The following is a 224,521-nucleotide window of genomic DNA, read 5'->3' as shown; positions in this document are numbered from 1 at the left end:
CCCTTATCGGGCGGCCTCCACGGTCGAGGCGTCAAGGGTGTAGCCGCCATCGGCATAGCCCTTCACCACCATGCCGGCGACCAGCATCACGGCGAGCGTCGCGGTCGCGAAGATGAATCCAACGAATTTGAGTGCGCCGCGGTCTGCCATGGTCCTCGTCCCCTGTCCTCTGCAATTCGCTTCAAATAGACAGCGACAGGTTCATAATTAGTTAGCAACTTACTGGTTCCGCCAAACTGCTCGCGGTAACCATGTTGCGCAGGCTTATGGCAGCCACCCGGAATCGCGTCCATAGCGCGCGGGCAACACTCGCGCACTCATTTGCATGTTCATTCTGGAACGAGTCTAAGCGCTGTTCGCACGCGTCGGCACGAACGCGCTGGCGGTGATGGAATAGACTTCCTCGCCGCGCTGGTTGGTGCCGGTGGTCCGGGCCGTCAGAATGCCCCAGCCGGGGCGCGAGGCGGAGGTGCGCTTGTCGACGACGACATTGACGAAAGCAACGGTGTCGCCCGCGAGCACGGGCCTGATCCAGCGCAGGTCGCGAAAGCCCGGCGACGGGCCCCACACCGCGACCTCCTCGCCGCGCGAAGCGGCTTCCCGTGCCAGACGCTGGCCGTCGGCGACAAGCAGGCTCATGCAGGCGGAGCCGACATGCCAGCCGGAGGCGGCGAGCCCGCCAAACAGCGAGTTCTTGCCTTCCTCCTCGTCGAGGTGAAAACGCTGCGGATCGAACTCTGCGGCGAAAGTCTTGATGGCCTCGGCCGTGAACGTATAGCTACCGATCTCGCGGCGCTGTCCGATCGCGATGTCTTCGAAGAACCGCATCAGACCGCTCCCTCGCGCCGCCTGATCAGGATCGGCGAGGTCATCTCGGCGAGGGCCTGCCCTGCCGCGTTGCGCACGATGCATTTGAACTTGACGATACCGAGCTCCGGTCGGCTCTTCGAGGTGCGCGCCTCCACGACGTCGACGTCGAGCATGAGATCGTCGCCGGGTCGAAGTGGCGACAGCCAGCGCACCTCATCCACGCCGGGCGAGCCGAGCGATGCGGCGCGGGTGATGAAGCCGTCGGCCATCATCCGCATCATCAGCGAGCACAGGTGCCAGCCCGAGCCGGACAGGCCGCGCAGCATGCTTTTCGCCGCCGCCTCCTCGTCGAGGTGCATCGGCTGCGGATCGAACTCGGCGGCAAAGGCCAATATCTCGTCGCGGGTGACATGGCGCGGGCCGAACGTTCCGAACCGGCCGGGCGGGAAATCTTCGAAGGTCAGGGTCATCTTGGGATTGGTTGGCGGAAATGACAGATTGTGGCCGCACTTTGCGGCAATCTCAACCCGCCGGCCCGCATGGCTCGTGCTACATATGGGGTGTCGGCGTTGGTCCTGAGTCGGATCTACCGACGGCCGAGGCCTGATCTGCCCCTGGGGAGAGCGATGTTTTCATTCAGCGACCTGTTTCAATGGGACCGCTTCATCACGCCGACGATCATCAAGACCTTCTACTGGCTGGTGATCGCGCTGATCTGCCTGTTCGGCCTCTCCGGCATCTTCTCTGGCCTGGCTGCGATGGCGATCAGCCCGTTCGGCGGCTTCCTGGTGCTGCTGTCCTCGATCGCCAGCGTCGTGGTCGGCATCGTGTTCTCGCGCATCGTCGCGGAGCTGATCCTGATCGTCTTCCGCATCAATGAGCATCTCGGCGCGATCCGCGACCAGGGCGGCGGGATGCGGTGAGGCTTCTCGTGTCCCGGACGCGGCGCGGCATGAAATGACGCGACGCAGAGCCGGGACCCATGCACCCACAATCGAAGCTTCTGGGCCCCGGCTCTGCGGCGCACCGCTGAAGAAGCGCTGCGCTGCGTCCGGGGCACGCAGTCGACCTCTTACGTATTGAACCTGAAATGCATCACGTCGCCGTCGGCGACGACGTATTCCTTGCCTTCGAGGCGGAGCTTGCCGGCATCGCGCGCGCCGGCTTCGCCGCCGAACGCGACGTAGTCCTCATACGCGATGGTCTCCGCGCGGATGAAACCTTTCTCGAAATCGGTGTGGATCACGCCGGCCGCGGCCGGCGCCTTGGTGCCGCGATGGATGGTCCAGGCGCGCGCTTCCTTCGGGCCCACGGTGAAGTAGGTGATGAGGTCGAGAAGCCGGTAGCCGGCGCGGATCAGGCGATCGAGGCCGGCTTCCTCAAGCCCCAGCGTCTCCAGGAAGTCCGCACGCTCCTCGCGGGAAATGGTGGCGATCTCGGATTCGATTTTCGCCGAGATGACGACGGCAACCGCGCCTTCCTTCGCCGCCTGCTCCTCGACCGCCTTGGAGAAGGCGTTGCCCGTCGCGGCCGAGCCTTCCTCGACGTTGCAGACGTAGAGCACGGGCTTGGACGACAGCAGGCCGAGCATGGAGAAGGTGCGCTCCTCCTCGGGCTTGCGCTCGACGAGGCGCGCGGGCTTGCCTTCGCGCAGCAGCACCAGGGTGCGGTTGACGAGGTCGAGTTGCTCCTTGGCGTCCTTGTCGTTGCCCTTGGCTTTCTTGGTGAGATTGTCGACGCGCTTCTCGAGGCTGTCGAGATCGGCGAGCATCAGCTCGGTCTCGATGGTCTCGATGTCGGCGAGCGGGGCGATCTTGCCCTCGACATGGGTGATGTCGGAGTCTTCAAAGCAGCGCACCACATGCGCGATGGCGTCGACCTCGCGGATATTGGCGAGGAACTGGTTGCCGAGGCCTTCGCCCTTGGAAGCGCCGCGCACGAGGCCCGCGATGTCGACGAAGGTCAGCCGCGTCGGAATGATCTGGCCGGACTTGGCGATGACGGCGAGCTTCTCCAGCCGCGGATCGGGCACGGCGACCTCGCCGACATTCGGCTCGATGGTGCAGAACGGATAGTTCGCGGCCTGCGCCGCGGCCGTCTCGGTCAACGCATTGAACAAGGTCGACTTGCCGACATTGGGCAATCCGACGATCCCGCATTTGAATCCCATGGTATCCTCTATCCGTATTCGTCATGGCCGGGCTCGTCCCGGCCATCCACGCCTTGACGCGCGGAACGAAGAACGTGGATGCCCGGAACAAGTCCGGGCATGACGGAGAAAACGGCGACCCTATTCCTTGCCGTTGTCGTCCTTGGTCAAAAATCCCTTTGCCTGCATGGCGAGATGCACCCTGTTGGCGAAGGTCGCGTCCGTGCCCTTGGCAAGCAGCGCGGCGTGCTCGGCGACAGCGTCGCAGAGCGTCGCCACCCATTCGTTGTCGGCCTTGGCGAAGTCCGACAGCACGTGGCCGTGCACCAGTTCCTTGACGCCGGGATGACCGATGCCGAGCCGCACCCGGCGGTAGTCGTTGCCGATATGCGCCGAGATCGAGCGCAGGCCGTTGTGGCCGGCGATGCCGCCGCCGATCTTCACCCGCACCTTGCCCGGCGGCAGCTCGAGCTCGTCATGGAACACGGTGACGTCGCCCTCGGCGATCTTGAAGAAGGCTGCCGCTTCCTGAACGCTGCGGCCGGACTCGTTCATGTAGGTCGTGGGCTTGAGCAGGATCACGCGCTCGGACCCGAGCGTGCCTTCCGAGGTCTCGCCCTGAAAGCGGCGGCGCCATGGTGCGAAACCATGACGCCGCGCGATCTCGTCGACGGCCATGAAGCCGATATTGTGCCGGTTACGTGCGTATTTCGCGCCGGGATTGCCGAGCCCAACAAAGAGTCGCATGACGCGGCGCGCCCCTCGCTCGGCGCGCGATCAAGGACCGCGCGCCAGCCTTGAGAGATTACTTCTTCTTGTCGCCGCCGGCGGGAGCCTTGGCAGCCGCCGCCGGAGCAGCAGCAGCCGGAGCAGCCGCACCCGCCGCCGGAGCCGCCGCAGCGCCCGGAGCCGCGCCACCGGCAGCCGCCGCGGCCGCGGCCTTCTGCTCTTCGGCGTAGCCGGACGGCGGCACGATGGTGACGAGGGTCGCGTCCTCGCGGGTCAGCGCCTTCACGCCGGCCGGCAGCTTGACGTCCGACAGATGCAGCGAGTGACCGATTTCGAGCGAGCCGACATCGGCCTCGATGTACTGCGGAATGCTCTCGACGCCGCATTCGAGCTCGATCGCATGGGCGACGATGTTGACGGTGCCGCCGCGCTTCACGCCCGGCGAGCCTTCCGCCTTCACCACGTGCAAGGGAACGCTGATGCGGATGGTGGCGCCTTCGCCGAGCCGCATGAAGTCGACATGGATCGGGAAATCCTTGACCGGATCGAGGTGGTAGTCGCGCGGAATGACGCGGTGCTTCTTGCCCTCGAGGTCGATGTCGACCAGCGTGGTCAGGAACCGGCCGGCGAGGATGCGCTGGCGCAGTTCACGATCTTCGATCGAGATCGTCAGCGGGGGCTGGTTGTTGCCGTAGATCACTCCGGGCACTCTGCCGGCGCGACGCTCAGCCCGGGCGGCCCCCTTGCCGCTCTTCGGACGTGCGGTCGCCTTCAATTCCTTGACGGTCGTCGCCATGTCGTTAAGTCCTTGTTTTTGCAAAAGTTAATGGGCCGCAGCGCGGCCCATGGCATCATCCGCAGCAAGCCTCCAGGGGTGCGGGGGCCGCGAACGTGGCGGGCTTTTACCCGGAAGACGCGGAAATGACAAGGAGAATGGGCTGGCGGAAGGCACCGGATTTGCCGTCATTCCGGGACGGCCACACCAGCGACCGAACCCGGGATCTCGAGATTCCGGGTTCGATGCTGCCGCATCGCCCCGGAATGACGCCGAGGAAACTTACCCGCCGAGCTTGGTCTCCAGCGCCGCGATGCGGGCCTTCAGCGCCTCGTTCTCCTCGCGCGCGAGGCGCGCCATGTCCTTGACCGCCTCGAACTCCTCGCGCTTGACGAGGTCCATGTCGCGCAGGAATTTTTCCGCCTGGGTGCGCATCACGGTGTCGAACTCGCGCTTGACGCCCTGGGCGGCACCGGCGGCGTCGTTCATCAGGCGGCCGATCTCGTCGAACAACCGGTTGCTGGTCTGGGTCATTTCGGCCTCCGATAAACTTTGCGCGAACTCTCGAAAAGACAATGGCAATCCGCATCGAACGGTTCAAGGGCCGATCGCCGGTATCCTTGTCATGAACCGGTTTCCTTGCAATCGTATTCAACGTGCCTGCATAAGAAGAATCACGCGGCGTCCGCTGCTGGTGCTCCGCCGCCGCAATCTCGTCCAGACATAGAAGGCGCGATGCCCTTTCTGCTGATCGACTTTCCCGCCTTCAAGCCGATCGCCATCGAGATCGGTCCGTTCGCGATCCGCTGGTATGCGCTGGCCTATATCTGCGGCATCGTGTTCGGCTGGCTCTATGCGCGCTCACTCCTGAAGAACCAGCGCCTGTGGGGCGGGCCGGCGCCGATCTCGCTGGTGCAGGTCGACGACTTCATCCTGTGGGTCACGCTCGGCATCATCCTCGGCGGCCGCACCGGCTACGTGCTGTTCTACAACCTTCCCTTCTTCATCGATCATCCCGCCGCGATCTTCAAATTGTGGGAGGGCGGCATGTCGTTCCATGGCGGCTTCCTCGGCTGCGTCGTGGCGGTGATGTGGTTCGCCTATCGCAACGGCATCCCGATCCTGTCGCTCGGCGACATCACCACCGCCGTCGCCCCGGTCGGCCTGCTGCTCGGGCGCATCGCCAATTTCATCAACGGCGAATTGTGGGGCCGCGCCGCGGACCCGAGCCTGCCCTGGGCGATGATCTTCCCCAACGATCCGACGCAGCTGCCGCGCCATCCGAGCCAGCTTTACGAAGCGGGCATGGAGGGCATCCTGCTGTTCACGGTGCTCGCGATCATGATCCGCTTCGGCGCGCTGAAGCGCCCCGGCATGATCCTCGGCGCCTTCATCCTGATCTACGGCCTGACCCGCATCGCCGGCGAGCATTTCCGCGAGCCGGACGCGCAGCTCGGTTTCCTCTGGGGCGGGTTAACCATGGGCATGCTGCTGTCGATCCCGATGCTTATCGTCGGCGCGATACTTATTGTATGGGCTGTCAGGCGGGGGGCGCCGAAGCCCCTCCAGGCCATTCGTTAGTTCATTTCGAGAAGACAGCCGTGACCGACTCGCCGCTCCTCAACGAGATCAAGGCGCTGATCAAATCCGCAGGCCCGATGCCGGTCTGGCGGTACATGGAATTGTGCCTGATGCATCCGCGCTACGGCTATTACGTCTCGCGCGATCCGCTCGGGCGCGAGGGCGACTTCACCACCGCCCCCGAGGTCAGCCAGATGTTCGGCGAGCTCCTGGGACTGTGGACCGCCTCGGTCTGGAAGCAGATGGGCTCGCCGCAATTCTTGCGACTGATCGAGCTCGGTCCCGGCCGCGGCACCATGATGGCGGATGCGCTGCGCGCATTGCGCGTGCTGCCGCCGCTCTACCAGGCGCTCAACATCCACCTGGTCGAGGTCAATCCCGTCCTGCGCGAACGGCAGAGTGCGATGCTGGCGAACGTGCGCAACATCGCCTGGCATGACAGCATCGACGACGTACCGGACGGCCCAAGCATCATCCTCGCCAATGAATATTTCGACGTGCTGCCGGTCCGCCAGATGGTGCGGCTCGAGAACGGCTGGCACGAGCGTGTGATCGAGATCGATCCCAACGGCAAGCTTCAGTTCGGCGCGGCGCCGGAGCCGACACCGCGCTTCGAGGTGCTGCTGCCGCCTCTGGTGCGCGCAGCGCCCATCGGGGCGGTGTTCGAGTGGCGGCCCGACGGCGAGATCATGAAGCTCGCCACGCGCGTGCGCGACCAGGACGGCGCGGCGCTCATCATCGACTACGGCCATCTGCGCAGCGATGCCGGCGACACCTTCCAGGCCATCGCGCGCCACACCTTCGCCGATCCCTTGAAAGCGCCGGGCCAGGCCGACGTCACCGCCCATGTCGACTTCCAGGCGCTGGCGCGCGCGGCCGAGGATGTCGGCGCCCGCGTGCACGGCCCGGTGACGCAAGGCGACTTCCTCAAGCGTATCGGCATCGACACCCGCGCCGCAGCCTTGATGCAGAAGGCGACACCCGAAGTCGCCACCGACATTTCGGTCGCGCTCAAGCGCCTGACCGATACCGGGCGCGGCGGCATGGGATCGATGTTCAAGGTGCTCGGCATCTCCGAGCCGCGGCTGACGGGCCTTGCCGGCCTCAGCGATCTCGAACAGGCTGGAGAGACCTCATGACGGTTGCTTCGTCGCTGCTGTCCGCCGTGCCCGGCCTGCGCCATGCCTTCTTCACCCGCGAAGGCGGCGTCTCCGGCGGCATCTATTCCGCCCTGAACGGCGGGCTCGGCTCCCATGACGATCAGACCCTCGTCGCCGAGAACCGCCGCCGCATGGCCGAGCATGTCGGCGTCGCGCCCGAGCGCTTCCTCAGCCTGCACCAGGTTCATTCGCCCGACGTGCTCGTGGCTGATGCGCCGTGGCCGAACGGGCCGCGGCCCAAGGGCGACGCGCTGGTGACCAAGACGCCAGGCATCGCGCTCGGCGTCTCCACTGCCGATTGCGGGCCGGTGCTGTTCGTCGATCCCAATGCGCGCGTGATCGGCGGCGCACATGCCGGCTGGAAGGGCGCACTCACCGGCGTGCTGGAAGCGACGATCTCGGCAATGGAGAAGCTCGGCGCAGCGCGCGGCGGCATCATCGCCGCGATCGGCCCCCTGATCCGGCAGGAGAGCTACGAGGTCGGCAACGAGTTCGTGACGCGCTTCATCGAGGCTGACGCCGAGAACGCCGTGTTCTTCATCCCGTCGGTGCGCGAGGGCCACGCGATGTTCGATCTCGCCGGTTTCATCCGCAAGCGACTGGACATGGCGGGCATCCTGATGATCGACGATCTCGGCCTCGACACCTATGCCGACGAACGTTTCTTCAGCTATCGCCGCTCGGTGCATCGCAAGGAGCCGGACTACGGCCGGCACGTTCACGCGATCGCGCTGGAAGGGTGAGATCTCGTGCCCCGGACGCGGCGCAGCACGCAAGTGATGCGCCGCTGAGCCGGGGCCCATGTCTCTGCGATCTCGATCTCGGCGGCAATCTGGGTCCCGGCGCAGCGGCACTGCGCGCCGCAGGGCGTCCGGGACACGCACCGTTTTCCCGACCATCGCTTTGAAGGCTGCACGCTGGACGCGCGAACACAACGGCAACCCCGTGTCATTCCGGGGCGATACCTGGGACGTAGCACGGCAGCTTGTGGCGCCGCCGCCCTAGACGTTAATCGATTTTAACGATATCGCTGCCCTCCAATGAGGGAAGCGTCATCCAATTTGCGCCGCGCGGGTTCGCGCGTGCTGGCCGTCGTGCTGCTGGCGGCTGCGACTGCGCTTGGCGGCTGTGCCGGCGGCAACGCGCCGAGCAATTCCTATGCGATGGCGCCGAGCGGTGGCAGCGGCGCCACGGTGGCGTTCGAATCCATCGACGGACCACCGCCGCAGGTGTTCGACCGCATGGTCGGGGTGCTCGACAGCGAATCCAAGCTGCGCAGCCTGTCCGTGGTCTCCCGCGAGGGCACGGCCGCCTACCGCGTGCGCAGCTACCTCTCCGCCCAGGTGGTGCGCGGCAAGACCGTGATCGCCTGGGTCTGGGACGTCTACGACGCCAACCAGCAGCGGGCGCTGCGCCTCTCCGGCGAGGAACTGACCTCGGCCAAGGGCGGCCGCGACGCGTGGGCGGCTGCCGACGATCTCGTATTGCGGAAGATCGCCCAGGCCGGATTCAGCGGACTTTCCAACATGATCAACGGAACGCCGGATGCACCGGGCGCGGCTCCGGCGCTGCGCGGACCGGCGGTGGCGAGCGTCATCAAGGACGCTCCGCTGTCGGACATGCCGGCCTCGGCGCTCGGCTATGCCGAGTGATAACCCCTGCTAAACCACGGCCTCAAGTTGCGGCCAAGCCGTTGAGCCGACTCTGGATTTTCAAAGGGAAAACGTAGCATCCCGGGTTGCCATTGCAGCCTCCGGCCTGATATTTCCTCGCCCGTCGTAACCGTGCTTCCAGTGGGTATTTTCTGATGTTGAACGTCGTATCCAGCAAAGCGCGGGAGGAAGCGTCCATGTCGGGCAAGAACGGCTCCATCAAGCTCGTCGCCGGCAACTCCAATCCGGCTCTCGCGCAGGCCATCGCGCAGGGCCTCCACCTGCCGCTGACCAAGGCGGTGGTGCGGCGCTTCGCCGACATGGAGATCTTCGTCGAGATCCAGGAGAACGTCCGCGGCTCGGATGCCTTCATCATCCAGTCGACCTCGTTCCCGGCGAACGACCATCTCATGGAGCTACTGATCATCACCGACGCGCTGCGCCGCTCCTCGGCGCGCCGCATCACCGCGGTGCTGCCCTATTTCGGCTACGCCAGGCAGGACCGCAAGTCGGGCTCGCGCACGCCGATCTCGGCCAAGCTCGTCGCCAACCTGATCACCCAGGCCGGTGTCGACCGTGTCATGACGCTCGACCTGCATGCCGGCCAGATCCAGGGCTTCTTCGACATCCCGACCGACAATCTCTACGCGGCGCCGCTGATGGTGCGCGACATCAAGGAGAAGTTCGACCTCTCCAAGGTGATGGTGATCTCGCCCGACGTCGGCGGCGTGGCCCGCGCGCGCGGCCTCGCCAAACGCATCAACACCCCGCTCGCCATCGTCGACAAGCGCCGCGAGCGACCCGGCGAGTCCGAGGTCATGAACGTGATCGGTGACGTCGCCGGCTACACTTGTATCCTCGTCGACGACATCGTCGACTCCGGCGGCACGCTGGTGAACGCGGCCGACGCGCTGATCGCCAAGGGCGCCAAGGACGTCTACGCCTACATCACCCACGGCGTGCTCTCCGGCGGCGCGGCCGCCCGCATCACGAACTCCAGGCTGAAGGAGCTCGTGATTACCGACTCGATCCTGCCGACCGAGGCGGTGAGCAAGGCGCCGAACATCCGCACGCTGCCGATCGCGAGCCTGATCTCGGACGCGATCGCGCGCACCGCCGCCGAAGAGTCGGTGTCGAGCCTGTTCGACTGACGCCGTCATTCCGGGGCGGCGCACCAGCGCCGAACCCGGAATCCATGTTGCAGCAATCAGTGTCGATAAATGGATGCCGGGCTCGCGCTTCGCGCGCCCCGGAATGACCATCGCCTACCCCACGATTCCCGCCGCGACCTGGCCGCGCAGACGCTCCAGGCCGTGCAACGTCTCCGCACAGGCTGCCGCGACCTCCACGCCCTTGATCGCAAAATGCTTGCGGAAGAAGTCGTAGTGCACCTCGGTCTCGTGGAATTGCTGCGGCGTCAACACGGCCGAGAACACCGGCACCTCGGTGCGGAGCTGCACGTCCATCAGCGCCTTGATCACGGTGTCGGCGACGAACTCGTGCCGGTAGATTCCGCCGTCGACGACGAGGCCCGCGGCGACGATCGCGGTGTAGCGCCGCGTCTTGGCGAGGACTTGCGCGTGCAACGGGATCTCGAACGAGCCCGGCACCTCGAACACGTCGACATGGGTGAGGTGCCGCGCCTCCGCCTCCCTCACGAAGGCGATGCGGGCTTCCTCGACGACGTCGCGGTGCCAGCAGGCCTGCACGAAGGCCACCCGCTGCGGCTTGGCAAAGCGCGGATGCTCGATTGCCGGCGGGTCCACGGGAACCGGCGGCTGGGTCGTCTGGGACGTTTCGTTTTGGGGATCTTGCAGCATCTGATTCATGGCTTTCCTCAGTTAAGGACCAGAATCAGGGCACACGGAACGACAAACAGCCGCACCTTGCGATGCGTCTGCCACCGACCGTTCTCTTTCATCCGGACTTTAACCGTCGGCTTCGGAGTTGCACCGAATCTGCTGACCCTTCCCTTCGGCAAAGACTTGGGGAAGGCGCTCGCGGGCTTAGGCCTTTCGGCCCTTACCGCCGGTGGGGACTTTCACCCCGCCCTGAGAACATCGGCCGCCCGGGATGAACGGCCTGACCGGAAATATGCCGCCCTCGCGCAGTCGCGGCAAGCGCGTTCGGCATGGGCAAAGCGCATGGTCCCATGCCGGGGTTGAGGTCCTCCTGGCGCCGGCGCTCGCCGGAACTCGCGATTGGCGGCCCTCCTCGGGAATCTGATTCCGGTTTGTTCTCCTCGATCCGGAATTGGGACCTCCAATGTTAATAATTGTGGCGGAGATGAGCTGTGGACGAACGAGTCCTGGCTTGTGGACGGACTCGCGACCCCGTTGCGCAGATTCCGCAAATCACATCACTTGATCCGCGACAGGCCCGCGCTGATCCGAGGGGCTCGCGAGAGCGACCCCATGGATCGCCGCAGCGACGTTTAGGGAGCGCGCGCCGGACCCAACCGCGTGCGTATCAAAGACAACAAGAAGGCAAGAGGTCGAGACGGCATGTCCCTGCTCGAAGGCACCATCGATTCCAGAAGCCATCCGCTCGCGGTGGTCGAGGACATCGCTGCCAGTAACAACTGGCCGTTCGAACGCTCCGGCGAAGACGAACTCACGATTGTCTCCAAGGGACAATGGACCGACTACCAGCTCTCCTTCACCTGGATGGGCGAGATCGAGGCGTTGCATCTGGCCTGCGCCTTCGACATGAAGATTCCTTTGCCGCGGCGAAGCGAGGTGCAGCGGCTCGTCGCAGCGGTGAACGAGCAGCTGTGGGTCGGCCATTTCGACCTGTGGACCAACACCGGCATGGTGATGCACCGTCAGGCCCTAGTGCTGCCGGGCGGCCTCATCGCCTCGACCGCGCAGTGCGAAGCCATGCTCGCCGGCGCCATCCACGCCTGCGAGCGTTACTTCCCGGCGTTCCAGTTCGTGGTGTGGGCGGGCAAGACCACGGCGCAAGCTATGGACGCGGCGATGTTCGACACGGTGGGCGAGGCGTAAGGTCTCTCTAGATGTGAGGGAGCTGCAGTTCCTCCCCGCCGTCGTCCCGGACAAGCGAAGCGCAGATCCGGGACCCATACCGCGTGATGCCGCTTGTGGCACGACGCTTGTTGCTCTGCCCTCCATCCACTAGAACCGCCTGTGGTATGCGACGAGCGCGAGCGCTCGCGCGGGGTCCCTGCGTTCCCAGGGACGACAGCGAATTTGTGGCAGCAGCGATGGCGAACAGCACCCTTCAAGACATCACCGGCACCATCCTCCTCGCCGGCGCCGGCAAGATGGGCGGCGCGATGCTGACGGGATGGCTGGCGGGCGGGCTCGATCCACGCCGCGTCGCGGTGATCGATCCGCACATTGCGCCCGAGATCTCCGCACTTGCCGCCAAGGGCGTCGTGCTCAACCCCGATGCGAAGACCGCCGGCCCCGTCGAGACGCTGGTCGTTGCGGTCAAGCCGCAGATGTTCCGCGAGGCCGGCGCCAAGCTGAAGCCGTTCGTCTCGGACAGGACCTTGGTGGTCTCGATCATGGCGGGCACCACAATCGCCTCGCTTTCCGAAGTCTGCGGCGGCGCCGTGGTGCGCGCGATGCCGAACACGCCGGCTGCGATCGGCCGCGGCATCACCGTTGCGGTCGCAGCCCGGGACGTCAGCGCCGCCCAGCGTGACGTGGCCGATGCGCTGCTGCGCGCCACCGGCGCGGTCGAGTGGGTCGAGGACGAAGGCCTGATGGACGCGGTCACCGCCGTGTCCGGCTCGGGGCCGGCCTATGTGTTCCTGCTCGCAGAGGAGCTCGCGCGCGCCGGCGTCGAGGCAGGATTGCCCGAAGCGCTGGCGACCAAGCTCGCCCGCGAGACCGTCGCCGGCTCCGGCGAGCTGCTGCACCAGTCGGAGCTTCCCTCGGCCACGCTGCGCCAGAACGTCACCTCGCCCGGCGGCACCACCGCCGCGGCCCTCGGCGTGCTGATGGGCGAGCCCGGTCTGCGCGATCTCATGATCCGCGCGATCGCCGCGGCGACGAGGCGATCGAAGGAGCTGGCGAAGTAACAGGTGCCATAGAGTGGGCAAAGCGACCTGTCCGCCGTAACTCGAAGAGCGAAGGCGGAAGCATGCCCAACCACCTTCATCGCGTTGGAGGAAAAATGGGCACGGCGCTTCGCGCCTTTGCCGAACCTACGGCGTCGTGCCAGCCCCAAGCCGCTTGTTGAACATCTCGACATTGACGAGACCGCGCGCATGGCGGCCCTCGCCGAGCTTGCGCGTGCCCTCGAAGGCCTCGACCTCGAAACGGATGACGCGGCGCTCGACCGCAAACACCTTCGCCGTGGTCCGCACCGTCGCGCCGACCAGCGCCGCGGCAAGATGGCGGATGTCGACCTCGGTGCCGACCGTGACCCAGCCCGGCTGAAGCGCAGCGCGGATCGCATCGCCCGCCGTCATCTCCATCTCCAGGATCATCATCGGGGTCGCATAGACAAACGGCATGCCGGGCACGAAATGCCCGACCGTGCGCTCAGCCGGGACCACCAGCGTTCGCTCGGCACTCATGCCGGCCTTGATGAAATCGCGTGCGTCCATGGTGCTTGCTCAGTGTCGTCCCGGACAAGCGAAGCGGAGCGGAGCGCTGATCCGGGACCCATACCCACAGGATCGAGTTTGATGAAAACTCGGAGTTGCCGGCTTGTTCTTATAACCACTCCCTGTGGTTATAGGTCCCCGCGTTCGCGGGGACGACACCGGTGATTGCTGTTGCGACTGTGGCTACCCACGTCAGCCGAAGCTACTTCTTCGCCGCCGCCGCGCGTTCCACGAAGGTCTTGCCGCCCTTCATCTTGTGGCGCAGCGGGGCCTCGTTGATCTGGATGACGACGGCATCGGCGTCGACGCCGAGATTCTTCACCAGCGCCTGGGTGATGTCGCGCATCATGCCGGCCTTCTGCTCGTCGGTGCGGCCTTCGGCCATGCTGATGGTGATCTCAGGCATCGTTGTCTCCCTGCTGCTGTCGCAATGACCGGGCACGCCCCGGTCCTTCATGAAGGTGCGCATCAAACAGGACGTGGATGCCCGGGACAAGCCCGGGCATGACGCCCGCCGGAATGGCTATCCCCACTTTACGTCATGGCGCGCGAGGACCTCACGCACCTTTGAAACCAGATCGGCTTCGCTGCACGAGAACTGCGCCGGCCGGGTCTCGCGCCATTCCTGGTTGGAGGCGATCGCGGCGGCTGCCTTCGCGCCTTCGATCAGGTCCTTGACCTGCACCTCGCCGCGCGCCTTTTCGTCCGAGCCCTGGATGATGACGCAAGGTGAGTTGCGGCGATCGGCGTATTTGAGCTGGTTGCCCATGTTCTTGGGATTGCCGAGATAGAGCTCGGCGCGGATGCCGGCAGTGCGCAAGCTCGCCACCATCTTCTGGTAGTCGGCGACGCGGTCGCGGTCGAACACGGTGACGACGACGGGGCCGAACTCCAGCCGCGTGTCCAGCTTGCCGAGCAGCGTCAGCGCGGCCTGGAGCCGCGACACGCCGATCGAGAAACCGGTCGCCGGCACCGGCTCGCCGCGGAAGCGCGAGACGAGGCCGTCGTAGCGCCCGCCGCCGCCAACCGAGCCGAACCGCACGGGACGGCCCTTCTCATCCTTGGTGTCGAGCAGCAGTTCGACCTCATAGACCGGGCCGGTGTAATATTCGAGGCCGCGCACGACGGAGGGATCGATCTTGATGCGATCCGCGCCATAACCCGACGCCGTCACCAGCTTGGCGATCTCATCAAGCTCGCTCACGCCGGCCTGCCCCACTTCGCTCTTGGCGAGGTAGGCTTCCGCCGCGGCGATGGCTTCCTTCCAATCGTCGCGCGGCTTGGTGATGGCGAGAACGACGTCGGCTTCCGCCGTGCTCAGGTTGGCGCCTTTGGTGAAGTCGCCCTTGCCTTCTTCACCGCCGTCCCATCGTCCGGGACCAAGCAGCTTGCGCACTTCGTCGGCGGAAAACTTGTCGAGCTTGTCGATCGCGCGCAGCACGGTCAGCCTGCGGCCTGCGTTCTCGTCACCGGCGAGCCCAATGGCTTCCAGAACGCCGTCGAGCACCTTGCGGTTGTTGACCTTCACGACGTACTGGCCGCGCTGAATGCCGAGCGCCTCCATCGTGTCGGCCGCCATCATGCAGATCTCGGCATCCGCCGCCGACGTCGCCGAGCCCACCGTGTCGGCGTCGAACTGCATGAACTGGCGGAAGCGGCCGGGGCCGGGCTTCTCGTTGCGGAACACGTAGCCTGCGCGGTAGCTGCGATAGGGTTTTGGCAACGTGTCGAAATTCTCCGCGACATAGCGGGCGAGCGGCGCGGTCAGGTCGTAACGCAGGCTGATCCACTGCTCGTCATCGTCCTGGAACGAGAACACGCCCTCGTTCGGACGATCCTGGTCGGGCAGGAATTTGCCGAGCGCGTCGGTGTATTCCATCGCCGGCGTCTCCACCGGCTCGAAGCCGTAGAGCTCGTAGACGGCGCGGATCTTCTCGACCATCTCGCGCGTCGCCCGGATCGCTGAGGGATCGCGATCCTCGAGCCCGCGCGGCAGACGCGCCTTCAGTTTCTGGGGTTTTTTGGGTTTCTCGGCCATGCGCGGCGTTTACCAGCCGGGGCGCGGGGCGGCAACCGGTGCTTAGGGGACGCCGTCATTCCGGGGCGATGCGCAAGCATCGAACCCGGAATCTCGAGATTCCCCGGTGCGCAATTGCGCACCTGAGGTCTGGTCCTTCGGACCATCCCGGAATGACGGCCAACTTTTACGGCTGCTCCATCCGGGCCCTGAGGGCGTCGGCATCCGCCTTCGGCAGCGATTTCAGCGTCGGCTTGATGGTCTCGCCGCCGACGATCTTGCCGTTGCGCATGAACATCCAGTCCGAGATGTCGGCGTCGCTGAACGAGACCTTGTCGCCGGCGTGCTTGCCGGGCATGTCGCGCGGCTCGTTGCCGAAGAGGCCGGAATAGGTGCCATTTGGCAGCTTTTTCACCTCGCCAATCCAGATGTGCTCGCCACCCTTGCGGGTCGAGAAGCGCACCTTCAGGGCGTGCCCGGTCTCTGCCGGCTTCGCCGATTCGTAGGAGGCCCAGAAGGTCGGGAGCGTGCCCCGGGCCCGCGCAATCGCCGCGTTCATCTCGGGATCGCTGGTGCGCACGTCGACGATCGGCGAGCGGTCTTGCGCGACCACCTCGTGCGTCGGGCCGATGGCCAGGATGCCGAAGACGGAGAGGCCGGTGATTGCGGCGAGAACGACCCATTTCATGGGCTGGGAGAGTTTTGCTGCCATGATCGCGATATTCAGGATGCCTCGATGTATCCTGGCTTTGTCGCGTCGTCATGTCGGTGCGTTCAGTGCACGAAAAGCCACAAGCATCGCGCTTGTCCCCTCTCCCGTCCTGGGAGAGGGTGCGAGGCGAGAAGGCAGGAAGAGATCAGAACACCTTCCGGATCCAGTTGTGCGGATCGTTGGTGCGACCGTACTGGATGTCGATGAGCTGCTTGCGCAGGCCCATGGCGACAGGGCCGGCGGCGCCGCCCGAAATCTCGAAGTCGCCGCTCACCGAGCGCACCTTGCCGATCGGGGAGATCACAGCGGCGGTGCCGCAGGCGAAGGCTTCCTTCAGCCTGCCGCTGGCCGCATCCTTGCGCCACTGGTCGAGCGAGTACGGCTCCTCGCGCACGGTCTTGCCGGCATCGCGGGCGAGCGTGATGATGGAGTCGCGGGTGATGCCGGGCAGAATGGTGCCGAGCGGCGGCGTCGAGAGCGAGCCGTCGTCGAACACGAAGAACACGTTCATGCCGCCGAGCTCCTCGATGTAGCGGCGCTCGACCGAGTCGAGGAAGACGACCTGATCGCAACCGTGCTGGATCGCTTCGGCCTGGGCGCGCAGGCTCGCGGCATAGTTGCCGCCGCATTTGACGGCGCCGGTGCCGCCGACCGCGGCGCGGGTATAATTCTCGGACGCCCAGATCGAGACCGGCGCAGGCCCGCCCTTGAAGTAGGAGCCGACTGGCGAAGCGATCACCGCAAAAATGTAATCGGACGACGGCTTGACGCCGAGGAAGTTCTCGCTCGCGATCATGAAGGGGCGCAGGTAAAGGCTGCCCTCGCCGCCCGGAATCCAGGCCCGGTCGATGCGCACGACCTGCTCGACCGCCTCGATGAAGACGTCTTCCGGCAGCTGGGCCATTGCCATGCGGTCGGCCGAGTCCCTGAAGCGCCGCGCATTGGCGTCGGGGCGGAACAGGTTCACCCCGCCGTCGTCGCGCTTGTAGGCCTTGAGCCCCTCGAAGATTTCCTGGGCGTAGTGCAGGACCGCGCCGGCCGGATCGAGCTGGAAGTTGGCGCGCGCCTCGATCCGCGCCTCGTACCAGCCGCCCTTGGCCTGGCTGTAGCGGACGATCGCCATGTGATCGGTGAAGACCCGTCCGAAGCCGGGGTCCACCAGCTTGGCGACGCGGTCCTTCTCAGGGGTTGGATTGGATGCGGGCTGGATGTCGAATTTCATGCTCATTCCCTTGCCTCCCGCTGCCGGTGGCGGCGCTGTTCTGGCGCCCGCCTGCCCGATTTCGGGACCCGGCTGGCTTCGATTGGTTTCTGCCGGACCACCGCCAGCCTTTTTACGGCCGGTTTCCGTGGACAGCATGTCGCCGAGGACATGCTTTTGCGGAAGGCGGAAGTCCAGTATGTTTTGCCGAAATGCCGCTCGACAATCGCACGGTAGATCTGATCCGGCCGTCGTCGCCTGTCCGGCTCTCTCCGGCGCCTTGCTCCGATGCTACCCGACGCGAAGCGATCTAAAATTTCGTGCGGGTCGATCGTTTTGTAACATTGAACCCAAGATACGTCAATATGCCTGACATAAATTTCGTGACTTCCCCTCACGACGCCGCCGAGCCCAGGCCGGCCGCAGACGGTGGAGGCAATTTGCGCTGGGATATCATCGAGCTGCTGTTCTTCGCCTACCGCGACTTCGTCGGCGATCCCGACCAGGAGCTGGAGGCGTTCGGCTTCGGCCGGGCCCACCACCGCGTCCTGCATTTCGTCTACCGCTATCCCGGCCTCAAGGTCGCCGATCTCCTCGACGTCCTGCGCATCACCAAGCAGTCGCTCGGCCGCGTGCTCAAGCAGCTGCTGGACGAGAGCTACATCGTGCAGAAGACCGGCGACAATGATCGCCGCCAGCGCCTGCTCTACGCCACGCCGAAGGGCGAGGCGCTGGTGCAGAAGCTCGCCGGCCTGCAGACCACGCGGATCAACAGGGCGCTCGCGGAGATGGCTCCGCAGGATGCCGAGACCGTGAAGCGCTTCCTGCGCGCGATGATCGACCGAGACGATCCGGACAAGGTGCTCGAGACGATCTTCGCTTCCGTCAACCACGACACCAAGGAGTGACCGTGTCGCTCGCTGCCACGCTCGCCCGCCCGCCGGTGCAACCCGCCGACGACGCCCCGCATCTGCTGCTGGTCGACGACGACCGCCGCATCCGCGATCTGCTCTCGCGCTTTCTCGCCAGTGAAGGCTACCGCGTCACCACCGCAGCGAGCGCCGGCGATGCACGCTCGAAACTGCTGGGCTTGCATTTCGACCTCCTGATCCTCGACGTCATGATGCCCGGCGAGACCGGCTTCGATCTCGCCCGCTTCATCCGGACCTCCTCCTCGGTGCCGATCGTGATGCTGACGGCGCGGCACGAGGCGGAAGCGCGCATCGAGGGCTTGCAGATCGGCGCCGACGATTACGTGGCAAAGCCGTTCGAGCCGCGCGAGCTCGCGCTGCGCATCAACAACATCCTCAAGCGCGCCGCCCCGCCGCCACAGGTCGCGATCGTGGAGAAAATTGCCTTCGGTCCCTACGTCTACCATCTCGAGCGCGGCGAATTGCGCCAGGGCGAGGAGGTCATCCATCTCACCGACCGCGAGCGCGAGATGCTGCGGATTCTCTCGGAAACACCGGGAGAGACCGTGCCGCGCAGCGCGCTGACCGGCAACGGCAGCGTCAACGAGCGCGCCGTCGACGTGCAGATCAACCGCCTCAGGCGCAAGATTGAGACCGACCCCGCCAATCCGCTGTTTCTGCAGGCGGTGCGCGGCATCGGCTACCGGCTGGTGGCTTCGCCTTGAGACCTGAGCAGTGAAGCGCGACCGATGAGCACGATCGATACCGGCCTGACGCTGCTGCGAAGCGCCGCCGGCCGCGTCTCCGCCGTCAATGGCTGGATGGGCAACGCGTTCAAGGGCTGGATGCCGACCGGCCTCTACGCCCGCGCGCTTCTCATCATGATCGTGCCGATGGTGGTGCTGCAATCGGTCGTCGCCTTCGTGTTCATGGAACGGCACTGGAACACGGTGACGCGCCGTCTGTCGGCTGCGGTGGTGCAGGACATCGCTGCGCTGATCGATGTCTACAAGGGCTATCCGCAGGACAAGGACCGCGACCAGATCCGCCGCATCGCGCAGCAGCGACTCGGCCTCGTGGTCGATTTCCTGCCCGCCGGCGACATGCCGCCGCCGGGACCAAAACCGTTCTTCTCGCTGCTCGACCAGACGCTGTCGGTGCAGCTCGGCCGCCAGATCGGGCGCTCGTTCTGGATCGACACGGTCGGCCGCTCCAACCTCGTCGAGATCCGCATCCAGCTCGACGACGCCGTGATGCGCGTGTTCGCGCAGCGCAGCGCCGCCTATGCCTCGAACTCGGAGATCTTCCTGTTCTGGATGGTCGGGACGTCCTCGATCCTCTTGATCGTCGCGGTGCTGTTCCTGCGCAACCAGATCAAGCCGATCCTGCGCCTTGCCGATGCCGCCGAGAGCTTCGGCAAGGGCCGCGAGGCGCCGAACTTTCGCCCGAGGGGCGCGCGCGAGGTGCGGCGTGCGGCAGTCGCCTTCCTCGAAATGAAGTCGCGCATCGAGCGCACGATGGAGCAGCGTACCGCGATGCTCGCCGGCGTCAGCCACGATCTGCGCACCATCCTGACCCGCTTCAAGCTCGAGCTGGCGCTGATCGGCGACAGTCCGGAGCTCGAGGGCATGCGCAAGGATGTCGACGAGATGTCGATGATGCTGGAGGATTACCTCGCCTTCGCCCGCGGCGATTCCGGCGAGCAGTCGCAACCGACCGACATGGCCCAGGCCCTCGAAGAGCTGCGGAGCGATGCCGAACGCCACGGCCACATCGCGACCGTCGCGTTCCACGGCCTGCCCGTGGTGACGGTGAAGCCGGCCTCGTTCAAGCGCTGCCTCGCCAACCTCGTCACCAACGCGGCGCGCTACGGCAGGAACATCGCGATCACCGGCCAGCGCGATCACCGTTATTTGACCATCACGGTCGACGACGACGGCCCCGGCATTCCCGCTCACTTGCGCGAAGAGGTGTTCAAGCCGTTCCTGCGGCTGGACAACGCCCGCAACCAGGACGAAGGCGGCACCGGCCTCGGCCTCGCCATCGCCCGCGACATCGCCCGCTCGCATGGCGGCGACATCACGCTCGGCGACAGCCCGATGGGGGGACTAAGGGCGAGCGTGCGGATTCCGGTGTAGGTTGCTCCTGCCTCAAGAACGGGCGAGGGAGCCGCACCGCCTGCGCGGCGAGCAAATCCTACTTCGGCAGCAGCGCCTTCAGCTTGTCCATATCGCGCGTGTTCATCTTGAAGCCGCCGGGCATGACGATGTCACCGGGCTTCTGATCCGGCTTGCAGGCTCCCAGCCACTTGGCTTGCAGCGTCGTGGTGCTATCGCGCCCCGCCGCACCGGCAACGCCGCCTTTTGCGTGCGAAGTGGTCTTCACCGTGTAGGCCGAGTTGAAATCACCGGTGATTTCGGCATGCGAGGTCGTGCTGACGCCGGCGACGTTGCACTCGGAATCGCTGACATAGCCGGTCGCGGTCTTCTTGATCTCCTGCTTGGCGCAGATCTGCTTGGCCATCGGGGAGACGTTGTTGCTCATCTCCTTGTCGACGGTCTCGTCGGTGCAGTGCTGCATGGTCATCTCGGGCACCGGCGAGCCGGTCGTGACCAGCTTCATTTCCCAAAGACCAGCCTTGCGCACCGGCAAATCGTCGGCGCTCGCGGTGCCTGCCGACAACACGAGACAAGTGGCCGCGCCGAGCAAAGCGAGTTTGCGCCTCATGTGGAGGGCTCCCGGCTGAGAGAGTGCGGACCTTCGACGGCGCCTCAGTAAAGCGTCCGGATCGGCTGCTCGGCGGCACCATAGGGCACCCAGCGGCAGGCGAAAGAGATGTAACCGCCGTCATAGCCCTGCACCGCCAGGAATTTGGCGACCTTGCCGTAGCGTGCGCAGTGATCGACAGCGACCTGACGCGCGTCGACCCGGGTCGCCATCGAATAAGCGATGATCCCGCCGGTGTCGTTGCCCTTGAACGGCGGCACGATATCGGCGCGCGCCGACTGGCTCGCCATCATACCCAGGGCAAGAAGGCCAGCGGCCGCAATGATTCGCATTCCCGTCACTCCAGTTGGCTGGCGCCAGTCTACGGTGCCGGGATGGAAGTGAAAAGAACAGAAGCCCGGTTAGCCGCGACGTCCTGGTCAACTCCTGGCCAAGTGTTGCCGCGCTGCACTTGACCTCCCCCGGCCTTCGCGGCACCGTCTGAGCTTCGCAAGACCTGAGCTGTCTGGATTGACCATGCGCGCCCCCTCCCCGAAATCGCTTCGCTTTGCCGCCCTTCTCGGCCTCATGTTCGGGGCGCTGTCGCTCGGCGAGGCCAGGGCCGCCAATCCGCTGGAGCTGAATTTCTGGCTGAGCGGACCGCGCTACGACGGCGCCGTCGTCGATTGCGACAAGGCCCTGCCGACGATCGCCACCCAGTTCTGGGAAAAAGAGAGCTCGTTCTGGAATTCCTCGTTGAAGATCACCGGCTTCTCCGCCGTTCACGAGGTCGCGTTCAGGCCCTGGCAGTCCGACAACATTCCCCGCCGCTATTGCACCGGCGATGCCATGCTCAATGACGGCAAGGTGCGCAAAGTGCACTTCTCGATCGCCGAGGATGCTGGTTTCGCCGGCTATGGCGATGGCGTCGAATGGTGCGTGGTCGGGCTCGACCGCAACTGGGCCTACAATCCGGCTTGCCGCGCCGCCAAGCCCTGATCCGAAGAGCGCCTGATTCGGGCTGACCAACCGGCAGACGACAGCCGCTTCGAATTTTGTTCTTGAAATGTTCTCTTTGCCTGCTAGGCTGCGTGCACAGTCTAGTTGAGGGGCGTTGCCATGTTTCATCCCAGATTGCGTTCGTTGTCCCGTTTGATGATCTCGCTGACCCTCGCCGCCGGGCTGGCAACGCTCGCCGGCGGCGCGAAAGCCCAGGACAAGCGGCAGAACGCGCCGGGCGAGTTCGACTTCTATGTGCTCGCGCTGTCATGGTCGCCCTCGTTCTGCGAAGAGGCGGCCGAGCGTGGCGGCCGTTCCCAGATCCAGTGCGGCGGACGGCCCTACGCTTTCGTCGTGCATGGGCTGTGGCCGCAATATGAGAATGGCTTCCCGGAATATTGCCAGCGGCCGGCGCCGCGGCTGAACCGCAACATCGTGTCCTCGATGCTCGATTTGATGCCGGCGCCGGGCCTGATCTTCAACGAATGGGACAAGCATGGCACCTGCTCGGGGCTCGAGGGCCGCAGCTATTTCGAGACGATCCGGAAAGCGCGCGCCGCGATCAAGATCCCGGCCGACTATCTCGATCTGTCACAGGCCAAGACCGTAGCGCCGGCGGAGGTCGAGGAGGCCTTCATCAAGGCCAATCCGGGCCTCAGCAATGCCAGCATCTCGGTCACCTGCAACCGGACACGGCTGTCCGAGGTCCGCATCTGCCTCAGCAGGGACCTGCAATTCCGCGCCTGCGACGAGATCGAGCGCCGCGCCTGCCGCCGCGACCAGGTGACGATGCCGCCGATCAGGGGCGGTTGAGGCCGACTGCTCCGATCGTCGTTTCGGGGCGCGCACCGCGCGAACTATGATGCGCAGCATCGCGCGATGTCGTAACTCTCCGCCATGAACTACCGCCACGCCTTCCACGCCGGCAGCTTCGCCGATGTCATCAAGCACATCGTGCTGGCGCGCATCCTCACTTATTTGCAGGACAAGCCGGCGGCGTTCCGCGTCATCGACACCCATGCCGGCGCCGGCCTCTACGATCTCGACAGCGACGAGGCGCGCCGGGGCGGCGAATGGCTGACCGGCATTGCGCGGCTGCTGCAGGCGCGCCTGTCGAACGAGACCGCGGCGCTGACCAAGCCCTATCTCGACATCGTCCGCGCCTTCAATCCGAAGGGCGAGCTCAAGGCCTATCCGGGCTCGCCGTTGATCGCGCGCGGCCTGCTCAGGCCGCAGGACCGGCTCGTCGCCTGCGAGGTCGAGCCGAAGGCGCGGAAAGCGCTGATCGACGTGCTGCGCCGCGACGAACAGGCCCGCGTGGTCGATCTCGACGGCTGGGTGGCACTGCCGGCCTTCGTGCCGCCGAAGGAGCGGCGCGGCCTCGTGCTGATCGACCCGCCCTTCGAGGCCAAGGACGAGTTCGAACGGCTGGGCGAAGCCTTCTCGACAGCTTTCGTGAAATGGCCGACCGGTATCTATGTAATCTGGTATCCCGCCAAGAGCCGGCGTGCCACCGACACGCTGGCGCAGCTTGTGGCGCGGCTCGCATCCGCAGCAAAACCGCCGGGAAAAAGCCTGCGCCTCGAATTCAGCGCTGCGCCGCAAGTCGATGGCGGGCCCCTCACATCGACCGGGCTTTTGATCGTCAATCCGCCCTACACGCTGCAAGGCGAGCTCAAGACCATCCTGCCCGAACTGGAAATGCCGCTCGGCCAGGGCGGGGCTGCCAGATTCCGATTGGAGGTGCCCAAGCCTTAAAGCCAAGCCGTAACACTCCGGCATTCTTGGGAAAAATATGCAGGAACGGTAGTCAATCTGCGAAGAACCGTATTATGCTGTTTCCGTGACTGGCTTTACGTTCCGCTTCCGCGAATGGTTGCGGCGGAGTGAAGGCCTAAGAAAGATCCGGCCGGACCGATGGTCCGTCCAAGGATGGCCAGCTCCCGGGCTCCGTAAGGCCCGGTCATGTCGTGACGTGAGTCTGCGTCGCGGCGGAGGAGCAATGAGGGGGAGTTTCCCGATGGCCATGACGGGAACGGTCAAGTTCTTCAACGGCGAGCGCGGCTACGGTTTCATCAAGCCTGACGACGGCGGTCGCGATGTCTTCGTTCACATCACCGCTGTGGAGCGGGCGGGACTGAAGGACCTTGCCGAAGGACAGCGTATCACTTTCGAAGTCGAACCGGACAAGAAGGGGAAAGGGCCGAAGGCGGTCAACCTGGTGATCCTAGCCTAGGGAGCCTGGCGCAAAAAAATCCCGGCCGCGAGCGGCCGGGAGGCTGGTCCGGTATTTTCTTCTTGAGACGTCAGAAGTGATAGTTCACGCCTGCGCGGACAACGTTGGCGCTATAGCCGTTTGACACGCCCGTAATCGCGAACTGACTCGTGGACAGATCGATGTAGAGATATTCGAGCTTGACGCTCCAGTTCGGCGCGAGGCCCACTTCCGCGCCGGCACCGATGGTCCAGCCCGCGGTGGTGTGCGACTCCGTCCAGCCGAAGGTCTGCCCACGCAGCTCGCCGAACGCAAGGCCGGCGGTGCCGTAGAAGAGCACGTTGCTGAACGCATATCCCGCGCGGCCGCGCAGGGTGCCGAACCACGGATTGGAGAATTTCCACGGCGCGAAGGTGTCGTCGGCGCCGGCGGCCTGGATGTCGCCCTCGACACCAAACACCCACGGGCCGTTCTGGAAATTGTAGCCGGCTTGCACGCCGCCGACGAAGCCCGACGGCTTCGAGGGATTGTTGTCGACCGAGCCCCATTCATAACCGATGTTGCCGCCAAGATAGGGGCCCGCCCAGCTATAGGCATTGAGCGGCTGGTTGACGGTGTAGGGCGCACGTTGCCCATAACTCAGATCGGCGGCCTCTGCCGAAGCCGTCCAGCCGGCTGCAACCAACGCGGCCGCGCCCACAACGAGCCCCTTCATCACTCACTCCAACGCAACTGTCGCAACCTGCACGATGCCTGCGCCGCCGCGCCGGCCCGGCCGCATGGTTACGGAACCAAGAACTTTTCGCGTAGGATTTATCGAGAGTTTTAAGTTAAAGGGCTGTTAAGTCGGGTTACTGCGCTGTTAACAGACTTAAGGAAGCGTTACCGGGACCTGTGCGTGCGGCAGGGCCGGAACTTCAAATCGACACCCCCAGCGCCTAAATTCGTCCCATGGTTCACGATTCCACCGACAATCCGGACGACGCACGCGCGCGCAAATCCCGGCGCGGCATGGCACCGGATGGCCCCCAGGAGATCCAACAGGAGACGGCGCCGCCGGACCTCGATCCCGCCAGCGCAAGCGGCGACGACGAGGACGATGCGCGGCTGCCTGATATCCTGGAAGAGAGTGGTGCCGTCGGCGAAGGCCCGCTCGCGACCGGCCACGAGGCGATCGAACGCGCGGTTCGGCTCGCCCCCACCTCGCCCGGCGTCTATCGCATGCTCAATGCGAATTCCGACGTGCTCTACGTCGGCAAGGCCAAGAACGTCAAAAAGCGCCTGTCCAGCTATGCGCGCCAGAGTGCGCCGCTGCCGGCCCGCATCCTGCGCATGATCGCCGCCACCGTCACCGTGGAGATCGTCTCGACCAACACCGAGACCGAGGCGCTGCTGCTCGAGGCGAACCTCATCAAGCAGCTGCGGCCGCGCTTCAACGTGCAGTTGCGCGACGACAAGTCGTTTCCCTATATCCTGATCACCGGCGACCATTGGGCGCCGCAGATCCTGAAACATCGCGGCGCGCAGACCCGGCCCGGGCGCTATTTCGGCCCGTTCGCCTCCGCGGGCGCGGTCAACCGAACCATCACGGCGCTGCAGCGCGCGTTCCTGATCCGCTCCTGCACCGATTCCTTCTTCGAGAGCCGCACCCGGCCCTGCCTGCTCTACCAGATCCGCCGCTGCGCCGGCCCCTGCACCCGCGAGATCGATTTTCCCGGCTATACGACGCTCGTGCGCGAGGCGACCGACTTCCTCTCCGGCAAAAGCCATGCGGTGAAGCAGGAGCTTGCCGGGGAGATGGAGAAGGCGGCCAACGAGCTCGAATTCGAGCGCGCCGCGCTCTACCGCGACCGCCTTGCCGCGCTCTCGGCGATCCAGTCGCAGCAGGGCATCAATCCGCGCACGGTGGAAGAAGCCGACGTGTTCGCCATCCACCAGGAGGGTGGCTTCTCCTGCGTCGAGGTGTTCTTCTTCCGCACCGGCCAGAACTGGGGCAACCGCGCCTATTTCCCACGCGCGGAAAAGACCTTTACGCCGGAAGAAGTGCTCGGCTCGTTCCTCGCCCAGTTCTACGACGACAAGCCGCCCCCGAAGAACATCCTGCTGTCGCACGAGATCGAGGAGAGCGAGCTGCTCGCCAATGCGCTGTCGATCAAGGCCGGCCACAAGGTCGAGGTCACGGCGCCCAAGCGCGGCGAGAAGAAGGAGCTCGTCACCCACGCGCTGACCAATGCGCGCGAGGCGCTCGGCCGCAAGCTCGCGGACACCGCGACGCAAGGCCGCCTGCTGGACGCCATGGCCGCGACGTTGAACCTGCCGCACCCGCCCAAGCGCATCGAGGTCTACGACAACAGCCACATCCAGGGCACCAATGCGGTCGGCGCCATGATCGTCGCGGGACCCGACGGCTTCGTGAAGAATCAGTACCGCAAGTTCAACATCAAGTCGGAAGGACTGACGCCCGGCGACGATTACGCCATGATGCGCGAAGTGCTGGAGCGCCGCTTCAAGCGCCTGATCAATCCGCCCGAGGAGGGTGCAGCCAAGGCGAAGGACGACGACTTCCCGCAATGGCCCGACCTCGTGATCATCGACGGCGGCCGCGGGCAGCTCAACGCCGTCCGCGAGATCTTTGCAAATCTCGGCCTGACAGAGGTGTCGCTGATGTCGGTCGCCAAGGGACCGGACCGGGATGCCGGCCGTGAGACCCTGTTCATGCCGGAACGCGAGGCCATCAAGCTCGAGCCGCGCGATCCCGTGCTCTATTTCATTCAGCGCCTGCGCGACGAGGCCCACCGCTTCGTCATCGGTTCGCACCGCAAGCTGCGCAAGAAGGACATCCGCGAGGCCGGCCTGCAGGAGATTCCGGGCATCGGCCCGTCACGCAAACGTGCCTTGCTGCATCATTTCGGGACCCTGAAGGAGATCGAGCGGGCCTCGATCGCCGATCTCGGCAAGGTTCCGGGGGTGAGCGCCGAGAGCGCCCGCAGGATTTTCGAGTATTTCCATCCCCAGCCGGGATGAACTAAAGGGGGACCGCGGTCATATGGTCGTCGTATCCCGCACCCATCTGGGAAGCGGAACGGTTGACCTTCAGGCTCCAGCGGTATTGGTAGGACGGATGAACATCGCCACGACACGAGGGACGACCAGGCGCGCGATGTCCCTCCCGAACATCCTGACCTATGGCCGGATCGCCGCGATTCCGGTCGTGGTCGGATGCATTTACGCGCAGTCCATCCTGGATCAGCCGCTGTGGCTGCGCTGGGTCGCGGTTGCCATCTTCATTGCGGCTGCGGTCACCGACTACCTCGACGGCTATTACGCGCGGATCTGGAATCAGCAATCGGCATTCGGCCGGATGCTCGATCCGATCGCCGACAAGCTGCTGGTCGCCTCCTGCCTGCTGATGCTCGCCGCCGACGGCATCATCCACGGCTGGTCGCTGTGGGCCGCCATCGTGATCCTGTGCCGGGAGATCCTGGTCTCGGGCTTGCGCGAATACCTCGCTGCGCTCCGCGTCAGCGTGCCCGTGACCAAGCTTGCGAAGTGGAAGACCACGGTCCAGCTGGTTGCGATCGGCTTCCTGCTCGCCGGCCCGGCTGGCGACGAGGTGCTGCCCGTCGTCTCGATGATCGGGCTGGCGCTGTTGTGGGCCTCGGCGATCCTCACCATCTACACCGGCTACGACTATTTCCGTGCGGGCATCCATCACCTCATCAAGGAGGACGAGGGATGAAGGTGAAGTATTTCGCCTGGGTGCGCGAGCGCGTCGGCAAGGCCGAGGAGACGATCGAGCCGCCCCCGAACGTGCGCACCGTCGAGGAGCTGATCGCCTGGCTGTCCGGCCAAGGCGAGGCTTATGCGTATGCGTTCGAGAAGCCAAAGGTGATCCGCACCGCGATCGACCACGCCCACGTCAAATCAGACGCCGAAATCGCGGGCGCCCGCGAGATCGCGTTCTTCCCGCCGATGACCGGCGGCTAGGCTCATGACCTGCCCCGTCACCATCCGCATCCAGGAAGACGATTTCGACATCGCGCGCGAGATCGCGCTCCTGACGAACAGCCGCACTGACATCGGCGCGGTCGTGAGCTTCTCCGGCATCTGCCGCGCCGACGAGGACAGCGCCAAAGTCGCCGCGCTCGCGCTCGAACATTATCCCGGCATGGCAGAAGAGGAGATCGGGCGCCATGTCGACGAGGCAACCTCGCGCTGGCCGCTGAACGGCGTCACGGTGATCCACCGCGTCGGCCGCTTCATGCCCGGCCAGAACATCGTGCTGGTGCTGACCGCCTCGCAGCACCGACAGGCCGCGTTCCAGGCGGCCGAGTTCCTGATGGACTACCTCAAGACCAGCGCGCCGTTCTGGAAGAAGGAAGAGAGCGCCACCGGCACGGGCTGGGTCGAGGCCCACGCCCGCGACGACGAAGCGGCCGCGCGCTGGACGAAATCCTGATGGCAAAAGCCTCCAAGAGAACCCCGCGCGGCCGCGCCGCGCCGAGGCTTGCGAAAGTCGGACGCGGCGAGCTTCTCACGCTGCTCGACTTCGTCCGCTACGCGGTGAGCCGCTTCGTCGAAGCCAGGCTCGCTTTTGCCCATGGCACCACCGATCCAGTCGCGGAAGCCGCCTTCCTGGTCTGCGAGGCGCTGCATCTCAATCCCGAACAGTTCGAGGCCTTCGCCAAGGCCCGCGTCACGGCCGCCGAGAGCAAGATTCTGCTCGACCTGATCCACAAGCGCGTCACCACACGCAAACCGGCCGCCTATCTCGTCAACAAGATCTATATGCGCGGCCTGCCCTTCTATGTCGACGAGCGGGTCATCGTTCCGCGCTCCTTCATCGGCGAGCTCCTGGATTCGCATTTCGGCAGCGAGGGCGAGGCCGGCTCGCTGATCGACGACCCCACGGCGGTCGCGCGCGTGCTCGACCTCTGCACGGGATCGGGATGCCTCGCCATCCTCGCCGCGCATCATTTCCCGAACGCCACCGTCGATGCCGTCGACATCTCCAAGGGGGCACTTGAAGTCGCCGCGCGCAATGTCGGCGAATACGGGCTCGAGGACCGGATCACCCTCTATCGCGGCGACCTGTTCGCCCCGCTCGGCGACAACAGATACGACCTGATCATCACCAATCCGCCTTACGTCGATGCCGAAGGCATGGCGGCGTTGCCGCCGGAGTGCCGGGCCGAGCCGAAGCTCGCCTTCGACGGCGGCGCCGATGGTCTCGACGTGGTGCGCCGCATCCTGCGCGATGCGCCCGATCACCTGACGCCGGATGGCGGGTTGATCTGCGAGATCGGCCGCGGCCGCGAACTGGTCGACGAAGCCTTTCCGGAGCTGCCGCTGCTCTGGCTGGACACCGAGGATTCCGAGGGCGAGGTGTTCTGGATCGCAGCCGCCGATCTCGGCTGATTCAGCACGACGGATCACGCTCCGTCGGAACAAGTCAAATACCGCCACGTTCATCCCCCGAGGAATTTTCTCAATCTCGGAGGATGTCCGCATGCTCGCGCCATCGGGCGAACTGCTGCGCGCCGGCATGGCGCTCAAGCTCAATCACGTCAAACGCGCCGCCCAATCCTATTTGCGTGACCAGACCAGCCACGCAACCGGAAAGGTGACATCCTACGCGGTGGCCGGCGGACTGTTTGCGGTCGCGGGCCTGTTCGTTGTCGCAGCTTTTTTCGTCGGACTGATCGCCCTGTACCGCTGGATCGCGATCAGTTACGGCCAATTCTGGGGTTTTGGTGCCGTCGGCGCCCTGCTGCTGGCGCTGGCTGCGGTCTGTGCCGGGGTGGCAATGGCGCAGATGAAACGCAAGGCCAAGCCGATCGTGCCGCTTGCGAGCCGTCTGCGCGTCGCGATCGCGACGCCGCGGATCCCACGTGGAACGGTCAAGCAGGCGGTGAAGGAGGTCGCAACGACGATTCCCCTCGTGCCGCTAGCGCCGGGTGAGCGCGGTCATGGCAGCAAAGGTTATGACAGCAAGGCTTGGCCGGTCCGCGCCAACCGCCCCGTGCAACTTGGCCTGATGCTCGCAGCCGTCGGCCTGGTCGGGCTGACGGCCGTCCGCCGGCGGCGCCACAGGCAAAGCCTCGAGGCGTGATGCTGGTGCGTCGCTCCGAGCAGATCGATTCCTGGCTGCTGGTGGCGGCGACGGCCGTCTTCGTGCTGACGGCGGAGCGCTACATTCAGGACTCGGGCCTGATCCGGTCGGGGCCCCCGCAAGACCACCGCAAAGGCGAAGCGAATTCACCGGAAACGCACCCGGCCGGTGCGGCGACGCAGCCCGGCCGGGGCCGCCATGCGAAGAGCCCGTTCACGATCCCCTGGGCGGGTTGGAAGGATATCTTCTGGCGGACCTATCAGCGCATCGACGACGATCGCCTGCTCGCGACGGCGGGCGGCGTCGTCTTCTTCGGGCTGCTCGCCATCTTCCCCGCCGTCACGGCGCTCGTCTCCTCCTATGGCCTGTTCGCCAATCCGGCGACGATCAGCGCCAACCTCCACACGCTTGCGACCATGCTGCCCGAGGGCTCGTACCAGATCGTCGAGGATCAGGTCGCGCGCGTGGTGTCGAACGGCAACACCACGCTGGGTGTCACGTTCCTGTTCGGCCTGCTGCTTGCGATCTGGAGCGCCAATGCCGGTGTCAAGGCGATCCTCGACGCCCTCAACGTCGCCTATGAGGAACGCGAGAAGCGCAGCTTCATCCGGCTGAACATGGTCTCGCTGGCATTTACCGTCGGCGGCATCGTGGCGCTGCTGTTGATGGTGGGGGCCGTGGTCGCCTTCCCGCTTGCGCTCAATCATCTCGGCATGGCGCCTGAAAGCAAGCTGGTCGTGGCGCTGGCACGATGGCCGCTCCTGTTCCTGATCCTGCTCGTCGCACTCGCCATCCTCTACCGCTTCGCTCCCAGCCGTGACGCGCCGCGCTGGCAATGGCTGAGCCTCGGCGCCGTGACGGCCGCGATCCTCTGGATCGCCGGTTCAGCCCTGCTCTCCTGGTACCTCTCGGAATTCGCCAATTACAACGCGACCTACGGCTCTCTGGGCGCTGCGATCGGCCTGATGATGTGGATGTGGATGTCGGCGATCGTCATCATGTTCGGCGCCGAGCTGAATTCGGAGATCGAGCGGCAGACGCTGCGCGACACAACCACCGGGCGACCAAAACCGCTCGGCAGCCGCGAAGCCGTCTCGGCCGACACGGTCGGCGCCACCGCGCCATTTTGATCGGTGGCGGTCAGGCCGGAGCCGGCCCGACCGCATCTCGGACTATCAGCGCTTGGTGATCACGGCTTCCAGATATTCGCTGTGCACCACGATCGTGCCGTCGTCGGCGTGGTTGAACTCCCCGAGCAGCGCCAGCAGATCGCGCTTCAGCGCGGCCTGGCCGTTCTCGTCGAGCGCGGCAAACGCCTTCAGCGTAGGCCCGTAGAAGGTCTTGAAGATGTCGAGCCAGTGGTCCGGCGAGCGATAGCGGAACACGAACATGCGTGGCTCGGCGACAATCTCGGAAGCCTGGCTTCCGAACATCTCGTCCAGCCGCGCAGCCGTGCCCCACAGCGCCGGAGACTTCACCCCCGCCGGCGGCGGCAAATGCTTGCCGATCGTCTTGAACAGCTGGCCGATGAAACCTTGTGGCGTCCAGTTGGCGAGGCCGATTTTGCCGCCGGATCTGCAGACCCGCGCGAGCTCGGAGGCGGCCTTGTCCTGATCCGGCGTGAACATCACGCCGAAGGTCGAGAGCACGACGTCGTAGCTGGCATCGGCAAACGGCAACGCTTCGGCATCCGCCTCGCGGAACTCGACCATGAGGTGTTCGGCCGCCGCGCGCTCGCGCCCGCGCTTGAGCAATGCCGGCACGTAGTCGGTAGATGTGACGTCACACCAGCGCCGCGCCGCGGCCAGCGTCGCATTGCCGTTGCCGGCGGCGACGTCGAGCACCTTGCTGCCGGCGCGCAAGTCGATTGCCTCACAGAGCTGTTCGCCGACGATCTGCAAGGTGGTGCCGACAACGGCATAGTCGCCCGACGACCAGGCGCCGTGCTGGCGCTGCTTGACGGCGGCAAGATCAGGTTGGGCTACGGTTGGCTTCAGCGCTGCGGATGTCGACATGGGCAATCTCCTGCGGTTGAAAACGCCGGGACGATAGGGCGCATGCGGCCCGCTGGCCTTGAGAGCGGCGTTATTTTACGCTGAGAACGCCTTGATTTCCCGACGGGAGCCGAGGAGAACGCGTGACATTTCAGTTTGAGGATTTCCTGCTCGATCCCGAGCGCCGCGAATTGCGGCACGCGGACACGCTCGTCGCGCTCGAACCCCAGGTGTTTGATCTCCTGACCCACCTCGTCCGCAACCGCGACCGCGTGGTGACACGGGACAACCTGCTCGACGCGGTCTGGAACGGCCGCATTGTTTCGGACTCGACGCTAACCAGCCGGATCAACGCGGCGCGCCGTGCGGTCGGCGATTCCGGCGAGGCGCAGCGGCTGATCCGCACGGTCGCGCGCAAGGGCGTGCGCTTCATCGGCGAGGTGTCCGAACTCTCCGCCGCCGCGAGACCGGCTGCTGCGAGCCCGCCGTCCGAGGCAGCTCCAACAGGGCTGCCACTTCCCGACCGTCCCGCGATCGCGGTGCTGCCCTTCACCAATATGAGCGGCGAGGCCGAGCAGGATTATTTCTCCGACGGCATCAGCGAGGATATCATCACCGCGCTTTCGAAGCTGCGCTGGTTCTTCGTCATCGCGCGCAACTCCTCCTTCATCTACAAGGGTCGCGCAGTTCACCTCCGCCGGATCGCCGAAGAGCTCGGCGTGCGCTATGTCGTTGAAGGCAGCGTCCGCAAGGACGGCGATCGCGTCCGCATCACCGCGCAGCTCAACGACGTCGCCAGCGGCAGCCATCTCTGGGCCGAACGCTATGATCGCGAGCTCGCCGACGTCTTCGCGGTGCAGGACGAGATCACCGAACGCATCGTTGCCGCCATCGAGCCGCAGCTCTATGCCGCGGAGAGTTTTCACGCGGAACGCAAGCCGCCCGACAGCATGGACGCCTGGGACCTCGTGATGCGCGCGCTCTCGCATTACTGGCGGGTGACGCGGCAGGATCATGTCGTCGCACAAGCGCTGCTCGAGAAGGCCATCTCGCTCGATCCAAACTACGGCAAGGCGCTCGGCCTGCTCGGCACCAGCTATATGTTCACGGCGCATATGGGCTGGATGGAGATGGCCGCGGCGGTATTCCTCGCCGAGCGCGCGGCGCGGGCGGCGATCCGCGCCGATGACGAGGACGCTTGGGCGCACAACGCACTGGGCCATGTGCATCTGTTCGCACGCCGGTTCGAGCATTCGCTGGCCGAGTTCGAGGCGGCGTTACGGCTCAATCCGAACTTCGCGCTGGCCCAGGGCTACCATGGGCTGGCGCTGAGCTATTGTGGCCGCTGGCAGGATGCCGAAGAGGCCGCGCGCCGGGCGATCCGCCTCAGCCCGCGCGACCCATATGCGCCGGTCTATTTCGGCATCGCCGCCTATGCCCGCTTCCTTGGCGGTGACTATGCTGAGGCGATCCGGCTTGCGCAGGAGGCCTTGCGCCAACGCAGCGACTTCGTCGGCGCACACCGGGTGCTGACCGCGGCCGCCGGCATGGACGGGCAGATGGAGATGGCCCATGCGGCCCTGAAGGAACTCCGCCGCGCCCAGCCGAACGTCTCGCTTGCCTGGATCGCCGAGTTCATGCCGATCAAGCTCGCCCCTGACCGCGACCGCTACCTCGAAGGCTTTCGCCGGGCGGGCCTGACATAGGCCGCGAGACAGTCACTATCCCCTCGAATCAACAATGATGCTAGGGTCACGCATTGCTTGGGGGAGCATGAGGCGCGACGGGTTGGAGCGCGACCCGTGTTTTCCCGGTGAGGCAGTCAGCTCTTGAGGCATACGCGCGGCATGATTCGCATTTCGACGATCTTCATCGCCATCTGCATGGTCCTGGTCGCGGCCTCGCTCGGGCTCGTGCTGTATTCGGTCGCCGGCATCAGCGGAACGGAATCGGCCATCGTCGCGCTGACGGCGCTGACGTTCCTGATCCTCTACAATGCGGTGTCGATGCGGCTGCGCGACCGCAGCGACGTCGGCGGCCAGATCGCCGACCTCTCGCGGGGCACCGCCGACCTCGCCCGCCAGGTGGCCGAGTTCGGGCGCCGGCTTGCCGCGATCGAGGGTCGCATCGCCTCGTCCAATTCGGCCAACTCCGACCGCGTCCAGTCGGTCATCGGCGAGATCAACGAACTCGGCGGATTGGTCAGGCAGCTTGCCACCACCGTGTCGGCCCATGAGGATCTGCTGGCCGGCAACGCGCCGGCTCCCGCCCCGGTCACGAGGTCTGAGCCGGAGACGCCGATCGATCTGGCTGCCCCCTTCGAGGAGAAGCCGGTCGCCGCTCCCCCGCTGCCCGCGCCGCCCCGGCCGGCACCGGCGGTCCAGGCCCAGCCCGCCAACCCGGTTCAAACCGGCAACGGACGCAGCCAGACCCAGTTGCTGGCGACGCTGCGCAATGCAATCGACGAGAACCGCATCGACATATTCCTGCAGCCGATGGTGACGCTGCCGCAGCGCAAGGTGCGGTTCTACGAGGCGGTGACGCGCCTGCGCGACGAGCGCGACCAGCTGATCACCGCCGAGGAGTTCATCAGCATCGCGGAAGCCTCCGGCCTGATCGGGCGCATCGACAACATGGTGATGCTGCGCTGCGTGCAGGTGCTGCGGCGCCTGATGGTGCGCAACAAGGACGTCGGCGTGTTCTGCAACCTCGCAGCCTCCACGCTCGGCAATTCCACCACCTTCGCGCAATGCCTCGACTTCCTCGAAGCCAACCGGGCGCTGGCGCCCTCCCTGGTGCTGGAGTTCAAGCAGTCGACGTTCCGCAATCTCGGCCCCGCCGAGACCGAGAATCTCGCGGCGCTCGCCCAGCGCGGCTTCCGTTTCTCGATCGACCATGTCACGGATCTGCGCATCGAGCCGCGCGAACTGGCCGATCGCGGGGTACGCTTCATCAAGGTGCCGGCCACGCTGCTGCTCGATCCCAGGCAGGCCTCGACCTCGGACATCCACCCCTCCGATCTCTCCGACCTGCTCGGCCGCTTCGGCATCGACCTGATCGCCGAGCGGATCGAAGGCGAGCGCGCGGTGGTCGACCTGCTCGACTACGATGTGCGCTTCGGACAGGGGTTCCTGTTCGCGCCGCCGCGGCCATTGCGGCCGGAGGGGGCATCTGCTACCGCCGGGGCCCCGCCGAACCAGACGAAAGACATTCAGGGACCTCATGGCTCCGGCACACCCAGCTCAGGCGCGACGTCTTCCGCGCCTCCGCCACAACGCATCACCGGCAACGCGGCGCTCGCGCGCCGCATCTGATCGGCCGCGCAGATCATGACCACGCTGCATTTTGCCGAAGGCCTGCGCGAGCTCGTGGGCGGTGTGGACGTCGTGCTCAGCGACATCTGGGGCGTGGTCCATAACGGGCTGGAATCCTTCCCCGAAGCCTGCGAGGCGCTGCACACCTATCGCAGCCGCGGCGGTACGGTGATCCTGATCACCAACGCGCCGCGCCCGGCCGACTCCGTGCAGCGGCAATTGCGCAAGCTCGGTGTCCCCGATGAGACCTATGACGCGATCGTATCTTCAGGCGACCTGACAAGGCTCTATGTCGCCGAGCATCCCGGCCGCAAGATGTTCTGGCTCGGCCCCGAGCGCGACAACTCGATCTACCGCGGCCTCGATGCGGTGACCGCGCCGCTGGAGGAAGCCGACTACATCGTCTGCACGGGCCTCTATGACGACGAGACCGAGACGGCGGAAGACTATCGCGGCATGATGCTGAAGGCACGCGAGCGCAAGCTGACGCTGGTCTGCGCCAACCCCGACATCGTGGTGGAACGCGGCGACCGGCTGATCTATTGCGCCGGCGCGATCGCGGAGCTCTACCGCGAGCTCGGCGGCGAGGTGATCTTCTACGGCAAGCCGCACCGGCCGATCTACGAGCGCGCCATGGCACTCGCCGGGGAACGCCAGGGCAACCAGATCGACCGCAAGAAGGTGCTGGCGATCGGGGATTCCGTCCGCACCGACCTGACCGGCGCGCGCGAATTCGGCATCGACTGCCTGTTCGTGACCCGCGGCATCCATGCCGAGGAGTTCGAGGGTCTTGACCAGCTCGACCCGACGTCGGTCATGGAATTGTTCGGCCACCCGCCGAAGGCGCTGATGCGCGAATTGAAGTGGTAGAAAATGCTGTGCCCCGGACGCAGCGCGAAGCGCTGCAGAGCCGGGGTCCAGAAGCCGCAAGTGATATCGTGGATAGACTGGGTCCCGGCTCAGCGTCGCGTCACTGGCGTGCCGCTCCTTGTCCGGGACACCAAAGCGCTTACGCGCTCGCCATGTCCGGGAAGACCGCCTCGATCTTGGTCTTCAGCGTCGCCGCATTGAACGGCTTGACGATGTAGTTGTTCACGCCGGCCTTCTTGGCCGCGATCACGTTCTCGGTCTTGGATTCTGCCGTGATCATGATGAAAGGCGTGGTGGCGAGGTTCGGATCCGCGCGGACTTCGCGCAGGAGGTCGTAACCCGTCATCGGCTCCATGTTCCAGTCGGAGATCACGAGCCCGTACTTCTTGCCACGCATCTTGTTCAGCGCTGCCGAACCGTCGCTGGCATCATCGATGTTCTCGAAGCCAAGCTGCTTCAGCAGATTCCGGATGATACGGATCATGGTGCTGTAGTCATCTACCACCAGAACCGGCATCGACAAATCAACCGCCATCTCGACTCCCCCAACGCAAACCCAGGAATATTAGGATCAGACCTGCCAAGCCGGAGCCCGGCAGTTCCACGCCTCAAGGACTAGCATCAAGGCGTTAAACAGCGCGTTAATTGCGGGCATCGCCAAAGGACTGAAATCGTGTTCAATCTCTGCGCTCCCCCCGCTTGACTCCGTCAGGCCGGTCGCGCCACGGTCCGGGCCGGTCCTGCCCGGTTCGAGAATTTCCCCTGATGGCTCCGCCTTTTACCGTTATCCGCGACACAACGCCGGATTCCGCGATTCCGAGGGGCGCCGTGGTCGCCATGGGCAATTTCGACGGCGTTCATCTTGGCCATCGCGCCGTGATCGCGGCAGCGCTGGAGATGGGCCGAACGCATGGCCGCCCTGCACTGGCATTGACCTTCGAGCCGCATCCGCGGCGGTTTTTCAGCCCCAACACCCCGCAATTCCGCCTGACGGACGAGCGGGCCAAGCTGCGGCTGTTGGCCGGCACCGGGCTGGCCGGCGCCGTGGTCATGACCTTCGACAAGGCGCGTGCCGGAACCAGCGCGCAAGATTTCATTCACCATGACCTGATCGGGCGCCTCGGCGTCAGCGGCATCGCGGTCGGTTACGACTTCCATTTCGGCAAGGGGCGGGTCGGCTCGCCGGGCCTTCTCGTCAACGAGGCGCCGCGGCTCGGCATCGAGGTCGACGTGCAACCGCATGTCGATATCGACGAGCGGCCCGTCTCCTCCAGCGCGATCCGGATCGCCCTCGCCGAGGGCCAGCTCGACGACGCGACCACCATGCTGGGCGCACCCTGGTTCATTACGGGCGAGGTCATCCATGGCGAAAAGCGCGGCCGCGACCTCGGCTATCCCACCGCCAACATTCGCCTGGACGCCAATTGCGGGCTCAAGCACGGCATCTACGCGGTGCGGGTCGGCCGCGGTGCCGAACGTCTGGACGGGGTGGCCAGCTTCGGCCGCCGTCCGACCTTCGACAATGGCGCCCCGCTCCTGGAGATCTTCCTGTTCGACTTCAAGGGCGACCTCTACGGGCAGCTGCTCGACTGCGCCTTCATCGGCTTCATCCGCGAAGAGCTGAAATTCGACAGCCTGGAGGCCCTGATCCGCCAGATGGACGACGATTCCGCCCGCGCCCGCGCCATCCTGGCCGGCGCCCCGGACGCGTTTCCGAGGCTGGGCGTGATCGATTGAGCCCGAAACCGGGCCACCCGAACCTTTGCGCTTCCCTTAGCCCCCTGCTATGGAGAGCCCATGTTTGCGCGGCGCATCATAGGGATTAGCGGCCCGGCTTCCGCCTGAGCCTTTGGCTCGGCGCAAGACCGGGATTTTGTCGTTTCACTCCCGCGATTCCGCATCGCCATCCGTTCCCGCGCCCTTCCGAGCCAGTCAGCCTCATGTCCGAAAAGCCGCAGAAGTCCCAAAAGTCTGAAGCCAAAGACTATTCGAAAACCCTATTCCTGCCGCAGACCGAATTCCCGATGCGTGCCGGCCTGCCGCAGCGCGAGCCGGAGATCCTCAAGCGCTGGTACGAGATCGGCCTCTACGAAAAGCTGCGCCAAGCTGCGAAGGGCCGCGCCAAGTTCGTGCTGCATGACGGCCCGCCCTACGCCAACGGCAACATCCATATCGGCACGGCGCTGAACAAGATCCTGAAGGATCTCGTCACCAAGAGCCAGCAGATGCTCGGCTTCGACTCCAACTACGTGCCGGGCTGGGACTGCCACGGCCTGCCGATCGAGTGGAAGGTCGAGGAGGAGCACTACCGCAAGAAGGGCAAGCAGAAGCCCGACTTCCGCGACAGCGCTGCAATGATCGATTTCCGGAAAGAGTGCCGCGCCTATGCCACGCACTGGCTCGGCGTCCAGCGCGAGGAGTTCAAGCGCCTGGGGGTGATCGGCGACTGGGACCATCCCTACGCCACCATGAGCTATCCCGCCGAAGCCCAGATCGCACGGGAGCTGATGAAGTTCGCCGCCAACGGCACGCTCTATCGCGGCTCCAAGCCGGTGATGTGGAGCGTGGTCGAGAAGACCGCGCTGGCCGAAGCCGAAGTGGAGTACGAGGACCACACCTCCGATACGGTGTGGGTGAAATTCCCGGTGACCTCGCCCGCGCACGGTGCGCTCGCCTCCGCAAGCATCGTGATCTGGACCACCACGCCATGGACGCTGCCCGGCAACCGCGCCATCTCGTTCTCGCCGAAGATCGCCTACGGCCTCTACAAGGTGACGGAGGCGCCCGCCGACAATTGGGCCAAGACCGGCGATCTCCTGATCCTCGCCGACGCGCTCGCGGAAGAAGTCTTCAAGCAGGCGCGCGTGACGGCTTTTGAGAAGGTCCGCGAGGTCCCCGGCGACACCATGGACGCGATCGAATGCGCTCATCCGCTGAAGGGCCTTGGCGGCGGCTATGACTTCGTCGTGCCGCTGCTGCCCGGCGACCATGTCACCGATGACACCGGCACCGGCTTCGTACACACGGCGCCCGGCCATGGCCGCGAGGACTTCGATGTCTGGACGGCGCAGGCGCGCGATCTCGATGCGCGCGGCATCAACACCGCGATCCCCTACACCGTCGACGAGAACGGCGCCTACACCGATCATGCGCCGGGTTTTGCCGGCAAGCGCGTCATCAACGACAAGGGCGAGAAGGGCGATGCCAACGAGGCCGTGATCAAGGCGCTCGTCGACAGAGGCATGCTGCTCGCGCGCGGCCGGCTGAAACATCAATACCCGCACTCCTGGCGATCCAAGAAGCCGGTGATCTTCCGCAATACGCCGCAATGGTTCATCGCGATGGACAAGCCGATTGTGGACGCCCCGGGCAAAGCCGGGGCTACGGACATCGCGATGGGCGGCAAGACGAAGAGCGGCGACACGCTGCGCGCCCGCGCGCTGCACGCGATCTCGGTGACACAATGGGTGCCGCCATCGGGCGAGAACCGCATCAACGGAATGATCGAGGCGCGGCCGGACTGGGTGATCTCGCGCCAGCGCGCCTGGGGCGTGCCGATCGCCGTGTTCGTGCGCGAGAAGGGCGACGGCTCCGCCGAAATCCTCCAGGACGAGGCCGTCAATGCGCGCATCGGTGAAGCGTTCGAGAAAGAAGGCGCCGACGCATGGTACGCGAAGGGAGCGCGCGAGCGCTTCCTCGGGACCCGCGCGAACGAAGACTGGCAGAAGGTCGACGACATCCTCGACGTCTGGTTCGATTCCGGCTCGACCCACGCCTTCGTGCTCGAAGACCCCGTGCATTTCCCGGGCCTCGCCGGCATCAAGCGCAAGGTCGACGGCGGCACCGACACGGTGATGTATCTGGAAGGCTCGGACCAGCACCGCGGCTGGTTCCACTCCTCGCTGCTGGAAAGCTGCGGCACGCGCGGACGCGCGCCCTACGACATCGTGCTGACCCACGGCTTCACCCAGGCCGAGGACGGCCGCAAGATGTCTAAATCGCTCGGCAACACCATCGAGCCGCAGGCCGTCATCAAGGAGTCCGGCGCCGACATCTTGAGGCTCTGGGTCGCATCCAGCGACTACACCGACGACCAGCGCATCGGCCCCGAGATCCTGAAGAACACCGTCGAGACCTATCGCAAGCTGCGCAACACCGTGCGCTGGATGCTGGGCACCCTGCATCACTACAAGCCGGCCGACGCCGTCGCGCCCGCCGAGATGCCCGAGCTGGAGCGCCTGATGCTGCACGAGCTCGCGGTGCGCGCCGCCGCGATCGGCAAGGCCTATCGGGAGTTCGACTACAAGAGCGTGGTCGCGATCCTGTCCGCCTTCCTGAACAGCGAGCTCTCCGCGTTCTACTTCGACATCCGCAAGGACACGCTCTATTGCGATCCGCCCTCTTCGCTGACGCGCAAGGCGGCGCTGACGACCATCGACCTGTTGTGCGCCTCGATCCTGAAATGGCTGGCGCCGATCCTCAGCTTCACCGCGGAGGAAGGCTGGCGCATGTACCGGCCCAACGCAGAGGCGTCCGTGCATCTGACGCTGTTCCCGACCGATCTCGAAGACCTGCGCGACGACAGGCTCGCCGCGAAATGGGAGACGATCCGCAACGTCCGCCGCGTCGTCACCGGGGCGCTCGAGCTCGAACGCGCCGCCAAGAACATCGGCTCCTCGCTCGAAGCCTCGCCGGTGATCTATGTCGCCGACCGCGACAGGCTAATGACGCTGTTCGACACCGATCTCGCCGAGATCTGCATCACCTCGAACTACGAGGTGCGGGAGGGCGAGGCGCCGGCCTCGGCGTTCCGTCTCGATGCCGTGCCCGGCGTTGCGGTCGTGGTGGAGAAGGCGGTCGGCACCAAATGCGCCCGCTCCTGGAAGATTTCGCCGATGGTCGGCGAAGACCCCGAATACCCCGACGTCACCCCGCGCGACGCGAAGGCGCTGCGCGAATGGAAGGCGCTGGGGGTGAGCGTCTGATCCCGGACCATGACCCCGTTCCGCGCCGGCATCCTCTCAGCCCTGGTCACACTCGTGGCCGACCAGGCCTCGAAGCTGTGGCTCTTGAACGTGTTCGACCTCGCCCATCGCGGCGCGGTGCGGGTGACGCCGTTCTTCGACCTGGTGCTGGCCTGGAACATCGGAATCAGCTTCGGCTGGCTCCAGAACGACAGCCAGGCAGCGCAGCTCGCGCTGATGGCCGTCAAAGGTATCGCGGTGGTGGCGCTGGCGATCTGGATGGCCCGCTCGCACACGGTGCTGGCTACGATCGCGCTTGGCCTGATCATCGGCGGCGCCATCGGTAACGGCATCGACCGCCTGGCCTATGGCGCCGTGGTGGATTTCGCCCTGTTCCACATCGAGATCGCCGGAAAAACCTATAATTGGTATGTGTTTAACCTCGCGGACGTGGCCATCGTTGCTGGGGTGGCGGCGCTATTGTATGATTCTTTCTTGGGGGTACCCGCCGCAAAAGCGCCCTGATCCCGGCCGATACGGACCCGGCGGTGGAACCCGGCCTTTGCGAGGATGAGAGCCGCGTCCGCGCGGCGATCTGCCACAATATGGAACAGGTAAAGTAATGCGCAGCGCGATGACCAGCGATTCGATGGTGCGAGACCCCCGGTGGGGGCTCTGGCGGGCATTGAAATTGTCCGCTGTCGCACTTGGCATCGGTCTCGTCATGTCGACCGGCGCGGCCCGCGCCGGTGACGACGACGAGGAAGACGATATGACCTTCGAAGAGAGGCTCATCGACAATCTGATGTCCGGCATCGGCGCCAAGAGCATGGAAAAGAAGGGCATCGAATACCGCGAGCGCTCACCGCTGGTCGTGCCGCCCAAGCTCGATCTGCCGCCGCCTGCGACCGAAGCCAAGGCCGCGCCGAACTGGCCCAAGGACCCCGAAGAAAAGCGCCGCAAGGAAGCCATCGCCGCGCGCAAGAAGGCCAACAAGGTGCAGGAAAGCTGGCAGGCGGCCCAGCCGCTGACCCCTGCCGAGATGAAGGCCGGCCAGGTCGCGGCAGCGCCTCGCACCAGCAACGATCCGATTCAGCCGGGCACCAACGGCAACCCCTCGCTGAGCCCCGCCGAACTCGGTTTCACCGGCGGTCTGTGGAACATGATGAAGGGCGGCAACAGCTCCGAGTCCAAGGAGTTCACGTCGGAGCCGCCGCGCCAGTCGCTGGTCGAGCCGCCGCCGGGCTACCAGACGCCGTCGCCGAACTACGCCTATGGCGCCGGGCCGGACAAGTCACGGCGGATGTATTACGACATCATGTCCGGCAAGGAGAAGGAACAATAGCGTTCCTGTCCACTGCGACATCCTGACAAAAGCGAGGCCGGCGCCGGCGCCTCCCTGCGCGCCCGGCGCAGCCGTAAATTGCCTATCAGTAACTTGCCTACGAGATGCGTTCTCTGCTTCGTGACGCGAAGCCTCAGCCGCACGGTGTAGCATGCCGTGCCTCCGAGCCGGACATCCGGGCTCGGCCTTTCAAAAGGATCATGATGTCCTCTTACCGATCGGCTGCCTGCCTCCTTGCCGCGCTGCTTTCGACGAGTGTCCTCTCAGCCGGCACGTCCCTCGCCCAGACCACGGTAACTTCGGCTCCGCCAGCCAGCTTCACGCTCAGCAACGGCATGCAGGTGGTGGTAATCCCCGATCACCGCACGCCCGTCGTCACCGAGATGATCTGGTACAAGGTCGGCTCGGCGGACGAGACGCCAGGCAAATCCGGGCTCGCGCACTTCCTCGAGCACCTGATGTTCAAGGGCACCTCGAAGCATCCGGCCGGAGAATTTTCCCAGACCGTGCTTCGCGTCGGCGGCAACGAGAACGCCTCGACCTCGGTCGACTACACCAATTACTACCAGCGTGTGCCGAAAGAGCAGTTGCCGACCATGATGGAGTTCGAGGCCGACCGCATGACGGGCCTCGTCCTCAAGGACGAGAACGTGCTGCCCGAGCGCGACGTCGTGCTCGAAGAGTACAACATGCGCGTCGCCAACAATCCGGATGCGCGGCTGAACGAGCAGATCATGGCCGCGCTCTATCTCAACCATCCCTACGGGCGTCCGGTGATCGGCTGGCATCAGGAGATCGAAAAGCTCGATCGCGAGGATGCGCTTGCCTTCTATCGCCGCTTTTATGCGCCGAACAACGCGATCCTGGTGATCGCCGGTGACGTCGACGCCGCCGAAATCCGCCCGCTGGTCGAACGCAATTTCGGCTCCATCCCGGCGCAGCCCGCGATCCCGGCACGCCGCGTCCGTCCGCAGGAGCCGGAGCCCGCCGCCCCGCGCACGGTCACGCTGGCCGACCCGCGCGTCGAGCAGCCGAGCATGCGGCGCTACTATCTGGTGCCCTCCGCGACCACGGCGGCAGCCGGCGAGAGCGCGGCCCTCGACGTGCTGGCGCAGCTGATGGGCAGCGGCAGCAATTCCTATCTCTACCGCGCGCTCGTCGTCGACAAGCCGCTCGCGGTTTCCGCCAACGCCAGCTATTCGAGCATCTCGCTCGACCCGACCCAGTTCGCGATCTCGGCCGCGCCGAGGTCCGGCGTCAGCTTCGCAGAAGTGGAGCAGGCGGTCGACGGCGTCATTGCCAGCGTTGCACAGAACCCGATCCGCGCCGAGGATCTGGAACGCGTGAAGACCCAGCTCATCGCCGAGGCGATCTATGCCCAGGACAACCAGGCGGTGCTGGCGCGCTGGTACGGCGGCGCGCTGACCACGGGCCTGTCTATCGAGGACATCAGGAGCTGGCCCGACCGTATCCGCGCCGTCACCGCCGAGCAGGTTCGCGCCGTCGCGCAGAAATGGCTCGAGAAGAAGCGCTCGGTAACGGGCTATCTGATCAAGGACACCGCTGCCGCCAAGCGCGAGGAGAAGCGTTCGTGACCTATCCCTTCTTTCGACGCGTTGCATTCTCCCTTGCCACCGGCGCGACGTTCGCGCTCGCCGCAATCTCGCCGTCACATGCCGCTGCAAAAATCCAGCACCTGATCTCGCCCGGCGGCATCGAAGCCTGGTTCGTGCAGGACGCGACCGTGCCGCTGATCGCGATGGAATATTCCTTCGCCGGCGGCTCGTCCCAGGACCCGAAAGACAAGCCGGGCGTCGCCAATCTGGTCGGCGATCTCCTCGACGAAGGCTCCGGCGATCTCGACTCCAAGACGTTCCATGAACGGCTCGACCGCCGTGCCATCGAGCTTTCCTTCAACGCCACACGCGATACGTTTCGCGGCAGCCTGCGCATGCTGCGCGACAACAAGGACGAGGCCTTCGACCTGCTCAGGGGCGCGCTGACCTCGCCGCATTTCAACACCGCCGACGTCGAACGCATCCGCTCGCAGGTCATCTCGGGCCTGCGCCGCGAGACCACCAACCCGACCTCGCTGGCGAGCCGCAAGTTCCTGGAAGTCGCCTTCGGCGAGCATCCTTACGGCCGGCAGACCAACGGCAACCTCGACAGCGTGCCGACCATCACGGTCGCCGACATGAGGGACTATGTCGGCCGCGTCCTCGCCAAGGACGGGCTGAAGATCGCGGTCGTCGGCGACGTCGATCCGGCGACCCTGGGCAAGCTGCTCGACCACACATTCGGCAGCCTGCCTGCCAAGGCCAATCTGACGCCGGTTCCCGACGTCGAGGCTGCGAAGCCGCCGCAACGCACCTTCGTGACGCTCGACGTGCCGCAGACCGTGATCACCTTCGGCGGCCCCGGGGTGAAGCGCAGCGATCCGAACTTCATGGCGGCCTATGTCGTCAACCACATCCTCGGCGGCGGCGGCTTGTCCTCCCGGCTCTATCGCGAGGTCCGCGAGAAGCGCGGACTGGCCTATTCGGTGTTCGAATCGCTGCTTTGGATGGAGCATTCGGCGATCTTCATCGGCAACACCGGCACGCGCGCCGACCGCGCCGGCGACACCATCGACGCCATCGAGAAGGAGGTGCGCCGCATGGCCGAGGAGGGCCCGACGCAGAAGGAGCTCGACGAGGCCAAGTCCTACCTCAAGGGCTCGCAGATGCTGGCGCTCGACACCTCTTCCAAGCTGGCACAGGCGCTGCTGCAGTATCAGCAGGACAAGCTGCCGATCGACTATATCGAGAAGCGCAACGCCATCGTCGACGCCGTGACGCTGGACGACGCCAAGGCGGCCGCCAAGCGCCTCTGGGGCCAGGGGCTGCTGACCGTCATTGTCGGCCGCGCCCCGCAGGCCGCGGCCCAACCCGCGGCTGCGACGCCGAAGTCGAACTGATCTCTTCTCCCTACGCGTCCTGAATGGCCGGGCTCTCCCCGGCCATTTGCGTTTGTAGGAGCACCATTGCCGAACCTGAATGTCCGCGATATGTCCAGACATCACGGGTGGTGCCTACATGCTGCGGATATCCCGCAATCTCGTCATCGACGAGGACGACATCGAGATTGGCTTTGTCCGCGCCTCCGGCCCGGGCGGGCAGAACGTCAACAAGGTCGCGACCTCGGCACAGCTGCGCTTCGACACGCGCAAGCTGACCTTGCCGGAGGACGCGGCCCTGCGGCTTGCGCGCCTTGCCGGCCAGCGCATGACCAAGGACGGTGTCATTGTGATCCAGGCGCAGCGCTTCCGCACCCAGGAGCGCAACCGCCAGGATGCCATCGACCGTCTCACGGAGATGCTGCGCGAGGCGATGATCAGGCCGACGCCGCGGCGCGCGACGCGGCCGACCTTCGCCTCCAAGCAGCGCCGGCTCGAGGGCAAGAAGCGCCGCAGTGACGTCAAGGCAGGACGCGGCCGGAGCTTCGACGACTAACTGGCACGGCAAAGAGCTCCGGCCGCGAGGCGACCGGAGCTTTGCCGATTCACCCGGCGAGACTAAAGCGCGATGCGATTGGGATGAATCGTCATCGCGCTTTAGGTTGTTGTTTAAGCATGATCTTTTCGGAAAACCGCTGCGCACTTTTCCGGATCACGCTTTAGTAACGTTTGGACGGGGCTGCGCCGCCCGTCGCGGCATCGTCGGCCGTTCCCTTGTGTGCAGCGCTGCCGGTGGTACCGACCGTGCCCCTGCTGCCTTTGGTCGACTTCATACCGGTCTTCTCACCCGCCGCGCCCGCCTGCGGACTCATTTCTTCGTCGCCGCTGCCCATGGTGCTGCCCTGCATCGGTTTGCTCTGCACGCTGCCGCCTGTCTTGGCAGGCGGCGCGCCTTGCGCGAGCACGGGCGTAGCAACGAGAGCCGATAGAGCGCATGCGATCATCGAGGTCTTGGCCAACTTCATCCATTTCTCCTGGATTCTTTCGCGAGGAACGGCTCGGCGGCTCCCACGCCGCTCATCTGCGCCGGCCATGTCATCGCGTTGAGAGTTCGAGCGGCGTGATCGTCATGCAATCCGGATGGTGTGGTGATCGTTTAGGGATTTGACGGCGGTTTCGCGGAATTGTGCTCCGCATATAAGGCGCCGCGGAACATCACACGCGCCACACGTTTCCGCTTGCCGCGAAACAGCCCGCTACTACCACCACGTCTTTGACGCCGACTAAAGTTTGCACACGCTGGATTTGACGTGGATGAGCGAGCTCTTGGCGATACGCACGATCGTGCTGGGATTGTGCACCGCGATGGTGCTGATGGCGCGAGGCGCCGACGCGCAGATGCCGCTGCCGGCGGCAAAGCCGCCGGATGGCGCGACGCTGTTCAAGCAGCAATGCGCAGTGTGCCATACCACCAATCTGTCGGATCCGATGCGACAAGGTCCGCCGCTGGTCCGGATCGTGGGCCGCGCTGCCGGCAAGGTCGAAGGCTTTCATTATTCAGACGGTCTCGCCAAAGCTGACTTCACTTGGGACGAGGCCCGGCTGGACGCGTGGCTGGCCAATCCGCAAGCCGTCATCCCTGGTGTGATCATGGCCTATCGGCAGGCCAGGCCCGAGACGCGCGCCGCCATCATCACTTACCTCAAGGAGCTGAACTGAATGGCAAAGCCAGTCCATTCCATGATCCGCGTGCTGGAGGAGGCGCGCTCGCTCGACTTCTACAAGCGTGCCTTCGGCCTGGAGGTCACCGACCATCTGAAGTTCGCGGATTTCGCCCTGATCTATCTGCGTCACCCCTCCTCGCCTTTCGAGGTCGAGCTGACGGTGAATTTCGATCGCAAGGAGCCGTACCAGCTCGGCGACGGCTACGGCCATCTCGCCGTGGTGGTCGAAGACATCGATGCCGAGCATGCCCGCTTCGAACGCGAAAAGCTCGCACCGGGCCCCTTGCGCGATTTCAAGCACGACGGCCGAACATTGGCGCGCTTCTTCTTCGTCAGTGATCCCGATGGCTACAAGATCGAAGTGATCCAGCGGGGCGGCCGATTCAACTGATCAAACCAAAATCAAAATTGACGGAGGACATACCATGAGAGAAATCGATCGTCGAAGCAAGCACAGCCGTCGTGTCTTTCTCAAGGGCGCGGCAACCGCCGTGCCGGTCGCGGCCTTCGCGACCAGCGTCGGTGTCAGCATCGATGACGCCTGGGCCGAAGAGACGAGCGCGCTCTCGCCCGCGACGATGAAGACTCTGCTGAAGGTCGCGCGCGACATCTATCCGCACGACGTGCTCGGCGACAGCTATTACATCACCGCGGTCAAGCCCTGGGACGGCAAGGCGGCAAAGGATCCCGCCGTCAAATCGCTGATCAGCGACGGCATTGCGCGGCTCAATCAGAACGCGCTCGACCGCCACAAGGTGCCTTATGTCGAAGTGGCCTGGGAAGCCGACCGCGTGGTGCTCCTGAAGGAGATCGAGCAAAGCGACTTTTTCCAGAAGGTGCGCGGCGATCTCGTCGTCTCGCTCTACAACCAGAAAGAGGTCTGGCCGCGGTTCGGATATGAGGGCTCCTCCGCCGAGCTCGGCGGCTACATCAACCGCGGCTTTGCCGACATCGACTGGCTGCCGAAGGCTTAGATCGTCACCCAACGGTTCAGGAGAACGCATATGGCAAAATTCGATCTGAACGACTCCAGCGTTGTGGTGATCGTCGGCTCCGGCGCCGGCGGCGGCACGCTGGGCAACGAGCTCGCGCAGAAAGGCGTCAAGGTCGTCATTCTCGAGGCAGGCCCCCGCGTCGAGAACCACGACTTCATCAACGACGAATGGGAGAGCTTCTCCCAGCTCGCATGGACCGATGCGCGCACCACGTCGGGCACCTGGCGCGTCGCCAAGGATTTTTCGGGCCTTCCCGCCTGGATCGTCAAGGCGGTCGGCGGCTCGACCGTGCATTGGGCCGGCGCCTCGCTGCGCTTCGACGAGCACGAGTTCAGGGTGAAGAGCACCTACGGCAACATTCCCGGCGCGAACCTCCTGGACTGGCCGGTCACGCTTGCCGAGATGGAGCCGTGGTACGCCAAGGCCGAGAACAAGATGGGCGTGACTCGGACCAACGGCATTCCCGGACTTCCCGGCAACAATAATTTCAAAGTGCTGGAGGCCGGCGCCAGGAAGCTCGGCTACAAGACCGTGCACACCGGCAACATGGCGATCAACAGTCAGCCGCGCGACGGACGAGGCTCGTGCCAGCAGATCGGGTTCTGCTTCCAGGGCTGCAAATCCGGCGCCAAATGGTCGACGCTCTACACCGAGATCCCCAAGGGCGAGGCAACCGGCAATCTCGAGGTCCGCCCCGGCAGCATGGTGGTGAAGATCGAGCATGACGCAAGCGGCAAGGTCACCGGTGTCGTCTACGCTGACGAGCAAGGCGCGATGCAGCGTCAGAAGGCGCGCATCGTTGCGGTGGCCGGCAACTCCATCGAGAGCCCGCGGCTGCTGCTCAACAGCGCCTCGCCCATGTTCCCCGATGGCCTCGCCAACTCCAGCGGTCAGGTCGGCCGCAACTACATGCGTCACATGACCGGCAGCGTCTACGCGGTGTTCGAGAAGTCGGTGCACATGTATCGCGGCACCACCATGGCCGGCATCATCCGCGACGAGGCCGCCAACAACCCCAAGCGCGGCTTCGTCGGCGGCTACGAGATGGAGACGCTGTCGATCGGCTTGCCGTTCATGGCGGCGTTCCTCAACCCCGGCGCCTGGGGACGCTCGTTCACGTCTGCCCTCGACGGTTATCCCAGGATGGCCGGCATGTGGCTGGTCGGCGAGGACATGCCGCAGGAGACCAATCGCATCACGCTCGATCCGGTCGTGAAGGACAAGTTCGGTCAGCCGGTCGCGAGCGTGCATTTCGACGACCATCCCAACGATGTCGCGATGCGCGCGCATGCCTACAAGCAGGGCGCCGCGGTCTACGACGCCGTCGGCGCTACCGTGACCTATCCGACGCCGCCCTATCCGAGCACGCACAATCTCGGCACCAACAGGATGAGCGAAAAGCCCCGGGACGGCGTCGTCAACAAGTTCGGACAGAGCCACGACATCAAGAACCTGTTCGTCTCCGATGGCAGCCAGTTCACCAGCGGCGCGGCCTGCAACCCGACGCTGACCATCGTCGCGCTCGCGATCCGGCAGGCGGACTACATCGCCGGTGCGATGCAAAAGAAGGAGATTTGATCTCACCTGGCATTGCCAGGACGGCATTGAGGAGAGATTGCGTGTTCACACGCTAAGGTGTCGTCCCGGACTGGTGCGCGATTGCGCGCCCGGCCGGAGCGGCATCGAGAATGCGGGTGTGGCCCTCGCTGTAGAGACTATTCGGCCGCGTCGAGAATGGGCGCAACAATTGCCTTGAACTCCCGGACCGGCGCAACACTTCGAGATCGATAGATCAGACAGGAGCAGCGCAGCAGCGAGGCGAAATTGTTGACCTCGCCATGATGGTCGAGCACCTCGTTGTAGAGCGTGGTCAGGAACTTGCCGAGGCTCATGCTCTCCTTGGCCGCGATCTCCTCCAGCGTGTCCCAGAATGCCATTTCCAGGCGGATCGACGTGCAGTGCCCACCGATCCGCAAAGACCGTGTCTGGGATTCGTAGTCGCGTTGGGGCTGATGCGCGAAGAGATGGCACATGGCGTCCTCCCGTCCTGTTGCCGTTTTTTCACGATGCTACACCGCTGCCCGGCGCCTCACAATCACAACCACGGCCGAAAGCCGGCGCATCGACGCCGCGGCATTGTTCCGAACGCCCAATGTCTTCAATGTGATAGGGGGCCTTCTTCCCCAACCGTCACGCGACTGTTGCCCAACACATGCTTTTGACGCAACACGGCATAGAATAGCACTCTCAGCGAATCCAAGACCGAGCCCCGATCGAATTCATGCCCGTCCGTCAATTGCCAGAACAGGTCGTCAACCGCATCGCCGCCGGCGAGGTGGTCGAACGTCCGGCGAGCGTGGTCAAGGAACTGGTCGAGAACGCCATTGATGCCGGCGCGAGCCGGATCGACGTCTTCACCGATGGCGGCGGGCGGCGGCGGATCGGCATTACCGACGACGGCAGCGGCATGACCGCAAAGGACCTCTCGCTCGCGGTCGAGCGCCACGCCACCTCCAAGCTCGACGACGAGGACCTGCTCCAGATCCGCACCCTCGGGTTCCGAGGCGAGGCCCTGCCCTCGATCGGTTCGGTGGCGCGGCTGTCCATCACCACGCGACATGCCGGCGAACCGCATGCCTGGGCTCTCACGGTCGAGGGCGGCGAGAAGTCCGAGATCATGCCGGCGGCGCTGGCGCACGGCACCCGTGTCGAGGTTGGCGACCTCTTCTACGCGACGCCAGCGCGACTGAAGTTCTTGAAGACCGACCGCACCGAGGCGGAAGCCATCCGCGAGGTGGTGCGGCGCCTTGCGATGGCGCGGCCGGACATTGCCTTCACGCTCGCGGGCGAGGAGCGCGCGCCGGTGACCTGGGCCGCCGCCCTGCCCGGCGCCGCAGGACGGCTGACGCGGCTCGGGGATATTCTGGGAGCCGAATTCCGCAGCCACGCCATCGAGGTTCATGCCGAGCGCGAGGGCGTCGTGGTCGACGGCTATGCGGCGGCGCCGGCGCTGACCAAGGCCAACGCGCTCGGGCAATACCTCTTCGTCAACGGCCGCCCGGTCCGCGACAAGCTGATCCTGGGCGCGGTGCGCGCGGCCTATTCCGACTACCTGCCGCGCGACCGTCATCCGGTGCTGGCGCTGTTCGTCACGCTCGATCCGCGCGAGGTCGATGCCAACGTGCATCCGGCCAAGACCGAGGTGCGATTCCGCAACGCCGGTCTCGTCCGCGCGCTGATCGTACACGGATTGAAGGAAGCCCTCGCACGCGAGGGTCGCCGCACCGCGGCCAACAGCGGCGAGAGCGCGCTGTCCTCGTTCCGGCCCGCCTTCACGCCGCCGCGCCCGGCGAGCTGGGACTGGCGCGCCTCACCATCCGCTCCGGTCGCGCCTTTGCCGTCGTTCGAAGGCTCGGCCGCGCCCGCCTTTGCCGAGCGCGCACAGGCTGCGTTCGACGTCGGCGCGCCGAGTGCCGATGTCCGGATCGAGACACAGCCAGTCGCCGACCTCGTCGATCGACCGCTCGGCGCGGCGCGCACGCAGATCCACGAGACCTACATCGTCTCGCAGACACGCGACGGCCTCATCATCGTCGACCAGCACGCCGCGCATGAGCGCATCGTCTACGAGCGGCTCAAGGCCTCGCTCGCGGCGAACGGCGTGCAGCGGCAGATCCTCCTGATCCCCGAGATCGTCGAGATGGACGAGGCGACCGTCGAGCGCCTGCTCGAGCGCAGCGACGAGCTGGCCTCGTTCGGCCTCGCCATCGAATCCTTCGGCCCCGGCGCAGTCGCGGTGCGCGAGACGCCGTCGCTGCTCGGCAAGACCAATGCGGGCGGCCTCTTGCGCGATCTCTCCGAGCACATGGCCGAATGGGACGAGGCGCTTCCCCTCGAACGCCGCCTGATGCACGTCGCCGCCACCATGGCCTGCCACGGCTCTGTACGTGCCGGCCGAAGGTTGCGGCCGGAGGAGATGAACGCGCTGCTGCGCGAGATGGAGGAGACGCCGAACTCCGGCCAGTGCAATCATGGCCGGCCGACTTATGTCGAGTTGAAGCTGAGCGACGTGGAGAAGCTGTTCGGGCGGAGGTAGCCCCGATGCCGTAGGATCTCCTACGATCTCTACGGCTTCCTCAAAAACACAAACTCCGTATCGTCATAGGTGCGCCGCTCCAGCTCCTCGTATCCTTCCGGCGTCACGAACTGCGCGGCCTTCGCCTCCTCCACCACCAGCAGCGCCCCCGGCGTCAGCCACCCGCCGTCGCGCAGGCTCGCAAGCGCCTTCTCCGCAAATCCCTTGCCATAGGGCGGATCGAGGAACACCAGCGAGAACGGTTCGACGGGATGCGCAGGGCCGAGATCGGTGGCATCGCGGCGATAGACCTTGGTGACGCCGCCGAGGCCGAGTGCCTCGACATTGTTACGGAGCAGCGCTCGCGCCTCTGCCCCATTGTCGACGAACAGCGTGAACTTCGCGCCGCGCGAGGCCGCCTCGATGCCAAGCGCCCCGGTGCCGGCGAAGAGATCGAGCACGCGCGCGTCCTCGATCGGATCGCCATAGGCGTGCACGAGGATGTTGAACACGGACTCGCGCAACCGGTCCGCCGTGGGACGGATGTCGCGCGAGGACGGTGAGGCGAGATTTCGCCCCTTCAAACGACCGCCGACGACGCGCAAGTCAGTCCTCCCGCGGCGTCAGGTCGCGCTTGCCGTGATAGCCGCGCTTGGGACGGCGTGGCGGGCCATGGCCGGCCGCGTCCATCTCGTTGCGCTCGCGCGCCTCCTCGCTGCCGGTGCGCTGCACCAGCACGCGGCGGCCCTTGCGGTCGTTGATCACGGCGCGCTTGCTGGCAGGCTTGTTCTCGCGGGACGCATCGTCATCGGTCGCAGAAGATTTCTGCGGCACGTCGAACTGCGCGCCCGATTTCTCGATCACCTTGTCGCCGAGCTGCTCGCGCAGCACGCGCGAGCGGACCTCCTCGACTTGCCCTTCAGCAATCTCGCCGAGCTGGAACGGGCCGTAGGAGACGCGGATCAGCCTGTTCACCTCGAGCCCGAGATGGGCGCAGACATTGCGCACCTCGCGGTTCTTGCCCTCGCGGATCGCGAACACCAGCCAGACATTGGCGCCCTGGTCGCGCTCGAGCGTCGCCTCGATCGGACCGTACTTGACGCCTTCGATCTCGATGCCGTTCTTGAGCTCGTCGAGCTGCGCCTGCGTGACGTCGCCATGGGCGCGAACGCGATAGCGGCGCAGCCAGCCGGTGTCGGGCAGCTCGAGCGTGCGCGCCAGCCCGCCGTCATTGGTGAGCAGCAACAGGCCCTCGGTGTTGAAGTCGAGCCGGCCGACACTGATCAGGCGCGGCAGGCCTTCGGGCAGATTGTCGAACACGGTCGGACGCCCCTCGGGGTCGTCATGCGTCGTCATCAGCCCGCGCGGCTTGTGGTAGAGGAACAGCCGGGTGCGCTCACGCTCCGGCAACGGCTTGCCGTCGACCGTGACGACATCGTTCGAGGTGACGTCGAGCGCCGGCGAATTGATCACGCGGCCGTTGACGGTGACGCGGCCCTGCGTGACCATCTCCTCGGCATCGCGGCGCGAGGCGAGGCCCGCACGCGACAGCACCTTGGCGATGCGCTCGCCGGCCTTCTTCGGCTTCGGCTCTTCTTCCCGTCGCGGCCGGCGATCGAAATCACGATCCCGCTCGCGATAGGCGCCGCGGCCGCCGAAGGCCGGGCGCTTCTCGAAGATCCTGCCGTCGTCCTCGTTCTCACGGCGCGGACGATCGCCAAAGCGGCCTTCGTTGCGCGGATGCTCGTGCCAGTCGGAACGGCCCTCCGAGCGCTCGCGAGGACGGTTGAATTTCGGACGGTCGCCGCCGCGCTCGCCATCGGCGTCGCGACGGGGCCGATCGAATTTCGGACGATCATCGCGCGGGCGATCGAATTTGGGCCGCTCGCGGAACGGACGTTCGCCCGACGGACGATCGTCGCGCGAACGCGAGAACCGGGGACGATCCTCGCCGCCTTCGCGCTTCTGCCAGGGCTTGTCCCCGCTGCGGTCACGGTCGCCAAAATCCTTGCGCGGGCCCTTGCTAAAGTCCTTGCGCGGCGGCCGGTCGCCGCGCGGCGCCGCATCGCGCTTCTGCCAGGGTTTGGACTCGCTGCGCTCGCCACCGCGCGGGCGGTCGCCAAAATCACGCGGACGATCGCTGCGATCGGGCGCGCCCCGCGAGAACTTCCGCTCGCCGTCGAACTTGCGGTCCGGACGGTCGCCACGCGGCGCATAGGGCCGCTTGTCGCCAAACTTCTTGTCGCCGAACCGGCTGGCCGGACGGGAGTCGTCGCGATCCCGGCTGCGCGGCGGACGGTCGCCGCCATAGGAGGGACGATCACCGCGCGGCTTGAACGGCCGCTTCTCGCCATCGCGCGAGGTGCGGTCGGAGAACGGACGGTCGCCGCGCGGCTTGAAACTGCGCTCGCCGCGCCCCTCACCACCACGGTCGTCACGCTTGAATTTCGGACGGTCGCTGAAATCGCGGCGCGGGGCATCGCCCTCCTCGCGGCGGCGGAACGGACGATCCCCGCGATCGGCGCGAGGCGGACGGCTGTCACGGTCGCCACGGGGCGGGCGGGCATCGCCCCTGCCCTCAGGGCCGCGCTTGGCGAACTTCTTCTCGGGGCCACGCGGCTTGCCGGACCGGCCCTTCGGCGGGCCTCGCCGGCCGCGGGAATCGTTGTCTTTGTCGCTGTCGCGAGGCATGAATATTCTCACTTAGGGGGTGGCCAGAAAGCATTGTGCGTGCTCGCTTCGAGCCGCATGCTCAGGCAAATCCGGTATTCACTCTTGCTGAAGGCGGAGCTAGTAGCAGGTTTCTGGCGATGATACGAGGCATGAAAGCCCCTTCTTTCATGGATTTGGCGCTTCTGACGGCCGAAAATGCCGGAAAATCGGGCGAAGTTCCGATCGGATGCGTCGTGGTCCGCAATTACGAGGTCATCGCCACCGCCGCCAACCGGACGCTGACCGACCATGATCCGACCGCCCATGCCGAGATCATCGCGCTACGCGAGGCCGCCGCGAAGATCGGCAGCGAGCGCCTGGTGGACTGCGACCTCTACGTGACGCTGGAGCCCTGCACCATGTGTGCGGGCGCGATCTCCTTTGCAAGGATCAGGCGGCTCTATTACGGCGCCGCCGATCCCAAGGGCGGCGCGGTGGAATCCGGCGTACGCTTCTTTGCCTCGCCGACCTGCCACCACGCACCGGACGTGTACTCCGGCGTCGGCGAGAGCGAGGCGGCGCGGCTGCTCAAGGAGTTCTTTCGCGAGCGGCGCTAACCCGCGGAGAAGAACTCGCGCAGCGCCTTCGCGGTCGCGTCAGGATTTTCCTCGGTCAGGAAGTGCCCGGAATCGACCGGCATGCCGTCCAGATTGGTCGCCCATTGCTTCCACGTGTCCAGCGGCGTCGCGGCGGCCTGGGCGATGCCGGCATTGCCCCACAGCGCCAGCATCGGGATCGTGATCTTCTTGCCCGCCTCGAAATCAGCCTTGTCGAGGTCGTAGTCGAAATAGGCGCCGGCCCGGTAGTCCTCGCACATCGCGTGGATGCGGGCGGGATCGCGGAACGGGGCGAGGTAGTGTTCGAGCGCGCGCGGGTCGATGGCGTCCAGCGTCTTCGACTTGGTCTGGCTCGCCATCTTGAAGCGCAGGAAGAACTCGCCATTGCTCGAGATCAGCGTCTCCGGCAGCGGATAGGGCTGCGCCAGGAAGGTCCAGTGATAGATCTTCAGGGCATAGGCGCGGTTGATCCGCTCCCAGTAATTGTAGGTCGGCAGGATATCGAGCACGGCGAGGCGCGACAGCCGGCCGGGATGATCGAGCGCGAGGCGATAGGAGACGCGGCCGCCGCGGTCATGGCCGGCGAGCGCGAAGTGCACATGGCCGAGGCGCTCCATCGCCTCGACCATGACTTTCGCCATCGCGCGCTTGCTGTAGGGCATGTGCAGCGCATCGCTTTCGGGCATGTCGGACCAGCCGTAGCCCGGCAGATCGGCGATGATCAGCGTGAAATGGTCGGCAAGCTCAGGTGCCACCTGGTGCCACATCACATGCGTCTCGGAGAAGCCGTGCAGGAGCAGCAGCGGCGGGCCCTTGCCGCCGACGCGGGCGAAGATGCGGCCGAAGGAGGTATCGATCCATTCGGCGGCAAAGCCCGGATAGAGGTCGGCGAGATCGGACATCTTTGTATCCCTATCTGGTCTCAGTCCCGGAGCCGCCCCGACAGGACAAAAATGTCGAAAACAACCCCATGCACAGTAGCGGTATTATCGACGGGGTCGCTAACCGCAACAGCTGATTGCACATTCTGGAACATCGATGTGGCGGCGCGGTGACACCACAACCTCGAGATTCCGGATCGGCGCGTTTTTGCGCGCCGTCCGGAACGACGAGCCAATTGCTGTCAGTTCCCGGCCTTCTCCGCTTCCACCGCCTGCCAGCCGATGTCGCGGCGGCAGAAGCCCTCGGGCCAGTCGATGCGGTCGACGGCCTGATAGGCGCGCTTCTGCGCCTCGGTCACGGTCTTGCCGAGCGCGCAGACATTGAGCACGCGGCCGCCATTGGCGAGGATCGCGCCGTCCTTGGCGACCGTGCCGGCGTGGAAGATCTCGACGGTCTCGACCTTGGCGGCCTCCTCTAACCCCTCGATGCGCGTGCCCTTCTGGTAGTCGCCGGGATAGCCCTTGGCGGCCATCACCACGGTGAGCGCGGAGTCCGGATGCCAGCGCAGGTCGAAATTCTTCAGCTGCCCGTCGCAGGCCGCAAGGAAGGCCGGCACGATGTCGCTCATCATGCGCAGCATCAGCACCTGGCACTCGGGATCGCCGAAGCGCACGTTGAACTCGAACAGCTTCGGCCCCTGCGTCGTCAGCATGATCCCGGCATAGAGCACGCCGCGGAACGGCGTGCCGCGCTGCTTCATGCCTGACACCGTCGGCAGGATGATCTTCGCCATGATCGCGTCATGGATCGCGGGCGTCACCAGCGGGGTCGGCGAATAGGCGCCCATGCCGCCGGTGTTCGGGCCGACATCGTGGTCGAACACGCGCTTGTGGTCCTGGGCGGAGGCCAGCGGAATCGCGGTCTCGCCGTCGCAGAGCGCAAAGAAGCTGATCTCGCGGCCGGGCAGAAACTCCTCGATCACGACCTCAGCGCCGGCCTCGCCGAAGGCGCCCTCGAACATCATGGCGATGGCGTCCTCGGCCTCGCGCACCGTCTTGGCGACCACGACGCCCTTGCCGGCGGCAAGGCCGTCGGCCTTCACCACGATCGGCGCGCCCTGGCTCTGGACATAGGCGCGCGCGGCATCGGCGTTGGTGAATCGCTCATAGGCGCCGGTCGGAATGCCGAACTCGGTGCACAGCGCCTTGGTAAACCCCTTGGAGCTTTCGAGCTGGGCAGCGACCTTGCTCGGCCCGAACGCCTTGATGCCGGCCGCCGTGAGGTCGTCGACGATGCCGGCCGCCAGCGGCGTCTCCGGCCCGACCACGACGAGCTCGACCTTGTTCTGCCGGCAGAAGTCAATCACGGCGGCATGGTCGGCGACATCGAGCGCCACGCACTCCGCTTCCTTCGCGATGCCGGCATTGCCGGGCGCGCACCAGAATTTGGTCACCAGGGGAGAGGCTGCGATCTTCCACGCCAGGGCATGTTCGCGGCCGCCGGAACCGAGCAGGAGAATGTGCATCGAAGGCTCAGGATTGAGGGGTTTGCTGGGGGCGGAGGTCGCACGAATCGGGGTGGGGCTCAAGGGGGCGGCGGCGAACTCCCGTCATTCTGGGGCGCGGCGAAGCCGCGAGCCCGGAATCCATCGGGCCGCGCCATGCGCAGTGCGGTTGGCAACGCCCCGGAATCTATCCCCGTTCGGCGGAATAGCGAACATTGCCGATGCTGAACGCCGCAACTAACGTTAGGCCAATATGTAACTAGGTTGTGCTGTGGGGAGGGCAATCGACCATTTAGGGTTTGGACAATCGGCATTTAAACGCTGCGATTCCGTTTTGCATGACTCAGCGTAAGCGCCAGTCTGGTGCGCCTTCACGTTCCCCACGGGCGTTTATCTCCTCGACAGCGTCGCAATGAAGATCAGCGCCAGTAGGCATACGACGACCCACGCGGCCCGCCTCATGGACTTCAATACCTTCAGCGTCTGCAGCTCCGGCTTCGCCGCAACTGCTTGCGTCTCAGGTGTGACCCGCACGGTACTAACCGTCTCCTCGTCCGCCTCCGAGCGCGGCGCACGCTTAGCGAACTCGAGTCGCCGATTGATATGTAGCGCAGCATCGCCCACATAGCCCAGGCGCGGTGGGTCGAAATCCACGCCCCGTGGCAACTCGACCTTGTGCTCATCGCCTCTCGTCAGGACTTTTACGCGGCGTGTGGAAATTGATGGACTCCATTCCGAATAGAAGCCGGTCACTCCGCCTACCCGAAAGCCGACCTCATCAACCGATCCAGCAGAGACCTTTGCCGCATAGCGCGCGAACGTTTCTGGTTTGACCCGCAGGTAAAAGACCACGCAGTCGTCGACCGTCTCGTTTCTAAAATCGATCTCGGACGTGTAGGAGACGCAGCCCCATGCGCTGCAACTCTCTTGCGCGGCAGGGTCGGTAAGCTGTCGGATGTCCAGCTGGAAACTCTTGATTGCTCGGTCTGTGCCGAACATTGAGAACTGGGTTCCGCGTAAGCTATCCTCGCCTTGCGGACGCAATGTCACGGCAATGCGTTGGTCCTCGGCTATTTCGGGGATTTCCAACTCCCTATCCTGCGACGCATATTTGGTCTTCAGGTCGATGCTGTCGCCAAGCGAGCACGAGGTCGCAACGAAATAAAGCGACCAAGCCCACGGGATTTGGTCTTCACCTATTTTTCTGCCCTGCTCGTCTATCTCGTTTATCGCCCAACTGTATAGATTTTTGTGCTTTGGTTGGGTGTGCAGCCGCAGCCCACGCTCCAAGTGAAAGTCCACTCCCTACCCCATTTGTTTCCCCAATAGCCTGAGCCTTAGCGCTGTTCGTGCAAGCCCTTGGCTCTCGGTACCTTCATCCTATAGTTGATCTTCCCCTCCGTGTATCAAAAAGTCCTAATTTCCGCTTTCGACGGCAATTAATGAATTGTGAGATGGAATTACGGTGACAGCACTGTCACCGTTATTGCTGAACGCTCAAGGCATCGCGACGCCACGTGGGGCGGAGCGCTGGAGAGCAGCCCAAGTGGCTCGGGTGCTCAGGCGGGGCGCCGCCTAGGTTCACGGTAGTTAGAAAACACCTGACCAAGATAGTTGGACAATCAAATGCAGCGCAAAGTCCGTTCGGCGCGTCAATCTGCCAGCCCTGAAAGCAGAAGACACGTCTCAAGCAGGTCTCTCTTCGTATACTCATCCCGGACGAGCTTCGACAAATATTTCTCTAAGGATCGAGCCCAGTGGCATTCGAGTTCTTTCGGCTCAAAGCCACCATCGAGGCGAAACTCGGTCGATTTCGGCACAGTCACGTAGTAGTACAGACTTAGACGCTCGCCATTCAACGCGCCGGTCATGGTCCGCTTCCAGCGCTGGTCGGTCCTGTCGCTGGCTATCTTTACTGCAGTTTTCGCCCCTGTGTAGCTGCGAAAGCGGCCACGCAAACCGTCGTGCCCATCTGCTTTTCCAACCTTTTGGATGCGATTATCGTCGTGAGAGAAGAGACAGTAAACTCCGCGCTCTATAGGCAGCGGCGTAGCGGCAGCATCGCACCAGTAAAATCTCGACTCTTCCCATCGATATGCGAGTTGAGAACCGTGCCGCGTGAATCTGCTCCTAAGGCTTCCAACGATCGGTAAGCTTTCCAATTCACTCTCCAACTAGCCAGTGCGTACAGCCCCTTCAGCCCGTAGGATGGGTTGAGCCGTTGCGAAACCCATCGCACGTGTCTCTCAAGGCCTCCGTAAAGCTAGCCGACCGGCCGCACCCGCGTTCATCGTCACTTGCAGTCGGATGTTAGCCGCGAGGACCAAAAGCGGGAATGGGAAAGCGATGGGTTTCGCAACGGCTCAACCCATTTTACGAACTGTGCTCGGCTTCAGTCGGCGTGAGACGAGGTTGTCCCAGTAGAGCAGGACCGCCCTCCGTCCGTCTACGAACCACACTTCAATGTTCCCGCAGTCATCCACGCCACGGTGAGGGATGATCGGGATAGGGTCGCCTTTGTACTTGCGATTTGAGCATCGCTGATTTGATTCGCGCGGAGTCAAGGAGCTGTGAATAGGTCGAATAACTGCGGGAGGCTTGTCGCCGGACTCCGCGTCGCGCTCGAATCTTTTGTAGGATGAGCAAGTCAGCCGAACTTGATTCGTCTGACAACGAAAAACCCGGGCTAGCCCCTTCCCCAAGGAACGCCCGGCTTCGTGAATCTTAGTAACTCCCTGCGACCCTTTTTGGCGGTCTCTTATAACTTCAGTAATACTGAACGTATGAGTCCGGTCAAGGGGTCCAACACAAAGGACTCTAATTTGAGAAAGACGAAGTTTACGTTCGACGAAGCTGTGGACGTTTGGTTGCGTCATTGGAGTGGCCAGCTTCAGCATGAGATCGCTGCCGACTACCGCATCAACGCGGGTCGCGTTAGCGAGATCCTGACTGAGAAGGATCATATCGGGAGCAAGCAAGTCGCAGCATCGAAACGTTCTGCGTAAACTACGCGTTGGCGGGCGGCATCATGCCGCCCGTTCTTCACTAAGAAGACCCCTGCCTCCCCGCAATGATCTCCTGCAACGTCGCCGCATGCCGTGCAAGCGGTCGGCCGCGGTCGCACCGTGGTCTGCGGCTTCTTGCCGACGAAGGCCTTCTCCACCGACACCTAGCCGGCCTTGGCCAGCGTCTCGATATGCGCGCCGAGATTGCCGTCGGTGGCGCCGATGAGCTTCTTCGGGCGGGCGAATTCCCTGCCCGACCTGCGCCAGCTGAACGTTCAGCGCGGCCAGGCGCTAGCTGGCGATCGACTTTTCGCCGTGCGAGCAATCGGCTACACGGGAATTGCATTTTCCCCGTGTGCTCGCAAACGCTGATCCAACAAGGCCTAGGGATGACTGAAAAGCCGCAGCCGGGCGCTCCCGCCCTCGAAAAAGGGCTGGACCTTCTGGAGGCGCTGGCGGGCGCTGCACGCGGCCTGAGCCAGAAGCAGCTTGCCGAGCGCGTCGGGCGCTCCGTCAGCGAGATCTTCCGGATGCTGGTGGCGCTGGAGCGGCGCGGCTATGTCGCGCGCGACCCGGCGACCGGCGAATACACCTTGACGCTGAAACTGTTCCGGATTGCCTCGCAATTCCCGCCGACCGAGCGGCTGCTGAAGGCGGCGCTGCCGGTGATGGAGCAGCTCGCCTCGCGCGTGCAATTGTCCTGTCATCTCACGGTGCTGCACGGCGAGCAGTTCATGGTGATCGCCCGGATCGAGCCGGAATGGCTGATGGGCTGGTCGGTCAAGGTCGGCGCGGTGTTTCCGCTCACCCAGCAATACGCATCGGCCAAGGTCCTGGCGGCCTTCCAGCTCGAGGGCCGGCGCCAGGAGCTTGCGCAAGTCATCGCGACCAATGATCGGATCAGCACCAGGAAGGCGCTTGCGGCGCTCGACCGCATTTCGGCGGAGGGGGGAAACTTCTCCAATGACGACGGCTATACGCGCATCCTTGCCTATAGCTGTCCGATCATCGAAGCCTCCGGCCGTGCGGTGGCCGCGATGACCGTCCCGCTGGTGAGGCAGGACCAGATCCCCGCCACGGAAGCCAGCACCATCGCCGCCGAGCTGCGCAGCGCGGCCAGGATCGTCTCCGAGAAGATCGGCGGCGTTTCCTAGAGCGTGATGAAATCAGGTCTGATTGTTACAACGTAAGTGCGCTCCCTCGCCCGCTTGCGGGAGAGGGTTGGGAGAGGGTATTTCCGCAATGGGACACTCCCCCAGAGGAGAAAGCCCTCACCCGCGCCTTGCGCGACCTCTCCCGCAAGCGGGAGAGGTTGCACCGAGCCCGTAGAACCGGGTCTGCTGCTTTCACCCTTTTTGTTTCTCTTCTGCGCTTTTCCCATCGGAGCTTTTGGAGCGCTCTTCGAAGCGATCAGCCCCCTTGGCTAGATCGTGCCCCATCTTGCTCTCGTTTTTCGCTTCGTCCCTGGAAGCTGCTTCACGCAAGCCTTCGGCGGCCTGTTGCCCTGCCTTCGATGATTTTCGTTCGTCATCCATTGGTGGCTCCTTCCCGATAAGACGCCTCCCAGGAAGCTCGCTGGTCGATCCCGGATTGGACGTATCAACGTTCCAATCAGATCACCTGGACATTGTTCCCGATTCGTTGACGCGCTTGGTCGAGCCACGGCACTTACCAGCCGAACAGCAGGGGCCGGCATCGATGCGCCAAGCACGCTTCGACGCGGGCCGTGTGCTCATCACCCAAGATCATGAAGCTCCTTGCCAAGCGGCGGCGCCAGCCGGAAATCGGAAAAAGCGACTTCTAGTCCGGAGCGCTCCGGCGTGCAGGCCATAGGTCCAACAAGATAGGAGGAGTTCTTGGCGAATGGCGCAAGCCGCATCAGAGGCCATATCTTGCCATCGCTGGATGCCTGCAAACGAAGGACGCCATGCGCAATCGTGACGCGCAGTCGAAAGTCACTGGGGTCGTGCTCATAGGGGGCTGTTGCCCAGTCCGATTGCCCCGCAGTCAGCACGCTGGACAGCATGGCACGCCCGTCCGAAAACTCTATTCCAGCCTTTAGCCAGCGCCGTTCATCTATACGCACCATCAGGCCCGCTTGATCGTAGAGCGCTTTGAAATTACTTCGGACGCGAAGTTCGGCCGTGAACGCATCTCCCGCCTGAAAAGCGAGGAAGTGTCCGCTATCGCGGATAAAGCCGTAATGAGTTTCGCGCCAAAAATCGGTGGCCTGGTCCGTTTCCAGCCCGAGGTAGTTATCCTTTTCGGACCACTTTCTCGGCTCGTTCAACCAAACGCCGCCAGACTTACCAAACATTCCTCATGCTCCATTTGAACGCCAGTGGACCTCCTGAGCACAACTCGTCTGTCCGCCCTCAGGTCCGCCTTGAGTCAGAAGCGGTCATGCTTCGTTGCTCCGGAGGCGGACCTGCTTTGATGCGTACACGCCTTACGCCAGCGTCATCCCGCCGTCCACGACCCACGCGGCACCGTTCACATGCGCAGCTTCGTCGGAGGCGAGAAACGCAACGACGTTCGCGACATCCTGCGGCCGCCCATGCGCGGTCGCAACGTTTCGGCGCAATGCAATGGCGCTGTTGCGCGCCTGGCCTTCCAGTTCCCGGATCATGCGCGACTCGACCGGGCCGGGCAGAACGGCGTTGACCCTGATCCTGGTCCCGGCGACATCGAGCGCCGCCGTGCGTGTCAGCCCGAGCACGGCGTGCTTGGAGGCGACATAGCCGGCGAGCCCTGCCCGCCCCCTGATCGCAGAGGTCGATGCGGTGTTGATGATTGCGCCGGTCCCACGCTGCATCATTCTTGCGATGACGTGCTTGAGGCCGAGAAAAACCCCCTTCACGTTCACCTGCAGCAGCAGATCGAAGGTTTCGTCGGGATATTCGTGAAGAGGCGCGACGACGCCCTCGATGCCCGCATTGTTGGCGAAGATGCCGATCGGCCCCAGACGTGCTTCGGCCGCCTCGACGAAGGCGATCGTATCCTGAGCGATCGAGACATCGGCGCGGATGGCGAGTGCCCTCGCACCGGCCTTCTCGACCAGTTGCGCAGTGGCGCTGGCAGCCGCTTCGTCGCGATCGACGATCGCGACCGCAGCGCTCATCCGCGCCAGCCTCAGCGCAATGGCGCGCCCGATATCACCCCCGCCGCCGGTGACGAGCGCAACCGGCGGCCGGTCACCCTCACTCACGACTTCAGGAACTCGCAGCCGCCATCCGCCAGAGGCCGCCAGGCCTCGGACGGCGCAATGGTCTTGACCAGCTTGTAATAGTCCCAGGGATATTTGGAATCTCCGGGGGTCTTCACCTCGAACAGGTACATGTTGTGCAGCTTGCGACCGTCGGCGCGCACGCTGCCCTTGCCGAACAGGGGATCATCGGTCGGCAGCTTCTTCATCTGTTCGACCACCGCCTTGCCGTCGCTGGAGGCGCCGAGCGCATCGACGGCCTTGAGGTAGTGCAGCGTCGTGGCGTAGGCGCCCGCATGCAATGCGGTCGGATAGCGGCCGTTGTTGCGCGGAGCGAAGCGCCTGGTCCAGGCGCGCGTGTCGTCATTCAGATCCCAGTAGAAGGATTCGGTGAACTGCAGGCCCTGCGCGATCTTCAGACCGAGCGAATGCACGTCGCTGAGATACAGCACCGTCGCGACGACGCGCTGGCCGCCTTGCGGAATGCCGAACTCGACCGCCTGCTTGATGGAGTTGATGGTGTCGCCGCCGGCATTGATCAGCGCGATGATCTCCGCCTTCGAAGACTGGGCCTGCAACAGGAAGGAAGAGAAGTCCTGCGTGTTGATCGGCGTGCGCACACCGCCGAGAACCTTGCCGCCGGATTTCTGCACGACGTTCTTGATGTCGCCTTCCATGGCATGGCCGAAGGCGTAGTCGGCAGTGAGCAGGAACCAGCTCTTGCCGCCGCTCTCGACGACGGCGCGCGCGACACCCGACGAGAGCGCGTAGGTATCGTAGGTCCAGTGCACGAGATTGGGCGAGCAGGACTTGCCGGTCAGGTCCGACGACGAGGCGCCGGAAACCAGCAGCGTCTTGTTGTTCTGCTGCACGATGTTGCGGACCGCGAGTGCGACAGCTGAATTCGGCGCGTCGACGATGACATCGACCCCCTGGCGATCGATCCATTCGCGCGCGATGTTGGCGCCCACATCGGCCTTGTTCATGTGGTCGCCGCTGATGATCTCGATCGGCCGGGTCATCTTTGGACCCGAAGCCTGGAAATCCTCGACCGCCATTTTGGCCGCCAGCAGCGAGCCCGGGCCGGTGACATCGGCATAGAGGCTGGACATGTCCGTCAGCACGCCGATGCGGAGCGGCTTTGTCTCCTGTGCCCGCGCACCGAGCCCCGTCATGCCCAGCGCCAATCCGCCGGCGCCGGCCAGCAGCCGGCGGCGGCTCACCCGAAATCGTCCTTCCATGTCGAATCCCTCCTTTGCCTCGCGCGTGTTTCTTCCCGGTATTCGCCGCCCGCACGTACATGGCGCGCAGGCTGATCTTGTCGTCAGGGAATGAGCCGCTCGATGAGCCGCCGGTCCTCGACCTCGAATCCGCCGCCATAGACCTCCGACACCATGAAATGCGCGCCGAGGATTTCCGGCTCGAGATCGGCAATCGGATCGTACTCGCTGGCGTGCAGCGTCATCGCGGCACGGCCCGGCACCGGCTTGGAGTATTTCAACGGCGTGCGGCGGTAAGCGATGTCCGCATAGGCGATGCCGAGGCGCTCAGGATGCGGCAAACGACGCACATGGATTTCGCCGGCCGGCAGTTCGTCGCCATCGACGATGCGGACGACGGGTGCGGAGGCATCCGGCGTAAAGGCGAAATCGGCAAGCGGAATTCCGCGACGCCGGACCCACCCGGTGATCGAGCCGTCCGGATGCTCGTCGAAGGCGTAATGGGCATCCTTCTTGGTGTAGCCGAACACCTCGCGTCCGGCGCAGATCCCCATGGGATCGCTGCAATACATGAAGATATGCGTCTCGGTGAACAGCCCCTTGTACCGGACAGGCACAGAGATCATCAGATCGAACATCTCGCCCGCGTGCACGGCCAGGGAGTGGCCGGGCGAACGCATGAAGCGGAAGGCGACGCGATCGCTGGCGATTTCGAACGGCGTGTCGGCCAGCAGGGAAGCGACCTTGCCCGGCGCGACACGGGTCATGATCTCGACGGTTCGCAAGGTGCAGCCCCACTCCACGGGATAGGCCGGTGAATAGGGCGGATTGACCCCGCTATCCGGCTTGAGCCGGTACTGCGCAAACATGCGCCGACGGGGATCGTTGGGGTCGGTGACCACGGTCATCGGGTCCGCTTCCTCTCTGTATTCATATATGATTTTTAACTTTCATATATGAAATCAAACGCGAGTCAAGCAGCCCTCCGCGCGAGCGGTTCCACGGCTCGCCGAATCGATTGGCGCTGGCTTGCGAAAATCCTTAACGTCGGGCTCGACCCCAACATGCCGAATCGTTTGCCGATGCCGCCCGCGGAACCACTGCTCAACGCCCCCGAATTCACCGTCTCCGAGCTCTCGCAGTCCCTGAAGCGGACGGTGGAGGATGCCTTTGGCCATGTCCGGGTCCGGGGCGAGATCTCGGGCTTTCGCGGCGCCCACTCCTCCGGCCATTGCTATTTCGCGCTCAAGGACGAGAGCGCGAAGATCGAGGCGGTGATCTGGAAGGGCGTGCACGGCCGGATGCGCTTCAAGCCGCAGGAGGGGCTCGAGGTCATCGCCACCGGCAAGCTGACGACCTATCCGGGCTCCTCGAAATACCAGATCGTGATCGAGGCGCTGGAGCCGGCCGGCATCGGCGCGCTGATGGCGCTGATGGAGGAGCGCAAGAAGAAGCTCGCCGCCGAAGGCCTGTTCGACGAGGCGCGCAAGCAGCTGCTGCCGTGGCTGCCGGAAGTGATCGGCGTGGTGACCTCGCCGACCGGCGCGGTGATCCGCGACATCCTGCATCGGCTGGAGGACCGCTTCCCCCGCCGCGTGCTGGTGTGGCCGGTCAAGGTGCAGGGCGACGGCTCGGCCGAGCAGGTCGCAGCCGCGATCCGCGGCTTCAATGCGCTGCCCGAGGGCGGCAAGATTCCGCGGCCCGACGTGCTGATCGTCGCGCGCGGCGGCGGCTCGCTGGAGGACCTCTGGTCGTTCAACGAGGAGATCGTGGTCCGCGCCGCGGCCGAAAGCATGATCCCGCTGATCTCGGCGGTGGGGCACGAGACAGACATCACGCTGATCGACTTCGTCGCCGACAAGCGCGCGCCGACGCCGACCGCGGCGGCCGAGATGGCGGTGCCGGTGCGCAGCGAATTGTTCGTCGAGGTCGCCGATCTCGGCCGCCGCACCCGCGCCTATTGGCAGCGTGCCCAGGAGAGCCGCCGCAGCGAGCTGCGCGCCGCCGCACGCGCGCTGCCGGCGGCCGGCGATCTCCTCGCGATCCCGCGGCAGCGGCTGGATTCGGCAGGTAGCGCCCTGCCCCGCTGCCTCAAGGCCAACACGCATGCGCATTTCCGCCGGTTTACCGCCGCCAGTTCAAAACTGACGCTGCGGGTGCTGCACGGCCAGATCTCGCAGGCCGATCACCGCCTCACCGTGTGCGGCGAGCGGCTTGGCCTCTCCGCGCGCTCGCTGCTGCGGCAACGGCGCGATCGCTTCGCCGGACTTGAAGTGCGCCTGCGCGCCTCGAGGCTTTCGAATGCGCAGGCGCAGCGCAACGCGATTGCCCGCCAGCGTGAGCGCACCCATCGTCTGGCCGAACGCGCGGGGCGCGCGCTTGCGACGCTGCTGCACCGGCTCGACACAAGGGTCGAGAACAGCGGCAAGCTGCTTTCCGCGCTGTCCTACCGCAGCGTGCTCGCGCGCGGCTTCGCCTTGGTGCGTGATGAGGCCGGCCATCCCGTGCATGCAGCGGACGCGATCGGTCCCGGCGCTCGCGTCGAGATCGAATTCGCCGATGGCCGCGTCGGCGCGACAGCGGATGCGGATCGCGCGGCCCCCGCCGCAAAGCGCGCGCCGTCACAGCCGAAGCCGGTCGCGCAGGAGACAAAGCCGGCGCCGAAGCGCGTGGCCAAGCCGGTGGATCAGGGCAGCTTGTTCTGAGGCGCGAGGAGCGAGTGTCCCACCCTCGCTGTCATTCCCCGCGAACGCGGGGAATCCAGTACGCCGCGGCTCGTCGGTAAATCACAGCCGCCTCGGCGTACTGGATCGCCCGGTCAAGCCGGGCGATGACAGCGGGTGTGTGGATGCAGCTCGCCTACCGGCAGGACAATCCCGCGTCCATCGTGGTCCAGAAGCCGCAATGTTCCGGCGCCAGCATGGGTGCGCCGGCGCGGGCTTCGAACAGGAAGATCGCGACGGTGAAGACGATCAGGGCGGAGGCGAAGAGCGTGATGCGGTTGCGCATGTGAGATCGGTTTAACCGCCATCGTGGTCGAATGATGGCACGGTTCACCGCCGAAACCGGCGCGGCATGGGTCCGTAGATTCACGGTCGGCCATACTCCGTGCAGGGCGGTGGTCGATGCGGGGCTGTCCGCCTGACGTTGTTCCCCGGACGGCCCCGCTTTGGTGGGCCCCGTAGCCCGCATGAGCGCAGCGATATGCGGGAACAGTTTTCCCGGATGTCGCTTCGCTCATCCGGGCTACTGGAGCTTCAGCTCACCGCGCCAGCCAGCGCGCGACGTCCTTCTGCGATTCCGCACGCGCCTCGGCGTCCATGCCGAAATGGCCGCGCTCGGGCGCGCCGGCGTCGCTGCTGCCGGCAGCTGCGTGCAGCGGCATGTTGGCGCGGTCGAAATCGTGATCGGCGCCGGGATAGACTACGATGCGGGCGAGCGCGCTGCGGCCGCGCGCGCCGTCCACCATCTGGCGGCAGGCCGGTGGCGACGATACGTCATCATCCGCGCCGATCAGCACAAGCGTCGGTACCCGCGTGCTCCACCCCAAACCCGCCGAGATCCGGCAATCCGGATAGAACGCGATCGCGGCGCGGAAATCCGGACTGGGATCGCGCGCTGCGCTCTGCGGGCGCACGGCCCAGAGCAGCGCGCTCGCGCCGTTGGCCCAGCCGATCAGGCTGACGCGGTCGTGCGCCACCCAGGCCTGCTTCATCAGCCAGGCGCGAGAGGCCGCGATATCGGCGACGCGTTCGCGCCGTGCCTTGACATGCATCTCCCTGACGCGGCATTGCGGCCCGAGCTCGCGCGAGCCATAGCTGTCCGGCAGCAGCACCGCATTGCCCGCCTTGAGCAGGCGCTCGGCCCAATCCCGATAGCGCGGCAGCACGGGATCGGAATGGCCACCGAGGCCGCCGCAGCCATGCAGCGCGATCACGGTCGGAAACGGGCCTGCTCCCTCCGGCTTGTAGAGCTGCGCATGGAGGACCCCGGACGCGAGCGGAATGTCGACCGCCTGCGGCGCCGGTGCGGCATGCGCGGTCGATACCAGTAGCGCCAGAAACAGGGCGGTCAGCCGAAGACGCATCGGACTCTGCCGGAGAAGATGCCGGAACCAGCGATCCTTCGCTCGAAGCCTTATCACGCAGAAACGGCGGTAAAACATCACAAACCGGTGGGTTTGACGGGCGGACAAGCCACCCTATCTATGCTACATCCAAGCCAACACATCGTGCCCTCCAGGGTCTTTCCCGGGAGGGGCCTTCCACGGAGACTTTCGACCGTGCTGAACAAGTTCGGCCCCTCGGGCCATGGCGAAGCGCAGGTGCAGTATCTCGACGGCGATTTCCGCGTGATCTCGCCGGGGACCTTCGTGCGCTGCGCGATCACCGACACGCGGATCCCGCTCGACGAGTTGAAGTACTGGAGCGTGGATCTGCAGGAGGCCTACGCCACACCCGTCGCGGTGCTGCAGCGGCATTTCCCCGGCGCGCTCAAGCCGCAACCGTAAGGCCCGCGGCGCGCGGCTATTGCTGCGCCGTGCCATCCGACGAGCCTGCGCAGGTCTTGACGAAATCCTTCCGGGCCTCTCCGACGATTTTCTGATCGATCGCCTGCTTCAGACAATCGACCCGCGCCTGCGCCATGCAGAGCTGCAGCTGGTCGCGCCTGTCCTGTCCCTTCAGGTTTTGCGTCGTAGCCAGGCACGTGACCCGCTTGGTGGCGGGAACCGGCACCGCGCTGGGAGCAGCGGACGGCATCGTTTGCGCAGCAAACACAGGCGCAATGATCAGACACACAAGGCTGGCGGCGACAGTCGCGGACGGCAATTTCATCGCATTCTCCCGATGGTCCGAACCGATAGAAGTGTTGCGATGAATGCCGCCTGAATGACCTGCAAGACCGAGAAGACGCAGCAACGCGCCCGGTGCAGCTTATGACGAAGCACAGGCATTAGTGCTTCGCGTCCCGACGATGTTCGCGTGCCTGATCTGGCGGTCTCGCAGCCGTGATCTCCGTGCCGCTCCGAGTTGCATCGAACAGTTGCGTGCACTCCGCGGCGAGTCATTTCACGCTGTGGTTGGATTCTTCGTTGCCGTTCGGCGCCCTAAAGTTGTTTGATGAAATCTTGGCGAAACAGATCGCTGCTAAAGTGCATGTTAGGTAACCAGCCCTGTTCCATTTTGCGCGCAGACGATCAGATCAACCAAACAGCCATCGAGCTTCGGAATTGGCACAGTCTGTGAACGGGCTCATACCGAAGAGCCATCTGACGGGCTATGATCATCTCGAAAATTCGCGGTGGAATTTCTGTAAATTGAAAGTCAAACGATGGGGGTGATCATGCCCACCATACTAGACCTGCTCTATCGTGAATATTGCCGCGCCCGTCTCGCCGAGATGCGCAAGCAGCTTCTGATCGCAGCTGAACGCTCGGAAGCTCGCGAAGCCGATCATCATCCTGCGAAGCAGGACGACGATGAGCGAACGGACGCACGCCGCAAGACCGGTCAGGGCATGCCGAACTAAAGCGGCCGCAAGACCGGCGATCTCTCCCGTATGGCAGTGACCAGGCAACTGGCGAATAGTTTGGGAGTCAGCAATGAATACACCCGAATGCTACACTGTCATCGTGGCCTGCATGTCGTGCGCGACCATCGTCGCATTGATGGCCGTCGGGGCGTGGTGAGCAGGCCCCTCGTTGCAGACATGGTTCTGGCTTCGACATGAGCACAGCCGCCGCGTCGTTTCGGCTGCGGCGGCTGCGCGTCAGATCCGGATATCAGCTTCCAGGCGGGGTATACGAAGAACGCAGCTTCGCCGCGTTCTGACGGACCTGCTTGATTTCGTCCTGCGTGAACAACCTGACCAGTTTCACGTCCTGCAGGGTGCCCGCCGTGACGGTCAGGCCGGAAATCGCCGGAGCCGCACTGGGATCAGGCACATCGAAGATCACCAGGACGCCAGGGCCGTCGGCCGCAACGCTGTACATTGAAATCAGCTTTCCACCGGCCGCTTCAATGAGCTTCCTGGCGGCCTCCTGGCGATTGGTTGCCGGGTTTTCCAAGATGGCGTTGAGAGCGCGTGGTGTGTATTGGCCGGTGAGGCAAAAATGCATGGCATGTTCTCCTCTGCTTTTGGCAATGAGTCTCCCTGCCGCTCCGAACTGGTCGTTGCGGCCGTCACATCTGAAATAATAAGATCGCGCCCGCCGTGGGCATAAACGCCGTCTATGATTGCCGGGAGTTCGGCACGTCCTGGTGACGGCTCTCATGAAAGGCTACATCAACTGCCAAGAGCGCGGAAGAGAATTCGTCACCCGCGACACGTCGCTGTATGAGCTATGGCAGAGACGCTTGCCTAGTGCACGAGATCAACGCGCGCTGAACCGCCGCTCGCGCGCCCTGTAGAGATGATCGCTGATCAATTGCCGCAGCTTTGCCGGCTCGTCGAACTCGAGCTGAACTGCGAATGGCACGATGCCCTCGGGCACGTCCGCGCGGCCACGCAGGCGTGCAAGGTCTTTCTCTGTCGTCACCAGCGTGAGCTGCTCGCGCCGCGCGTCCGCTGCGAGCGCTGCGATCTCGTCCTGCGAAAACAAGTGGTGGTCGGCGAAGGCGCGCGTGCGCGCGACCGCGATGCCGCTGGCGTGCAGGGTGCGAAAGAAGCGCTCGGGGTCGCCGATGCCGGCGAACGCGAAGACCCGCTTTCCGGACAGCTGCGCGAGCGAGGCCGCAACCGGCTTCAGGCGTGCCCGCAGCTCCGGCTTGTCGCGCTTGGCAAGCTCGGCCGCGACATCGTTGGCGGCACGGCCATCGCCGATCAGCACCAGCGCGTCGGTGCGCGCGAGCTGCGCCTGCAACGGCGCGCGCAGGGGGCCCGCGGGAAACACCTGGCCGTTGCCGAGGCCGCGCTCGCTGTCGATCACGATCAGCGACACGTCCTTCAGAAGGCGCGGGTTCTGGAAACCGTCATCCATCACGATCACGGTGGCGCCCTGCGATTTCGCCAGCGCGACGCCGTCGAGGCGGTCGCGCGCGACTGCGACCGGGACGTCGCGCGCCATCATCAGGGGCTCGTCGCCGACGTCGGCCGCGGTATGACGGGCGCCGTCGACCATCACCGGACCCTTCAGGTGCCCGCCATAGCCGCGGCTGAGCACGACCGGCGTCTCGCCGAGCTCGCGAAGCAGCTTCGTCAGCGCCAGCACGGTCGGCGTCTTGCCGGCGCCGCCGACATGGTAGTTGCCGACGCAGATCACGGGAATGCCGGCGTCCACGCCGTCGCGCTGCATGCGCCATGCGGTGACGGCGCCGTAGAGCGCACCCAGCGGAAAGAGGACATGCGATAGCGGGGAATGTGGCCGGTACCAGAAGGCCGGCTCACGCATTCGCGGCCCCCATCTCGATCCGCAACTGCAGCAGATACGGCTCGAGCGCGGTCATGGTGCGATCGAGCGCACCGCCAAGCTGCTCGACCACGCCTGAACCTGCGCGTTGCATCTTGTCGCGCACCATCGGCTCGGCCAGGAGCAGGCCGAGCTGCTTGACCAGTGCCTCCTGCGTATCGGCCTGGCGCGCCCCGCCGCTGCCGTCGAGCGCTTCATAGACGTCGGCGAAGTTGAAGACGTGCGGACCGTGGACGATCGCCGCGCCAAGCTTGATCGCCTCGATCGGATTCTGGCCGCCATGGTGGATCAGCGATCCGCCCATGAACACGATCGGCGAGAGACGGTAGAACAGGCCGAGCTCGCCCATGGTGTCGGCAATATAGACGTCGGTCGTGGCCGTCGGCAGCTCCTCGCGCGAGCGTAAGCTCGGCTTCAGGCCGGACGCCGTGACCAGGCCTGCGATCGCGGAGCCGCGATCCGGATGCCGCGGCACGATCACGGTGAGAAGCTGCGGGAAGAAACCAACGAGGCTGCGATGCGCCGCGATCAGCATCTCGTCCTCGCCCGGATGGGTCGAGGCCGCGACGACGATCGGACGCCCGCGCGTCATCGCCATCAGCCGTTCGAGCTTTGCGGGATCGGCCGGCGGCGCCGGCACGTCCAGCTTCAGATTGCCCGTGGTGACGACGTCGCGGCCGCCGAGCGCGGAAAAGCGCTCGGCATCAGTCTTCGACTGCGCAAGACAAATGTCGAACCGCGACAGCAGCGCAGAGATGGTGCCGTGCATGCGCCGCCAGCGCGGGAAGGAACGCGGCGACATCCGTCCGTTGATCAGCACCATCGGCATCCGGCGCGCCGCCCCGGCGAGGATCAGGTTCGGCCACAGGTCGGATTCGATGAACAGCGCCAGCGACGGCTTCCAGTGATCGAGGAAGCGCGCGACATAGCGCGGAGAGTCATACGGTACGTACTGATGAATGACGTCAGGCGGAAAGCGCTTTGCCGCCACCGCCGCCGAGGTGACGGTGCCCGAGGTGAGCAGGATGCGCAGATTGAGATCGCGCAGGCGCCCGATCAGCGCCGCCGCGGCCAGCACCTCGCCGACGCTGGCGCCGTGGATCCAGACCAGCGGGCCATGCGGCCGCACGTCCCGGGACAGCCCCCGCCGCTCGCCGACGCGCGCGGGATCCTCCTTGCCCTGCTTCAGCCGCCGCTTGATCAGTGCAGGCGCAAGCGGCACCAGGCCGGAGGCCAGGCGCCGATACATCCGCAGCGTGATCGGCAGCGCAATGGGCAGCGACTTAGGCATCTTCCGGTCCCGGACGGCCGAGTTGGGCGTAGGCGCGGCGGGTCGCTTCGTTCAACGTGTCTTCCAGCTCCTGCCGCAATGCTTCCATCATGGCAGCGTCGGCATCCGGAGGAACGTGGATTTCCTTGATGCCGACCAATGCGCCGCGCCCGAACGGCAAATTGATGGTGGTGCGGTCCCAGTTCTCGAGCCGGACGAAGCGGCTCGTCGCCATCGCGAAAGGCATGATCGGCCGCCCCGATTCCCGTGCCAGCATGATAATGCCGAGCCCCGCCACGCGCGAGCGCTTGGGGACATCGGCGGTCAATGCGACATTACAACCGGCCTGGAGCGTCCGCACCATTTCCTTGAAGGCGCCCACACCTCCCTTGCGATGGAACGCCCCGCCATGGTCGCCGGAGCCGCGGATGGTGCCGATGCCGAGCCGTTCGGCCGCGATCGCATTGAACTCGCCGTCGCGATGGCGGGAGATCAGGACCTTGGCCCGATAGGAGGCCTTGTCCTGATTCTTGATGAAGGGCGTCAGGAAATGCTGGCCGTGCCAGAACGCGAAGATCGCAGGGAGCTGCGGCTCGACGCGTTCATAGACGTCCGGGGGATCGAACGTGAACCTGTTGGTCCGCCAGACCAGACGCAGATATTCGGCCGCCAGGACCCCGACGGCACGCTGAAGCCAGCTGCTTCGCAGCGTATTGCGAAGCAGTCTTTTCAACGTGCCGGTTCTTGATTCGGGTCGAGCAGCCGGTGGAGATGGACGATGAAATAGCGCATCTGTGCGTTGTCGACCGTGCTCTGCGCCTTGGCGCGCCAAGCGGCATAGGCGGCCGCATAGTTCGGATAGAGGCCGACGATCTCGACGTCGTCGAGATTCTTGAAGGTGTTGCCTTCGAGATCGACGAGTTCGCCGCCGATGACGAGGTGGAGCAGTTGTTGCGGGGCACTATCTGGCATGAGTTCTATTCCTAACGGGCTGCCCGGCAAAGCAGTGTCCGACAAGCACGACGAAGCGCTTCAGGCTAAGGGACGGTTGCGAAAATGCGCGACAATGCCCGCATGACGATCGCGTCCCGCTGCCACCAGCACCCCGTGCGCCACTTCCCGGCGGTTGTAGAGGATGGGTTCTCCGGAGAGGTTGCTCATCCTACCATCCGCTTCCTGCACGATCAAATCGGCCGCCGCAAGGTCCCAGTCATGGCTGTTGCCCCCCGCAAAAGCCGCATCCAGCGCGCCATGGGCGACCCGGCACAGCCGCAGCGCCAGCGAGCCGATTCGCCGATGCAGCTTGATTTCGCCGAGTGACGGCTTCAAGCGCTCGACCAGCGGCTTCGGGCCGGCGACGCGGGCGAAGTCGAGCTCGGATCCGGACGTCGCCCGCACCGGCTTGTCGTTGAGCGTCGTGCCCTGGCCGCGCACCGCGAAGAAGAACTCGTCGCTCGCTGGTGCAAACACCGCGGCAAGTACGGGCGAGGCGTCTTCCACCAGCGCCACACTGACGCACCATTCGTCATGACCGCCCAGATAATTGCGCGTGCCGTCGATGGGATCGACGATCCATGTCAGCCGCCGCGACAGCCGTGCCGCATCGTCGGCGCTCTCCTCCGAAAGCCAGCCATAGTCGGGTGTCGCCGCGCGCAGGCGCGCTTCGAGGAGATCGTTGACCGCGATGTCGGCCTCCGACACCGGGGAGGACGCGCCCTTGGTCCACTTCCTCAGCTCGGTGCGAAACATCGACTGCGCGAGTGCGCCCGCTTCCCGCACCGTGTCCTTCAGCAGCGCCGCGTCGCGGGTCAGGATGGTGTTGTCGAGAACAGGAGTCATCCGAGTCAATCGAGCTGCATGCGAGGACCACCTCTCCCCATCGGGGAGAGGTCGATTTGCGCAGCAAATCGGGTGAGGGGGCGCAGGTCCCACGAGAGAGAGTAACCCCTCACCCGGATCGCATCTTGCGATGCGATCCGACCTCTCCCTACGGGAGAGGTGAGCCAACTCGCCTCTGCTCGATCAGCGTCCGCCAAGCGTCAAACCCTCGATGCGCACCGTCGGCGCATTGATGCCGTAGCGGAACTCGAGATTGTTCGCGGGCTGCATCGACTTGAAAATCTCGAACAGATGGCCGGCGATCGTCACCTCGCTGACGGGATAGGTGATCTCGCCGTTCTCGATCCAGAAACCGGAGGCGCCGCGGCTGTAATCGCCGGTGACGCCGTTGACGCCGGAGCCGATCAAATCGGTGACATAGAACCCTTGCTTGATATCGGAGATCAACTCGGCCGGCGTCGGCGCGCCGGCCTCGAGATGCAGATTGTAGGGCCCCGGCGAGGGAGAGGAGGAAACGCCGCGATGGGCATGGCCGGTCGTGGTGAGGCCGAGCTCGCGCGCGGTCGCGCAGTCGAGCAGCCAGGTCGTCAGCACGCCTTCGTCGACCAGCGCGGTCCTCTTCACCGCGACGCCTTCGGCGTCGAAGGTCTGCGAGCGCAGGCCGCGCCGGCGCAGCGGATCGTCGATGATGCGGATGTTCTTCGCGAAGAGCTGCTGGCCGAGCTTGTCCTTCAAGAAGCTGGTCTTGCGCGCGATCGAAGCGCCGTTGATGGCGCCGACGAGGTGGCCGACCAGGGAGCCGGCAACGCGCGGATCGAACACGATCGGCACCTTACAGGTCTCGACCTTGCGCGGATTGTAGCGCGCCACGGTGCGCTCGCCGGCGGAACGGCCGACGGCTTCCGGCGACAACAGATCGGCGCCGTGCGGCGCCGAGGTGAAGTCGTAATCGCGCTCCATGCTGGTGCCTTCGCCTGATATGGCGGTGGCGGAAATGCCCTGGCTGGAGCGGAGGTAAGAGCCGTGGAAGCCGGTCGAGGTGACGAGCACCATGCCGCCGATACCGGCGGAAGCCGAGGCGCCGCCGGATTTGGTCACACCCTTCACGCCGAGCGCCGCAGCTTCGGCCGCGAGCGCGCGGCGCTCGAGCTCGGCGGTCGCCGGCAAGTTGGGATCGAGCAGGTCGAGATCGGGGAATTCGCGCGCGAGCAGCGCGGGATCGGCGAGGCCGACATATTTGTCGTCGGGCGCCACGCGCGCCATCGCGACCGCGCGCTCGGCGAGCTTGGTCACGGCATCGCCGCTGACGTCGTTGGTCGAGACCACCGCCTGGCGCTGGCCAACCAGCACGCGCAGGCCGACATCGTCGCCCTCGGACCGCTCGGATTCCTCGACACGGCCGTCGCGGACCTCGACGCCCTGCGAGACGCCGCGCACCGCGACCGCATCGGCCGCATCCGCGCCGGCGCGCCTGGCCGCCTCGACCAGCCGCTGCGCGAGATCGGAGAGCGCGGACTGATCGAACAGGTCGCGATTGGCTGTGGTCGAAAGCGTCGGGCTTGGTGAAGAGTTCACGAACGAAATCCTGTTGGGGCGGGGTTCGGGACCGGAACCCACAGATGTGCCCTGGTAGCGCGGACTTCAAGCATTTTCAGCCCGCCAAAAGCTCAGATTCGCAACTTCGGCGCAACGTCTCGTCAATCATGCGCGCCAAGGTCTTGTCAATCATGAGCAGCAGTGACGGTGGGTTAACCAGGCTTTTTAAGCGGTTTCGGAAAGGCCCGCGCTAAGGTCCTCGCATCGACCGGGAACATAATCCCGGCGGGGAGAACTAAAGCCGTGAGGCGTCAAACAGCAACATGCGGGGTCACTCCCGCCGGGTCGAGCCGCTCCTTGCGGCTCGACCCCCTTTCCCTTCCGGTCCGCTTCGATGCGCATGACCCGCGCGCCGACGGACATGTCAGGCAGATCGAGCTTCATCGCGAGCGTGTCGTGCTGCGCCGTGCCGTCCGCGGCATGCAAATGGCGATCAACGTGCGCGTTGCCGACTTCACCGGCGTCGCTTTGCGCGGCAATGACGACGCGCAGACGCTCGTCCTCGTGCATCGCGATCCCTCGCTGTCCATTCCGCTGCTGGTCGGCGCCGATGCCGACGAGATAGCGCAAGCCTGGGCGGTCTGGAGCGAGCTCTTCGCGCTACCGCAGCTCGACGAAGGCGCCCGCAAGCCCGCGCCGCGCCGTCGCCGCGCCAACGCGATCCGCGCGCGCCGCCCGAAATTCCTGATGCGCCGGCGCACCGGCATGGCGCGGGAATTGCCCGTTCATCACGGCGAACGTGAGATTATCGCGAGGAATTAAGCGGCAACCACAGGTGCCGTAGGGTGGGCAAAGCGAAGCGTGCCCACCTTTTTTATCAATCATTGAGAGATGGTGGGCACGGCGCAAGAGCGCCTTTGCCCACCTACGAGAGCTACGCCGCCCGCATCACCGCGTCGGCCAGCAATCCCGCGAACAGCAGCAAGCCCGCGTCACGGTTCGACTTGAACAGGCGCAGGCACAGCTCGGGATCGTCAATCCTCAAGCGCACGATCTGCCACACCAGATGCACGGCGAAGGCCACGAGCCCGAGCCAGGCCGGCCAGCGCACATCGCCGGACGCCAGCGCGATGCCGATCAACATCACCGCGAGCCCGTAGAACAGGATCAGCGCCTGGTGCGTGTGCGCGCCGAACAGGCGCGCGGTCGACTTGATGCCGATCAGCGCGTCGTCCTCGGCGTCCTGATGCGCATAGATCGTGTCATAGCCGATCACCCAGGAGATCGCGCCGGCATAGAGCACGAGCGCGGTGACGTCGATGTGTCCGAACGTGACGGCAAATCCCATCAAGGCGCCCCATGAGAAGGCAAGCCCGAGCACGATCTGCGGCCACCAGGTGATGCGCTTCATGAAGGGATAGATCGCGACGATCAAAAGCGAGGCGATGCCGGTCGCAATCGCGAAGCGGTTGAACTGCAGCAGCACCAGCAGGCCGATCAGCGCCTGTGCGACCATGAAGGCCAGCGCCTGTTTCGTGGTCACCTGCCCCGACGGCAACGGCCGCGAACGCGTGCGCTCGACCTTGTCGTCGAGATCGCGGTCGGTGATGTCATTCCACGTGCAGCCCGCCCCGCGCATCACGAAGGCGCCGATGAAGAACAACGCGATGGTGAGCGGCAGGCCGCGGACGTCATGCGCCATGCCGGCGGCGAGCGCCGCCGACCACCAGCATGGCATCAGGAGAAGCCAGGAGCCGATCGGACGGTCGAAGCGGGACAGGCGCAGGTAAGGCCGCGCCCAATGCGGCGCGAGCGTATCGACCCAGTTGCCGGTGGAATCGGCAACGCGGGCGGATGTCTCGCTCATCGGGTCAGGACGTTGCCGTTGAGCGTATCGAAGGTGCTGCCGCCCTTCTTGCCGGCATTGGCCTCGGGCGCCGAGCCCGACCCCAGCACCTCGCTCAGCGACGGGCCGGCCGGACGCGCCTGTTGCTGCTGCATCTGCTGCGCGACGTTGCAGACCTTCGCCGCCATGGCCTCTGTGTTCTTGTGACCGTCCTTCATCTGAGCGCCCACCTGCGGCGGGATTCCGCATTTGGCGGCGTGGGCCTCGATGTACTTGATCATCTTGGTCTCAGACTGGCTGAAATTGCGAATCAGCTTGCAGGCCTCGTCCGGCGGCGCGTGACGGTCGCTCGCCGCCTTGATCAGCTTGCCGCGCTTCTCGGCTTCTTCGCGCAGGGGCATGAACGCCTTCATGCAGTCCTCGCCGGGACCGGCTTGCGTCGGCGGAGCCGCGCTGAAGGCGCCGGCACCGCCGACCGGGGCGGCACCGTTCACCGGAAACGACGATTGCGGCGTCGTGCCGACGGAGGCGACGGGCGCCGCGCCGTTCACGGGCGGAAAGGGGGAACTGGTAGCAGCCTGGCCGGGCAGCGGCGCCGGGAAGGCGCTTTGCGCATGGGCGCCCGCGGCACCCATGGCGACCATGGCGGCAGTGATCGGAACCATCAGACGACGGATCATGAAGGCAGTCTCTCCGGCAGGAGCTTACGGGGGCGGCGTCTTCTCAATTGAAGCGCGACCAGCGTGTTCGCTTTTCTACGATTCCTGCCGGCCCTTAACAACCCGTGGAATAGGGCAAGAGCGCGGCGCTGGGACGCACCAATTCGGCGATATTTACCCCCAAAACTACTGGTTTCGGTTAAGAACGGCGGCGAATCGGACCTCTGACGATGCCCTCCCACGATTTTAGCGCTCCCCGCCTGTTCGTCGATGCCGCCCTCGTCCAGGACGCCAGGGTGCCGCTCGACCGCGACCAGAGCAATTACCTCGGCAACGTGCTGCGGCTTGCCGCCGGGGCCGAAGTCCTGGCCTTCAACGGCCGCGACGGCGAGTGGCAGGCGGCCATCGAAGGCCGCAAGCGGCCGGATGGCCTCGTGATCCTTCAGCAGACCCGGCCCCAGGACCGGCTACCCGACCTCACTTACGTCTTCGCCCCGCTCAAGCATGCCCGGCTGGATTACATGGTGCAGAAGGCGATCGAGATGGGCGCCGCCGCCCTGCAACCCGTCCTGACACGGTTCACCCAGGCCTCCCGGGTCAATACCGAACGGATGCGCGCCAATGTGGTCGAGGCGGCCGAGCAATGCGGCATCCTCAGCATCGCCACCGTGGCCGAGCCGGTGCCGCTGGAGCGCTTCTTGAGCCAGCGCGCCGCGGGCCGCCTGCTGATCTTCTGCGATGAGGCGGCGGAGGTCCAGGACCCCGTTCAGAGCCTGCAAAGCACCCGTGAGGCCGGCCGAGGTATTGACGTGCTGATCGGCCCCGAAGGCGGCTTCGCCGAGGAGGAACGGGCGCTGCTGCTAAGGCAGCCGAACATCTTGCGGCTGGCCCTCGGTCCCCGGATCATGCGGGCCGACACGGCCGCGGTGGCGGCATTGGCGCTGGTGCAGGCTGTGCTGGGCGACTGGGGCGGTGGACGCGGCTAGCATGATCCGGAAAAGTGCACAGCGGTTTTCCGACAAGATCATGCTCAAACGATAACCTGAAGCGCGATCACGATTCATCCCGATCGCATCGCGCTTTAGATCGCTTCCCGCATCGCGCGGTGCAGGGTCTCAGACGGCAGCTCTCCGAAGGCCGCCCTGTAACTCGCCGCGAACTCGCTCAGATGCCAGAAGCCGTGCGCAATTGCGCAGGCCTTCACACTGCGCCGCCCGGGACCGATGCGCAGCTGCTTGCGCACCGACCAGAGCCGCAGGACCCGGCTATAGCGATGCGGGCTCATGCCGCAAATGGCCTGTGTCGCGCTCTGGAGAGTCCGAACGGACACGCCCACCTGCGCCGCCAGTTCGGGCGTCTTGGGCCAGACCGTCAGATCTTGCCGGATCAGTCTTTCCATGTCCGCGACGATCCGCCGATAGCCATCCGTGGCGGACGACGCGGGTCCGCCGCTCGCGCTGGTGCGCAGCGCAGCGTCCATCGTGCCGAGCAGGGACTGCTCGACGGCGGTCAGCGACATTGGCTCGTTCAGGAAGTCCGGGTCATGTGCCGCGATTTCCAGCGTGACGGAGATCAGGCGTCGCAGCGAGGCAAGAACGTCCGATGGCGGGTTCACCAGGCGATAGCCGTCACCCAGTTGCGCCCAGGGTTCGCGCTGCGGCGGACTGAGATACACGACGGCCATCAGCCGGCCCTCCGGCTCATAGACCAGGCAATCGGAGCTGCCCGTCAGAACGACGATGGAACGGCCCATTGATTGCCCGTTGATGCGGGCCGAGGTCACGTGATCCATCGGCACCACGACGGCGGCGGCATTCGTCAATTGATAGCCGCGAACGATCCGCGGGAAAGTCTTCACCAGAGAGAGGGTCAGGGTCGGCAGGCTGAGCCGAGCCCGCATGATCGCCGTCGCCCCGACGGACAACGGCATGCTGGATGCGCCGGCATATCTCTCGGTCTCGCCGAAATGGTCGATGTCATACGCCCTGAGCTCGAGGGCCGACGATGGCTTGAGCTCCTGGAAGGACATCAAGCGGTCCGTCGCCAGCTCTCGCGCTCCGTCGCGCGCAGTATCGAGATGGCCTTGATCCATATCGTGTCGCTTACTTTGCCTTCTTTGCGGACGTCGCGCCCTTGGAGGCGCGCAGATCATCCGGCCCGCTGATGCCGGCGCGCCTGAGATCGCGAAGCAGCTTCGTGAGCAACAGCATGTTCGTCTTCTGCAGTTCGTGGTTGTTTCCAAACCTGAATGCGTTCTGCTCGGTCACGATGAGTCCGGCCTTCGTCTCGGCGAGAATCTTTCGCCTCTTCAGTCCTGTCACGCGACGGCGAACCGTCTCCAGTGGCAGGCTGAGGAAGCGGGAGAGTGCGGCACGAGAGACCCCCTGCTTGATCACATCCGGCTCGACGGCATGAATGCTGGAGAATTTCTCGTCCAACGCCGGATCGTTCATCACGTGGATGACATTGGCGTTCAGGACCGCATGAATGATCAGAAGGTCCAGCGGATCGAATTCGTCGTAGTGCCGGAACAACTCGCTCATCGAGAACAGCATATAGGCTAGCGTGTGCCGCGAGACCGTCCGGATAATGTCTGAAGCATTGCGCATGAATCGAAAACCAACATTCATCTTGTAAACGATGGTTACGGCGAACGGATCATCGGCCATACCCAAAATGAGTATGCGACGACTTGCCAGCCGTCCGTAGTTTCTCATTGTGACGCCGGCCTGCTGCTGCATCTGGGCATCGTTGTCGACGAGACCTTCGACGTGCCTGCCGGACCCCTGGCCGCCAAGACTTCATTGCGCGAGCGCGCGTCCAACAGGTTCGACGATGCCGGCGCCGCCGGGGTGGCGATCGCGATGGAAGACATGGCAATGAATGACGACCTCGTGCCCGAGGCGCGATCATGCGAGTCGCTGCGACTCATCAAGGCGTTTCTCCGCCTCGCGGACCCCGGCAGAAGGGGAAGGGTCCTCGACCTGGCGGAACAACTCGCGGAAGCAGCGGAGGCCGCGACGGCAGGGTCGACCTTTGCCGTGACCGAGGCATCATTCGTGGAACCAGCTCCAGCCCCTGGCCCAACCGAATGAAGCCGAACCCCTCGCCCGGCGCGTCCCGCGACGAAACGTGATCCATCGGAATTCGGTATCAAATTACCTGATCGATGCCACTTTCTACACCCTGCCGACGGTGCCGGCGTCGCTCCAAACTCGTTAAGCGATTGATCCTTTGGAGGTCGAAACCGCTTTCGGGCCATGCTAAGGGCTGCGCCAACTCCCATTCCTTCCTTGCCCTGCCCGGTTCCACCGGGATGATGGACCCTGAGATGACCGCGACTGCCACCTCAAATGCTGCCGGCTCCGCCGCCTGGGCGGATACGCTGCTCTTGTCGTTCGCGCAGGCCGGTTACGTCCGGGCCGAGCCCGCCATCCTGCAGCCGGCCGAGCCGTTCCTGGACCTCTCCGGCGAGGACATCCGCAAGAGCCTGTACCTCACCACGGATCTCTCGGGCGAGGAGCTCTGCTTGCGCCCGGACCTGACGATTCCCGTCGCGCGCGACTATCTCGCCTCGACCCGCGCCGGCCAGCCGGCCGGGTTCAGCTATCTCGGACCGGTGTTCCGCTACCGTAGCGGCCAGGCCAGCGAATTCCTGCAAGCCGGCATCGAATCGTTCGGCCGCCAGGACCGCGCCGCGGCCGATGCCGAGATGTTGGCCCTGGCGCTGGAGGCGACCGCCGCCTTCGGCGTTCGCGATGTCGAGATCCGCACCGGCGACGTCGCGCTGTTCAACGCCCTGCTGGACGCACTCAACCTCTATCCGGTCTGGCGCCGCCGCCTGGTCAAGGATTTCAACCGCAAGATCAGCCTGGAGCAGGATCTGGAGCGACTGGCAGCCGCCAGCACCGCGACGCGCAGCGAATACGAGGGCGTGCTGGCCGCCCTCGCCGGCTCCGATCGCAAGGCGGCACTCGCCTTCGTCACCGATCTGATGTCGATCGCCGGCACCACCAATGTCGGCGGGCGCACCACGGCCGAGATCGCCGATCGCTTCCTCGAGCAATCGACGCTGAAGGGCGGCGCGCTGCCGCGCGCGGCGATCACCGTGCTCAAGCGCTTCCTGTCGATATCGGGCAATCCCGACGACGCCATCGCCGAGCTGCGCGCACTCACGACCGATGCGAAGCTCGATCTCGCCCCGGCGATCGATCAGTTCGAGAGCCGCGTCGGCTTCATGGCGGCGCGCGGCATCGACGTGAAGCAGACCCGCTTCTCGACGGCGTTCGGGCGCGGGCTCGACTATTACACCGGCTTCGAATTCGAGCTTCATCACAGGGGCAACGGCGCCGAGCCGCTGGTCGCGGGCGGCCGTTATGACGGGCTGATGACCCAGCTCGGCTCGAACGCGCCGATCCCCGCGGTCGGCTTCTCGGTCTGGGTGGATGCGCTGACGAAGATCGGCCGCAAGGTGGGAGCTTAAGTCATGAGCGCGCCATTCGTTCTGGCCGTTCCCTCCAAGGGCCGCCTTCAGGAGAATACCGAGGCCTTCTTCGCCCGCGCCGGTCTCAAGCTGTCGAAGGCCGGCGGCGCCCGCGACTACCGCGGCACGATCGCGGGTCTCGACAATGTCGAGGTCGCCTATCTCTCGGCGAGCGAGATCGCCTCGCAACTCGCCCGCGGCTTTGCGCATCTCGGCGTCACCGGCGAGGACCTGGTGCGCGAGACCATCGCCGATGCCGACAAGCGCGTGTCGCTGATCGAAGGACTTGGCTTCGGCTATGCCGACGTCGTCGTCGCGGTGCCGCAGGCCTGGATCGACGTCCGCGCCATGGCAGACCTCGACGATGTCACCACCGGCTTCCGCGAGCAGCATCACATGCGGATGCGGGTCGCGACCAAGTTCGTCAACCTCACCCGCGGCTTCTTCCAGGCTCACGGCATCACCGATTACCGCATCGTCGAAAGCGCAGGCGCAACCGAAGGCGCGCCGGCGGCCGGCAGCGCCGAGCTGATCGTCGACATCACCACCACAGGCGCGACGCTCGCCGCCAACGGCTTGCGGGTGCTCGACGACGGTATAATCCTGCGCAGCCAGGCCAATCTGGTGGCATCCAAAGGCGCCGACTGGTCGCCGCAGGCGCGAGAAACGGCGCGTGTCATCCTCGATCACATCGCAGCGCGGGCGCGGGCCAACAAGTACCGCGAAGTCCGCACCCGCTTCCGGCAATGCGACGCCGCCCTGCTCGGCGAGGCCCATAGCCGATACGGAGTCGAGGCGCCGTTCGGCGGTCCGACTTCGTCAGGCATGCTGACGCTGCACTGCCCGCCGGCTCAGCTTTATGCGCTGGCGAGCTTCCTGCGCGAGCATGGCGCCGAGACCGTCTCGGTTGTCTCGCTGGACTACGTGTTCGATCGGGAGAACCCGCTGTTCGCCAGGCTCGAGGCGTTCCTCGGGCAATGAGCCTCGGGTTCGTTCAGCATAGCGACAGCAAGCGGCAGCTACCATATGCTGTTGAATATCTAAACGCCTCTGGAACCTTGATCGATGACGCTGGGCTCTGACGTTTCCGGCATGACGACCACCGCAGCGAGCGCCGCCGCGAAGGGGCTGTCGATAGTCGTTCCCGTCTACAACGAGGCGGCGGGGCTCGCTGCCCTGCATCAGCGCATCTGCGATCTCGCAAAGACGCTGCGGCAGCGCTATCGGCTCACTTGCGAGGTCGTCTACGTCGACGACGGCAGCAAGGATGCGACGCTGTCGATCGCGCGGTCGCTGCCGGCCGACGCCATCGACGTCCAGGTCGTGTCGCTGTCGCGCAATTTCGGCAAGGAGGCCGCGCTGATGGCGGGCCTCGACCATGCCCGGCTTGGCGCCGTCATGTTCATGGACGGGGACGGCCAGCATCCGCCGGCGCTGATCGAGCAGCTGGTGCGGCACTGGATCGATGACGGCTATGACGTCGTCTACACCGCCAAGGCGCATCGCGACAACGAGCCCTTCTTGCGCCGGGTCGCGGTGCACGGCTTCTACGCGCTGATCAATTGGGGCGCACGCCAGAAGATTCCCGAGGACGCCGGCGACTTCCGCCTGCTCTCGCCGCGCGCGGTCGCCGCACTCAGGCAGTTGCCGGAACGCAACCGCTTCTTCAAAGGCCTCGCCAGCTGGATCGGCTTTCGCCAGATCCGCGTCGACTACGAGCCTGCGGCGCGCGTCCATGGCGTCACCACCTTCAACGCCGCAAGCCTGCTCGGCCTCTCGATCGAGGGCCTGACCTCGTTTTCGGTGGCACCGCTGCGCTTCGCCAGCCTGCTCGGCGTCATCCTCGCCGGAGGTGCCTTCCTGTTCGGCCTGTCGATCCTCTGGGAGGTGTTGACGACCGGCAAGCAGGTGCCCGGCTATCCCTCGCTCGTGATCGGCCTGATGACGATCGGCGGCGTGCAGCTCATCATGATCGGCATCGTCGGTGAATATATCGGCAAGATCCTTTCCGAGCTGAAGGCGCGCCCGATCTACTTCGTCGCCGAGCACAGCGAGAAGCACTTCGAGGCGGGCAAGGCTGACGACGCACCGAACAGGACGGCCGCCGAATGAGCGCGGCCGCGAGCCCGCGGCGAATCTGGCTCTGCGCCGACGATTACGGCATCAGCCCGGCCGTCAACCGCGCCATTCGCGACCTGATCGAACGCGGCCGCCTCAACGCCACCTCGGTGATGATGGTGGGTCCGGCGATCGCGCGCAGCGAGATCGAGGCGCTTCAGTCCGCAGCAAAGACGAACTCGCGCTGCACGATCGGATTGCACGTGACGCTGTCGGCGCCGTTCCGGCCGCTCACCATGCATTTCCGACCGCTCGACGGCGACATGTTCATGCCGTTTCCGAAGCTGCTGCGCGCGGGCGTTTTGCGGCGGCTCGACCGGGAATTCTTCCGCAACGAAGTCAGGGCGCAGCTGGCAGCCTTCATGGAAGCGTTCGGACGCGCCCCCGACTTCGTCGACGGCCACCAGCATGTGCAGCTCTACCCGCAGGTCCGCGACGGCTTTGTCGATGCGGTGGTCGAGACTGCGCCGGGCGCCTGGGTGCGCCAGGGCGGCCGCGATCTGCCGCTCAGGCAACGGCTGGCCTCACCAAAAGCCATGGTGCTCGACAGTCTCAGCGCGCAATTCCGCCGCCGCGCCGGCAGCGCCGGCCTCAGCTTCAACCCCGGCTTCGCCGGCGCCTATGATTTTACGCGCGAGGCCGATTTCGGCGCGCTGATGCGGCAGTTCCTGGAAGGCCTTCCCGACGGCGGCCTCGTGATGTGCCATCCCGGCTTCGTCGATGACGTCCTCGCCGGCCTCGACCCGATGACCGATGTCCGCGAGCGCGAGCACGCTTATCTCGCCAGCGACGCCTTCGCGCGCCAGCTGACGGAGAGCAACGTGACACTGGGATGAACCCGGCGGCAAGCGGGCCGGGAGGCAGCTTGTCGCATACGGAAATTTAATCCGGCCGGCACTGTTGGGGCCACAATGGAACCCTACATCTCCTGCGCGCTTGATTTTGCGCGAAGGAGACAGATCATGACGCCGCAGGAACGCCAGCTCGTCGACGACCTTTTCGACCGGCTTTCAAAGCTGGAAAATGCACCGCGCGATCCCGATGCGATTGCCGCGATCTCCGACGGTTTGCGCAAGGCGCCCGGCGCCGTCTATGCGCTGGTGCAGACCACGCTGTTGCAGGACGAAGCGCTGAAGCGCGCTCATAACCGCATCCAGGAGCTGGAGGCCGGCCAAGCGCCCGAGCCCGCCCAGTCCGGCGGCTTCCTCGACACCATGCGCGACACGCTGTTCGGGGGGAGCCCCGCGCGCGGCTCGGTTCCGAACGTGCCGCCGCGTGAGCAGCGACCGGTCTGGAACACCGGCCAGGCGATGCAGCAGACGCAGCCGGGCTACGGCCAGCCGCCTTATGGACAGGCTTACGGCCAAGGACCGGTGCAAGGGCCGGGACAAGGTTATGGTGCCCCGCCCGTGGGCGGTGGCGGCGGCTCGTTCCTCGGCACGGCGGCGGCGGCCGCGGCCGGCGTCGTCGGCGGCTCGCTGCTGCTCTCCAGCATCCGCGGCATGATGGGTGGATCGCATCAGCAGGCCTTCGGCGACACCAATACCGCGGGCGACCGCAGCCCCTGGGGCGGCGGCGACCAGTCGGGCGGATCGCTCGCGCGCGACGCCGGCGTCAACGACATCGGCTCGAACCGGGATTCCCGCCAGGGCTTCTCCGACCAGGCCTCGAACGATCGGGACAACAACGACCAGAACTACGACGACAATCGCGACGACAACATGGACATGGCCGACGACAGCGATTTCGGCGGCGACGACGACGGCGGCAGCGACTACGCGTGACGCCGATCTACAAGGCATGCAAGCGAACGGCCGCCGATGAGGCGGCCGTTTTCATGAGATGTGTCTTGCTCGGAGGCCCTTCCTTCTCCCCGTAACAAGGGGAAAGGGTAGCGACGATCACATCACCACGACCTTGGTGCCGACATTGACGCGGCCGTAGAGGTCGATGACGTCCTCGTTGCGCATACGGATGCAACCGGAGGAGACGTTGGTGCCAATGGTCCAGGGCTCGTTGGAGCCGTGAATGCGGTAGAGCGTCGAGCCGAGATACATCGCGCGGGCGCCGAGAGGATTTTCCGGACCGCCTTCCATGTGCCGGGGCAGATCGGGACGACGCGCGAGCATTTCCTTCGGCGGCGTCCAGTCCGGCCATTCGCGCTTGGCGGTGATCGACTTCACGCCGGACCAGGTGAAGCCGGGACGGCCGACGCCGATGCCGTAGCGCATCGCCCTGCCGTTGCCCTCGACGAGATAGAGGAACTTGTTCGGCGTATCGACCACGATCGTGCCGGGACTTTCGTTGCCGTTATAGTCAACGAGTTGTTTCTCGAATCTAGGATCGAACGGACGCTGCCGCGGGTCGACCGCTTCTTGCTGGAGAGCTGCGCCTTGCATCTGCGGCTCGCCCATCGGCGGCAGGCGGCGCTGATCGTAGTAGGCCGGCTGCTGCTGATACACCGGCTGCTGCGGCGCGTAAGCCGGACCGCGGCCGGGACCGTCGCCGAACAGGAACTCGATGAAGCCGCCACCCATGTTCGAATTGGAAGCGACGCGCACCGGCGCCGGCGGCACCTGCGGCGCGTAGAGCACTGCGGGCGGATCGTTCGGCACGCTGTTGTCGAAGGCGCCGGCGTCGTTGGTGCCGGCCATGAAGGTGCAAGCGCTGCCGAGCAGCGCGACAGACATTTTCTTGAACATCGACGTACTCTGTACTGTTTCGTCTAGATCACATGCGTCGCGGAAGCTGCCTGGCTGATCGGCGCCCGCGACGTGGTCAATAAAGAGCAAAAGCCGTTTCGTTTGGTAAACGCATCGGGCGTTTGGATTCACCACGTCGCGAGTGGCGGCGCAATTTGGCGATCAGCGTTTATTTTCCATGAACGCCGCGCGTCCATGGTTAATCGCTTCTTCGCGCAGCGTCGCCCGCGGCCGCCTGGCAGTTCCCGCTGTGAACTTCGTGTTAAATCGCTTGTGCCTACAAAGACGCGTGAATGAGGTGGGGGGAGTTTCCTGATGGCTGTTCACCGCAAACGTTTTCGTGTCGAGGATATCGTCGGTGGCGAGATGCCCATTCCAGATGTAGTTGAAGAGGCCCCCCCGATGCACAGCGAGATCATGGCCGAGCTGCGCGCGATCCGCGCACAGATGGCGAAGGGCGCCGCCCCACTGTCCGGCAGCGCAGCCATGGCGGCGATCGACGCCTCGACGGCCCACGAGCTTGCCGAAGCGCGCACCATGCTCGATACCTATCGGGCACAGATCGAGCAGTGCGAGAAGCTGAAGGTCGAGCTCGACCTCATCCACGATGCCATCGATCGCACCAAGCGCGAGATCGCGACGCTGCACGGCAAGAGCTTCGACGGCGGCGAAATGGCCAAGGTCAATGGCGAACTCGGCGCAGTGGTCGGCGGCACCGAGCAGGCGACCCAGCAGATCCTCGAAGCCGCTGAATCGATCGACCAGGCCGCCAGCGCAATGTCCAAGGTGGACTCGGCCGATCAGCAGAAGCGGCTAGCCGACGACATCCAGGAACGCGTCATCTCGATCTTCGAGGCCTGCAACTTCCAGGACCTGACCGGCCAGCGCATCAGCAAGGTCATGACCACGATGAAGTTCATCGAGCAGCACATCAATGCGATGATGGACATCTGGGGCGGCGTCGACGCCATCAAGGCCCATGTCCCCGCGCATGTCGACAACCGCAGCGACGACGAGAAGCTCCTCAACGGCCCGAAGCTCGCCGGCGACGTCGGCCATGCCTCGCAGGACGACATCGACGCGCTGTTCGACTGAGCGGACGCGGGATACGGAAAAACAAAACGCCAGCGCAAGCCGGCGTTTTTTTGTTTTGGCCTATGACGTCATTCCGGGGCGGTCCGCAGGACCGAACCCGGAATCTCGAGGTTCTCAGGTGCGCAAGTGCGCACCATAGTTCACGCTTCGCGTGCCCCGGAACGACAGAAGAGAGACTACGCCCGCGGCGCGCAGCGGACGTAGACCATGTTGCCGTAGCGGGTGGCGGCGTCCTTGTCGATGAAGCGGGTGATCAGGACGCGGCCGTCGAAGGAGATGATCTCGCGATCCTGCTCGCCAGGGGTCGGCCCCGCCGGTCCGATGTAGTTCTTGCCGCTCGGCGAGCCCTTCAGGCGCAGTTCCTGCGGCGTCGCCTGGTCGGCCAGATGCATGATCACGCCGCCGGAGGAGCCAGCGGTGATCACATAGGGGTTCTTGCACTGCGCCCGGGCGGCAGCCTCGGTGCGGGCGCGGTCGGCCGGGTTCTGGAACGAGGCGAGACCCCAGCGGCCGACGATCTCGTCCGCGCGGATGGTGGCGGGCATTTCCGGCGCCGTGCCGGGTTCGGCTTCAGGCGGCGGAGAGGACGACGAGAAGGGCGGCAGGCTCATGCCGCCGCCGCAGGCGCCCAGCAGCAGCGCCAGACAAGAGGCTGCCGCCAGATTGGCAACCGTGCGCGCGTGAGCTGAACTGATCATGGCATTCCCCCGAACAAGACGACGGCCGCACCCCTCCCGCAGCCAAGCGCAAAACCGCAGCCGGAGCAATGACGTCCTTCTGCACGCCGACACCCCGAACGAGTTTCCAATGCCACCATCCTATATCCGCCTCAACAATCGCTTAACCACCTTTGCTTGACAGGATCGCGGCCAAGCCATATTTCCGGGCGCACTATTAGCACTCGGAAAGCCCGATTGCTAAGCGCGCCGTTCGATCCCTCGGAGAGAGGGTGGACGGACGCGCCGCCCCACCGACTTCCACTCCTTCCGAAGCGAGCCTCCAAAGGGAAACGTCATGGCTAAATCCAAATTTCGTCCGCTGCATGACCGTGTCGTGGTCAAACGTATCGACGCCGAGGAAAAGACCAAGGGCGGCATCATCATTCCCGACACCGCCAAGGAAAAGCCGTCGCAGGGCGAGGTCGTCGCCGTCGGGCCCGGCGGCCGCGATGAGACCGGCAAGCTGATCCCGATCGACCTCAAGGTCGGCGACCGCGTGCTGTTCGGCAAGTGGTCGGGCACCGAGGTCAAGATCGACAACGAAGAGCTCCTGATCATGAAGGAGTCGGACATCATGGGCGTGCTGGCCTAAGGCCATCTGCCTGAACCGCCGCTGAATGCTCCCTCGTCATGCCCGGGCTTGCCCCGCCGAAGCGGCCACGGCCGTGCAGGCCGGACAAGCCCGGTAAGACGGAGAGAGCGCGGCACAGCACGAACCAAGACACATCACGAAACACGAGGGATTGCAGACATGGCTGCCAAGGACGTCAAGTTTTCCGGAGACGCGCGCGACCGCATGCTGCGCGGCGTCGACATTCTCGCCAACGCCGTCAAGGTGACGCTCGGCCCGAAGGGCCGCAACGTCGTCATCGAGAAGTCGTTCGGCGCGCCCCGCATCACCAAGGACGGCGTCACCGTCGCCAAGGAGATCGAGCTCGAGGACAAGTTCGAGAACATGGGCGCCCAGATGCTGCGCGAGGTCGCCTCGAAGACCAACGACACCGCCGGCGACGGCACCACCACCGCGACCGTGCTGGCCCAGGCCATCGTGCGCGAGGGCGCCAAGGCGGTTGCCGCCGGCATGAACCCGATGGACCTCAAGCGCGGCATCGACACCGCGGTCGCGGCCGTGGTCAAGGACATCGAGAAGCGCGCCAAGCCGGTCGCCGCCTCCTCCGAGGTCGCCCAGGTCGGCACCATCTCGGCCAACGGTGACGCCGCCATCGGCAAGATGATCGCCCAGGCGATGCAGAAGGTCGGCAACGAGGGCGTCATCACCGTCGAGGAGAACAAGTCGCTCGACACCGAGGTGGACATCGTCGAAGGCATGAAGTTCGACCGCGGCTATCTCAGCCCCTACTTCGTCACCAACGCCGAGAAGATGACCGCCGAGCTCGAGGACGCCTACATCCTCCTGCACGAGAAGAAGCTCTCGGGCCTGCAGGCCATGCTGCCGGTGCTGGAAGCCGTGGTGCAGTCGGGCAAGCCGCTCGTCATCATCGCCGAGGACGTCGAGGGCGAGGCGCTGGCCACCCTGGTCGTCAACCGCCTGCGTGGCGGCCTCAAGGTCGCGGCCGTCAAGGCGCCGGGCTTCGGTGACCGCCGCAAGGCCATGCTGGAGGACATCGCGATCCTCACCGGCGGCCAGCTCATCTCCGAGGAACTCGGCATCAAGCTCGAGAACGTCACGGTGAAGATGCTTGGACGCGCGGGCAAGGTGGTGATCGACAAGGAAAACACCACGATCGTCAAGGGCGCCGGCAAGAAGCCCGACATCGAGGCGCGCGTCGGCCAGATCAAGGCCCAGATCGAGGAGACCACCTCGGACTACGACCGTGAGAAGCTCCAGGAGCGCCTCGCCAAGCTCGCCGGCGGCGTCGCGGTGATCCGCGTCGGCGGCGCCACCGAGATCGAGGTCAAGGAGAAGAAGGACCGCGTCGAGGATGCGCTCAATGCCACCCGCGCTGCGGTGCAGGAAGGCATCGTCCCCGGCGGCGGCGTCGCGCTGCTCCGCGCCAAGAAGGCGGTGGGCCGTCTCACCAACGCCAATGACGACGTCCAGGCCGGCATCAACATCGTGCTGAAGGCACTGGAAGCCCCGATCCGCCAGATCTCCGAGAACGCGGGCGTGGAAGGCTCGATCGTCGTCGGCAAGATCCTGGAGAACAAGTCCGAGACCTTCGGCTTCGACGCCCAGAACGAGGACTATGTCGACATGGTCGAGAAGGGCATCATCGATCCCGCCAAGGTGGTGCGCACCGCGCTCCAGGACGCCTCCTCCGTGGCCGGCCTGCTGGTGACCACCGAAGCCATGGTCGCCGAGCTGCCGAAGAAGGAAGCTCCGCCGGCCATGCCGGCCGGCGGCGGCATGGGCGGCTTCTAGGCTTCGTTCCATTGCAGTATTGCGAAGGCCGCCTCCGGGCGGCCTTCTTTTTTGCCGACCCTGCCTCTCCGCTTTCCAATTCAACCGGCAGCCAAAAACCACTACGGTGGCGCCGATTCTGATTGCTCGAGGTCTTCGTCGATGCGCGCGCTTCTGGTTTGTTCGACTGCCCTTCTGGCGGCTCTGCTCGCCGTCTCGCCCGAGTTCGCCTCCGCCCAGATGAAGCTGTCGCCGAAGGCGACGGCGCCGGGCGGAATCGAGACGCGCTATTTCACCTCGATCGACGGGCTGATGGACGGCAATGCCGACGTGATCCTGAAGGAGACGCGCCAGGGCAAGACGGTCACCGCGGCGGTGCTCGACGTCTGTTACCCGATCGCGAAAAACTCCGACCGCAAGGACCGCTTCGTCGTCAATCTCCAGGTCGCCGGCCAGACGCTGACGGGAACGACGCAGAGCATCGGTGAGAAGTCGCCGGTCAGCGTCAAGCTGACGCGCAAACAGTCCGGCGACACGTTCGAATTCCGCGGCCAGATCGCAATCGGCCAGGCGGTGACCGAGGTCACCTCGCCCGACAATTCCGATCTCAGCGAAAGGGAATTCCTGGACAACCAGACCTCCGACGACGGCATCACGCCGCAGCCGAAGGATTTCACCGACGTCTCGCCGGAAGCGATCGCAGTCAAGGTCAAGCTCGACGCGGCAACCGACTTCCTGAAGAGCCTGAAGGGCCAGGAGATCGAGGTGACGCTGGCGAGCCTCACCGTCGGCTGCGACGCACTGCGCGCAGGCGAGCAGACCATCAACATGTCGGTCGATCCCGAGCGCGCCGGCGCGCTGCTGTCGAAATTCAAGGCGATGCCGGGCGTCACGGCCGCAGGCTGGACCGCGGGCATGACCGAGATGGATCGCACCATCCGCTTCCCCGCCGCGGACTGGCGCGAGGGCGACAAGATCAACAAGGGCAAGTTCGCGACTGCGGTGGCGAGCGTACTGAGCAGGACGCTCGCGGCAAAGCCGGTCTCGCAGAACTTCAACCCCGCGACCGGCAAGCTCAAGCTGATGTTCAAGCGGCCGAACCAGGATTTTCCGGCGCTCGACCTCACCGACACGATCGAGGTCGCGGGGCTCGTCTCGCCGGACAAGCCCGGCACCACCGACAAGCTCATGCTCTGGATCGGCAGCCCCGCGACCACGACCACCGACGAGAGCAGCGGTGCCAAGCTCAATCTGTCCGACGACGCGAGCCTGGACGAAGAAGGCGATCTGCCTGACGACAACGGCTCGATCGAGGCGCTTGCCAAGGAGCTGAAGGGCCAGCGCTGGGACGCCGACAAGTCGGAGTGGAAGTAGGCTTATTCTAGAGCGTGATGAGATGAGGCTTGATCGCTGCAACGACGGAGGTGCACTCCCTCTCCCGCTCGCGGGAGAGGGTCGGGGAGAGGGTATTTCCGCAATGGGACAATCCCCAAGAGGAGAAAGCCCTCACCGGCGCTTCGCGCCGACCTCTCCCGCAAGCGGGAGAGGTGAAGGAGCCGCGGCAATCGATTCAACCTAAAGCCATTCCGCTTTAGCTATCGTGCCCCGGACGGTGGCGCAGCACGTCAGTGATGCGCTACCGAGCCGGGGCCCGGAAGCCGCAAGCGATGTCGGGGATCCCTGGGTCCCGGCTCTGCGTCGCATCGCTCAGGCGACGCGCCTTGTCCGGGACACGAGCGAAGCTAATTCCCGTTGACGCGAAAGCGCAGCGGCTTGGGGCCGATCAGCGTCAGCACATCGCCCTGGCGTCTCCAGGTTTCGACGCTGCCGAGCGCGGCCAATAGCTCGTCGTCGGCCTGTACCTTCGCCGGCGGACAGGAACGGTCCTGGATCTGGCCGGGAACGAAGATCACGGTGTTGCCGGCAACCGAGAACTGGCCCTTGCCGCCTTTGCACCAGAGCTCCAGCACGACTTCGCCATGGTCGCCGATCTCGATGTTCGGAATCCGCTTCGAGCCGGGCTGCGGCAATGCTTCGAGCGTCATCTCGGTGCCGAACGGGAATCCATCCTCGGCACGCGCGAGCGGGGACATCGCGAGCACTGCAAGTGCCGCACACACCAATCGCTTGGGCGAAACCATGAGACCTCTCGACCGACCTGATTTGCGGCACCTTCTATAAGATGGCGATGCCATTGAGAAGGTTCGCCCAGATGCAAAAAATCCCCGCGGGGGCGAACCTCGCGGGGATTTGCCTCGAACGAGGCGCCGGCGTCTATTTCAGGACCATCGCCGTGAACGGCCAGACATAGGCCTGCAACGTCACGAGCACACCGACGAGGCACGCCAGCACGATCGAGTGCCAGAACACGAAGCGCAGGATGGTGCCCTCATGCCCGTACCAGTTTGTGGCGGTGGAGGCGACCACGATCGACTGGGCGTCGATCATCTTGCCCATCACGCCGCCGGAGGAGTTCGCCGCGGCCATCAGGATCGGCGACAGGCCGAGTTGCTCGGAGGTGATCTTCTGGAGGTTGCCGAACAGGATATTGGACGACGTATCCGATCCCGTCAGCGCCACGCCGAGCCAGCCGAGCAGCGTGCCGAAGAAGGGATAGAACACACCGGTCGCGGCAAAGGCGAGACCCAGCGTTGCGTCGACGCCGGACAGACGCGTCAAGGTGCCGATCGCGAGCATGGCCGAGATCGTGATCAGCGAGATCGCGCACAGACGTATGGTGCGGCCATACTCGGCCACGAGCCGGCCGGGAGCGACGCCCATCAGGACGCCGGAGATGATCGCCGCAAGCAGCATGCCCGTGCCGGTGAACGACAGGTATGTGAAGCTGAACACCGCAGCCTCTTTCGTCGGCCCTGGAGCGACCGGCGGCATCTTGTTGATCATCTGGTGCAGCTCCGGCACGGGATAGTTCCAGACGAAGATCGAGTTCGCCCAGCCCTTGAAGGCGCCATTGCCCCAGATCAGCATCACGATGCAGACGATGATCCAGGGAAGAAGCGCATTGAAGAGCTCGGCCTGCGTCAGCGGCGTCTTGTCGAGCGGCCTCGCCGCCGCCATGGTCGAGGCCGATTCATCGTGGCCCCGCAGCGCCGGCGACAGCCAAAGCTGCTTCGGTTGCCACACCTTCAGGAACAGGATCAGCGCCCCCATCGAGATCAGCGAGGCGCCGATGTCGACGATCCAGGGATTGATGTAGTTCGAAATCACGAATTGCGGGACGGCAAACGATATGCCGGTGACGAGGATCGCCGGCCAGACGTCCTTCATGCCTTTCCATCCGGCGAACGCCCACACCACCCAGAACGGCACGATCAGCGAGAAGAACGGCAATTGCCGGCCGACCATCGCGCCCAGGATGTAGGGATCGAAGCCAGTGACCGAAGCGAGGCCCTGGATCGGCGTGCCCAGCGCGCCATAGGCGACCGGCGCGGTATTGGCGATCAGCGACAGGCCGGAGGCTGCGAGCGGCGAGAAGCCGAGCCCGATCAGCACGGCGCCGGTGATCGCGACCGGCGTGCCGAAGCCGGAGGCGCCCTCGAAGAACGCACCGAACGAGAACGCGATCAGCAGCAATTGCAGCCGCCGGTCCTCGGTGACGCCGCCGATGGCGCGCTTGAGCAATTCGAAGCGCCCGGTGCTCACCGTCACCTGGTAGAGGAAGATGACGTTGAGGACGATCCAGCCGATGGGGAAGAACCCGGTGACGATGCCCAGCGCCGAGGCGCGGATCGACATGTTCGCGGGCATGGTGAAAACGAAGATCGTGACCAGGTTGGTCACGATCACGGCGATGACGGCCGCAATATGCGCCTGGACGCGGCCGCTCGCGATGAGGACCAGCAGCGTGACGACGGGCACCGCCGCCGCGATGGTCGACAGCACCGGGCTGTTGAGCGGATCATAGATCTGATTCCACATGGACTTTCTCCCCACGCATGTTGCGACAGGCGGCCCGCGTGGAGAGCCGGTCCTGCTTGACGCTGAAAGTGATACCCCCGAGCTGGACGCAATTCCTCGCGAATGCGGGCGGTTCCCGTCCGCTCACAAGCTCGCGAAATCCCAGATCACCCCGCCCCGCGCCGTCGAACCCCATGCTAGGGTTGTGGGCTGCGACAATCCAACGCAAATTGCAGATCTTGAGACTTTAGTCTAAGCGCGCCCGTTTCCGCCATTGCCTCAAGTCTTTGGCTCTGGGCCGCTATGCACATCTCCCGAGGAGACCCTGCTCTGTGAAGAACATCAGCGCCACGCTCGCGATCGTCTGGCGAATCGCCGTCCCTTATTTCCGATCCGAGGACAAATGGGCCGGCCGCGGCCTGCTCGCCGCCGTGGTCGCGATGGAGCTGGCACTGGTCGCGATCGACGTGCTGGTGAACCAGTGGCAGAACCGGTTCTACAGCGCGCTCCAGAACAGCGACTGGGACACCTTCGTCAGAGAGATCTGGATCTTCGTCGCGCTCGCGTCCACCTATATCGCGCTGGCTGTCTACAAGCTTTACCTGAACCAGTGGCTCCAGATTCGCTGGCGGCAATGGCTCACTCGGCATTATCTCGGCGAATGGCTTCAGAACGCCACGCATTACCGCATGCAGCTCAAGGGCGACGCGGCCGACAACCCGGACCAGCGCATCACCGAGGACGTCAAGAATTTCGTCGAGCAGACCCTGAGCATCGGACTCGGCCTGCTATCGTCGATCGTGACGCTGTTCTCTTTCGTCATCATCCTTTGGGGCCTTTCCAACGCCGCGCCGCTACGCCTGTTCGGCACCGATCTCATGATCCCAGGCTATCTGTGCTGGGGCGCGCTGATCTACGCGATCTTCGGCACCGCGCTGACGCACTGGATCGGCGCACCGCTGGTCAACCTCAATTTCGAGCAGCAGCGCTACGAGGCCGACTTCCGCTTCAACCTCGTCCGCGTCCGCGAAAATTCCGAGCAGATCGCGCTGCTTAGGGGTGAAGGCGCCGAACGGGCCCGCCTGCTCGATCGCTTCGGCTTCGTAATCGCCAACTGGTACGCCATCATGAGCCGGACCAAACGCCTCACCGCGTTCACGGCCAGCTATCAGCAGGCCGCAGTGATCTTTCCCTACGTGCTGGTGGCGCCGGCCTTCTTCGCCAAGAAGATCCAGCTCGGCGACATGATGCAGACCGCGTCCGCCTTCTCCAGCGTACAGGGCGCGCTGTCGTTCTTCGTCACGGCCTACCGGTCTCTGGCGGAGTGGCGCTCGATCGTTGCGCGCCTCGATGGCTTCGAGATGTCCGTCGATTCAGCCGCGAACCTGCCGGCACATGAGCCTGCCATCGCGCTGGAGGTCGCCGGCGGCGGCCGCCATATCGACCTCGAGCAGCTCTGCGTGAACCTGCCCAACGGCACACCGCTGGTCGCCGCCAAGGCCTTCACCATCGAGACGTCGGAGCGCGTGTTGGTGACCGGACCTTCGGGCTCCGGCAAGTCCACGCTGTTCCGGGCCATCGCCGGCATTTGGCCGTTCGGTACCGGCACAGTTGTCATCCCCGAGAAGGCAAAGCTGATGATGCTGCCACAGCGGCCCTATTTTCCGGTCGGCATGTTGCGCGATGCCGTTGTCTACCCGGCAGCCCCCGGCGCGTTCGACGCCGCGCAAGTCCGCGACGCATTGATCGCCGTCGGGCTGCCCGACCTTGCCGAGCGGCTCGAGGAGGACGGCCACTGGAACCGGATGCTGTCGCTCGGCGAGCAGCAGCGCCTGGGGCTTGCGCGCGCGCTGTTGCATGTACCGGACTATCTCTTCCTGGACGAGGCGACGGCGTCGCTGGACGAGCCGTCGGAGGCCCGGCTTTATCGGCTCCTGGCGGAGAAGCTGCCGCACGCCACCATCGTCTCGATCGGCCACCGCTCGACGCTTGACGCCTTCCACACGCGTAAGGTGGCATTGGTCAAGGATGGTGCGATCCACGTTGTCGGCAGAGGTGGCGAGCCCGCCCGGGCAGAGCCGACCGCGGCGCGCTGAACCGCCGCGCCCACACGTTCGTCATGCCCGGGCTTGTCCCGCCTGCGCAGCCGAGGCCGCTTCGGCGAGGCGAAAGCCCGGGCATGCACGTCCTTCTGGAGCTGCACGCGATACGTTGATGGCCGAGACAGGGCTGGTCAGGCCCGGCCATGACGATGTGGCAACATCGGGCCCTCACCGCACACGCCACGGCCAAACTCCAGCAGCGTGCTATTAGACCCAAAGCAAAAGGGCGGCAGGTTGCCCCGCCGCCCTCGCTAAAGTCGTTTCGGAAAGAAACTTACTTCAGATTGCTCATCGCCGTCAGGTCGAACGACAGCTTTGCGATGCCGGCCGCGCCGCACCAGTTGGAGCCGACGCCCGACGGATTGATCGGGGTAACGAAGGTGCCCGAGGACGCGCTGATGTTGCCGCGCGCCGAAAAATCGCTCGTGAAGGCGTTACAGTCGCCCTTCGACAGGTCCGTGTCGGAGTAGCGCAGATCCAGCGTCATCACCTTGTAGGTGAAGCCGATGCCGACATTCCAGGTGTTGTAATCGGCATATTTGATGCCGTTCGGGAAAGCCGCCACGCCGTAGAAGCTGTCCGAGGTGCCGAGCCACTGACGGCCGAACTCACCCGACACGTACATGCCGACGCCACTCGAGCCGAACACGGTGCTGGGCGCGATATATTTGCCCACGATCGAGGTGTAGTTGCCCCAGGCGCCCGAGTTCAGGTAGCTCGGCGTGTAGTATTCGTTGATGCCGAACGACCAGTTCTCGTTCACGGTGTAGGTGAACTTGCCGTAGACTTCGAAGAAGCTCAGGTCCTTCTTGATCACGTTGGTGTTGAGCAGGGCTTTCTCGGCGCAATTGTCGCCTTGGAAGTTGCCGGCAAAGTCGACACCGTTGCCGCCGAAATAGCAGCTGCCACCCGGATACAGGTAACCCCAGACGCCGATGTCGAAGGCGAACGCACCGAAGGTCGGGCGGATACCGCCGTAGATGTCGACTTCGGCCGCGGCGCGGTTCGGGAACGAGATGCTCGAGGCGGACGTACCGACGTAGAGCTGGAGGTCCTTGGTGACGTTGTAGCGCGGCTCGAAATAGGCCGTGACCGACGGCTTGTGGTTCGACTGGGTGATACCGCGGAAGATGTAATCACTCATGATCCCACCGCCGAAGGCGATGTCCCAGGGATCGAAGGCCGGCGGCGGCGGGGCCTTCAGCGCTTTCACCCGCAAGTCTGCCGCGAAAGCCGAGCCCGTTACCATTGCCAGCGCCGTTGCCAACAAAACCACTTTTTTCATTTCGATCCCCATCGCCAGTTCTTAGACCCCAGTCGTATCCCGGAAGCCCCCCGGGGTGCTCGACCTGATTGCAAATTACATCACTGCGACAATCTGGATTGGCGGATAGGAACCGTGAAGCAAAAAGCGCGGGCATCTGCCGACTTTTTAGGCGTTTTGACCAATTCACAAAAGGTTGTTGGCCGGTGTGGCTTCCCGATCACATTATTTATATTCCAAAGTGCACAGGAGCCCCGTGTAAGTCCGGGGGTCTTCGGCTGGGTGACACCCAAGCCACGAATCGGACAGGTGGGGCAAACGGCTGAGCCTGAATCAGCTTGCGACGATGCAAAAAGGCCGCAGCGCCCGGCGCCGCGGCCTTCCTGTGATTGCAGATCGCTTCAAGAGGCAACGAGCGGCCGGGCTTACCCCTGGCCCTCTGCCGGCGCCGGTTCCGCAGAAGACGAAGGCATCGCCCAGCTTGTCTCGGAGGCGGGCTCGGGAGCCGGAGCTTCCACCGGTGCCGAGGGCTTCGGAGCAGGAGCTGCCTTCGCCTTCTTCGGTGCCGCTTTCTTCGCGGCCTTCTTGGGTGCGGCCTTCTTGGCCGACTTCGCCGCAGCCTTCCTGGCGGCTTTCTTCGGGGCTGCCTTCTTGGCAGACTTCTTCGCAGCTTTCTTTGCAGTCTTCTTGGCAGACTTCTTTGCGGACTTCTTGGCCGACTTCCTTGCGGTCTTCCTCGCTGCTACGGCCTTCTTCGCTTTTTTGGCCTTCTTGCTTTTCTTCTTCTTCGCTTTCGCCATCGTGGTCCTCCTGTTGCCGCCGAACAATGGTCGATCGGGCGTCGTTCTGCCGTCACCTCCGGACGAAAGCCCGAGCCTTTGAAAGCTCAAACTTGTGCGTTCGGTGTCGGCCGCGACCCGCCCGTAGCCCAATCGAGAAGCTCAATCGTGTGTACGACCGGAACTGACGTGCCACTGGCAATCTGCACCATGCAGCCGATATTGCCCGCGGCAATCATGTCCGGCTTGACGCTTGCGATGTTGGCGACCTTGCGATCGCGCAACCGGCCCGCAAGCTCGGGCTGGAGAATGTTGTAGGTCCCCGCCGAACCGCAACACAAATGGCTCTCGGGCACATCTTTCACCACGAATCCATTCTTGGAAAGCAATTCTTTCGGAAGGCCCGTGATTTTCTGCCCGTGCTGCAACGAACACGCGGAGTGATAGGCGACGACGATGTCGTCCTGTCTCGCAGTTGTCGTGAGTTCGAGGCCGGCGACGTATTCGGTGATGTCCTTGGCGAGCGCCGACACCTTCGCCGCATCGGCCGCGAACGCGGAGTCCTCGCGCAGGAGATAGCCATAGTCCTTGATGACCGTGCCGCAGCCGGAGGTCGTCACCAGGATGGCGTCGAGCCCCTCGCCGGCCGCTTCCTTCCGCCACGCCGCGACGTTGGCGCGAGCTCGCGCCAGCGCATCCTGGTCGTTGCCGAGGTGATGGGTCAGCGCACCGCAGCACTGCTCGTCGCGGACCAGGACCACCTCGATGCCGTGGCGGGTGAGGAGGCTGATGGCGGCCTGGTTGATGCGCGGCGCCAGCACCTGCTGGGCGCAGCCCTGGAGGAGCGCCACACGTCCGCGCTTCCTGCCGAGCGCTGCGAACACGCTGCCCGCGGCAGGCCCGGCCGGCGGCAATTGGTTCGGGGCCAGCGCCAGCATCGCCTTGATGCGCTGGACCAATCCGGGCGTCGCCGAAGGCCGGGGCGTCGGCAGCAAGACGCCGAGCGGACGAACCAGCCGCGCCAGCCACATGCTGATGCGGAAGCGCTGCGGGTCCGGCAGGACGAAGGCCAGCACATGGCGCAGCAGCCGCTCGGCCAGCGGCCGCTGATAACGCTGCTCGATCCGGACCCGGGCCTGGTCGACGAGGTGCATGTAGTTCACCCCCGAGGGGCAGGTTGTCATGCAGGCAAGGCACGACAGGCAGCGGTCGATATGCTTGACCACCTCGGCCGTCGGCGCCTGGTCCTTCTCCAGCATCTCCTTGATCAGGTAGATGCGGCCGCGCGGGCTATCGAGCTCGTCGCCGAGCAGCACATAGGTCGGACAGGTTGCAGTGCAGAAGCCGCAATGGACGCAGGCACGCAGGATCTTGTCGGCTTCCGCGATGTCGGGGTCGGCGAGTTGCGCGAGCGAGAATTCGGTCTTCATGACGCAGCGCCCCGGCTTAGACGTCCGCGGTTGAGAATGGCCTTTGGATCGAAGCTGGCACGTACCCGCTCGCTGAGGGCGGCGATCCCGGGCGCCTGCGGCTGGAACACGTCGATCGTGCGCCTGACATCCTCGGCCGCCCGGATCAGCGTGGCGTGCCCACCGACCGCGTTCGTGCGCTCGCGCACGGCCGGGGCATGCGCGTCCGGCTTCGGTGGCACTGCCGCCCAGATCAGCCCGCCGCCCCAGTCGTAAATCAAATCGCCCCCCGTCTCGCGTGCCAATTGCGTGCCGAGTGTCGCGCCCGAGGCCGGCGGACAGACGATCCGCCACACCGGCCAGGCGCCGAGCGCGCCGCTGGCCGCAAACGGCAGCACATCGCGGATCGCGGCCCACAGCGCCGCGGAGGCCGCGTCCTCGACCAGCGTCGCGGTTCCGAACGGCGCCAGCAATTCACACAGCGAGTTCGCGCGGTGGGCGGCGGAGGCGGTGATGCCCTCGAGCCGCAGCACGGTCAGCGCCTCGCCCTGGCCCGCGATGTCGCCAAGCCCCTCGACCTTGGCCCGGAGTTCCGATTTCGGCAGATGCGCGGCACCGGAGACGTCGAAGGGCGAACCGAGCGCCGCGGTCATGGCCTTGTTGGCGGCGGCGGCATCCAGCCCGAGCAGCAGCAGCGTCCGCTCAGCCTCGGGCTTGGGCATCACCTTGAGCGTGACCTCCGTCATCACCGACAGCGTGCCCCAGGACCCCGCGAGCAGCTTGCAGAGGTCGTAGCCGGTGACGTTCTTCACCACCCTGCCGCCGGTCTTGAAGCTGTCGCCGAAGCCCGAGACGGCGTGCGCCCCCAGGAGATGGTCGCGCGCCCCGCCGGCCCTGATCCGCCGCGGTCCGGCGAGCCCGGCCGCGATCATGCCGCCGATGGTGCCGCACGCGGGCGCGCCGAGCAGCGGCGCGGTGTCCATCGGCTCGAAGGCGAATTGCTGGTTCTTGGCATCGATCAGGGACAGCACGTCGCCCACCGGCGCGCCGGCCTGGAGGGTGATGATGAGTTCGTTCGGCTCGTAGGAGGTGACGGCATTCAGCGCCGAGAGATCGAGGACAGCGTTGGTGGCCATGGCGTGGCCGATGCTGCGCTTGCTGCCATGACCGATGATCTCGAGCGGCTGCTCATTGGCAATCGCCGCGCGCACCACCTGTTCAACGTCTTTGGCGTCTCTGACCTTGAGCGTATCCACGGGAAGGCGGTAGCGAAATTTGCGCAGGAAATCAATTCGACGCGCGACGAAGCGCAGTGCCGCCCTGCGACATCCGCATTACGATCGTCATCGAACCATTGCCGCCCCGAGCTTTGCTACCGATTGGAGATATCTCGTCGCAAAGGAGCTCCATCATGAACGAACAGGCAATGAACCAACGCGCCGTCCATCAGGCCGTCGGCGGCGGACTTCTCGTCGTGGCGCAATGGGAAGCCAAGGCCGAGGAGGCCGATCGGGTCGCCGAGATCCTGCGCGGCTTCCTCCCGCAGGCGCAGGGCGAGCCAGGCGTCAAGCTGTTCCTGATCAGCCGCGCCAAGGACAATCCGGCGCAGTTCCTTTTCTACGAGCTGTTCCGCGACGAAGCCGCGTTCAAGGCGCACCAGGAGAGCGCGCATTTCAAGACCTACATCGCGGGACAGGCGCTGCCGCTCCTGGCGAGACGGGAGCGGGCGCAATACGGATTGCTGTGAGCGCGCAATCGCACATGCGAGTGATTCCGCCTGTGGCCATCCTTCGAGACGCCCACCCTTGGTGGGCCCTCAGCATGGAACGACCTGTCAGACGTCATCTGAGGTGGTTCATGGAGAGGGACCGCGAAGCGGTCGTCTCGAAGGACAAGGCGCGCGCTCAGGTCTTTCAAGAACGCCCTATGCGATTGCCCTGCCACAGGGGGAGAGGGGAAACGATCGCCGACCTCACGTTTCACAGCGCACTTCTAGAACCGCGGCAAATCCGGGAACGCCAGCTTGCCGGCATGCACATGCATGCGGCCGAGCTCGGCGCAGCGGTGCAGGGTCGGAAACACCTTTCCGGGATTGAGCAGGCCCTGCGCATCGAAGGCGCATTTCAGCCGCTGCTGCTGGTTGAGGTCGATCTCGGAAAACATCTCGGGCATGAGATCGCGCTTCTCGATGCCGACGCCGTGCTCGCCGGTGAGCACGCCGCCGAACTCGACGCAGGCGCGCAGGATGTCGGCGCCGAAGGCTTCGGCGCGCTCGATCTCGCCGGGCTTGTTGGCATCGTAGAGGATCAGCGGATGCAGATTGCCGTCGCCGGCGTGGAACACGTTGGCGCAGCCGAGCTGGTATTTTTCCGAGAGCTCGCGGATGCGCGCCAGCGCCTTCGGCAGCGCGCCGCGCGGGATCGTGCCGTCCATGCAGAGATAGTCCGGCGAGATGCGGCCCACCGCCGGAAACGCGGCCTTGCGGCCGGCCCAGAACAGGTTGCGCTCGGCCTCCGAGGTCGAGATCTGGCACGTGGTCGAGCCGCAGGCATTGGCGATCGTCTCGACCCGCGTGATCAGCTCGTCGACCTCGATCTTGGGACCGTCGAGCTCGATGATCAGAAGCGCCTCGACGTCGAGGGGATAGCCGGCATGGACGAAGGCCTCGGCGGCGTGGATCGCCGGCTTGTCCATCATCTCCATGCCGCCCGGAATGATGCCGGCACCGATGATGCGCGCCACACATTCGCCGGCCGCCTCGACCTCTGCAAAGCCGACCATCAGCGCGCGCGCCGTCTCCGGCTTCTGCAGGATGCGCACCGTGATCTCGGTGATGACGCCGAGCAGGCCTTCCGATCCGGTGATGACGCCCATCAAATCGTAGCCCGCGTTCTCCGCCGACTTGCCGCCGATGCGGAGGATCTCGCCGCTCATCAGCACGATCTCGCAACCGAGCACGTTGTTGGTGGTCATGCCGTATTTCAGGCAATGAACGCCGCCGGAATTCTCGGCGACATTGCCGCCGATCGAGCAGGCGATCTGCGAGGACGGATCGGGCGCGTAGTAGAAGCCGGCATGCGCGACCGCCTGGCTGATCGCAAGATTGGTGACGCCGGGCTCGGTGACGACGACGCGGTTGTCGAAATCGATCTCGCGAATGCGCTTGAACTTGCCGAGCCCCAGCAGCACGCCGTCTTCGAGCGGCAGCGCGCCGCCGGACAGCGAGGTGCCGGAGCCGCGCGGCACCACCTTGATGCCTTGTGCAGCACAATATTTCAGGACGAGCGAGACCTGCTCGGTCGTATCGGGCAGCACCACGACCATCGGCGGCTGCCGGTAGGCGGTCAGCCCGTCGGATTCATACGCCCGCATCTCGGCTGCGCTGTCGATCACGCCCTCACCGGGGACGATTGCGCGCAACGCAGCAATGATCTCCGCGCGGCGCGCGAGCACCGCCTGGTCGCTCGCAGGCATCATGATGGTCATGACATATCCTTCCGGCTCACAGCCCACGATCAAATTTGTCGCGGCAAATCAATCACGTCCGCGCCTGTTTGGGTAGGCCATCCGAAAGTCGGATCGACGATGTTCCGCGAGTTCGCTCTGGGACAAGTAGGAAATCGTGAAACCTGTCATGGTTTGATGGCTTGTCCAAGCCGAGCAGGCCTGCCAAAAGCGGCGGGCCGGCGATTGTCGATCAGGCAAGAGACTGACCAGACCCACCAGGGAAGAGACGAAGAGCACCCGATGACAAAACTGACTTTTGGCGCACTGACGATCCTCACCGTGATTGCCACCGCACCCGCCGCGATGGCGCAGGATGTCGCGGCCGGCAAGACGTCGTTCAACAAATGCCTGGCCTGCCACGCGATCGGCGAAGGCGCCAAGAACAAGGTCGGCCCCGAGCTCAACGGCCTCAACGGCCGCAAGTCGGGAACCGCGCCGGACTACAATTATTCGGACGCGAACAAGAATTCCGGCATCACCTGGGATGAGGCCACGTTCAAGGAATATATCAAGGACCCCAAGGCCAAGATTCCCGGCACCAAGATGGCGTTCGCCGGCATCAAGAACGAGACCGAGATCAACAATCTCTGGGCCTTCCTCGCCCAATACGACAAGGACGGGAAGATCAAGCAGTAGGCGCGCAAGAGGCGGCCGCTAGAGCTGACGCGTTTTCTTCACGCGAACTGGTATCCACTTCGCTCGAGAGCGCTTTAATCAGCGGCCGCCTGCGCCGGGACGATCCTGCCGATCATCGTCTCGATCTCCGCCTTCACGAGATCCGGCACGGCGTTCTGCACCATGTGGCCGAGGTCGGGCAGCACGATCAGCTTCGCGTTGGACACCGCGGCGGCGAACGGGCGCGCGTGGATGCTGGTTTTCACCGTCTTGTCGGGCTCACCGGCGATGATCGTGACCGGCGCCTTTATCTCGCCATAGCGCGCGACTTGCGCGGCGACCGACTCTTTCAGCGTCACCAGATCATAGGCATTGGCGATGAACTCGCGTGGACGCAGCAATAGCGGCGTCGCGGAGTCCTTGACGAAGCCGTCCGGCATGGTTTGCGGCAGGAAGACGTTGCGCGCGCCGGATTCTGCGAGGACGTAGCCGAGCGGCAGCGTGATCGTGTAGGCGAGCAGCGGACCGATCACGGGCGTTGCGATGATCTCGTTGTAGCGGCCGACACCGCCGCGCCAGGGATGCGTGACGGGCGCGAGCATGACGAGACCGGCAACGCGGTGCGGATGATCGAGCGCGATCCGCGCGCCGAGGGCGCCGCTCCAGGAATGCACCACGAAGACCGCGCGATCGATCCCGAGCTTATGAAGCGCCTCATCGATCATCCGCGCCTGGATTTGCGGCGTCGAATCCTGCCGCCGCCCGCGCGTGCTCCAGCCATGGCCGGGTCGATCGATCAGAATCACGCGACGGTCCCCGGCGAGGTTGTCGCCGAGCGGCCGCCGCATCGCTTCGAGATTGGAGCTCGCGCCGTGCAGCATCACGATCGGAAGACCCGAATCGCGTGGGCCGATATCGACGACGTGAAGCCTCGCGCCGTCGACCTCGACCATCCGACCCTGAGGGGGAAAGGCGCGTTGCACGGCGACGATTCCCGCCTGTGTGACCAGCGCCAGCAGAACCAGCGCCGTCACGACTGACATCACGATCATGGAGAAGATCCTGGGCACTGGGCAGTTACGGCTCTGATCGCACGGCAGTTTCGCCGCCGGCTTTCCGCGCTTCCACTGAAAATCCCGGGGCTGTGGATATGTGCATAATTGCAGAACGAAAAAACGCAATGGAATCAACAGCATTCTGACGGGCGCACAAGCCCCGGACCAGCTTCATGCAACCGTCATCGCCGCTTCCATATAATCGCCATGGTCGGTTCCGCCATCTAGGCGCGGGCAGGTGCCGATCCTCCTCGCAACCTCGGGCGATGCGGGAAAGACCGGCAGGATCCTGGTTTGAACCGGAGAAGTTTCAATGAGCGTCAGATCGAACGACACTGCAATCGACGAAATTGTCGCGAGCTGCAATGGTGACTTGCGCGGTGCCGTGCGGGCTCTGCTCCTGATCAACGAGCATCTCGAGACCGAGCTTGCAAAGGCTTACGCCGCAGCCGCCGACCGCGGCCTCGTCGAGCGCGGCAGCAGCGTCCTGCATTGAGCGCAGGCTAGTCCGTCCCGTCTTCCTCTTTCTCCTCCTCGGGCGTGACCGCGGGACAGGCGCGGATCGTCGAACGGGCAAGCTTGGCATCGGCCCTGGATTTGTAGGGACCGTCGCCGAACCAGATATCGCCGATGATCACGGGATTGCTGGTCACGATATTGCATTTTCCTGTGGCGCGGTTGCCGACCACCCAGAACAATCCGTCAGCGAAGCTCGCTGCCCCCGACGCGAGCAGCAATATGGCTGCGACTACCAAACGATTCATGGCTGTGCTCCTGCCATGCAGGTAGGCCTGCGGCGGCGCCGGCAATAGTCCTCCCGACGCGGCGCATGCGAATGTGGTTAATCGGCGCAGGCTCCGATCACTCGGGAAATGATCAACTTATCCACTAGATGTCGCGACCCTCGACCTTCTCGGTCAGCGCCTTGACCTGATCGGGGATCTTTTCGAGGTGCGGATTGACGGCGAGCGCCTTGCGATAGGCATCAAGCGCGCGCTTCTCGTCGCCGACCTCCTGCATGATCATGCCGAGGCCGGCGAGCGCGCCGAAATGGCGCGGCTCCCGGACCAGCACTTGCTGGATATCCGCGAGAGAGCGGCCATAGTCGTTCTGCATGTAATAGAGCGTCGCCCGCCGATTCCAGGCCTCGATGTAATCGGGCCTGAGCTTGATGACCGAATCCAGCAGCTTGATCGCGACATCGATCTTCTTCGCATCGACCGCGGTCTTGGCGCGTGACATCAAAAGCGCCGCGGTGTCGCTCGGGGTCTGTAGCCAGATCGCCCAGATCCGCGCCTCGACATGCTTGGCGCTGACCTCATCGGGAGCGGCCTTCAGCGCGCCGAACAGGAAATCGAGATTCTTGCTGCGATCGACCTTGGGCAGCTTGGCCGGCGCTTCGGGCAGCTTCTTCTGCTTGCCGGGCGGCTCAACCTGCTGCGCCAGGGCGGGAGCCAGCCCGGCGGTTCCCAGCACAAGGGCGAGACCAATGGTGCGCGCAAAGGGGAATCTGATTGCCATGATGAAAGTCTAAACGCGCAAAGCCGCCCTTGCAAAGCAAAGGCGGCGTCAAACTCGTGTGAGCCGTGGTCTTGCGGGGCGCGCGAAGGCGTCCGGCCGGGCGAGATCAGCCCTGCCGCGCCTTGAAGCGGCGCTGCACCTTGTTGATCACATAAACCCGGCCCTTGCGGCGAACCAGGCGGTTGGCGCGATGGCGACCGCGCAGCGATTTCAGCGAGTTACGGACCTTCATGGCAGAATCCTGAACGTTCGAAAGGCCGTGTTCGGCACTACCGTTTCGGCACGCGCGAATGTGGCAAAATGAGATTTTTCCCGCTCGCGGACCGACCGCCCGGGACGGGGCGGTTCTTAAGGCATGGCGGGCGGTGATGTCAATGTTAACCGCCCCGGTCCGGGTCAGCAAATTCGCGAAAACAACCCCATGCACAGTAGAAGTGCCCGGATCGGCCCGATCTGCCAAGCCGATAACCTGCCGCAATGCCTTGCCAAATTCGTTATATCATATAATCAATTTGACAACCGGTCGGGAGGAAACCAATGCCGAAGCTGAAGCTGCCTGCTATCGACGATGTCGTCGCCATCGACATCCACACTCATGCCGAGGAGCCCTGCGGCTGCCACCCCGACGATGGCTATGACGATTTCCAGGCGCAAATGGCCGAGTATTTCAAGTCGCCGAACAAGCATCCACCGACCGTGCCTGAGACCGCGGCCTATTACCGCTCCAAGAACATCGCCGCAGTGATCTTCCCCGTCGACGCCGAGCGCGAGACCGGCTTCCGCCGCTACAACAATTACGAGATGCTGGAGGTTGCCTCCGAACATCTCGACGTCCTCATCCCCTTTGTCTCGATCGACCCGCACAAGGGCAAGCTCGGCGCGCGCGAGGCGCGCAAGCTGATCGAGGAATACGGCGTGCGCGGCTTCAAATTTCACCCGACCATGCAAGGCTTCTACGCCAACGACCGCATGGCCTATCCGCTCTACGAAGAGATCAACAATGGCGGCGCGATCGCGCTGTTTCACACCGGCCAGACCGGCGTCGGCTCGGGCATGCCGGGCGGCATGGGCATGCGGCTGAAATATTCCAACCCGATGTACATGGACGACGTCGCGGCCGATTTCCCCGACCTCAAGATCATCCTCGCCCATCCCTCCTTCCCCTGGCAGGAGGAGGCGCTGTCGGTCGCGACCCACAAGCCGAACGTCTATATCGACCTCTCCGGCTGGTCGCCGAAATATTTCCCGCCGATCCTGGTGCGCTACATCAACTCGATCCTGCAGGACAAGATGCTGTTCGGCTCGGACTGGCCGGTGATCACGCCGGACCGCTGGCTGTCCGACTTCGCCAAGATCGACATCCGCGACGAGATCCGGCCGAAGGTCTTGAAGGCCAACGCGCGCAAGCTGCTGGGGATCTAATGCGGCATGAGTTTGGGTTGACTTGATGCCTAGCGGCAGGTGAGGGGATCAGGTCTCACCGATCGCTACGGCCCCTCACCCGGATTGCTGCGCAATCCGACCTCTCCCCACTGGGGAGAGGTGACCGAACGCCCGGCCGAACCCAATTTCATTGCGTTCCAGGGGTGTCATCATCGCCGCGGCGCATTGAGGGCTTCGATTCCGGGGACCGAAGCCCTCACGGCTGCGGCCTCAGACCTGCGCGAGGCCTCCATCGACGAAGACCTCGCCGCCGGTCATGAAGCTGCTGTCCGCGGACGCCAGGAACGCGGCCACGGCCCCGGTCTCGCTTGGGTCGCCTACGCGCCCTATGGGGGTCGAGCTGCCGAGCGCGTCAAATGCTTGCTCGCCGACGATCTCCAGCGCCAGCTCCGTCTTGGTCGGCCCCGGCGACAGCACATTGACGCGGATGCCCGTGCCGCGCAGGTCGAGCGCCCAACTGCGCGCAAGGTTGCGGATCGCCGCCTTGGTCGCGCTGTAGATGCTGAACTGCGGCGTGCCCATCACGCCCGTGCTCGAACCGGTCAGGATGATCGATGATCCCTTTCGCATCAGCGGCAGGGCCTTCTGCACCGTGAACACCAGCCCCTTCACATTGACGTCGAAGATGTAATCGTAGTGCTCGGGCGTGATCTCGCCGAGCGGCGCAAACAGTCCGGTCCCGGCATTGGCGAACAGGATGTCGAGTCCGCCGCGTTCGGCTTTGACTGTCGCGTATAGCCGGTCGAGGTCGGACAGATCCGTGACCGAGCCCCTGACGGCGCGCGCCGAGGACCCCAGCTGCGCGAGGGCAGCGTCGAGGGGCTCCTGCCGCCGCCCGAAGATGTAGACGAACGCGCCCTCATCGACGAACCGTTTGGCGGCTCCAAGCCCAATGCCGGTTCCGCCGCCTGTCACCACCGCCGTCTTGCCTTCTAGTCTGCTCATGATGTGCTCCTTCACTAAGGTTGCACTGAGCTGGCGGCGTACCCACCTATCGACAAGTATGCACCTTTTGGTAAGTGCCCGAAAAAAATGTCGAGAGATCGTTCAGACCTCATCTCCCCACCGGCGCAGGCTCAAGCCGACGTCCCGCGTTGCACGCCGAATCTGCCCGGCTTCACCTGCGGCCTGGATGCGACCTTGCGGGTCATCTCGGGCAAATGGAAACCGCTGATCCTGTACTTCCTCGCCCAGGACGGCCCGACCCGCTACGGCGAGCTCCGGCGAGCCGTGCGCGACGTCAGCGACAAGGTGCTGATCCAGCAGCTCAAGGAGCTGGAGGCCGACGGTCTGATCAAGCGGACCGACTACAAGGAGGTGCCGCCGCGGGTGGACTACAGCCTCACGCCTCTGGGCCGCAGTCTGGCCGAGGCCCTCGTGCCGCTCTGCTCCTGGGGCACGGAGCATATGGCGGAGGTCAGCCGGGTGTTCGCCGAGCGGGCGACCTGGAACACCAAGGCACGGTAAACTGATCAGCTGGACCTTGGATCGATATCGCGGCGCCGGGTATAGTCCCCTGCGCGCGCAACGATCCCGGAGGACGGCCAATTGAGCATGAAAGCCGTCGTCTTCGACGCCTACGGAACGCTCTACGACATCCAGTCGGTCGCCGATATCACCGAGGATGCGTTTCCGGGCTATGGCGAGATCATCACGCAGGTCTGGCGCATCAAGCAGCTCGAATACACCTGGCTGCGCTCGCTGATGCGGCGCTATCAGGATTTTGCCGTCGTCACCCGCGACTCGCTCGCCTATACGCTGCGAATACTGGGGCTCGCTTACGAGAACGACGCATTCGAGCGCGTGATCGCGAAATATCTGCAGCTCGATCTCTATCCGGACGCGACGGCAGCGCTCACGGCGCTGAAGCCGCGCAAGCTCGCCATCCTCTCCAACGGCAGCCCGGACATGCTGAATGCGCTCGTGCGCAATTCGGGCCTCGATGCCCTGCTCGATGCCACCATCAGCGTCGATGCGAAGAAGATCTTCAAGCCGAGCCCGCAGGCCTATGAGCTGATCGGCGAGGTGCTCGGCACCGCGCCGAACGAGGTTCTGTTCGTCTCCTCCAATCCCTGGGACGTGGCTGGCGCGAAATCGTTCGGATTGAACGTTGCCTGGATCGAGCGGGTGACGCCCGAAGCCATGGCGCTGGCTTGCGTCGAGAACGAACTCGTGGCACCGCTCACCATGTTCAAGGCGATCCGCACCCAGATGGACGAGCTTGGCTGTGCGCCGGACCACCGCGTTCACGCGCTCTCCGAGCTGCCAAGAATCGCTTAGGGGTCGCCGCCCGCCTGTGAGATTGCAATGAGCTGCCCGGAATGAGCCTGGAATCCGTTCGCGCCTTCTTCGCCGAGAAAGCCCCTGACATCTCCGTCATCGAATCCCCGATCAGCTCCGCGACCGTGGCGCTGGCGGCCGAAGCCTATGGTGTCGAGCCGGGGCGGATCGCCAAGACGCTGTCGTTGCGGATCGGCGAGCGCGTCATCCTGATCGTCGCCGCCGGCACCTCTCGCATGGACAACAAGAAGGTGAAGGCGCAGTTCGGCGGCAAGCCGAAGATGCTGGGTCTGGAGGAAGTCGCCGACATCACCGGACACGAGGTTGGCGGCGTCTGCCCGTTCGGTCTGAAATCGCCGCTGCCGATCTACTGCGACGTCTCGCTGAAGGCGTTCGACGTCGTGGTTCCGGCCGCGGGCTCGACCCACAGCGCGGTACGGATCACGCCCGATCGGCTGGCCGAGCTGGTCGCCGCCGAGTGGGTCGATGTCTGTGAGCACCGGACCTAAAGCGCGATGAGATGAGAACGAATCGTCATCGCGCTTTAGGTTATTGTTTGAGCACGATCTTTTCGGAAAACCGCCGCGCACTTTTCCGGATCATGCTTTCGAGCGGCTAGTCATCGTCGTCATAAGGTTGCGGCTGTGCGGGCGGAGGTGGCGGCGCCGTGTTGTAACGCGGTGGCGGAGCAGCGCGATTGCGCGGCACCGGCTGCTGTTGCGGCATCTGGTTGTTGGACTGGAACACCGCGCGGCAGCCGCTCGAGAGCTGCGGGGTGTTCTGCTGCAAACAAGCCGTGATGCGATTCACATCGGGAATCTGGTCGCTGCATAGACGCCATACATCGGGCGTGCAAGCCATCTGCTGTTCCATCGTGCCGCGGTATTCCTCAGCGAATGCTGCGCCCTGCACGACGATGCCGCCAACCGCAAGCGCCACACCCAGCGCAATCCGCTCTGCTCGCATGTCCTGGTCCTTCTCGATCCGACAAATCTCATCAACCAATGAGGCGAGAGCCGGTTCTGAACCAACAAAAAAATGTGAAAGAACTGCAGGAACTATTCCACCTTGCCGATCCTCTTCACCGCCGCAACTGGCCGCGCTGTCAGCGGCAGCGACTCCCGCGCCACCGCTCGAGTCCCGGACGGACCGAAGACGTCCTTCCGACTACGGCTTATTGCCCGTTTCCGCGCGCCGCGCCTTCGCGTCCATCGGCGTCATGCCGAAACGCTGCCGAAATGTCCGGTGAAAATACGAGACGTCGTTGAAGCCGGAGAGATGGGCGATGCCGCTGATCTTGCCCGCCCGGTGAATCGGATCGCACAGCAGCCGTGCCGCCCGCAGTAGCCGCTGCTCCAGCACGAACTCCGAGAACGTGACGCCGCTGCGCTCGAACAGCAACTGAATGGTGCGAGGGCTGGCGCGATGGCGCCGCGCGAGGTCGGCGAGCGTGAGCCCGCCGTCGCCGAGCCGTGCCAGAATATCGGCCTTGATGGCTTCCAGCCGAGCCGCGGCGAGGCCGCGTTCTTTTGCCTGTTCGGTAGCGTCGCGCCGGCCGCCGAGCACCAGCACCATCAAATCCATCAGGTGTTGTGAAACGGCGTGCTGCGCCAGCGCATCGAGCCCCGGGGCGTGCTGAACCGCGAAGTCGTAATATCGATGCAGCAGCGCAGTGAGCGCGGGGTCATGATCGAGCGGCCGCGCAACGCTGTCTTCGGCATCGGGGCAATATGACAGCAGCGTCCTGCGGTCGAACAAAGCGGCCTTGTTGCTGCCTTTCTCGAGCTGCGCGACGAATGCGCCCTTGATGGAGGCGTCGATGAGACTGATGCCCAGCGGCGCGACCTCGAGCGCACGACGGCCCATGACAGCTTGCAACCGCGAATCCGGCGCCATCAGTAACGCCAGATTGTCGCTGGCGCCGAGCGTCATAAACCTGATCGGCGTGCCGTTGCAGAAGGATATCGTTGCCTGCGGCAACATCAACGCTTTGACGTCGCAGTGAAACGAGCCGTCGGACAAGGGCGCAAGATCGGCTGCCATCACGCGGCGGCAAAACTCCTCCCGCCACACCTCATAGGCCGGCCCGTGCGGTTCGCCGGTATAGCCGAGGCGCGGCGCGCCATGGATCGATTGGTCATCGGCCGCCATGAAAGCGCGTCTCCGAGCTCATTCCGGACCCAGCAATATCGCGTTTGTTGCAGCGCGCAACACGCTTCAAATGAGGTTGCGCCTCAGGCCAACTGAATTTGCGCTTTAGTCCACTTCCCGTGGCGACACGCCGCCCCGCTGGCGGCACAGTCCGTGGCATCGCCGCAACAGGGGTGGCGCAAACCGGCGTCTTGCGCCTTTCGCCATAAGGCATTTCGCACAGCGCCAAGAATCGCGACGACGTCCCCGCTAGCAATTGTGCTGGAATGAGGGAATCGTCGATGTCGACTGCAATACCGACCTGCGCACATAACACCACAAGGGCCTCTGCCCTGCGCAACAAGCTGCTCGTCACCACCGCGCTGGCGCTGGTCTCGCTTCTTGTCGTGATCCCCGGTCAGGCTCTCGCCGCCTGCACCGTGGCCGGCACCGGCACGATCGGCGCGCTCAATTCGGGCGACGTCGCGACCTGCACCGGCGTCGGCAACACCGATCACATCAACGCCACCGGCAGCAGCAACGTCACGGTCAACGTCGGCGACGGCACGACGACGTCGCTGCTGCCGGGCGCAGGCATACCTGCGGTCGTTTTCGACGGCACCATCGGCTCGCGCATCACCGTCAATAATCAGGCGACAGCCTCGACCCACAGCGGAGCGGTTCTGCTGTCCAACGGATCGATCCACAACAATGTGACGGTCGCGGCCGGTGGGATCGCGGAGGGTACGGGCAATGCCGAAGCAGCAATCGTGATCGACAATTCGAACGACAATCTCGTCAACATTCGCGGGACGGCCGTCGGCACCGGAGGAAACACGACGGGACTTCGGATCAGCGGGACGTCGAGCGGCAATGCCGTCCTCGTCTATGACAGCGGATCGATCGGCGGCGACCATACCGGCGTACAATTCATCGCCGGCGGCAATACACTCATCAATGGCGGCACGATCTCCGGCGGCTTCTTCATCGCCATCCAGGGCTCTTCCGGCAGCGACACCATCTTCAACTCCGGCACCATCTCGGGCGGCGGCAGCGGAGCGATCCAACTGAATGGGGGCGATGATCTGCTCGGCCTCGCTCCGGGCGCGACGATCACCGGGAATGTTCGCGGCGGGAGCGGTACCGACACGCTGAACCTCGGCAGCGTTGGCAGCGCCTCGTTCGACCTCGGCAATCTCGGCCCCGGCCTGCAATATGACGAGTTCGAGCAACTGAAAAAGAACGGCAACTCCGTCTGGACGCTGACCGGCACCACCGCCTTCAACGGCGCAACGACGGTGGACGCGGGCGGCCTGATCGTGAACGGCACATTGCCCTCGGTCGTCACGATCAATGGCGGCTATCTAGGCGGCACCGGCACGGTCGGCGGCATCGCCGTCAACAATGCCGGCATGGTCGCCCCCGGCAACTCGATCGGGACGCTCAACGTCAATGGCAACGTCGCCTTCAATGCCGGATCGACCTTCCAGGTCGAAATCAATGCTGCCGGCCAGTCCGACAGGATCGCAGCAACCGGGACCGCCGCGCTCAATGGCGGCACCGTGCAGATCGTGCCGCTCGGCGCCGGCTTCATCGCCAACACCCAGTATACGATCCTGACCGCGACGGGCGGCGTCAGCGGCAGTTTCGCCAACCTCACGACCTCGGGCAGCCCGCTGGTTTCGGGCCAGCTCAGCTACGACGTCAACAACGTCTACTTCATCCTTCAGCAGATTGGTGGCTTCGGCACGCTGTCGGGCCTGTCGCCGAACCAGGCCGCGGTGGCCGGCGCGTTGGACCAGGCACAGCTCGGCGGCGCATCGGGGACGCTGACCACGGCGATCAACACGCTCGCCGCACTCAATGCGTCCGGCATCAGGGCCGGCCTCGATGATCTTGCCGGTCAAGTTCACGCCGATGGACGCCGTTTCGTCGCCGATCAGGCCGACATGTTCCAGAGCTTCATGTGGAATGCGGGCACGCAGTCGCGCGGCGAAACCCTGCGCATGTCGGCCACCGCCTACGCCCCGGAGCCGGCGGATCCGATCGGCAAGGCCCTCGTTGGCCGGCGCACCAGGCCGGCGCAGAGCATCTGGTTCGGCGGCTACGGCAATTGGGACAAGGTGGCGGCGAGCGGCATTGCCTTCGGCACGAACACGACCGTTGCGGGCGCAGCGCTCGGCGCCGATCTCTGGCACATGCCTGGCTTCACGGCAGGCCTTGCGATCGGCGCATCGACCGGCCAGCTGCGGATGGCCGGCCGTGCCGACCGGATCGACGCCAATGCCGGCCATGTGGGCTTCTACGCGCGCGGCGAGAGGGGCGGCTTCAATCTCGCATCCGCCATCAGCTATTCCTTCGCGGCGCTCGAATCCTCTCGCTCGATCGCGTTCCTCGGTGAAACTGCGACCGCCTCCTCGCGGGCGAACACCTTTGCCGCCTCGCTCGGCATCGCACGCCCCTTTGCGACCGGATGGGGATTCACGGCGGAGCCGTTCGCCAAGGCCGACTGGTACTCGACACGGCAAGGCACTCTATCCGAAACGGGTGCACCGGGCGTAAACCAGCTGGTGCAGGCCGGCAGCTTCGACGTTGCCTATGGCACAGCAGGCCTGCGCACCCATCACCAAGTGATCATGCCGAACGGCCAGACGGCACAATTCGGCGCGACACTCGCCGTCCGCCACGAATTTACCGGCAGCGCGGCGTCCACCACGGCGGCCCTGGAGGGGGCCCCCGGCATTCCCTTCGCGATCACCGGCGTCGAACGCGCGCGGACGGTCGCGCTCACCGGCGCGGAGATCCGGTGGGATCTCACGACTGCGACCTCATTCAAGGCGTCCTACGAGGGCGCGTTTGCGCCGGGATATGACCGGCACACGGTGCGCGGCGTGCTGCGCACCGGGTTCTAGGACTACTCCACCTTGCCGATCTTCTGAACTGCCGCGATCAGACGCGCGCTGCCGGCCGCGATGAACTGTGCCAGGGACTGCGCATCCTGATATTGCGTCCAGTCATGGAGATTCGTTTCGCTCCAGCCTGGCGCGGCGATGGGTAAGAAGCGAGATGTTTACGAAACGGTAACCATATTCGGGGGAGCCAGGAACGCCTCCCGGGGACCCGCTGTTGCCCTCCCGAGGGAGTGAGCGATGCGGAATGTTGGAACCATCGACCTCGCGTTGGACGAGATGCTGGTGAATCTCGCCGCGATCGTCTTGCGGCTTTCAAAGCCCGAGCTGACGCGAACACCGGAAGCGCGGCGCGCGCTGGCGCAATCCGTCCATCAATATGCGGTGTGCGCGAAGCGTTCGAACGACCCTCGCGTTCACGAATTGAAGTCGCAGTTGGAAGAAACGCTGAAGCCGAGCTTGCGCATCGTCGCGATCGACGGCGTGGAGGTATCGTAGTTCAGCACCGTCATTGCGAGGAGCTCTTGCGACGAAGCAATCGAGGTCGTTGAAGGTGCTCGTTCTACGACGCCTTCGCCTTTCCGCGCGTCCGCCGCTTACAGATGCTGGGCAGCTCCGCCGCCAGGAAATCGCCGAGCGCCTCGACCCGGGCGGGACGCGGGCCGCCGGGCGGCGTCACCAGGTGCACGGCGCCTTCGGCCTGCGTCCAGTCCTTCAGGATGACTTCGACCTCGCCGGAGGAAATGGCTTCGCCGACGATGAATTCAGGCAGCTCGGCGATGCCGAGGCCGGCGATCAGTGCCGGCATCACGGCTTCCCCGTTGTTGACGCGAAGCTGGCCTCCCGGGCGCACGCTGGCCTGCTCGCCGGCCGAATTGGTGTAGTGCCAGACGTTCGGCGTCGAGAGATAGGCGTAGCTGAAGCACTTGTGCTGGGCGAGATGCATCGGATGCGTCGGCCTGCCGTGGCGCTTCAGATACGACGGCGCGGCGACCGTGTAGCGTGGCATGGTGAAGAGCCGCCGCGCGATCAGCGAAGAGTCCGGCAGCCGCGCGATCCGCACCGCCATGTCGAAACCCTCGCCGATCAGATCGACGGTCGCATCGCTCAGATGCAGATCAACCGAGACTTCCGGATAGGCTTCGAAGAACTCCGGCAGCAGCGGCGCCACGGCCTTGATGCCGAACGTCATGGGGACGGCGAGCCGCACCAGCCCGCGCGGCGCCACCGATTGCGCCAGCGCCTCATTCTCCGCCGCCTCGCCGTCGGCCAGCAGCCGCGTCGCGCGATCGGCGAGCTTGTGCCCGGCATCGGTCAGCGCGAGCCGGCGCGAGGTGCGGTTGAACAGGCGCGCGCCGAGCCGCTCCTCCAGCCGGGTCACCGCCTTCGAAACCGTCGCCTTGGACATCGCCAGCTCGCCCGCAGCCCCCGCAAACGACCGCAATTCCACGACTTTCGCGAAAATCGCGAGCGCTTCGAAATCGGGGAGTTTTGCCATGCGAGCGGCCTCACGAGGACGGAAAGGGAAACAATGAGTTTCGACAGTTTCTATTTCTATACCACATAGACGGGCTTATCCAAGGGTCATCGGAAATTCAGGACTCGATGTCGATGGCGGGTTTCGGCGCTGATCGGAACCGCGGCCCATTCACGTCAGGGAATTGCACAGATGATCGAACTCAGACCTTTCGCAAAGCTCGGCGGCGCCGATCACGGCTGGCTCAAGGCCAAGCATCATTTCTCCTTCGCCAGCCACTATGACCCGAACAACATGGGCCATGGCGCCTTGCGGGTGTGGAATGACGACGAGATCGCACCGAACACCGGCTTTCCCGCCCACCCCCACGCCAACATGGAAATCATCACCTATGTGCGCGAGGGCGCAATCACTCATCAGGACAGCCTCGGCAACGAGGGCCGGACTGAAGCGGGCGACGTGCAGGTGATGAGCGCCGGCAGCGGCATCCGCCACTCCGAATACAATCTCGAGCCGACCAGGACGCGGATCTTCCAGATCTGGATCGAACCGACCACGCGAGGCGGCCAGCCGACCTGGGGCGCAAAACCATTCCCGAAGGCGGACCGCTCCGGCAAGCTCGTCACCATTGCGAGCGGCTTCGAGGACGATGCGGAAGCACTGCCGATCCGCGCCGATGCGCGGGTGCTCGCCACCACGCTGAAGGCCGGCGAGAGCGCCGAGTACGAGCCACAGCAGGCGCGGCACCTCTACCTTGTGCCCGCGGCGGGTTCCGTCGAGGTGAACGGCGTCCGCGTCAATGCCCGCGACGGCGCCGCGATCCGCGACGAGGCCAAGCTGAAGATCACGGCGCTCGAAGACTCCGAGCTCGTGCTCGTCGACGCGGCGTAACCATCTCTCATGGCCGGGCTTGTCCCGGCCATCCACGCCGATCCGCGTCGAACAAGAACGTGGATGCCCGGACGAGCCCGGGCATGACGTCCCCAACAGCCAGCCGTCAACCCCACCCAACGGAGACTACCATGACCAAAGTTCTCGTCCTCTATTACTCCGCCTATGGCCATATCGAAGCCATGGCGAATGCCGTCGCCGAAGGCGCGCGCGAAGCCGGCGCCACCGTCGACATCAAGCGCGTGCCGGAGCTGGTGCCGGCCGAGGTCGCGAAGGCCTCGCACTACAAGCTCGACCAGGCCGCGCCGGTCGCTAGAATCGAGGATCTCGCGAACTACGACGCGATCATCGTCGGCACCGGCACCCGCTTCGGCCGGATGGCCTCACAGATGGCGAACTTCCTCGACCAGGCCGGCGGGCTCTGGGCCAAGGGCGCGCTGCACGGCAAGGTCGGCGGCGCCTTCACCTCCACCGCGACCCAGCACGGCGGCCAGGAGACCACGTTGTTCTCGATCATCACCAACCTGCTGCATTTCGGCATGGTGGTGGTCGGCATGAACTACGGCTTCGCCGGCCAGATGAAGCTCGACGAGGTCACGGGCGGGGCACCCTACGGCGCCACCACCATCACGGGCGGCGATGGCAGCCGTCAGCCCAGCGCCAACGAGCTCGCCGGCGCACGCTATCAGGGCCGCCAGATCGCGGAGACCGCCAAGAAGCTGCACGGCTGAGCCTCGCAGTTCAGCTTACGACCGACTGCATGGCTGATGCGACTCGGGCGGCATTCTCATTCGAGGATGCCGCCCCATCTTTGACCGGAATACTCGACAAAGAACGATACGAATGGCCTTCGAACTCTTGTTGATCGCGCAGATGATCCGCAAGCCCGCACAAGCACTCGCGCGCCGCTGGTATTGTCGCAGCCTATTCCGCGCCTCGCGCGGCCGGCTTCGCTGCGCCAGTTGCGCGGGATCGTAAGGCGCCGGCTTCTCGCTAGATTTGCGTGATGTCGGCGTAAGGCGGAGCTGAATCCGTCGGCGGAGGGGCCGGGGCCGTCGACAGCCACCAGCCCTTACCGGCAAACCAGCACGTCTCATCGGGAGCGCCTTCTCTCCGTAGAGACTGCACGCTTTCCCATCCTCTTGCGAACGCCTCACTCAATCGCCGACCCACCTCGGAGTCCTGCAATCCGGCGCAGCCGATGAACTGGGCGCGACTGAGGAATGTCGCTGGCCAGATCGCGCCGTTATCCGGGCGGGTTATCATCAACATGCCGCCGAGCGTGCCTTCCGGCGCCAACGGAAACACCAGCCGCCCGCCGGGCCGCAGCGCCTCGAGCCATTCCGCAGCCGGCTGCGCCGCGCCCGCGCAGACGTAGATCACGTCCGCAGCGGGCAGATCCGACGCGATGCCCGAGCGTTCGCGCACATCCACATGGGCAATGTCCTTCAGATTGTCGCGCGCGAGCGCCGAAAGGCGCGGGTCGATCTCATAGGCGTGAACGCGGCCGCCGGGTCCGACGAGATGAGCGAGGATCGCGGTGTAATAGCCGCTGCCCGCGCCGATCTGGACCACGGTCTCGCCTTCCCTGACGGCGCAACGGCTGAGCCAGTAGGCGTGCGCACCGGGCATTCCGATATTGAGGCCGCGCGCCGCGTCCAACGCCAACAGCGCGTTCTGGTAGATGAAGGCAGGATCGTCATCGGGCGTCACGACATAGGGGTGACTGCCGAAGGAGATCGACCACGGCCCGGGCCCGACGAACGGCTCGCGCCTGACCATCCGAAACGCCTGCTCGATGCGAGGATCCGCAGCCTTCGCAGCGGCACAAATCAGCTGCGCATAGAATGCACGATATTTTGTCGAACGATCTTCCATGTCGCCTCCGGGAAGCGCAGACGACGATAGCACATCAATTGCGATATTCGAGTGATCCTGCAACCCGGGCGCGAACGCTATCGCACTCCCTTGCCCATCGCCCGCGCCGCGATGGCGGCGAGCCTCGGATAGCGGCGCAGGCCCTGCGCGGCGTGGTCGCGCCACGCGTAGGGCAAACCGCGCCAGGACAGCGCCACGCTGACATCGGTCAGCAGCACTTTTTCGGCGCCGAAGCGCCGCTTGTAGTCCTGGTTGCCGATGCTGAGGTCGAAGCGGCGGATGCCTTGCGCATGCAGCGCGGCCATGGTGCGCTCGGTGACGAGCAGACCCGGCGAACAGCTCGACCATGCATCGCTGGCATGACTGATGCGCAGCAGGATATAGGTCGCGCCATGCTTGACGCCGAGCGCGGTGGCGACGACGCCCTCGTCGCACACAAGCGCCGAGACAATGGCATAACCTTCCGCGACGCCCTGGCGAACGACCTCGCGATAGAACCGCGCATGGGTCTCGTCGTTGAGGACGAAGGGCGAGCCGAGCTTTTGCATGCGCGCCTGCTGCTGCGCATCCATCACGTCCAGCAGTTCATGCGCGCGCCCGACGTCCGCGGCGATCTCGAAGCGCGCGCCGGCATGGCGGCTGAAGACTCGCCAGCAGCGCGGCATCTGCAGGCGCTTGATCGCGGCCTGATAGTCGCGATAGTCATCGCCCATCAGCACGAGATTGCCATTGAGCGAGGAGGATCCGATCCGCCCGAGCGACACCAGCGGATTGGGCTTGCCTCCGACCTGCGCCGGCATCTTCCTCAGGCGGAGCAGATCGAAACGGTCGGGCAACGCGCGCAAAGCGTCGATCAGCGCCTCGTTGATCGCATCCGTCGCCTCCGCATCCAACGCAGCATCGAGCGCCAGGATCGGCGCATTGTTGTCGGAGACCCCGAGATCTGCGAACTCGACGATGCGGATGCCACGCCTGATATGGCTGATCATCGGCACGATCGCGATGTCCTTGCCAGTGGCGACATCGAAGATCACGGCGATCAGCGGGGCGACGTCCTGAAACGACTCGTACCAGGCGTCGAGCCAGTAGACATGCTGGAACGCGGTGCGGTGCCCGGTGCTCAGGCGCGAGGCCACGTGCCGCCAGTCGCGCGCGAAATCGATTGCGATTCCCGACGTGCTGGACACCCGGCCGTCTAGTTGCTCGACGCTGAGAAACGTCATTCCGCTGGACATACGACTACTGAATGTTTCCCGATAGATTATGTTTTGCTGCAGACCACAAGCAACCTCGCCGCTTATCGTTAAGCCGGTGTCACCGGCGGCTTGGCTGCGACAAGCTGTCAGCGTTTCGGTTCTATCTGCTCTACGCATTGGAACCTTGCCAGGAAGTGCAGGCCGGCCACGGCAAGCGCGAACATGAACCAGATCGGATTCTGCCGGTCGAGCAGGAAGGTCTCGGTGGCCCCGTAGTACAGGCCGAACAACCACACGGTGAGGAACAGCTTGGCCAGTGCGCCGCTGCGGCTGTGAACCTGGGCCGCCTGGAAATTGCCAAGCGGTGCGAGCACAAAGACGAGAACGACCAGCAGCAGGCCCGGCAGACCGATTGTGACCGCGAGATCGAGATAGCTGTTGTGGCTGTGCGCCGCAGTGGTTGCCCATTCGGCACCTTGCGCGGTCTGCCGTGCCGTCACGTCGTCCCAGAACGCCGCATAGCCGTGGCCGATGATCGGCTTCTCCGCGACGGCCGCGAGCGCGAACTCCCAGATCGCGGAGCGCCCGGTGAAGGTGGGATCGAGCGGAAGCAGCCGCGTCATCGCCCCGAGCGCCGGGCTGAGAACGCTGCCGACCGTCAACAGGTTCATCAGGATCAGCGGCACGAAGCAGATGATCCGCTTCAGCCACAGGCCCGGCGTGACATAGACCAGGGAGGCGAGAGCGTAGATCGCAAGGCACAGCACCGAGGACGTCTTGCCGCCGGTGAAGATCAGGAAGATGCCCGCCAGCGCTGCGACCGCCGGGCCCATCACGAAGGAGCCGACGGCGGACAGGTAGATGCCGACATAGACCAGGATCGTCATCACGGGCGAAGCGATGTTCTTGTGGGCAAAGCTGCCGCGCCAGTCGCCGGCAAGTTGCGGTTCGGTGATGTCGAGGGCCGTGTGGATCGAGTATTGCGGAGCGAGGAAGACGCCGAGATAGCAGAGCGCGAGCAGCACGAGCGCGGCGATACCCAGGCAAAGGTTGAAGCTGCGCTGCGTCGGCGGCAGCAAGGGCAGCAAGACGGCGAGCGACGTCACGCTGGCCGCGAGCACGAACCGCTGGAGCGAAACGCCGCGGTTCTCGGAGAAAGCGATGTTGATCAGCAGCCAGCCGACGAGGCAGAGGTGCAACGGCGTCACCAGGGTCCTCAGCGACGGAGCGTCGGTGGCGGCGGCGAGCAGAACCGCGACCGCAGCCAGGAGGCCGAAGGAGATGTAGGTCAGCGCCATGCGTCCGCCGACGACGGTGACGAGGTCGGGATTGCGCAGGTCCGGGAACGGATCGAGAGTGACCAGCACCAGCAGCAGCGCCGCGACGGCGACGAGACAGCGCGCCGCGTGCGCGGCATTCAGCCTCGCGAGCCCATCGCGCAGGACGTGGCCGAACGACCGGGTCTCGACGTCGGTGATGTCAGCGGCGCTGCGATCCAAGCTGCAATCCATGGGCAGGTGGTGGGGCCGGGGAAGCTCCAGGTTCTAGCTCATCCCCGTTAACCATTCGTCAACCAGCATCGCGACGATGGCGGACACTGGTGCCGCCGAACTGCGACCGCACGCCTCCAGATTTGGCACCGGCTCGATGGCACCGGCTTAACGCTAATACACGAAACCGGCGCCGCGCCGACCTTCGCGGCAACGCTTCGACCGTAATGGGGATATCATCCGCAACGGCCGAGGTTGCCTATGCTGGCGTTGGCAAGCGCGGCAGATGCGCCCTGGTTAACAGTCCATTAAAAGACGAGCCGCCGCTTGATCACCGCCGACGACGTTCTCGAACTCCCGGTTGCGCCGCGCGCGCCGGCGGGCCTGCGCAGCCCGCTGCCGGTGAATTCGGTCGCGGTGTCCGTCGTCATTCCCGCCAAGAACGCAGCGGCCTATCTCGGCGAAACCCTCGCGAGCGCACTGACGCAAGGCGATGTCGGCGAGGTGATCGTCGTGGACGACGGCTCGACCGACGATACCGTGGCAATCGTCCGCGCCGTGCGCGATCCGCGGCTGCGCCTGTTGCACAACGACGCTGCCGGCGTGTCGGCGGCACGCAATCTCGGCGCCCGGCATGCGAGCGGCGAGTGGCTTCTCTTCCTGGATGCCGACGACCGCCTGCGGCCCGGTGCGGTCTCGGCGCTGTTGTCGGCGGCGCGCGGCGCTCCGCGCGCGATTCTCGTCTACGGCGACTACAATACGATCGATGGCGAAGGACGGCAGATCGGCCGGCGCGACCTGTTGAAGGGACGCCGCAAGCCGTCCGGCGACGTGCTGGTGCAGCTCACGGCTGGGAACTTCATCGTCAACGGTGGCATCGTGCTCACACGTGCGGACGCTTTCCGCGCCGTCGGCGGTTTCGACGTCTCGCTCAGATATTGCGAGGACTGGCATTGCTGGTGCCGCCTTGCAGCGATCGGCGAATTCGCATTCGCGCCGAAGCTTCTGCTGGACTATCGCCTGCATACGTCCAACACGATGAACGCGGCGGTGCGGACCCCGCAGGATTTCCTGCCGGCGGTCGCGCGGGTTTTCGATGACGGGCTGATCCTGGCGAGACTCCCCGAGGGCACGGCGAGCGGATTGCGCCAGGCCGCCGAGATTCATCTCGTCACCTATTCGGCGATGCAAGCGGTTCGCTTCGGCAGATATCGCGAAGCCTTCGCCTATCTCGCGATGATCGGCCGGCTGTCGCTGAGATCGCTGCCACGCGCCGCGATCAGGGTCGCCCTCGCCCGTTTCGGCATCTAGTCCGCCGCCGCGCCATCAGGACACGATCTTCGAGGCCTCATAGGGCCTTGGCTCGAGCCCGAAGGCTGCCAGGGCGGCGCCAAGCGCAACCATCACGGGATGCATCGCGACGACTGCCTTCGACGACCTCAGCAAGGCTGTGGCGCGGACCAGCGACAGCGGCACCCGCCCAAGCATCTGCGCGAACACCCGCGCACGCGCCGCCGTGGTCTGCGCGGCCTTGTACTGCACACGATAGTTGATCGCACCGATGCGCAGGCCGCGCTTTGCGATCCAGCCCAGGCTGGTGCGGTTGTGCGGCACGGTCTCGGTGATGACGGCGTCCGCCATCCAGTGGAACAGCATGCCGGCGTCACGGCACCGCACGAAGAAATCACAATCGCCGCCGCCGAGAAAATTGAAGCGCAGGTCGAACGCGGGACGATCGAACCGTTCGAAGGCGGCACGCGTGATCAGACAATTGCCGCACCCATAGATCAGCGGCACTGCACCGCTGTAGTCATAGGCGGGACAGAAGGCGGGATGACGCGAAAGCCAGGGCTTGCTGTCGTCGTCGAAGACCGGCAGCACCGGCCCGCCGACCACGTCGGCACCGGTCGCCTCCGCAGTGCGGACCATCAGTTCGAGCCAGTCGGGCGAAGCGATCTCGTCGTCGTCGATCATCAGGAAACGGGTTGCGGCGGGAAACAGCCCCTGCGCCGTCTCGAATGCGGCGTTGATCGCCTGGCAGTTCCCCTGCCGCTTCTCGACGAGGCAGACGCCCTGGAGCCGGCCATCGGCGAGATACTCAGCGGCGACCGGCGCGCTTTCGCGCCGCGCAGCGTCGTTCTCGACCATGACGACGGCAAAGGAGCGGGGTGTACGCTGGCTCGCCAGCGAGTCCAGGGTCAGGCGCAGATGCTGCGGGCGCCGGAAACAGGGAATGCAGACGACAATGCCTACCGACAGATCGATGACGCGGGAGCTCGCCACGATCTCCCGGTTGGGATCGCACACGACGTCCGAGATGCGCGTGGCGGACAGGTCTGTCGGGATCAATGTCATGACGTCCTAGATGGCCGAGATATGTTGAGAAAGCCCTGCTTCGATCGCGCGGATCGGCCGCGTGCCGTGATGGCACGTCACTGCGGGACAGATGCGTGCCAAAATGAACGATCGGCGCGCGGCACACCCGCCACGCGATTCCGGTGATTTCCAGCAATCCCGGCACGACACCATGCACTTAACCGCCTTCGCGTGTTTCTGCCGCAAAACCTCGCACGCGTGTTAGTGCAATTCGCGGTCCAGTGCGCCGACAACGTCTCAGCATGAACAATGCCGTAGTTAACGCCTATACGCATTAACCCGACCGTAAGCACTGCGATCGGTGAGACGGCGCGGCATCGGATTTGCTCTTCGGGCGAGCGAGTCTTTTCCTGTAAATTTGAATAGAACAAGCGCGGTCAGAAAATCATGAACAAGCCAGCCACCATCGACTTCGCGACAGCCACGGCAATCAATGTCTCCGGGGCCTTACCACCCACCCAGGCGCTGCATGATCTAGTACCCGGCGAGGCCCGCGACAGCCTGCTCGCCGTCCACGACGTGCTGTGCCGCGAGCTGCCGCAAGACCGGCTCGCCATCTATGAAGCCGGCGGCGGCTCGTGCAGCGTACTGCCGCCGGAATTGCTGGGCCGCAGCAAGGTCACGGTCGTCGACATCGACGAGGACCAGGTCCGCAACAACACCTACGCCGACGAGGCGATCCTCGGCGACGTCCAGACCTACCGCTTCGGGCGCGAGACCTTCGACCTCGTGATCTGCTACAACGTGATCGAGCATCTGCCGAACGTCGACGCGGCGCTCCTGAATTTCCGTGACGCGCTCAAGCGCGGCGGGATGATCCTGATCGGCGCGCCCAATCCACGCTCGCTCTCCGGTGTCGTCACCAAATATTCGCCCCACTGGTTTCACGTCTGGTTCTACCGGCACATCCGCGGCATCAAGGACGCCGGCCTGCCCGGCGAGCCGCCATTCCCGACGTTCTTCCATCCGCTGGTGACGCTGCCCCGGCTCGAAGCTTTCGCGACAGCCAACGGCCTCGAGATGATCTATCGACGTGAGGTGGAGAGTCCGCGCTACCCCGAGATGCGCCGGCGCAAGCCGTTGTTTGCGGCCCTAGTCGACGCCGGCGCCGCGGTGCTGAACGCCGTGCTGCCGCGCGGCACCGACGTCCGTCGCGGCGACTATCATGTCATCCTGCGGAAGCGCTGACGGCCATGACGCGTGCCCGGCCCATCGCTGGACGAGCGGCGGCTCGCGGCCACGCTGCGCGCGGTAACGAATCGTTAATCCCTGGAAGATCCCGGTATCGCGAGCGTCACAAGGACGCGCGTAGGGGTGGCATGCGCTTAAACGCTTTGTTTGCCATTTCCGTGAATAGTCCCTCAGCGAGTATGGTTAATTTTCCCTGTTGCGTTGATTGGGCACCCATATGCCGGGTGCGTGGCGTAAAGCGAAGAGTAACCCCTCAGCCCGCGGCAGTTGGAATGAAAGCTGGGGATCATGCTTGACTATAACCAGCCGATCGATCGGACCGGACCGGCGGCCCCGCAACGGAAGCCTCAGGCCGGCTTCAACGTGCTCGAGCTCGTCAATTTGCTCTGGCGGCGAAAGGTCGCGATCGCGGCGGCCGCCCTGCTCGGCGCGACGCTCGCGGTCGTTGCCGGCAAGAGCGTGACGCCCCGCTACACCGCCACCGCTCAGCTCTATGTCGACCCGCGCGAGCTCCAACTCGTCGATCGCGAACTCACGCCCCGCGCCCAGGACATCTCCGGCATGTCCATGGTGGTGGAGAGCCAGGCGCGCCTGATCACCTCCAACAGCGTACTGCTCCAGGTGATCCAGCAGGCAGGTCTCGACAAGGATCCAGAATTCGGAGGCGGCGACGGCAGGAGCCTGATGTCGTCGCTGCTCGGCCTGATCGGCCTGCAACCCCGCGCGCCGTCCGCCGCGGAGAAGAATGAAGTGCAGCTTGCTGCGCTCGACGCATTGAACAAGCACATCACCGTCCGCAAGACCGAGAAGAGCTTCATCGTCGACATCGAAGTCTGGTCGACGGATCCCGCGAAAGCGGCGATGCTGGCCAACACGCTGACCAATGCCTACCTCGCAGAATCCCGCAACTCGCAGGCATCGGCGGCACGGCGCGCCACCAACGATCTCTCCAGCCGCCTGAAGGAGCTGCGCGACCGGCTGCGCAACGCCGAGACTGCGCTTGCCACCTACAAGGCCCAGAACAATTTCGTCGGCACCCAGGATGCGCTGATCAGCGACCAGCAACTCTCCGCCAGCAACCAGCGGCTCTCCGCGGCCCGTGCGGCGACGATGGATGCGCAGGCACGGCTCGATCAGATCGAGGCGAGCCGGCGCGCGGCCACGGATGCGGGTGCGATCCCCGAGGCGCTGCAATCGCCGACGATCGCGAATCTGCGCGCGCAATATGCCGACGCCCGCAAGAAATATGCGGAGCAGGCCGGCGAGCTCGGGCCGCGCCATCCGGCGCTGCGCCAGACCGAGAAGCAGGTCGAGGACCTCAAGCGTACCATCAACGAAGAGATTGACCGCTTCGCCCAGTCCGCAAAGAACGATTTGACGCGCGCCCGCGATTTCGAAGCCTCGCTCAACCGGGCGCTGGAGGCCCAGAAGCGGCAGAGTGTCCAGCTCAGCCAGGCCGCCGTGCGCCTGCGCGAGCTCGAGCGCGAAGCCGATGCCAGCCGTGACGTCTATCAGTCCTTTCTCAAGCGCTCCCGCGAGACCGAGGAACAGGAGAGCCTGAACACGTCGGCGGCCCGCGTCATCGGCGAGGCGACGGTGCCGCAGCGGCGCTCGTTCCCGCCCGCGATGAGCTTGTTCGCCATGATCGGCTTCATCTTCGGGGCGATCGCGGCCTCGAGCTGGTTCGTCGCGGTCGAGTTGCTATTCACCGGCGCGATCGCACCAGCGCCGGCGCCTGCCCGTCCACAGCGCGCGCCGGCGCCGGATGCAGTGCGGGCTCCGCAGCGCGCGCCTCCGCCAGAGGCTTCGCCGCCTCAGCCGGCCTCGCGAGTTCCGGAAGTCGAACAGATTCCGCCGGAACTTGTCGCGCCCCCGCTCCAGCCCTCGATGGTCGAAAAGCCCGTGATCGAGAAGCCGCTGATCGCACGCTTCCAGGAAGCCGACGTCATCCACACGCTCGGCGCCATACTCGCTACCGGCGGCGGCATCGACCTCACGCGGCTGGGTTGGCCAACGCTCCGCCCCGGCTTTCCCCTGACGACACTGCTCAACGCCTGGCGTGACATGCGCGCGGCGGTCGTCCGGCGCGCCCGCGGCAAGGCGATGCCGGTCATCGCGCTTGTCGGTGCCGGCGAGACCACCGGACGTAGCGTGACCACGCTGAATTTCGCGCTGGCCGCCGCCCGCGACGGCGCCCGCGTGCTGATGATCGATGCCGACCATCAGGCACGCTCGCTCTCGAACAAGGTCAGCCGTCCCAGCAAGAGCGAACCGAGCAGGCTCGGATGGCTCTCGATCGGCAGCAAGGACGCACGCGAGATCAAGACGGTCAACGGCATCTCGGTGCTGCCCGCCGCGGAGGGCGATGCCGACAAGGCTGCCGCCGCGATCCGCAAGGCGATTGCGCAGGCCCGTTCCGCCGGCGGCTATGATCTCGTGATCCTCGACGGCCCGGCGATGCCGCTCTCGGCCGGCGGCCGCAAGCTGCTTGACGACACCGACTCGCTGGTGGCCGTGCTGCCGACCAGCCTCGACGTCAACGACAGCCTGGAAGAGATCCTGGCCGCGCTCGGCTCTGCCGAGCGCAAGCTCGTCGGCGTCGTGCTCGACGAGCTCACCCCTGCAATCCAAACGCGCCATCGAGGCAGACAATATGCTTGAGCGCCGCGTCAACCTCGACGGACGGGCAGCGACTGCCGAGGTGCCGAGAATCACCGTGGGCGGGCTTCGCATGGCCGCGCTCGATCTGGAAGCCACCGCCGATTTCATGATCGAGGCGACCGATCCCGACAGTCGCATCGGCCGTCCGCTGTTCCTCACCTCGGCCAATGGCGAGGTGCTGGCGCGCTGCTCGACCGAGCCGCAGACCGAGCGGCTGTTCCGCGCCGCCGACCTGATCAACGCCGACGGCCAGCCTCTGGTCGCGGCCTCGAAGCTGCAATCCTGGTTCCCGCTGCCGGAGCGCGTTGCGACCACGGACCTATTCCATATCGTCGCGCGCAAGGCTGAAGCGGTCGGCCGCACGTTTTATATGTTCGGCGCAAGCGAGGTCGAGAACGCCGCTGCGGTCGAGAACGTCCAGAAGATGTATCCCAAGCTCAAAATCGTCGGACGCAGCCACGGCTATCTGCGAGGCGAGGCGCTGCGTGCCAAGGTCGAGGAGATCAACGCCCTGGCCCCGGATTATCTGTGGGTCGCCCTCGGCGTGCCCAACGAGCAGGCATTCGTAAGAGAGTTCACGCCGCATCTCACCAATGTTGGCGTCATCAAGACGTCCGGCGGCCTGTTCAATTTCCTGTCGGGCAGTCGTTCCCGCGCGCCGCAATGGATGCAGAAGATCGGACTCGAATGGGCCTGGCGCACCTTGCTGGAGCCACGCCGTCTACTCTGGCGCTATTTGACCACCAACCCCCGCGCGCTCTATCTTCTCTTCAGCCGCAACCGCCCCGTCCGCTAGAAGAAGAGCAGAAGACGACATGACCGACCAACCGACCGTCCTCGTCACCGGGGGTGCGGGCTATATTGGCTCGCATGCGTGCCGCGCATTGACCGCCGCCGGCTATCAGCCCGTCGTTTATGACAATCTCTCGACAGGTCATCGCAGCTTCGTCTCCGGCCCGCTGGTGACGGGCGATCTGCTCGATGGCGCGGCGCTGGCGCGCGCCTTCGCCGACCACAAGGTCACGGCGGTGATGCACTTCGCGGCGGCGAGTCTCGTCGGGGAGTCCATGACCGACCCGCAGAAATACTACATCAACAACGTCCAGGGCACGTTGTCGCTGTTGCAGGCCATGCGCAACGCGGGCTGCCATCGCATCGTGTTCTCCTCGACCGGCGCCGTCTACGGCAACGCCGATTCCAAGGCGCTGCCGGAAGACTTCCCCTGCGCGCCGATCAATCCGTACGGCGCATCGAAGCTGATGATCGAGCGCATGCTCGCCGACTACCGCACCGCCTATGGCTTCGGTGCGTTCTGCCTGCGCTATTTCAATGCCAGCGGCGCCGATCCGGCCGGCGGGATCGGCGAGCTGCGCGACAACGAAACCCATCTCATTCCACGTGCGATGATGGCGCTGCAGGGCCATGTCGACTTCGCGGTGTTCGGCGACGACTACGACACGCCCGACGGCACTGCCATTCGCGACTACATCCACGTCACGGATCTTGCAGCAGCGCACGTCGCGGCACTGAAGCTTCTGGAACAAGGGCATGCCGGCGGCAGCTTCAATCTCGGCACCGGTTCCGGCTTCTCCGTACGCGAGATCCTCGACGCGATCAGGCAGGAGGCCGGGCGCGAGGTGCCGCACAGCGTCAAGCCGCGCCGCGCCGGCGACCCCACCTATCTGGTCGCGGATCCTTCTGCCGCGAGAAAGGTGCTGAACTTCGTGCCGCGCCACTCCGATCTGCCGACGGTCATCCGCACGGCCTGGGCCTGGCACCAGAAGGCGCATCCGTTCAGATCGCGCTAGGCGACCGTATTGCAGCTTGCCGGCGGGTACCTTAAGCCGCTAAAGGGAATGAAGAGACTATGAAAACCCGCGCCGGCCGCTTTTCCGGCCGCCGGGTGCTTGTGGTATGGCCGCCGATGGAGCGGCATACGTGGCTGCGCGACGCGCCGTTCTTCAAAGCTTCAGGACCACGACCGCGTGCGCGCATCGGCCTGCTTTCAGGCGCGACAAGGAGCACGGAGCGAATGCATCAGGCCGCAAGCCTGCAATTCGAGCGCGTGGTGAACGAATTCGCCCGCTGGCTCGCCGTGCCCGAGGACGAACGGTCGCCGGCGCCGGCCTGGTGGTGGGGACCCGCGATCGCGGTGCGCGACGCGCACCAGCCGATGCCAGGTGCGTGGTCGTGCACACTCGGCCTCGGCGACGGATCGACCTTTGCCGACGGAGCGTGCCTGCTTCTCGCCCTGTTCGAGGATCAGACCTCACTGCCATGGCCGGACGATTTTCCGCGCAAGGCGGAACGCGAGGCTGAGGAGTCCCGTGAGCTGCACCCGCTGCCGTCAGACGACAGCGCGTTTCAACCGTAGCGCCGCGGCCTCCTCGGCGACGGGATCCCGCTCCGGCTGCAGCGGCGGCGCGACGGGCAGCACCATCGGCCGCAGCAACTCCGCGATCTGCCGCGCCGGCAGCGGCCTGGAGATGAGAAAGCCCTGCATCTCGTCGCAGCCATGGGTCCGCAGGAACGCCTCCTGCTCGGCATTCTCGACGCCTTCGGCGACGACGGTCATGCCGAGTGCCTTGCCCATGCTGATGATCGCCTGTGCGATCGCCTGGTCCTCCGAATCGTGCGGCAGGTCGCGCACGAAGGAGCGGTCGATCTTGATGGTGTCGATCGGAAAATGCTTCATCAGCGACATCGACGAATAGCCGGTGCCGAAATCGTCGATGGCGAGGCGGATGCCGCGGCTCTGGATGGAGTCGAGGACCTTGAGCGCACGACCGACATTGCGCATCATCATGCTCTCGGTGACCTCCAACTGGAGCAGCACGGGCGACATGCCGCTGGCGGCCAGCGCTTCGTCGACGTCCTGCAACAGATGCTCGTCGACAAACTGGCGCGGCGACAGGTTGACCGCCATCGACAGCGGCAACAGGCCGCGGCGTTGCCAGGCCATGGCTTGCGCGCAGGCCTCATTCAGCACCCAGCGGCCGATCGGCACGATCAGCCCGGTTTCCTCGGCAAGCGGAATGAATTGCGCCGGCGAGACATTGCCGAGATCGGGATGCGTCCAGCGCAGCAGCGCTTCGACCCCCGTAATCTGGCCGGTCCCCATGTCCACCTTGGGCTGGTAGTTCAGCGAGAACTGCTCGCGCTCCAGCGCGCGGCGCAGCGCGCTCTCAAGCGACAGCCGCTCGATCGACTGCGTCTTCACTTCGTTGGAGAAGAAGCGGTAACCGTTCTTGCCGTCTTCCTTGGCGAGGTACATCGCCATGTCGGCGTTCTTGGTCAGCGTCTGCGCGTCGGAACCGTTGGTCGGATACATCGCGATGCCGATGGACGCCGTGGTGTGGCACTCGTGGCCCGCCAGCTCCATCGGCTCGGCCAGCGCCGCAAGCAGCCCGGTCGCGATGCGCTGGACGTCGTCAATCTCGCCGCACTGGTCAAGGATCACCACGAACTCGTCGCCGCCGAGTCGCGCCACCACGTCGCTGGCCCGCAGCGCGCCGCGCAACCGGTTCGCCACTTCGAGCAGGAGCAGGTCGCCGGCCTCGTGACCCAGTGAATCGTTGATGACCTTGAAACGGTCGAGATCGATGAACAGCACTGCAAAGCGGTGATCGCGACGCTGCGCGGTGTCGATCGCCGCGTGCAGCAGCTCGTTGAAGGTCTCGCGGTTCGGCAGGTCCGTCAGGCTGTCATGCGAGGCGAGATACTCGATCCGCTCGTCTGCCTGTTTCTTCTCGTCGGCGCGATCGAAATTCTCCATCGCGAAGGAGACGTTGTCGGCGAGGCGCTGCAACAGCTCGGCGAATTCGGGCGTGAAGGTCGCCGGTTCGGTCGACATGTAGATCATGACGCCGACGGCCTGGTCGTGCGCGATGAGCGGAAACGCGGCGCCCGACCGCGCGCCGTCCCCGCGCACGATGGCGTGGAAGACACGGACGCGGTCGTCATTGAGATAGTCGTTGCTGATGCAGGGCTGGCGCGTGCGGAACGCCGTGCCGCTCATGCCGCGCCCTTCGGGCCGCTCGGGATCGATGGAGAGACGGACGTTGCGCGTGGTGTCGGCGGACGGGCCCGCGGCGGCTACGATCTCGAGCTGGTCCGTGCCGGCCCTCGCCAGCGCAATCGTGGTCGAGGTGAACTTGGCACCGTTCGATGCCGCAAGGCATACGAGCTCGAACAGCTCGGCACGCGACTTTGCCCGCATGATCGCCTCGTTGGTCGCGCTCAGAGCCGCGAACATGCGCGTCAGACGCTCCTTCTGCGCCTCGGTGCGGATCTTCTCCTCAGCGCGATCGAAATTGTCGAGTGCAAAGGAGACGTTCTCCGCCAGGCGCTCGAGCAGCTGGACCAGATCGGGGGTGAACGTATCCTCTTCCAGCGCGAGGAAGAGCAGAATGCCGACCGGCTTGTCCCCCTCCTTCAGAAGCGGGAAGCTCGCCGCAGCCCGCGTTCCATCCTCGATGGCCTTTGTGCGCCAGTATGCCGACCGCGGCTCGTTCAGATAGTCGTTCATGACACTGGGCCGGCGGGTTCGGAGTGAGGTGCCGATGATGCCCTGGCCCTCGGGATGGCCGGCGGAGATGTTACAGGTACGTCCAGCCATGCGCTCCCTCAGGCGCCCCTTGACCGCAACGACTTGAACGAGCTCGCGCTCTTCATCGATGATGCCGATTGTCGCCGAGGCAAAGAGATCGCCGAGCACAGCCGCCTGGCAGGCCGCCTCGAACAGCTCCTCGCGCGTTTTGGCGCGCATGATGGCTTCGTTCGTTGCGCTCAGCGCCTCGAACATGCCGCTCAGACGATCGCGCTGCTTGTCCGCTCGCGCCTTCTCGTCGGCGCGGTCGAAACTTTCGAGAGCGAAGGCGACATTGGCCTGAAGCTTGCGCAGCAACTCGACGAGCTCCGGCGTGAAGGTGCCACGCTCCGGAGAGTTGAGCAGAAAGACGCCCTCCACCCGGTCGCCGTTGAACAGCGGCAACGCCGCGGAGGATGCGATGCCGTTGCGGCGGGCGCTGGCCTGCCAGGGCGCGATGCGATCATCGGCAAGCACGTCGTTGCTGACGGCGGGCTGGCACGTGCGGAACGCCGTGCCCGTCAGTCCGCGCCCCTCGGGCACCCGGTCGGAGGTGGAGAACGTGAAGTTGCGAACCTGATCCGCGTTCGGTCCGTAGCAGGCGACGACGCGCAGCAACTCGGCCCGGCGATCGACCAGCGCGATGGTGGCCGAGGTGAACTTGGCTCCCTTCGCGGTCGCCTCGCAGACGAGGTCGAACAGCTCGGACCGCGACCGCGCACGCAGGATCGCCTCGTTGGTGGCGCTGAGCGCCGCATACATTCGCGCCAGGCACTCTTCTTCCGCGGCGATTCTGGCTTTCTCGGCCTCGCGGCCGAAATTCTCGATTGCGAACGAGACGTTCTCCGCCATGCGCAGCAGCAGCGCGACGATTTCCTCGTCCTTGGCCCAGGAGCGGCTGATGAAGAACAGCAGCACGCCGACGCTCTCGCCGTATCTGATCAGCGGCGCGACGACGCAGGCGGCAACGCGGGTGTTGACGTTGGCCTGCTCCCACGGCGAGCCCCTGGTGCGGCTCGCGAGATCGTCCTCGACGATGGCCTTCTGCGTCCGGAACACTTCGCCGGAAATGCCCTTGCCATAGGGGTTCTCCGGATCGACCGAATAGCGCGCCTGGGTGACCAGTTCGAGGTTCTGTCCGGTTGCCGCGACCGGAATCATCCAGTGCGAATCCGGTTCGCGAAGCAGGACGAAGGTCGCGAGCGACTTGCCGCTGTGGACCGATGCATCGCACACGAGCTGGTACAACTCCTGCTCGGTCTTGGCGCGCAGGATGGCTTCGTTGGTAGCGCTGATGGCACCGAACATTCGGTTGAGCCGCCGTGTCGCCCGTTCACTTGCCTGCCGCGCGGTCTCGCGCGCGAAATTGTCCAGCGCGTAGGATATGTTCGCCGACATGCGCTCGAACAGCGACACCATCTGCTCGTCCAGCGAATTGGCTTCGCTACGCGTCACGTACAATACGCCGACGCTTTTGCCGTCGCAGAGCAGCGGCATCGCCGCGGCCGCGCCGATGTGAGCCTTGGCGGCGCCCTCGCGCCACGCCAGCGAGCGCGGATCGTTCAAATAGTCGTTGCTGATGCACAGCTTCTGATCGCGAAAAGCCTCACCGCCGACGCCGGATCCTTCAGGTGTGCCGGCTTCCGTCGTGATCACGATCGAGCGGAGCCGCGGAATGTCATCGCCACAGCCGGCCGCGTAGCGCAGCCGCCGGCCGTCCGGCTCCACCAGGAACACGGCAACGGCCAGAAAATCCCCGCTCGAAAATCCGGCGTCGCAGACCTTCTGGTACAGCTCGTCCGGCGATCTCGCGTAAAGGATCGCTTCATTGATGGCGCTCAACGCCGCAAAGGTGCGCGCGAGTGTCGTCGGCACGATCTCAGCTCCCGGGCATTTCTGCCTATTTCTCCCGGTGACTTTATCAGCGGCGATCGCCTAAGTGGTCGTTATTGCGCACTGCAAACCATCGATCAAAGTGAACGAGCAGCGAACGAGCAACGCAAAACTGCCGGAAACGCTACCGCGCGGGACGAATCTTCGACCAAAGGCGCGTTCTCTCTACGAATTTGCAGCCCTGCGATGGTTTACGGGAGATTGATATCGCTGCTGCGCTTTGAGACGATGGCACCCAACGAGCAGCCTGTTACGGGCGCCAAGCCGAGGGAACGCCATGCCGATCGTCAGGGCCGATCGCCTCACGCGCATCAGCGCCGCCCTGCTCCGCGCCGCCGGAGCATCCGAGGAAGAGGCCGATGCGGTCGCTATCGGCTGCGTCAACGCCAATCTCGCCGGCCATGATTCCCACGGTGTGATCGCCGTTCCCACCTATATCGACCGCATCAAGGCCGGTCACATCGTTCCCGGCGCCAAGTGGACCATCGTCCAGGAATCCCCGACCACGACCGTGGTCGATGGCCATTGGGGCTTTGGTTTCCACGTCAACGCCAAAGCGATGGCGCTGACGATCGAGAAGGCGAAGACCGCGAACGTCGCCGCCTGCACCGTGTTCCGGCAGAGCCATGTCGGGCGCCTCGCCGCCTACCCCTTGATGGCGATGCGCGAAGGCATGATCGGGATCGCCACGGCGGACTCCGGCCGCTCGCCGAAGCACGTGGCCCCGTTCGGGGGGAGGGAGGCGCGGCTCGGCACCAACCCCATCTCGATCGCGGTGCCGTCCGATCTCGATACGCCGTTCTACCTGGACATGGCGACCTCGGCGGTTGCGGCCGGCAAGGTCCAGCTTGCTGTCGCCCGTGGCGAGGAGATTCCGACGGGGTGGCTCATCGATGCCGAGGGACGGCACACCACCGATCCGACCCAATACCGCAAGGGCGGCGCGCTGCTGCCGCTTGGCGGCACCGAGGGCTACAAGGGTAGCGGCCTTGCTGCCATGGTCGAGGTGTTGTGCGGCCTGCTCACCGGCCTCGGCTTCGGCGTCGAGCCCACGGGGCGACACAATGACGGATGCTTCATGGCGGTGTTCAATGTCGCCGCGTTCCGGCCGCTGAAGGAATTCAAGCGCGAGGTCGCCGAGTTCGCGCATTACCTCAAATCGACGCCGGCATCCGAGGGCAGCAAGGGTGTCTACTATCCCGGTGAGATCGAGGGCTTGCGCGAGCAGCAGCGCCTGCGCGACGGCATCGAGATCGAGGATGCCACATGGAAAAAATTACGCGCTTTGGCGCGTGAGTACAGGCTCGACACCGTGCTCGATGTGGCCTGACGGCATCAGGAGAATAGCAGCATGAATCGGCAGATGGTATTGGTTGGCTTCCTCCAGGCGCAGAACTGCACGAACCTGCCGAGCTCCTGGCGGCATCCGGACTCGCGCAACGATTCGATGTCGGCGGACTATTATCAGAAGATCGCCAGGATACTGGAAGCCGGCAAGTTCCACATGGCCTTCTTCGACGACCGCCTGGCGATGCCGGACCGCTACGGCAACGACCACGCCCACACCGTCGAATACGGCATCCGCTGCGTGAAGATGGATCCGCTGATCGTGCTGACCACGATGGGCATGGTCACAGAGAAGCTCGGCCTTGGCGCAACCTGCTCGACCACCTATTACGAGCCTTTCGACGTCGCGCGCCGCTTCGCAACGCTCGACCTGATGTCGGGCGGACGCGCCGGCTGGAACGTCGTCACCTCGCTCAATGACGGCGAGGCGCTCAACATGGGGCGCGACTCCCACCCTGAGCATGATTCCCGCTACGACCGCGCCGACGAGTTCATGGAGGTCGTGCTCGGCCATTGGGACACCTGGGAGGACGGCGCGCTGATCATGGACAAGCAAAGCGGTCGCTTCGCCGATCCGACCAAGGTGAAGCGGCTCGACCACAAGGGACCGGCCTTCAGGTCGCGCGGACCGTTCACCGTTCCACGTTCGCAACAAGGCCATCCCGTAATCATCCAGGCCGGCGCTTCGGGCCGTGGCCAGCGCTTCGCAGGACGCTGGGGTGAGGTGATCTTCACCGCCGCGCGCAATCTCGCCGCCGCCAAGGACGGCTATGCAGCCGTGCGCAACGAAGCGGCGACGGCCGGCCGCGACCCTGACCAGATGTTCCTGTGCAATCTGACCACGCCGGTCTGCGCCGCAACCAAGGCCGAGGCCGAGGACAAGATGGCGCTGATCGACAAGCTGCCGCTCCAGATCGACGCGCTGTCGCTGCTCGCCGAAGCACTCAACTACGATTTCGCCTCCAAGGATCTCGACGAGCCGCTGACGACGGAGGAACTGAAGAGCATGCAGGGCATCCTGGGCATCCGCGACGGCGTACTGAAGGCGTCGGGCAAGAGCAACCCGAGCGCGCGCGACTTCGTCACCTTCTCCGGCCGCGGGCAAGTGCAGGACGCGATGGTCGGCGGTCCCAAGGAGATCGCGGACAAGCTGGAGGAGATGTTCGTGGAGCGCGGTTGCGATGGCTTCGTCATCGCCGCAACCTACGTGCCCGGCTCCTACGCCGATTTCGTCAAGCATATCGTACCAGAATTGCAGCGTCGCGGCCTGTTCCAGAAGGACTATCGCGGCAGGACGCTACGGGAAAATCTCGGGCTCGAGCGGCCGGCCGCCGGCGCCTGGAAGGTGCAGCCGCGCGAGGCTGCGGAATAACGAGGACATGACATGCGCTGGCTGAAATTCACCGCCTCGGGCAAGACGTCCTGGGGGATCGTTGAAGGCGACCGGGTGATCGCGGTCGATGGCGATCCCTTCGCCGGATGGCAGCGCACCTCGCGGATGCTTCCGTTGTCCGAGGTCAAGATCGAATTGCCGCTGATCCCGCGCACCTTTTATTGCGTCGGCTTGAACTATCTGAAGCACCTCAAGGAAGCCGCCGACAAGCGCGGCGAGGTGCCGGCCGTCCCGGACAGGCCCGAGATCGGCTATCGCGCGCAGAACGCACTGATCGCGCACGGCGAGGAGGTCGTGATCCCCTCCTTCGCGACGGACAAGATCCATTACGAGGGCGAACTCGTCGTCGTCATCGGCAAGAAGGCGAAGCATCTCACCGAACAGAACGCGATGGATTGCGTGTTCGGCTACACCATCGGCAACGACGTCAGCGAGCGCAGCTGGCAGAAGGCGGATCGCAGCCTGTGGCGCTCCAAGAACGCCGACACGTTCAAGCCGATGGGGCCGTGGATCGAGACCGAAGCCGATCTCGAAAAGATGGAAACGATCGTCCGCGTCAACGGCAAGGAGACCAACCGCTTCGCGACCGCCGACATGATCTTCGGCGTGGTGCCCTTCCTGGTCGAGCTGACCAGGTATTTCACGCTGTGGCCCGGCGACGTGATCTGGATGGGCACCGACGGCGCCTCGCCGGATATCAAGCACGGCGACGTCGTGGAGGTCGAGATCACGGGGGTCGGGACGTTGCGGAACAGGTTTGTGCGGGAAGAGCCGTAGGCTGACCTCCCCTGCGGCACTTCCCGCAAGTCAGAACGGCAACGCCACGCTCGTCTTGATCTCCTTCAGCACAACATTGCTGCGGACGTAGCGGATGCCGGGGATGCGGAACATGAACTCGTCGAGGAAGCGGTTGTAGGCCGCCATGTCCTGCACGACGACGCGCAGATGATAGTCGGCGTCGCCCGTGGTCGCAAAGCACTCCAGCACCTCGCGGCGCTTCGTGACCCTGGCCACGAACTCGTCGACGAACTTCGCGTCGTGCCGCTCCAGCGAGACGTGGAGGATGGCCGACATTGTAAAGCCCGCCTGCTCTCGCGCGACCAGCGCCGCATAGCCGCGAATGACGCCGCTGTCCTCCAGTGCCCGCACCCGGCGCCAGCAGGCCGAGGTGGACATGCCGACCTCATCGGCCAGCTGCTGGTTGGTGGCACGGCCGTCCCTCTGGAGATGGGCGAGAATCCGGGTGTCCTGCTCTTCGATCATGCGCGCCTCTCAAGGCGACAATGTTTACCAAATTCGGGCGCCAGATGCAAAATTCTACCGTATTATCGATCTATACGGGATAAATAGGTAAGACCTACCAGCGGCCCAGGCATAACCTTCCATCATCCGGAGGATGCCGCGCGAGGTCCGCCATGGACGCCATTCCGTCACTCGACACTTACGAGCTCTCCGACCGCTACGAGCGCCAGGAGGGCCGCGTCTTCCTCACGGGCACGCAGGCCATCGTCCGCATCGCACTCGATCAGGCGCGCCGGGACCGTACGGCCGGGCTCAATACCGCCGGCTTCATCTCCGGCTATCGCGGCTCTCCGCTCGGCGGCGTTGACCTCGAACTGTGGCGCATCCAGGAACGGCTCAAACGGGACCGCATCGAATTTCTTCCGGCCGTCAACGAAGACCTCGCGGCGACGGCGGTGCTGGGCTCGCAGCAGGTCGAAACGCAAGCCGACCGCGAAGTCGATGGCGTGTTCGGGCTCTGGTACGGCAAGGGCCCTGGCGTCGATCGATCGGGCGATGCGCTCAAGCATGGCAACGCCTATGGCTCCTCGCCGCATGGCGGCGTGCTGGTGGTCGCCGGCGACGACCATGGCTGTGTCTCCTCTTCGATGCCGCACCAGTCCGACGTCGCCTTCATGAGCTGGTTCATGCCGACGCTGCATCCGGCAAGCGTCGGCGAATATCTGGCGTTCGGCGAATATGGCTATGCGCTGAGCCGTTTCTCCGGCATGTGGGTCGGCTTCAAGGCGATCTCGGAGATCGTGGAATCAGGCGCCTCCGTCGCCCTGCGCCCGCCGCGCGCCTTTCTCACGCCCGACTTCACGCCGCCGCCCGGCGGCCTGCACTATCGTTGGCCCGACCTGCCGGGCCCGCAGATCGAGGAACGGCTGGAGGCGAAGAAGCACGCGGTCTACGCCTTCGCCAAGGCCAACCCGATCGACCGCCACATCTACGATATTCCGGGCGCCACCTACGGCATTGTCACCACGGGCAAGGCGCATCTCGATTTGATGGAGGCGCTGCGGCTGATGGGCCTCGACGAAGCGGCCTGCCGCAGCATCGGCATCGACGTCTACAAGGTCGGCATGGTCTGGCCGCTGGCGCTGCATGATGCGATGGACTTCGTGAAGGGCAAGCGCGAGATCCTGGTGGTCGAGGAGAAGCGCGGCATCATCGAGAGCCAGTTCAAGGAGTATTTTTACGACTATCCCGGCAGCAAGCCCGAGCGGATGGTCGGCAAGCACGACGAGACCGGCGCACGGCTAATCTCATGGATCGGCGAATTGTCGCCCCGCGCGCTCGCGAACGTGCTCGCGCGCCGGCTCGATCCGATGTTTCCGGGTCTCAATCTCGCCCCGCGCGCGGCCGCCCTGATGCCCGAGGCCGCGCGCACGATCAATGTCAGCGGCGCGACGCGTACGCCCTATTTCTGCTCGGGATGTCCGCACAACACGTCGACGAAAGTGCCGGAGGGATCCAAGGCCCTCGCCGGCATCGGCTGCCATTTCATGGCGAGCTGGATGGACCGCGAGACCTCCTCGCTCATCCAGATGGGCGGCGAGGGCGTGAACTGGGCGGCATCGTCAAGATTCACCGGCAACAAGCACGTGTTCCAGAATCTCGGTGAAGGCACCTATTATCACTCCGGCTCGATGGCGATCCGGCAGGCGATCGCAGCCAGGGCCAACATCACCTACAAGATCCTGTTCAACGATGCCGTCGCAATGACCGGCGGCCAGCCGGTCGACGGCCCCGTCAGCGTCCATGCCATCGCCCACAGCGTCCGCGCCGAAGGCGTGGCGCGTATCGCACTGGTGTCGGATGATCCCGCACAGTTCTCGTCGGCCGACCTGCCGTCCGGCGTCACCATCCACCCCCGCGAGGAGATGGACGCCGTGCAGCGCGAGCTGCGCGACGTCTCCGGCGTGTCCGTCCTGATCTATCAGCAGACCTGCGCCACCGAGAAGCGACGCCGCCGCAAGCGCGGGCAGATGGCCGATCCCAAACGCTTCGCCTACATCAACGACCTCGTCTGCGAAGGCTGCGGCGACTGCTCGGTCGAATCCAACTGCCTAAGCGTCGAGCCAAAGGAGACGGCGTTCGGCCGCAAGCGGCAGATCAACCTGTCGGCCTGCAACAAGGATTTTTCCTGTCTCAACGGCTTCTGCCCGAGCTTCGTCACCGTCGAAGGCGCGACGCGCCGGATGAAAAGCGCAAGCCGGATCGACGCGGTCGGCCGCGCGGCCACGCTACCCCTGCCTGCGCCCGGAACGCTCGACCGCCCCTATGATCTGCTCGTGACCGGCGTCGGCGGCACCGGCGTGATCACGGTTGGCGCGCTGATCGGCATGGCCGCGCACCTCGAACGCCGCGGCGTCTCGGTCCTCGACTTCACCGGCTTTGCGCAGAAATTTGGCCCCGTGCTAAGCTACATCCGCCTCGCCGCGAGCCCCGACGTGTTGCATCAGGTCCGCATCGACCAGGGCGCGGCCGACGCGCTGATCGGCTGCGATCTCGTCGTCAGCTCCTCGCCGAAGGCGTCCGGAACCTATCGGAAAGGCACGCGAGCTGCGCTCAACACCGCGGAGATGCCGACCGGCGACGTCGTCCGCTTCCGCGACGCCGATCTCGCCTCGCCCGCCCGCCTGCGCGCGATCGGCCGCGTGATCGGCGAGAGCAATCTCGGCGCGATCAATGCCAATGCTCTGGCCGAACGGCTGCTCGGCGACGCTGTCTATGCCAACATCATCATGCTTGGCTATGCCTGGCAACGCGGACTGGTGCCGGTCTCGCTGCAAGCGCTATTGCGCGCGATCGAGCTCAACGGCGTCGCGATCGAACGCAACAAGCAGGCCCTTGCCTGGGGCCGGATCGCCGCGGCCGATCCGGATTTTCTGCCGAACGTTGACGATGCGCCCAAGGCCGAGACCCTCGACCAGCTCATCGCGCGGCGCTCCGATTTCCTCACGGCCTATCAGAACGCGGCCTATGCGGCGCGATACCGGGCGATCGTCGCAAGAGTCCGCAACGCCGAAGCCGACCTGAAAAGCGAAGCGCTGACCGAGGCCGTCGCGCGCACCCTGTTCAAGCTGATGGCCTACAAGGACGAGTACGAGGTGGCGCGGCTGCACATGCAGAGCGGCTTCCTCGACGAGCTGAAGCGCGAATTCGAGGACGGCTTCAGCATCCAGTATCACCTCGCCCCGCCGTTCCTGCCGTCGCGGCGCGACGCACGTGGACGTCCGCGTAAACGCGCCTTCGGTCAGTGGATCCAGGTGCCTCTGACCGTGCTCGCGCGCTTGAAGGGGCTGCGCGGGACGCGGTTCGATCCATTCGGCTACACCGCGGAACGGCGAGCCGAGCGGGATCTGATCGCCTGGTATCAAGGCCTGATCGAGCGGATGCTCGGCGGGCTCGACACGGCGCGTCTTCGGGATCTCGTCGCGATTGCAAGGGCCCCCATGGAAATCCGCGGTTATGGGCCGGTCAAGGACGCCGCGATCGCGAAGGTGAAGTCCGAAATCGAGCGGCTGCTCGCCGAGCCCCCCACGCCGTCGCCGGCAAGGATGCGCGCCACCGGTTGACGCGGCGCCGGCGAGGCTTCAGCCTCTGAACCTGGAGGGACGCCCTGATGGCGCTCCCGCGATCGGGTGACGCATCATGGATTTCGACAAGCTGACACTGACCGAGGCCGCGGACGGCCTCAGCGCCGGGAAGGTCACGAGTACCGCGCTCACCCGGGAAGCTCTTGCCCGCGCCAAAGCCAACGCCGACCTCAATGCCTTCGTCACGCTGGACGAGGCCGGTGCCTTGAAGGCCGCCGCGGCGTTCGACGCCAAGGGCGACAGGAGCAAGCCGCTCGGCGGCGTGCCCGTCGTGATCAAGGACAATATCGAGGTGGCCGGGCTGCCCTGTAGTGCCGGCACCCCAGCGCTGAAGGATTACATTCCAGGGGCCGATGCACCCGTTGTGGCAAAGCTGCGCGCCGCGGGAGCGATCATCATCGGCAAGACCAGCATGCACGAACTGGCCTTCGGCATCTCCGGCTACAACACCGCGTTCAAGACCGGCGCCGAGTTCGGTGTGCGCAATGCCTATGACCGCGCGCGGATCGCCGGCGGCTCCTCGTCCGGGACGGGCGCCGCGATCGGCGCGCGGATCGTCACGGGCGGGCTCGGCACCGACACCGGCGGATCGGTGCGCGTGCCGGCCGCCCTGAACGGGTGCGCCTCGCTGCGGCCAACGGTCGGGCGCTATCCGCAAGAGGGCATCGCGCCGATCTCGCACACCCGCGATACCGCGGGTCCGATGGCCGCAACCCTGGCCGATGTCGCGCTGCTCGACCGCGTCATCGCGGGTGGCGATCCGGTCCTGCCTGCGGATCTCAGGCTGGTCCGCATCGGCATTGCCAAGGCGATGCTGGCCAATCTCGACGGCGACACCGAGGCCGCCTTCCATGGGGCAGTCGAGCAGATGAAAGCCCAGGGCGTGGTCGTGGTCGAGATCGAGATGCCCCAATTGGCGGAGTTCAATGGCCAAGTCAGCTTTCCAGTCGCGCTATACGAGGCCTATGACGATCTGGTCGCCTATCTCGCACACACCGGCACCGGCCTAAGCGTCGAGGCGCTGGCGCAGGAAATCTCCAGCGCCGACGTCAAGGGTACCTATGAGGGCCTCGTGATCCCGCGAAAGCTGCCCGGTCCCGGTGACACGCTTGTCGACGCCAAGCCGATCTACGACGCCGCGGTCAAGACCGCACGGCCCGCGCTTCAGGCGCTCTACGGCAACACGTTCTCCGGAAACAAGCTCGACGCCATCGCCTTTCCGACCACGCCGCGCGTCGCCATCCCCTCCAACCCGGACTCCAGCAGCCTGGAGAATTTCGCGCTGTTCATCCAGAACACCGATCCCGGCAGCAATGCCGGCATTCCCGGCATCCAGATCCCAATCGCACTCGGCGCCAGCAGCAGATTGCCGATCGGGCTTGAACTCGACGGCCCCGCGGGAAGTGATCGTCGTCTGCTGGCGATCGGCATGGCACTGGACAGCGTGTTTGGCCGGTTGCCGCCGCCGCGTCGCTCATGAATAAGGGTTGATCAGCTTCTGCTGCTCGGCGCTGTGGTGCGCGAGCAGGTCGATGAAGGTCCTGACCTTCGCCGACAGATGATGGCGATGCGGATAGACCGCGTTCATGGACAGCTCGACCGTCCGATATTCCGGCAAGAGGCGCACGAGGCGGCCGGTCTCGAGATCGTCCTGAATGAGAAACCCCGCCATCAGGCAGACAGCAGCGCCCTCCAGTGCGACCTTTCGCAGGGCTTCTCCGCTATTGGTGACGAAGCTGCCCGAGATGCGAACGGAGGCCGGAGTGCCTTTGCGGTCAAGGAAGCGCCATTCGTCGCCAAACGGATAGTTCAAGTGCCTACCGCAATTGTGCCCGGTGAGCTCGTCGAGCTTCTGCACCCGGCCGTGCTTCTCGAGATAGTCGTGCGAGCAGCACAGCACGTGACGCCAGGTGGCAAGTCTCCGCACGATCAGGCTCGAATCCGGCGGCGGGGTCATGCGCAGGGCAACGTCGTAGCCCTCCTCGATGAGATCGACATCGGCCTCGCCCATGCGCAGATCGATCCTGAGTTCCGCATAGGTCGACAGCAGCTTCGCCACGATCGGCGCGACAAGCGGCACCATGTGCGTGGCGACGTGAATGCGCAGCGTGCCGCGGGGCACCGACTGCAATTCGCTCGCGATGTCGTCGGCCTGCTCGAGATCCGCGAGAATCTGGGTTGAGCGATCGTAATAGGCCTTGCCGATTTCCGTGAGGCTCACCTTCCGCGTGGTGCGGTTGAGTAGCCGCACGCCGAGCCGATCCTCCAGCGCCTGGACGTGGTTGCTCACCATGGTCGTCGACATATTGAGGCGGCGCGCGGCGGCGGAAAAGCCACCGTTCTCGACCACGTGGACGAAGGCGGTGAGGCTGGTGAAGCGATCCATGGCCAAAGCTCCGATTATCCGCGATTCCTGGATAATGCTTCAAATAATTCCGGGATTATCACAATGATCGGGACAACGCATCTTGTCCTCGTCAATGCGCGCCCCTTCGAACGGGCGACCGGGAATTCCGAGGATGTCATGTCGAACGCTTCTTATGTCTCTGGAACAACTGCAAAAATAGGCCTGCGGCTGTCTCGACGGACAATCAATCGGGCGGCGATCGGCCTGGCGCTGATCCTCGGCATCGCGGTGGCCGGCGACTATGGCTACGACTATCTGAAGACCGGCCGGTACCTCGAATCCACTGACGACGCCTATGTGAAGGCCGATTCCACCATCGTCGCGCCGAAGGTCTCCGGCTATATCGCCAAGGTGCTGGTCGGGGACAACGAGAAGGTCAAGGCAGGCCAGCTGCTGGCCAAGATCGACGACCGCGACTTCAGGGCAGCGCTCGATCAGGCCCGCGCCGACGTCGCGGCTGCCGAAGCCTCCGTGCGCAACATCGATGCCCAGCTCGAGCTGCAACAGCCGATCATCGAGCAAAGCACGGCTGACGTCGCTGCTGCGGACGCCAACCTGAAATTCGCGCAAGAGGAGCGCGCCCGCTACGACGACCTCATGAAGTCGGGCTCCGGCACGATCCAGCGCGCGCAGCAGACCGACGCGGCGCTGCGCGCCAGCAGCGCGCAATTGCAGCACGCGAAGTACGGCCTTCTGGCTGCGCAGCGCAAGATCGACGTGCTCACCAGCCAGCGCGCCCAGGCCGCAGCCCAGCTCGAACGTGCCCGTGCGGTCGCGCAGCAGGCAACGCTGAACCTGTCCTATACCGAGATCACCGCGCCGGTGGATGGCACGGTCGGCGCCCGCAGCTTGCGCGTCGGCCAATACGTGCAAGCCGGCACGCAATTGATGGCTGTGGTGCCGCTCGATGCGGTCTATGTCGTTGCCAACTTCAAGGAGACCCAGCTCACACATGTGCGGCCTGGCCAGCCGGTCGAGCTGTACGTCGACAGTTTTCGCAATCGGGCCCTGCACGGCCATGTCGACAGCCTGTCGCCGGCGAGCGGGCTGGAATTCGCATTGCTGCCGCCCGACAACGCCACGGGCAACTTCACCAAGATCGTGCAGCGCGTGCCGGTGAAGATCGTGCTCGACGACCACAGCCTCACCGGCCTGCTTCGCCCCGGCATGTCCGCGGTGCCGACCATCGATACCAAGGCGACCGTGCTGGCCGAGCGCGAGACGGCCAAGCGTCTCGCCGACAACATGCTCCGGCCGAACGGCGGCTGACCCGCCGCCGGCAGGTTTGTCAAACCCTGCCGGAAGATCGCTCCAGAACGTCGTCGATTGTCGAAATCCGCATCCTGTCTCCGTACCCGAGACGAGGCTTCCATGAGCACGCTTCAACCCACCCTCGACGCCACATCCGCCGCCGCCATTCCCGCACCCGCCGCTCCGTCGGTATCGGCCAAAACCTGGATCGCGGTGATCGGCGCAACGCTTGGCGCCTTCATGGCGGTGCTGAACATCCAGATCGTCAACGCCTCGCTCGCAGACATCCAGGGCGCGATCGGCGCCGGTATCGACGACGGCGGCTGGATCTCGACCTCCTATCTGATCGCCGAGATCGTGGTGATCCCGCTGTCCGGCTGGCTGGCGCAGGTGTTCTCGATCCGTATCTATCTGCTCACCAACGCGATCCTGTTCCTGGTCCTGTCCGCGGCCTGCGCGCTGGCGCATGATCTGTCGCAGATGATCGTGCTGCGCGCCATCCAGGGCTTCACCGGCGGCGTACTGATCCCGATGGCCTTCACGTTGATCATCACCCTGCTGCCGCGCGGAAAGCAGCCGGTGGGCCTCGCATTGTTCGCGCTGTCGGCGACGTTCGCACCGGCGATCGGCCCGACCATCGGCGGCTATCTCACCGAGAATTTCGGCTGGCAGTACATCTTCTACGTCAACCTCGTGCCGGGCGCGATCATGGTCGGTATGCTCTGGTACGCGCTCGAGGCCAAGCCGATGAAACTCTCGCTGCTGCGCGAGGGCGACTGGGCCGGCATCATCACTATGGCAATCGGCCTGTCGGCGCTGCAGACCGTGCTCGAGGAGGGCAACAAGGACGACTGGTTCGGCTCACCCTTCATCGTCAAGCTGTCGGTGATTGCGGCGGTGGCGCTGACCGCCTTCCTGATCATCGAGCTCACGGTGAAGAAGCCACTCCTGAACCTGCGCCTGCTGGTACGCCGCAATTTCGGCTTCGGCATGCTCGCGAACTTCCTGCTGGGCATCGCGCTCTACGGCTCGGTGTTCATCCTGCCGCAGTATCTGTCCCGCATCCAGGGCTACAATGCCGAGCAGATCGGCATGGTGCTGGCCTGGACCGGACTGCCGCAGCTGCTGCTGATCCCGCTGGTGCCGCGCCTGATGCAGCGCTTCGACGCGCGGATCATCATCGGCATCGGCTTCGTGCTGTTTGCGGCGTCCAACTTCATGAATATCTACATGACCAGCGACTACGCTGCCGACCAGCTGCTGTGGCCCAATATCGTTCGCGCGATCGGGCAGGCACCGGTCATGGCGCCGCTGTCGGCGGTGGCAACCGCCGACATCGAAGCCGAGAACGCAGGCTCGGCGTCGGGCCTGTTCAACATGATGCGCAACCTCGGCGGCGCGGTCGGAATTGCGATCTTGCAGACCGTTCTGACCAAGCGCGAGCAGTATCACTCCAACGTGCTGATGCAGTCGGTCTCGATATTCGAGCAGGCGACGCGCACGCGGCTGGAGCAACTCACCCAGTATTTCGTCAATCACGGCGTCCTCGACCAAGCGGATGCCGCGCATCGCGCCTATGTCGCGATCGGCCGCATCGTGCAGAAGCAGGCCTATATCCTCGCCTTCAGCGACACCTTCTATCTGCTCGGCATGGCGCTGATCGTGGCGCTGCTCGCCGTCCTCTTCCTGAAGAAGCCCGGCCAGACCTCGGCCGGTGGCGCCCACTGACCTCAACCCGAGAAGCAAGGAGACGATCATGAAGCCTCGCATGAACTACTTCCAGGCCGCGCCCGAGACGATGAAAGCGCTGATGGCGCTGGAGGAGCAGATCCAGTCGACCGGCATCGAGAAATCGCTGATCGAGCTGATCAAGATCCGGGCGTCGCAGATCAATGGCTGCGCCTTCTGCATCAACATGCACAGCGAGGACGCGCGCAAGCGCGGCGAGACCGAGCAGCGCATCTACCTCCTCAATGCCTGGCGCGAATCCCCGCTCTATACCGAACGCGAGCGCGCCGCGCTCGCCTGGACCGAGTCGGTGACGCTGATCTCGCAGACGCATGCGCCGGACGACATCTACGAACAGGTCCGCGCGCAGTTCTCCGATGAGGAGACGGTGAACCTGACCATGCTGATCGGCGCCATCAATGCCTGGAACAGGATCGCGATCGCGTTCCGCGCGGTGCATCCGGTAAAGGTGAAGGCTTCGGTGGCGTGAGGCATCCGCAACTGTCATGCCCCGCGAAGGCGGGGCATCCAGTACGCCGCGGTCCATCGGGCCTATCACTGCCGTCACGGCGTACTGGATCGCCCGGTCAAGCCGGACGATGACAGCGGTGGGCGTGCCTCAAACCGCGGTCGCCTTGGCGAACTCGACATAGATCTCGCGAAGGCGCATTGCGATCGGACCGGGCTTGCCGTCGCCGACGGTCTTGCCGTCGATGGCGACCACCGGCTGCACGAACGAGGACGCGCTGGTGATGAACGCCTCCTTGGCAGCGAGCGCCTCGGCGACCGTGAAGGACCGTTCCTCGACGCGGAGCTGGCGCTCCTCGGCAAGCGCGATCACGGCCTTGCGGGTGCAGCCGGGCAGGATCGCGTTGGAATTCTTGCGCGTGACGATGACGTCGTCCTTGGTCAGGATGAACGCCGACGACGAGCCGCCCTCGGTGACGTAGCCATCTTGCAGCATCCAGGCCTCGCCCGCGCCGGCTTCGGCCGCGGCCTGCTTGGCCAGCACCTGCGCCAGCAGCGCCACGCTCTTGATGTCGCGGCGTTCCCAGCGGATGTCGGGCACCGTGATGACATTGATGCCGGTCTTCGCCGCCGCTGCGTTGATGATGTCCTTCTCGGACGTGAACATCACCAGGCTCGACTTGACGTCCTCCTTGGGGAAGGGGAAGTCGCGCCCCTTGTCGGCGCCGCGCGTGACCTGGAGATAGACGAGACCGTTCTGGAGCTTGTTGCGCGCGATCAGCTCCTTCTGGAGCTCGGTGATGCGCTCGATCGTCTCCGGCAGTTTCAGCTTGATCTCCCCGACCGAACGCTCCAGCCGGGCCAGATGCGAGGCATTGTCAACCAGCTTGCCATCCAGCACAGCCGAGACCTCATAAATGCCATCGGCGAACAGGAAGCCGCGATCGAGCACCGAGATCTTGGCCTCCGAAAGCGGGACGAATGAGCCGTTGACATAGGCGATCGGGTCCAAGGCAGGTCTCCTGGCGAGATGGGGAATTTGGCGCGCTTATACGCCAGTTAGGGGGACGGATCACCCCTCTATTCGTCATTCCGGGGCGGCGCGAAGCGACGAGCCCGGAATCCATTTCGCCCCGCGTTACGCCGCCTGATGGATCCCGGGCTCGCGCTACGCGCGCCCCGGGATGACGATCGGTTAGTGGGAGAGAATCTTCGACAAGAACTTCTGCGCGCGGTCGCTGCGGGGCTTGCCGAAGAAGTCTTCCTTCGCCGCGTCCTCGACGATCTCGCCGCGGTCCATGAAGATGACGCGGTTGGCGACCTTGCGGGCAAAACCCATCTCATGGGTGACAACCATCATGGTCATGCCCTCATGAGCGAGATCCACCATGACGTCGAGCACCTCGCTGACCATTTCCGGATCGAGCGCGGAAGTCGGCTCATCGAACAGCATGACGATCGGATCCATGGCGAGCGCACGGGCGATCGCAACGCGCTGCTGTTGGCCGCCGGACAGGTTCGCAGGATACTTTTGCGCCTGCTCCTTGAGGCCGACGCGCTCCAGCAGCTGCATGCCTTTCGCCATCGCCTTGTCGCGCGACCGGTCGAGCACCTTCTCCTGCGCGAGGCAGAGATTGTCGATGATCTTCAGGTGAGGAAACAGCTCGAAGTGCTGGAACACCATGCCGACCCGCGAACGCAGCTTCGGGAGGTTAGTCTTAGGATCGTTGACCTTGATGCCGTCGACCAGGATGTCCCCGCTCTGGAACGGCTCCAGCGCATTGACGCATTTGATCAGCGTCGACTTGCCCGAGCCCGAGGGGCCGCAGACCACGACCACCTCGCCCTTGGTGACGCTGGTGGTGCAGTCGGTCAGCACCTGGAAGCTGGGGCTGTACCATTTGTTGACGTGGCTGATTTCGATCATGACCGACACGCTCTAGCGAATGATGGCGATGCGCGCCTGGAGGCGGCGGACGCCATAGGACGCGATACAGGAGATGGTGAAGTAGACGACTGCTGCGAACAGATACATTTCGACGAGGCGCCCGTCGCGCTGCGCCACCTTGCTGGCCGCTCCCAGGAAGTCCGTGATCGACAGGACGTAGACCAGCGAGGTGTCCTGGAACAGCACGATGGTCTGCGTGATCAGAACCGGAAGCATGTTGCGGAAGGCCTGCGGCAGCACGACGTAACGCATGCTCTGCGCGTAGGTCAGCCCCAGCGCGCTCGCCGCGGCCGGCTGTCCGCGCGAGATCGACTGGATGCCGGCGCGCATGATCTCGGAGAAGTACGCCGCCTCGAACATGATGAAGGTGATGAGCGAGGAGGCGAAGGCGCCGACGCTGATCGGGCGCGAGGCGCCGGTCACCCACTGCCCGATATAGGGCACCAGGAAGTAGAACCAGAAGATGACCAGCACCAGCGGCAGCGAGCGCATGAAGTCGACATAAATTCCGGCGATGCGGCCGAGGACCTTGAAGCCGGAGAGCCGCATCAGCGCGAGTGCAGTGCCGAAGACGAGACCGCCAAGGGCCGCGAGCCCCGTCAGCGTCAGCGTGAAGGTCATGCCCTCGAAGAACAGATAGGGCAGCGCGCGGCGGATGACGTCGAAATCGAGATTGGCGAACATCGCTTATTTCCCCGTGATGTAGCCGGGGATCGCGACCCAGCGCTCGAGAAAGCGCATTCCGGTCACGACGACGGCGTTGACGAGGAGGTAGAGGATGGTCGCGGCGGTGAAGGCCTCGAACACCTGGAACGAGAATTCCTGCATCGAGCGCGCCTGTCCGGTCAGCTCGAGCAGGCCGATCGTGATCGCGACCGCCGTGTTCTTGATGGTGTTGAGGAATTCAGAGGTCAGCGGCGGCAGGATGATGCGGAAGGCCATCGGCAGCAGCACGTAGCGATAGGCCTGTACCGTGGTCAGGCCCAGCGCGGTTGCGGCCATCTTCTGCCCGCGCGGCAGCGAACCGATGCCGGCCTGCAATTGCACGGCGACGCGGGCCGACATGAAAAAGCCGATACCGATCGCGGCCGTCCAGAACGGCGCGTTCGGGAGCTGCTTCAGCCAGGTGCCGGCAGCTTTTGGCAGCAGCTCCGGCAGCACGAAGTACCACAGGAAGAGTTGCACGAGCAGCGGCATGTTGCGGAAGAATTCGACATAGGCAAAGCCGAACCAGTTCGCCCCCTTCGACGGCAGCGTACGCATCACGCCGACGAGCGAGCCGGTGATCAGCGCGATCACCCAGGCCAGCGCCGCGGTCTTGAGGGTCAGCACCAGGCCCGACAGCAGCATGTCGAGATAAGTGCCGGTCCCCATCGGGTTCGGCTGGAAAAAGATTCCCCAGTTCCAGTTGTAGTTCACGTGTCCCCCGCGCGAACGCGCCAGTCATGGATGTCCTGAGCGCCTATGCAAATGTCCGGCCACCCTGGTGTCAAGAGTGGCCGGACATGATCCCGATCGAAAGATCGAGGTTTTATCTTACTTGTAGTCGTCCGGGTTCGGCGAATCCGTCGGCTTGGCGAACTCGTTCTTCAGCTCGGCCGAGATCGGCGTGTTGAGGTTCAGGCCCTTCGGCGGGATCTTCTGGGTGAACCACTTGTCGTAGATCTTCTGGGCTTCGCCGGACGTATAGAGCGCCGCCGTTGCCGCATCGACCGCCTTCTTGAAGGCGGGGTCGTCCTTGCGCAGCATGATGCCGTAGGGCTCGGGCTTGGAGAACGCATCCTTGGAGATGACGTAGTCGTCGGGGTTCTTCGAGCCGGCGACGAGGCTGGCGAGCAGGATGTCGTCCATGACGAAGGCGACCGCGCGGTCGGTCTCGACCATCAGGAAGGCTTCGGCATGGTCCTTGGCCGGGATGATGTTGGCGCCGAGGTTCTTCGCGACGTTGGCCTCGGTGAGCTGCTTGATGTTGGTGGTGCCGGCGGTCGAGACCACGGTCTTGCCCTTGAGGTCGTCGATCGACTTCAGGCCGCTCGACTTCTTGAAGACATAGCGGCTGGCCGTCAGGTAATGGGTGTTGGTGAAGGCGACCTGCTTCTGGCGCTCGGCATTGTTGGTGGTCGAGCCGCATTCGAGGTCGATGGTGCCGTTGGCCATCAGCGGGATACGCGTCGCCGAGGTCACCGGGTTGAGCTTGACCTCGAGCTTGTCGAGCTTGAGCTCCTTCTTCACGGCGTCGACGATCTTGTAGCAGATGTCCATCGCGAACCCGACGGGCTTCTGGTTGTCGTCGAGATAGGAGAACGGAATCGAGGAGTCGCGGAAGCCGAGCGTGATCGCGCCGGTGTCCTTGATGTTCTTCAGCGTGCCGGTCAGCTCCTGGGCCCCGGCCTGGCTGACGACGAAGGTCGCGGCGAGCGCGAGCCCGATGCTACGGAAATGTTTCACTTTCTTCTTCCCCTTTCAGGATGATGCGGCCGGATGCAAGCACAAATCGGGCCGGATTAGAATGTGACTTTCGGCTGGACCGATGCCTCAGGTTAACGGGCTTGTTAGCGGTCTTGTCAGTGGTCTTGGCAATTCGCCGAGATCCCAGAACAGCCCGGCCATCACCGTCAAGGCCTCTTCGGTCAAGGGCAGCAGGATGTGCTCATTGGGCGCATGCTGGGAGCAGCCGGGATAGGAGTGCGGCACCCAGATCGTCGGCAGGCCCAGGATCTCGGAAAATACGTCGTTCGGCAACGAACCGCCGAAATTCGGCAGCACGGCCGGCGCCTTTCCCGTGGTCTCCCTGACCGAATCCGCCGCCCAATTGATCCAGGGGCTGTCGAAATCGGTGCGCGATGCAGCAAAGCTCTGCGCCGCCCGCACCTCGACCATGGGAAAACCCTTTGCAACGAGATGCGCGCGGATTGCCTCGATCAGGCCCTCGACCTTCGTCCCGACCACGAAACGCAGTTGCAGCACGGCATTGGCGTGACCGGGAATGGCGTTCGCCGGCTTCTCGATATTGCCCGACGACATCGCCAGCACTTCGAGCGTGTTCCAGGCGTAGAGCCGCTCGGCCGCCGACAGCCCCTCCTCGCCCCAGTTCTCCGCGAGCGCCGGCTCGTCCGCGGTCGGCACCACCTGCACGTCGGCGAGGTAGCTGCGGATCTGGTTGGTAAGCCGCGGCGGCTTCAAGGCATCGAGCAGGAGACGGCCGTGGCCGTCGACCAAGGTCGAGATCGCGTTGACCAGGATGGTCGCGGGGTTGGCGAGCACGCCGCCCCAATTGCCGGAATGGTGGCCGCCGTCGCGCAAGTTCACGTCGAGATGAATACGGATGCCGCCGCGGCAGCCGAGAAAGAGCGTCGGCCGGTCGGCGGACAGGCGCGGCCCGTCGGAAGCCATGAACAGGTCGGCCTTGAGCGCGTCGCGATTGAGATCGCAGACCTTGCCGAGATCCGGCGAGCCGATCTCCTCGCCCATCTCGACGATGAACTTCGCGTTGAAGCCGAGTTTGCCACCGCGAGCGTCACGCACCGCGCGGAGTGCCGCCATATTGATGCTGTGCTGGCCCTTGTTGTCGGCGGTGCCGCGGCCGTAGAGGCGCGTCCCCGCAACCGCGGTGCGCCAGGGATCGCGCCCCTCGCGCCACTCGCCCTCCATGCCGTCGACGACGTCGCCATGGCCGTAGATCAGCACGGTCGGCGCCGACGTGCTCTCGTGATGTTCGGCCAACAGGAAGGGCGCCTTGCCGCTCGGGGATTCGACGATGCGGCTGGTAAAATCGAGCGCGGCGAAGGCCGGCTGCATCTCCTGTTCCAGATAGGCGCGCAGTTCGGCTCCGCGCGACGGATTCTGGCTTTCGGTCCGATACGCGACGCGGCGATCGAGTTCAGCGAGGAACGCGCCGGATTTGAAGTCGTCCCGGGCGCGGGCGATGGCGTCGGCTCTGGTCATTGCTTTCGTTTTCAAGGTTTCGACGCGGGCGAACGTAGCGGGCTACATAGGCCATCGAAAGTGGCAGGGAGCTTGGAAAGTTTCTTGGAGTTTCTCTTGTAGTTCTCTTGGGATTTCGTTCTTGATCGCTTGAGATTAGCTTGCCAGGCGCGGCGGCACCGCTGATTTTGACCTTGCCAATACCCAGACATATGCAAGAACTTCGCCAAGTTGGGGCGCACATCTATCATTCGAAGAGCGCTCAGTACAGGGCGCCGAGGGGATCAGCATGGCCAAAGAGATCAGGCTCAACGCCTTTGCGATGAATTGCGTCGCACACCAGTCACCGGGCCTGTGGACCCATCCGCGCGACCGCACCGCCGACTATAACCGCCTGCCCTATTGGATCGACCTCGCCAGAACCCTGGAACAGGGCCGCTTCGACGGGCTGTTCCTGGCCGACGTGCTCGGGGTCTACGACGTCTATGGCAACAGCCCTGACGCAGCCTTGCGCAATGCGGCACAGACGCCTTCGAACGAGCCGCTGCTGCTGCTGTCGGCGATGGCAGCCGTGACCCAGAATCTCGGTTTTGGCGTCACCAGCAATCTGTCCTTCGAGCCGCCCTACCCGTTCGCACGGCGGATGTCGACGCTCGATCACCTCACCGAGGGACGGATCGGCTGGAACGTCGTCACCGGCTATCTCGACAGCGCCGCGCGCGGCGCCGGCAAGGACAAGCAGACCGGACATGACGACCGCTACGACATCGCCGACGAATATATGGAGGTGGTCTACAAGCTCTGGGAAGGGAGCTGGGAGGACGATGCCGTGCTGCGAGACCGCAAGCGCGGCATCTTCACCGATCCCGCAAAGGTTCATCGCGTCAATCATGAAGGCGCGAACTACCGCATCAACAACACCATTCATCTCAGCGAGCCCTCGCCGCAGCGAACGCCGGTGCTGTACCAGGCCGGCACCTCGCCGCGCGGGCGGCAGTTCGCGGCAAAGCATGCCGAATGCGTGTTCATGTCGGGACCGTCGGCCAAGGTGATCGCGCCGCGCGTCTCCGCGATCCGGCAGGAGGCCGCCGCGCTCGGCCGCAACCCAGCTGAAATCCTGATGTTCTCGATGATGACGATCATCCTCGGGCGGACCGAAGCCGAGGCGAAGGAGAAATACGCCGACTACCGCCGCCACATCAGCCCCGAGGGTGCGCTCGCCCTGATGTCGGGATGGACCGGCGTCGACTTCTCCGGCTACGATCTCGACCAGCAGGTCCGCCACGTCCAGAACGACGCCGGCCGCAGCGCCATGGACAATGTCACCCGCGCCGATCCTGACCGGGTCTGGACCGTGCGCGACGTCATCGAGCATGTCGGCATCGGCGGCGCCGGCCCGGTCGTGGTCGGCACGCCGGAGATGGTCGCGGACAAGATCGAGCAATGGTTCGAAGCGACCGACGTCGACGGGCTCAACGTCGCGTTTGCGATCTCGCCCGGCGATTTCGAGGACATCGCCGACATGCTGGTGCCGGAGCTGACCCGGCGCGGACGGTACAAGAGTGAGTATGCCAAGGGGGCGCTGCGGGAGAAGTTGTTCGGCAAGGGGCGTGCGCGGTTAGGTGCGCCGCATCCGGCGGCGGGTTATCGGGTGGGGAAGAAGGGGTAGCTGCCACGCGCTCGCTGTCATGCCCCGGCTTGACCGGGGCATCCAGTACGCCGCAGCGTCTCGACTCGATCACCGCCGCCTCTGGAATACTGGATCGCCCGGTCGAAGCCGGGCGATGACACCGAGTGTGTGAAAACTCGATCGCGCCTCAGACCTTCCCGTCCACCATCACCTCGATCAGCTTCGTTCCTGGCCGGCCGAACGCCGACGTCAGCGTCGCCTTCAGTTCGCGAGGGTCGCTCACCTTGATCGCCTCGCAGCCCAGTGCCTTGGCGACGCCGGCGAAATCGACGGGCGGATCGACGAAGTCCATGCCGACGTAATTGTCGTCGCCATGGAAGGCGAGCAGGCGCTGCTTGATGATGCGGTAGCCGCCATTGTTGGCGATGACGACGTTGAGCGGCAGCTTATGGTGCGCCGCTGTCCAAAGCGACTGGATCGAGTACATCGCGCTGCCATCGCCCGAGAAGCACACCACGGGGCGATCGGGATTGGCGATGCTGGCGCCGACCGACGCCGGCAGGCCCCAGCCGATGCCGCCGGAGGCAAGGCCATGATAGCCGAAGCGATCGCGGTGCGGCCGCAGCGCCGCGATCTGGCGGCTTGAGGTCAGACCTTCATCGACCAGGATGGCATTGTCAGGCATCGCCTCGACCATTTGCAGCACCAGGAAGTCCGGATCGATCGGCGCGCGGCCAGCGCTCTTGCTGATTTGCTCGACCAGTTCGGCGCGGCGCGCGGTCCAGTTCTTCGGCGCGAGCTCGGCAAGGCGCCGCTTGGCGCGTTGCGCCAATGCCTCGCCACCCATCTCCTTCAGCACAGGGATCAAAGCGCGCAGCGTTTCCTTCAAATCCGCCTTGAGCGCTATCTCGGCGCCGTAGTTCTTCGCGATCTCCCAATCGGCGAGGCCGACCTGTACGATGCCAAGGCCATCCGGCAACGCATCGACCTCGCTATAGACCGACATGCGCAGGGGATCGCCGCCGAGCGCGACCAGGAGATCGTAAGGCGCCAGCGTATCGCGCGCGACCTTCTGCACGCGCGCGAGCGTGCCGACGAAACTCGGGCTCTCGGAGAGGAAATGCGCGCCATAGGGCGTGGAGGATTGGTAGGCGGCCGCACCCAGCAGCTCCGCGAGCTCCGCCGCTTCCTTCAGCGCGTCGCTCTTGACCACCTCGTCCATGGTGACGATCACGGGACGCTCCGCCTTCAGCAGCCGCGCCGCAAAGGTCCTGAGCGCCTCATCCGACGGTTTCGTGCGGGCATCGATGCGGGTGGAGCGGCCGAGATCGATGCCGGCCTCGCTATTCAGGATGTCGCCGGGCAGCGAGATGAACACCGGTCCGGTCGGCGGCGTGGTCGCCACCTTGGCGGCGCGGCGGACGATGCGCGGCAGGTCCTCCAGTCGCGTCACCTCGACCGCCCATTTCACCAGCGGCTCGGCCATCCGCACCAACGGGCCATAGAGCACCGGCTCCATCAGGCCATGGCCCTGCTCCTGCTGGCCGGCCGTGAGAATCATCGGCGTGCCCGTGAACTGGGCATTGTAGAGCGAACCCATGGCGTTGCCGAGGCCGGGCGCAACGTGCACGTTGCAGGCGACGAGCTTGCCCGAGGCGCGGCTAAAGCCATCGGCAATCGCGACCACCAGGCTCTCCTGCATCGCCATCACATAGGTGAGATCGGGATGATCCTTGAGCGCGTGCATGATCGGCAACTCGGTGGTGCCGGGATTGCCGAACAGGTGCGTGATGCCCTCGTCCTTGAGCAACGCGAGAAAGGCGGAGCGGCCGGTGATCTTGTTCTTCATGTTTCCTCCAGGAGCGGACGTTGCCGCAAGGACTGAAGGCATGATGGCCGAAGTCCTGGGAAGTGCGCAAGGAAGCGCGGTCATGGCTGTGTTGCGCGGGAGAGGCAAACTACGCTCTCGTGTCCCGGACGCGACGCAACGTGCAACGTTGCGGCGCAGAGCCGGGACCCAGTTTCGTCCGGAGTACGCAGCTGCATGGGCCCCGGCTCAGCAGTGCGGCACTGCGCGCCGCACTGCGTCCGGGGCACGAGAGCGGAGCTACATCTCCTCCCGGCCGAGCTCGAACGGATCCTCGCCGCCCGCGCGCTTCTTCTTTTTCGAGCGCTGCCACACCACGCCCGGAAAACCCTTCAGCGGCACCAGCGGCTCACCGGTATAGGCCCATTCCTGCAGCTCCTCGATGGCGATGTGATAGAGCGGCTGGCGGCCGGTGCGCTCTGTGAACAGCGCACGGGGGATGTTGACCATGTGCGGACCCCGCGGACGCTCATAGGCGATCGGCGTGCCGCAATGCGAGCAGAAGCTGCGCGTGGTCTTCGTGGCCTTGTCCTCGTAGCGCGTGAGCGCGGTCTTGCCGGATGTGATACGAAAGCGCTTCTTCCAGCTTCCGACATAGGTGGCGTAAGCCGCGCCGTGGGCGCGCCGGCTGGCGGCCGAGTGATCGTGCCAGGCCCAGCGCGCGGGAACGTCGATCTCGAAGGCGATCTTGCCGCAGAGGCATTGGCCGGTGGCTATCCCTGCGGCGACTGCGGCTTTGGCCATGGGGGCTCTCTCCGTCGTCATTGCGAGCGCAGCGAAGCAATCCAGAGTGCCTCAGCGGAGAGATACTGGATTGCTTCGCTGCGCTCGCAATGACGGAAGTTGTGGTGGCGGTCGCGCAACAAATCAACGTCGTCATTCCGGGGCGATGCGAAGCATCGAGCCCGGAATCCATCCCACGTCTAGGTAATGCGGCCCGATGGATTCCGGGTTCGCGACTTCGTCGCGCCCCGGAATGACAGATCAGGCCGGCGTCAGCTCGTCATAGACAGGATAGTCCGTATATCCCTTCTCCTCACCACTATAGAACGTCGCGCGATTGTACGGCGTGATCGGATAGCCGTGCTGAAGCCGGCGGGGAAGATCCGGATTGGAGATGAAGATGCGACCAAACGCGATGATATCCGCATGCCCGTCGGCGATCGCCGCATTCGCGGTCTCGCCGGTAAAGCCGCCGGCGGTCATCAGCACGCCGCTATAGAGCGGGCGGAACAGCACCATTGCCGAGGGCACGTTGTCCCAGTGGACGTCGGCGCGGCCGGCGCCGCTGGAGCGCGGTTCGATGAAATGCAGGTACGCCAGGCCAAGCTTGTCGAGCGCCTTCACGACATGGGTGTAGAGCGGCATCGGATCGGGCTCGCCGGAATCATTGGCGATGCCGTGCGGCGACAAGCGGACGGCGACGCGGTTCGCACCCCAGACGTCGATCGCGGCCTGCGTGACTTCGAGCAGAAGGCGCGCGCGGTTCTCGATCGAGCCGCCATACTGATCGGTGCGCTGGTTGCTGCGTGACTGCAGGAACTGCTCGAGCAGATAGCCGTTGGCGCCGTGGATCTCGACGCCGTCGAAGCCCGCGGCGAGCGCGTTTTTCGCACCCTGCCGGAACGCCTCGACGATGTCCTTGACCTCCTCGGTCTCCAGCGCGCGCGGCGTCTCATAGTCCGCAATCTTGCCGTCAGCGGTCATCGCTTTCATGCCTTCCGCCTTGATCGGGATCGCAGAGGCCGACACCGGCAGCGCACCGCCGTGGAAGGAGGAGTGCGAGACGCGGCCGACATGCCAGAGCTGGAGGAAGATGATGCCGCCCTTGGCGTGCACGGCATCCGTCACCTTGCGCCAGCCCGCGACTTGCGCCTCCGAATAGATGCCGGGGGTCGCCGGATTGCCGCGGCCGTGCGAGAGCACCGGCGAGGCTTCGGCAACGATCAGGCCGCCTTGCGTTGCACGCTGACCGTAATATTCGGCATTGAGCGGCCGCGGCGCAAAACTCTCGCGCTCGGCCCGCATGCGCGTGAGCGGCGCCATCGCGACGCGATGCGCGAGCTTGTACGGACCGACCTGCAACGGTTTGAACAACGCCGGAAATTTCATGCTGGCCCCGATTTTCTTTGGAAGGATGCTGATCATATAGCGCGGGGCGGCCACCGGAAAAGTCGCCGCCCCACATGAAGCAGATATTCCCCCTCGCGGAACGCGACGAGGAACAGACCTTACGCCGTCTTGATCCAGACCGCCTTCACGTTGAGATATTCCTCGACATGCTGCTTGCCGGACTCGCGGCCGTAGCCGCTCATCTTGTAGCCGCCGAACGGCACGGCCGGGTCCATCGCCTGGTAGCAGTTCACCCACACCGAGCCGGCGCGCAGGCGCTTCGCCACCGCATGGGCCTTGCTGACATCGCGCGTCCACAAGCCGGAGCCAAGGCCGAACGTGGTGTTGTTGGCGCGCTTGACCAGCTCGTCCATGTCCTTGAACGCGATCGCGGAGATGACGGGACCAAAAATCTCCTCCTGCGCGATGCGCATATTGTCCTCAACGCCCGCGAACACCGTCGGCGAGACGAAGAAGCCCTTCGACAGCGCGCCTTCGGTGACGCGTCCGCCGCCGGCGAGCGCCTTTGCGCCCTCCTTCTGGCCGATGTCGAGATAGCCGGTGACGCGCTCGAGCTGCTGCTCGGAGACGAGCGGTCCGATCTGCACGTTCGGATCGAGGCCGTTGCCGACCTGCAGCTTCTTGCCGAACTCGGCGACGCGGCCGACGAATTCGTCATAGATCGACTGCTCGACGAAGAGGCGCGTACCGGCGCTGCAGATCTGCCCCGAATTGGCGAACACCGCCATCGCCGCACCCGGCACGGCTGCGTCGAGATCGGCATCCGCGAACACGATATCCGGAGACTTGCCACCGAGCTCGAGCGAGACGCGCTTGAGGTTGCCGGCGGAGGCACGGATGATCGACTGACCCGTGACATGCGAGCCGGTGAAGGCGACCTTGTCGACGTCATGATGCGAGGCGAGCGCGGCGCCCGCAGTCTCGCCATAGCCGGGCACGACGTTGATGACCCCGGGAGGCACGCCCGCTTCCATCGCCAGCTCGGCGATGCGCAGCGAGGTCAGCGGCGCCTCCTCGGCGGGCTTGAGCACCACGGTGCAGCCGGTCGCGATCGCAGGACCGATCTTCCAGATCGTCGCGGTCAGCGGCCCGTTCCAGGGAATGATGGCGCCGACGACGCCGATCGGCTCCTTCAGCGTGTAGGAGAAGATCTCGCCGGGCAGCGAGTTCTCGATGGTCTCGCCGTGGATCGCCGTGGTCTGGCCGGCGTAATAGCGCAGCATGCCGACGGCGCGCAGGCGGTAGGCGCGGGTGCGGCTGAGCGGCGCGCCCATGTCGAGCGTGTCGAGCTGCGACAATTCGTCGAAATTCTTCTCGACGAGGTCGGCGAGCTTCAGGAGCAGGTTCTGCCGCTCGAACGGCTTGACCTTGCTCCAGGGGCCTTCGAAGGCGCGGCGGGCGGCAGCAACCGCACGATCGATGTCTTCTTTGTCGCCCTCGGCGACGGTTGCGAGCAGCTCGCCTGTGGCGGGATTGTGGGTCTCGAAGCGCTTGCCTGAGGCTGCATCGACCCACTTCCCGTCGATCAGCATCTGCTTGTAAGATCCATTTGCAAACGGATGGCGCGTGATCGGAATAGCCTGCGACACAGCCATGGCTGCACTCCCTGTCAGGTGATTGATTGGTTCGATCTGGGCGGGATCGTTCGATCGAGGATACAGCCGGGCCGGTTGGGCGTAAAGGCAGCGCCGAACGAAGACCTCCCATGCCGACTTGTGCAGGGTCGGACTGCCGCCATGTTATAGCTCGACCGAAGGCCCTCCACGGAGACGATCCATGCCACATCCCGCCATCGACAAAGACAATGTCGCCGTGATCACGGGCGGCGCATCCGGCATCGGATTTGCCGCCGTCACCGCCTTCGCGCGCGCTGGGATGAAGGTATGTGTCGCGGATGTCGACGAGGCACGGTTGGCGGAGACTGCAACAAAACTGTCATCCGTCACGGCTGCCGCAAACGTGATGACCGCCGCCGTCGATGTCAGCACGGTCGAGAGCGTGACGGAACTGGAACGCGCGGTGCGCGAGCGGTTTGGCGGCACCGACATCCTCATGAACAATGCCGGCATCCAGCCCGGAAGCACGCTGTTCGGCGAACCCGACAATTGGCAGCGCATCATCGGCGTCAACATGTGGGGCATCATCAACGGCTCGCGGATCTTCGCACCCCGCATGATCGCGCGCGGCAAACCGGGCCTGATCATCAACACCGGTTCCAAGCAGGGCATCACCACGCCGCCGGGCGACCCCGCCTACAATGTCTCGAAGGCCGGCGTGAAGGCTTTCACCGAGGCGCTCCAACACGAGCTGCGCAACACGAAGGGCTGCCACATCACAGCACATCTGTTGATCCCGGGCTTCGTCTTCACCGGCCTGACCGCAAAGGGACGCACCGAGAAGCCGGCCGGCGCCTGGACACCGGATGAGACGATCGATTTCATGCTGGCACGGCTGGAAGCCGGCGATTTCTACATCCTCTGCCCGGACAACGACGTGCCGCGCGCCCTCGACGAGAAGCGCATGCTCTGGGCCATGGGCGACATCGTCGAGAACCGCCCGCCATTGTCGCGCTGGCACCCGGACTATGCCGATGCGTTCAAGAGGTTCGTGGAAGGACAGTGACTGTGGTGAGGAGCGCGGAAACGCGCTTCTCGGAACCTTGCAAGCCCCGCTGATGGGGCTCGGCCCACGATCCTTCGAAACGCCGCGCGAAGAACGTGGCTCCTCATGACGAGGAGCCGGAGCGCGACAGCACGGTGAAATCAGGGGGCCCGGCTACAACGTCTCTTGCTTGTGCCCACACTGCTTGCAGGCGAACTTGACGCGGGTCTGACCCTTCTCCGCCTGCACCCGGTTCGGCGCGCCGCACTTGCCGCAGACCGCCTCGATGCGGGTCGTGCCCTGCTTGACGACGACGGTCTTCTTTTCCATCGATTCGCGGATCAGGCGTTCAGCCTCCTCGCGCAGGGATTGTTTCGACAAAGCTCGTCTCCGCCTCAGGAAAGCGCGAGAGCCATATCGCACCTGCGTTCGAAGCACAATGCGTGATGAGACGGCTGGCCCCATCGACCGCATGCGAGGTGGCCCACAGCGGCGGGGAAGCGGCGGAGGCCCATTGCTCCGTCGCTACTCTATTGCCGGGACGGGCTCAAGCCGCCCCGCCAGACCAATCTGGAACGAAATCCGAATTTTGAGATGACTAGGAACGAACATTCCAAGGGCCCGTTGTCGCCGTAGTTTCCCTCATAGCGCGAGCCGTCCCATGTATCACCACGTCAAGAAGCTGATGTTCACCGTGCGCGTCGACGAACCCGATCCGCGCTTCGGCAATATGCTCCTCGAGCAGTTCGGCGGCGCCAACGGCGAACTTGCGGCCGCGATGCAATATTCGATCCAGGGGCTGAATTGCGAGGATCCCGACCGCAAGGACCTGTTGATGGACATCGGCACCGAAGAGCTCAGTCATCTCGAAGTCGTCGGTTGCCTTGCCCGGATGCACCTCGCGCCCTCGAAGAACGACCGCCAGGCGGCCGAAGCCGATCCGCTGATTGCGATTGCCGGCGGCGGCGGCGTCAATCTGTTCAATTCGCAAGGCAATCCCTGGACTGCCGACTACCTCAAGATCACCGGCGAACTCGACGTCGATCTCCGCAGCAACATCGCCGCCGAAGCACGGGCAAAGATCGTCTACGAACGACTGATCAATTTCTGCGACGATGTCGGCAGCAAGGACGCGCTGCAGTTCCTGATGACGCGCGAGATCACGCATATGAAGGCGTTCGCGAGAGCGCTCGAAAGCCTGTCCAAACCAGCCTTCAGCATCGGCCGGATCGCGCCGACGCCGGGCCTCGTGAACCAGTATTTCAATGACTCCACCGGCAGCGGCGACCACGGCGAAATCGACACCCGTGGTCCCTGGAACGAGGGAGAAGACTGGGTGTTCACGGAATCGCCTGCGCTCCAGTCTTCTGATCCCGGCGCACCCCCATCGATCGTCACGGAGAGCTCGCCACTCGTGGATGAGTCCGGCCTGACTGAGCTCCTGCTCCATGAGCTGCGCGACATTCTCCATGCCGAGAAGCAGCTGACCAAGGCGCTTCCCAAGATGGCGCAGGCCGCGCGGTTCGATCAGTTGCGGGAGCTGTTCGAGCAGCATCTGGCGGAGACCGAGAGTCAGGTCGAGCGCATCAACGAATGCTTCGAGCTGCTCGGCGAGAATGCGCGGGCCAAGCCCTGCAAAGGGATGATGGGCCTGATCGAGGAAGGCCAGGAAGTCATGAAGGAAGGCGAAGAGAAGGAGGACGCAGCGGCCGACCTCGCGCTGATCTCCGCGGCTCAACGCGTCGAGCACTACGAGATGTCCGGCTACACCACCGCGCGTAACCTTGCGCAGCAGCTCCGGCACAGCGCCATCGTCGCGCTGCTCTCGAAGTCGCTCGCGGAAGAGGAGAACGCCGATCTCCTGCTCAATCAGGTGGCGCGGTCGCTGATGTCCGTGGCGAAGATGCCCGCGGCGCTGGAGCAGGCCGAATAGACCTCGCTACGCAAGGCGCAGACGCCCGAGTTCAACTGCCCCGCGCCATCGCGCGCGGGGCAGCAGGCATAACTATCCCAAGCGTGCTTCCATCGGGTGAGACCGCTCCGGCCTGCGCGGCCGGCAAGCGCTGCTCCAACCGCGCCGCGCTCGCGCGCAGCATCGCCGCGTCGAGCCTGCCCTGCCGCGATGCATCCAGAGCACAGGAAAAGACCCGATAGAATTGCGCGCCGTCATAGGCGACCAGCAACATGTCGACGCCGGCATTGATCGCCTCCACCACGGCCTTGCAGACGTCGTTCTGGTAGATTGCGCCCATGACGAGATCGTCCGTCATCACCACGCCCTGGTAACCCCACTTCCCGCGAATGATTCCCTCGACCACGCGCTTCGAATGCGATGCGGCGCGGTCGGGATCGACGGCGGTGAGCGTGACGTGGCTGACCATCAAGGCGCTCCGTGAGTGCGACAACACCTCGCGGAACGGCAGCCAGTCGGTTGCCTCCAGTTCCTTCACCGGCGTATCGAGACTGGCGCTGAAATGATGCGTGTCGTCGCGCACGCGCCCGATGCCGGGGAAATGCTTGAGCGTGGCACCGACGCCCGACTCTTCGAGCCCCCGGACATAGGCGCTCGCGATCGTGCTGACGACCGCGGGATCGGCCGCGATCGCGCGCTGGCCGATCAGCGTGTGAAAATCGAGGCGATTGCGGCGAACCGGCGGCTTCAGGTCGAGCACCGGCGCGAGATTGAGGTTGACGCCGAGATCGGCAAGCTCTCGGCCATGGATGCGGCCGAACTCTTCCGCCCTGGCCTGCTGGTCGTCGGGCGCGAGCCCGGTGAGCGTCGCCAGTGCCGGCACCTTGGTCAGCGGCGGCGCGAGATGCCCGACGATGCCGCCCTCCTGATCGGCCGCGACGACCAGCGGCGGGAGGCCTGCGGCGCGCCGCTTGTCCTGAAGTGCTGCGATCTCGGCCCGCAGCGCCTCGATCGTCCGTCCCCGGATGTTGTGCCGGGTGACGTAGACGCCGCCGATCAGTCCCTGCTCGGCGAGACGCGCAACCTCCGGAAAGGACGAATATCCGACCATGAAATGTGGTCGGAGCTGGCGAGCCTCAGCGGCGCCGGCGCCGAGGACATCATGCTTGCGCAGCTCGAACCTGACATGCGCGGCCGACATCAGAACCGGCGGCAGGCACCAGAGCAAGACGAGGAGCATGCCCGCAATGCTGCGCCAATGCCCGCGACGCAGCAGGACGAGGACGACCAGGGTGCTTGCGACGACAAGCGCGATGTTTCCGGCGCCGCGTAGCACGAGCAAATAGGGGTCATTCTTGTTCGCTGCCGCGAATGCGGCGAGCGGCGCGGCCAGCCAGAGCAGGACGAGGCAGAGGCGATTGAGGAATTGCATGATGCAGTACACGCGATTGGAGCGAATGCTTCGCCTATCAAAGCGGTTGACGCTGCGCGAGAGACAAACTCGGGTCTGCACGAAAACTGCAGAAGACTCCTGAGACCGTGCTGACGATGATCCCGGCTTCTGCACAAGCACCGTTCAGAATTCGTGATGTACCCATCACGGAGAATCTTTTGGACATGACGAGCCTGGCTTCGACGTCGACGACGGACATTCCACCGATCAGGCCTTCGGCGCTGTCGGCCAAGCTCGCAATGGCACTGCTGCTCGCCGCACTTGCCGACTTTCTGCTCTACGGCCGGCGGATCGGACTGTCGCTGGTGATCCTGGCCGTCGCGATTGCCTGCGCCTCGCTGCTTGCCAACCGTGCGGCGCTGGACTTTCGCCGCGCAGTGACCGGCGGCGCGATCGTTGCACTCGGTCTCGTGCCGGCCGTAGAAGAGCTCAACGCGCTTTCGTTGCTGATCCTTGTCGCAGCGCTGGCCATCGCCTTGCTGCTCGCAACCAATCCGGAGACAACCAGCCTCGCGGACCGCGTCCGCGCGCTGCGAAACCTTGTCCTGTTCGGTCCCTTCAGATTCTTCCCTGACGCGCTTCAGGTCTTCAACATGTCGGCGTTCACCCGCGGCATCGCACTCTGGCTGATGCCGGTGGTGCTGAGCACCGTGTTCGTGGCGCTGTTCGCCGCGGCCAATCCCGTGATCGAGCAATGGGTCTCGCTCCTCAATCCAAAGATCATCCTCGAATATGTCAGCGTCCCGCGCGTGCTGTTCTGGATTCTGATGCTGGCGCTGGTCTGGCCCTTCATCCATGTGCGCTGGCGGCGCAGGAAGGTTGCCGCCGCCACCGAAACCGACGTCGCGGAGCCGCCGCTGCCGCCCTTCGTGTCGCCGGAATTTCTGGGCCCCTCCACCATCCTGCGCTCGCTAATCCTGTTCAATCTGCTGTTCGCGGCACAGTCGATTCTCGACGGCATCTATCTCTGGGGCCACGTCGCGCTGCCCGACAATGTGACCTATGCGTGGTACGCCCATCGCGGCGCCTACCCGCTGATCGCAACCGCGCTGCTCGCTGCCGCCTTCGTCCTGGTCGCGATGCGACCGGGCGGACCGGCCGAGAAATCGAAGGTGATCCGGCCGCTGGTCTATCTCTGGGTCGGGCAGAACGTGCTTCTGGTCGCCTCCTCCATCCTCCGCCTCGATCTCTACGTCGACATCTACATGCTGACTTACTGGCGCATCGCGGCCTTCATCTGGATGGGACTGGTCGCGCTCGGACTGGTCCTGATCGTGACCCGCATCGCCCTCAACCGGTCCAACCAATGGCTGATCGGCGCCAACCTGATCGCGTTGGCGATCGTGCTGTACGGCTGCTCGCTCGTGAACTTCGACGCCTTCATTGCCGACTACAATGTCACCCACAGCCGGGAAGCATCGGGCAAAGGCGTGCAGATCGACATCAACTATCTCCTGACGCTCGGGCCGCAAGCGCTGCCCGCCATCGACAGGGCGATCGCGCTGCGGCCCGGCGCCGGCGAGGGCTGCCTTGTGTCACAGCGAGACAGGCTTGTAGAACAGCAGCGCCAGGACCTAGCCTGGCGGAGTTGGAGCTTCCGAAGCTGGCGGCTCCAGCGCCGGCTGGACGCCCAGACGGAAGCCAGGTCCGGCAGCCGGTTGGCGGGGTGACGAGACAGCGGAGAATTTATTGGCGCATCGCATTCTCATCGTCGACGACGAGGGCCACATCCGCGAGGTCATCCGCGTCGCCCTGAAGAAGGCCGGCATGGACGTGATCGAGGCCCGCGACGGCAAGGAGGCGCTCAGCCGCTTTGCCGCCGACAGGCCCGATCTGATCGTGCTCGACATCGGCATGCCCGAGTTCGACGGCCTCGACGTCTGCCGCGAGATCCGCAAGACGTCCGACGTGCCGATCCTGTTCCTGTCGGCGCGCGACGAGGAGATCGACCGCATCCTCGGCCTCGAGATCGGCGGCGACGACTACGTGACCAAGCCGTTCAGCCCGCGCGAGCTGGTGGCGCGGGTCAACGTCATCCTGCGCCGCCTCAGCCCGCGCAATGGCGAGGCCAAGGCCGTTCCTACCGCGCTGGCGCAAGGGGGCCTCCTGATCGATCCCGAACAGCACGTCGCGTCCTTCGCCGGGACGCCGCTGAAGCTGACCGCGATCGAGTTCGGCATTTTGCGCGCCTTCCTGACGCGGCCGACCTCGGTGTTCAACCGCGAGCAGCTGATGCGGGCCGCCTATCAGCTCAACATCCAGGTCTCCGACCGCACCATCGACAGCCACATCCGCAACATTCGCGCCAAGCTCGCGGCGCTGGCCTGCGACAACGTCATCGAGACCATCCACGGCGTCGGCTTCAAGCTCGGGCGCTGCGAGAAAGAGGCATGAGCGCGGCGCCGGACAAATGGCGGCCGTCGCTTGGGCTCGTCATCTTCACGGTGCTGGCCACCGTCGCCATCCTGCCGCTGGTCGGCCTCTTCTTCTTCCGTCTCTACGACAACCAGCTCATCCGCCAGACCCAGGCCGAGCTGATCGCGCAGAGCCGCGTGCTGGCGACGATCTATGCGCAGGAGGTCACGGCGAGGCTCGATGGCGGCCTGACGCTCGGCGCCGAGGTGCCGCCGGGCGTGCTGCCCGATCCCGGCGACCCGGTCACGCCGATCCGCCCTGGGCTCGACCTCACTGCAAACGATCTGCTGCGGCGGCGGCCGGATGCCCAGGCTGCACCCCGGCCGGCGCAGCCCGCCTATGTCGAGATCGGCGCAAGACTGACGCCGATCATCCGCGAAACCCAGAAGGTGACGCTGGCGGGCTTCCGCATCCTCGATCCGCGGGGCGTGGTGATCGCCGGCCGGCAGGAGGTCGGGCAATCCCTTGCGCACATCGAGGAGGTCGCGGACGCGCTGCACGGGCAATACCGCGCCACCTTGCGCAACCGCGTGCCGGACAAGCCGCCACCGCCGATCTATTCCTTCAGCCGCGGCCTCGGCGTGCACGTGTTCTCGGCGATGCCGGTCATCGTCGACAATCGCGTCGCGGGGGTGATTTACGCCACGCGGACACCGAGCAACATCTTCGACCATCTCTACCAGGAGCGGGCCAAGTTCGTGCTGGCGGGGCTGGCCGTGCTCCTCGGCACGATCGCGATCGGGCTCGTGTTCTCGCGTACCATCACGCTGCCGATGCGCGAGCTGATCAATCGCGCCGCGAGAATCGGCCGCGGTGACCGCGAGGCATTCCGGCCGCTCCGGCACTACGGCACACGGGAGTTCGCCCAGCTCTCGCACAGCTTCCTCGGCATGGCCGAGCAGCTGGCGCGGCGTTCGGACTACATCGCGACGTTCTCGGCGCACCTCACCCACGAGCTGAAATCGCCGCTGACCTCGATCAAGGGCGCGGCCGAGCTGTTGCAGGATTCACTTCAAGGCAAGGCTGAGGGCCTGACGCCGGCCGAGCAGAAGACATTCATCGCCAACATCCTGTCCGACACCCAGCGGCTGGAGGCGATGGCGCAGCGGCTGCGCGAGCTCGCCCGCGCCGAAAGCCTGCCGCAGAACGAGCGCACGGAGCTCGCGCCCGTGATCGCCGACCTCCGAAACAGGTTTCCGGCAAGCTCCATCGAAGCCAGCGGCAGCCTCGACCGGCCGATCGGCATGTCCGGCGAGAAGGCGGTGATCGTGCTGTCGCATCTCGTCGACAACGCGGTGCGGCACAAGGCGAGGACCATCAGGCTGGAGGCCGCCGACGAGCGCACGACCCTACGGCTGACCGTGAGCAACGACGGCGAGCTGATCTCGGCGCCCAACCGCGACAGGATTTTCGACGCCTTCTTCACCACCCGCCGCGACCAGGGCGGCACTGGTATGGGGCTGGCGATTGCGCGTGCGGTGATGGCGAGCCATGGCGGCTCGATCAGACTCAAGCCGGCCGACGACGGCGTCGCCTTCGAGCTCCAATTCCCTGTGGCCTAGATCGCGAACACCCAGGCGGCGACGATGGTGCCGATGGTGACGAGACCAGCGATGGTCCAGCCCGCGGCATATTCAAGCTCAGGATGACCGGTCGCCCGCATGATCTCTATCGGATCGGCGGTATGCTTCTCTGCCATGACAGCCTCGCACGTTTCTTCCCGCGTCATAGATAAGTCGCATCAGCCGCCATTAGGTTCCATCACGGAAATGCGAGGCATGACGCAGCAGCTTGGCTTGTTCGCAGAACCGCCGGTCGGGCCCGCCGGGCTCCGCTATGCGGACAATTTTATCGATGCTCCCCTTGAGCAGGACTTGATTGGCCGCATCGCAGCATTGCCACTGCAGCGCTTCCAGTTCGGCGCCTTCGAAGGCAACCGCCGCGTGGCATCGTTCGGCTATCGCAACGACTATTCGCTGCAGCGGCTGGCCGAGGCGGAGCCGATCCCGGACTGGCTGCTGCCCGTCGCGCGGCAGATCGAGGCATGGGCGCGGCTGCCGGAGGGCAGCGTCCGGCAGGTACTATGCACCGAATATGAGATCGGCGTCGGCATCGGCTGGCACCGCGACAAGCCGCACTTCAAGGAGATCCTGGGCCTGTCGCTCGGCTCGCCCTGCAAATTCCGCTTCCGCCGCCGCAACGGCGCCAAGTGGGAACGCCACACGCTCGAGGCCTCGCCGCGCTCGCTCTACATGATGGACGGCGAGGCGCGGTCGCAATGGGAGCACAGCATTCCGCCGGTCGAGGCGCGCCGCTACTCCATCACCTTCCGGACGATGAAGCGGACCTGACAGGCCGGCCCAACAAAAAATGCGAAAACAACCCCATGCACAGTAGGAAACCATTTCCGGCGCGGGGGCTGGGTGGCGCCGGGCAACGGCCTGACGGACCGACATAAAGTGGGCCGCGCCGCGCAATCGTCGCGCGGCCCGCGAACCTGCGTCCAATCGCGGCTGCTTGCCAGACTGAGGCCTGCTCCACGCAGGCCGCCTGCCGAGCGAAGGTGCCGTGAATTCGCCTCAACATCAGCCAACTAATGAGGCGAATTGAAAAGACAGGCCAAATCGGCAAGCCAATATCGGTCCGCGAGGCCGGCATCACCATGAAGAATTACCTGGCATTTTTCCTGCTTTTGACCATGACCGCGGCCTCCGCACGCGGACCTTTCCCGGCGCGGCTGTCGCCGCCCACCGGGCTCGTCCAGGCGGGCCTCACCGACAACGACACCACCGCCGGCGGCACCGCCCGGCTGTGCGAGCAGGTCACCTTCTCGCGCGGTCTACGTTATGGCGAGAGCGAGGCCAATGTGCTCGATGTCGCGACCAGCGCGACCAAGGCGGATACGCCGCGGCCTGTGCTGCTGTTCGTGGCGGGCGACACCTTTACCGGCGACCGCGCGGCGCCGGAGCTGTCGCGCCAGATCCAGGACCAGGCCATGTGCTTTGCCGCGCGCAACGAGATGATCGGGGTCCGCGTCAACTATCGCCTGGCGCCATCGGCGACCTGGCCCGCCGGCGCGTCCGACGTGGCGGCGGCGCTGTCCTGGGTCCACGGCAATATCGACCTGTTCAACGGCGATGCCCGTGAGATCGTCGCAGTCGGCTACGGCGCCGGCGCCTTCCATGTCGCCACCCTGCTGGCCCATCCCGAGCTGCAGACCGACGGCGCCGACGTCGCCGGCGTCGTGCTGGTGTCCGGGATCTACCGCGTCGGCAAGGAGGCGAGCGACAGCGAGAAGGCCTATCTCGGCACCGACCCCACCCAGTACGACAACCGATCGGTCTTCCCCGGCATCCTCAATGTCGATGTGCCGATCGTGCTGGCCTGGGCCGCGGACGATTCCGCCGGCCTCGTGGCGCAGGGCGAAACGCTGAAGAAGACGCTCTGCGGCGCGGGCCACTGCCCGCGCAGCACGCTGCTGCGGAGCCGCGAAGGTATCGCGAGCGCCTTCGGCCTCGACGGCTCCGGCGAGAGCCTCGCCGAGCCGACACTGCTGCTGGTGCGTCAGCTCGAGGCGCGCGGGCTGCCGTAGCGGCGTTGCGGCAGCGCGCTTATTACTCCGACCGTTTGCTGGGCCACCCCTCTCCCCCACTCTCCCCCACCCTCCCCCGCAAGGGGGGAGGGAGCGCAGCGGCGCACGCGGCTGCGCTGTGGGCTCATCACCGGCACGCTTGATGAATCGAGCCCATTCGCCACAAGGAAAGTGCGTTCCCTCCCCCCTTGCGGGGGAGGGCTAGGGAGAGGGGTGCCACACGGCGCGCTCTCTCGCTCGTCGGCGCGTCAGCACGACTGCCGCTTTCCTACGCGCCAAGAGCTGCACTGCGTCGAAGCGCGCCACCCAGCCACACGATTGACAAACGCTTGACCTAGACGGAGCGGCCTTGGTGTGGGGCCAACGACAAGGTGTCGAACATGCGCGTCACCGGCGGACTGCTGCTCGTGTTGATCGCCGCCTTCGCCTCGCTCGGCGCGATGTCCCAGCAACGTGCCGAGCAACCGGAAAGCAACGAGGAAATCCGCATCGGCAATGTCATGCCATATTCGGGACCGCTCTCGGAGTTCGGTGCCATCGGCCAGGCGGAAGCCGCCTATTTCAACATGATCAACGCGCGTGGCGGGATCAACGGCCGCAAGATCCGCTTCATCACGCGCGACGACAATTCCGATCCGGCGACTGCGCTGGAGCTGACGCGCAATCTGGTCGAGACCGAGGATGTGCACCTGATGTTCGGCTCGTTCGGCACGCCCGGCAATCTCGCCACGCGCTGGTACCTGAACGAGAAGAAGATCCCGCAGCTCTTCGTCGCCTCCGGCGACGAGGAGCTGAGCCAGGCCAAGGCGTTTCCCTGGACCATGGGTTGGCAGCCGTCGTTCAGGTCCGAAGGGCGCATCTACGCCAACTACATCCAGGCCTACTACCCCAGGAAGAAGATCGTGGTGCTCTGGCAGAACGACCAGTTCGGGCGCATGCTCTACAAGGGCATCCAGGAAGGCCTCGGCGATCTCAACCGTCACGTCCTCGTCGACATCGCCTTCGACATTGCCGATGAGCATCTCGACGGGCACGTCTCGATCCTCAAGCGCGCGGGCGCCGACATCTTCGTCTTTCTCGGCGTGCCGTCGACGGCGTCCAAGGTGATCAAGCTGGCGGCGTCTTTCAATTGGCACCCGGTCTTCATCGTCAACGATGCCTCCGCCTCGATCGCCAATGCGATGGCGCCCGCGGGCCTCGAGAACTCCGCCGGCGTGATCTCGGCGGCTTTCCTGAAGGATCCGAGCGATCCCGCCTGGAAGGACGATCCAGCCATGAAGGACTGGTTCGCCTTCATGGACAAATACCATCAGGTCGAAAGCACCAACAACAGCGCCGCACTCTATGGCTACGCCGCGGCCGAGGCGCTGACGCAGGTGCTGAAGCAATGCGGCGACGATGTCTCGCGCGAGAACATCATGCGTCAGGCGGCTTCGCTCAGGGGTTATCCCCCCTCCGTTGCGCTGCCCAACATCCGGATGAATACTTCGCCCAGCAACTACCTGCCGATCAGGCAGATGCGGCTCGTCCAGTTCGACGGCCGTTCCTGGCAGCCGTTCGGCGAGGTGATCGAGACGGCATTCACGGAAGGTGCGGCGCGGTGAGAGTTGGGACTCTTACCCTCCCCTGGAGGGGGAGGGTCGGCTCATGTTGAGCGAAGCGAGACATGAGACGGGGTGGGGTGACGGTCTCTCCGCACGAAGCACTGCCCGGGTGGAGAGATCACCCCACCCCGCTCGCGCTGCGCGCGATCGACCCTCCCCCTCCAGGGGAGGGTGAGAGACAGCCCTCACGCCGGCTTGAGCGAGGCCAGCGCGTTTTCCAGCAGCGAGCGCACGCGTGCGGCATCGCCTGACTTCACCACGGCGGGGTCGAGATAGAGCTCCAGGCCCGGGGCGCGCTCGGTGATGATACCGCTGTTCTCCGCCGCCGCGTCGCTCAGCGCGTCCACCGAATAGGGAATGACCTCCCGGCTGATGCCCTTCATGGTGATCGCCGGCAGCGCATGAGCGCGGACGATATCGCTGACGAGTGCAAAGGTCTCGTAGCTCAGCACGATGCCGCCGGGCTCGGCGATCGATTGCAGGCGCGCAGCAAGGTTCGCCTCCGCACCGATGATGGTGTAGTCCATGCGGTCGGCGCTGCCGAAATTGCCGACGTTGCAATAGCCGGAATTGATGCCCATGCGCGAGCGGAATGGCTGCTCGATGCCGGAGGCGCGCCATTTCGCGTTGAGCTCGGCGAGGCGCTGCTGCATGCGCCAGGCCATTTGCAGGCAGGCCTGCGCATCGGCACGGTCGCCCCTGGTCTCGGGGTCGCCGAAGAAGATCAGCATGGCGTCGCCGATGAACTTGTCGATGGTGCCGCCATATTCGTGGGCGATCGCCGACATTTCCGTGAAATATTCGTTGAGGAGCTGCGTCAGTTGCTCCGGCTGCAGCCGTTCGGCGGTCGCTGTGAAATTCTGGATGTCGGAGAAGAAGATGGTGAGCTTCTTGCGCTCGGTGTGAATGGTGACGTCCTTCTGGCCGGAGAAGATGCTCTTGTAGACCTGGGGCGGGATGTAGCGCGAGATCTTCATCGAGAGCGAGGCGAGGAAGTCGTTGGCGGATTCGAGCTCCTTGTTCATGCCCTTGATGCGGCGCGCCTGGCGCCGCTGCAGCGAGAGGAACGACAGGCCGCTGCCGGCGGCGATCACGAAATAGGCCAGGAGGAACTTGAACGAGAAGATGTTGGCCGCGATCGGCTGGGCGATGATAACCTCCTGGATGCCGCGGACATCCCCCACCTTCCAGTCCTTCTTCGGGCTTTCGGGATGGCTGTTGTGGCAGCTCACGCAGGCCGGCCCCATGGTGACGGGTGCGACCAGGCGGACCTTGTCGTTGAACAGCGAGGTCTCGGTCTCCACGATCTTCTGCTCGGGGTCCTTCCGCAGCGCATCGAGCGCGTCCTTTTCGAACTTGTCGAGCTGGTGCGGGGCACGGTTCTGGAACGGGAAGTCTGAGACGAAGCGGTAGGTGATGTTCTCCTGCTGCGCTCCGATCACCCGCCCGAGCTCCAGCGACAGCGTTGCCGGAATCGGGATCGCGCCGGGGATGGATTCGTAATTGTGCACCACCCTGGTCGTGCCGTTGGGATTGGCCAGCACCCGCCCGACCACGTTGGACGCGTAGTAGCTGCGCACGCTCGTGATCACCGAGTTGAGATCGATGGCCTGCCGGCGCAGCGCCGTCTTGCTCAGCTCGGTCAGGTCCAGCCACACCGCGAGCGGCAGGGCGAGCAGCAGGAAGGCGATCACGGCGCCCGTGAGAATGCCGCTCTTGCGCTGATCTTCGGCGATCTCTTGTTTCACTCTGTGGCTCCGCTGTGTGCGATTTTGTCGCAAACCCGTCGGGGATCTGCGGCAAAGAATGCGGCAGCACAGAGCCAACAATTGCGGGCCCGCGCAACCCCATTTTATGGTGGTCGGGCCAAGCGCCTTTTCGTTTCATCACGGATGTTTAAGATCGGCCGCGTCTGCATCCGCTCCACCGGGAGATCCCATGACCGAGACCATCCGCATCAAACGCTTCCACGCGCGCCCCGTGATCGTGCCGATGAACCTGCCGCTCCAGACCTCGACCGGGGCAATCGCCAAGGCGCCGCTGGTGCTGATCGACTGCGAGACTGACCAGGGCGCGGTGGGCCACGCCTATCTGTTCTCGATCACGCCCTCGGCCTTGAAGCCGCTGACGGCGATGGTCACGGAAATGTCAGACCTGCTCGCCGGGGACGAGCTGCTGCCGTTCGAGATCGAACGCAAGCTGGCCCAGCGCTTCACGCTTCTGGGCCTCGCCGGTCTGCAACGGCTGGCCCAATCCGGTATCGACATGGCGGCCTGGGACGCGCTGGCCCGCACACGCGGCCTGCCGCTGGCCCGCCTGCTCGGCGGCGCGCCGAAACCGGTCAGGGCCTACAATTCGAAGGGGCTCGGCATCATGCCGGCCGGCGCCGCGGTCGAGGAAGCCCACAAGCTGCTGGCTGAAGGATTTCAGGCCGCCAAAATCCGCGTCGGCCGGCCCGATGCGCGGGAGGACCTCGCCGTCGTCCGCGCGGTGCGCGAGGCGGTGGGCGACGAGATCACGCTGATGTGCGACTACAACCAGGCCCTGACGGTGACCGAGGCGATCCGCCGCGGCGAGATGCTCGACGACGAGGGCCTGAGCTGGATCGAGGAGCCGATCCGTCATAACGATTATGCCGGCTGCGCCCGCATTGCCGATGCGCTGCATACGCCGGTCCAGATCGGCGAGAATTTTGACAGCGCCTTCTCGATGCAGGCGGCGCTCTCGGCGGAAGCCTGCGACTACGTGATGCCCGACGTCCAGCGCATCGGCGGCGTGACCGGCTGGCTCCGCGCCGGGGCGCTGGCGCACGCCGCCGGCATCGAGATGTCGACGCATTTGTTCTCGGAGGTCAGCGCGCATCTGCTGTGCGTGACGCCGACCGCGCATTGGCTGGAATATGTCGACTGGGCCGACGCGGTGCTGGCGACGCGGCTGAAGATCAAGGACGGTTTTGCGCTGCCGGGCGAGGAGCCGGGGAATGGTATCGAATGGGACGAGGCGGCGGTGAAGAAATATCTGGTCGGATAGATCTTGATCGGCGGATGCTACCTCGCGTGTTCGTCATTGCTGTCGATCATAACACCTCCTTCGGAAGGGAGCGTTTCGTCGATCTGCCTTCATTGGATATTGAATCGCGCGCCCGGGCATTCGTTGGTGACCGTCGTTGCGACGAGCTGGGCGGCGAACGAGGTCGGCTTCGGGACCGCGACGATCTTCCAACGACCCTGTTTATTGAGCCAGAACCGTCCCGTCGTGGTCGCGATGCGGCGCTCGGTGTATTTCTTCGTCGAGATCAAGGGGACCTTCGACTTCGGCGCGGGGACTTCCTTCCAGCCGTCGAACGAATAGAACTCCTGGAAGAAATAGTGCCACTCGATTTTCTGGAATTCATGGTGCGAAACGACGACCCGGACCAGTGAGTTTCCCGTAAGCCATTCCGAACCCATCGGGTCGGGTTCGACCTGCAGGCACCTCGTGTGTAGCGGCTCCTGGACCTGAAGCAGATTCAATCTCTGACTTTGCGAAAGCATCGCCGAGGTCACCGGCTGCCCCACATTTGGGTCGTTGGCCGGCCCCGAGCAGATCGGCACCGTTGGCGGACCTTGTCCGGTCCATGGATTGTTGCTGCAGTAGACGTAGCGCGACCAGGACGACCAGCCGGTGGACGCCTTTTCCTCCGCTTTGCCGGTCTCGCGATCCCAAACGCCGGTAAACTTGATCGTCTTGCTCGGCGGGCAGGCCGTTATGGGAGGCCCAGTCCACCAATGGGTGGTTTCGAACTCATAGATGGATTGGTTCGGATGCGGATACATCACTGCTTTGGCGCTGGTGAGCGCGTGGTGCTCCGAACACCCCTCGCCCTTCGTATCGAGCCAACATACGAGCGGAAAGTTCTCGCTCGGCCAGCAACCCGCGTGGGCCGAGGACGATCCCAGAACAGCGATCACGAGAGCCAACGCAAAGAGACAAGCACGCACTGTCAATCCCCCCCTTTTGCATCTTCTCGTTGAGATTGCCTGGCTTCGTCGCCATCACCTTGATCAAGATCAACGCTCGATCCCAGCGACGCAGCCGTGTCGGAATGGGCGAAGCCGCCGGACGTCTGCTTCACCTTCACGAGCTCATGACGCAAGTGCGCGTAGGTCGTGCGTTGGCGCGCCGGCCGCCTCCTGTCATCAGCCCTTCGTGCTGCGAGGTCGGGGACGAGATCGATGATCATCTCGGCCTTCGTCACACCGGGGCCATAACCTCGGTCAGGCTACCACGCTTCCGCGCCCGGAATTTTCTTCCGCACCGCCTTCCGCTGGATCCAGATGCAGCGACGGACGGACCTGTTGGATCGGCCGACGGCGGATATCCCCCCGCCGGCCTGAAGCAGTGGCGCCACGTTTTCGCGCAAGCTCCGGCAGCGCTGGAGCTCGGCTTGCCAGTCGACGGCGGCGTCAGCGCGCGACGCGATCAGCGCCAGCATCGCCATCGCAAGACAGATCGTCCGCATCGCTCGCATTCCCTTCATCGTGATCCGCCCGCATCGCGCCTGTAGCGAAAGTCGCAATGAGAGGCGCCTTGCACGATCGTCTGCGTCCGCGTGAGCTTGATGTCGGGACCAAAACCTTCCGCTGTCGCCAAGTCCGCAGTGCAGATCAGGAGGAAGCCGAGCTCCGGCTCACCCAGCGCCTTGTAAAACTCGGCATAGGCGCACCGCTTCACGTCGAATGCGAATGCGTCATGCGTCTGTTCGATGACGTCATAGGCGAGCGCATCGTCGCGGGCGTAGGTCCTGAAGGCCGTCGCGACGGCCTTGCCGAGATCGGCTTCGTTCTCGCCGTGGTTCCTGGCTTTCCAGAACTCCTCTCCGAAGCCGCGATAGAGATCGCCGAGCGCCTTGCGCACGAGCGCATTGGCGCGCGCCGCGCCGAGTTCGGCCTGGAGCGTCTTGACCAGCGGCACCAGCACCTGCGCCTGGATTTTTGCCTGTTCGATAACGGAGATGCTCATGGGCAGAGCCTCGCTTGCAACCGGGCGCGTAGCGTAATCCGGAACTGCGCCCGAGAGGATACACCCTGGATTGCGCGGGGGCTGTCATCGGGCGGCGCTTTGCGCCGACCTGATGGCTTGGTCCGACTATTGAAAGATCAGATTTTGGCTCGCCCAACCGAAACTCGCGGCGACAAGCCCGCTGCGCCCGCTGGGCATCGACGCGGCATCCTTCTCTACTATCGCGAGCGAAGGATGGTGGGCACGACAGGGATCGAACCTGTGACCCCTACCATGTCAAGGTAGTGCTCTCCCGCTGAGCTACGTGCCCTAGAGGTCATTTCATCGGTGGGGTCCCTATAACGGCTCAGGGGACCCGGCGCAAGGACGGAAGGGGGCCGATTTAGGCAGCCAGCATCTTGTTCACTTCGCTGACCAATTCGCGCAGGTGCACGGGCTTGGACAGCACCTTGGCGTTCTTGGGGGCGTCCGAATCCGAGTTCAGGGCGACCGCGGCGAAGCCGGTGATGAACATGATCTTGATGTCGGGGTCGAGTTCCGAGGCCCGGCGGGCGAGCTCGATGCCGTCCATCTCCGGCATCACGATGTCGGTGAGCAGCATCTCGAACGGCTCTTCCCGCAGCCGCTGATAGGCGGCCATGCCGTTGTCATGGGACGAGACCTGGAATCCGGCGTTTTCCAGCGCCTTGACCAGGAAACGGCGCATGTCGTTGTCGTCTTCGGCGAGCAGGATTTTTGCCATGGCAGGAAACGTCGAATCCCCAGAGGATATCAGCAGAGGTCACTAAGCCCGACAGAGGGTAAATTTGGGGTGAAAATCTTTACCTTGGGCCGGCTGCGCTGCCGGCACCTTGTGAACCGGAACGGGCTCCGAATCAATCGAGCCGGATCGACTGGTCCCCACCACGATGCCCGCACGGTTAAGACATGTTCCAGCGTCCATCACATCTTTTCGCTTGGCAGAATGGTTGCGATTCCGGACAATGACGACACATAAGAGCCGTCCGACCGGCCGAATCATTGGATCCGGAGCTTTTCCGGATCGTGCGGCGCCAAGGGGGCGAAGCCTGAGTAAGGGATGAAGCTTGAGAAGATGACCCGGTTTGACGGCGACATGTCGCCAGCCTTCGAGATCTTCGAGCCCGCCGAATGGCGCGCGCCTGTCATCTTCAACTCGCCCCATTCGGGCTCGACCTATCCGGACGAATTCCTGGCGGCGTCGCGGATCGACCTGCCGACGCTGCGGCGGTCGGAAGACTCGTTCATGGACGAACTGATCGGCGATCTGAGCGACCGTGGCTTCCCGACGGTTAGGGTCAACTTTCCCCGCTCCTATGTCGACGTCAATCGCGAGCCGTATGAGCTCGACCCCCGCATGTTCAGCGGACGGCTGCCGAGCTTTGCCAATACCCGCTCGATGCGGGTCGCCGGCGGCCTCGGCACCATTCCGCGCGTGGTTGGCGACGGCCAGGAGATCTACCGCGACCGCATCCTGGTCGACGATGCGCTCGGGCGGATCGAGACGCTGTACAAGCCCTACCATCGCGCGCTGCGCCGGCTGATCAACAAGGTGCATCAGATGTTCGGCACCGTGGTGCTGGTCGACTGCCACTCGATGCCTTCGGTCGGTGTCAGCAGGGACGAGCCGCGCCGGCCCGACGTCGTGATCGGCGACCGCTACGGCACGAGCTGCACGCCGCTGCTTTCAGATCGCGTCGAGGAGACCATGACCGGCCTCGGCTATTCGATCGGCCGCAACAAGCCCTATGCCGGCGGCTTCATCACCGAGCATTACGGCAATCCCGCAAGCGGCCTGCACGCGGTACAGCTCGAGCTCAACCGCGCGATCTACATGGACGAGCGGCGGCGGGAGCGGAGCGCTCGCTTTGCGCAAGTGGCCTCCGACTTCGGCGTTCTCGCCGACGTGCTGGCCACCACCATTCCGTTCGCCGATCTCGGCCCGTTCCAGGCCGCGGCGGAATAGGCGCCGGCTCTACTTCGTACGATCATGTTGTCTGCGATTGGCGCGAACGCGTCTTCGCTTCGCTGCGCACCCGAAACAAAAAGAGGGGCAAAGAAAAAAGAGGCGCAAAGAAAAAAGGGCCGCTTCTGATGAAGAAGCGGCCCAAGTCTAGGGAGGAAACGCCCAAGGAGGGCAGCGGTAACGCCAAGCGCTACCGCACCGCAACAATATGCGACCGCGCCGCACAAAGTGCAAGGCCTTTTGAGCCATTTCCCATGCAATTCGCACATGGCTCAGTTGCTTCCAGAGAAACCCAGATTCAGTTTCTTTGATAAGGAAATTCAATGGGTTGATAGTCATTTGCATACCAACGAGGCAACTTCGGAACGAAGTTTTCAACTCAATGATCGATATTTGGCCAGCAGATGACTGGGATGAGGCAGCGCGCCTCGGCATCCAAAATACCAGGGAGCAAATCAAGTCAGCGCTGCCCGCGGGGGAGGAATTGAGCTAGGCAGGAGGCCAGCTTCATCCAACCTTCGCTTCGAGGATTCCCGTGACGGTGATCGACTTCTCCGCCTTCATCGGACGGCTCGCCACCGCCTCCGGCGAAACCATCCTGCCGTTCTTCCGCACCTCCCTGTCGATCGACGACAAGAGCAAGACCAAGGATTTCGACCCCGTGACGGAGGCCGACCGCGCCGCGGAGGCGGTGATGCGGCGGCTGATCAGGGCCAACTTCCCTCAGCACGGCATCGTCGGCGAGGAATTCGGCAATGAGCAGGACGATGCCGAGTATGTCTGGGTGCTCGACCCCATTGACGGCACCAAATCCTTCATCGGCGGCTTTCCGATCTGGGGCACGCTGATCGCGCTGCTGCACAAGGGCGCGCCGGTCTACGGCATGATGCACCAGCCCTTCATCGGCGAGCGCTTCTCCGGCGACAACGGCTCGGCCAACTACAGGGGGCCCTCCGGCGAGCGCCGGCTCCAGGTCCGCCGCTGCGCTTCGCTGTCGGAAGCCACGACCTACACCACCAGTCCCCTGCTGATGAACGAGAGCGACCGCGCCATCTTCGGCCGCATCGAGCAGGGCGCGCGGCTGTCGCGCTATGGCGGCGACTGCTATTCCTACTGCATGCTTGCCGCAGGTCATGTCGATCTCGTGATCGAGACCGAGCTGAAGCCCTACGACATCGCGGCGCTGATCCCGATCGTGACCGGCGCCGGCGGCGTCGTCACCACCTGGGAAGGCAAGCCGGCCCAGGGCGGCGGCCGCATCATCGCGGCCGGCGACGCGCGGGTTCACGACGAGGCCTTGAGGCTCTTGAACCAATAAACTCTCACACAGGCGACTCCCTGGACGAAGGAGATCAAGCGGGAGAGGGAGCGCACCGGCTGCGTGGAAGCCCCTTACATCGCCTCCGCCCTCAAGTGCTCCACCAGCATCTTGGCCGGCCGCGGCAGCGTCTTGAAGCTTCGTGCGCAGATCACGAGCCGCCGGTTGGCCCAGGCATCGCGCAAGCGGACCATGGCGAGCGGCATGGTCCTGGCGCAGCGCCGCGCGGCGGCTTCCGGCACCAGGGCAACGCCGACATCGGCGGCGACCATCTGGCAGATCGCGTCGAAATCGCGCAGGCGCGCGCGGAAATGCGGGCGCAGGCTGAGCCGCGCCGCGTGCTTCGAGATGTGCACCTGCAGCGCGGTGGCGCTGGTCAGGCCGACGAAGTCGCAGGCCCCGGCCTCCTGGAAGTCGATCTGGCGCCGGCCGGCGAACGGGCCACGGCGGGAGGTCACCAGCGTCAGGCGGTCCTCGCTGAAAACGAAGCGCTCGATATGGTCGGGCAGCGCGTGCTCGGCGGCGAAACCGAGATCGGCGGCGCCCGTCGTGATCGCCGCCGCGATGTCGGTGCTCTCGCGCTCCTCGATGTCGACGGCGACGTCGCGATGCGCGCGCAGGAAGCCGGCGAGCGCCTTGGGCAGATGCTCCGAGAGCCCCGAGGTGTTGGCGAGCAAGTGCACGCTGGCGCGCAAACCGCTGGCAAAGCCGGCAAGATCGCCGCGCATGGCGTCGATCTGGTGGATGACGAGCCTGGCATGATCGAGCAGGCTCTCGCCGGCCGCGGTCAGCTCGACGCCGCGGCGTCCGCGCTTCAGCAGCGCGACGCCGAGCGCATCCTCGAGCCCCTTGATGCGCGCGCTGGCGGAAGCCAGCGCCAGGTGCGAGCGCTCGGCACCGCCCGTGATGCTGCGCTGGTCGGCGACTGCGATGAAGAGCTGGAGGTCGACGAGGTCGAAGCGCATGCCGTGTCTCCCAGCCTTCGCCCCAGACGAAGGCTCTCTCCGTAACCTACAGATTGTGCCGGCTGGCGGCTTCGGTCAATGTGCAGACATGATCGACCCGCTTCTCATCGTGATCGCTGCCGTCTTCCTGCTTGCCGGATTCGTCAAGGGTGTGGTCGGGCTCGGCTTGCCGACGGTGTCCATGGGCCTGCTCGCGGTGAGCATGGCCCCGAGCCGCGCCATCGCCATCGTCATCGTGCCCGCCATCATCACCAACATCTGGCAGACCTTCGTCGGCCCCTATCTGCGCGACATCCTGAGGCGGCTGTGGCCGCTGATGATCGGCACCGTGGTCGGATGCTGGCTGAATGCAGGCGCGCTGACCGGGCCGCATGCGCGCTACGGCACGATCGTGCTCGGCGTGCTCCTCGTCACCTACGCCGTGATCGGCCTGAACAAAATCCAGTTCCACGTTTCACGCGGGAACGAGAAGTGGGTCGGTGGCGTGGTCGGGGTCGTCACCGGCGTGATCTCGGCTTCGACGGGCGTGCAGGTGATTCCCTCGATGCCGTTCATGCAGGCAATCGGCATGGAAAAGGACGAGCTGGTGCAGGCGCTCGGCGTGTTCTTCACGACGGCGACGCTGGCGCTCGCGTTCAACCTGACCGCCGTCGGATTGTTGACGCCCGCGAATGTCGTGCCCGGCGCCGTGGGCCTCGCCATGGCCTTTGCCGGCATGTTCATCGGCCAGTCGGTCCGCGCGCGGATGCCGGCCGAAGCGTTTCGCCGCTGGTTCCTGATCGCGATGATCCTGCTCGGCCTCTATCTCGCCGGCAGCGCGCTGGTGAAGGAGCTGGCCTGAGGCTACGACCTGGGTGCGTAGCCGGGCACCCATTTTTCGTACTGAGGCAAATCGTCCTGAACCGTCCACCACGGCGCGCGGGACGACGTAAACACGTGAAGGCGCGGCTTGAGCTGCGGGTCGTCATCGAGCAGGCCGGCGGGAATGCTGACGGTTTCGAGATAACTCGCCTTGCCAGGCGTGAGGCAGCCGCAAGTCTTGCAGCGATAGCGGAAACTCCCCGGCGCGGATTCGTAACGCACCGCTTCGTCCTCGCCCGCGACAAAGCGAAACTTGTCCGCGTCCACATGGGCGTAGGTGGCGAATGCCGCACCGGTCAGCTTGCGGCAATTGGCGCAGTGACAATGCGTCAGCGAACGCACCGCGTCGATCTCGAAACGCACGGCGCCGCATAGACAGCTTCCACGAATCATCGAAACCCTCCGCATGCTCCAGTCATTCGTCCGAACGAGCTAACGCGTTTCCAGCATGGCGACGCGGATGCCGAGATAGATGAAGAGGCCGCCAAGCGCGCGATTGACCCAGGCGATGGCGCCCTCGGACTGCCGCAACCGGTGCGCGGCCTTGGCCGCGAACGCGGCCAGCACCAGGCACCACAGCGTCCCAGTCGAGATGAAGATCAGGCCGAGCGTCAGGAAGGCGAGCGGCTTGTGCGGCGCGTCGGCTGCGACGAATTGCGGCAGGAAGGCCAGAAAGAACAGCGCGACCTTGGGATTGAGCGCGTTGGTGAAGACGCCCTGGAGGAAGACCCGTCGCAATGAGCTCCGCACCGGCTCGTCGATCGCCGACGCCAGCGCCGGGCGCGACAACAGCATCTGGAGCCCGGTCACGACGAGGTAAGCCGCACCGACCAGCTTCAGGATCGAGAAGGCGGTCGACGAGGCCATCAGCAGGGCGGAAAGCCCGATCGCCGCGCCCGCGACATGGACAAAGCAGCCGCAACTGATGCCCAAGGCGGCCGCGGCGCCGCCCCGCCACCCCATCTGCATGCTGCGGCCGATCACATAGACCGAATCCGGCCCCGGCGTGATGTTGAGCAGCACGCCCGACAGGATGAAAAGCCCGATCTCGTGAATGCCCAGCATGCAAGGTTCCCCGCCGCCCGTCCGGGCGTGTTGGCTCCGCTTAGTCGGTTCGCCCGTCCCCGTCCACCGCCGGAATCGCTTAGGATTTACCTCGAATTTGCAATGCGGATCAGGCTTCCGCTCGGCCTCATCTGCTTTATAAAGGGAGGGTTCTCGAAATGCGGGACTCGAGGCGACTGCCACGCCGTGGCCGGTCCCCTCTCCCTTGGAGCTTCGCGGATATGGAAAGACGTCTGGCCGCCATCGTCTGCGCCGATGTCGCCGGCTATTCGCGCATGATGGGCAGCGACGAGGCCGGCACCCATGCCGCCTTCAAGGCCCATCGCGCGGCGATCCATCCCATCATCCTCAATCACGGCGGCCGCGTCGTGAAGAACACCGGCGACGGCTTCCTGCTCGAGTTCCCCTCGATCGTCGGCGCCACCGAGGCCGCGATCGCGATGCAGACGCTGATGGCGGAGCGCAACCGCCATCTGCCGACCGACCGCGCCATGCAGTTCCGGATCGGCATCCACATGGGCGACGTCATCGCCGACGAGGACGAGGTCTTCGGCGACGACGTCAACATCGCCGTCCGCCTGGAATCCGTGGCGAGCCCCGGCGGCTTCGCGATCTCGGCCAAGGCCTACCGGGAGGCGAGCAAGCATCTCTCGGTGCCGCTGGTCGATGCCGGCAATCATCGCTTCAAGAACATCAAGGATGCGATCGGGGTCTGGACCTGGATGCCCGACGGCGCGCCGGCGCTTGCCCCCGAGCTCCGTGAGGCTTCGGCGCTGTCGCAGCAATATCGCACCGCGATCGTCGGCGTGCTGCCCTTCGCCAATCTCAGCGACGCCAAGGACGAGTATTTCTCCGACGGCCTCACCGAGGACTTGATCCATGCGCTGTCGCTGCAATCCTTCTATCGGGTGCTGAGCCGCAACTCGACCTTCGCCTTCAAGGGCAAGAACACGAGCACCCGCCTGATCGCGCGCGAGATCGACGCCACCTATCTGATCCAGGGCTCGGTGCGGCGCGCCGGCGCCAAGATCCGCGTCACCGCCGAGCTGATCGCGCCGGAGACCGGCGAGCAGCTCTGGACCGGCCGCTACGACCGCGACATCGGCGACCTCTTTGCGATGCAGGACGAGATCACGACGAACCTGTCTGCTGCGATCGCGACGGAGATCGTCCGTGCCGAGGCCTCGGCGCCGGCGCGGCTCTCGACCGACGTGAGCGCCTGGGATCGCTTCCTCAAGGGGCTGTCGCACTACTACCGGCAGACCAAGGAGGATCTGACCGCCGCCGTCGACCTGTTCCGCGAGGCCATCAGGCTCGATCCCAAACTGTCGATCGCACATGCCTATCTGGCCACGATCCAGATTCAGAGCATTCAGTTCGGCTGGGTCAAGGGCACGCGCGAGATGTGGGCCGAGGCGATGAACCTCGCCGAAACCAGTGTCCGGCTCGATCCGCGCTCATCCTTTGCGTTCTCGATCCTGTCCTGGGCCCATGCGATGGAGGGACATCACGAGGCGGCGCTGGACGCCGCCAAGCGCGCGGTCGCGCTCAACCCCTACGACAATGGCGCGCGCGGCGTGCTCGGCATCTGCCATTTCATGATCGGCGAGCACCGCGAGGCGATCGAGCTGTTCTCGATGGCCGCGCAACGCGACAACAGCGACCCACGCTACCAATGGGCCGCGCTGAACGCGTTCAGCCATTATCTGTTGCGCCAATATGACGCGACCCTGTCCTGGGCCCGCGAGCAGCTCTACATCAATCCGAACCACATGCAGGCGCTGGCGATCCGCGCCGCGGCGCTGGCGCAACTGGGCCGGACCGACGAGGCGAGCGAGGCCGCCGGCGTGCTCATGGGCAACTACCCGACCCTCAATGTCGATCGTCACTTGCGCAACTTCCACTGGAAGCGACCCGAGGACATCGCCCATTATCGCGAGGGATTGCTGAAGGCCGGCCTGCCGCTCGGCAAGCTGGCCCTGGTACAGAGCGACGTCAAACGCGCCGCCGAGTCGTGAACAGCGGACCACGGATCTATTGTGGGCCGTCGGCGACCTCACGCCTGCTCTTGTCGACGACAGTGAAATCCGCCACACTTCTTCACACGCCAAAGTAGTATATTGTGCTGTCGGTTTGTTAGGACTTTCCGCGCTCTAACAGCGCGCCTGCTTTCTACGATTCGCCGCTTTCAGGATTTGGGCCATGCATCACCCCGCTTCGAAGCCGCCCTTCGATCCCTCGATTCCGGTCTCGCCGAACAATCCCTGCCCGTTCCTGCGCGGCCTTGTCGGCGAAGGTTTCGTCGACGGCGGGACCGTCCCGCTCAACACGCTGTCGCAGACCATCGCGAATGCGAGCGGTGAGACGGGGCTGAAGAAGGTCTCGGCCCGCATCCAGGTCCGCGGCGTTGCGCTCATCGCCAACGGTATCGGTCACATCCTCAAGAGCATCTGGTCGGGTGCGCGGCTCGACGCGCTGCGCGGCGGTCCGCTCGACAAGCGCGGTGCCGGCTCGCGCATCCTCGGCGTCGACGGCAAGGTCGACGAGGACGAGATCGCGCGGCTCGCGAGCTTCGGCCGGGCCTACACCGACCCGAACACCGGCAACAGCGAGCCCGGCCTGAACGCCGCGGAAATCAAGACCTTCATGCGCGACAACCTCAAGCGCGCCGGCAGCGCTGCGCGCTGGTACTACCCGCTGCTGATGAAATTCGAATGGCCCATCCTCTTGAAGATCATGGGCAAGGGCAAGCAGAACGAGGAGCGTTATCTCAGCGTGGCCGACGTGCGCACGCTGTTCGAGGAGCGCAAATTCCCCGAGCGTATCAACCAGCGGATTTTGTCGCAGCCGCTGTTGTCAGCCTGCCAGCTCCGCTTTCGCTGGGCGGTCGCGGTCACGGCGTTGGTCATCGGCCTTGGCCTCGTCGCCCTGGTGGCCGTGGCCGAATTCCCCAATCAGGTCCGCGCCGTTCTGCCCCAGAAGGGCGTGCTCGTGAATCTGCTGCCGCCGCCCTTGCCAGCAGTCCCCGAAACCAAGGCGGCTTACTGGCTCGAGCAGAACTGGTCGCTGAAGGACCGCCACTGGTTTCACCATGCCAGCCAGGGCACCGCGACCTTCCCGGTGCCCTATGAGTGGTTCGTGGCGTTGGAGCAGCCGCAGCTTCGTCTGTTCTCGAAGCCCGGCATGATCAAGGACAGCGCCTATCTCGAGCGCTTCGGCTTCATCCCGAGCCCGCAGACGATCCAGGCCGACACGGCGACGCTGCGCCGCTTCGGCTACGCCAATGTCTACGAGACGACGCAGGTGTCGGACTGGTCGACGAGATGGACGCCGGCGGAGAACGTCGACGGCCTGCCGGTCGGCTTTGCGCGGATGACCGGTGTCATCGACCCCGCGACGGGCCGCCGCGAAGAGGACAAGATCGGACTGACCTGCGCCGCCTGTCATACCGGCCAGATCCACTACCAGGGCGTCGATGTCCGCTTCGACGGCGGCGCGGCGATGACCGACCTGAAGAAGCTCGAGCTCGCGACCGGCCTGTCGATCGCCTACACCCTGTACGTCCCGTTCCGCTTCCAGCGCTTTGCCGATCGCGTGCTCGGCCCTGAGGCCAGCAAGGCGGACCGCGCCGCGCTCAAGCAGAAGCTCGGCGCGACCGGCAACTTCCTGATCGACTGGGCCAAGAATTACGAGAAGACGATCGAGGGCAAGAAGACCTGGGACGGCAAGCAGCAGCAGGACACGGAGGAAGGGTTCGGCCGCCTCGACGCCCTCAACCGCATCGGCAACCAGGTCTTCTCGCAGGACCTTGCGATGAGCGGCGTCAAGGGATTCGAGAAGAACCTGCACGCCCAGGACGCGCCGGTCAGCTACCCCGCGATCTGGACCGTGCCGTGGTTCAGGTTCGCCCAGTATGACGCCTCGATCGAGCAGCCGCTGATCCGCAACGCCGGCGAGGCCCTCGGCGTGACGGCGTTGCTCAACCTGTCCGACGCCTACCCGGAAGACAGGCTGTGGCGCTCCTCGGTGAACATCAGGACGCTCGGCTGGATCGAGGACATGCTGAGAGGCCCCGATCCATTCAAGGCGGCCGATCCGTCCAGCGGTCCGAAGTTCGGGGGCCTGCTCGCGCCGAAATGGCCCTCGCAGATCCTCGGCGACGCATGGAAGCTGAAGCCCGATCGCATCGAGCGCGGCCGGGCCATCTACACCGAGATGTGCTCCGGATGCCACCTGCCGGCCATCGACACCCCAGCCTTCTGGTCGTCGAAGCATTGGGAGCCGAACGGCGACAGCAAGGTGCTGAACGCGGTGACGATTCCCCTCGACGAAATCAAGACGGATCCCGAGCAGTCCCTTGTTCTCAGCAAGAGGATCGTCGACGTGCCCGGCTTCCTGAAGGTCAACACGGCCGACCTCCAGAAATGGTGGCAATGCGAGGTCCCGACCGCGAGCACTTCGCCCAACGAGATGGTCTATGCGCTCGGCCTCATGACCGTGGTCGATCTCGTCGCCCGCAAATGGATGGACGATGAGAAAATCCCCGCGGCCGAACAGGCGCAAATATGGAATCTCGCGCGCAAGAACTGTCTCAATCCGGCGCCTGATCCGCGCTATCGCGCGCGGCCCCTGAACGGCATCTGGGCCACGGCACCTTACCTGCACAACGGTTCGGTGCCTTCGCTGTACTGGTTGCTGAAGCCGGCGGGCGAGCGCCCGCAAAAATTCTGCATGGGCCGCCGCGACTATGACCCTGACACCGTCGGTTTCGCAGTCACCGCCAACGACCGTTGCAAGACGGGTGAGACGGAGTTCTCCGCGACAGGGTCTGACGGCAAGCCGATCCAAGGCAACAGCGTGCTCGGCCATTCCTTCGAGCTCAAGGAGGGCGAGCCGAAACGACCGGGTCTCATCGGCCGCATGTTCAAGGACGATGCCGAGCGCTACGATTTGATCGAGTATCTGAAGACGTTGTAGCGGGTCGTCGTCATGGCCGGGCTTGTCCCGGCCATCCACGATCTTCATAGCGGCGCGAAGGACGTGGATGCCCGGGACAAGCCCGGGCATGACGGAGATTGCGGATGTTCCGCCCCTCTCACTTGAACAGCGGCGTGCCCGGGACGAAGGCGTCGAAGGCGGCCCAGAACTGGGAGCGGTAGCGGTCCTGCTCCTGCAGGATCTCGTGCTTGGCGCCGGCGATCACGAGATGGGCGCCGGCGCGCAGGTGATAGGCAAACTCCTCGATCGCCGCAGTCGAGACCACGGTGTCATTGGAGGCCGCCAGCATCAGGATCGGCTGGCGGATCTGGGAGGGGTAGTTCACGCGCTTGAAGGTGTGCATCGCGCGGAAGGCGGTATCGGCCCAGGCGACCGTCGGTGACGCCAGTCCGAGCGTCGGATCCTCCTCCAGGATCGCGGCATTGCGCGCATAGCGAACGGGATCGCTGGTCAGGGGATTGTTGATGAAGGGATCGAGCCCGGTGAGGCGGTCGCTGCCGCCGGGAACGTAGCGGCCGCCCTGCCCGAGCAGGCGCATCGTCTTGAGCAACGCACGCACCGGGAACGAGGTGGTGCGCCCCGGCAGGTCGATCATCGGGGCCGACAGCACCATGCGGTCGAACCAGCGCTTGCCGGCATGCGCCACCCGCAGCATCACCGTGCCGCCCATGGAGTGGGCGAGCGCGAAGAAGGGCGGCGGGCAATCCGGCAGCACCACCTGCTGCACGAAGGTCTCGACGTCGATCTCGAAATCGGAGAAGTCGCGCACATAGCCCTTGCGCGGATCGCGCAGGCGGCGCGAGGAATGGCCCTGCCCGCGCCAGTCGATCATCGCCACCGCAAAGCCGCGGTCGCGCAGGTCGCGCACGGTCTCGAAATATTTCTCGATCTGCTCGCTGCGCCCGGTGAAGACGCAGACGGTGCCCTTGCGGTTCGCCGGCGGCGCCCACCGCGCAAAGCGCAACTCGGCGCCATCGGGGGTCTTGATGGTGCCGCTGACGACGTTTTCGGGAACGGGGTTGGACGGGATCGAGACCAGCGTCATAGGCGGGAAGTACTGCAAATCAAGGGGCTAAAGCGCCGAAAAGGCGCAAATGCCGCCCTCTTGAACGCCGTCTCGTTCCACCCATATCATTTTCGTGCAGGCCGCTACCAGTGTTTCGGAACCGGAACATCAGGCTGCACACAGACGAAAGCCCGGCCCGATGGCGGGCGGGTTGCCTAACAGTCGCTCAATGGAGGACTTGACCATGCGTACCTACGATCTCACCCCGTTCTATCGTTCCACCGTCGGCTTCGACCGCCTCTTCAACCTGCTCGACCAGGCCGGTTCGGACGGCAGCCCCGGTTACCCCCCCTACAACATCGAGCGTACCGGCGAGAACACCTACCGCATCACCGTTGCGGTCTCAGGCTTCTCCAAGGATGAGCTCTCCATCGTCGCGAAGGAAAACACGCTGACGATCAAGGGCGAGAAAGTCGCCAACGAGAACTCGAAGTCCGAAGTGCTCTACCGCGGCATCGCCGCGCGCGCCTTCGAGCGGGCCTTCCAGCTTGCCGACTTCGTGCAGGTGAAGGACGCTTCGCTCGAGAACGGGCTGCTTCACGTCGACCTCGTACGTGAGATTCCCGAGGCGAAGAAGCCGCGCCAGATCGCGATCAACGCCGGCGCCAAGGCGCAGGTGATCGAGACCTCGGCCGCGCAAGCCGCCTGAACCAAGCTACTTCCAAGTTGCGAAAGCGCCCCGGTGCCCCGGGGCGCTTTTTCGTCATGCATTGAATCACAGAGCGGTGAAGACGAGTAACGCCGGCATCGCTCCCTCCGTCCCTTGGGCATCGAACCCAAACAAGATGGAGAAGATCATGCCACTCTGGCGCAGCCTTTTCGTCGCCGCGAGCCTTCTGGCGGCTCCCCTCGGCCTTGCTCATGCGCAGACACCTGCGACGGTGAAGGCGAAGAACGTCGTGCTGGTGCACGGCGCCTGGGCCGACGGGTCGAGCTGGTCGGAGGTGATCCCGATCCTCCAGGCTGCAGGCCTGCATGTCACCGCCGTGCAGAATCCGCTGTCGTCGCTCGCGGACTCCGTCGAGGCGACCAAGCGTGCGCTGGCCGAGCAGGACGGGCCGACCGTGCTGGTCGCGCATTCCTGGGGCGGCACTGTGATCAGCCAGATCGGCACCGACCCGAAGGTCACCGGGCTCGTCTTCGTCGCCGCCCGCGCGCCCGATGCGAACGAGGATTTCGTGGCGCTGTCGAAGCAGTTTCCGACCGGGCCCGCGCGCGCCGGCATCGTCGAGCGCGACGGCTACACCAAGCTCTCGGAAGAGACCTTCCTGAAATACTTCGCCAATGGCGTGAAGCCGAAGCAGGCCAAGGAGCTTTATGCGGTGCAATGGCCGACGGCGGCCTCGATCTTCGCCGGCCGCACCACGGAAGCGGCGTGGCACTCCAAGCCGAGCTGGTACGCGGTGTCGAAGAACGACTACACCATCAACCCCGATTTCGAGCGCTTCCTCGCCAAGCGCATGAACGCCACAACGATCGAGCTCGACGCCGGCCACCTCTCGCTGGTGTCGCATCCGAAGGAGGTCGCGAATCTGATCCTGGACGCGGCGGGGTATCCGCGAAGCTGAGGTGATTGCGTGAATGCAAAAGGCGCCTGAGGTCTCAGGCGCCTTTCGTTTTGGCCAACTCTCTCCCCGATGTCGTCCCCGCGAAGGCGGGGACCCATAACCCCAGGGAGCGGTTTGGCGATGACTAGGACTCCGGTACTCGCACCCCATCCCCACCGATAGATCACGCGGTATGGGTCCCCGCCTTCGCGGGGACGACAGCGAGGGTGTGATGGGCACTGTCGCGTCAAACTTGCAGACCTAATCCAGCCCCTGCGCGGCGGGCATGTCCTGCGTCGGCAGGATGGTTGGGGCCGGCTTAGCTTGACCCACGGTCGGCGCGGCAGCTTGCGGGGCGGCCTCTGCCGGCTTCGCCTGCACGGCGGCGGCTTGCTGCGGGGGCTGCGCCTGCGGAGCCTGCTGCGCGACCGGCTCGGCCGGCTTCGCGGCAGTGACCGGCGTCTCGGCGCGCCGCGGGGCGGCCTTGGGCAGTGGCACGGCGCGGCTTGCCACATGCGGGATCGGTGCTGGCGGGCGCGGCGGGCCGCTGCGGATCACGGTCGGCGGCGGCAGCGCGCTTTGCGGCCCGTAAGGTGCGACCGCGCGTTCGCCATAGGCGGGCGCCATGCCGTAGGCGTCAGCGGCGGGCATGAAGCGGATGATCCGGCCGTCGCGGGCGTCGATCACGAGCCGTCCATCGTCGCCGCGGCGGTCGATCACCGCGATGGTGTAGACGCTGCCGCGCAGGCGCGGGATGCCGAGCGGCGAGAAGCCGTTTTCGCGCAGCACCGCATAGACCTCGGTGGCCGGCAAAAGCGCCGGGGCCGGGCCATGCTCCTCGTAGCCATAGCCGTAGCCGTAACGCGGCGGGGGCGGCGCGACCTCCGGCGGCGCATAGGGGCCGTCGAAATCCGACACCGCGATCACAGCCCCGCTCGCGATACCGCTCGCGGGAACCTGGGCATGGCCCGCGCTTGCGGCCAGCACCAGCGCGGCGGCGGCCACAGATCTTGTGAAAAACTTCATGGTCGAGACGCTCCTGTCAGGCCCCCCGATGGCCGCCCTCTTTCGCTTCTCGCGGCGTGGCGCGCCTTCCGAAGGGTTGATCCGAAGCTTCATTGGGGATTCCGGCGCGCGCGGGGCCGGATCAGGGCGCGTTTGCTTCAAAACCGGGGCCGCGCAACTTTTGGAAAGCGATTGATTGACATATCGGGAATCGGGACTTCCGCGCGCTTGTGTGCTAGACAAAAATTTGGCAAGGTGATGTTTAGGACAGGAAGACTGTCTCAATTTTGCGTGCGGTTCCGGCACAGGGATTGCAGCGAAAACCGGTGCTCTCGAGCGTCGGCAAGGTACCAGGCAAAGCCGTTCTCGGGGACGAAGAGCGCCTAGGCCTGAATTTAAGAAAATGCGGCTCGCAGCGGACGAGCGGTGACCCAGGAGCGGGTGCCGCGGGACACCCAAGGTGCGCCGAAGTTGGCGGTGAGACAGCTTGCCGCATGGAGAGGACAGAGCAATGAACGGGTCGCAATTCGAGCGCGCAAACATCGTGGCAGAAGAGCTGTCGGCGACGGTCGCCTCGAAAACGACCGACCCGATTCAGGAACACAATTCGCGTCCCAAAGCCGAGGGCCTCTACGATCCGAGTTTGGAGAAGGATTCCTGCGGTGTCGGCTTCATCGCCAACATCAAGGGCAAGAAGTCGCACGAGATCGTCTCGGACGCGCTGAGCATCCTCTGCAATCTCGAGCATCGCGGCGCCGTCGGTGCCGACCCGCGCGCCGGTGACGGCGCCGGCATCCTGGTGCAGATCCCGCACGCCTTCTTCAGCCGCAAGGCCAAGGAGCTCGGCTTTGCGCTGCCGGGACCCGGCGAGTACGCCATCGGCGCGCTGTTCATGCCGCGCGACACCGCCTGGCGCAACGTCATCAAGAGCATCATCGCCGACCAGATCAAGGAGGAGGGCCTGACCCTGCTCGGCTGGCGCGACGTGCCGACCGACAATACCTCGCTCGGCGTCACCGTGAAGCCGACCGAGCCCGCCTGCATGCAGGTGTTCATCGGCCGCAACGGCACCGCCAAGACCGAGGACGAGTTCGAGCGCCGGCTCTACATCCTGCGCAAGTCGATCTCGCAGGCGATCTACCAGCGCCGCGACCGCGGCCTTGCGGGCTATTATCCCTGCTCGATGTCCTGCCGCACCGTGATCTACAAGGGCATGTTCCTCGCCGACCAGCTCGGCAAGTACTATCCCGACCTGCACGAGCAGGATTTCGAGAGCGCGCTCGCCCTCGTTCACCAGCGCTTCTCGACCAACACCTTCCCGGCCTGGTCACTGGCGCATCCCTACCGCATGATCGCGCATAACGGCGAGATCAACACGCTGCGCGGCAACGTCAACTGGATGGCCGCGCGGCAGGCCTCGGTCAGTTCCGAGCTGTACGGCAAGGACATCAACCGGCTCTGGCCGATCTCCTATGAGGGCCAGTCCGACACCGCCTGCTTCGACAACGCGCTCGAATTCCTGGTGCAGGGCGGCTACTCGCTGCCGCACGCAGTGATGATGATGATTCCGGAGGCGTGGGCCGGCAATCCCTTGATGGATGAGAAGCGCCGCGCCTTCTACGAATATCATGCCGCGCTGATGGAGCCGTGGGACGGCCCCGCCGCGATCGCATTCACCGACGGCCGCCAGATCGGCGCCACGCTCGACCGCAACGGCCTCAGGCCCGCGCGCTATCTCGTCACCAAGGACGACCGCATCGTGATGGCGTCCGAGATGGGCGTGCTGACGATCCCCGAGGACCAGATCATCACCAAGTGGCGCCTGCAGCCCGGCAAGATGCTGCTGGTCGACCTCGAGCAGGGCCGCCTGATCCCGGACGACGAGATCAAGGCCGAGCTCGCCAGGAGCCATCCTTACAAGGAGTGGCTGGAGCGGACCCAGATCGTGCTGGAGGAGCTGCCGAAGGTTGCGACCACCGGCGTGCGCTCCAACCTGTCCCTGCTCGATCGCCAGCAGGCGTTCGGCTACAGCCAGGAAGACATCACCATCCTGATGACGCCGATGGCCGCCACCGGCGAGGAAGCGGCGGGCTCGATGGGCAACGACACGCCGATCTCGGCGCTGTCGGACAAGGCCAAGCCGCTGTTCACCTACTTCAAGCAGAACTTCGCGCAGGTCACCAACCCGCCGATCGACCCGATCCGCGAGGAGCTGGTGATGAGCCTCGTCTCGATCATCGGGCCGCGGCCGAACCTGTTCGACCTGCAGGGCATGGCCACGACCAAGCGTCTCGAAGTGCGCCAGCCGATCCTGACCGATGCGGATCTGGAAAAGATCCGCTCGATCTCGGAAGTGGCCGAGTCGCATTTCAAGTCGCGCACGCTGGACACCACCTTCCACGCCGGGCTCGGCGCGGCGGGCATGGACCAGGTGCTGGACGAGCTCTGCGCGCGCGCGGAAAGCGCCGTGCGCGAGGGCGTCAACATCATCATCCTGTCCGACCGAATGGTCGGCACCGACCGCGTGCCGATCCCCTCGCTGCTGGCCTGCGCCGCCGTGCATCATCACCTGATCCGCACCGGCCTGCGCACCTCGGTCGGCCTCGTCGTCGAATCCGGCGAGCCGCGCGAAGTGCACCATTTCGCCTGTCTCGCGGGCTACGGCGCCGAAGCGATCAATCCCTATCTCGCGTTCGAGACCATCATCGCGATGAAGGACCGCCTACCCGGCTCGCTCGACGACTATGAGATCGTCAAGCGCTACATCAAGTCGATCGGCAAGGGCCTGCTCAAGGTGATGTCCAAGATGGGCATCTCGACCTACCAGTCCTATTGCGGGGCGCAGATCTTCGACGCGGTCGGTCTCAAGGCCGACTTCGTCGGCAAGTTCTTCGCCGGCACGCACACCCGCGTCGAGGGCGTGGGTCTGGCCGAAATCGCGGAAGAGGCCGTGCGGCGCCATGCCGACGCGTTCGGCGAGGCGCTGGTCTACAAGAGCGCGCTCGATGTCGGCGGCGAATACGCCTATCGCAGCCGCGGCGAGGACCACGCCTGGACCGCCGAATCGGTGTCGCTGCTCCAGCACGCCGCGCGCGGCAATTCGCAGGAGCGCTATCGCGCCTTCGCGAAAATCCTCAACGAGCAGTCGGAGCGGCTGCTGACGCTGCGCGGCCTGTTCCGGATCAAGAACGCGGAAGAAGAGAAGCGCAAGCCTGTGCCGCTGGACCAGGTCGAGCCGGCCAAGGAGATCGTCAGGCGCTTCGCCACGGGCGCGATGAGCTTCGGCTCGATCTCGCGCGAGGCGCACACCACGCTCGCGATCGCCATGAACCGGATCGGCGGCAAGTCGAACACCGGCGAAGGCGGCGAGGAAGCCGACCGCTTCAAGCCGATGCCGAACGGCGATTCCATGCGCTCGGCGATCAAGCAGGTCGCCTCCGGCCGCTTCGGCGTCACCACGGAGTATCTCGTCAACTCCGACATGATGCAGATCAAGATGGCGCAGGGCGCCAAGCCCGGCGAAGGCGGCCAGCTGCCCGGCCACAAGGTCGACGCGACCATCGCCAGGGTCCGGCATTCGACGCCCGGCGTCGGCCTGATCTCGCCGCCGCCGCACCACGACATCTACTCGATCGAGGATCTGGCGCAGCTGATCTACGACCTCAAGAACGTCAACCCGACGGGCGACGTCTCGGTCAAGCTCGTCTCCGAGATCGGCGTCGGCACGGTGGCCGCGGGCGTTGCCAAGGCGCGCGCCGACCATGTCACCATCGCGGGCTTCGAGGGCGGCACCGGCGCCTCGCCGCTGACATCGATCAAGCATGCCGGCTCGCCGTGGGAGATCGGCCTCGCCGAAACCCATCAGACGCTGGTGCGCGAACGGCTGCGCAGCCGCATCGTGGTCCAGGTCGACGGTGGCTTCCGCACCGGCCGTGACGTCGTGATCGGCGCGCTCTTGGGTGCCGACGAGTTCGGCTTTGCCACTGCGCCCTTGATCGCGGCCGGCTGCATCATGATGCGCAAGTGCCATCTCAACACCTGCCCGGTCGGCGTCGCGACGCAGGACCCCGTCCTGCGCAAGCGCTTCACCGGCCAGCCCGAGCACGTGATCAACTACTTCTTCTTCGTTGCCGAGGAAGTCCGCGAGATCATGGCAAGCCTCGGCTTCCGTACCTTCAACGAGATGGTCGGCCAGGTGCAGCTGCTCGACCAGACCAAGCTGGTCGCGCACTGGAAGGCCAAGGGCCTCGATTTCTCCAAGCTGTTCGTCAAGCAGAAGGAAGAGAAGGGCCAGAAGATCTATCACTCCGAGCGCCAGAACCATCATCTGGAGGCCGTGCTCGACCGCACGCTGATCGAGCGGGCGCAGCCCGCGCTCGACCGCGGCGCACCGGTGAAGATCGAGGCTGCGATCAACAGCACCAACCGCTCCGCCGGCGCGATGCTGTCGGGTGCGGTGGCCAAGATCTACGGCCATGCCGGCCTGCCGCACGACACGATCCATGTCAGCCTCAAGGGCACCGCCGGACAGGCCTTCGGCGCGTGGCTCGCCCACGGCGTCACCTTCGAGCTCGAGGGTGAAGGCAACGACTATGTCGGCAAGGGCCTCTCGGGCGGCAAGATCATCGTCAAGCCGCCGAGGAACTCCGCGATCGTGCCGGAAGAGAGCATCATCGTCGGCAACACCGTGATGTACGGCGCGATCGAGGGCGAATGCTACTTCCGCGGCATCGCCGGCGAACGTTTTGCCGTGCGCAATTCCGGCGCCGTGGCGGTGGTCGAAGGCGCGGGCGATCATTGCTGCGAATACATGACCGGCGGCATCGTCGTCGTGCTGGGCAAGACCGGGCGCAACTTCGCGGCCGGCATGTCCGGCGGCATTGCGTACGTGCTGGACGAGAGCGGCGACTTCGACCGGCTGTGCAACATGTCGATGGTCGAGCTCGAGCCGGTGCTGTCGGAAGAGCTGATCAACGCCGGTACCTATCATCACTCCGGTGACCTCGAGGCGCATGGCCGGGTCGACGTGTTCAGGAACCTGCTCGCCTCCGACGTCGAGCGCCTGCACGTGCTGATCTCGCGCCATGCCAAGGCGACCGGCTCCAAGCGCGCCGCCGACATCCTTGCCAACTGGAAGGAATGGCTGCCCAAATTCCGCAAGGTGATGCCGGTCGAGTACCGGCGCGCGCTGCGCGAGATGGCCGCCAACGCGGACGCCGAGCCGAAAATCGCGATCGGGGCGTAGCAACAAGCCCTCATGGCGAGGAGCGCGAAGTGCGTCTCGAACCATGAGGTCACCATCTGGGCCTCTATCCTTCGAGACGCGGCGCGAAAGAGCGCCGCTCCTCAGGATGAGGAGTGAGAGAACAAACGAGTTAAGCGGCAGGGACTTCGGGTTTAATGGGCAAGATCACGGGTTTTCTGGAAATCGAACGGCACGACCGCAAGTACACCCCGGTCGCCGAGCGCGTGAAGCATTACAAGGAATTCGTCATTCCGCTGTCCGAGAAGGAAGTGCGCGACCAGGCCGCACGCTGCATGAACTGCGGCATCCCCTATTGCCACGGCACCGGCTCGGTGGCGCCCGGCACGCCCGGCTGCCCGGTCAACAACCAGATCCCAGACTGGAACGACCTCGTCTATCAGGGCAATTGGGAAGAGGCCTCGCGCAATCTGCACTCCACCAACAATTTCCCGGAGTTCACGGGGCGCATCTGCCCGGCGCCGTGCGAGGCGTCCTGCACGCTCAACATCGACGACAACCCCGTCACCATCAAGACCATCGAATGCGCGATCGTCGACCGCGCCTGGGACAATGGCTGGCTGAAGCCGGAAGTGGCGGCCGTGAAGACCGGCAAGAAGGTCGCGGTGATCGGCTCGGGCCCGGCCGGCATGGCCTGCGCCCAGCAGCTGGCGCGCGCCGGGCACGACGTCCATGTCTACGAGAAGTACGCCAAGGCCGGCGGCCTGCTGCGCTACGGCATCCCCGACTTCAAGATGGAAAAGGGCGTCATCGACCGCCGTGTGACGCAGATGGAAGCCGAGGGCGTCACCTTCCACTACAACAGCCATGTCGGCGCCGAGGGCAATGTCGATCCGCGCGAGATGCTCAACGAGTACGACGCGGTGGCGCTGACCGGCGGCGCCGAAGCCCCGCGCGACCTGCCGATCCCCGGCCGCGACCTCGCCGGCATCCACTACGCCATGGACTTCCTGCCGCAGCAGAATCGCCGCGTCTCCGAGGAGCCGCTCGGCGGCGTCCAGGAGATCTTGGCCGGCGGCAAGCATGTCGTCGTCATCGGCGGCGGCGACACCGGATCGGACTGCATCGGCACCTCGCTGCGCCAGGGCGCGCTCTCGGTGACCCAGCTCGAGATCATGCCCGCGCCCCCCGAGCGCGAGAACAAGGGCCTGACCTGGCCGAACTGGCCGCTGAAGATGCGGACGTCCTCCAGCCAGGCCGAAGGCGCGGTTCGCGAGTTCGCCGTGCTGACGCAGAAGTTCTCGGGCGAGAACGGCAAGGTCAAGAAGCTGCACTGCGTGCACGTCGACGACAAGTTCAAGCCGATCGCCGGCACCGAGTTCGAGCTCGACGCCGACCTCGTGCTGCTCGCGATGGGCTTCGTCCACCCCGTGCACGAGGGCCTGCTCAAGCTGCTCGCGGTCGACCTCGACCCGCGCGGCAACGTCAAGGCCAACACGCTCGACTACCAGACCTCGCGCCCGAACGTGTTCACCGCCGGCGACATGCGCCGCGGCCAGTCGCTGGTCGTCTGGGCGATCCGCGAGGGCCGGCTGTGCGCAAGGTCGATCGATACGTTCCTGATGGGGAAGACGGATCTGCCGCGCTGATTTTTTTACTCCGCCGCCAAATCAGCAAAAGGTGTCATCGCCCGGCTTGACCGGGCGATCCAGTATTCCAGAGGCGGTTGTAGTTGAACGATAGGCCTCGGCGTACTGGATGCCCCGGTCAAGCCGGGGCATGACAGCTGAGTGAATGGTTGGAAAGCAGGCTTCACTCCAAGACGTGCCGGAAGTGCTGCGCGTCCCACTCGTCAAGCCGGAACAACACCTTGCCGTATTCAAGAAGCCTGTCGTTCGGTCGATAGCGTCGCGTCGAAACTTCGACATCCGACGGGACTTCACTTGGCATCAAGTGAAAAATGCTCGTTGGTCTCGCTCAGAGCCAGTAGTTTCTTGACGAGAAGGTCTCGACCTTCTGGATTGAGCCATAGCTCGAATTCGCCAGCCGAATTGATGTCCAAGGTAATTCGAGCAGCCATGATGGCCTCTCAATTCTGCAGCCTCACCCCAAGCAGCATCACCGTTCCCTGCGAACTCGACCCGGCCTGATTCGAATCCAGGATGTCGTGGCGGAGCGTGCCCTTGATCCAGATGTTGCGGTTGAGCTTGTAGATCAGGTTGCCTTCGAGCGAGTAGGTCTTGTCGTTGCGATTCTGGCCCTGGTAGTCGTAGGTGCCGTAGGTGAACTTGCCGACCGCCGTGAGCCAGCGGCGGAAGTCGTGGTCGACTTCGGCGGCGTAGGTGCGCACCAGGACGCCGGAGGAGCCGGGGATCGTGGTCTCGTTGATCTGCGTGTCGGTGAAGAATTTCACCGTGGTGAGGCCGCTGGCGTTCCAGATCAGGGAGCCCGTGGTGAGGAAGCCGGCGAGCTGGCTGAGACGCGGGTCGGTATAGTTGCGCGCGGAATAGCCGACCGAGATCTCGCCGGTGAGGATGCGCGAGAACTCGAAGGAGGAGCCGACCTTGGCGTAGCCGCCATTCGAGTCGCGGAAGTAGCCGTTGCGGTCGGCGGCCTGGTCGTGCACGCGGGTGTCGCCCTCGATCTCGACGAAGGGCTTCAGGCCCGGCTTGAGATCATAGGAGAAGCGACCGACGCCGCCGTATTGGTTGAAGTCGCGGTCGGTGTTGGGGAAGACCGAGCCGTCGGTGAGTTTCGAATCCGTGTAAGCCGTGCGATCGACGGTGGCGCCGGCGGCGACCTGGAAGCGATTGAAGGTCTGGTCGAAGCCGATCGTAGTGCCATAGGCGGCGTAGACCGGATATTTCTGCAGGCCGGCCTGCACGTTCGGGCTGCCGGGATTGTCGGTGGCGAGCCGCAGCCGCAGCTGCGAGGTCAGCTTGAAATCGCGGGTGACGTCGAGCCGGCCATCGACATGGCCGGTGAAATCGGGGCGGTTGGCCTCGACCGGCGACGGCGAGGCGAGGCCGTCGATCGTCGCCGGCATGTTGCTGGTGTAGCCCGAGAACGATCCGCGCAGATCTGCGACAAGCGCATGGCGCTCCCAATCGGACACCACGAGCAGATCGGGCGCGATCACATAGGCCGGCGAACCGACAGGCTTGTTGAGGCGCGTCGGATTGGTGTCATAGCCCGCGGAGAGCTCAATCCCGCCCTTGATCAGAAAACTGCCGGCATAATCGCCGACGGCGCCGAACGGATCCTCATCGGCCCTCAGGCGGCGGCGCAGCGGCTGGCCAGGCACGTTGCCCGCCATCGCCGGCGGCACCGGGACCTTGTGCGCGGTCTCGGAGGGCGGCGACGCGATACGCGGCGGAGTGAGCGTGCGCTCCGGTGTTGTCGGCGGGGCCTTCGAGCCCGGACCGGCCGCGCGCTTCGGCTTCGGCTGGCCGGGATAAAGCTTTGGCTGCTGCCGCTTGCGGTTGAGCGAATCGTAGCCGGAGCTGCTCGCGCCGGTGGCGGCGGGCAGACCGTAGGTCGGGACCTGACCGATGCGCGAGGTCGCCGGCGTCTCGCGGACCTTGCGCGGATCGGCATTGGGATCGGGCAGCGCCGGCAATGAATCCGATGGTGCCTGCGGCACGCCCGCGGTGCGGCGCGTCGGCAGCGTGTCGGGCGAGGCAAAACCGCCGCGGTTGGGATTGAACAGGTCGGGCGTAAGGCTCTGGGCGGACGCCGGGGCGCTTCCGAGGGCCGTCAGCGCGAGGCACGGCAAAGCCGCGCGCAGGAAATGCGCGCGTTTGCTCCGGCCATTGCCTGGAGACGGCACCACGATGGAATAACCCCAACGAAATCAAACACTTTCACGATCATCCCCACCGGCTGGCAGGAACCATCGTTAATGGAGTTAAAACAATTATGGTTAATGACCGGTTGAGGGTGTTGGGGCGCTCGTCGCCTCGCTGGTCGGGGCGTGCTAAGCAGGCGCCAACGGGCGAACGCCCCCTCCTCCCTGGACCAGCCCATGCCGAGCTCGAAACCGCTGATGACCGCATCATCCGGCCCCATCCCCGACAGCGTCGAATCCGCGCTCCGCACGCTGGAGACCGAGAGCGGCGGCATCAACGCGCTCGCCGCAGCTCTGCGCGGCCCACTGGGCGCGACCTTCGCGAAAGTCGTCGACCTGATCCGCAACGCCAAGGGCCGCGTCATCGTCACCGGGCTCGGCAAGTCCGGACACATGGGCCGCAAGATCGCGGCGACGCTGGCCTCGACCGGCACGCCCGCCTTCTTCGTGCACGCCGCCGAAGCCGGCCATGGCGACCTCGGCATGATCACCACCGACGACGTCATCATGGCGCTGTCCTGGTCCGGCGAGCAGCCGGAGATGAAGAACCTCGTGAACTATTCGGCGCGCTTTGCGATTCCCATGATCGCGGTGACGTCGAACGCCGCGTCCTCGCTCGGCCAGGCCGCCGATCTCGTCATCGAGCTGCCGAAGGCGCGCGAGGCCTGCCCGCACAATCTGGCGCCGACCACCTCGACCCTGATGCAGGCCGCGATCGGCGACGCCATCGCGATCGCGCTGCTCGAAGGCCGTGGCTTCACCGCGCTGGAATTCGCGCATTTCCACCCCGGCGGCAAGCTGGGCGCGATGCTGAAATTCGTTCGCGACTACATGCGCACCGGCGCGGAGATTCCGGTCAAGCCTGAAGGCACCAAGATGTCGGAGGCCGTGGTCGAGATGTCGGCCAAGGGGCTCGGCTGCGTCTGCATCGTCAACGCTGCGGGCGAGGCCGTCGGCATCATCACCGACGGCGATCTGCGCCGCCACATGCGGCCCGACCTTTTGACCGTGTCGGTCGATGAGATCATGACGAAGCAGCCCAAGTCGGTGCCGCCCACGATGCTCGCAACCGAGATGATCGAGGTGCTGAACACCCGCAAGATCACGACGCTGCTGGTGACGGAGGCGGGCAAGGTGGTCGGCATCGTCCATCTGCACGACCTGCTGCGCGCGGGGGTGGCGTAGGGCACGCGGTTTCTCCCGGCGCCGTGTCATTCCGGGGCGCGCCACTTGGCACGAGCCTGGAATCCATTCATCTCCGAGGGCGCTGCACGATGGATTCCGGGCTCACGCTTCGCGTGCCCCGGAATGACGGCAAGGAGTTCATTGCGGAAACCGTGCCGCGTTCTCCTCCAGGGGCAGTCGCAGCCCGTTCGCCAGATACGACACGGTGCGATAGAAGCCGCACAGGAGCATGATCTCCAGGATCTGTGCCTCGTCGTGATGCGCCGAGAGTGCGACGAATTCCTCGTCGCTCAACGTCGCGCGGTGATGCAGCGCGTCGACGGCTGCGATCAGCGCCTGCTCGCCCGGTGACCAGCATGGCGATGCTGCGTCGCCCTGCACCGTCGCACGCACTTCTTCCTCGGTGAGCTTTGCCGGCCCGGCAAAGATCGCGACATGCACGCCCCATTCGTATTCGCATCTGTTCAGTGCGCAGGTGCGGTCGATGACGATCTCGCGCTGGCGCAGGGAGAGCGGGCCGGGATCGAGCAGGCCGCCGGCGCGAAACTTGTCCCAGGCGCGGCTGTGGCCCGCCATCACCCGGAACAGCACCAGCGGCGGCGCGCCGCGCATGATGCGATCGAGCTGCGCCTGGATCTCCGGGGGATAAGGCGGCGTGAGCGGGGCGATGCGCGGTGCGGCTTCGGACATGGGCCGGCTCCTTTGCTACATTTATAGTAGCAATACGCTACATTATTTGTAGCATGACGCAAGAGGCGACGATGGTGAAACAGGCTGGCTCGAAGACACGCAGCGTTCGCGGCTCGCGCACCGGGCGGCCGATCATGGCGTTGCTTGACCTGCTCGGCCGGCGCTGGACCTTGCGGATATTATGGGAGTTGCGCGAAGAGTCCCTCACTTCGCGCGCGCTGCGCAGCGCCTGCGACGAGGCCTCGCCGACGGTGCTGCAAGCGCGGCTGACCGAACTGCGCGAGGCGGGCTTCGTGGAGCTGGGCGACGGCGGTGGCTATGGGCTGACGGCACTGGGGCGGGATTTGTGCGAGACGTTCATGCCGCTGCACAGGTTTGCGGAGCGGTGGAAGAAGTAGAGCTTTTTCCTACCCTCCCCTGGAGGGCAGGGGAATCGCATGTGCACATTTTGCAGAGGTCGTCATGCCCGGGCTTGTCCCGGCATCCACGTTCTTGTGCTGCGTGGAAACGCGTGGATGGCCGGGACAAGCCCGGCCATGACGCTGTAGAAACAGTCGGTGCCCCACAACTCACACCTCACATGCGATGGCCCTGCCCTCCAGGGGAGGGTAAGAAGCTACGCGACAGCGACGGTCAGGTTCGCACCGTCAACTTGCACCACCTTGACCCGCGTCCCGGCCGGCGTATCCGGACCGGCAACGCGCCACACCGTGTCGCCGATACGCATGGTGCCGCTGCCGTCGATGATCGGTTTCTCCAGCGTGAACTCGCGCCCGAGCAGCGCTTCGCTGCGCTTGTTGAGGAAGGGGCTTGCGCTCGCGTCCGGCTTGGGCCGGGCGAGGCGGCGCCACACCGGCACGGCGGCCGCGGCGAAGACCGCGAACATCACGAGCTGTAGCTGCCATGACACCACGACCGCGAACGAGATCAGGCCGACCAGCAGCGCGGCGAGCCCGAGCCAGAACAGGAAGATGCCCGGCGCCAGCACCTCCAGCGCCATCAGGAGAAAGCCGAGAATCAGCCAGTTCCAGGTCCCGAGCGAGACGAACATGTCGGTCATGACACGACCTCTAAATTGGCGAATGTCCTCATCGGAAGGCCATGCGCTGTCACTATCCCTGGCGCGGCGGCACCGCCGGCGGCGTGCTGCCAGTCGTCGGCACCGAGCCGCCGCGGCGGGCGGCCGCGGACACCGCGCCTTCGCCGAATGTTGCCTTGGCGATCTCGCCGATGCCGGCGAGCGAGCCCAGCATGCTCATCGCTTCGACCGGAAGCATGATGACCTTCTGGTTCGGCGAGTCCGCCAGCTGCCCGAACGCCTTGATATACTTGTCGGCGATGAAATAGTTCAATGCGGCGACGTCGCCCTTGGAAATCGCGTCGCTCACCATCTGAGTGGCCTTCGCCTCGGCCTCCGCCGAACGCTCGCGTGCCTCGGCGTCGCGGAACGCCGCTTCCTTGCGGCCTTCCGCCTGGAGGATCTGGCCCTGCTTGGCGCCCTCGGCGCGCAGGATTTCCGACTGGCGTTGGCCTTCGGCCGCCAGAATGTCGGCACGCTTGACGCGCTCGGCCTTCATCTGCCGGCCCATGGCCTCGACGAGGTCGGCCGGCGGCACGATGTCCTTGATCTCGATGCGGTTGACCTTGAGACCCCAGGGCGAGACCGCGGCATCGACCACGCGGAGCAGGCGCTCGTTGATCTCGTCGCGATGCGACAGCACCTGGTCGAGATCCATCGAGCCCATCACCGACCGGATGTTGGTCATGGTGAGGACCGTGATGCCCTGGTTGAGATTGGCGACCTCGTAGCTCGCCTTTGCGGCATCGAACACCTGGTAGAAGGCGACGCCGTCCACCGTCACGGTGGCGTTGTCCTTGGTGATCACCTCCTGTTCTGGAATGTCGATCACCTGCTCCATCATGTTGATCTTGCGCCCGACGCGATCGAAATAGGGCACGATCAGATTGAGGCCGGGGCTCAGCGTCTGCGTGTATTTGCCGAACCGCTCGATGGTCCAGTCATAGCCCTGCGGCACCGTCTTCACGCCGGCCACCAGCGTGACGATGACGAGCAACACCAGAACAATAGCGAAAATGTCGAAACCGCTCATATCTCCTCCAAGCCGGGAAAAAGCCCTTTCCGGCGCTGTCATTGGTCGGCATCACGATCCTACCGGTTCAGCGGTCGCAACTCACGTCGGTTTGCCGCGACTGTTCCGCAAGAACAGCGGCGAGTGCATTTATTTGAACCGACCGGACCACAGCCATTGAAAAACGGCAGCGGCCACCCACAGGCTGATCTAGTTGGACCAGCCGAAATTGACCGGCTTCAGCCCGACGAGCTCGGGCCGCTCCTTTCGCAGTTTCGCCAGCTGGACGGCCGTCGGCCTTGTCTCGAAATTGCGTGGCTGCCCCGGAAAGACGGTCGCCACGTAGTACAGCCCGGGCGAGAGGATATCGATCTTGGGCGTACGCACCGGCACGAATCCCGACGACACGCCATTCGGAAGATAGGTGCCCGGGCGGCCCGTCGTCGTGTAGTTCTGCAGCTCAAGCCCGGTCGTTCCGACAGCGACAGGAATGGCGGCAAATCCATCGGGGGCAAGGCTGATTCCACGGGCATTGATCGCCGGAAAACCGCTGTGAACGAACTGAAGATAGTTGATAGTCTCGGTGCCGCCGTTTCCGACCAGTAGGATGGCCGCATCGCCCTTCACGGCGCTGCCTGCCCGTACCGCGTCCGGATACATAGTGGACGCAACATCACCGGTCGTATTGCAGCCTGCGAGCGCGCAGGCCACGATAGCGACAAAGACCCATCCTCGCATTGACCGAAACCCGCCGCCTTGTGCCGTCCGTCGCAGCCACCGAATGGCGACAGACTCCCCACCGTCATTATGTCAGACCCTTGCGGGCCTCTCCAGACGGAGAGTAGCTCCGGCGATGTTATTCAACCACGGAGTTGGCGATCGCCAGCAGCGAGGGTGAAATCACCAGGTCGAGTGACTTGGCCGTCTTCAGGTTGATCGTCAGCTCGAACTTGGTCGGGTTCTGGACCGGCAGATCGGCCGCCTGCGCGCCCTTCAGAATGCGGTCGATGTAGTCCGCGGCGCGCCGGAGCTGCTCGGCGCTGTCGGTGCTGTAGGACATCAGCCCGCCCTCGTCGACGAAGGTGCGGCTCCAGAATACCGCGGGCACGCGCGCCTGTGCGATCGCCGAGAGCAGTTGCGCGCGGTTGGCCATGGTGAAGAAGTCCGGCAGGACCAGGATGGCGCCGTCTTTGCGCGAAGCCAGCGCCCCGATCGAGGCGGCGTCATGGACTGGCGCGGGCTCGACCGTCACGTGCAGCGTCCGTGCGGCATCCTCGATGGTGCGCAGCATCAGAGGCGCGAACGGCGCGGTGGCGGGATTGTAGACGACGAGCACGCGGCGGACGGGCGGCGTGACCTGGGTCAGCATCTCCAGCCATTTGCCGGCGAGCGGACCGTCATAGTCGGTGAAGCCGGTGATGTTGCCGCCGGGATGCGCGAGGTTTTCGACAAAGCCCTGGTTGACGGGATCGGTGACGACGGCGAACACGATCGGGATCGTCGTGGTACGCCGGCGCAGCTCCTCCACCGAGGGCGTGCCGACCGCGAGCATGACGTCGGGCTTGAGCGCGATCAGCTCGTCCGCAAGCTGCGCGATGCGGGCGCGGTCGCCGCCGCCGCTGCGCCAGGCGATCTTGAGGTTGTCGCGCTCCTTCCAGCCAAGGCCGGCGAGCGCCTCGACCAGGATCGTGCTGCGGGCCTGCCCGATCGCGTCATCGGCGGCCGTGACCGAGAGCACGCCGAGCCGCCGGGTCGCGTGCGGCGGCTGCCCCAATACCGGGGCCGGCAGCCCCACGATCATCCCGAGAAGCGCCAGGCACTCACGGCGGTTCATGGGGCGCCCATCAGATCCAGCCCTGAAGCTCGCGCAGCACCAGGGTTCGGATCACGTCCATGCCGGGTTCGCTGTCGTTGAGACACGGGATCGCGGAAAACTGCTCGCCGCCATTGTGCTTGAAGATCTCGGCGTTCTCCTGCGCGATCTCCTCCAGCGTCTCCAGACAATCGGCGGAAAAGCCCGGCGTCACCACCGCGATGCGGCGCACGCCTTCCTTGGCGAGCCGCTCCATGGTCTTGTCGGTGTAGGGCTGGAGCCACTCGTCATTGCCGAAGCGCGACTGGAAGGTCAGCAGCAGCTTTGTCTCGTCCATGCCGAGCCGGCGGCGCAGCGCCTGCGTCGTGGCAATGCAGTGCTGCTGGTAGGGATCGCCCTTCTCGACATAGGATTTGGGCATGCCGTGGAAGGACGCCACGATCAGCTCCGGCTTGAAGGACAGCGTCGCCAGATGCGCCTCGATCGAGGTCGCGAGCGCCTCGATATAGGCAGCGTCGTCATAATAGGGCGGCGTCACCCGCAGCGTCGGCTGGTTACGCAAGCGGGCCAGCACGCGGAACACTTCGTCGCAGACGGTCGCCGAGGTCGAGGCGGAATATTGCGGATAGAGCGGCACGGCGAGAATGCGCTCGCACCCTTTCGCGGTCAGCGCGTCGATGCCCGCTTTGATCGAGGGATTGCCGTAGCGCATCGCCCAATCGACAACGACGTGATCGCGGTCCGACAAGGCTGCTGCGAGCTTGTCGCTTTGCGAGCGCGTGATGGTCTTCAGCGGCGACTCGTTCCGCTCGGTGTTCCAGATCTTCTGGTAGTCCAACGCCTTGGTGCGGGGACGGCTGCGCAGGATGATCCCGTTCAGCACCAGCTTCCAGATCAGGCCCTGGTCCTCGATGACGCGGGCGTCACTGAGGAACTCCCTGAGGTAGACCCGTACGCCCGGCGCATCGGCGGTGTCAGGCGTTCCGAGATTGACCAGGAGCACACCAACGCGCGGCAAGGCTGATCGGGTGGCCGGTCTCGTGGTCTCGATGGGGACGACACTGGTCATGGCACTGTGGGTCGCGCGTTGGTCCGAACTTGTCAAGATGAGCCGGGGTTCGCTAGGGTCGCACCCAAGCGGGGGGAGACAAGATGACGCTCGCGGAATGGTGCGTATTCGGAGCGCTGCTGCTCTATCTCTCAACGATCGCCTCGGTCAAATGGATCAGGTTTCGCCGCTTCGACAATTCCCGGCCGCGCGACCCCGCGTTCTATGAGGACGCCCTCTCGCAGCGCGCTCTCGGGGCGCACCAGAACGGCATCGAGACCTTTCCGTTCTTCGCCTTCGCGGTGCTGCTCGCCGAATACAGGGACTCGCCGCAGCGCCTGATCGACGAGCTCGCGGCGCTGTTCCTGATCGTGCGCCTCGCCTATGTGCTGACCTATCTCGGCAACCGCCCGACCCTGCGCTCGATTCTCTGGAGCATCGGCTTTGCGATCAATCTCGCGATCTTCTTCATGCCGGCCTTGAAACGGTTCCTGCCGGTGTGAGCTTCTCTTCTTCCTTCTCCCTTGTGGAGAGAGGAAGAATTCAGAAACACGTCGTTCGTTCGGCGGCGATGTAGCCGAACAGCAGGCCGACGCCGAACAGCAGCACGAGCCCGGCGGCGCCGAATTCGATGCCGCGCATGAAGAGAGCACCGCCGCCGTCGCGCCCGGCGCTGAGGCGGGCGGCGATGTCCTTGGCGGAGACGGCGACGATCGCGATGGCCGCGACCGTGATCGCGGTGCCGAGACCCATCAGGAAGGTTGCGGCGACGCCGGCCCAGAACAGGCCCTGGGCCAGTGCGAACACCAGGACCAGGATCGCGCCCGAGCACGGGCGGATGCCGACGGTCAGGATCGCAGCGAACCCGCGCCGCCAGCCACCGGGCCCGGCCAGCTCGCCGGGGGTGGGGCCGTGGGAGTGGCCGCAATGCTCGTCATGAACGTGACCATGCCCGTGGTCATGGTGAGCGTGGCTGTGGCCACGGCGGTGATCGTGCCCGTGATCGTGGTCATGATGAGCATGGGCATCACGGTGATGGTGATGATCGTGGTCATGATGGTGCGGCACGCCCGCAATCGCCGGCACCGGCTGGGCGGCCTGAAGCGCGCGGATGAAGGTGCCGCCCTTGACCCAGACCAGGCGCAGGCCGAACAGCGCGATCAGGGCGTAGCTCGCGATCTCGATCACCCCTTCCGCCTTGCACATGGTCTTTGCGGTCGCATTCAGGATCCAGGCCGAAATGCCGACGATGAGGATCGCCACCAGCGACTGCATCAGGGCAGAGGCGAAGGACAGCGCAATGCCGCGGCGCGCGGTCTCGCGGTTGGCAACCAGATAGGAGGCGATCACCGCCTTGCCGTGGCCGGGACCGGCGGCGTGAAAGATGCCATAGGCAAACGAGATGAACAGCAGCGTCCACACCGCCGAGCCGTCGGACTTCGCGGCCCGGATGGTCGCCGACATCTGGCGATAGAATTCCGACTGTTTTGCCAGTAGCCAGCCGATGACGCCGCCGGACTCAGGCCCGGCCGCCTGCTGTTGGCGCGGCGCGCCGAACGGATTTTGCGCGAGCAGATCGTGGAGCGCGGCATCGGCCACGGCCGCGACCAGCAGGACGGCGGTGCAGGCGAGCAGCCCGCGCGCGAGCGGAGAGAGTTGCGGCTTCAAGGGCAATCCACCGTGATCTTGTTGGCGAACATCATGCCGAAATTCGAGTTCTCGCCGTTCAGGAAGGTCTGCTCGTTGAGCTTCTGCGCGCTCGCGGTGCCGTCGTTCGGTCGCTCCAGCTTCATCTGGCAGCCCGCGGGCGCGCCGACCAGCTTGACCGGATTGTCCTTGGCCATCTGGAAGTCGATGAAGAAGGAACGGTCGAACACTTCGAGCACCAGTTGCTTCGGCTTGACCGGATTCTTCAGTGGCAGCGTGAAGTGCAGGGTCAGCACCGTGTCCTTGTAATCGAGGAAGTAGTCGACCGGCTCCTGGAATCTTTCCTTCTTGCCGTCGGCTCGCGCAAAGGTGAAGTAGGCATATTCCTTAAGTGACTCGACATTGGTCTGCGCCAGCGGCGTCAGCTCCTCGCGCGTATAGACGCCCTTGGTCTTGCTTTCGAGCCCCTGCACCGCATAGGTCGAGAACATATCGTCGAAGGTCCAGGCATGGCGCACGCCGGTGATGCTGCCGTCCGCCGCATAGAGCAGCTCGCTGGTCGCGGTGATCCAGACATGCGGATGCGCGCTCGCCGCACCTGATACGAGCGACAGGCCGGCAGCGAGCAGCCATCCGAACAGGGTGCGCATCTCCATCAGGCCGCCTTTGCGTCGTCGAGCAGGCCGCGGCGGCGGAGCAGCGCGTCGGGCTCGGGCGGGCGGCCGCGGAAGGCCTCGTAGGCAGCTTCGGGATCGACCGATCCGCCGCTCGAGTAGATGTCGTCATGCAGACGTTTGGCGACCGCGGGATCGAAGATGTCCCCGGCCTCCTCGAACGCGCCGAAAGCATCGGCGTCCATCACCTCCGACCACATGTAGCTGTAATAGCCCGCGGCATAATGATCGCCGGTGAAGATGTGGCCGAACTGCGTGGGCCGGTGCCGCAGCGCGATCTCCTCGGGCATGCCGATCTTCTCCAGCTCGCGTCTTTCGAAGGCGCGGACATCCTGCGCGGCAGCGGCCGGCTGGGTGTGGAATTCGAGGTCGATCAGCGCCGAGGAGACGAACTCGACCGTGGCAAAGCCCTGATTGAATTTTCGCGCGGCCAGGAACCGTTGCAGCAGCTCATCCGGCAGCGGCTCGCCGGTCTGGTAATGGCGGGCGAACTTTTGCAGCACCTCCGGCCGCTCCTGCCAGTGCTCGTAGAGCTGCGAGGGCAGCTCGACGAAGTCGGTGAACACGGAGGTGCCCGACAGCGAGGGATAGGTCACGTTGGAGAGCATGCCGTGCAGGCCGTGGCCGAACTCGTGGAACAGGGTGCGGGCGTCGTCGGGCGACAGCAGCGAAGGCTCGCCGCCGGCTCCCTTGGCAAAATTGCAGATGTTGAGGACGAGCGGCGCGACATCGCCGTCGAGCTTCTGCTGGTCGCGCAGCGAGGTCATCCAGGCGCCGGAGCGCTTCGAGGGCCGGGCGAAGTAGTCGCCATAGAACAGCGCCTTGTGCTTGCCGTCCGGCCCCTTCATCTCCCAGACCCGGACGTCCGGGTGCCAGACCGGAACGTCCTTGCGCTCCTCGAAGGTGATGCCGAACAGGCGCGTGGCGCAGTCGAATGCAGCGGCGATCATGTTGTCGAGCGCAAGATAAGGCTTGATGGCGGCGTCGTCGAAATTGGCGCGCTGAAGGCGCAGCTTCTCGGCATAGAAGCGCCAGTCCCAGGGCGCGAGCTTGAAATTGCCGCCCTCTTCCGTGATCAGCGCCTGCATCTCGTCGCGGTCCGCGAGCGCGCGTGCCCGCGCCGGCTTCCAGACCCGCTCCAACAGGCTCCGCACCGCATCCGGCGTCTTGGCCATGGAGTCCTCGAGCCGGTAGGCGGCGTAGGTCGGGTAGCCCAGGAGCTTGGCGCTTTCCTCGCGCAGCTTCAGGATCTCGACGATGGTCGCGTTGTTGTCGTTGGCGTTGCCGTTGTCGCCACGCGCGATGAAGGCCTTGTAGACCTTCTCGCGCAGGTCACGCCGGGCCGAGCTCTTCAGGAACTGCTCGACCGAGGAACGCGACAGCGTGACGATGGCCTTGCCTTCCATGCCGCGCTCTTCTGCCGCAGCCTTGGCGCTGGCGACAAAGCTCTCCGGCAGGCCCTGACGGTCGGCCTCCGCCAACTCCATGAACCACTCCTGCTCGTCCCCGAGTAGATGGTGGCTGAAGCCGGTGCCGAGCTGGGCCAGCCTCTCGTTGATCTCGGCCATCCGCGCCTTGGCCTCATCCGAGAGACCGGCGCCGGAGCGGTGGAAGCGGGTGTAGGTGCGCTCCAGCAGGCGAAGCTGCTCGGGCGTGAGCCCAAGATTGGCGCGGTTCTCGTGCAGCTGGGCGATGCGGCCGAACAGCACGGCGTTCATCATGATCGGATTCCAGTGCCGCGCCATCCGCAAGGAGATCTCCTTGTCGATCTCCAGGATGGCCGGGTTGGAATGCGCCGAGACGAGGTCGTAGAAGACCGCCGCAATCTTGCTCAGCAGCTTGCCCGAGCGCTCCAGCGCCGTGATGGTGTTGGCGAAGTCGGGCGCCGCCGGATCGTTGATGATCGCCGCGATCTCGGCGGAGTGGTCGGCGAAGGCCTGCTCGAACGCCGGCAGGAAGTGCTCTGGCTCGATCTCGTCGAAGGGCGGGGTCGCAAACGGCGTCAGCCAGGCCTTCAGCAGCGGGTTGGTCTCGGCGTCCGTAGTTTGGCGGGTTTCTGACATCACAAGTCCCGAATTCGTGGCTCGATTGTTGCGGCCAGCTATAGCACGCGATGGGGCTTTTTTAGGCCATTTGCCCTTGCTCCCGGCCGCCTTTTCGGGGAGATTGCGCCCCTCGAAGCTACGGACCCTGAGCTCATGAACGCGCCTTCCTCATCTTCCCGTCAGATCGCCTGGCCGAGCGTCATCACCGTCATCAGCGCCGCCATCCTGATCGGCGCCGAGGTGTTCGGCGCGGCCTTTGCCGGCGGCTGGGCGCTCGCGATCCTGTTCGGGCTCGGCGACCAGGGCGCCCACATCCTCCAGGCCGTGCTGTTCGCACTCGGCGTGCTGGTGATGACCGCGTTCATCCGCGGAGCGCAGCGCATCGAGCCGTTCACGAAGCGCGGCTGACGCTCACGCGCGACAGATACGCGCGCTGCACGAAGAAGCTTAACGCGGGTTCATCTTCCGCGTCGCTCGCGCAACACTGCGCAAGCAGATGTTAGGCAATTCGGTTGCCAGCCTAAAAAAATTCTTGCGAAGCAGAGTCAAAACGCTTATGTGCGGATTTGCCCAATTTCGCACGTGCCTGTGGTCGTGTGTCAGTCGGTAGGTATCCGGACAAGAGGCCGGACAGCCGCCAAGGGGTGAAGAAGCCGAGGGGCTCTTCGGAAGTGCAGAAGTCGGAAGACCGAAGGTCGGACGACGAAGCAAACCCGGAGCGCCCAGCATCTCTCTCAAAGAGGTGCCATGTCGAAGGTGACTTTACTCTTTGCAACCGTGACTGGCAGCCGGAGGCGAACCGGCGCACCCCGCTCTCAACGGGGGACGCGACTTAAAGCAACGACGGATCGGGCTTTTTTGGTCTCTACCGGCAGTCCAACGCCGGCGCGGGCTACTGAAAAGGCTTGTCCTTCATTGCCAGGTGTGCGGGCGGGAACACTCCCAACCAATCCACGGCAGCACAGTCTGGTTTGAGTCTTGTGGCTTCGTCGCGCCTCCATCGCGCGATCCGGCCAGAGCACTCTTATCCGGCGTCATGTTTTGAACGGGCCCGTCGCTGGGCCGTTTGGGAGAGTGCCATGACCGAACGTATCCAGGAATTCCTGCGCAATCGCCGCAAGGATGGCCTCGACACCGAGCCGTGCCTCGTCGTCGACCTCGAGGTCGTGCGCGACAACTACCAGAGCTTCGCCAAGGCGCTGCCGGACAGCCGCGTGTTCTACGCCGTCAAGGCGAACCCGGCGCCGGAAGTGCTGGCCCTGCTCGCCTCCATGGGCTCCTGCTTCGACACCGCGACCGTCGCCGAGATCGAGATGGCGCTGGCCGCTGGTGCGACGCCCGACCGCATCTCCTTCGGCAACACGATCAAGAAGGAGCGCGACATCGCGCGCGCCTTCGCGCTCGGCATCCGGCTGTTCGCCGTGGACTGCGCCGCCGAGGTCGAGAAGGTCGCCCGTGCCGCCCCCGGCGCGAGGGTGTTCTGCCGCATCCTCTATGACTGCGCCGGCGCCGAATGGCCGCTGTCGCGCAAGTTCGGCTGCGACCCGGAAATGGCGGTCGAGGTGCTCGACCTCGCCAAGCGCCAGGGACTGGAGCCGTGCGGCATCTCGTTCCATGTCGGCTCGCAGCAGCGTAAGGTGAAGGCGTGGGACCGTGCGCTGGCGATGGCCTCGCAGGTGTTCCGCGATTGCGCCGAGCGTGGCATCAACCTGTCCATGGTCAACATGGGCGGCGGCTTTCCGACCAGGTACCTGAAGGACGTGCCGCCGGTCGTGACCTACGGCCGCTCGATCTTCCGCGCGCTGCGCAAGCACTTCGGCAACCAGATCCCGGAAACCATCATCGAGCCGGGCCGCGGCATGGTGGGCAACGCCGGCATCATCGAATCCGAGGTCGTGCTCATCTCGAAGAAGAGCGACGAGGACGAGGTCCGCTGGGTCTACCTGGACATCGGCAAGTTCGGCGGTCTCGCCGAGACCATGGACGAGTCGATCCGTTACGCCATCCGCACCCGTCACGACGGCGCGGACATGACGCCGTGCGTGCTCGCAGGTCCGACCTGCGACAGCGCCGACGTGCTGTACGAGAAGAACCCGTATCCGCTTCCCGTCACGCTCGAGATCGGCGACAAGGTGCTGATCGAAGGCACCGGGGCCTATACGTCGACCTACTCGTCGGTGGCGTTCAACGGCATCCCGCCGCTGAAGACGTACCACATCTGATCCGCCTCCCTGTCTGAGGCCTGACGAACCCGGGAGCCGGTCCGCCGGCTCCCTTCCTGACATTGCCATTCTGACGACGCTCGAGTCCGCGTGCCACTGGCGCACGGACTTGCGCGAGGATTGACGTGCCATGACTGCTCCCCGGAAGCCACAGATCGCCCTCTCCTCGAAAGCCGCTCCGTTCGCGATCCGCAACGAGCGCGCTGCCGACGTCGCGACGCGTGAAGCGCTGCTCGATGCCTGCTTTGGCGAGACCCGCCACGGCCGCACCTGCCAGCGCCTGCGCGACGGGCGCGCACCTGCCGCCGGCCTCGCGCTGGCCGCCGTGCGCGAGGGCGGGCTCGTGGGAACCGTGCGGCTGTGGCACGTCAGCGCCGGAGGCAGGCCCGCTCTGGTCCTCGGACCGCTGGCGGTGGACCCTGCCTGCCGCGAGCTCGGGATCGGCGCCGCGCTGATGCATCAAGCGCTGGCCGCCGCCCGGGCGCGCGGGCATGCCGCCGTGATCCTGCTCGGCGACGCCCCCTATTACGCCCGCTTCGGCTTCTCGGCGGAGAAGACCGGCGAGCTCTCTCTGCCCGGCCCGTTCGAGCGCGACCGCCTGCTGGCGGTCGAATTCACCGATGGCGCGCTCGATGGCGCCGAAGGGATGATCGTCCCGACCGGCGCGGCCCTGTCCAAACGGAGGGCGGTTCGCGCCCTCCAGGCGCAAGCGGCCTGAGAGATCGCCTTCATAGCGAAGAGCGAAGTAGTACTGAGCGGGAGCGCCCGGCCGCGCCTGCGCTGGCTTCCTTTGGGGTTGCGCAGGCGCGAGAAACGCCCTTTAACCCCGCGAAACACCCTTCCGTCCGTCGAGGCCCATGACCATGTCCCGTCGCCTGATCTCCACCGGCTCGCCCCTCGAGAAGACCGTCGGCTACAGCCGCGCTGTGATCGACGGCGATTTTGCCTTCGTCGCGGGAACGACCGGCTATGACTACACCACGATGACGATGCCGGCCGATGTCACGAGCCAGTCACGCAACTGCTTCAAGACCATCGAAGCCGCCCTGAAGGAGGGTGGATTCGAGATGGCCGATATCGTTCGTGCGACCTACTACGTCACCGACGCCAGCTACATCGATAACCACTTTGCCGTCTGCGGCGAGGCTCTCGGCGACATCAGGCCGGCTGCGACGTTGCTTGTCGTCACCGCCCTCGCCAAGCCCGAGATGAAGGTCGAGATCGAAGTCACCGCCAAGCGCCGCAGCATCTGACAAGCGCCGCAGCGCCTGATCCGCCCCACCCTTTTGTCTGCCAGCACTTTCCGGAGAAACCATTCCATGAGCCCTGCCTCGCAGATCTACGCGAAGATCACCGGTCCCATCGTCATGGTCGGCTTCGGCTCCATCGGCAAAGGCACATTGCCGTTGATCGAGCGGCATCTCGACTACGACAAGTCGCGCATCACCGTGCTCGATCCCAAGGACGAGGGCCGCAAGGCGCTTTGCGAGAAGCACAATGTCAGGTTCATCCAGAAGGGCCTGACCAAGGACAATTATCGCGAGGTGCTGACCCCGCTGCTCACCGAAGGCGGCGGCCAGGGCTTTTGCGTCAATCTCTCGGTCGATACCGGCTCGACCGACATCATGGAGCTCTGCAACGAGCTCGGCGCTCTCTACATCGACACCGTCAACGAACCCTGGCTCGGCTTCTATTTCGATTCATCGAAGGGCCCGGAAGCGCGCTCCAACTACGCCCTCCGCGAGGTGACGCTGGCGGCCAAGAAGGCGCGCCCGGCCGGCTCGACGACGGCCGTCTCCTGCTGTGGCGCCAATCCCGGCATGGTCTCCTTTTTCGTCAAGCAGGCCCTGCTCAACGTCGCCGCTGATCTGAAGCTCAACGCCCCAAGGCCGAAGACCAGGGCCGAATGGGCGGATTTGATGCGGCAGGCCGGCATCAAGGGCATCCACATCGCCGAACGCGACACCCAGCGATCCAAGAAGCCCAAGGAGCCTGACGTCTTCGTCAACACCTGGTCGGTGGAAGGCTTCCTGTCGGAAGGCGTGCAGCCGTCCGAACTCGGCTGGGGCACCCATGAAAAATGGATGCCCGAGAACGCGCGGACCCACGAAGCCGGCTGCGGCGCCGCCATCTATCTGATGCAGCCCGGCGCCAACACGCGCGTGCGCACCTGGTGCCCGACCCGCGGCGCTCAATATGGCTTCCTCGTCACCCACAACGAGTCGATCTCGATCGCCGATTACTTCACGGTGCGTGACGCATCGGGCACGGCGATCTATCGGCCGACCTGCCACTATGCCTACCACCCGGCTGACGATGCCGTGCTGTCGCTGCATGAAATGTTCGGCCGCGCCGGGAAGATGCAGGAAAAGCACCACATCCTCGACGAGAACGAGATCGTCGATGGCATCGACGAACTCGGCGTGCTGCTGTTCGGCCATGACAAGAACGCCTACTGGTACGGCTCGCAGCTCTCGATCGAAGAGACCCGCAAGCTCGCGCCCTATCAGAACGCCACCGGCCTGCAAGTGACCTCCGCCGTGCTCGGCGGCATGGTGTGGGCGCTGGAAAACCCGAAAGCAGGCATCGTCGAAGCCGACGAGATGGATTTCGATCGCCTGCTCGAAATCCAGATGCCCTATCTCGGCCCCGTGAAGGGCTTCTACACCGACTGGACGCCGCTGACCGATCGTCCGGGACTGTTTCCGGAAGACATCGACACCAGCGATCCCTGGCAGTTCCGGAACGTTCTGGTGCGGTGAGCCCGCCTCTCTCCGCCCGTCATTCCGGGGCGCGCCACTTGGCGCGAGCCCGGAATCCATCGGGCGGCAGTACGTGCAGGTGAATGGATGCCGGGCTCGCGCTTCGCACGCCCCGGAATGACAGAGAAACCTACTTCTCCTTCATCGGCGGCGCGATCTTCTCCGCCGGAGCCGGCGGCAGCGCCGGTTTGGTCGCGGCGCCCTGCGTCTCGGAATCCGGCCGCGCGGGCTCTGGGGCCGGCGTGGTCGGCCGGTCACCGCCAGGCTTGGATTCCGCGGGTACCTTGCTCTGTTCGTCGGACGGGGTGCCCTGAAGCGGTGGCGTCGCCTGTGTCAGCTCCATCCGGCTTTCGGCGCGGATTTGAGCAAGTGACATCACCGACACCACGACACCTGCTGCGAACAGCGAGCAGGCGATCATCAGGTCGCGTTTCAGTCTGAAATTGCCATTGCCGGTCATGTCGATCACCGCCTTTTCAGCAGGATCAACGAAATTGCGCGACGGCAGTTCCGCAACAGGCCGAGACGGGAACTGACCGCCGCGGGCCAAAACGCCGCGCTAAAGCGCGATGCGACCAGGATGAATCGTCATCGCACTTTAGGCTGTTGTTTAAGCATGATCTTTTCGGAACCGCTGCGCACTTTTCCGGATCATGCTTAGACTAGTCGGTCGTGCTGACCTCCCACGTCGCGTGGCGCACGCCCGGCAAATGCTGAAGATCCGTCGCCACCGCGTTCAGCTCGTTCGGATCGACCGCGGTCGCGACCAGCTTTGCCGCGATCTCAAGAACGTCCTCGCCGATTTCGGCCACATCGATATCGGCCACCGAATATTTCGCGGCCTCAAGCTTCTCGACGAGCCGGTCGCGCATATCCGGAAGAGCGTCTGCCGCAACCGCAAGCTTGAAGTAGTAGGTCGCCTCCGAGGTCTTCTCGTTCAGGGGAATGCGATTGATGGCATTGACCAGCGGGCGCAGCATGGTGTTGCCGGCGATGACGAAAACGGTCAGGGCGGTGGCCTGCGCGACCATGTCGGCGCCGGCGCACGAGCCGACCGCGGCCGAGGCCCACAGCGTCGCCGCGGTGTTGAGGCCGCGCACGTCCATACCCTGCTTCATGATGACGCCGGCGCCCAGGAAGCCGATGCCGGAGACGACATAGGAGATCACCCGCACCGCGCCGTCGGCCCCGGTCAGATGCATCGCGAGATCGACGAAGGCGGCGGCGCCGACGGCAACCAGCACGTTGGTACGCAGGCCCGCGGTGCGCTGACGGTACTGCCGCTCGGCGCCGATCAGCGTCCCCAGCACGAAGGCCGTGAACAGGCTGACCAGCGTATCGCCGAAGTCGGCAAGCTGGAATGTCGTCAGAAACCGCATGGCCCCCTATACGGCCAGAACGATGACAGCTTAAAGCTCCAGCAGCCCGCCGTCCCCATTTTCATCGGCAAAGGCCAGCAGCGTCCCCTTGGCGTTCCAGGCGAGCGCGGCCACAGCCGGTGTGCCGTTGCGGCGGACCAGGATCTCGGCGCCATCCTCCAGGCGTACCATCAGCACGGTGCCGTCGCTGTAGCCGGCGGCGAGGATATCATTCTTCGGATGGCAGGCGACGACCGACACGCGCGCCTGCAGCGGGGCGAGCATCGCGGGCTCCTTGCCCATCGGGCCGTCCTTGCTGCCGAACGGCCATACGATGACGGTGTCGGCCCCCGAGGTCGCCAGCCCCTTGCCGCCCGCGCTCCAGGACATCGAGCGGACCCGGCCGGGGTAGCCGGTCATGCGCATGTGCCTGTTGTCGGCCAGCCGCCAGCCATGCAGCGCCGGCTCGTGCATCGCGGTGACCAGGAATTTGTTGTCCGGGCTGAAGCTGACGCCGTGATGCGAACCGGCCCAGGGCAGGAATTCGGCTGATCCCGCCATGTTCGGAAACCACAGCGTCACGCCGTTGTAATGCGCGATCGCGAGCCGCAGGCCCTTCGGCGCGAAGGCAAGGCCGCCGACGGTCGAGGGCACCTCGAGCGACTTCTCCTCGGCTTTGCCGCTCTTGACGGTGGCCGTCTTGCCGGCCGACCAGGCGAAGGCACCGTCGGCGTGCAGCGCCACCGCATCGATCCAGCGCCGCTTCGGGTCGGTGGCGAGCAGCGTCACCTCGCCCTTGGCATCGAGCGAGACGACCTTGCCGTCGTCGCCGCCCATCACGAGGCGCTTGCCGTCGGAAGCGGTCGAGAGAATGCCGCCGCTGTGCACGGCAACCGTGGCGATCTCGCCTTTGCCATCGACGAACGCAACGTTCTCCTCGCTACCGACGAAAGCAGCGCGGGGACCAAGGAAATGCACCGAGGTCACGGCCATGCCGAGCGCGATCGGCTTGACGCGGTCGGTGACGGAGACGATCGAGGCGGAATCGGGAGGCGGCGTGAACTCTTTCATCACGAGACGATGCAGCTCTCGAAACCCTTGCGGATGGCCTCTTCCGGCAATTCGCGGCCGATGAAGACGAGGCGGCTCTCGCGCGGCTCGCCCTCCTTCCACTTCCGCTGGTGGTTGCCCTCCAGCATCATGTGGACGCCCTGGAAGACATAGCGATCGTCGTCGTCGTGGAAGGCGAGGATGCCCTTGGAGCGCAGGATCTTGCCGCCCTCGACCTGCACCAGGTTCTGGAGCCAGGGCATGAACACATTCGGATCGAGCGGCTTGTCGGTCTTGAG

215 protein-coding genes, 1 tRNA gene, 1 pseudogene and 1 riboswitch (1 of these 218 running past the window's edge) are annotated in these 224,521 nt (G+C 65.0%); of the genes and pseudogenes, 107 read left to right on the top strand and 110 right to left on the bottom strand.

Translation table 11 applies throughout. The annotated features are described in order from the left end of the window. Nucleotides 1-3 precede the first annotated feature (3 nt). The 3 genes from ACM42_RS32925 to ACM42_RS32915 all read right to left on the bottom strand — a co-directional run bounded on the left by ACM42_RS32925 (nt 4) and on the right by ACM42_RS32915 (nt 1,280). Nucleotides 4-150 (bottom strand): hypothetical protein, encoded by a 147-nt coding sequence (locus ACM42_RS32925; RefSeq protein ID WP_194391538.1) that lies wholly within the window; start codon nt 148-150, stop codon nt 4-6. 195 nt (nt 151-345) lie between these two features. After that, a complete protein-coding gene (locus ACM42_RS32920; protein WP_271532063.1) occupies nt 346-828 on the bottom strand; it encodes a MaoC family dehydratase in 483 nt (160 codons plus the stop codon). Further along, on the bottom strand, nt 828-1,280 hold the full coding sequence (locus tag ACM42_RS32915) for a MaoC family dehydratase (protein WP_271532061.1): 453 nt from the start codon (nt 1,278-1,280) through the stop codon (nt 828-830). Before ACM42_RS32915 ends, ACM42_RS32920 begins: the two co-directional genes overlap by 1 nt. Nucleotides 1,281-1,436: 156 nt before the next feature. Here ACM42_RS32915 and ACM42_RS32910 point away from each other — a divergent pair, with 156 nt between their 5' ends. Further along, nucleotides 1,437-1,733: a DUF4282 domain-containing protein gene (locus ACM42_RS32910; protein WP_018648333.1), complete on the top strand. Its 297-nt coding sequence runs from the start codon at nt 1,437-1,439 to the stop codon at nt 1,731-1,733. Between the two features lie 149 nt (nt 1,734-1,882). Here the strand turns inward: ACM42_RS32910 and ychF are convergent, their stop codons facing one another. The 4 genes from ychF to ACM42_RS32890 all read right to left on the bottom strand — a co-directional run bounded on the left by ychF (nt 1,883) and on the right by ACM42_RS32890 (nt 4,997). After that, nucleotides 1,883-2,980 (bottom strand): redox-regulated ATPase YchF, encoded by a 1,098-nt coding sequence (ychF, locus tag ACM42_RS32905; RefSeq protein WP_271532059.1) that lies wholly within the window; start codon nt 2,978-2,980, stop codon nt 1,883-1,885. Nucleotides 2,981-3,100: 120 nt separating this feature from the next. Further along, nucleotides 3,101-3,706 (bottom strand): aminoacyl-tRNA hydrolase, encoded by a 606-nt coding sequence (gene pth / locus ACM42_RS32900; protein WP_271532057.1) that lies wholly within the window; start codon nt 3,704-3,706, stop codon nt 3,101-3,103. A 58-nt stretch (nt 3,707-3,764) separates the two neighbouring features. Beyond that, a complete protein-coding gene (locus tag ACM42_RS32895) occupies nt 3,765-4,484 on the bottom strand; it encodes a 50S ribosomal protein L25/general stress protein Ctc (RefSeq protein WP_194391532.1) in 720 nt (239 codons plus the stop codon). A 261-nt stretch (nt 4,485-4,745) separates the two neighbouring features. Next, nucleotides 4,746-4,997: an accessory factor UbiK family protein gene (locus ACM42_RS32890; protein WP_271532054.1), complete on the bottom strand. Its 252-nt coding sequence runs from the start codon at nt 4,995-4,997 to the stop codon at nt 4,746-4,748. Between the two features lie 201 nt (nt 4,998-5,198). On the opposite strand from ACM42_RS32890, the gene lgt reads away from it, so the two are divergent. The 5 genes from lgt (at nt 5,199) to ACM42_RS32865 (ending at nt 10,007) form a co-directional block, all read left to right on the top strand. Then, nucleotides 5,199-6,044 carry a prolipoprotein diacylglyceryl transferase gene (gene lgt, locus ACM42_RS32885; RefSeq protein WP_271532052.1) on the top strand — a complete coding sequence of 282 codons (846 nt, stop codon included), beginning with the start codon at nt 5,199-5,201 and terminating at the stop codon, nt 6,042-6,044. A gap of 20 nt (nt 6,045-6,064) precedes the next feature. Then, on the top strand, nt 6,065-7,183 hold the full coding sequence (locus ACM42_RS32880) for a class I SAM-dependent methyltransferase (RefSeq protein ID WP_271532051.1): 1,119 nt from the start codon (nt 6,065-6,067) through the stop codon (nt 7,181-7,183). Next, nucleotides 7,180-7,947, top strand: a complete 768-nt coding sequence (gene pgeF, locus ACM42_RS32875; RefSeq protein ID WP_271532048.1) for a peptidoglycan editing factor PgeF — start codon at nt 7,180-7,182, stop codon at nt 7,945-7,947. Before ACM42_RS32880 ends, pgeF begins: the two co-directional genes overlap by 4 nt. Nucleotides 7,948-8,244: 297 nt before the next feature. After that, nucleotides 8,245-8,856 (top strand): hypothetical protein, encoded by a 612-nt coding sequence (locus ACM42_RS32870; RefSeq protein WP_271532047.1) that lies wholly within the window; start codon nt 8,245-8,247, stop codon nt 8,854-8,856. A 197-nt stretch (nt 8,857-9,053) separates the two neighbouring features. Continuing rightward, on the top strand, nt 9,054-10,007 hold the full coding sequence (locus tag ACM42_RS32865) for a ribose-phosphate pyrophosphokinase (RefSeq protein ID WP_271532045.1): 954 nt from the start codon (nt 9,054-9,056) through the stop codon (nt 10,005-10,007). Between the two features lie 114 nt (nt 10,008-10,121). On the opposite strand, the gene ACM42_RS32860 is transcribed toward ACM42_RS32865, so the two are convergent. Continuing rightward, nucleotides 10,122-10,685 carry a 6,7-dimethyl-8-ribityllumazine synthase gene (locus ACM42_RS32860; RefSeq protein WP_271532043.1) on the bottom strand — a complete coding sequence of 188 codons (564 nt, stop codon included), beginning with the start codon at nt 10,683-10,685 and terminating at the stop codon, nt 10,122-10,124. Between the two features lie 76 nt (nt 10,686-10,761). Beyond that, a riboswitch (FMN riboswitch) is annotated at nt 10,762-10,919 on the bottom strand. A gap of 441 nt (nt 10,920-11,360) precedes the next feature. On the opposite strand from ACM42_RS32860, the gene ACM42_RS32855 reads away from it, so the two are divergent. Beyond that, nucleotides 11,361-11,861, top strand: a complete 501-nt coding sequence (locus ACM42_RS32855) for a YbjN domain-containing protein (RefSeq protein WP_028176645.1) — start codon at nt 11,361-11,363, stop codon at nt 11,859-11,861. A gap of 218 nt (nt 11,862-12,079) precedes the next feature. After that, nucleotides 12,080-12,904: a pyrroline-5-carboxylate reductase gene (gene proC, locus ACM42_RS32850; protein WP_271532041.1), complete on the top strand. Its 825-nt coding sequence runs from the start codon at nt 12,080-12,082 to the stop codon at nt 12,902-12,904. A gap of 126 nt (nt 12,905-13,030) precedes the next feature. Here proC and ACM42_RS32845 read toward each other — a convergent pair whose 3' ends face one another. The 5 genes from ACM42_RS32845 to ACM42_RS32825 form a co-directional block, all read right to left on the bottom strand. Next, complete coding sequence (locus tag ACM42_RS32845) at nt 13,031-13,435, bottom strand: thioesterase family protein (protein WP_271532039.1); 405 nt, start codon at nt 13,433-13,435, stop codon at nt 13,031-13,033. 202 nt (nt 13,436-13,637) lie between these two features. Then, nucleotides 13,638-13,892: a tautomerase family protein gene (locus ACM42_RS32840; RefSeq protein WP_271532284.1), complete on the bottom strand. Its 255-nt coding sequence runs from the start codon at nt 13,890-13,892 to the stop codon at nt 13,638-13,640. Nucleotides 13,893-13,958: 66 nt separating this feature from the next. Beyond that, nucleotides 13,959-15,473, bottom strand: coding sequence for a histidine--tRNA ligase (hisS, locus tag ACM42_RS32835; protein WP_271532037.1), 1,515 nt, complete (start codon nt 15,471-15,473; stop codon nt 13,959-13,961). Between the two features lie 166 nt (nt 15,474-15,639). Continuing rightward, entirely contained in the window at nt 15,640-16,164 is a 525-nt protein-coding gene (locus ACM42_RS32830; protein WP_271532035.1) for a YegJ family protein, read from the bottom strand. Nucleotides 16,165-16,309: 145 nt separating this feature from the next. Continuing rightward, nucleotides 16,310-17,392: a branched-chain amino acid aminotransferase gene (locus ACM42_RS32825; protein WP_271532033.1), complete on the bottom strand. Its 1,083-nt coding sequence runs from the start codon at nt 17,390-17,392 to the stop codon at nt 16,310-16,312. A gap of 338 nt (nt 17,393-17,730) precedes the next feature. Between ACM42_RS32825 and ACM42_RS32820 the strand changes: the two genes are divergently transcribed. The 3 genes from ACM42_RS32820 to ACM42_RS32810 are packed head-to-tail and all read left to right on the top strand — an operon-like array spanning nt 17,731 to nt 20,414. Beyond that, entirely contained in the window at nt 17,731-18,273 is a 543-nt protein-coding gene (locus tag ACM42_RS32820; protein WP_271532031.1) for a MarR family winged helix-turn-helix transcriptional regulator, read from the top strand. After that, the gene (locus ACM42_RS32815) at nt 18,270-19,001 is read left to right on the top strand and encodes a response regulator (RefSeq protein WP_271532029.1); all 732 of its coding nucleotides are present in this window, start codon (nt 18,270-18,272) and stop codon (nt 18,999-19,001) included. Before ACM42_RS32820 ends, ACM42_RS32815 begins: the two co-directional genes overlap by 4 nt. 24 nt (nt 19,002-19,025) lie before the next feature. Next, nucleotides 19,026-20,414, top strand: a complete 1,389-nt coding sequence (locus ACM42_RS32810; RefSeq protein ID WP_271532027.1) for an ATP-binding protein — start codon at nt 19,026-19,028, stop codon at nt 20,412-20,414. A gap of 58 nt (nt 20,415-20,472) precedes the next feature. On the opposite strand, the gene ACM42_RS32805 is transcribed toward ACM42_RS32810, so the two are convergent. Both ACM42_RS32805 and ACM42_RS32800 read right to left on the bottom strand, forming a co-directional pair. Then, a complete protein-coding gene (locus tag ACM42_RS32805; protein ID WP_028176636.1) occupies nt 20,473-21,003 on the bottom strand; it encodes a DUF3617 domain-containing protein in 531 nt (176 codons plus the stop codon). A 44-nt stretch (nt 21,004-21,047) separates the two neighbouring features. Further along, the gene (locus ACM42_RS32800; RefSeq protein ID WP_028176635.1) at nt 21,048-21,335 is read right to left on the bottom strand and encodes a hypothetical protein; all 288 of its coding nucleotides are present in this window, start codon (nt 21,333-21,335) and stop codon (nt 21,048-21,050) included. Nucleotides 21,336-21,519: 184 nt separating this feature from the next. On the opposite strand from ACM42_RS32800, the gene ACM42_RS32795 reads away from it, so the two are divergent. The 4 genes from ACM42_RS32795 to ACM42_RS32780 all read left to right on the top strand — a co-directional run bounded on the left by ACM42_RS32795 (nt 21,520) and on the right by ACM42_RS32780 (nt 24,217). Then, nucleotides 21,520-21,981: a hypothetical protein gene (locus ACM42_RS32795; protein WP_271532025.1), complete on the top strand. Its 462-nt coding sequence runs from the start codon at nt 21,520-21,522 to the stop codon at nt 21,979-21,981. A gap of 120 nt (nt 21,982-22,101) precedes the next feature. Beyond that, on the top strand, nt 22,102-22,794 hold the full coding sequence (locus tag ACM42_RS32790; RefSeq protein WP_271532023.1) for a ribonuclease T2: 693 nt from the start codon (nt 22,102-22,104) through the stop codon (nt 22,792-22,794). An 84-nt stretch (nt 22,795-22,878) separates the two neighbouring features. Next, entirely contained in the window at nt 22,879-23,739 is an 861-nt protein-coding gene (locus tag ACM42_RS32785; protein ID WP_271532021.1) for a 23S rRNA (adenine(2030)-N(6))-methyltransferase RlmJ, read from the top strand. A 262-nt stretch (nt 23,740-24,001) separates the two neighbouring features. Continuing rightward, complete coding sequence (locus ACM42_RS32780; protein ID WP_028176631.1) at nt 24,002-24,217, top strand: cold-shock protein; 216 nt, start codon at nt 24,002-24,004, stop codon at nt 24,215-24,217. A 70-nt stretch (nt 24,218-24,287) separates the two neighbouring features. Here the strand turns inward: ACM42_RS32780 and ACM42_RS32775 are convergent, their stop codons facing one another. Continuing rightward, nucleotides 24,288-24,911, bottom strand: a complete 624-nt coding sequence (locus ACM42_RS32775) for an outer membrane protein (RefSeq protein WP_028176630.1) — start codon at nt 24,909-24,911, stop codon at nt 24,288-24,290. Nucleotides 24,912-25,147: 236 nt separating this feature from the next. Between ACM42_RS32775 and uvrC the strand changes: the two genes are divergently transcribed. From uvrC to ACM42_RS32740, 7 genes are all read left to right on the top strand, one after another. Continuing rightward, nucleotides 25,148-27,220, top strand: a complete 2,073-nt coding sequence (gene uvrC, locus ACM42_RS32770; RefSeq protein WP_271532014.1) for an excinuclease ABC subunit UvrC — start codon at nt 25,148-25,150, stop codon at nt 27,218-27,220. A 97-nt stretch (nt 27,221-27,317) separates the two neighbouring features. Next, complete coding sequence (gene pgsA / locus ACM42_RS32765; protein ID WP_271532012.1) at nt 27,318-27,935, top strand: CDP-diacylglycerol--glycerol-3-phosphate 3-phosphatidyltransferase; 618 nt, start codon at nt 27,318-27,320, stop codon at nt 27,933-27,935. After that, nucleotides 27,932-28,183, top strand: a complete 252-nt coding sequence (gene moaD / locus ACM42_RS32760) for a molybdopterin converting factor subunit 1 (RefSeq protein WP_271532010.1) — start codon at nt 27,932-27,934, stop codon at nt 28,181-28,183. The genes pgsA and moaD overlap by 4 nt, the downstream gene beginning before the upstream one ends. A gap of 4 nt (nt 28,184-28,187) precedes the next feature. Continuing rightward, nucleotides 28,188-28,655 carry a molybdenum cofactor biosynthesis protein MoaE gene (locus ACM42_RS32755; RefSeq protein ID WP_271532008.1) on the top strand — a complete coding sequence of 156 codons (468 nt, stop codon included), beginning with the start codon at nt 28,188-28,190 and terminating at the stop codon, nt 28,653-28,655. Continuing rightward, on the top strand, nt 28,655-29,614 hold the full coding sequence (prmB, locus tag ACM42_RS32750) for a 50S ribosomal protein L3 N(5)-glutamine methyltransferase (protein WP_271532006.1): 960 nt from the start codon (nt 28,655-28,657) through the stop codon (nt 29,612-29,614). Before ACM42_RS32755 ends, prmB begins: the two co-directional genes overlap by 1 nt. A 91-nt stretch (nt 29,615-29,705) precedes the next feature. Then, entirely contained in the window at nt 29,706-30,308 is a 603-nt protein-coding gene (locus ACM42_RS32745) for a phage holin family protein (protein ID WP_271532004.1), read from the top strand. Next, a complete protein-coding gene (locus ACM42_RS32740; RefSeq protein ID WP_271532002.1) occupies nt 30,308-31,438 on the top strand; it encodes a YihY/virulence factor BrkB family protein in 1,131 nt (376 codons plus the stop codon). Before ACM42_RS32745 ends, ACM42_RS32740 begins: the two co-directional genes overlap by 1 nt. 45 nt (nt 31,439-31,483) lie before the next feature. Here ACM42_RS32740 and ACM42_RS32735 read toward each other — a convergent pair whose 3' ends face one another. Beyond that, nucleotides 31,484-32,323 (bottom strand): class I SAM-dependent methyltransferase, encoded by an 840-nt coding sequence (locus ACM42_RS32735; protein ID WP_271532001.1) that lies wholly within the window; start codon nt 32,321-32,323, stop codon nt 31,484-31,486. Nucleotides 32,324-32,445: 122 nt separating this feature from the next. Between ACM42_RS32735 and ACM42_RS32730 the strand changes: the two genes are divergently transcribed. From ACM42_RS32730 to ACM42_RS32720, 3 genes are all read left to right on the top strand, one after another. Beyond that, nucleotides 32,446-34,008, top strand: a complete 1,563-nt coding sequence (locus ACM42_RS32730; RefSeq protein WP_271532000.1) for a winged helix-turn-helix domain-containing tetratricopeptide repeat protein — start codon at nt 32,446-32,448, stop codon at nt 34,006-34,008. A 141-nt stretch (nt 34,009-34,149) separates the two neighbouring features. Beyond that, nucleotides 34,150-35,616: an EAL domain-containing protein gene (locus ACM42_RS32725; RefSeq protein ID WP_271531998.1), complete on the top strand. Its 1,467-nt coding sequence runs from the start codon at nt 34,150-34,152 to the stop codon at nt 35,614-35,616. Between the two features lie 15 nt (nt 35,617-35,631). Beyond that, a complete protein-coding gene (locus tag ACM42_RS32720) occupies nt 35,632-36,486 on the top strand; it encodes a TIGR01459 family HAD-type hydrolase (protein ID WP_271531996.1) in 855 nt (284 codons plus the stop codon). 139 nt (nt 36,487-36,625) lie between these two features. On the opposite strand, the gene ACM42_RS32715 is transcribed toward ACM42_RS32720, so the two are convergent. Beyond that, nucleotides 36,626-37,021, bottom strand: coding sequence for a response regulator (locus ACM42_RS32715; protein WP_008567674.1), 396 nt, complete (start codon nt 37,019-37,021; stop codon nt 36,626-36,628). A gap of 230 nt (nt 37,022-37,251) precedes the next feature. On the opposite strand from ACM42_RS32715, the gene ACM42_RS32710 reads away from it, so the two are divergent. From ACM42_RS32710 to arfB, 7 genes are all read left to right on the top strand, one after another. Then, nucleotides 37,252-38,223 carry a bifunctional riboflavin kinase/FAD synthetase gene (locus tag ACM42_RS32710; RefSeq protein WP_271531994.1) on the top strand — a complete coding sequence of 324 codons (972 nt, stop codon included), beginning with the start codon at nt 37,252-37,254 and terminating at the stop codon, nt 38,221-38,223. A gap of 203 nt (nt 38,224-38,426) precedes the next feature. Further along, a complete protein-coding gene (ileS, locus tag ACM42_RS32705) occupies nt 38,427-41,471 on the top strand; it encodes an isoleucine--tRNA ligase (RefSeq protein ID WP_271531992.1) in 3,045 nt (1,014 codons plus the stop codon). Between the two features lie 9 nt (nt 41,472-41,480). Next, the gene (gene lspA / locus ACM42_RS32700; RefSeq protein ID WP_271531990.1) at nt 41,481-41,975 is read left to right on the top strand and encodes a signal peptidase II; all 495 of its coding nucleotides are present in this window, start codon (nt 41,481-41,483) and stop codon (nt 41,973-41,975) included. Nucleotides 41,976-42,072: 97 nt separating this feature from the next. After that, nucleotides 42,073-42,795: a hypothetical protein gene (locus ACM42_RS32695; RefSeq protein ID WP_271531988.1), complete on the top strand. Its 723-nt coding sequence runs from the start codon at nt 42,073-42,075 to the stop codon at nt 42,793-42,795. 200 nt (nt 42,796-42,995) lie between these two features. Further along, complete coding sequence (locus ACM42_RS32690; protein WP_370119273.1) at nt 42,996-44,390, top strand: M16 family metallopeptidase; 1,395 nt, start codon at nt 42,996-42,998, stop codon at nt 44,388-44,390. Then, nucleotides 44,387-45,751 (top strand): M16 family metallopeptidase, encoded by a 1,365-nt coding sequence (locus tag ACM42_RS32685; RefSeq protein WP_271531987.1) that lies wholly within the window; start codon nt 44,387-44,389, stop codon nt 45,749-45,751. The genes ACM42_RS32690 and ACM42_RS32685 overlap by 4 nt, the downstream gene beginning before the upstream one ends. 118 nt (nt 45,752-45,869) lie before the next feature. After that, on the top strand, nt 45,870-46,286 hold the full coding sequence (arfB, locus tag ACM42_RS32680) for an alternative ribosome rescue aminoacyl-tRNA hydrolase ArfB (protein WP_028176613.1): 417 nt from the start codon (nt 45,870-45,872) through the stop codon (nt 46,284-46,286). Nucleotides 46,287-46,449: 163 nt separating this feature from the next. Here arfB and ACM42_RS32675 read toward each other — a convergent pair whose 3' ends face one another. Continuing rightward, nucleotides 46,450-46,755, bottom strand: coding sequence for a hypothetical protein (locus ACM42_RS32675; protein WP_271531983.1), 306 nt, complete (start codon nt 46,753-46,755; stop codon nt 46,450-46,452). Nucleotides 46,756-47,062: 307 nt separating this feature from the next. Here ACM42_RS32675 and ACM42_RS32670 point away from each other — a divergent pair, with 307 nt between their 5' ends. Genes ACM42_RS32670 through ACM42_RS32655 form a run of 4 tightly spaced genes read left to right on the top strand, consistent with a single transcriptional unit; the run spans nt 47,063 to nt 50,027 of the window. Next, a complete protein-coding gene (locus tag ACM42_RS32670; protein WP_194394053.1) occupies nt 47,063-47,449 on the top strand; it encodes a c-type cytochrome in 387 nt (128 codons plus the stop codon). After that, a complete protein-coding gene (locus ACM42_RS32665) occupies nt 47,450-47,845 on the top strand; it encodes a VOC family protein (protein WP_061877409.1) in 396 nt (131 codons plus the stop codon). A 34-nt stretch (nt 47,846-47,879) separates the two neighbouring features. After that, entirely contained in the window at nt 47,880-48,428 is a 549-nt protein-coding gene (locus ACM42_RS32660) for a gluconate 2-dehydrogenase subunit 3 family protein (RefSeq protein WP_271531980.1), read from the top strand. Nucleotides 48,429-48,458: 30 nt separating this feature from the next. Next, entirely contained in the window at nt 48,459-50,027 is a 1,569-nt protein-coding gene (locus ACM42_RS32655) for a GMC family oxidoreductase (protein WP_271531978.1), read from the top strand. A 137-nt stretch (nt 50,028-50,164) separates the two neighbouring features. On the opposite strand, the gene ACM42_RS32650 is transcribed toward ACM42_RS32655, so the two are convergent. Further along, nucleotides 50,165-50,482 carry a ribbon-helix-helix domain-containing protein gene (locus ACM42_RS32650; protein ID WP_194391492.1) on the bottom strand — a complete coding sequence of 106 codons (318 nt, stop codon included), beginning with the start codon at nt 50,480-50,482 and terminating at the stop codon, nt 50,165-50,167. A 248-nt stretch (nt 50,483-50,730) separates the two neighbouring features. On the opposite strand from ACM42_RS32650, the gene mutL reads away from it, so the two are divergent. Next, nucleotides 50,731-52,545 carry a DNA mismatch repair endonuclease MutL gene (mutL, locus tag ACM42_RS32645; protein ID WP_271531975.1) on the top strand — a complete coding sequence of 605 codons (1,815 nt, stop codon included), beginning with the start codon at nt 50,731-50,733 and terminating at the stop codon, nt 52,543-52,545. A gap of 29 nt (nt 52,546-52,574) precedes the next feature. Here the strand turns inward: mutL and rsmD are convergent, their stop codons facing one another. Both rsmD and ACM42_RS32635 read right to left on the bottom strand, forming a co-directional pair. Then, nucleotides 52,575-53,129: a 16S rRNA (guanine(966)-N(2))-methyltransferase RsmD gene (gene rsmD / locus ACM42_RS32640; protein WP_271531974.1), complete on the bottom strand. Its 555-nt coding sequence runs from the start codon at nt 53,127-53,129 to the stop codon at nt 52,575-52,577. A gap of 1 nt (nt 53,130) precedes the next feature. Then, the gene (locus ACM42_RS32635) at nt 53,131-55,215 is read right to left on the bottom strand and encodes a pseudouridine synthase (RefSeq protein WP_271531972.1); all 2,085 of its coding nucleotides are present in this window, start codon (nt 55,213-55,215) and stop codon (nt 53,131-53,133) included. A gap of 119 nt (nt 55,216-55,334) precedes the next feature. Between ACM42_RS32635 and ACM42_RS32630 the strand changes: the two genes are divergently transcribed. Next, nucleotides 55,335-55,793: a nucleoside deaminase gene (locus ACM42_RS32630; protein WP_035678381.1), complete on the top strand. Its 459-nt coding sequence runs from the start codon at nt 55,335-55,337 to the stop codon at nt 55,791-55,793. On the opposite strand, the gene ACM42_RS32625 is transcribed toward ACM42_RS32630, so the two are convergent. From ACM42_RS32625 to ACM42_RS32605, 5 genes and pseudogenes are all read right to left on the bottom strand, one after another. Continuing rightward, nucleotides 55,790-56,695: an alpha/beta fold hydrolase gene (locus ACM42_RS32625; RefSeq protein WP_271531970.1), complete on the bottom strand. Its 906-nt coding sequence runs from the start codon at nt 56,693-56,695 to the stop codon at nt 55,790-55,792. The genes ACM42_RS32630 and ACM42_RS32625 overlap by 4 nt on opposite strands. A 221-nt stretch (nt 56,696-56,916) precedes the next feature. Next, the gene (gene purD, locus ACM42_RS32620; RefSeq protein ID WP_271531968.1) at nt 56,917-58,200 is read right to left on the bottom strand and encodes a phosphoribosylamine--glycine ligase; all 1,284 of its coding nucleotides are present in this window, start codon (nt 58,198-58,200) and stop codon (nt 56,917-56,919) included. A gap of 369 nt (nt 58,201-58,569) precedes the next feature. Then, nucleotides 58,570-59,469 (bottom strand): hypothetical protein, encoded by a 900-nt coding sequence (locus tag ACM42_RS32615; protein ID WP_271531966.1) that lies wholly within the window; start codon nt 59,467-59,469, stop codon nt 58,570-58,572. Nucleotides 59,470-59,831: 362 nt separating this feature from the next. Then, nucleotides 59,832-60,050, bottom strand: a complete 219-nt coding sequence (locus ACM42_RS32610; RefSeq protein WP_271531964.1) for a hypothetical protein — start codon at nt 60,048-60,050, stop codon at nt 59,832-59,834. 1,174 nt (nt 60,051-61,224) lie between these two features. Continuing rightward, nucleotides 61,225-61,441, bottom strand: a pseudogene (locus ACM42_RS32605) (transcriptional regulator); the annotation flags it as partial. 132 nt (nt 61,442-61,573) lie between these two features. On the opposite strand from ACM42_RS32605, the gene ACM42_RS32600 reads away from it, so the two are divergent. Further along, nucleotides 61,574-62,338 (top strand): IclR family transcriptional regulator, encoded by a 765-nt coding sequence (locus tag ACM42_RS32600; RefSeq protein WP_271531962.1) that lies wholly within the window; start codon nt 61,574-61,576, stop codon nt 62,336-62,338. 192 nt (nt 62,339-62,530) lie between these two features. On the opposite strand, the gene ACM42_RS32595 is transcribed toward ACM42_RS32600, so the two are convergent. The 5 genes from ACM42_RS32595 to ACM42_RS32575 all read right to left on the bottom strand — a co-directional run bounded on the left by ACM42_RS32595 (nt 62,531) and on the right by ACM42_RS32575 (nt 66,517). After that, nucleotides 62,531-62,719 carry a hypothetical protein gene (locus ACM42_RS32595; RefSeq protein WP_035678281.1) on the bottom strand — a complete coding sequence of 63 codons (189 nt, stop codon included), beginning with the start codon at nt 62,717-62,719 and terminating at the stop codon, nt 62,531-62,533. A gap of 200 nt (nt 62,720-62,919) precedes the next feature. Next, nucleotides 62,920-63,501: a DUF1349 domain-containing protein gene (locus ACM42_RS32590; RefSeq protein WP_271531961.1), complete on the bottom strand. Its 582-nt coding sequence runs from the start codon at nt 63,499-63,501 to the stop codon at nt 62,920-62,922. A 132-nt stretch (nt 63,502-63,633) separates the two neighbouring features. After that, nucleotides 63,634-64,392: an SDR family NAD(P)-dependent oxidoreductase gene (locus ACM42_RS32585; protein ID WP_271531959.1), complete on the bottom strand. Its 759-nt coding sequence runs from the start codon at nt 64,390-64,392 to the stop codon at nt 63,634-63,636. Next, a complete protein-coding gene (locus tag ACM42_RS32580) occupies nt 64,389-65,564 on the bottom strand; it encodes an ABC transporter substrate-binding protein (protein WP_271532280.1) in 1,176 nt (391 codons plus the stop codon). Before ACM42_RS32580 ends, ACM42_RS32585 begins: the two co-directional genes overlap by 4 nt. Nucleotides 65,565-65,713: 149 nt before the next feature. Beyond that, nucleotides 65,714-66,517: an acetoacetate decarboxylase family protein gene (locus ACM42_RS32575; RefSeq protein WP_271531957.1), complete on the bottom strand. Its 804-nt coding sequence runs from the start codon at nt 66,515-66,517 to the stop codon at nt 65,714-65,716. 174 nt (nt 66,518-66,691) lie between these two features. On the opposite strand from ACM42_RS32575, the gene xseA reads away from it, so the two are divergent. Beyond that, a complete protein-coding gene (gene xseA / locus ACM42_RS32570) occupies nt 66,692-68,314 on the top strand; it encodes an exodeoxyribonuclease VII large subunit (protein WP_271532278.1) in 1,623 nt (540 codons plus the stop codon). Nucleotides 68,315-68,468: 154 nt separating this feature from the next. Here xseA and ACM42_RS32565 read toward each other — a convergent pair whose 3' ends face one another. Next, nucleotides 68,469-68,618, bottom strand: a complete 150-nt coding sequence (locus ACM42_RS32565) for a hypothetical protein (RefSeq protein WP_271531955.1) — start codon at nt 68,616-68,618, stop codon at nt 68,469-68,471. A 253-nt stretch (nt 68,619-68,871) separates the two neighbouring features. After that, a complete protein-coding gene (locus tag ACM42_RS32560) occupies nt 68,872-69,696 on the bottom strand; it encodes a dienelactone hydrolase family protein (protein WP_271531953.1) in 825 nt (274 codons plus the stop codon). A 195-nt stretch (nt 69,697-69,891) separates the two neighbouring features. On the opposite strand from ACM42_RS32560, the gene ACM42_RS32555 reads away from it, so the two are divergent. Beyond that, nucleotides 69,892-70,119: a DUF2093 domain-containing protein gene (locus ACM42_RS32555; protein WP_028181257.1), complete on the top strand. Its 228-nt coding sequence runs from the start codon at nt 69,892-69,894 to the stop codon at nt 70,117-70,119. Between the two features lie 16 nt (nt 70,120-70,135). Here the strand turns inward: ACM42_RS32555 and ACM42_RS32550 are convergent, their stop codons facing one another. Next, on the bottom strand, nt 70,136-70,528 hold the full coding sequence (locus tag ACM42_RS32550) for a hypothetical protein (RefSeq protein WP_442868961.1): 393 nt from the start codon (nt 70,526-70,528) through the stop codon (nt 70,136-70,138). 424 nt (nt 70,529-70,952) lie between these two features. Here ACM42_RS32550 and ACM42_RS32545 point away from each other — a divergent pair, with 424 nt between their 5' ends. Beyond that, entirely contained in the window at nt 70,953-71,138 is a 186-nt protein-coding gene (locus ACM42_RS32545; protein ID WP_271531950.1) for a hypothetical protein, read from the top strand. Between the two features lie 253 nt (nt 71,139-71,391). On the opposite strand, the gene ACM42_RS32540 is transcribed toward ACM42_RS32545, so the two are convergent. The 7 genes from ACM42_RS32540 to ACM42_RS32510 all read right to left on the bottom strand — a co-directional run bounded on the left by ACM42_RS32540 (nt 71,392) and on the right by ACM42_RS32510 (nt 77,701). Next, nucleotides 71,392-71,727, bottom strand: coding sequence for a GYD domain-containing protein (locus tag ACM42_RS32540; RefSeq protein WP_028181254.1), 336 nt, complete (start codon nt 71,725-71,727; stop codon nt 71,392-71,394). 255 nt (nt 71,728-71,982) lie between these two features. Next, complete coding sequence (gene lpxK, locus ACM42_RS32535; protein WP_271531948.1) at nt 71,983-72,999, bottom strand: tetraacyldisaccharide 4'-kinase; 1,017 nt, start codon at nt 72,997-72,999, stop codon at nt 71,983-71,985. Next, on the bottom strand, nt 72,992-74,308 hold the full coding sequence (locus tag ACM42_RS32530) for a 3-deoxy-D-manno-octulosonic acid transferase (RefSeq protein ID WP_271531946.1): 1,317 nt from the start codon (nt 74,306-74,308) through the stop codon (nt 72,992-72,994). The genes lpxK and ACM42_RS32530 overlap by 8 nt, the downstream gene beginning before the upstream one ends. Next, on the bottom strand, nt 74,301-75,020 hold the full coding sequence (locus tag ACM42_RS32525; RefSeq protein WP_271531944.1) for a lysophospholipid acyltransferase family protein: 720 nt from the start codon (nt 75,018-75,020) through the stop codon (nt 74,301-74,303). Before ACM42_RS32525 ends, ACM42_RS32530 begins: the two co-directional genes overlap by 8 nt. Continuing rightward, entirely contained in the window at nt 75,017-75,259 is a 243-nt protein-coding gene (locus tag ACM42_RS32520; protein WP_271531942.1) for a DUF4170 domain-containing protein, read from the bottom strand. The genes ACM42_RS32525 and ACM42_RS32520 overlap by 4 nt, the downstream gene beginning before the upstream one ends. A 60-nt stretch (nt 75,260-75,319) precedes the next feature. Further along, on the bottom strand, nt 75,320-76,126 hold the full coding sequence (locus ACM42_RS32515; RefSeq protein ID WP_271531940.1) for a 3'(2'),5'-bisphosphate nucleotidase CysQ: 807 nt from the start codon (nt 76,124-76,126) through the stop codon (nt 75,320-75,322). A 183-nt stretch (nt 76,127-76,309) separates the two neighbouring features. Next, nucleotides 76,310-77,701, bottom strand: a complete 1,392-nt coding sequence (locus ACM42_RS32510) for a TldD/PmbA family protein (RefSeq protein WP_271531938.1) — start codon at nt 77,699-77,701, stop codon at nt 76,310-76,312. Nucleotides 77,702-77,965: 264 nt separating this feature from the next. Between ACM42_RS32510 and ACM42_RS32505 the strand changes: the two genes are divergently transcribed. Then, a complete protein-coding gene (locus tag ACM42_RS32505) occupies nt 77,966-78,484 on the top strand; it encodes a DUF6101 family protein (RefSeq protein WP_271531937.1) in 519 nt (172 codons plus the stop codon). A gap of 112 nt (nt 78,485-78,596) precedes the next feature. Here ACM42_RS32505 and ubiA read toward each other — a convergent pair whose 3' ends face one another. Together ubiA and ACM42_RS32495 are read right to left on the bottom strand one after the other, a co-directional pair. Continuing rightward, nucleotides 78,597-79,529 (bottom strand): 4-hydroxybenzoate octaprenyltransferase, encoded by a 933-nt coding sequence (gene ubiA / locus ACM42_RS32500; protein WP_271531935.1) that lies wholly within the window; start codon nt 79,527-79,529, stop codon nt 78,597-78,599. Further along, the gene (locus tag ACM42_RS32495; RefSeq protein ID WP_028179570.1) at nt 79,526-80,188 is read right to left on the bottom strand and encodes a hypothetical protein; all 663 of its coding nucleotides are present in this window, start codon (nt 80,186-80,188) and stop codon (nt 79,526-79,528) included. The genes ubiA and ACM42_RS32495 overlap by 4 nt, the downstream gene beginning before the upstream one ends. A gap of 209 nt (nt 80,189-80,397) precedes the next feature. Between ACM42_RS32495 and ACM42_RS32490 the strand changes: the two genes are divergently transcribed. After that, nucleotides 80,398-81,153: a 16S rRNA (uracil(1498)-N(3))-methyltransferase gene (locus ACM42_RS32490; RefSeq protein ID WP_271531932.1), complete on the top strand. Its 756-nt coding sequence runs from the start codon at nt 80,398-80,400 to the stop codon at nt 81,151-81,153. 95 nt (nt 81,154-81,248) lie between these two features. On the opposite strand, the gene ACM42_RS32485 is transcribed toward ACM42_RS32490, so the two are convergent. Together ACM42_RS32485 and ACM42_RS32480 are read right to left on the bottom strand one after the other, a co-directional pair. Continuing rightward, entirely contained in the window at nt 81,249-82,097 is an 849-nt protein-coding gene (locus ACM42_RS32485; protein ID WP_271531930.1) for a helix-turn-helix domain-containing protein, read from the bottom strand. 172 nt (nt 82,098-82,269) lie between these two features. Continuing rightward, nucleotides 82,270-82,908, bottom strand: a complete 639-nt coding sequence (locus ACM42_RS32480; protein ID WP_271531929.1) for a hypothetical protein — start codon at nt 82,906-82,908, stop codon at nt 82,270-82,272. 30 nt (nt 82,909-82,938) lie between these two features. Between ACM42_RS32480 and ACM42_RS32475 the strand changes: the two genes are divergently transcribed. The 6 genes from ACM42_RS32475 to ACM42_RS32450 all read left to right on the top strand — a co-directional run bounded on the left by ACM42_RS32475 (nt 82,939) and on the right by ACM42_RS32450 (nt 88,552). After that, a complete protein-coding gene (locus ACM42_RS32475) occupies nt 82,939-83,262 on the top strand; it encodes a hypothetical protein (RefSeq protein ID WP_271531927.1) in 324 nt (107 codons plus the stop codon). A 236-nt stretch (nt 83,263-83,498) separates the two neighbouring features. Next, a complete protein-coding gene (locus ACM42_RS32470; RefSeq protein ID WP_271531926.1) occupies nt 83,499-84,650 on the top strand; it encodes an ATP phosphoribosyltransferase regulatory subunit in 1,152 nt (383 codons plus the stop codon). Between the two features lie 3 nt (nt 84,651-84,653). Then, a complete protein-coding gene (gene hisG, locus ACM42_RS32465; protein ID WP_271531924.1) occupies nt 84,654-85,631 on the top strand; it encodes an ATP phosphoribosyltransferase in 978 nt (325 codons plus the stop codon). An 84-nt stretch (nt 85,632-85,715) separates the two neighbouring features. Beyond that, a complete protein-coding gene (locus ACM42_RS32460) occupies nt 85,716-86,762 on the top strand; it encodes a glycosyltransferase family 2 protein (protein WP_271531922.1) in 1,047 nt (348 codons plus the stop codon). Next, nucleotides 86,759-87,604 (top strand): ChbG/HpnK family deacetylase, encoded by an 846-nt coding sequence (locus ACM42_RS32455; RefSeq protein ID WP_271531920.1) that lies wholly within the window; start codon nt 86,759-86,761, stop codon nt 87,602-87,604. The genes ACM42_RS32460 and ACM42_RS32455 overlap by 4 nt, the downstream gene beginning before the upstream one ends. Before the next feature lie 126 nt (nt 87,605-87,730). Further along, nucleotides 87,731-88,552, top strand: a complete 822-nt coding sequence (locus ACM42_RS32450) for a DUF2076 domain-containing protein (protein ID WP_271531918.1) — start codon at nt 87,731-87,733, stop codon at nt 88,550-88,552. 117 nt (nt 88,553-88,669) lie between these two features. Here ACM42_RS32450 and ACM42_RS32445 read toward each other — a convergent pair whose 3' ends face one another. Further along, nucleotides 88,670-89,470, bottom strand: a complete 801-nt coding sequence (locus ACM42_RS32445; protein ID WP_271531916.1) for a L,D-transpeptidase — start codon at nt 89,468-89,470, stop codon at nt 88,670-88,672. A gap of 315 nt (nt 89,471-89,785) precedes the next feature. Here ACM42_RS32445 and ACM42_RS32440 point away from each other — a divergent pair, with 315 nt between their 5' ends. Further along, nucleotides 89,786-90,565 carry a protein phosphatase CheZ gene (locus ACM42_RS32440; protein WP_271531914.1) on the top strand — a complete coding sequence of 260 codons (780 nt, stop codon included), beginning with the start codon at nt 89,786-89,788 and terminating at the stop codon, nt 90,563-90,565. A gap of 176 nt (nt 90,566-90,741) precedes the next feature. On the opposite strand, the gene ACM42_RS32435 is transcribed toward ACM42_RS32440, so the two are convergent. Beyond that, on the bottom strand, nt 90,742-91,263 hold the full coding sequence (locus ACM42_RS32435; protein WP_028179558.1) for a hypothetical protein: 522 nt from the start codon (nt 91,261-91,263) through the stop codon (nt 90,742-90,744). Nucleotides 91,264-91,579: 316 nt separating this feature from the next. On the opposite strand from ACM42_RS32435, the gene ACM42_RS32430 reads away from it, so the two are divergent. From ACM42_RS32430 to ACM42_RS32420, 3 genes are all read left to right on the top strand, one after another. Then, nucleotides 91,580-91,876: a co-chaperone GroES gene (locus ACM42_RS32430; RefSeq protein ID WP_025033779.1), complete on the top strand. Its 297-nt coding sequence runs from the start codon at nt 91,580-91,582 to the stop codon at nt 91,874-91,876. Nucleotides 91,877-92,035: 159 nt separating this feature from the next. Then, nucleotides 92,036-93,667, top strand: a complete 1,632-nt coding sequence (gene groL, locus ACM42_RS32425; protein WP_271531911.1) for a chaperonin GroEL — start codon at nt 92,036-92,038, stop codon at nt 93,665-93,667. A 141-nt stretch (nt 93,668-93,808) separates the two neighbouring features. Next, nucleotides 93,809-95,020, top strand: coding sequence for a hypothetical protein (locus ACM42_RS32420; protein ID WP_271531909.1), 1,212 nt, complete (start codon nt 93,809-93,811; stop codon nt 95,018-95,020). Nucleotides 95,021-95,388: 368 nt separating this feature from the next. Here ACM42_RS32420 and ACM42_RS32415 read toward each other — a convergent pair whose 3' ends face one another. Continuing rightward, nucleotides 95,389-95,787 carry an META domain-containing protein gene (locus ACM42_RS32415; RefSeq protein ID WP_271531907.1) on the bottom strand — a complete coding sequence of 133 codons (399 nt, stop codon included), beginning with the start codon at nt 95,785-95,787 and terminating at the stop codon, nt 95,389-95,391. Nucleotides 95,788-95,920: 133 nt separating this feature from the next. Further along, the gene (locus ACM42_RS32410) at nt 95,921-97,585 is read right to left on the bottom strand and encodes an L-lactate permease (RefSeq protein WP_271531904.1); all 1,665 of its coding nucleotides are present in this window, start codon (nt 97,583-97,585) and stop codon (nt 95,921-95,923) included. Between the two features lie 311 nt (nt 97,586-97,896). On the opposite strand from ACM42_RS32410, the gene ACM42_RS32405 reads away from it, so the two are divergent. Then, the gene (locus ACM42_RS32405; RefSeq protein WP_271531902.1) at nt 97,897-99,660 is read left to right on the top strand and encodes an ABC transporter ATP-binding protein/permease; all 1,764 of its coding nucleotides are present in this window, start codon (nt 97,897-97,899) and stop codon (nt 99,658-99,660) included. 280 nt (nt 99,661-99,940) lie between these two features. Here the strand turns inward: ACM42_RS32405 and ACM42_RS32400 are convergent, their stop codons facing one another. The 4 genes from ACM42_RS32400 to ACM42_RS32385 all read right to left on the bottom strand — a co-directional run bounded on the left by ACM42_RS32400 (nt 99,941) and on the right by ACM42_RS32385 (nt 104,374). After that, on the bottom strand, nt 99,941-100,951 hold the full coding sequence (locus ACM42_RS32400) for a TorF family putative porin (RefSeq protein WP_271531900.1): 1,011 nt from the start codon (nt 100,949-100,951) through the stop codon (nt 99,941-99,943). A 404-nt stretch (nt 100,952-101,355) separates the two neighbouring features. Continuing rightward, a complete protein-coding gene (locus ACM42_RS32395; protein WP_271531899.1) occupies nt 101,356-101,730 on the bottom strand; it encodes a histone in 375 nt (124 codons plus the stop codon). Nucleotides 101,731-101,816: 86 nt separating this feature from the next. After that, nucleotides 101,817-103,139 (bottom strand): glycolate oxidase subunit GlcF, encoded by a 1,323-nt coding sequence (gene glcF, locus ACM42_RS32390; RefSeq protein ID WP_271531897.1) that lies wholly within the window; start codon nt 103,137-103,139, stop codon nt 101,817-101,819. Next, on the bottom strand, nt 103,136-104,374 hold the full coding sequence (locus ACM42_RS32385; protein ID WP_271531895.1) for an FAD-binding protein: 1,239 nt from the start codon (nt 104,372-104,374) through the stop codon (nt 103,136-103,138). Before ACM42_RS32385 ends, glcF begins: the two co-directional genes overlap by 4 nt. 155 nt (nt 104,375-104,529) lie before the next feature. Between ACM42_RS32385 and ACM42_RS32380 the strand changes: the two genes are divergently transcribed. Continuing rightward, on the top strand, nt 104,530-104,865 hold the full coding sequence (locus ACM42_RS32380) for a putative quinol monooxygenase (RefSeq protein ID WP_028181866.1): 336 nt from the start codon (nt 104,530-104,532) through the stop codon (nt 104,863-104,865). 245 nt (nt 104,866-105,110) lie between these two features. Here the strand turns inward: ACM42_RS32380 and ACM42_RS32375 are convergent, their stop codons facing one another. Then, nucleotides 105,111-106,604 carry an FAD-linked oxidase C-terminal domain-containing protein gene (locus ACM42_RS32375; RefSeq protein ID WP_271531893.1) on the bottom strand — a complete coding sequence of 498 codons (1,494 nt, stop codon included), beginning with the start codon at nt 106,602-106,604 and terminating at the stop codon, nt 105,111-105,113. Between the two features lie 261 nt (nt 106,605-106,865). On the opposite strand from ACM42_RS32375, the gene cycA reads away from it, so the two are divergent. Continuing rightward, on the top strand, nt 106,866-107,261 hold the full coding sequence (cycA, locus tag ACM42_RS32370) for a cytochrome c-550 CycA (protein ID WP_028182288.1): 396 nt from the start codon (nt 106,866-106,868) through the stop codon (nt 107,259-107,261). A gap of 74 nt (nt 107,262-107,335) precedes the next feature. Here cycA and ACM42_RS32365 read toward each other — a convergent pair whose 3' ends face one another. Continuing rightward, nucleotides 107,336-108,292, bottom strand: coding sequence for an alpha/beta fold hydrolase (locus ACM42_RS32365; RefSeq protein ID WP_271531889.1), 957 nt, complete (start codon nt 108,290-108,292; stop codon nt 107,336-107,338). A gap of 316 nt (nt 108,293-108,608) precedes the next feature. On the opposite strand from ACM42_RS32365, the gene ACM42_RS32360 reads away from it, so the two are divergent. Further along, on the top strand, nt 108,609-108,791 hold the full coding sequence (locus ACM42_RS32360) for a hypothetical protein (protein WP_271531887.1): 183 nt from the start codon (nt 108,609-108,611) through the stop codon (nt 108,789-108,791). 7 nt (nt 108,792-108,798) lie between these two features. Here the strand turns inward: ACM42_RS32360 and ACM42_RS32355 are convergent, their stop codons facing one another. From ACM42_RS32355 to ykgO, 3 genes are all read right to left on the bottom strand, one after another. Beyond that, nucleotides 108,799-109,059, bottom strand: coding sequence for a hypothetical protein (locus ACM42_RS32355; protein WP_271531885.1), 261 nt, complete (start codon nt 109,057-109,059; stop codon nt 108,799-108,801). Nucleotides 109,060-109,183: 124 nt separating this feature from the next. Then, a complete protein-coding gene (locus tag ACM42_RS32350; protein ID WP_271531883.1) occupies nt 109,184-109,816 on the bottom strand; it encodes a tetratricopeptide repeat protein in 633 nt (210 codons plus the stop codon). A gap of 106 nt (nt 109,817-109,922) precedes the next feature. Then, the gene (ykgO, locus tag ACM42_RS32345) at nt 109,923-110,048 is read right to left on the bottom strand and encodes a type B 50S ribosomal protein L36 (RefSeq protein WP_006611362.1); all 126 of its coding nucleotides are present in this window, start codon (nt 110,046-110,048) and stop codon (nt 109,923-109,925) included. Nucleotides 110,049-110,353: 305 nt separating this feature from the next. Between ykgO and ACM42_RS32340 the strand changes: the two genes are divergently transcribed. Next, nucleotides 110,354-111,238: an amidohydrolase family protein gene (locus tag ACM42_RS32340; protein ID WP_061026658.1), complete on the top strand. Its 885-nt coding sequence runs from the start codon at nt 110,354-110,356 to the stop codon at nt 111,236-111,238. Between the two features lie 231 nt (nt 111,239-111,469). On the opposite strand, the gene ACM42_RS32335 is transcribed toward ACM42_RS32340, so the two are convergent. Beyond that, nucleotides 111,470-112,204, bottom strand: coding sequence for an SDR family NAD(P)-dependent oxidoreductase (locus ACM42_RS32335; RefSeq protein ID WP_271532274.1), 735 nt, complete (start codon nt 112,202-112,204; stop codon nt 111,470-111,472). 162 nt (nt 112,205-112,366) lie between these two features. Between ACM42_RS32335 and ACM42_RS32330 the strand changes: the two genes are divergently transcribed. From ACM42_RS32330 to ACM42_RS32320, 3 genes are all read left to right on the top strand, one after another. Continuing rightward, nucleotides 112,367-112,726, top strand: coding sequence for a winged helix-turn-helix transcriptional regulator (locus ACM42_RS32330; RefSeq protein WP_271532272.1), 360 nt, complete (start codon nt 112,367-112,369; stop codon nt 112,724-112,726). A gap of 81 nt (nt 112,727-112,807) precedes the next feature. Continuing rightward, complete coding sequence (locus tag ACM42_RS32325; RefSeq protein WP_271531881.1) at nt 112,808-113,539, top strand: haloacid dehalogenase type II; 732 nt, start codon at nt 112,808-112,810, stop codon at nt 113,537-113,539. Between the two features lie 41 nt (nt 113,540-113,580). After that, on the top strand, nt 113,581-114,048 hold the full coding sequence (locus ACM42_RS32320; RefSeq protein ID WP_271531879.1) for a YbaK/EbsC family protein: 468 nt from the start codon (nt 113,581-113,583) through the stop codon (nt 114,046-114,048). A 106-nt stretch (nt 114,049-114,154) separates the two neighbouring features. Here ACM42_RS32320 and ACM42_RS32315 read toward each other — a convergent pair whose 3' ends face one another. Together ACM42_RS32315 and ACM42_RS32310 are read right to left on the bottom strand one after the other, a co-directional pair. Beyond that, a complete protein-coding gene (locus ACM42_RS32315) occupies nt 114,155-114,505 on the bottom strand; it encodes a hypothetical protein (protein WP_271532270.1) in 351 nt (116 codons plus the stop codon). 201 nt (nt 114,506-114,706) lie between these two features. Further along, complete coding sequence (locus ACM42_RS32310) at nt 114,707-115,690, bottom strand: AraC family transcriptional regulator (RefSeq protein WP_271531877.1); 984 nt, start codon at nt 115,688-115,690, stop codon at nt 114,707-114,709. Nucleotides 115,691-115,971: 281 nt separating this feature from the next. Here ACM42_RS32310 and ACM42_RS32305 point away from each other — a divergent pair, with 281 nt between their 5' ends. Together ACM42_RS32305 and ACM42_RS32300 are read left to right on the top strand one after the other, a co-directional pair. Next, nucleotides 115,972-118,581, top strand: coding sequence for an autotransporter outer membrane beta-barrel domain-containing protein (locus ACM42_RS32305; protein WP_271531875.1), 2,610 nt, complete (start codon nt 115,972-115,974; stop codon nt 118,579-118,581). A 237-nt stretch (nt 118,582-118,818) separates the two neighbouring features. Beyond that, complete coding sequence (locus ACM42_RS32300; protein ID WP_028180458.1) at nt 118,819-119,076, top strand: hypothetical protein; 258 nt, start codon at nt 118,819-118,821, stop codon at nt 119,074-119,076. A 64-nt stretch (nt 119,077-119,140) separates the two neighbouring features. Here ACM42_RS32300 and ACM42_RS32295 read toward each other — a convergent pair whose 3' ends face one another. After that, nucleotides 119,141-120,076, bottom strand: a complete 936-nt coding sequence (locus tag ACM42_RS32295) for a LysR family transcriptional regulator (protein ID WP_271531873.1) — start codon at nt 120,074-120,076, stop codon at nt 119,141-119,143. 171 nt (nt 120,077-120,247) lie between these two features. On the opposite strand from ACM42_RS32295, the gene ACM42_RS32290 reads away from it, so the two are divergent. Beyond that, nucleotides 120,248-120,946, top strand: coding sequence for a pirin family protein (locus ACM42_RS32290; protein WP_271531871.1), 699 nt, complete (start codon nt 120,248-120,250; stop codon nt 120,944-120,946). Nucleotides 120,947-121,077: 131 nt separating this feature from the next. Beyond that, the gene (wrbA, locus tag ACM42_RS32285; protein ID WP_271531869.1) at nt 121,078-121,677 is read left to right on the top strand and encodes an NAD(P)H:quinone oxidoreductase; all 600 of its coding nucleotides are present in this window, start codon (nt 121,078-121,080) and stop codon (nt 121,675-121,677) included. Between the two features lie 262 nt (nt 121,678-121,939). Here the strand turns inward: wrbA and ACM42_RS32280 are convergent, their stop codons facing one another. The 3 genes from ACM42_RS32280 to ACM42_RS32270 form a co-directional block, all read right to left on the bottom strand. Further along, complete coding sequence (locus tag ACM42_RS32280; protein WP_271531867.1) at nt 121,940-122,824, bottom strand: protein-L-isoaspartate O-methyltransferase family protein; 885 nt, start codon at nt 122,822-122,824, stop codon at nt 121,940-121,942. 77 nt (nt 122,825-122,901) lie between these two features. Next, a complete protein-coding gene (locus tag ACM42_RS32275) occupies nt 122,902-124,047 on the bottom strand; it encodes a GNAT family N-acetyltransferase (protein WP_271531865.1) in 1,146 nt (381 codons plus the stop codon). Between the two features lie 119 nt (nt 124,048-124,166). Next, nucleotides 124,167-125,519: an O-antigen ligase family protein gene (locus ACM42_RS32270; RefSeq protein WP_271531863.1), complete on the bottom strand. Its 1,353-nt coding sequence runs from the start codon at nt 125,517-125,519 to the stop codon at nt 124,167-124,169. Between the two features lie 318 nt (nt 125,520-125,837). On the opposite strand from ACM42_RS32270, the gene ACM42_RS32265 reads away from it, so the two are divergent. After that, on the top strand, nt 125,838-126,821 hold the full coding sequence (locus ACM42_RS32265; RefSeq protein WP_271531861.1) for a glycosyltransferase: 984 nt from the start codon (nt 125,838-125,840) through the stop codon (nt 126,819-126,821). Nucleotides 126,822-126,836: 15 nt separating this feature from the next. Here ACM42_RS32265 and ACM42_RS32260 read toward each other — a convergent pair whose 3' ends face one another. Next, nucleotides 126,837-127,865 carry a glycosyltransferase family 2 protein gene (locus tag ACM42_RS32260; RefSeq protein WP_271531859.1) on the bottom strand — a complete coding sequence of 343 codons (1,029 nt, stop codon included), beginning with the start codon at nt 127,863-127,865 and terminating at the stop codon, nt 126,837-126,839. A gap of 408 nt (nt 127,866-128,273) precedes the next feature. On the opposite strand from ACM42_RS32260, the gene ACM42_RS32255 reads away from it, so the two are divergent. The 5 genes from ACM42_RS32255 to ACM42_RS32235 all read left to right on the top strand — a co-directional run bounded on the left by ACM42_RS32255 (nt 128,274) and on the right by ACM42_RS32235 (nt 134,112). Then, nucleotides 128,274-129,074: a class I SAM-dependent methyltransferase gene (locus ACM42_RS32255; RefSeq protein WP_271531857.1), complete on the top strand. Its 801-nt coding sequence runs from the start codon at nt 128,274-128,276 to the stop codon at nt 129,072-129,074. 291 nt (nt 129,075-129,365) lie between these two features. Beyond that, nucleotides 129,366-131,738, top strand: coding sequence for an exopolysaccharide transport family protein (locus ACM42_RS32250; protein ID WP_271531856.1), 2,373 nt, complete (start codon nt 129,366-129,368; stop codon nt 131,736-131,738). After that, entirely contained in the window at nt 131,731-132,534 is an 804-nt protein-coding gene (locus tag ACM42_RS32245; RefSeq protein ID WP_271531854.1) for a WecB/TagA/CpsF family glycosyltransferase, read from the top strand. The genes ACM42_RS32250 and ACM42_RS32245 overlap by 8 nt, the downstream gene beginning before the upstream one ends. Before the next feature lie 19 nt (nt 132,535-132,553). Then, nucleotides 132,554-133,546 carry a UDP-glucose 4-epimerase GalE gene (gene galE / locus ACM42_RS32240; protein ID WP_271531852.1) on the top strand — a complete coding sequence of 331 codons (993 nt, stop codon included), beginning with the start codon at nt 132,554-132,556 and terminating at the stop codon, nt 133,544-133,546. A gap of 224 nt (nt 133,547-133,770) precedes the next feature. Then, nucleotides 133,771-134,112: a hypothetical protein gene (locus ACM42_RS32235; RefSeq protein WP_271531850.1), complete on the top strand. Its 342-nt coding sequence runs from the start codon at nt 133,771-133,773 to the stop codon at nt 134,110-134,112. On the opposite strand, the gene ACM42_RS32230 is transcribed toward ACM42_RS32235, so the two are convergent. Beyond that, nucleotides 134,086-138,201 carry a bifunctional diguanylate cyclase/phosphodiesterase gene (locus ACM42_RS32230; RefSeq protein ID WP_271531848.1) on the bottom strand — a complete coding sequence of 1,372 codons (4,116 nt, stop codon included), beginning with the start codon at nt 138,199-138,201 and terminating at the stop codon, nt 134,086-134,088. The genes ACM42_RS32235 and ACM42_RS32230 overlap by 27 nt on opposite strands. A 295-nt stretch (nt 138,202-138,496) precedes the next feature. On the opposite strand from ACM42_RS32230, the gene ACM42_RS32225 reads away from it, so the two are divergent. The 3 genes from ACM42_RS32225 to ACM42_RS32215 are packed head-to-tail and all read left to right on the top strand — an operon-like array spanning nt 138,497 to nt 141,736. Then, nucleotides 138,497-139,549 (top strand): Ldh family oxidoreductase, encoded by a 1,053-nt coding sequence (locus tag ACM42_RS32225; RefSeq protein WP_271531846.1) that lies wholly within the window; start codon nt 138,497-138,499, stop codon nt 139,547-139,549. Nucleotides 139,550-139,570: 21 nt separating this feature from the next. Beyond that, the gene (locus ACM42_RS32220; RefSeq protein WP_271531844.1) at nt 139,571-140,938 is read left to right on the top strand and encodes an LLM class flavin-dependent oxidoreductase; all 1,368 of its coding nucleotides are present in this window, start codon (nt 139,571-139,573) and stop codon (nt 140,936-140,938) included. Between the two features lie 12 nt (nt 140,939-140,950). Further along, entirely contained in the window at nt 140,951-141,736 is a 786-nt protein-coding gene (locus tag ACM42_RS32215) for a fumarylacetoacetate hydrolase family protein (RefSeq protein ID WP_271531842.1), read from the top strand. Nucleotides 141,737-141,766: 30 nt separating this feature from the next. On the opposite strand, the gene ACM42_RS32210 is transcribed toward ACM42_RS32215, so the two are convergent. After that, entirely contained in the window at nt 141,767-142,222 is a 456-nt protein-coding gene (locus tag ACM42_RS32210; RefSeq protein ID WP_271531840.1) for an Lrp/AsnC family transcriptional regulator, read from the bottom strand. A 152-nt stretch (nt 142,223-142,374) separates the two neighbouring features. Between ACM42_RS32210 and ACM42_RS32205 the strand changes: the two genes are divergently transcribed. Both ACM42_RS32205 and iaaH read left to right on the top strand, forming a co-directional pair. After that, nucleotides 142,375-145,824 (top strand): indolepyruvate ferredoxin oxidoreductase family protein, encoded by a 3,450-nt coding sequence (locus ACM42_RS32205; protein ID WP_271531838.1) that lies wholly within the window; start codon nt 142,375-142,377, stop codon nt 145,822-145,824. Nucleotides 145,825-145,900: 76 nt separating this feature from the next. Then, nucleotides 145,901-147,325 carry an indoleacetamide hydrolase gene (gene iaaH / locus ACM42_RS32200; RefSeq protein ID WP_271531836.1) on the top strand — a complete coding sequence of 475 codons (1,425 nt, stop codon included), beginning with the start codon at nt 145,901-145,903 and terminating at the stop codon, nt 147,323-147,325. On the opposite strand, the gene ACM42_RS32195 is transcribed toward iaaH, so the two are convergent. Further along, a complete protein-coding gene (locus tag ACM42_RS32195; protein ID WP_271531834.1) occupies nt 147,320-148,231 on the bottom strand; it encodes a LysR family transcriptional regulator in 912 nt (303 codons plus the stop codon). The genes iaaH and ACM42_RS32195 overlap by 6 nt on opposite strands. A 138-nt stretch (nt 148,232-148,369) precedes the next feature. Here ACM42_RS32195 and ACM42_RS32190 point away from each other — a divergent pair, with 138 nt between their 5' ends. The 3 genes from ACM42_RS32190 to ACM42_RS32180 all read left to right on the top strand — a co-directional run bounded on the left by ACM42_RS32190 (nt 148,370) and on the right by ACM42_RS32180 (nt 151,721). Beyond that, the gene (locus tag ACM42_RS32190) at nt 148,370-149,521 is read left to right on the top strand and encodes an HlyD family secretion protein (protein ID WP_271531832.1); all 1,152 of its coding nucleotides are present in this window, start codon (nt 148,370-148,372) and stop codon (nt 149,519-149,521) included. 102 nt (nt 149,522-149,623) lie between these two features. Beyond that, on the top strand, nt 149,624-151,231 hold the full coding sequence (locus ACM42_RS32185) for an MDR family MFS transporter (protein ID WP_271531830.1): 1,608 nt from the start codon (nt 149,624-149,626) through the stop codon (nt 151,229-151,231). A gap of 28 nt (nt 151,232-151,259) precedes the next feature. Continuing rightward, complete coding sequence (locus ACM42_RS32180) at nt 151,260-151,721, top strand: carboxymuconolactone decarboxylase family protein (protein WP_271531828.1); 462 nt, start codon at nt 151,260-151,262, stop codon at nt 151,719-151,721. 129 nt (nt 151,722-151,850) lie between these two features. Here the strand turns inward: ACM42_RS32180 and ACM42_RS32175 are convergent, their stop codons facing one another. The 6 genes from ACM42_RS32175 to ACM42_RS32150 form a co-directional block, all read right to left on the bottom strand. Beyond that, nucleotides 151,851-152,711 carry a D-amino-acid transaminase gene (locus ACM42_RS32175; RefSeq protein WP_271531826.1) on the bottom strand — a complete coding sequence of 287 codons (861 nt, stop codon included), beginning with the start codon at nt 152,709-152,711 and terminating at the stop codon, nt 151,851-151,853. 183 nt (nt 152,712-152,894) lie between these two features. Next, entirely contained in the window at nt 152,895-153,626 is a 732-nt protein-coding gene (locus tag ACM42_RS32170; protein WP_271531824.1) for an amino acid ABC transporter ATP-binding protein, read from the bottom strand. A gap of 12 nt (nt 153,627-153,638) precedes the next feature. Beyond that, a complete protein-coding gene (locus ACM42_RS32165) occupies nt 153,639-154,331 on the bottom strand; it encodes an amino acid ABC transporter permease (RefSeq protein WP_271531822.1) in 693 nt (230 codons plus the stop codon). 3 nt (nt 154,332-154,334) lie between these two features. Next, a complete protein-coding gene (locus ACM42_RS32160) occupies nt 154,335-155,066 on the bottom strand; it encodes an amino acid ABC transporter permease (RefSeq protein WP_271531820.1) in 732 nt (243 codons plus the stop codon). Between the two features lie 117 nt (nt 155,067-155,183). Further along, nucleotides 155,184-156,095 (bottom strand): amino acid ABC transporter substrate-binding protein, encoded by a 912-nt coding sequence (locus ACM42_RS32155; protein WP_028180570.1) that lies wholly within the window; start codon nt 156,093-156,095, stop codon nt 155,184-155,186. A gap of 87 nt (nt 156,096-156,182) precedes the next feature. Beyond that, nucleotides 156,183-157,592, bottom strand: a complete 1,410-nt coding sequence (locus ACM42_RS32150) for a M20 family metallopeptidase (protein WP_271531817.1) — start codon at nt 157,590-157,592, stop codon at nt 156,183-156,185. A 268-nt stretch (nt 157,593-157,860) separates the two neighbouring features. On the opposite strand from ACM42_RS32150, the gene ACM42_RS32145 reads away from it, so the two are divergent. Further along, on the top strand, nt 157,861-159,240 hold the full coding sequence (locus tag ACM42_RS32145; protein ID WP_271531816.1) for an LLM class flavin-dependent oxidoreductase: 1,380 nt from the start codon (nt 157,861-157,863) through the stop codon (nt 159,238-159,240). A gap of 148 nt (nt 159,241-159,388) precedes the next feature. On the opposite strand, the gene ACM42_RS32140 is transcribed toward ACM42_RS32145, so the two are convergent. The 4 genes from ACM42_RS32140 to ACM42_RS32125 all read right to left on the bottom strand — a co-directional run bounded on the left by ACM42_RS32140 (nt 159,389) and on the right by ACM42_RS32125 (nt 164,796). Continuing rightward, nucleotides 159,389-161,050: a thiamine pyrophosphate-binding protein gene (locus ACM42_RS32140; RefSeq protein ID WP_271531814.1), complete on the bottom strand. Its 1,662-nt coding sequence runs from the start codon at nt 161,048-161,050 to the stop codon at nt 159,389-159,391. Between the two features lie 258 nt (nt 161,051-161,308). Beyond that, nucleotides 161,309-161,812: a GFA family protein gene (locus ACM42_RS32135; RefSeq protein ID WP_271531812.1), complete on the bottom strand. Its 504-nt coding sequence runs from the start codon at nt 161,810-161,812 to the stop codon at nt 161,309-161,311. 240 nt (nt 161,813-162,052) lie between these two features. Then, nucleotides 162,053-163,180, bottom strand: a complete 1,128-nt coding sequence (locus ACM42_RS32130) for an alkene reductase (RefSeq protein ID WP_271531810.1) — start codon at nt 163,178-163,180, stop codon at nt 162,053-162,055. Between the two features lie 119 nt (nt 163,181-163,299). Next, entirely contained in the window at nt 163,300-164,796 is a 1,497-nt protein-coding gene (locus ACM42_RS32125) for an aldehyde dehydrogenase family protein (protein WP_271531808.1), read from the bottom strand. 181 nt (nt 164,797-164,977) lie between these two features. Between ACM42_RS32125 and ACM42_RS32120 the strand changes: the two genes are divergently transcribed. After that, on the top strand, nt 164,978-165,823 hold the full coding sequence (locus ACM42_RS32120; protein WP_271531806.1) for an SDR family NAD(P)-dependent oxidoreductase: 846 nt from the start codon (nt 164,978-164,980) through the stop codon (nt 165,821-165,823). A 153-nt stretch (nt 165,824-165,976) separates the two neighbouring features. On the opposite strand, the gene ACM42_RS32115 is transcribed toward ACM42_RS32120, so the two are convergent. Further along, nucleotides 165,977-166,183, bottom strand: coding sequence for a hypothetical protein (locus tag ACM42_RS32115; protein WP_124163105.1), 207 nt, complete (start codon nt 166,181-166,183; stop codon nt 165,977-165,979). Between the two features lie 280 nt (nt 166,184-166,463). Here ACM42_RS32115 and ACM42_RS32110 point away from each other — a divergent pair, with 280 nt between their 5' ends. Then, on the top strand, nt 166,464-167,735 hold the full coding sequence (locus tag ACM42_RS32110) for a DUF892 family protein (protein ID WP_271531803.1): 1,272 nt from the start codon (nt 166,464-166,466) through the stop codon (nt 167,733-167,735). Between the two features lie 31 nt (nt 167,736-167,766). On the opposite strand, the gene ACM42_RS32105 is transcribed toward ACM42_RS32110, so the two are convergent. Continuing rightward, nucleotides 167,767-169,146, bottom strand: a complete 1,380-nt coding sequence (locus tag ACM42_RS32105) for a glycoside hydrolase family 3 N-terminal domain-containing protein (protein WP_271531801.1) — start codon at nt 169,144-169,146, stop codon at nt 167,767-167,769. A 185-nt stretch (nt 169,147-169,331) separates the two neighbouring features. On the opposite strand from ACM42_RS32105, the gene ACM42_RS32100 reads away from it, so the two are divergent. From ACM42_RS32100 to ACM42_RS32090, 3 genes are read left to right on the top strand one after another with little or no spacing between them, the layout of a single operon-like run. After that, complete coding sequence (locus ACM42_RS32100; RefSeq protein ID WP_271531799.1) at nt 169,332-170,837, top strand: DUF4153 domain-containing protein; 1,506 nt, start codon at nt 169,332-169,334, stop codon at nt 170,835-170,837. 19 nt (nt 170,838-170,856) lie between these two features. Further along, complete coding sequence (locus tag ACM42_RS32095) at nt 170,857-171,561, top strand: response regulator (protein ID WP_271531797.1); 705 nt, start codon at nt 170,857-170,859, stop codon at nt 171,559-171,561. Then, entirely contained in the window at nt 171,558-173,144 is a 1,587-nt protein-coding gene (locus ACM42_RS32090; protein WP_271531794.1) for an ATP-binding protein, read from the top strand. Before ACM42_RS32095 ends, ACM42_RS32090 begins: the two co-directional genes overlap by 4 nt. Here ACM42_RS32090 and ACM42_RS32085 read toward each other — a convergent pair. Next, nucleotides 173,141-173,281 (bottom strand): hypothetical protein, encoded by a 141-nt coding sequence (locus ACM42_RS32085; protein WP_162832037.1) that lies wholly within the window; start codon nt 173,279-173,281, stop codon nt 173,141-173,143. The genes ACM42_RS32090 and ACM42_RS32085 overlap by 4 nt on opposite strands. 70 nt (nt 173,282-173,351) lie before the next feature. Here ACM42_RS32085 and ACM42_RS32080 point away from each other — a divergent pair, with 70 nt between their 5' ends. The 3 genes from ACM42_RS32080 (at nt 173,352) to ACM42_RS32070 (ending at nt 176,778) form a co-directional block, all read left to right on the top strand. Beyond that, nucleotides 173,352-173,933, top strand: a complete 582-nt coding sequence (locus ACM42_RS32080) for an alpha-ketoglutarate-dependent dioxygenase AlkB (RefSeq protein WP_442868960.1) — start codon at nt 173,352-173,354, stop codon at nt 173,931-173,933. 311 nt (nt 173,934-174,244) lie between these two features. Further along, nucleotides 174,245-175,174 carry an alpha/beta hydrolase gene (locus ACM42_RS32075; protein ID WP_271531790.1) on the top strand — a complete coding sequence of 310 codons (930 nt, stop codon included), beginning with the start codon at nt 174,245-174,247 and terminating at the stop codon, nt 175,172-175,174. Nucleotides 175,175-175,554: 380 nt separating this feature from the next. After that, entirely contained in the window at nt 175,555-176,778 is a 1,224-nt protein-coding gene (locus ACM42_RS32070; RefSeq protein WP_271531789.1) for an ABC transporter substrate-binding protein, read from the top strand. 185 nt (nt 176,779-176,963) lie between these two features. Here the strand turns inward: ACM42_RS32070 and ACM42_RS32065 are convergent, their stop codons facing one another. Beyond that, the gene (locus tag ACM42_RS32065) at nt 176,964-178,526 is read right to left on the bottom strand and encodes an adenylate/guanylate cyclase domain-containing protein (protein ID WP_271531786.1); all 1,563 of its coding nucleotides are present in this window, start codon (nt 178,524-178,526) and stop codon (nt 176,964-176,966) included. A 190-nt stretch (nt 178,527-178,716) separates the two neighbouring features. On the opposite strand from ACM42_RS32065, the gene ACM42_RS32060 reads away from it, so the two are divergent. Then, nucleotides 178,717-179,808 (top strand): enolase C-terminal domain-like protein, encoded by a 1,092-nt coding sequence (locus tag ACM42_RS32060; protein WP_271531784.1) that lies wholly within the window; start codon nt 178,717-178,719, stop codon nt 179,806-179,808. An 89-nt stretch (nt 179,809-179,897) separates the two neighbouring features. Here ACM42_RS32060 and ACM42_RS32055 read toward each other — a convergent pair whose 3' ends face one another. From ACM42_RS32055 to cpdR, 6 genes are all read right to left on the bottom strand, one after another. Continuing rightward, the gene (locus ACM42_RS32055) at nt 179,898-180,728 is read right to left on the bottom strand and encodes a hypothetical protein (protein WP_271532269.1); all 831 of its coding nucleotides are present in this window, start codon (nt 180,726-180,728) and stop codon (nt 179,898-179,900) included. A gap of 32 nt (nt 180,729-180,760) precedes the next feature. After that, on the bottom strand, nt 180,761-181,000 hold the full coding sequence (locus ACM42_RS32050) for a hypothetical protein (protein WP_271531782.1): 240 nt from the start codon (nt 180,998-181,000) through the stop codon (nt 180,761-180,763). Between the two features lie 39 nt (nt 181,001-181,039). Beyond that, entirely contained in the window at nt 181,040-181,279 is a 240-nt protein-coding gene (locus tag ACM42_RS32045; protein WP_271531780.1) for a hypothetical protein, read from the bottom strand. A 14-nt stretch (nt 181,280-181,293) separates the two neighbouring features. Beyond that, nucleotides 181,294-181,779 carry an L-2-amino-thiazoline-4-carboxylic acid hydrolase gene (locus ACM42_RS32040; RefSeq protein WP_271531778.1) on the bottom strand — a complete coding sequence of 162 codons (486 nt, stop codon included), beginning with the start codon at nt 181,777-181,779 and terminating at the stop codon, nt 181,294-181,296. 235 nt (nt 181,780-182,014) lie between these two features. After that, nucleotides 182,015-182,089 (bottom strand) — tRNA-Val (locus ACM42_RS32035). 72 nt (nt 182,090-182,161) lie between these two features. Continuing rightward, complete coding sequence (cpdR, locus tag ACM42_RS32030) at nt 182,162-182,521, bottom strand: cell cycle two-component system response regulator CpdR (RefSeq protein WP_028179810.1); 360 nt, start codon at nt 182,519-182,521, stop codon at nt 182,162-182,164. Nucleotides 182,522-182,872: 351 nt separating this feature from the next. On the opposite strand from cpdR, the gene ACM42_RS32025 reads away from it, so the two are divergent. Continuing rightward, nucleotides 182,873-183,763, top strand: coding sequence for an N-formylglutamate amidohydrolase (locus tag ACM42_RS32025; protein ID WP_271532267.1), 891 nt, complete (start codon nt 182,873-182,875; stop codon nt 183,761-183,763). A 535-nt stretch (nt 183,764-184,298) separates the two neighbouring features. Next, complete coding sequence (gene hisN, locus ACM42_RS32020) at nt 184,299-185,081, top strand: histidinol-phosphatase (protein ID WP_271531775.1); 783 nt, start codon at nt 184,299-184,301, stop codon at nt 185,079-185,081. 74 nt (nt 185,082-185,155) lie between these two features. Here the strand turns inward: hisN and ACM42_RS32015 are convergent, their stop codons facing one another. Beyond that, entirely contained in the window at nt 185,156-186,046 is an 891-nt protein-coding gene (locus tag ACM42_RS32015; RefSeq protein ID WP_271531773.1) for a LysR substrate-binding domain-containing protein, read from the bottom strand. A gap of 88 nt (nt 186,047-186,134) precedes the next feature. On the opposite strand from ACM42_RS32015, the gene ACM42_RS32010 reads away from it, so the two are divergent. Further along, on the top strand, nt 186,135-186,887 hold the full coding sequence (locus tag ACM42_RS32010) for a sulfite exporter TauE/SafE family protein (protein WP_271531771.1): 753 nt from the start codon (nt 186,135-186,137) through the stop codon (nt 186,885-186,887). 2 nt (nt 186,888-186,889) lie between these two features. On the opposite strand, the gene ACM42_RS32005 is transcribed toward ACM42_RS32010, so the two are convergent. After that, entirely contained in the window at nt 186,890-187,300 is a 411-nt protein-coding gene (locus tag ACM42_RS32005) for a GFA family protein (protein ID WP_442868964.1), read from the bottom strand. A 39-nt stretch (nt 187,301-187,339) separates the two neighbouring features. Next, nucleotides 187,340-187,972 (bottom strand): LysE family translocator, encoded by a 633-nt coding sequence (locus ACM42_RS32000; RefSeq protein ID WP_271531768.1) that lies wholly within the window; start codon nt 187,970-187,972, stop codon nt 187,340-187,342. Nucleotides 187,973-188,193: 221 nt separating this feature from the next. Here ACM42_RS32000 and ACM42_RS31995 point away from each other — a divergent pair, with 221 nt between their 5' ends. Together ACM42_RS31995 and ACM42_RS31990 are read left to right on the top strand one after the other, a co-directional pair. Beyond that, nucleotides 188,194-189,990 carry an adenylate/guanylate cyclase domain-containing protein gene (locus ACM42_RS31995; RefSeq protein ID WP_271531766.1) on the top strand — a complete coding sequence of 599 codons (1,797 nt, stop codon included), beginning with the start codon at nt 188,194-188,196 and terminating at the stop codon, nt 189,988-189,990. Between the two features lie 184 nt (nt 189,991-190,174). Then, complete coding sequence (locus tag ACM42_RS31990) at nt 190,175-192,949, top strand: di-heme-cytochrome C peroxidase (RefSeq protein ID WP_271531764.1); 2,775 nt, start codon at nt 190,175-190,177, stop codon at nt 192,947-192,949. Between the two features lie 118 nt (nt 192,950-193,067). On the opposite strand, the gene ACM42_RS31985 is transcribed toward ACM42_RS31990, so the two are convergent. Further along, complete coding sequence (locus tag ACM42_RS31985) at nt 193,068-194,015, bottom strand: alpha/beta fold hydrolase (protein ID WP_271531762.1); 948 nt, start codon at nt 194,013-194,015, stop codon at nt 193,068-193,070. Between the two features lie 205 nt (nt 194,016-194,220). Here ACM42_RS31985 and ACM42_RS31980 point away from each other — a divergent pair, with 205 nt between their 5' ends. Both ACM42_RS31980 and ACM42_RS31975 read left to right on the top strand, forming a co-directional pair. Next, nucleotides 194,221-194,685, top strand: coding sequence for an Hsp20 family protein (locus ACM42_RS31980; RefSeq protein WP_271531761.1), 465 nt, complete (start codon nt 194,221-194,223; stop codon nt 194,683-194,685). Between the two features lie 148 nt (nt 194,686-194,833). After that, entirely contained in the window at nt 194,834-195,604 is a 771-nt protein-coding gene (locus ACM42_RS31975; RefSeq protein WP_271531759.1) for an alpha/beta fold hydrolase, read from the top strand. A 240-nt stretch (nt 195,605-195,844) separates the two neighbouring features. On the opposite strand, the gene ACM42_RS31970 is transcribed toward ACM42_RS31975, so the two are convergent. Continuing rightward, the gene (locus ACM42_RS31970) at nt 195,845-196,609 is read right to left on the bottom strand and encodes a hypothetical protein (RefSeq protein WP_271531757.1); all 765 of its coding nucleotides are present in this window, start codon (nt 196,607-196,609) and stop codon (nt 195,845-195,847) included. Nucleotides 196,610-197,099: 490 nt separating this feature from the next. Between ACM42_RS31970 and gltB the strand changes: the two genes are divergently transcribed. Together gltB and ACM42_RS31960 are read left to right on the top strand one after the other, a co-directional pair. Beyond that, nucleotides 197,100-201,833 carry a glutamate synthase large subunit gene (gene gltB / locus ACM42_RS31965; RefSeq protein WP_271531755.1) on the top strand — a complete coding sequence of 1,578 codons (4,734 nt, stop codon included), beginning with the start codon at nt 197,100-197,102 and terminating at the stop codon, nt 201,831-201,833. A 155-nt stretch (nt 201,834-201,988) separates the two neighbouring features. After that, complete coding sequence (locus tag ACM42_RS31960; protein ID WP_271531753.1) at nt 201,989-203,440, top strand: glutamate synthase subunit beta; 1,452 nt, start codon at nt 201,989-201,991, stop codon at nt 203,438-203,440. Between the two features lie 290 nt (nt 203,441-203,730). Here ACM42_RS31960 and ACM42_RS31955 read toward each other — a convergent pair whose 3' ends face one another. Then, nucleotides 203,731-203,871, bottom strand: coding sequence for a hypothetical protein (locus ACM42_RS31955; protein ID WP_271531751.1), 141 nt, complete (start codon nt 203,869-203,871; stop codon nt 203,731-203,733). 9 nt (nt 203,872-203,880) lie between these two features. Then, nucleotides 203,881-205,623 carry an outer membrane beta-barrel protein gene (locus ACM42_RS31950; protein WP_271531749.1) on the bottom strand — a complete coding sequence of 581 codons (1,743 nt, stop codon included), beginning with the start codon at nt 205,621-205,623 and terminating at the stop codon, nt 203,881-203,883. 192 nt (nt 205,624-205,815) lie between these two features. On the opposite strand from ACM42_RS31950, the gene ACM42_RS31945 reads away from it, so the two are divergent. Continuing rightward, entirely contained in the window at nt 205,816-206,823 is a 1,008-nt protein-coding gene (locus ACM42_RS31945; RefSeq protein ID WP_271531747.1) for a KpsF/GutQ family sugar-phosphate isomerase, read from the top strand. A 138-nt stretch (nt 206,824-206,961) separates the two neighbouring features. Here ACM42_RS31945 and ACM42_RS31940 read toward each other — a convergent pair whose 3' ends face one another. Continuing rightward, complete coding sequence (locus ACM42_RS31940; RefSeq protein ID WP_271531745.1) at nt 206,962-207,513, bottom strand: carboxymuconolactone decarboxylase family protein; 552 nt, start codon at nt 207,511-207,513, stop codon at nt 206,962-206,964. Between the two features lie 71 nt (nt 207,514-207,584). Between ACM42_RS31940 and ACM42_RS31935 the strand changes: the two genes are divergently transcribed. Next, the gene (locus ACM42_RS31935; RefSeq protein WP_271531743.1) at nt 207,585-207,911 is read left to right on the top strand and encodes a winged helix-turn-helix transcriptional regulator; all 327 of its coding nucleotides are present in this window, start codon (nt 207,585-207,587) and stop codon (nt 207,909-207,911) included. 218 nt (nt 207,912-208,129) lie between these two features. Here ACM42_RS31935 and ACM42_RS31930 read toward each other — a convergent pair whose 3' ends face one another. The 5 genes from ACM42_RS31930 to hemH form a co-directional block, all read right to left on the bottom strand. After that, a complete protein-coding gene (locus ACM42_RS31930; protein WP_271531741.1) occupies nt 208,130-208,573 on the bottom strand; it encodes an NfeD family protein in 444 nt (147 codons plus the stop codon). A 52-nt stretch (nt 208,574-208,625) separates the two neighbouring features. Further along, the gene (locus ACM42_RS31925) at nt 208,626-209,624 is read right to left on the bottom strand and encodes an SPFH domain-containing protein (protein ID WP_271531739.1); all 999 of its coding nucleotides are present in this window, start codon (nt 209,622-209,624) and stop codon (nt 208,626-208,628) included. Between the two features lie 189 nt (nt 209,625-209,813). Then, a complete protein-coding gene (locus ACM42_RS31920; RefSeq protein WP_271531737.1) occupies nt 209,814-210,341 on the bottom strand; it encodes a hypothetical protein in 528 nt (175 codons plus the stop codon). Nucleotides 210,342-210,459: 118 nt separating this feature from the next. Then, nucleotides 210,460-211,437 carry an ABC transporter substrate-binding protein gene (locus ACM42_RS31915; protein WP_271531735.1) on the bottom strand — a complete coding sequence of 326 codons (978 nt, stop codon included), beginning with the start codon at nt 211,435-211,437 and terminating at the stop codon, nt 210,460-210,462. A gap of 10 nt (nt 211,438-211,447) precedes the next feature. Then, complete coding sequence (hemH, locus tag ACM42_RS31910) at nt 211,448-212,485, bottom strand: ferrochelatase (protein ID WP_271531733.1); 1,038 nt, start codon at nt 212,483-212,485, stop codon at nt 211,448-211,450. A gap of 83 nt (nt 212,486-212,568) precedes the next feature. Between hemH and ACM42_RS31905 the strand changes: the two genes are divergently transcribed. Then, a complete protein-coding gene (locus tag ACM42_RS31905; protein ID WP_271531730.1) occupies nt 212,569-212,967 on the top strand; it encodes an MAPEG family protein in 399 nt (132 codons plus the stop codon). Nucleotides 212,968-213,007: 40 nt separating this feature from the next. On the opposite strand, the gene ACM42_RS31900 is transcribed toward ACM42_RS31905, so the two are convergent. The 3 genes from ACM42_RS31900 to ACM42_RS31890 are packed head-to-tail and all read right to left on the bottom strand — an operon-like array spanning nt 213,008 to nt 216,848. Beyond that, a complete protein-coding gene (locus ACM42_RS31900; RefSeq protein WP_271531728.1) occupies nt 213,008-214,132 on the bottom strand; it encodes a nickel/cobalt transporter in 1,125 nt (374 codons plus the stop codon). Then, entirely contained in the window at nt 214,129-214,767 is a 639-nt protein-coding gene (locus ACM42_RS31895; protein ID WP_271531726.1) for a DUF1007 family protein, read from the bottom strand. Before ACM42_RS31895 ends, ACM42_RS31900 begins: the two co-directional genes overlap by 4 nt. Next, nucleotides 214,767-216,848 (bottom strand): M3 family metallopeptidase, encoded by a 2,082-nt coding sequence (locus ACM42_RS31890; protein WP_271531723.1) that lies wholly within the window; start codon nt 216,846-216,848, stop codon nt 214,767-214,769. Before ACM42_RS31890 ends, ACM42_RS31895 begins: the two co-directional genes overlap by 1 nt. A gap of 135 nt (nt 216,849-216,983) precedes the next feature. Here ACM42_RS31890 and ACM42_RS31885 point away from each other — a divergent pair, with 135 nt between their 5' ends. The 5 genes from ACM42_RS31885 (at nt 216,984) to ACM42_RS31865 (ending at nt 221,814) form a co-directional block, all read left to right on the top strand. After that, nucleotides 216,984-217,238 carry a hypothetical protein gene (locus ACM42_RS31885; protein ID WP_271531721.1) on the top strand — a complete coding sequence of 85 codons (255 nt, stop codon included), beginning with the start codon at nt 216,984-216,986 and terminating at the stop codon, nt 217,236-217,238. Nucleotides 217,239-217,909: 671 nt separating this feature from the next. Continuing rightward, a complete protein-coding gene (locus tag ACM42_RS31880; protein ID WP_271531719.1) occupies nt 217,910-219,052 on the top strand; it encodes a type III PLP-dependent enzyme in 1,143 nt (380 codons plus the stop codon). A gap of 130 nt (nt 219,053-219,182) precedes the next feature. Next, nucleotides 219,183-219,770: a GNAT family N-acetyltransferase gene (locus ACM42_RS31875; RefSeq protein WP_271531717.1), complete on the top strand. Its 588-nt coding sequence runs from the start codon at nt 219,183-219,185 to the stop codon at nt 219,768-219,770. 145 nt (nt 219,771-219,915) lie between these two features. Continuing rightward, nucleotides 219,916-220,305 (top strand): RidA family protein, encoded by a 390-nt coding sequence (locus ACM42_RS31870; protein WP_271532265.1) that lies wholly within the window; start codon nt 219,916-219,918, stop codon nt 220,303-220,305. 66 nt (nt 220,306-220,371) lie between these two features. Further along, on the top strand, nt 220,372-221,814 hold the full coding sequence (locus ACM42_RS31865) for a homospermidine synthase (protein ID WP_271531715.1): 1,443 nt from the start codon (nt 220,372-220,374) through the stop codon (nt 221,812-221,814). A gap of 130 nt (nt 221,815-221,944) precedes the next feature. Here the strand turns inward: ACM42_RS31865 and ACM42_RS31860 are convergent, their stop codons facing one another. From ACM42_RS31860 to ACM42_RS31845, 4 genes are all read right to left on the bottom strand, one after another. Then, nucleotides 221,945-222,274: a hypothetical protein gene (locus tag ACM42_RS31860; protein WP_271532263.1), complete on the bottom strand. Its 330-nt coding sequence runs from the start codon at nt 222,272-222,274 to the stop codon at nt 221,945-221,947. 202 nt (nt 222,275-222,476) lie between these two features. Next, complete coding sequence (locus tag ACM42_RS31855) at nt 222,477-223,193, bottom strand: MgtC/SapB family protein (protein WP_271531713.1); 717 nt, start codon at nt 223,191-223,193, stop codon at nt 222,477-222,479. Between the two features lie 30 nt (nt 223,194-223,223). Further along, entirely contained in the window at nt 223,224-224,243 is a 1,020-nt protein-coding gene (locus tag ACM42_RS31850) for a WD40 repeat domain-containing protein (protein WP_271531711.1), read from the bottom strand. Further along, nucleotides 224,243-224,521, bottom strand: the end of a protein-coding gene (locus ACM42_RS31845) for a CobW family GTP-binding protein (protein WP_271531710.1). Its footprint extends 786 nt past the window's final position; 279 of the gene's 1,065 nt are visible here — the last part of the coding sequence; its start codon lies off the right edge, out of view; its stop codon occupies nt 224,243-224,245. Before ACM42_RS31845 ends, ACM42_RS31850 begins: the two co-directional genes overlap by 1 nt.

This window comes from Bradyrhizobium sp. CCBAU 25338 (assembly GCF_028128965.1).
GTDB lineage: Bacteria > Pseudomonadota > Alphaproteobacteria > Rhizobiales > Xanthobacteraceae > Bradyrhizobium > Bradyrhizobium liaoningense.
The sequence above is the reverse complement of the archived record's forward strand: the minus strand, read 5'-3'. Positions and strand labels throughout refer to the sequence as shown.

Bases quoted from the DNA above. Each gene is read 5' to 3' on its own strand.
- ACM42_RS32915 (WP_271532061.1), bottom strand. From the start codon at position 1,280: ATGACCCTGACCTTCGAAGATTTCCCGCCCGGCCGGTTCGGAACGTTC.
- ACM42_RS32050 (WP_271531782.1), bottom strand. From the start codon at position 181,000: ATGATCATCGATCTCGTCCCCGACCTCGCAGCACGAAGGGCTGATGAC.
- ACM42_RS31895 (WP_271531726.1), bottom strand. From the start codon at position 214,767: ATGGAGATGCGCACCCTGTTCGGATGGCTGCTCGCTGCCGGCCTGTCG.
- ACM42_RS31870 (WP_271532265.1), top strand. From the start codon at position 219,916: ATGTCCCGTCGCCTGATCTCCACCGGCTCGCCCCTCGAGAAGACCGTC.
- ACM42_RS32565 (WP_271531955.1), bottom strand. From the start codon at position 68,618: ATGCGCAACCGCATCACGCTCTTCGCCTCCGCCCTGATCGTCTTCACC.
- ACM42_RS32415 (WP_271531907.1), bottom strand. From the start codon at position 95,787: ATGGTTTCGCCCAAGCGATTGGTGTGTGCGGCACTTGCAGTGCTCGCG.
- ACM42_RS31985 (WP_271531762.1), bottom strand. From the start codon at position 194,015: ATGACGCTGGTCTCGATCCCGTCCAACCCCGTTCCCGAAAACGTCGTC.
- ACM42_RS32080 (WP_442868960.1), top strand. From the start codon at position 173,352: ATGCGAGGCATGACGCAGCAGCTTGGCTTGTTCGCAGAACCGCCGGTC.
- ACM42_RS32665 (WP_061877409.1), top strand. From the start codon at position 47,450: ATGGCAAAGCCAGTCCATTCCATGATCCGCGTGCTGGAGGAGGCGCGC.
- ACM42_RS32630 (WP_035678381.1), top strand. From the start codon at position 55,335: ATGATACGAGGCATGAAAGCCCCTTCTTTCATGGATTTGGCGCTTCTG.
- ACM42_RS32600 (WP_271531962.1), top strand. From the start codon at position 61,574: ATGACTGAAAAGCCGCAGCCGGGCGCTCCCGCCCTCGAAAAAGGGCTG.
- ACM42_RS32545 (WP_271531950.1), top strand. From the start codon at position 70,953: ATGCCCACCATACTAGACCTGCTCTATCGTGAATATTGCCGCGCCCGT.
- ACM42_RS32260 (WP_271531859.1), bottom strand. From the start codon at position 127,865: ATGACATTGATCCCGACAGACCTGTCCGCCACGCGCATCTCGGACGTC.
- ACM42_RS31980 (WP_271531761.1), top strand. From the start codon at position 194,221: ATGCGTACCTACGATCTCACCCCGTTCTATCGTTCCACCGTCGGCTTC.
- ACM42_RS32075 (WP_271531790.1), top strand. From the start codon at position 174,245: ATGAAGAATTACCTGGCATTTTTCCTGCTTTTGACCATGACCGCGGCC.
- ACM42_RS32105 (WP_271531801.1), bottom strand. From the start codon at position 169,146: ATGCAATTCCTCAATCGCCTCTGCCTCGTCCTGCTCTGGCTGGCCGCG.
- ACM42_RS31885 (WP_271531721.1), top strand. From the start codon at position 216,984: ATGAACGCGCCTTCCTCATCTTCCCGTCAGATCGCCTGGCCGAGCGTC.
- ACM42_RS32320 (WP_271531879.1), top strand. From the start codon at position 113,581: ATGAGCCTGGAATCCGTTCGCGCCTTCTTCGCCGAGAAAGCCCCTGAC.
- ACM42_RS32290 (WP_271531871.1), top strand. From the start codon at position 120,248: ATGATCGAACTCAGACCTTTCGCAAAGCTCGGCGGCGCCGATCACGGC.
- ACM42_RS32740 (WP_271532002.1), top strand. From the start codon at position 30,308: ATGCTGGTGCGTCGCTCCGAGCAGATCGATTCCTGGCTGCTGGTGGCG.
- ACM42_RS32375 (WP_271531893.1), bottom strand. From the start codon at position 106,604: ATGACCATCATGATGCCTGCGAGCGACCAGGCGGTGCTCGCGCGCCGC.
- ACM42_RS32025 (WP_271532267.1), top strand. From the start codon at position 182,873: ATGACCCGGTTTGACGGCGACATGTCGCCAGCCTTCGAGATCTTCGAG.
- ACM42_RS31860 (WP_271532263.1), bottom strand. From the start codon at position 222,274: ATGACCGGCAATGGCAATTTCAGACTGAAACGCGACCTGATGATCGCC.
- galE (WP_271531852.1), top strand. From the start codon at position 132,554: ATGACCGACCAACCGACCGTCCTCGTCACCGGGGGTGCGGGCTATATT.
- cycA (WP_028182288.1), top strand. From the start codon at position 106,866: ATGACAAAACTGACTTTTGGCGCACTGACGATCCTCACCGTGATTGCC.
- ACM42_RS32420 (WP_271531909.1), top strand. From the start codon at position 93,809: ATGCGCGCGCTTCTGGTTTGTTCGACTGCCCTTCTGGCGGCTCTGCTC.
- prmB (WP_271532006.1), top strand. From the start codon at position 28,655: ATGGCAAAAGCCTCCAAGAGAACCCCGCGCGGCCGCGCCGCGCCGAGG.
- cpdR (WP_028179810.1), bottom strand. From the start codon at position 182,521: ATGGCAAAAATCCTGCTCGCCGAAGACGACAACGACATGCGCCGTTTC.
- ACM42_RS32180 (WP_271531828.1), top strand. From the start codon at position 151,260: ATGAAGCCTCGCATGAACTACTTCCAGGCCGCGCCCGAGACGATGAAA.
- ACM42_RS32860 (WP_271532043.1), bottom strand. From the start codon at position 10,685: ATGAATCAGATGCTGCAAGATCCCCAAAACGAAACGTCCCAGACGACC.
- ACM42_RS31960 (WP_271531753.1), top strand. From the start codon at position 201,989: ATGGGCAAGATCACGGGTTTTCTGGAAATCGAACGGCACGACCGCAAG.
- ACM42_RS31865 (WP_271531715.1), top strand. From the start codon at position 220,372: ATGAGCCCTGCCTCGCAGATCTACGCGAAGATCACCGGTCCCATCGTC.
- ACM42_RS31920 (WP_271531737.1), bottom strand. From the start codon at position 210,341: ATGCGAGGATGGGTCTTTGTCGCTATCGTGGCCTGCGCGCTCGCAGGC.
- ACM42_RS32865 (WP_271532045.1), top strand. From the start codon at position 9,054: ATGTCGGGCAAGAACGGCTCCATCAAGCTCGTCGCCGGCAACTCCAAT.
- ACM42_RS32515 (WP_271531940.1), bottom strand. From the start codon at position 76,126: ATGACTCCTGTTCTCGACAACACCATCCTGACCCGCGACGCGGCGCTG.
- ACM42_RS32840 (WP_271532284.1), bottom strand. From the start codon at position 13,892: ATGAAGGACCGGGGCGTGCCCGGTCATTGCGACAGCAGCAGGGAGACA.
- ACM42_RS32745 (WP_271532004.1), top strand. From the start codon at position 29,706: ATGCTCGCGCCATCGGGCGAACTGCTGCGCGCCGGCATGGCGCTCAAG.
- ACM42_RS32340 (WP_061026658.1), top strand. From the start codon at position 110,354: ATGCCGAAGCTGAAGCTGCCTGCTATCGACGATGTCGTCGCCATCGAC.
- ACM42_RS32470 (WP_271531926.1), top strand. From the start codon at position 83,499: ATGACCGCGACTGCCACCTCAAATGCTGCCGGCTCCGCCGCCTGGGCG.
- ACM42_RS32715 (WP_008567674.1), bottom strand. From the start codon at position 37,021: ATGGCGGTTGATTTGTCGATGCCGGTTCTGGTGGTAGATGACTACAGC.
- ACM42_RS32000 (WP_271531768.1), bottom strand. From the start codon at position 187,972: ATGCTGGGCATTCACGAGATCGGGCTTTTCATCCTGTCGGGCGTGCTG.
- ACM42_RS32305 (WP_271531875.1), top strand. From the start codon at position 115,972: ATGTCGACTGCAATACCGACCTGCGCACATAACACCACAAGGGCCTCT.
- ACM42_RS32380 (WP_028181866.1), top strand. From the start codon at position 104,530: ATGAACGAACAGGCAATGAACCAACGCGCCGTCCATCAGGCCGTCGGC.
- ACM42_RS32395 (WP_271531899.1), bottom strand. From the start codon at position 101,730: ATGGCGAAAGCGAAGAAGAAGAAAAGCAAGAAGGCCAAAAAAGCGAAG.
- proC (WP_271532041.1), top strand. From the start codon at position 12,080: ATGGCGAACAGCACCCTTCAAGACATCACCGGCACCATCCTCCTCGCC.
- ACM42_RS32165 (WP_271531822.1), bottom strand. From the start codon at position 154,331: ATGTTCGCCAATCTCGATTTCGACGTCATCCGCCGCGCGCTGCCCTAT.
- ACM42_RS32825 (WP_271532033.1), bottom strand. From the start codon at position 17,392: ATGAGCATGAAATTCGACATCCAGCCCGCATCCAATCCAACCCCTGAG.
- ACM42_RS32315 (WP_271532270.1), bottom strand. From the start codon at position 114,505: ATGCGAGCAGAGCGGATTGCGCTGGGTGTGGCGCTTGCGGTTGGCGGC.
- ACM42_RS32090 (WP_271531794.1), top strand. From the start codon at position 171,558: ATGAGCGCGGCGCCGGACAAATGGCGGCCGTCGCTTGGGCTCGTCATC.
- ACM42_RS32775 (WP_028176630.1), bottom strand. From the start codon at position 24,911: ATGAAGGGGCTCGTTGTGGGCGCGGCCGCGTTGGTTGCAGCCGGCTGG.
- ACM42_RS32785 (WP_271532021.1), top strand. From the start codon at position 22,879: ATGAACTACCGCCACGCCTTCCACGCCGGCAGCTTCGCCGATGTCATC.
- ACM42_RS32360 (WP_271531887.1), top strand. From the start codon at position 108,609: ATGAGCGTCAGATCGAACGACACTGCAATCGACGAAATTGTCGCGAGC.
- ACM42_RS32790 (WP_271532023.1), top strand. From the start codon at position 22,102: ATGTTTCATCCCAGATTGCGTTCGTTGTCCCGTTTGATGATCTCGCTG.
- ACM42_RS32040 (WP_271531778.1), bottom strand. From the start codon at position 181,779: ATGAGCATCTCCGTTATCGAACAGGCAAAAATCCAGGCGCAGGTGCTG.
- ACM42_RS32210 (WP_271531840.1), bottom strand. From the start codon at position 142,222: ATGATCGAAGAGCAGGACACCCGGATTCTCGCCCATCTCCAGAGGGAC.
- xseA (WP_271532278.1), top strand. From the start codon at position 66,692: ATGCCGCCCGCGGAACCACTGCTCAACGCCCCCGAATTCACCGTCTCC.
- ACM42_RS32460 (WP_271531922.1), top strand. From the start codon at position 85,716: ATGACGCTGGGCTCTGACGTTTCCGGCATGACGACCACCGCAGCGAGC.
- ACM42_RS32895 (WP_194391532.1), bottom strand. From the start codon at position 4,484: ATGGCGACGACCGTCAAGGAATTGAAGGCGACCGCACGTCCGAAGAGC.
- hisG (WP_271531924.1), top strand. From the start codon at position 84,654: ATGAGCGCGCCATTCGTTCTGGCCGTTCCCTCCAAGGGCCGCCTTCAG.
- ACM42_RS32575 (WP_271531957.1), bottom strand. From the start codon at position 66,517: ATGACCGTGGTCACCGACCCCAACGATCCCCGTCGGCGCATGTTTGCG.
- ACM42_RS32445 (WP_271531916.1), bottom strand. From the start codon at position 89,470: ATGTTCAAGAAAATGTCTGTCGCGCTGCTCGGCAGCGCTTGCACCTTC.
- ACM42_RS32810 (WP_271532027.1), top strand. From the start codon at position 19,026: ATGAGCACGATCGATACCGGCCTGACGCTGCTGCGAAGCGCCGCCGGC.
- ACM42_RS32890 (WP_271532054.1), bottom strand. From the start codon at position 4,997: ATGACCCAGACCAGCAACCGGTTGTTCGACGAGATCGGCCGCCTGATG.
- ACM42_RS32015 (WP_271531773.1), bottom strand. From the start codon at position 186,046: ATGCGCTTCGACCTCGTCGACCTCCAGCTCTTCATCGCAGTCGCCGAC.
- lpxK (WP_271531948.1), bottom strand. From the start codon at position 72,999: ATGCGTGAGCCGGCCTTCTGGTACCGGCCACATTCCCCGCTATCGCAT.
- ACM42_RS32580 (WP_271532280.1), bottom strand. From the start codon at position 65,564: ATGACGGGGCTCGGTGCGCGGGCACAGGAGACAAAGCCGCTCCGCATC.
- ACM42_RS31930 (WP_271531741.1), bottom strand. From the start codon at position 208,573: ATGACCGACATGTTCGTCTCGCTCGGGACCTGGAACTGGCTGATTCTC.
- ACM42_RS31955 (WP_271531751.1), bottom strand. From the start codon at position 203,871: ATGGCTGCTCGAATTACCTTGGACATCAATTCGGCTGGCGAATTCGAG.
- ACM42_RS32755 (WP_271532008.1), top strand. From the start codon at position 28,188: ATGACCTGCCCCGTCACCATCCGCATCCAGGAAGACGATTTCGACATC.
- ileS (WP_271531992.1), top strand. From the start codon at position 38,427: ATGTCCGAAAAGCCGCAGAAGTCCCAAAAGTCTGAAGCCAAAGACTAT.
- ACM42_RS32485 (WP_271531930.1), bottom strand. From the start codon at position 82,097: ATGCCGTTGTCCGTCGGGGCGACGGCGATCATGCGGGCTCGGCTCAGC.
- ACM42_RS32595 (WP_035678281.1), bottom strand. From the start codon at position 62,719: ATGGATGACGAACGAAAATCATCGAAGGCAGGGCAACAGGCCGCCGAA.
- ACM42_RS32250 (WP_271531856.1), top strand. From the start codon at position 129,366: ATGCTTGACTATAACCAGCCGATCGATCGGACCGGACCGGCGGCCCCG.
- moaD (WP_271532010.1), top strand. From the start codon at position 27,932: ATGAAGGTGAAGTATTTCGCCTGGGTGCGCGAGCGCGTCGGCAAGGCC.
- hemH (WP_271531733.1), bottom strand. From the start codon at position 212,485: ATGACCAGTGTCGTCCCCATCGAGACCACGAGACCGGCCACCCGATCA.
- ACM42_RS32245 (WP_271531854.1), top strand. From the start codon at position 131,731: ATGCTTGAGCGCCGCGTCAACCTCGACGGACGGGCAGCGACTGCCGAG.
- ACM42_RS31850 (WP_271531711.1), bottom strand. From the start codon at position 224,243: ATGAAAGAGTTCACGCCGCCTCCCGATTCCGCCTCGATCGTCTCCGTC.
- ACM42_RS31890 (WP_271531723.1), bottom strand. From the start codon at position 216,848: ATGTCAGAAACCCGCCAAACTACGGACGCCGAGACCAACCCGCTGCTG.
- ACM42_RS32300 (WP_028180458.1), top strand. From the start codon at position 118,819: ATGCGGAATGTTGGAACCATCGACCTCGCGTTGGACGAGATGCTGGTG.
- ACM42_RS32045 (WP_271531780.1), bottom strand. From the start codon at position 181,279: ATGCGGACGATCTGTCTTGCGATGGCGATGCTGGCGCTGATCGCGTCG.
- ACM42_RS32215 (WP_271531842.1), top strand. From the start codon at position 140,951: ATGCGCTGGCTGAAATTCACCGCCTCGGGCAAGACGTCCTGGGGGATC.
- hisS (WP_271532037.1), bottom strand. From the start codon at position 15,473: ATGGCCGAGAAACCCAAAAAACCCCAGAAACTGAAGGCGCGTCTGCCG.
- ACM42_RS32540 (WP_028181254.1), bottom strand. From the start codon at position 71,727: ATGCATTTTTGCCTCACCGGCCAATACACACCACGCGCTCTCAACGCC.
- ACM42_RS32660 (WP_271531980.1), top strand. From the start codon at position 47,880: ATGAGAGAAATCGATCGTCGAAGCAAGCACAGCCGTCGTGTCTTTCTC.
- ACM42_RS32225 (WP_271531846.1), top strand. From the start codon at position 138,497: ATGCCGATCGTCAGGGCCGATCGCCTCACGCGCATCAGCGCCGCCCTG.
- arfB (WP_028176613.1), top strand. From the start codon at position 45,870: ATGCTGCGGATATCCCGCAATCTCGTCATCGACGAGGACGACATCGAG.
- ACM42_RS32190 (WP_271531832.1), top strand. From the start codon at position 148,370: ATGTCGAACGCTTCTTATGTCTCTGGAACAACTGCAAAAATAGGCCTG.
- ACM42_RS31935 (WP_271531743.1), top strand. From the start codon at position 207,585: ATGGTGAAACAGGCTGGCTCGAAGACACGCAGCGTTCGCGGCTCGCGC.
- ACM42_RS32185 (WP_271531830.1), top strand. From the start codon at position 149,624: ATGAGCACGCTTCAACCCACCCTCGACGCCACATCCGCCGCCGCCATT.
- ACM42_RS32650 (WP_194391492.1), bottom strand. From the start codon at position 50,482: ATGTGCCATCTCTTCGCGCATCAGCCCCAACGCGACTACGAATCCCAG.
- ACM42_RS32530 (WP_271531946.1), bottom strand. From the start codon at position 74,308: ATGCCTAAGTCGCTGCCCATTGCGCTGCCGATCACGCTGCGGATGTAT.
- ACM42_RS32610 (WP_271531964.1), bottom strand. From the start codon at position 60,050: ATGACCGGCGCGTTGAATGGCGAGCGTCTAAGTCTGTACTACTACGTG.
- ACM42_RS32070 (WP_271531789.1), top strand. From the start codon at position 175,555: ATGCGCGTCACCGGCGGACTGCTGCTCGTGTTGATCGCCGCCTTCGCC.
- ACM42_RS31995 (WP_271531766.1), top strand. From the start codon at position 188,194: ATGGAAAGACGTCTGGCCGCCATCGTCTGCGCCGATGTCGCCGGCTAT.
- ykgO (WP_006611362.1), bottom strand. From the start codon at position 110,048: ATGAAGGTCCGTAACTCGCTGAAATCGCTGCGCGGTCGCCATCGCGCC.
- ACM42_RS31915 (WP_271531735.1), bottom strand. From the start codon at position 211,437: ATGAACCGCCGTGAGTGCCTGGCGCTTCTCGGGATGATCGTGGGGCTG.
- ACM42_RS31855 (WP_271531713.1), bottom strand. From the start codon at position 223,193: ATGCGGTTTCTGACGACATTCCAGCTTGCCGACTTCGGCGATACGCTG.
- ACM42_RS31925 (WP_271531739.1), bottom strand. From the start codon at position 209,624: ATGAGCGGTTTCGACATTTTCGCTATTGTTCTGGTGTTGCTCGTCATC.
- ACM42_RS31875 (WP_271531717.1), top strand. From the start codon at position 219,183: ATGACTGCTCCCCGGAAGCCACAGATCGCCCTCTCCTCGAAAGCCGCT.
- ACM42_RS32110 (WP_271531803.1), top strand. From the start codon at position 166,464: ATGTATCACCACGTCAAGAAGCTGATGTTCACCGTGCGCGTCGACGAA.
- ACM42_RS32495 (WP_028179570.1), bottom strand. From the start codon at position 80,188: ATGATCCGTCGTCTGATGGTTCCGATCACTGCCGCCATGGTCGCCATG.
- ACM42_RS32855 (WP_028176645.1), top strand. From the start codon at position 11,361: ATGTCCCTGCTCGAAGGCACCATCGATTCCAGAAGCCATCCGCTCGCG.
- ACM42_RS32205 (WP_271531838.1), top strand. From the start codon at position 142,375: ATGGACGCCATTCCGTCACTCGACACTTACGAGCTCTCCGACCGCTAC.
- ACM42_RS32100 (WP_271531799.1), top strand. From the start codon at position 169,332: ATGACGAGCCTGGCTTCGACGTCGACGACGGACATTCCACCGATCAGG.
- wrbA (WP_271531869.1), top strand. From the start codon at position 121,078: ATGACCAAAGTTCTCGTCCTCTATTACTCCGCCTATGGCCATATCGAA.
- ACM42_RS32925 (WP_194391538.1), bottom strand. From the start codon at position 150: ATGGCAGACCGCGGCGCACTCAAATTCGTTGGATTCATCTTCGCGACC.
- ACM42_RS32170 (WP_271531824.1), bottom strand. From the start codon at position 153,626: ATGATCGAAATCAGCCACGTCAACAAATGGTACAGCCCCAGCTTCCAG.
- ACM42_RS32135 (WP_271531812.1), bottom strand. From the start codon at position 161,812: ATGGCCAAAGCCGCAGTCGCCGCAGGGATAGCCACCGGCCAATGCCTC.
- ACM42_RS32410 (WP_271531904.1), bottom strand. From the start codon at position 97,585: ATGTGGAATCAGATCTATGATCCGCTCAACAGCCCGGTGCTGTCGACC.
- ACM42_RS32145 (WP_271531816.1), top strand. From the start codon at position 157,861: ATGGCCAAAGAGATCAGGCTCAACGCCTTTGCGATGAATTGCGTCGCA.
- ACM42_RS32590 (WP_271531961.1), bottom strand. From the start codon at position 63,501: ATGTTTGGTAAGTCTGGCGGCGTTTGGTTGAACGAGCCGAGAAAGTGG.
- ACM42_RS32430 (WP_025033779.1), top strand. From the start codon at position 91,580: ATGGCTAAATCCAAATTTCGTCCGCTGCATGACCGTGTCGTGGTCAAA.
- ACM42_RS32085 (WP_162832037.1), bottom strand. From the start codon at position 173,281: ATGGCAGAGAAGCATACCGCCGATCCGATAGAGATCATGCGGGCGACC.
- ACM42_RS32795 (WP_271532025.1), top strand. From the start codon at position 21,520: ATGCGCGCCCCCTCCCCGAAATCGCTTCGCTTTGCCGCCCTTCTCGGC.
- uvrC (WP_271532014.1), top strand. From the start codon at position 25,148: ATGGTTCACGATTCCACCGACAATCCGGACGACGCACGCGCGCGCAAA.
- ACM42_RS32910 (WP_018648333.1), top strand. From the start codon at position 1,437: ATGTTTTCATTCAGCGACCTGTTTCAATGGGACCGCTTCATCACGCCG.
- ACM42_RS32480 (WP_271531929.1), bottom strand. From the start codon at position 82,908: ATGCAGCAGCAGGCCGGCGTCACAATGAGAAACTACGGACGGCTGGCA.
- ACM42_RS31990 (WP_271531764.1), top strand. From the start codon at position 190,175: ATGCATCACCCCGCTTCGAAGCCGCCCTTCGATCCCTCGATTCCGGTC.
- ACM42_RS31880 (WP_271531719.1), top strand. From the start codon at position 217,910: ATGACCGAACGTATCCAGGAATTCCTGCGCAATCGCCGCAAGGATGGC.
- ACM42_RS31940 (WP_271531745.1), bottom strand. From the start codon at position 207,513: ATGTCCGAAGCCGCACCGCGCATCGCCCCGCTCACGCCGCCTTATCCC.
- lgt (WP_271532052.1), top strand. From the start codon at position 5,199: ATGCCCTTTCTGCTGATCGACTTTCCCGCCTTCAAGCCGATCGCCATC.
- ACM42_RS32735 (WP_271532001.1), bottom strand. From the start codon at position 32,323: ATGTCGACATCCGCAGCGCTGAAGCCAACCGTAGCCCAACCTGATCTT.
- ACM42_RS32125 (WP_271531808.1), bottom strand. From the start codon at position 164,796: ATGGCTGTGTCGCAGGCTATTCCGATCACGCGCCATCCGTTTGCAAAT.
- ACM42_RS32355 (WP_271531885.1), bottom strand. From the start codon at position 109,059: ATGAATCGTTTGGTAGTCGCAGCCATATTGCTGCTCGCGTCGGGGGCA.
- ACM42_RS32235 (WP_271531850.1), top strand. From the start codon at position 133,771: ATGCATCAGGCCGCAAGCCTGCAATTCGAGCGCGTGGTGAACGAATTC.
- ACM42_RS32800 (WP_028176635.1), bottom strand. From the start codon at position 21,335: ATGCGAATCATTGCGGCCGCTGGCCTTCTTGCCCTGGGTATGATGGCG.
- ACM42_RS32450 (WP_271531918.1), top strand. From the start codon at position 87,731: ATGACGCCGCAGGAACGCCAGCTCGTCGACGACCTTTTCGACCGGCTT.
- ACM42_RS32560 (WP_271531953.1), bottom strand. From the start codon at position 69,696: ATGCGTCTTCGGCTGACCGCCCTGTTTCTGGCGCTACTGGTATCGACC.
- ACM42_RS32255 (WP_271531857.1), top strand. From the start codon at position 128,274: ATGAACAAGCCAGCCACCATCGACTTCGCGACAGCCACGGCAATCAAT.
- ACM42_RS32150 (WP_271531817.1), bottom strand. From the start codon at position 157,592: ATGACCAGAGCCGACGCCATCGCCCGCGCCCGGGACGACTTCAAATCC.
- ACM42_RS32830 (WP_271532035.1), bottom strand. From the start codon at position 16,164: ATGGCAGCAAAACTCTCCCAGCCCATGAAATGGGTCGTTCTCGCCGCA.
- ACM42_RS32120 (WP_271531806.1), top strand. From the start codon at position 164,978: ATGCCACATCCCGCCATCGACAAAGACAATGTCGCCGTGATCACGGGC.
- ACM42_RS32710 (WP_271531994.1), top strand. From the start codon at position 37,252: ATGGCTCCGCCTTTTACCGTTATCCGCGACACAACGCCGGATTCCGCG.
- ACM42_RS32365 (WP_271531889.1), bottom strand. From the start codon at position 108,292: ATGATCGTGATGTCAGTCGTGACGGCGCTGGTTCTGCTGGCGCTGGTC.
- groL (WP_271531911.1), top strand. From the start codon at position 92,036: ATGGCTGCCAAGGACGTCAAGTTTTCCGGAGACGCGCGCGACCGCATG.
- ACM42_RS32130 (WP_271531810.1), bottom strand. From the start codon at position 163,180: ATGAAATTTCCGGCGTTGTTCAAACCGTTGCAGGTCGGTCCGTACAAG.
- ACM42_RS32455 (WP_271531920.1), top strand. From the start codon at position 86,759: ATGAGCGCGGCCGCGAGCCCGCGGCGAATCTGGCTCTGCGCCGACGAT.
- ACM42_RS32280 (WP_271531867.1), bottom strand. From the start codon at position 122,824: ATGGAAGATCGTTCGACAAAATATCGTGCATTCTATGCGCAGCTGATT.
- ACM42_RS32005 (WP_442868964.1), bottom strand. From the start codon at position 187,300: ATGATTCGTGGAAGCTGTCTATGCGGCGCCGTGCGTTTCGAGATCGAC.
- ACM42_RS32845 (WP_271532039.1), bottom strand. From the start codon at position 13,435: ATGGACGCACGCGATTTCATCAAGGCCGGCATGAGTGCCGAGCGAACG.
- ACM42_RS32780 (WP_028176631.1), top strand. From the start codon at position 24,002: ATGGCCATGACGGGAACGGTCAAGTTCTTCAACGGCGAGCGCGGCTAC.
- gltB (WP_271531755.1), top strand. From the start codon at position 197,100: ATGAACGGGTCGCAATTCGAGCGCGCAAACATCGTGGCAGAAGAGCTG.
- ACM42_RS32625 (WP_271531970.1), bottom strand. From the start codon at position 56,695: ATGTCCGATCTCGCCGACCTCTATCCGGGCTTTGCCGCCGAATGGATC.
- ACM42_RS32010 (WP_271531771.1), top strand. From the start codon at position 186,135: ATGATCGACCCGCTTCTCATCGTGATCGCTGCCGTCTTCCTGCTTGCC.
- ychF (WP_271532059.1), bottom strand. From the start codon at position 2,980: ATGGGATTCAAATGCGGGATCGTCGGATTGCCCAATGTCGGCAAGTCG.
- ACM42_RS32440 (WP_271531914.1), top strand. From the start codon at position 89,786: ATGGCTGTTCACCGCAAACGTTTTCGTGTCGAGGATATCGTCGGTGGC.
- mutL (WP_271531975.1), top strand. From the start codon at position 50,731: ATGCCCGTCCGTCAATTGCCAGAACAGGTCGTCAACCGCATCGCCGCC.
- ACM42_RS32335 (WP_271532274.1), bottom strand. From the start codon at position 112,204: ATGAGCAGACTAGAAGGCAAGACGGCGGTGGTGACAGGCGGCGGAACC.
- ACM42_RS31970 (WP_271531757.1), bottom strand. From the start codon at position 196,609: ATGAAGTTTTTCACAAGATCTGTGGCCGCCGCCGCGCTGGTGCTGGCC.
- ACM42_RS32295 (WP_271531873.1), bottom strand. From the start codon at position 120,076: ATGGCAAAACTCCCCGATTTCGAAGCGCTCGCGATTTTCGCGAAAGTC.
- glcF (WP_271531897.1), bottom strand. From the start codon at position 103,139: ATGAAGACCGAATTCTCGCTCGCGCAACTCGCCGACCCCGACATCGCG.
- pgeF (WP_271532048.1), top strand. From the start codon at position 7,180: ATGACGGTTGCTTCGTCGCTGCTGTCCGCCGTGCCCGGCCTGCGCCAT.
- ACM42_RS32635 (WP_271531972.1), bottom strand. From the start codon at position 55,215: ATGCCTCGCGACAGCGACAAAGACAACGATTCCCGCGGCCGGCGAGGC.
- pth (WP_271532057.1), bottom strand. From the start codon at position 3,706: ATGCGACTCTTTGTTGGGCTCGGCAATCCCGGCGCGAAATACGCACGT.
- ACM42_RS32140 (WP_271531814.1), bottom strand. From the start codon at position 161,050: ATGAAGAACAAGATCACCGGCCGCTCCGCCTTTCTCGCGTTGCTCAAG.
- ACM42_RS32805 (WP_028176636.1), bottom strand. From the start codon at position 21,003: ATGAGGCGCAAACTCGCTTTGCTCGGCGCGGCCACTTGTCTCGTGTTG.
- ACM42_RS32520 (WP_271531942.1), bottom strand. From the start codon at position 75,259: ATGCCAGATAGTGCCCCGCAACAACTGCTCCACCTCGTCATCGGCGGC.
- ACM42_RS32060 (WP_271531784.1), top strand. From the start codon at position 178,717: ATGACCGAGACCATCCGCATCAAACGCTTCCACGCGCGCCCCGTGATC.
- ACM42_RS32690 (WP_370119273.1), top strand. From the start codon at position 42,996: ATGATGTCCTCTTACCGATCGGCTGCCTGCCTCCTTGCCGCGCTGCTT.
- ACM42_RS32695 (WP_271531988.1), top strand. From the start codon at position 42,073: ATGCGCAGCGCGATGACCAGCGATTCGATGGTGCGAGACCCCCGGTGG.
- ACM42_RS32220 (WP_271531844.1), top strand. From the start codon at position 139,571: ATGAATCGGCAGATGGTATTGGTTGGCTTCCTCCAGGCGCAGAACTGC.
- ACM42_RS32725 (WP_271531998.1), top strand. From the start codon at position 34,150: ATGATTCGCATTTCGACGATCTTCATCGCCATCTGCATGGTCCTGGTC.
- ACM42_RS32720 (WP_271531996.1), top strand. From the start codon at position 35,632: ATGACCACGCTGCATTTTGCCGAAGGCCTGCGCGAGCTCGTGGGCGGT.
- ACM42_RS31945 (WP_271531747.1), top strand. From the start codon at position 205,816: ATGCCGAGCTCGAAACCGCTGATGACCGCATCATCCGGCCCCATCCCC.
- iaaH (WP_271531836.1), top strand. From the start codon at position 145,901: ATGGATTTCGACAAGCTGACACTGACCGAGGCCGCGGACGGCCTCAGC.
- ACM42_RS32655 (WP_271531978.1), top strand. From the start codon at position 48,459: ATGGCAAAATTCGATCTGAACGACTCCAGCGTTGTGGTGATCGTCGGC.
- ACM42_RS31975 (WP_271531759.1), top strand. From the start codon at position 194,834: ATGCCACTCTGGCGCAGCCTTTTCGTCGCCGCGAGCCTTCTGGCGGCT.
- ACM42_RS32490 (WP_271531932.1), top strand. From the start codon at position 80,398: ATGCCCTCCCACGATTTTAGCGCTCCCCGCCTGTTCGTCGATGCCGCC.
- ubiA (WP_271531935.1), bottom strand. From the start codon at position 79,529: ATGAGCGAGACATCCGCCCGCGTTGCCGATTCCACCGGCAACTGGGTC.
- lspA (WP_271531990.1), top strand. From the start codon at position 41,481: ATGACCCCGTTCCGCGCCGGCATCCTCTCAGCCCTGGTCACACTCGTG.
- ACM42_RS32400 (WP_271531900.1), bottom strand. From the start codon at position 100,951: ATGAAAAAAGTGGTTTTGTTGGCAACGGCGCTGGCAATGGTAACGGGC.
- ACM42_RS32310 (WP_271531877.1), bottom strand. From the start codon at position 115,690: ATGGCGGCCGATGACCAATCGATCCATGGCGCGCCGCGCCTCGGCTAT.
- ACM42_RS32350 (WP_271531883.1), bottom strand. From the start codon at position 109,816: ATGGCAATCAGATTCCCCTTTGCGCGCACCATTGGTCTCGCCCTTGTG.
- ACM42_RS32435 (WP_028179558.1), bottom strand. From the start codon at position 91,263: ATGATCAGTTCAGCTCACGCGCGCACGGTTGCCAATCTGGCGGCAGCC.
- pgsA (WP_271532012.1), top strand. From the start codon at position 27,318: ATGAACATCGCCACGACACGAGGGACGACCAGGCGCGCGATGTCCCTC.
- ACM42_RS32820 (WP_271532031.1), top strand. From the start codon at position 17,731: ATGCCTGACATAAATTTCGTGACTTCCCCTCACGACGCCGCCGAGCCC.
- ACM42_RS32275 (WP_271531865.1), bottom strand. From the start codon at position 124,047: ATGACGTTTCTCAGCGTCGAGCAACTAGACGGCCGGGTGTCCAGCACG.
- ACM42_RS32675 (WP_271531983.1), bottom strand. From the start codon at position 46,755: ATGAAGTTGGCCAAGACCTCGATGATCGCATGCGCTCTATCGGCTCTC.
- ACM42_RS31905 (WP_271531730.1), top strand. From the start codon at position 212,569: ATGACGCTCGCGGAATGGTGCGTATTCGGAGCGCTGCTGCTCTATCTC.
- ACM42_RS32920 (WP_271532063.1), bottom strand. From the start codon at position 828: ATGCGGTTCTTCGAAGACATCGCGATCGGACAGCGCCGCGAGATCGGT.
- ACM42_RS32195 (WP_271531834.1), bottom strand. From the start codon at position 148,231: ATGGATCGCTTCACCAGCCTCACCGCCTTCGTCCACGTGGTCGAGAAC.
- purD (WP_271531968.1), bottom strand. From the start codon at position 58,200: ATGCACATTCTCCTGCTCGGTTCCGGCGGCCGCGAACATGCCCTGGCG.
- ACM42_RS32870 (WP_271532047.1), top strand. From the start codon at position 8,245: ATGAGGGAAGCGTCATCCAATTTGCGCCGCGCGGGTTCGCGCGTGCTG.